Raw genomic sequence first — 230,686 nt, 5'->3', positions numbered from 1 at the left:
GACAAGAGGCTAAATTATCGAGTTGGCTATTGGCGATAAACTCTTGTTTAGCACCCCATAAACTACCTTTTTGGGTGTCGTAGACATGTAAATCCCAAGTTAATATAGCATCTGGCTTTATGTTTAACGCATTAGCTAATGCTTGACTGAGTTGGCTATGCGCTTCTGCACTATCACTTGCAAAGCCAAAAATTAAAGGTAAGCCAGTTTGCTTATTTAACAATAAGCCTTTTTCATTTACCTCTCGGTTCATGTGTATCGCTAAATTGGGCAAGCGTACGACTGATTGATTGAGGCGCACGGTATGCACTTCTAACACCTCGCCATTACGCACAATCACACGTCCTGCAATACTTAAATCTCTATCAGTAAAGCTTGCTAGAATTGGGCCGCCATAGACTTCAACGCCGAGTTGAGCGATCCCTTCAGTGCTGTAAGCGGCTTTGGGTTTTAAGCGTAGACCTGGCGAGTCGGTGTGAGCGCCCACTATCTTGAATCCAGCTTCTGTAATGGGTTTTTGTCCTAATATAAAAGCAATAATCGAAGCGCCATCACGCACGACATAGTACTTACCACGCTTGCCAAAGTCCCAGTGTTGGTCTTCTAGTAAAGGCCTAAAACCATTTTTTCTGAGCGTGGCTGCAATCGTTGAAACGGCATGCCATGGGCTTGGACTTGCATCAATAAAGTCAAGTAAATCTTGTGCATGCTTGGTTGCCTCATTTGATACGCTCATGGATTATGCCCACTCTTTAGCAATTAAGAAATCAGTATATAACTTTGCCTCGGCGCTGCCCATTTCTGGTTTCCAATCGTAGCGCCATTTCACGATAGGCGGCATCGAGAGTAAGATAGATTCCGTACGGCCATTGGATTGCAAGCCAAAAATAGTACCGCGGTCAAGAATGAGATTAAATTCTACATAGCGGCCGCGACGATAAGCTTGGAAGTCACGTTCGCGTTCTCCATATACCATGTCTTTGCGACGTTGCACAATCGGTAAATAGGCTTGGGTAAATGCATCGCCAACCGCACGTAACATGGCAAAGCTTTTGTCAAAACCTAAATGATTGAAGTCATCAAAGAAAATGCCGCCGATACCACGCGGTTCTTTGCGATGTTTGAGATAAAAGTACGCATCACATTCTTTTTTGAGTGTTGGATAAAGGGTCTCGCCAAATGGAGCTAACGCTTCTTTGTTGACGCGGTGAAAATGCACACAGTCTTCTTCATTGCCATAATAGGGCGTTAGATCCATACCGCCACCAAACCACCAAATATCCTCTTGGTGTGCATGCTGTGCTTTTGCCATAAAGAATCTGACATTCATGTGAACAGTGGGTACGTATGGGTTGCGCGGGTGGAACACCAATGAAACGCCAACTGCTTCCCAAGGCCGACCTGCTGCTTCAGGATGTGCAACACTGGCAGCTGGCGGTAATTTATTGCCCAATACATGCGAAAACCCAATGCCAGCCCGTTCAAATACATTGCCTTCTTCCAACATGCAGGAATTGCCACCACCACCTTCTGGTCGCTGCCAGCCATCATGCAAAAAAGTTTTACCATCGACGAGTTCCACCGATTCAATAATCCGTGCTTGCAACCCTTGCAGATAGTCTAAAACCGCTTGTGTATTAACATTGCTCATATAGTGAGATTATCCTTTTAGTGCGCGATAACCAATATCTGCTCGGTACTGTGCGCCGTCAAAATGAATATCCTCGATAATCTGATATGCTTTTTTTTGTGCAAACTTAACGGTTTCGCCAAGTGCGGTTACACAGAGCACACGGCCACCACTCGTGACAACTTTACCGCCGTTCAGTGTTGTGCCTGCATGAAAAACATAAGCATCATCTACGTTTTTTGGAAGACCGATAATTTCGTCACCCAATCTTGGTTTGGCCGGATAATTTGCGCTGGCCATGACCACACCTAAGCCAAAACGCCTATCCCATACTGTTTCAGCTTGGTCTAGTGTGCCATTGACCCCGTGTTGCAGCAAGCTTAGTAAATCGGATTTTAAACGCATCAAAATGGGTTGGGTTTCGGGATCGCCCATGCGGCAGTTAAACTCTAACGTTTTAATCTGACCATTGGGACTAATCATTAAGCCTGCATATAAAAAACCAGTATAAGGGATGCCATCTTTCGCCATACCCTCAACCGTTGGTTTAATCACCTCGCGCATAGCGCGGGCATGAATTTCTGGCGTAACAACAGGTGCTGGGGAATAGGCCCCCATGCCACCAGTATTAGGTCCTTGGTCTGCATTCAATAAACGTTTATGATCTTGACTGGTAGCGAGTGCCAAAATATTTTTACCATCGACCATCACCATAAAACTGGCTTCTTCACCCGTTAAAAACTCTTCAATAACGACACGTGCACCAGCATCGCCAAAGGTATTGTCGCCTAACATCATGTCAACGGCTGCATGCGCTTCGTCTAATGTCATCGCAACCACAACGCCTTTTCCAGCGGCTAAACCGTCTGCTTTCACCACAATTGGGGCGCCTTGTTGCTCAATATATGCGTGCGCCGCTTTGATGTCAGAAAACGTTTCATAGGTGGCAGTCGGGATACTGTGACGTACCATAAAAGCTTTAGAAAAATCTTTTGATGATTCTAATTGTGCCGCTGCTTGCGTTGGGCCAAAAATCTTAAGCCCTTTAGCTCTAAAAGCATCGACCACACCTTGGCTAAGCGGGGCTTCTGGACCGACCACAGTAAGGGCAATTTTTTCATTCTGCGCAAACTGCACCAAATCATCAACCTTGGTCATTGGCACATTGACCATATCTGGATTGGTTGCTGTTCCTGCATTGCCTGGTGCAACATAAGTAAGGCTAACTGCCTTATTTTGTGAAATTTTCCATGCTAAAGCATGCTCACGACCGCCGCCACCAATCACTAATACTTTCATTATTATTCCTTATGTAAAGCCACTTAATCAATGACGGAAGTGGCGAATACCAGTCAGCACCATGGCTAATCCACGCTCATCGGCTGCAGCAATCACCTCGTCATCCCGCATGCTACCACCTGGCTGAATGACACAGCTCGCACCAGCATCTGCTAATACATCGACACCGTCACGGAAGGGGAAGAACGCATCGGATGCAACTACTGACCCTTGTAAACTAAGCCCGGCGTGTTCGGCTTTAATTGCCGCAATTTTGGTACTATCAACACGGCTCATTTGACCTGCACCCACACCAAGTGTCATGCCATCACCGCAGAAAACAATGGCATTTGATTTAACATATTGCGCCACATTCCAAGCAAATAATAAGTCTTGCATTTGCGCTGGTGAGGGTTGTTTTTTTGTCACAATCGTTAAATCAGTCATTTGAATTTGATGAATATCAGCTGTTTGTACCAGCAGGCCGGAGCCAACACGTTTTGTATCATGCGAGTTACGACCTTGTTCCCAAGGCGTATTACCCCCAGTTGGCAAGGCAATTTTTAACACGCGCACATTTTTTTTGGTACTGAAAATAGCCAGAGCCTCAGCGCTATATGCTGGTGCAATTAAGACTTCTAAAAACTGTTGCGCAATCACTTCGGCAGCCGCTTTGTCAACAGGCATATTGAAAGCGATAATGCCACCAAAAGCAGAAGTTGGGTCTGTTTTAAATGCTTTGGTATAAGCTTCCAATGCAGTTGCCCCCAGTGCGACACCACATGGATTGGCATGTTTAACAATGACACAAGCATTGCTATTAAATGCTTTGACTGTTTCCCAAGCGGCATCCGCATCAGCAATATTGTTATAACTCAGTTCTTTACCTTGAAGTTGTTCCGCGGTAACAAGAGAGCCCGGTGCTGGATGTTGATCTTGATAAAAAGCAGCAGTTTGATGTGGATTTTCACCATAACGTAAATCTTGCACTTTGGTAAAACGACTATTTATTTGCGCAGGATACGGATTACGTGAACCATCTTCATTGAAGCTGGAAAGATAATCACTGATCGCACCATCATAATTACTCACGCGATTAAAAGCAGCAACTGACAGTGCAAAAGTGGTTTTTTCTGAAAGCTGGCCATGATGACTAATTAGCTCGTCAATCACTGCGCTATATTGGCTGGCATCGGTTAATACCGCTACATCTTTCCAGTTTTTCGCAGCTGAGCGCAACATGGCTGGGCCGCCGATATCGATATTTTCAATCGCATCTTCTAGTTTGCAATCTGACTTGGCAACGGTTGCTTCAAACGGGTATAGATTAACGACCAGCATATCAATATTAGGAATATCTGATTCCTGCATTGTGTTTACATGTTCGGGCAAATCACGACGACCCAACAAGCCGCCGTGCACTTTAGGATGCAGCGTTTTTACGCGGCCGTCTAACATTTCAGGAAAGCCTGTGTAGTCACTCACTTCGATAACGGGAATATTATTTTCACGAAACAGTTTAGCGGTGCCGCCAGTTGAGAGAATTTCGATATCTAATTTGTGCAGGTGTTGCGCTAATTCAACAATGCCTGATTTGTCTGAAACGCTAATGAGAGCTCGTTTAATAATTGCCATGATTTTAATTTAAATAGTGTTGATTTGAGTAATTTGAACAGATTGTAAACAAGTATTCTGTTTTATTGGTGGCCATCACCAGCTATACCTAAGATAAATAAAGCTTAGCTTAAGTTATATAATGCCATTTTTTTACGTAAAGTATTGCGATTGATGCCCAGCATTTCTGCTGCCTTACTTTGGTTGCCACCCACTTTATTTAGAATATATTCCAGCATCGGCTGCTCAACACAACCAAGCACCATGTCATAAATTGCATGCGGTGGCTGTCCATCCAAATGTACAAAATAGTCATCTAATGACGCTAAAATTGCCTGGCTTAGTCTGCAGTCTTTACTCATTATGCAGCCACTGCCTCAGGTGATTGACTACTATCAAACGCTTCTTCATAAACCAAGCGTTCATTTTTTGTTTTCAGCTCTGTAAAAAAGTCACTAATCGATTGGATTTGTAAATCGGTTGTCTCTAACGTATTCATATGATGGCGAAACGCCGCTGAGCCTGATAAACCTTTTGTATACCAAGAAATGTGCTTGCGTGCAATGCGCATGCCAGTTAATTCACCATAAAAGGCATATAAATCATGCAGATGCTCTAGCATAACAGTATGAATTTCATCTACTGTTGGTGGCAACAAGTGTGTGCCAGTGAGTAAATAATGTTCAATTTCACGAAATATCCATGGTCTGCCTTGTGCTGCTCGACCAATCATCACCGCATCTGCGCCAGTATAATCCAATACATATTTGGCTTTTTCTGGCGTTGTAATATCGCCATTGGCAATCAGTGGGATATGAATCGCTTGTTTGACTGCAGCAATCGTATCGTACTCAGCATCGCCTTTATACAAACAGGCACGAGTTCGACCATGCATGGCTAATGCTTGAATGCCAATATCTTCGGCCATTTTTGCAATTTGGATAGCATTACGATTGTCTTTGTCCCAGCCTGTCCTAATTTTAAGCGTAACCGGGACATTGACCGCATTCACAACCGCTTTTAGAATTTGTGCAACAAGTGGCTCATCTTTCAACAATGCTGAACCTGCCATCACGTTACATATTTTTTTAGCTGGACACCCCATATTGATATCAATAATTTGCGCGCCATTATCTACATTGTGCTTAGCCGCTTCCGCCATCATGGCTGGATCTGCCCCTGCGATTTGGACAGAAATAGGGTCAACTTCACCTTCATGATTTGCGCGTCTAAGGGTTTTTTCACTGCCATAAAGCAATGAGTTAGAGGTTACCATTTCAGATACCGCTAAACCGGCGCCCATCTTTTTGCACAACTGGCGGAAAGGCCTATCAGTGACGCCAGCCATTGGCGCGACAATTAAGTTGTTTTTTAGAATATGGTGACCAATTTGCATAAGACTTTATCTGTAATAAAACCTTTATTTAATAAAGGTTGCTTATTTTATACGCAATTTGATTGATAGGGAACCAAAATAGTCATCATCGTTGGCGAAATTCTCCAATTTCGCTTGTGATTGCTTGTGATTAACTTTTGATTAAAAGACGAGTCAATACCGGATTGCAGAATATTACTGTTTACGTAGGTTAATATGCGTGCTGATGAGTGTTGCTGCTTGGTTCCTAAATCTTGTGCCATGTGTGTCTTTTACCCACATATGTAATAGCCCTGAGAAAAATAAATGGGTATCCATTGCCAATTGATTGGCGCTATGCAGATCGCTGATTAATCCTTGATGCTGTGCATTTAAATAGGCTTGCTCTAGCTTGACGATAATATGTGAACAGTTATTGAGTATTTGTTGCAATACATCTTCAAAATCATCAACATACTCACATTTTGACATCATGATTTCATAAGTTTCGCGCGTTGCTTGGTGCTCATTGAGCTTTTGTATTGTGTTTTGCAGAAAGCTTTCAATCGCACTTAAGGGATCGGTAGAAGAAGAGGTGGGATCTTCGGTAGTCAATAGCGTATCGTCTAGACTATCAATGAGTGGTAATAGCACTTGATCACGCATAGCATGAAATAACTCAGTTTTATTTTTGAAGTGCCAATACACTGCGCCGCGTGTGACACCAGCACGTGTGGCAATTTGCTCTAAACTGGTTTTGCTGACACCTTTACTTAAAAAAACCTCGCGTGCAGCATCAATAATTTGCTGACGGGTAATATTTGCATCTTCTTTTGTTTTGCGTGCCATATTGTTTAATGAATCTTTTGTTAAACCTATTTACATACATTCATGTTTGTATATAATATACATTCATTCTTGTATGTAATCAAGAATTATACTTCAAAAGCATAGCAATAGGGATCTCCTCATGGTGAATATGAATAATCAATATCTGAACATAATGTTCACAATACTATTGAGCTTGTTAGTAATGGCTTGCGAAAAAGAAGGGGCTAATGGGAGTGCTGGAATGCCGCCTATGCCAGTGAGTGTGTTAAAGGTGCAGCCGACAACCGTGCCGATTAGTACGGAAGCAGTTGCGCAGACAGAAGGCGCAAAACAAGTTGAAATTAGACCGCGCGTTGGCGGCATATTGTTGAAAAAGCTGTTTGAAGAAGGTGTTGAAATAAAGGCCGGGCAAGCCATGTTTCAAATTGACCCAGTTCCATTTCAATTGGCAGTATCTCAAGCAAAAGCACAACAGGCCAATAAAAAAGCACGCTTAACTCAAACGCAGCGAGAAGCAGCGCGTTTGAAGTCTTTATTGTCAACCAAATCAATTAGTCAGCGTGAATATGACAACGCCGTTTCTGATGTGGCTATGGCGCATGCAAGTTTACAAGAATCTAATGCTGTTTTACATGAGGCGGAATTAAACTTATCTTATGCCAAAGTCATTGCACCAGTCAGTGGTATTGCTGGTCGATTCTTGTTTTCAGAAGGGGCTTTAGTCAATGCAAACACCAGCTTATTGACGACAATCGTGCAAACTTCACCAATATGGGTGCGTTTTAGTTTATCTGATTTCGAACTAAAACAACTCGGTGGGATATTAACGAGTGATACGATCAAAAATATTAATGTGATTTTGCCCGATGGTTCTGTATATACTGAGTCGGGTACACTCAATTTTTCGGCCAGCAATATCGATCCAGCATTGGGTACGCAGCAATTACGGGCTGAGTTTAAAAACGCCGATAAAAAGCTCATTCCTGGTCAATTTGTGAGAGTAAAAATCACAACCGGTGAAAAAGAAGGGGTGTTTTTAATCCCGCAAACAGCGGTGATGACTGGAGAGCAAGGTAAATTTGTATTTGTTGCTGCGAAAGACAAAGATGGCAAAGTAAAGGCAACTATCACGCCTATCGAAGTGGGCAGTTGGCAAGGACAAGACTGGGTTGTATTGGGTGGTTTGAAAGTGGGTGATCAGGTCATCATTGATCATTTAATTAAATTGAGACCTGGGGCCCCAGTGATGCCTACAATACAACAAGATAACACTGTCATAGACAGCCAATCTGATTCAAGCAACGTCAGTTAGAGATAGGTAAATAGACGATGACCAAGTTTTTTATCACTAGGCCAATATTTGCCTCAGTCCTGTCGATTATTATTGTGCTGTCCGGTTTGGCGGCGGCCTTTCAGTTACCAATAGCGCAGTACCCAGAAATTGCACCGCCAACAGTGCAAATTACGGCAAGCTATCCAGGGGCTAGCGCAGATACACTTTCTAAAACGGTGGCTGCGCCGATAGAAGAGCAGTTGAGTGGCATTGATGATCTGTTGTACTTTAATTCTAGCGCAGATTCCAGTGGTACTTTAGTGATTACAGCGACATTTGATATCGGTACTGATATTGATCAAGCCACTTTTAATGTCAGTAATCGTGTGAATATTGCCACACCACGTTTACCTGACGAAGTCAGACGAAATGGCTTAATCGTTCAGAAAAAATCAAATGATATTTTGATGGCGGCTATGTTGACATCAACCAACGAAAAGCATGACAGGCTGTATCTGAGCAATTATGGCACCTTGAATGTGTTGGATGAGTTAAAACGTATTAAGGGTGTGGGCACGGCAAATATTGTGGGCGGTCAAGATTACGCAATGCGCATCTGGTTAAGACCAGACCGCATGGCACAATTAGGGGTGAGTACCAGCGATATTGCGGCGGCCATTGGTTCACAAAATAATCAATATGCTGCTGGTAAAATTGGGCAAGATCCTGCCCCCAAAACACAGCAGTTGATTTATACCGTCACGGCAAAGGGTCGTTTAGTTGACCCAGCAGAATTTGGCAATATTATTATTCGTGCAGATGGGCCAAATGGCATTTTGTATCTGAAAGATGTGGCGCGAATTGAGCTGGGTGCGCAGACTTATAACGCTTCTTCTGCGCTAAATGGTCAAACTGGGGTTGCTATTCTTGTTTTCTTACAAAGTGGTGCTAATGCACTGGATACCGCAAAAGCCATCAAAGAAAAATTAAATGAGTTGCAAGAAAATTTCCCAGAAGGCATGACATATGCTATCCCCTACGACACCAGTGATTTTGTGAGCTCAACTATCGACGAGGTCATGCATACTTTTGGTGAAGCCCTGGTATTGGTTGTGTTGGTGGTATTTCTCTTCTTGCAGAGTTGGCGGGCAACGCTTATACCTATTATTGCAGTGCCGATTTCCTTAATTGGTACTTTTGCTGGTCTTTATCTATTTGGTTTTTCTATCAATTTATTAACATTGTTTGCCATGATTTTAGCCATTGGTATTGTGGTAGATGATGCGATTGTGGTGCTTGAGAATACGGAAAGACTGATGCGAGAGGAAGGTTTAGACCCTTTACCTGCCGCTATTAAGTCAATCGGACAAGTTTCTGCAGCGGTGATTGCGATTGTGCTGGTGCTGTGTGCGGTGTTTGTGCCAGTTGCATTTCAAGGCGGCATAGCCGGGCAGCTATATCGTCAATTTGCGATAACGGTGGCTATTGCGGTGGTTATTTCAGGGGTGGTTGCATTAACATTGACCCCAGCACTTTGTGCCTTGATTTTAAAAAAATCACATGATCAAGAAAATGCTTTTTTTAGAAAGTTTAATAGTGGATTTAACCGATTAACGCGCTTTTATACTGACATTGTTGCAATCACCTTGCGCCATAAAATCATCGGCGCAATTGCCTTTGGCGGCTTTATTTTAGCTATGGTCGTGTTATTCCGCATTGTGCCAGGTAGTTTAGTACCACCAGAAGATCAAGGTTATATTATTACCGTAGTTGTGATGCCTGATAATGCAACATTAAGTAGGACAACCAAAACAACAGAAGATATTCGTGCAATCGTCGCACAAGATACAGCGGTCGCTTCTGAGTTTGCCATTAACGGATTTGAACTATTTACAGGTGCCAATAAAACCAATGCTGCCACGATGTTTGTGCGAATGAAAGATTGGGATGAGCGTGCTGCAAGTGCAGATGATATGGTGGCAAAAGTAACAGGAATTGGCATGCAGCAACCAGACGGTATGGGCTTTGCGGTCAATCCGCCAGCCATTCGGGGCTTAGGTTCGGCAGGCGGCTTTGAGGTCTATGTGCAAAGTCAACGAGACTCCGATCCTATTAAATTGGCACAGGTGATGAATAATTTTATCGAAGCAATGCGTGAAGAGCCTTCACTCACTGGCTTGAACAGTTTTTTTCGGCCTACCGTTCCGCAACTAAAAATTGAGGTAGATGAAGCAAAAGCAATCTCTCTCAATGTCAATATTGCCGACATTTACACCACATTACAAAGTACGATGGGTCAATTCTATGTGAATGATTTCAATAAAAATGGGCGTACATATCGTGTGCAATTACAAGCAGAACCTGAATTTAGGATGCAACCAGAAGACTTAGGTAAGGTGTATATTAGAAGCCAGCCAACGGCAGATAGCCCAACGGGCAATATGATTCCGCTATCTGCGTTGAGTATAGTAAAAAACGTGGTTGGAGCGGAGCAATTGGAGCGCTATAACGGCTTGTTATCAGCCAAAGTATTTGGTAGTGGTGCGCCAGGTGTCAGCTCAGGAGATTCGATTAAGGCTGTTGAGCGTATTGCAAAAGAGAGTTTACCCGACGGTTATAAAATTGCTTGGACAGGACAAGCTTATCAAGAAAAACGCACAGGCAATGCAGCAATGCTTGCTTTTGGCTTTGCTATTGTGATGGTGTTTTTAATCTTGGCAGCACAGTTTGAAACATGGGCGCTGCCGCTTGCTGTGATTATGGCTGTTCCTTTTGCTTTAACTGGCGCACTCTTGGCCGTGTTATTTAGGGGGATGCCTAATGATATTTACTTTCAAATTGGCATGATTACCCTCATTGGGTTGGCTGCAAAAAATGCTATTTTAATTGTTGAGTTTGCCAGCCAGAAAATGGAGGAGGGTATGCCATTAGGTCAGGCGGCCTTAGAAGCGGCTAGACTCAGATTTAGGCCGATTGTGATGACCTCTATGGCATTTGTATTGGGCATTGTGCCTTTGGTCATTGCCACGGGCGCTGGCGCAGCAGCTCGACAATCAATGGGAACGGGTGTGTTTGGCGGTATGATTCTTGCAACCTTTATTGCTACTATTTTTATCCCATTGTTCTTCACCTGGCTCACGAATACGAAACACATTCGTCATCATGGCCATATTGAAACGGAAGAAAAGAGCACATGATGAAACGATATTTGAATATGTTGATGGTAGTCGCTTTGTTAACTGGTTTATCTGGATGTGCATTGTTAGGTATCGATGATGAGCGACCACATTTGTTTGCTTTGCCAGATAGTTACGGTGATGCGCAAACGGCGTTGCCAAGCGATCTGGCAAAGTTAGATGCAATCCCCAGTGCGTGGTGGATTTTGTATCAAGATCCACAACTCAATGCGCTGGTTGAAAAAGCCATTCAAAACAACAGTAATATTCAAGCTGCGGTTGCACGTATTGAAGAGGCGGATGCCCAAATGCGTGAAGCTGGTGCTGCTTTATTACCAACGGTTGATTTAGGCGCTGATGGTGTGCGTAATCGTGTAACGGAGACAGGTTTTTTTCCGCCATTTGGACCGAACCCGCGCGAAAACTATAATTTATCGTTTAGAGCATCATTTGAGTTAGATTTTTGGGGTAAATTTAAACGCACAAAAGAAGCAGCACGAGCCAATTTTTTATCGACTCAATATGCAAAAGAGATGATAAAACTGTCTACCGAAAGTTTAGTGGTTAATAGTTATTTAAATCTGCGTAGTTTAGACTCGCAACTCACCAATGTCAGAGAAAATCTCAGCATCAGTGAAGAAAGCTTGGCGTTGGCTAAACGCAGACAAGAGGGCGGCATTGTTTCGATATTGGATGTGCAGCAAGCTTCCTTAGTGCGTGATGATTTATTGTTACAAGAGCAAGAGACGATACGTCTTAGAAAATTGACCGAACATGTGTTGAATATATTGACATTAGAAGAAGTCAATCTCGATGAAGCCAGCTTAGCCAGTTTGCCAATGCCGCCAATACCGCCGGTTGGTGTGCCCTCATCCTTGTTAGAAAATCGGCCTGATGTCAGACAGGCTGAGCAAGAGATGATTGCGGCCAATGCAAGAATGGGTGCAGCAAAAGCGGCTTTATATCCTAGTATTTCATTGACGAGTAGTTTTGGTGGTGAAAGCTTTGCCCTAGGCGATATTTTGAAGTCCGCATCACGCATTTGGTCTTATGGACTCGGCTTGAATTTACCCATTTTTAACGGCGGTATACTATCCTCACGTGTTGACCAAGCGAGCGCAAGACAAAAGCAAGCTTTGCAGGCCTACATAAGTGCCGTGTCAACTGCCTTTAAAGAAGTGAATGATGCTTTAGTTAATTTAAGACAATATCATACGATTGAGAACATTGCCGATTCTAAAAAAGAGACTACACAAGCCATGTTAGCGGTTGCAAGAAACCGCTATCAAGCAGGTTACTCGAGCTATTTAGATGTATTGGAAGCGCAGCGCAGTCATATTGAAGCCGCACAAAGCTTTGTACAGAGTCGACAAAATACACTCAATGCAACAGTTGATGTATTCAAAGCCTTGGGTGGTGGTTGGCAAGGTAGTATCACGCAAGATGCTAGCAGTGACAATGTGGTAACCAACCAAGTAGCAAAATAACGGCTATTTAATCATTTACCCATAAATCGGTTTATGATGAGCATCATGCAAAAAACATCGACTACCACAATTGCTTTTGCTAGCTTTATTGGTACAGCCATTGAGTTTTATGATTTCTATATTTATGCAATGGCTGCTGCTTTGGTTATTGGCCAAGTATTTTTTCCGACAAGTGATCCTGCGGTACAAACCTTAAATGCATTTCTCACATTTGGCATAGCTTTTATTGCGCGGCCATTTGGCGCCATTCTGTTTGGCCATTTTGGCGATAAAGTTGGGCGCAAAGTAACCCTCGCTGCTTCGCTATTAGTGATGGGTGTTTCAACGTTGCTGATTGGCCTATTACCAGGCTATGCGATGATCGGTATTTGGGCGCCGGTGTTGTTATGTTTGTTGCGAATAGGCCAAGGTATTGGTTTGGGGGGTGAGTGGGGCGGTGCAGCCTTGTTGGCAACTGAACATGCACCAGAAGGCAAACGTGGCTGGTTTGGTATGTTTCCGCAATTAGGTCCTTCAGTTGGTTTTTTATTGGCAACCTTAACCTTTTTGGGTCTTTCCTTTTTTTTGACCGATGCAGAATTTAAGGCATGGGGCTGGCGTTTACCTTTTATTGCCAGCGCATTGCTGGTTGTTGTTGGTTTATATGTTCGATTCAAATTGGCAGAAACGCCTATTTTTGCACAAGCATTAGCTCAGCAAGCCACACATCGCATGCCACTTAAACCCTTATTAAAAAACCACCTTAAGCCAATACTATTAGGTGCGTTTGCCATGGTGGTGTGTTATCACTTATTTTATACCGCTACCGTATTTTGTTTGAGTTATGGCACGCAGGAGCTTGGTATAACAAGACCAGACTTTTTAATCATGTTGTGTGTCGCCGTATTATTCATGACCTTAGCGACGCCTATTTCGGCACGCTTATCAGATCAGTTTGGTCGTCGCCCTGTCTTGATGGTCAGTAGTGCGCTTGCGCTGTTTGCTGGGTTTGCGATGAACCCGTTGATGGGCGGTTCGGTGATTACCATAACGCTTTTTTTATCGCTCGCCTTGTTTTTAATGGGCGCAACGTTTGCCCCAATGGGGGCATTTTTGCCCGAGCAATTTCCTGTTGCCGTTCGCTATAGTGGCGCTGGTTTAGCTTATCAATTAGGTGGTATTTTTGGCGCCTCGTTTGCGCCAACTATTTCACAATGGTTGGTGATGCAAGGTGGCATCGCTTGGGTTGGATTTTATACGTCAGCCATGGCGGGCATTAGCCTGATTGCCGTGTTTTTCATGCGTGAAACTGCATATTCATAAAGGTTTAGTCAGAATTTCTAACTGGCTTAGCCAAACCATGGCATGTTCTTTCGGGTTTTTTAAATGGTCTTCACCACACATTTCTATGCTCGCTTGTAAGCCAGCGCAAAAAGCAGGACGCTCAGGCTTACCAAAAATCAGACATCGATTCTGCGCATCGAGTTGTATGCAACGCACCCCCGCAGGCTTGCCGTTCGGCATGCCAGGAATGGGACTATTGATACTGGGCGCAATACAGCAAGCGCCGCAATTTGGCCTACAATGCATAAAATTTTATGTTGCTCACTAATGGCTGAGGCAATATTATATCTTGGCGCATGACGATGATAAAACAATTGGTAAGCGTGTTGATTGTTGTGATTGAAAGCGCCACATAATTCAGTTAACTAAATATCAAGCCATGGATAACCCAAAGCCGTTATACCTGCTTTTAAGTCTATTATCGCTTGGTTGACTAAAACAGTTTCACCTTTTATGCCCAGTTCGGTTGTTCTGCGTTGACCGCTTTTGGGTAAGCTAAATAGCTTCAATTGAGGGTATTTGGCAAGCATGGCATTCATAAAATCAATTAAATCACTCTCGCCAACCTCTGTCACCAAAATAGAGGCTTCAATATAATCTCGTTTGTGAAACAAGTGTTGATAGTATTTGTCTAGCACCCATTCCACCATTGGATGACCCATTTCAGGAAAGCCAGGTACAAAGTAATGCTCGTTAATACTAAAACCAGCCACTCGGTTCACTGGGTTGGGGATTAAATCTGCACCTTTTGGAAAGTCTGCCATCAATACCCGCTTCGGATAAGCGCTTTCGCCATATTGCGCTTCAATATTCGCAACTGCATCTTGATGTCGCTCAATCGGAACGCCAGCCGCCTTTGCTGCACATTGTCTGGTGTAATCATCTGGCGTAGCACCAATGCCACCAAAGCTAAACGCAATATCACCGCGTGCCATGCTGGCTTCTAATAAGAGGGTAATTTGATCTGGAACATCGCCTAAAAAATGTGCCCAGCTGAGTTGCAAACCACGCGCAGTGAGTAATTCAATCATCTTGCTCAAATGAGCATCTTTGCGTTTGCCAGAGAGTATTTCATCGCCAATAATATAAAGACCGATATTTTGCATAAAACATGCTTAACAATTAAAACGCTGATATTACGTTGTATCTCCTTTTCCGTCAGCATCTAATTTGGCCAAACGTTCGCTAAAAGCATCAACAAACAAGGGCGCCAAACTCTTAATTGTAAGCGCATGCGACAATGCATTGGCATCGCCTTCGTTGAGCTTATAAAGACCCAACGCTGCTCGAATGCTGATACTATCTGCCTCACGCGCTAATAAAGTAATCTCATCACCCGCGCCCACTTCGCCTTCTTCAATCACCTTGTGATAAAAACCGCTGTAACCACTCCATAAAAAGTCTTTGATAATGGCGGTATTATTCAGCTTATTGGCTAATTTAAAGCAAGGAATACGGGGCATGGTGGCTTGAATCACCGCGCCGCCCACTTTAAACATATCACCCACATAAACATCAGTTTCTAATAAACCAGAAACAGTAAAATTTTCACCAAAAGTGCCATAAGGTAATGCATCCTTAGCTAAGCATTGTTGCCAATGCGCATAATGCTCAACAGGGTAACTATAAACCGCTTGAAACTCACCGCCATGCACAGTTAAATCTGCTTGACCATCGCCAACAAGGTTAATTTTATTTAACCAAATACGCTTAGTTTGCGGCAGTTTATTGATCCCTGTTAAGACCGTATCGCCATTGATTTCAATGGGTTCTGGTTGAGAAATATTGACTGAAATTAGCTTCATTACTTTACTCGATGATGACCAGAATCAATCGTGACGGATAAAAAACAATACCGCAATGCGTAATATTGCGTAAGCGCAAATTTAATTGCTGAACTAATGATTCAACTAATTGCTCAATAACACACACAGTTGTATGATTTAAATCATAAATAAGATTCATCCATTTGATGATGTATCACACAAACAGAAAGCTAGCTATTTATGTTGTTCGTTATATCACCTGCAAAAAATTTAGATTTTGAAACGCCGCCCGTTACCAATAAGGCGAGTCAGCCTCGCTATTTGGCGCAATCAACCAAACTTATCACGCAATTAAAAACATTATCAGTGCAAGAAGTCGCGTCGCTCATGAGCCTCAGCGACAAACTGGCTGGCCTTAATCTCAGCCGCTATCAATCATGGCAAACACCATTTAATGCAGATAACGCCAAGCAAGCTGTATTAGCTTTTAATGGCGATGTCTATACAGGGCTAGATGCCACCACGTTAGATGAAGCTGGTTTAGCGTTTGCGCAAGAACATCTGCGCATTTTGTCAGGCCTATATGGCGTATTAAGACCATTGGATTATATGCAACCGTATCGCTTAGAAATGGGCACCAAATTAGCCAATCAAGCAGGTAACGATTTATATGATTTTTGGGGTGATGAACTCACCAACGCATTAATCGCAGAACCAGCATTTGCCGATAAAGTGTTGATTAATCTAGCCTCTAATGAATATTTTAAAGCCATCAAAACCAAACAACTCAACGCGAGAATCATTACCCCAATCTTCAAAGATGCTAAAAACGACCAATATAAAATCATCAGCTTCTATGCCAAAAAAGCACGCGGTTTAATGAGCCGCTATATTATTGATCACAAAATTACCGAGCCTGAAGCGATTAAAGGGTTTGATCGGGAAGGGTATTATTTTAGTGCGGAGCAGTCAAAAGGGGATGATTGGGTGTTTTTGCGAGAATCTTTGTAAGCTTAGGCTAATTTTCTACCAAGTCGCTTTTCGCGCGACGGCGACCCTATTTCTTTTGCTTGTCCAAAAGAAATAGGGGAAAGAAAAAGACACCCCGTCGCCTCGACCGCAAGGGTCGTCCCCAACCTCGCTAGGCGCTAAAGCGCCAAGTCGGTTGAGACGCCCTTCGGTTTCCCTGCGCTACTCAGCAAGCAAGGCGTCTGCGGAACTCGCTACGCTCAAACAGTCCTCGACGAAACCTCCTTGCTTACTTCCGTTGCTCGGCGTGGCTAAAGGGGGCGGAAACTTCGTGAGGTTTCACTATTGCATCACTGAACAAACATCAAACACAGTCATTCCCGCGAAGGCGGGAATCCATGTTGTGCTTTTTAAATTCAAAATGGATTCCCATTTACATGGGAATGACGACTTTCTACGTTGGTTTTGACTTACATCCCTTTTATCAAGCTGAGTAGCGCAGACAAAATAAGACGAAGGCGAGGACTGTTTGAGCTCCGCGACAGACTACGTTTTGTGTAGTCTGTTAGGGCGAGTTCCGCAGCCGCTTATTTTGTTGAGCAACGCAAGGGAGGCGTAGCCCTTGATAGCAGGGTGTGTATTTCTTTGGTTACTTTCTTTGGCACAAGCAAAAGAAAGTGAGTCGCCTAGAGGCGAAACAGAATGTAACTTAATTGAGATGCATACGGCGCAATGCGCTATCGCTTATTGTCGCCCTACTTATTACGCGCTACGCTTGCTACGATTGTTAACGTTCGAGATAAGGGGCGCCGTTAGGCGTCCCGCTTGATGGATGGGTTAGCGTGATGCTTTTGGTTGTGACAACCATTGTCTAAACCCAACAATACTAAGAACTATGCCGATTACTAAGGATAAAGCGCCCATAATAAACCATAGTTTTTTCATAAACTCATAGTGCTTGGTTAATTCAAAATGTTTTTTGTATTGAATTAACGCGTCATTCATTTCTTTTTCTAATTGTCTAGCTTCTGGCTCCCGCTTAAAAAAATCCTGTGCTGCCTTCCTAAGTTGCTCTACTGACACATTAGGTTTCTTTAAGCCATTTGAATCAAAGGTACGGCTCATTATGGCTTTTTCTTCTTTCACCTTCTGCGCAAAGCGTAGTTGAGCAAACTTTGTTTCATCCGTTTTTTCTAATGCATTAATTCGTGCCAGCTCCGACTCGTTATACTTTTCTATTGGATAAGTAACACCAATAAGTATCAATGCAACTCCTGCAATTGCAATAAATTTATGAAGTCGGTCAGTCGGAGGAGTTATCATGGCGCTAACGTAAAGTAGTCATCTTAAATGACGCAAAACTTTGCGTCATTGATGCTTGTTTGATGGTGTTAATTTTCATTATTTTTATTTATTTGAGTTAGTTAATCTTTTTTAGTCCATCCTGAAAAATAGACCAAATATGTTAAATGTAGGCTTGCTTATTCGATGAATTATTTTATACCTAATGCGCTCTTGTGTTGAGAGATTTTAATGCGCCCCTTCCCAATTCCCACTAACTCCAACCTCCGCCAACAACGGCACATCCAACTTAGCGACATTCTGCATCAACTCAGGAAGCTTTTGCTTCACCAATTCCAACTCATTATCAGGCACTTCCAATACCAATTCATCATGTACCTGCATAATCAATTTTGATTGTAAGCGCTCACTAACAAGCCAATTTTGCACAGCAATCATAGCGAGTTTAATCAAATCTGCGGCGGTGCCTTGCATCGGCGCATTAATCGCAGCACGTTCTGCGCCTGCGCGACGGTTACCGTTTGGACTGTTGATTTCTGGTACCCATAATCGTCGGCCAAAGTAGGTTTCTACATAGCCTTTTTGTTTAGCCAGTTCGCGCGTGTCATCCATATATTGGCGCACGCCTGGGTAGCGGGCAAAGTAGCGTTCAATATAGTTTTGGGCGGCGCTGCGTTCGATGTTGAGGTTTTGGGCTAAGCCGAAGGCGCTCATGCCATAAATCAAACCGAAGTTAATGACTTTGGCAAAACGGCGTTGCTCACTATCGACATGGTCTTTTTCTATGCCAAACACTTCGGCGGCGGTGGCGCGGTGGATGTCTTCATTATTGGCAAAGGCTTTGAGCATGCCTTCATCTTTAGATAAATGCGCCATGATGCGTAGCTCAATTTGTGAGTAATCGGCAGAGACAATCTGTGAGCCTGCTGGTGCAATAAACGCTTCACGAATGCGCCGACCTTCGGCTGTTCGGACGGGAATATTTTGCAAGTTAGGGTCGGAGCTGGCGAGTCGGCCGGTAATTGCCACAGCTTGGTTGTAACTGGTGTGCACACGACCGGTATGCGGGTTAATCATTTTTGGCAGTTTGTCGGTATAGGTTGATTTCAGTTTAGCTAGCCCACGATACTCTAATAACACTTTTGGTAATGGATAATCTAAAGCCAACTCTTGTAGCACATCTTCATCCGTACTTGGTGCGCCACTGGGGGTTTTTTTAAGCGGTTTAATGCCTAATTTATCAAACAAAATTTCTTGTAATTGTTTGGGTGAGCCTAAGTTAAATTGTTGCCCAGCCAGTTCATAAGCCTTGTTTTCTAGCTCAACTAAACGCAGGCCAAGCTCATGGCTTTGCTTATTCAGCATGTTGGCATCAATCAACACACCATTTCTCTCAATGGTGTATAAAATCTCCATGGAGGGCATTTCGATATTGCTATAAATAAAGTTGAGTTTGTCATCTTGGGCAATATGCGGCATTAACGTTTGGTGAATTTGCAAGGTGATATCCGCATCTTCTGCCGCATATTCGCTTGCCGTTTCAACCGTCACTTCATTAAACTTCACTTGCTTTGCGCCTTTGCCAGCCACATCTTCAAAGTGAATGGTTGTTAAGCCAAGATGGCGCATGGCAAGGTCATCCATATTGTGGGTGCGATGACTTTCTAATACATACGATTGCAACAAGGTATCGTGAGCGATGCCGTTTAAAACAATGTCATGGTTTGCCAGAATATGTTTGTCATATTTTAAATTTTGCCCTACTTTTTTAATGGCAGGGTTTTCTAGAATCGGTTTTACTTTGGACAATGTTTCTTTAAACGGTAGTTGTGAAGGCGCGTCGAAGTAATCATGCGTCAATGGTAAATATGCGGCTTTGCCGGCCTCTACACTAAACGACATGCCGACAATTTGCGCTTGCATCGGCTGTAAACTCGTGGTTTCGGTATCAAAGCAAATCAGCTCGGCTTTGCTTATTTTGTCTAGCCAAAGATCTAAATCAGCAGTAGTGAGGATGGTAGTATATTCGCGCGCTGTATTAACAGATGCGGCAAATAAATCGGTTGTGATTTGTTTGGCTTCATAAGTCGCTTGTGATACAGGCGCTTGGCTAATGCCTGTTGGCACAATGCCATTTTCATCCATTTTTTCTAAATCGCGTTTCCAGCTTCGCAATTCAAAACGATCAAATAAGGTGATTAGTTTGGCTTTGTTTAATGCGCGCGGTGCAAGGTCGGTTAAATTCTCTTGCATACCGATATCACAACGGATGGTAATTAGTGCTTTAGCGGTTGGCAACCACGTTAAAGCTGCACGTAAATGCTCACCCACTTTGCCAGTGATATTGTCTGCATTTTTAATAATGCCATCTAAAGAGCCATATTCTTGTAGCCATTTAACGGCTGTTTTAGGGCCGACTTTTTCTACGCCTGGCACGTTATCCACTTTATCGCCAATCAAGGTTAAATAATCAATGATTAAGCTGGGTGGAATGCCAAATTTCTTTTCTACGCCAGCAATATCTAACACATCATCGGTTCTTCTAAATGCATCGCGCATGGTATTGACCACGGTAATGTGATCATTCACCAATTGTGCAATATCTTTATCCCCCGTTGAAATAATGGTTCTGATGCCTTCGCTTTCGGCTTGTTTAGCCAGCGCGCCTATCACATCATCTGCCTCCACGCCTTCTATCATAATCAGCGGCCAACCAAGCGCAACAATCGCTTCGTGCAATGGTTCTATTTGTGGACATAAATCATCGGGCATCGGCGCTCGATTGGCTTTATATTCAGGATAAATATCGTCACGGAAGGTTTTGCCTTTGGCATCAAATACACAAGCACAATAATCGGCTGGATAATCTTTATGCAAACGGCGCAACATATTCAATACACCATGAATAGCGCCAGTGGGTTCGTTAGCCGCATTACGCAAGTCTGGCATCGCATGAAAGGCGCGATATAAATAAGACGAGCCATCAACAAGTAATAAGGTTTTCATATCAAAATCTCTGGTTTTCCGATTTGTTTTATGTGGTATTTTCCCATATGTCACCCTGCTTTATGTAATATCATTGCTACATTAACCAAACAGGGCGAATAAAAAAGGAAATAAAATGGCAACGAATAAGTTACCACAAATGACAACACCAGAGCTATTGCATGGCGATGCTGAGGGTAATGAATCTTGGCATGCATTTGAAATTGTGTCTGAATATGTAAGAGCAACTGAAACATTAAAAAGAGTGATGCCCGCTGTTTCAATTTTTGGTAGTGCGCGAATAAAATCTGACCATCCATATTACAAGCTGACTGAAAGAGTGGCTCGTTTGTTATCAGATTCAGGTTTTACCGTTATCTCTGGCGGCGGGCCTGGGATTATGGAAGCTGCTAATAAAGGAGCATTTGCTGGTGTCGGACCCAGTGTAGGTTTAAATATCGAATTGCCATTTGAGCAATCGGGTAATGGTTATCAAGATATTGGCATTACTTTTAAAACGTTTTTTATGCGTAAGGTCATGTTTGTTAAATATGCATCGGCTTATGTGGTCATGCCAGGTGGATTTGGTACCTTGGATGAGTTGATGGAGGCCTTGACGCTGGTGCAAACAGGCAAATCGCATAAAATTCCCATTATTTTGGTTTGCTCAGCTTTTTGGGCAGGATTATTAGATTGGTTAAAAAATACCTTGATTGCTGAAGGGATGGCATCCCCAAACGACATGGATTTGATTCAAGTGATTGATGAACCCGAAGCAGTTGTTGCGGCTATATTTAAATATTACGAATCCAGAGGATTTCAATTAACCGCAGAAGACAAGAAAAATCAGCTTAATTTGTAATGAATTAACGAATCTAATCGTGCTTTTTGTTAGAATGAAAGCATAATGTAAATTGTGAATAGGTGGTTTGAGATGCATAAAAAATTATTGTTAAGCTTGTTAGGAACCGCATTACTTTGCTTGATGCCTCAACTGCTTTTTGCCGCAACGCCAGCTGACGCAGAAATGTTAGAGCAAGTCGAACCACCGCCTAAGGTAAAAGAGGGCGAGCCTTTAGAAGATGCGCCAGAAGTCACTATCCGTAAAGAGGGTGGAAAAACGATTCAAGAGTATCGTATTCATGGCGAGCTCTATATGATGAAAGTGACCCCCGCTCACGGCGTTCCCTATTATCTGTATAAAGAAGATCAGCAAAGTGATTGGGTCAATGTTGGGCCTAACCCGCCTTTGGCTGTGCCTAAATGGACGCTTTTTAGATTCTAATTTTAATCAATATGGGCTGGTTTCGTCACTGGGCCTTTTTAACCATTAAGTAAGCTTTATGTCAGTTTTTACCACCTTAACACTTGAAGAAGTGCAAGCGTATTTGCAGAATTTTTCTATAGGGGAGATTACTGCACTCAAAGGTATCGCAGCAGGTATTACCAATACCAATTATTTTGTAATCACCGAAACATCGCGTTATGTGTTAACGATATTTGAAGCAAGCAGCATGCGTGATCTACCTTATTTTGTTGCACTCATGACGCATTTGGCAGCACATGATATTCCTTGCCCTGCGCCAATCGCTGATAACAATGGGGTTGCATTACATTTGATTAAAGACAAGCCAGCGCTGTTGGTGAGCTGTCTGAAGGGCAGTGATGTCGATAGCCCAGATGAGCTTCAGTGCGCACAAGTTGGCCGAGTATTGGCAAAAATGCATGTGGCAGGAGCAACATTCCAACAAATATCGCACAATCAAAGAGATGCCGTTTGGCGTGCAAACACCGCGCAAAAAGTCATGAGTCAATTATCAGCGGACGATCAGTCCTTGCTAAAGCAAGCCCTTGTTTTTCAAGAAAACTTGGATCTGACGAGTTTACCAAAAGGCGTCATCCATGGCGATTTGTTCCGTGATAATGTGTTGTTTGACGGGGCGGCATTGGGTGGGTTTATTGATTTTTATTATGCCTGTCATGATGTGCTGGCTTATGATGTGGCGATTGCAGTCAATGATTGGTGTTTAACTGATACGGGTGAATTTGATGAGCCACGTTTGAATGCTTTTATGCAGGCTTATACAGAAGTGCGACCTTTTAATGAGCTTGAACAGCAAGCTTGGCAAGGATTGTTATGTATCGCGGCAGTACGGTTTTGGTTATCTAGATTGCATGATTTATACTTTCCTGCAGAAGGAGAGTTGACCCATGCAAAAGACCCAAATTACTTTAAGAACATTTTGTTAAAACGAGCAACGCCAAGTGCGTTATAGGTTGAACTAAACATGGCAATATTAGCATCACGAACTAAAACAGGTATTAGCTGGATGACTGAGAGTATTGCACTTTTCAAACTAGCGCCGAGACAGTGGCTACTATTGGCACTTGCTTACCTTGGTATTTTTATATTGATTCCTTCTTTTCCTGGTGTACAGCTATTCGCATTTGTCACGATTTTGATTTGGCCTATTTTTATCGCCATTGCCATCCGTATGTATCGCAATGCAGAGTATCAAAAGCAAGAGCATTTTTCACTGATGATGCAATTAATTCAGCCGAAAATAAGAAGATTATTGGCATTAGGTTTGGTGAATCTTGGCTATTTTATGGTGGTGAGTATGCTATTAAATACAGACATGCAAACACTCATAGCAGTCATGAATAACCAACAGCAAATGAGCGAACAGGAAATGGTGTTGGCCATGCAAAAGATGACGCCTATTTTTGTGAAACTTATTTTGCTTTTTATTCCATTGATGATGGCAACTTGGTTTGCGCCCATGCTAATTGCGTTCAATCATTACAGTGTAATCAAGTCATTAAAGTCGAGTATCGCAGGATCGTTGCAATACCTAGTGGCACTGATAGCTGGGTGGCTATTATTGACAGCTGGCATCATGTTATTCATGCTAGCGGCAAGTATATTATCTGGTTTATTTGCGTTTATTCATCTTGCTTTTGCACAATCGTTAATGACTGTTTTAATATTTGGGGTGACATTGGTAAGCATTGCCCTAACGTTGGCTTTTCAATATGTGAGCTACCGCGATATTTTTCGTGCCGCACCTATTGCTTAAGCCTCAAGGCTTTAAAACTATGCTTAAGGCGGGTGTTTAGTTAGGCCACACTTAAATGGCAGTCAATTTGGCAAATTCTAGAGCAAGCCATTTTAGGCCGTGATGGCTAAAATTCACTTGCACCCGCATATCATTGGCAGCACCTTCATAACTCACCACTACGCCATTACCAAATTTAGCATGTGCAACGCTTTGTCCAACTTTCCAGGGCATGGCATTCTTTTGTTCTTGGCTTTTATGTCCTGTCATCACATGCGGCATTTCTTGATAGTTGTAGTTGGATAATGTAGCCGCTGGCTTGCTATTGAGTCGCTTAATCAGCTCTTCTGGAATTTCATCTAAAAATCGAGAAGCAATGCCATAACGTACTTTACCGTGCAACATGCGGCTTTGCGCATAACTCAAATATAAACGTTGTCTTGCACGCGTAACGGCCACATACATTAATCGACGCTCTTCTTCCAAGCCGTTGTGTTCATACAGGCTTTGTTCATGCGGACACAGACCTTCTTCTAAACCGCTAATAAATACCGTTCTAAACTCTAAGCCTTTAGCTGCGTGTACCGTCATTAATTGAAGCGCATCATGGCCAACTTCTGCTTGATGTTCGCCCGCTTCTAAGCTGGCGTGACTTAAAAATTGTGTTAACAAATCTTGTTCAGTTTCACCATCGACATTGTTGTGGTTACCAAAATCTTGGTTGGTAAAAGCAACGGCTGCTGTGACAAGTTCTTCCAAGTTAGCAATGCGGTCTTCACTATCTTTGGTATTTTCGTAATGTGCTTTTAAGCCAGACATGGTCGTGACTAATTCTGCTACTTCTGCCAAGGTAACGCCATAAGCTTGATCAGTCATTACACGAATTAAATGGACAAAATCAGCAATTTTCCCAGTCGCTTGGCAAGCCGCGGCCCATAAGCTACAGTCTTGTTGACGCGCGATTTCTTGTAACTGCTCTAGACTACGCGTACCAATACCGCGGGCAGGAAAATTAATCACGCGCAACAGCGCCGTATCGTCATTAGCATTGGCCATTAGCCGCATATAAGCCAATGCATGTTTAATTTCAGCACGCTCAAAAAAGCGCAAACCGCCATACACACGATAAGGCAAATTGGCTGAAAATAATGCATGCTCCAAAATACGTGATTGTGCATTGCTACGATACAGCAATGCCATTGCGCTTAAGTTAATACCTTCTGCATGTAGCATTTTTATTTCATCGACAATAAATGCTGCTTCGTCAGTATCGTTGTAAGCTTCGTAAATGCGCACTGGCTCGCCTTTGCCGGCAGATGTCCATAAGTTTTTACCTAGGCGATTTTTATTATGCGAAATAATCGCATTCGCCGCGTCTAAAATATTGCTATGTGAACGGTAGTTTTCTTCTAATTTAACAATATTTTTGACATTAAAATCTTTTTCAAAATCTTGCATATTGCCAACACGCGCACCACGAAAACCATAGATAGATTGATCATCATCGCCAACAGCAAACAGGCAGTTTTCTTTACCGGCCAACAACTTCAACCATAAATATTGCAAGCGGTTAGTGTCTTGAAACTCATCAACCAAAATATATTTAAAACGATTTTGGTAATGGTTACGGATATGCGCGTCACGTTCTAATAATTCATAACAACGTAATAATAGCTCTGAAAAATCAGCGACACCTTCACGGTTACATTGCTTATCATACTCAGCATAAATCTCTCTTAAACGTTGTGAGTGCGCATCATAAGCATCGACTTTATCAGCACGCAAACCTTCCTCTTTGCATGAGTTGATATAGCCTTGCACTTGCTTGGGCACAAACTTTTCATCATCCACATTCATCAGCTTAAGCAGCCGTTTGATGCTGGATAATTGATCCGCTGTATCTAAAATTTGGAAGGTGCTTGGTAAGCCTGCTTCACGATGATGGGCGCGTAATAAACGATTACACAAACCATGAAATGTGCCGACCCACATGCCTCGTGTATTAATTGGCATCATTGTGGTTAAGCGCGTCAGCATTTCTTTAGCGGCTTTATTGGTAAACGTGACCGCCATTAATCCCATGGGTGAAATTTGGCCAGTTTGAATCAGCCATGCAATACGCGTCGTGAGCACACGTGTTTTACCACTACCCGCGCCAGCTAAAATTAAAGACGATTGGTGCGGTAATGTTACAGCCTCGAGCTGTTTATTGTTTAACCCAGACAGTAGGGGGTCGCTAGCTATATTCGGAATATCCATGGCGTTATTATAGCGCCTGAACTGAGTTAATGCTGTAGTGTTTAGCTTAGTGTTTACCACAGTGGAGGCAGCCTTTAGGGTGCTTGTATGTGAGGGGTTATCTATCGTGGTAATTGTATTGGGTGTGGGTAATGCATCAACCGTTTAATCTGCATATACACGATCGTATTTGACAAGCCGCACACATTCGCTGGTGATAAATCAAACTTAATCAATCGTTGTGTACGTTGGGATTTACAATTGGTTACAAAAAATTGCGCACATGGGATGAACTTCATTAATGATGCTTAGTCCTATTTTGCATGGTAATAAAATGTTTGTGTTTTGTTACCGTTCCGCTTTTTTCCTCCCTGAGCGGAAGCCTTCCAAAAAAGGCACTTAACCCCAGCCGGCCCCTTGGTTGGGGTTTTTTTTGTCTATCATTTGATTAAATAAAGTGCATTGTCACAGAAGCCAACACCGTCCCAATAACGACTAGTAATGGAGATAATCGCCATTTGGCTAGCAAGAAAAGAGCAATGCCACTAATGATGAAATCGATAGTTGAGACAATGCTGGAAATGGCAATTGGATGAATCAATGCTGCCGCTAAAATACCGACAACGACAGCGTTAATGCCACTAATTGCCTTGGTGGCTAAAGGATTGGCTGATACTGATTGCCATAGCGGTAATGCAGCGCTAATCAATAGAAGGCCTGGCAAAAACATACACAGCAAAGCAAGTAATGCACTGCCAAAATTGATACTGTGACTGTCTGGGATAATGGCACCTAAGTAGGCTGAAAAAGCAAACATGGGGCCTGGAATGGCCTGTGATGCACCGTATCCAGCCAGAAAGTGCGCATTGCTAATCCAGCCTGTATCGACAACAGCCTGTTCTAATAACGGCAATACAACATGTCCACCACCAAAGACAAGAGCGCCAGCTTGATAAAAGGCTTGACCAACCGCAATGAATCCTGGTTCGTGATTGGGTATCAATGAAGCGAGCAACAGCACAATAAATAGACTGAATAACAGCCATGCAAAACGTTTGTTGATATTGAGTAACGGCATGGCATTGCTTGAGGGTGTTGGACGGCATAGCAACAGGCCAATCACAGCACCAATGATAATCACAAGCATGTGTGCCCAAGCAACTTGTATGATCAGTAGCGCAATAGCCGCTACTAATGCAATGATACGACGGGTGTGATCGGGGCACAGTTTTTTCGCCATTGCCCATACGGCATCTGCAACCACAACAACAGCGACTAATTTTAAGCTGTGAATTAAGGCCACGCCAAGTGCGTTAGACAGCAGCGGCAACAGTGAAGCAAAGCCAACAAGCAACAAAGCAGACGGTAAAGTAAAGGCAATAAAAGCAGCCAATGCCCCTGGCCATCCTGCACGAATAAAGCCAAGTGCAAATCCTAATTGACTGCTAGCAGGACCCGGCAAAAACTGACAAATTGCCAGTAACTGACTGAATTGATGCTCATTGGTCCATTGTTGTTTTTCAATCAGCTCTTTGCGGAAATAAGCGATATGTGCAATAGGTCCACCAAATGCGGTGAGCCCAAGTTTTAAAAAAGTAATCAATACATTAGCAAGGCGGGATTTATGCATTATTTGATGGCGGTAACGACAATCAATCACAGTCGCTGCAATATGGTTAGTGGATCTGCTTCATGCATTCAGTGTTTACGATCTAGCCTATTACTGTCTGGATAGTGTCCACAAATCTTCCCCAGCATAAACACCATTACTGTAATAAGATCTTGAAACAATCAGTGCGTGATTCTGCAAGATTACGTGATAAATCGTTTCGGTCATGCGGCTAAACCTTGTTGCACGCGCGATTGTTTGCGTCGAGTTTAAAGTGTTATTTTTTGTCTTAGGGTCTGGTTGCGGAGTTGGCTGGTTGATTCTTCTGTATTTTTCTGAAAACGTTAGGTGATTATCGTCAACAAATGCAAGGTCGAATACAGGGCTGTTACCCAGTAATAAAAGTGACTCCGATTTTCTGACACGCGCTTTAATCAATTGTTTGTTCGCTTGCATCGATAAGCCTATCTGGTTGTTGATATGCACATTGGCATCCAATGTTGCATCGTGAACGATCCTTTGCGGCGCTCTATCTGGGCCTCTACATTCTATTGCGCTCGCATGACCTCTCCATTTGCCGACCAACTTGCTAAAGAAAGCGTTGATTCTGTTTTTTTCGGGGTCAGACAATACGCTGGTGTTTTCTAAATCATAATAGGCATTACCTAATGTCGCTAGGCTGGGTGAAGTTTGGTAACACACTTCACTATTGGCATAAGCAAGATTACTGATGAATGATAGCAGTGCAATCATCATGATTCGTTGACAATACATGCGGCGTTCCTTCGCTGATTGATAAAATACAGATTGATAATACAGTATCTATTGTGTGCATTATATGCCATCACGGCATTCTTACTATAGTTGCCAATCGATTGGCGCTTGCCCATGTTGTTGCAAGTATTGGTTGATTTGCGAAAATTGGTGATTACCAAAAAAACCACGATGGGCTGATAAAGGTGAGGGATGAACAGACTGCAATACCAAATGCCTAGTACTATCAATCGCCTTGCCTTTTTTCTGCGCATAACTTCCCCATAGCACAAAGACAAGATTATTGCGTTGCGTGTTTAATGCTGCAATTGCCGCATCGGTAAATGTTTCCCAGCCACGATGTTGATGCGAGCCTGCAATAGACTGTTCCACAGTTAATGTTGCATTTAATAATAAAACGCCTTGTGCAGCCCACGGCGATAAATCACCTTTACCACTCATGCCAATACCAAGATCGGCCGTTATTTCTTTAAAAATATTCATCAAAGACGGCGGTGGTTTTATGCCATCAGGTACAGAAAAACTCAAGCCATGTGCTTGTGGCCTGCCATTATCTTGTCCATGATATGGGTCTTGTCCAATAATCACCACGCGTACCGATTCAAACGGTGTGTGATTAAACGCGTTAAAAATCAATTCACTAGGCGGGTAAATGATTTTACCAGCTGCTTTTTCTTGCTTTAAAAAAGCACCTAAGTTTTGCATATAGGTTTGATTAAACGCTTGCCCAATAACTGCTTGCCATGAGGGGTGAAGTTGACCTAGCTTTTCAGTTGGCATGGCAGTATTGTCTCAGTTGAAAAGTGAGCATTATGTTCGTTGAAGCACAAAAGCGTCAATAAGCAAGTGTGTTGCTAGCCATGTGTGCTAGATAGGTGAATCGTCTGGTTGATGCAGAAATTCTGCCACTGTTTCGATAAATGCCTGTGGTTGTTCAGCATGTACCCAATGCCCGGTTGGCAAACTAACAAATTGTGATTGTGTAAAATGGATTTTAATCTGCTCAACATCTTTATCTTGCACATAATCACTACGTTCACCTCGGATAAATAGACTTGGTTTGTCAAACGGTATTGGTAGATTTAGTGCTTGGCGAATTGCAGGATAGTTGGCTTTTAACGCCGATAAATGAATCCGCCATGCCAAATTGCCATTGTGATTGATAAGATTCATTAATAAAAATTGGCGCACTCTTGGATTGTCAATGGTGCTGCTGAGTGCTTGATCAACATCGCGGCGATGGCGCATCACTGAGAGATCAACTGCCATCATGGCATCAATGAGATAGGTTTGCACATCGGCATAGCTGCGTATGGCCATATCAACAATAACCAGTTGATCAACGCGCTTAGGATATTGCGCAGCAAACTGCATCGCTACTTTTCCGCCCATTGAATGGCCTAGTAACAGGGTAGCATCTAAATTGAGTGCATCACATAGTTCAAGCAGATCCTCTGCCATAAGCGTATAGTCTTGTCTGTCATGGTGGGGCGATCTACCATGATTGCGCAAATCTACGCTAATCACTTGGTAGTATGTTGAAAAATGTTTAGCAACAACACCCCAATTGTCGGCAGAACCAAATAAGCCGTGTAGTAAAATAAGTGGCTGGCCTTGACCAACGCTTTGATAGTGTAATTGCATGTGCAGTATTTTAGTCCTTTCACCGTAATTTGTATGCGCTATGTGAAGATGAGACTGCACTTTATTAAACCCATCAGGTCATACAAAGCTAACTGTAGAAAACGCACGCCATGACAAAAAACAACACACCAATCAACAAACAAATACCATCATCAAAACGCATCGTCTCCTTAAAAGACTTATGGCCATTTTTAAAACCATATCGCTTACAAATGGCAATTGCCTTTGTATTATTAAGTCTGGCTTCAGTGGCTTTATTGCTAGTACCATTGGCCTTTCGTGATTTGATTGATGTCGGTTTTGGCAGCAGTCAAGGCACAACACCAACAGTGAATATTGATACCAAGTTTGGCATACTATTTGGGTTGGCCGCTTTTTGGGCGCTGATGGTGGCTTCACGCTACTACATGGTTTCATGGATAGGAGAGCGTGTAACAGTCGATTTGCGTAGTGCAGTATATGCCAGTGTGCTGAAGCAATCACCACAGTTTTTTGAAACCTTACAAACAGGCGAAGTGCTTTCTCGACTAACGGGAGATACCACGCTGATTCAAACAGTGGTCGGTAGCTCTGCATCCATGGGTTTGCGTAGCCTATTTCAATTTGCTGGTGGTATGGTTATGCTGGCAGTGACCAGTTTTTACTTATTTTCAATTAATATTGGTTTGATGGTTTGCCTGATATTCCCCATCGTATTAATCGGTCGTTCAGTCAAAAAACTATCACGCGAATCGCAAGACCGCATTGCCGATAGCTCCGCCATGGCAGGTGAAATTTTAAATGCCATGCCAACCGTACAATCGTATACCCAAGAGAAACGTGAAACGCATCGTTTTGCCAACAGCGCGCAGCTAAGCTTTATCACTGCCATTAGGCGTGTCAAAGTACGGGCATTATTAACCGCTGTGATTATTACCGCCGTGATGGGCACTATTATTTTTGTGTTATGGCTGGGTGCGCGACAAGTCAGTCAAGGGGTTATGACTGGGGGTGAGTTAGCTTCGTTTGTTTTATATGCCGCCATGGTTGCAGGTAGCGTGAGCACAATCGCGCAAGTATGGGGCGATATTATGCGTGCTGCTGGCGCTACAGAACGATTGCTCGAGTTACTGCATACAGAAACAGTGATTATCGAGACGGATAAGCCATTGGCATTGGCCAGTGAAACGGAAGCCAATATCCAGTTTAATAATGTGCAATTTCACTATCCATCAAGGCCATTAACACCAGCATTAAACAACGTGAATTTGGCCATTAAAGCAGGCGAAACCGTGGCTTTTGTTGGACCATCCGGCGCAGGTAAAACCACCCTGTTTCAATTATTGTTACGCTTCTATGATGCGCAAACTGGCATTATCACCATTAATGATCAAAACATTAATCATATTCGTCTGCATGATTTGCGCCGTCTCATTGCCATCGTGCCGCAAGACCCGATTATTTTTTCTGCCAATGTTCTAGAAAATATTCGCTACGGCAAGCCAGAGGCAAGTGATGAAGCTGTTATTGCCGCTGCTCATGCCGCGCAAGTGGCGCAATTTGTGCCGCAATTGCCAGATGGCTATCACACATTTTTAGGTGAGCGCGGCACGCGTTTATCCGGTGGGCAAAGACAACGCATTGCTATTGCACGCGCCATGTTAAAAGACGCCCCTATTTTACTATTAGATGAGGCGACTAGCGCACTAGATGCAGAATCTGAAACGCTGGTGCAAGCAGGACTCAATGCAGCCATGCTTGGCAGAACAACCTTGATTATTGCCCATCGATTAGCCACTGTACAAAAAGCCGATAAAATTGTTGTGATGGAAAATGGACAGATTGTCGAGATAGGTGATGCCGCTAAATTACGTAAAAAAGGGGGTTTATATGCAAGGCTTGCAGCATTGCAATTTGCTGGCGACTTACCAATCGCCCCTTAAAGTGAGCATACTAGTGATTAGTTGGGCTTAATTAACAGATATCAAGTCAATAAAGTCTAATTCACCAGCCTTCATATCTGGCACCATTAAATAGCGTTCGTCTTTGGTTAAGGCAATATCAGCGGCGGCTTGGTATTGTGGGCCTATGGTCGTTACCTCACCAGTGATGCTGATAGCAAATACTTTCCCATTTTTCCAATCACTCACATACATGGTACCGCTGGAGTGATGCACAAGACCATCACCACCACCAAAGCCTGCTTCAATATCAGTAAGTTCGGCAGTTTCGGTATTTAAGGTATATAAAACACCAGAAGTAAAATCGACAAATAGTAAAAACTTGCCCGTATTATCAGCCAGTAATCCGTTCGGTGCGATAACCAATGGATTGTCTGCGCCATCCACCAACACAGCTACTTCACCGTTAGCATTAACTTTATAAATCGCACCACCTTTGCCTGTGCCCATAATATCGCCACTATCCGACACATATAAATTGCCTTGTGGGTCGGCTTCTAGGTCATTCAAAAATTGAGGCACTTTTGGGAAAGCGCTTGCCGGCACGAAGATTTCTTTTTTTGTTGCATCGGCTAAATGGATTTTTAAAATTTGGGTTTTATCTGCAACATACAGTGAATCGCCAATGATGACTAAGCCTTTGGGATCATCTAAACCATCTGCAAATACCCTTAATTGGCCATTTTCTATCACGCTAATCTGACCATCACCATCTTGTCCAAATACATTAATTTCAGACACATAAATCTTACCATCATTAGCCTGTACAACCGATTCGGGCGACTTTAAGCCTGTCACTTTTGTGAATACAACTGCAACTGGTGGGTCAGGCTCTTGTTTTTGGCAGGCAATTAGGCTTGCACAAACAAGAGCAGTTAAAAATATCGTTTTTAATGAGTAGGTAATTGATTGGTTACACAACATCGTATCCTCAATGGATTAGTAATAATGGTTATTCACATTTGACACACCCAATAGGGCATGATTATTGCAATAAATCACAAACAAGTGTGCGCTACACTGGCTGTTTTTGTCAATGATCGTTTTGCATAAAGACATGGAGTTTCGCTCAAAGCCACTGTATGATTTTAATTAAACCACCAGTTTAAGACAGGAATGATATGAAAAAAAGACATCTGACTGCACTAGGATTATTGTTAATCACCACCAATATGATTGCACTTGCTGCAGAAGCAAATGGTGATCTGATGCAAGCAGACACCAATCATGACGGAAAAGTCAGCTTCGAAGAATTTAAAGCCGCACACGAAGCTGCCATGCTAGAACGCTTTAAAAGTAAAGACGTAAATAAAGACGGTTTTATTGATTTAGAAGAAAAAGTAGTAGCGCAAGCAAAACAAAAAGTTGAAGAGCAAGCAAAAGAAGAAGCTGAAGCAAAAACTTCAAGAGAAAAATACGAGCAAGAAAGAGAAACGCGCAAAAAACATTTTTTTAAATATAAATAGTACTTAATGGCTTTTAACCACACTGCGTAATAAATGCATGCGTTATGCCAACTGAAATTAAAAAAGGCAACCCAATGGTTGCCTTTTGTTTTGCTTGCTTACTCGGAGATTTTTTTTAAGTTAGTTAAACCAGATTCCAAAATACTCTCTACAGTAGCTTTCGCTGCCGCATCATCTTGACCTTCAGCACCAGGATTGGCTGGGTCTTTGCGTTTAAACATGGTGCGCCATGTCACCACAGTTTTATCACCAGCGGCCTCCACTTTGATCGTTGCACCAAACTCACGTAAAGGCAACACACTCTCAGTGATTTCAAATTTCATTATCCTACTTTCGGCATCGAAAGAAGTCAGTGTTTCATGCACATTTCCACCGTCTTGCAACGTGAGTACGCGCTTTGCCCCCACTTCATCCGCTTTGCCCTCAGTAAGCTCAGTTTTAGCAATCCCTGGTAACCAGCTCGCATCACCAAAATTACCTACTGTTGCCCACACTTTATCTGCGGGTGCGTTAATTTCAATGCTCTGTTTAACGCGAATTGTTTCATCAATCGCCGCATTTGCCACTAAAGAAAAACCTAATCCTGCTGCTAATAAAGCAGCTAACCACTTATTCATAATCACCTTTCTATGTAATCCGTTCAAACGCCCAAAATAGGCCTGCCTACTATACTGCACAACACCCATTGTGGCTAGCACACGGCAACATTTGATACGGCTTTATTGGCTTTGAAGAGAATTAAGTTAAGCAACAGAATAAAAAATAAAAGAAAAATAGGTGGTCGGATAGACCATTTTGGAGGGCATCAATCAGCAAAGCGTATTGCGTCGTATGGGATTTTTTGTGAGTTGGTTAAAAGCCCATACGGCGGGTTGCAATCCGCCCTACGCTGGCTGATATGTATAAACTTCTTAACACCATAGATTCGTTTTTAGGTTAATTTAAAATCTAATTTCTGCAGTCTTTGAATAAGTATCGTCAATAAAAATTGGTAGATAAAACAAAACCCGCCTAAGCGGGTTTTGTTTTAATACTAGGTCAGCATAGTTTTTAGCAAGTATAAGAGGCTAGTGCAATGCGCATTTTCGTAGACAATACATTGAGTATGACAAGAAAATGCAACGCCGCAATCGCTGCTTATACGAAGCTAAAAATTACATCATGCCACCCATACCGCCCATTCCGCCCATACCACCCATATCAGGCATTGCTGGTGCGTCTGCTTTTGGTGCTTCTGCAATCATGCAGTCTGTTGTTAGCATTAAGCCAGCAATAGAAGCTGCGTTTTGTAGTGCTGAGCGTGTTACTTTTGTTGGGTCTAAGATACCCATTTCTAGCATGTCGCCGTATGTTTCGTTTGCCGCGTTGTAGCCGTAGTTGCCTTTGCCGCCTGCTACGTTGCTAACTACTACTGAAGGCTCAGCGCCTGCGTTTGCAACGATTTGGCGTAGAGGCTCTTCAACCGCGCGTAGAACAATTTTAATACCAGCTTCTTGCTCTAGGTTATCGCCTTTTACTTTAGCGATTGCGTCACGTGCGCGAATCAATGCAACGCCACCACCAGCAACAATACCTTCTTCTACTGCTGCGCGTGTTGCGTGTAAGGCATCTTCTACACGGGCTTTTTTCTCTTTCATTTCTACTTCTGTTGCCGCACCCACTTTAATCACTGCAACACCGCCTGCTAATTTAGCCACGCGCTCTTGTAGTTTTTCGCGATCGTAATCGCTGCTTGATGCTTCAACTTCTGCTTTGATTTGTGTAATACGTGATTTGATATTGGCTTCTTGGCCAGCGCCGTCAATGATGATGGTGTTTTCTTTACCAATTTCAATGCGTTTCGCTGAACCTAAGTTTTCTAATTTAACATCTTCTAGTTTGAGGCCAACTTCTTCTGCAATCACAGTGCCGCCAGTAAGCACAGCAATATCTTCTAACATGGCTTTACGACGATCGCCAAAGCCAGGTGCTTTAACAGCTACTGTTTTCAAGATGCCGCGAATGTTGTTGACCACCAATGTCGCTAGTGCTTCACCGTCAATATCTTCAGCGACAATTAAAAGTGGACGGCCTTCTTTAGCCACTTGCTCTAGTGTTGGTAATAAATCACGGATGTTTGAGATTTTTTTGTCGTGTAATAACACGTATGGATTTTCTAGTAATGCGATTTGACGCTCTTGATTGTTGATGAAGTAGGGTGATAAGTAACCACGGTCAAACTGCATACCTTCAACCACGTCTAATTCATTGCTTAAACCAGAACCATCTTCAACCGTAATGACACCTTCTTTACCGACTTTTTCCATTGCATCAGCAATGATTTGACCAACTGATTCATCTGAGTTGGCTGAGATAGAACCAACTTGTGCGATTTCTTTGCTGGTTGTACATGGTTTTGATTGTTTTTTTAGCTCTTCAATTGCCGCTTCAACTGCTTTATCGATGCCGCGTTTTAAGTCCATTGGGTTCATGCCCGCTGCAACAGATTTCATGCCTTCACGGATAATTGCTTGTGCTAACACGGTTGCTGTTGTTGTACCGTCACCTGCGATGTCATTGGTTTTAGAAGCAACTTCTTTCACCATTTGTGCGCCCATGTTTTCAAATTTGTCTTGTAGTTCGATTTCTTTTGCTACAGAAACACCATCTTTAGTGATGGTTGGCGCGCCAAATGAGCGCTCTAGCACTACGTTACGGCCTTTAGGGCCTAGAGTAACACGCACTGCGTTTGCTAATACGTTGACACCAGTTACCATTTTTTGACGAACGTCATCGCCGAATCTTACGTCTTTTGCTGCCATTTAAAATTCTCCTAAATGCATTAATTATTCAATTTATTCGATTAATCATCTGTCGAAATTATTCGACTTATTAATCTCGTCGAAATTATTCGACTTAATATCCCGTCGAAATTATTCGACGATAGCCATGATGTCTGACTCAGTCATCACTAATAGTTCTTCGCCGTCTACTTTTACTGTTTGACCTGCGTATTTGCCGAATAATACTTTGTCGCCAACTTTAACGTCTAAGGCAATCACTTTGCCATTGTCGTCTTTTTTGCCGTTACCAATTGCAACAACAGTACCTTGGTCTGGTTTTTCAGTTGCTGAGTCTGGAATAACAATACCTGATGCGGTTGTGCGCTCTTCTTCAGAACGTTTAATTACAACGCGATCATGCAATGGACGAATTTTCATTAGATTTCTCCTTGGGTTATGCTTAAACTGTTAAATATAAATTAAAAATTGCAATGCGAGAGAGTTTAGCACTCTCACTGCTAGATTGCTAATTTGGGGCGATTGTTGTGATTTCAAGAGGCGATATTAAAAAAATTTGTTAAGGAGTATGAAGCGTTGGTAGAAGATGATGCATCAGTAGAAAAAGTGCAAGAACTTGGTATTCAGCAATTGAATTTCAGCTACGATAAAAGGCAAGATCGTTTATTGTTTCGTGTTGGCCTGACTGACGAAACAGAAATTGCGTTGTGGTTTACTTATCGGTTTTCAAGAAAGTTATGGGCTGCTTTAAATCAAGAGGCGCATTTGCCAGAACCTAAGTCTTTTGCCAATGCAGGGGTGACGCATGCTATTTCGCAATTTAAGCAAGAGCTTGAGGCGACAGAGGCATTGAAGAAAATGGATTTTGCAACCGAATATACGCCGCGTGAAGTATCACGTACTGCAGGTAATTTGTTGGCGGTGAGCTTTACTTTATCGGATGATGCCAAGCAATTAGAAGTGACTTGTTTAGAAGATATCGCGGTTAATTTTAATTTAACACCAGAGTTGATATTGGCTATTTGTAGCATGTTGCAAATGGCTGCCAAAGAAGCGGCTTGGCAAATCACCAGTGCAGTCCCTGCAATGATCATTGATGAGGCATCAATGTCTAAGGTGCTGCATTAAGAGTCAGTTGATATGAAAAACGTTAATCATGAGAAGGTCTTGAATTGATAGAAACAACCACATTAGGAAATACCGATATTGCCGTCTCAAAAGTGTGTTTAGGCACCATGACATTTGGCGATCAAAATACACAAACGGATGCCAATGCACAGCTTGATTATGCGTTGGCACAAGGCATTAATTTTATCGATACGGCAGAGATGTACCCCGTGCCGCCTAAAGCCGAAACGTTTACTCGCACGGAAACCATGATTGGTCATTGGTTAAAAAATCAAGCACGAGACAAGATTGTGTTGGGCAGTAAAGTGTCAGGGCGTAATCGTAATTTATCTTGGATACGCAATGGCGATGATGCATTAACACCAACCAATATTCGATCTGCGATTGAAGGATCGCTAAAGCGATTACAGACTGATTATCTCGATTTATACCAAATTCATTGGCCTGAGCGTAATGTGCCATTATTTGGACAATATCAGTTTGATCCCGCACTTGAGTTTGATGAAACGGGCGCAGAAAAAGCGTGGGTGAGTATTCAGACCCAATTAGAAACCTTGGCTGACATGGTCAAACAGGGCAAAGTGCGAGCGATTGGCGTTTCTAATGAAACACCTTATGGCGTAATGGAATTTTGCCGTATTGCTGATGTCTATCATTTGCCGCGGATTGCGACCATTCAAAATGGCTACAACTTGATAAACCGCGGTATGGAGTTTGGATTAACTGAGATTTTATATCGCGAGAATATTAGTCTGCTAGCCTATTCGCCATTGGCATTTGGTCATTTGAGTGCAAAATATATCGACAATCCGCAAGCAAAAGGACGTGTGACGCAATTTCGTGGTTATGCACAGCGCTATACTAAGCCGAGTGTGGCGCCTGCAGTCAGTGCTTATGCCCAGTTAGCACGTGCGAATGGATTAACGCCAACACAAATGGCGCTCAGCTTTGTGTATCATCGTTGGTTTGTGAGTAGTACCATTATTGGTGCCACCAATATGACACAACTCAAAGACAATATAGCGGCTTATCAAACCGTGCTGAGTGATGATTTGTTGCATGCGATTGAGCAAATTCATTTAAGCATGATGAATCCTGCACCTTAGTTAATGGCGGGATGTGCCTCTTGATGGATATCTATCTACAGCTTCTTTTAACGCAACTATTTTAGAAAAACACCCACAATTTCACTCATGACCAATCAAGATTTACTCAATAGAAGCCTACAGTCAGTTTGGCATCCATGCACGCAAATGAAGCAGCATGAACAATTGCCGTTAATTCCGATTAGCAGTGGCGAGGGCATGTGGTTGATCGACGTGGAAGGCAAGCGCTACTTGGATGCGGTGAGCTCGTGGTGGGTGAATTTGTTTGGGCATAACAATCCTCGTATTAAAGAAGCGATTAAACAACAGCTCGATGCTTTAGAGCATGTGATGTTGGCAGGGTTTACCCACGAACCCGTGGTAGCTTTGTCAGAAAAGTTATCGCATTTAACTGGTTTGGGTCATGCTTTTTATGCGAGTGATGGCGCAAGTGCAACTGAAATTGCCTTGAAAATGAGCTTTCATTATTGGCGCAATCATGGCAAGGCAAGTAAAAATAAATTTATTAGTTTGCAAAATAGTTATCACGGCGAAACATTGGGTGCACTTGGTGTGACTGATGTGGCTATTTTTAAAGATACCTATGCACCTTTGTTGATGCAGTCGGCCCAGATGCCTAGCCCAGATGCTCGATTAGCGGAAGCTGGCGAAAGTGCCGAGGCATTTGCCTTGCGTTGCGCGCAGGCTTTAGAAACCTATGTCGCGCAACATCATGCTGAGTTGGCTGCTTTTATTATTGAACCGCTGATACAGTGTGCGGCAGGAATGGGTATGTATGATGCGATTTATATCAAACGTGCGCGTGAGATTTGTGATCAATATCATGTGCATTTAATTGCGGATGAAATTGCAGTCGGTTTTGGACGAACAGGCACCATGTTTGCCTGTGAACAAGCGCAAATTACACCCGATTTTATTTGTTTGTCAAAAGGCATTACTGGAGGCTATTTGCCTTTATCGGCGGTGCTAACAACAGATGAAGTATATGCCGCGTTTTATGATGACAGTGCTATCAAAGGTTTTTTGCACAGCCATAGTTATACGGGTAATCCGTTGGCTTGTCGTGCGGCATTGGCAACATTGGCAATCTTTGAAACGGATGATGTGATTCGGGTTAATCAGCAAAAATCAGCGATATTAAACCAGAAAATGCAAGCACTTACTCACCTTCCTATTAAGCATTTGCGCAATAAAGGTATGATATGGGCATTTGATGTCGATACCAAGCATACGGCGTTTGCAACAGCTTGCTATCAACAAGCATTGCAACACGGCCTATTACTAAGACCTATTGGTAAGACCGTTTACTTGATGCCGCCTTATATCATTAACGAAGCTGAGATGGATATGATGGTGCAAGCGACACTGACTTGTCTGGCGCAAGGCTTGTATTAAAGATGATGAATAGACTCGTCATTTTTTTTAGTTTGATGCTGGGGGCAAACATGGTCTTTGCTGGCTTGCCAGTAGAGATTGGTAATGCACTAAAAAAAGCCGGCATACCTGAATCGGGGACTGCTATTTTTGTGCAAGCCATTGATGATGATAAGCCAATAATTAGTCTCAATGGTGATCAGCCAATGCATCCAGCCTCGGTGATGAAGTTGGTCACAACTTACGCTGCGCTAGAAATACTAAAACCATCATTTCATTGGAAAACAGAAGTGTATCGAGATGCCGTTATCGACCATGGTGTTTTACATGGCAATCTGATTATTAAGGGCTATGGCGATCCAAGTTTTAAAGAGGATGACTTTAGGCAGTTATTGTTGCGTTTGCGTCAGCAAGGCCTTGCAACAATTGAAGGCGATTTGGTAATTGATAAAAGTTATTTCGCCAATAGTATTGCCAATCATAAAGTGTTTGATAATGAAATATGGCGCGCTTATAACGCTTTGCCAAGTGCATTTTTAGTCAATGGACGGCATACGAGTTTCAAATTGATGGCGCATAAGGATGCCGTTAATATTGCGCAAGAGGTGCCATTGCCCGAAGTAGAGATTGTCAATAACATGAAATTAATAAAAGGCGGTTGTGGGAGTTGGCGTGATCGCTTGCGCTACGATGTAGATGCAAGTAAAACAAAAGCAATAGTGACATTTACCGGCCGATTTTCTGCTGAATGTGGCGAAAAATATTTGGAGTTGAGTGTATTTGATGATGAACAGTACGCTTTTTTTATGTTTCGTAAGCTATGGCGTGAACTGGGTGGAACGTTTAATGGCAATGTGAGAAGTCAAAATGAAATGCCATTGCAAGTAATTAAATTAGCCGAGCAAGCTTCTCAGCCCTTAGCAAATGTGGTGCGAGACATTAATAAATGGAGCAATAATGTGATGGCTAAGCAGCTATTGCTAACAATAGGCGCAGAACAGCAAGGACAGCCTGCAAGTGAAGTAAGTGGCATGTTGGCGGTTAAATCTTGGCTGATGGATAAAGGGAGAAATGTCGATAAGCTAGTGATAGAAAACGGTTCTGGATTGTCTCGTGTTGAGCGTGTTGCCGTCAACAACTTAGGCCAGATGTTGATTGATGCTTATCAAGGGCCCACTATGCCAGAACTGCTGTCATCCTTACCTATTCTTTCATTGGATGGTACATTAATCAATCGATTAAAAGGCACGCAAGTCAGTGCTAGAGCGCATATGAAAACAGGCTCTATCAATGGTGTTAGTGCTATTGCGGGCTATGTATTAGATGCAAAAAACCGGCGCAATGTAGTGGTGATGATTGTGAACGACATCAAAGCATCTTCTAGTAAAAATGCGCAAGATGCATTGATTAAATGGGTATATGAACGCCCTTGATTGCATGGTTCTTTAGAACTTAAATGATTATGCAGTATCATATTGACTTCTTTTAAATGATCGTTGAGTGACCATGATGAACCAATTAAAACCAATTATTTTAGCCGCATGCTTGTTATCATTATTAAATGCGTGCCAGGCAGAGTCTAACCATCTTACAAATGACAATAAGGAAACAACAGGCATGACACAAACAATAACTGAACTAATGAAAAATGATACCGTTGTTGGTGATGGACGTGAAGCGGAGCCAGGCTTTATGGTATCTGTCCATTATACAGGCTGGCTATATGACGAAAACGCACCAGACAAGAAAGGTGAAAAATTTGATAGTTCAGTGGATAGAGGTCAACCATTTGAGTTTGCTTTAGGAGCTGGACAGGTCATTCAGGGTTGGGATCAAGGCTTTGCGGGGATGAAAATTGGCGGTAAACGTACATTAATTATTCCATCTGAAATGGGCTATGGTGCACGCGGCGCTGGCGGTGTGATACCGCCAAATGCAACTTTAGTATTTGATGTTGAACTACTGGATGTGAAGTAAATGCAGGTCCGCATTAAATGGATTGAGGATGTCGCCTTTATTGGTGAATCTGAAACTGGGCATGCTGTTGTGATGGATGGCGCACCTGAAAATGGTGGCCGTAACATCGGCATGCGCCCAATGGAGATGTTATTAATTGGTATGGGTGGATGTACCTCATTTGATGTTGTGACCATCCTTAAAAAGTCTCGTCAAGCGGTGACAGATTGCGTGGCAGAAATTACTGCAGAGCGCGCTGCTGATGTCCCCAAAGTATTTACCAAGATTCATGTCCATTTTGTGGTGACTGGGCGTGATTTAAACGATAAACAAGTTCAGCGTGCAGTGTCTTTATCAGCAGAGAAATATTGCTCTGCATCTATTATGCTGAGCAAAAGTGTAGTCATTACGCATGATTATGAAATTAAAGCAGTGGAGGTTATTCAAGCATGATTCAGCCTGATGGCATGATTGGGATTCGGCATATTGCACTGTTTGTGAAGGAATTGGAAACTGCAATTGATTTTTATACCCGCATCATGGGAATGCAGATTGAATGGCAGCCAGACGCTGATAATGTATATTTAACCAATCAAGGTGATGTATTTGCGCTGCATCGCGTAGATTACACGCCTGATGCAAGGCAGCGACTCGATCACATTGGGTTTGTACTGGATCGACCAGAAGCCGTAGATGACTGGTACGATTATTTTGTTAAGGAAGGTGTACGAATAACAGAGAAGCCTAAAACCCACCGGGATGGTTCACGTGGGTTCTATTGCTTGGATGCGGTCGGTCATTTGCTCGAGCTTATTTATCATCCGCCTATTGCGCGACTATCAGCATAAGCTACGCATAGACTAGCAGACTAGCAGACTAGCTATCTTGGGCATAAATAATCTTTACTGTTAATGGATCTTGGTCTTCGATAACATTAAATAATCGATCAATATTAGGATGTTTGCCAGGATTGTCTTCCGCATCTGCCGTATGCTCTGCGTATAACGACAAGCCTTCTACTGCTGCATCAATATTAATGCTTCCAAACGTTTTGTATAAGTGATTAAACACTTTTACTGAGCCAGCACTACCTGGTCTATTGTGAATAACGCCTGCCGATTCACCATCCTCATAATACAGTTCAATGCGAAGCACATCGTCCGCATCGTCTAAATCCAGTAATACATCTTTAAACTTATCCATTTCAACCCTTTAAACGTAATACGCAGTTGTTGTCATTACTTTTGATGAAGTTCTCATGACTTTTTTGATAGAAGCGGGAAGTTCAGCTGCGCCTAAATTAACCGCTTCTTGTGCGTGAGATATTTCATCAATATGCATTTGCTCAATTATTGCCCTTGTTTTTTTATCGTGATTAGGTAATTGTGCTAAGTGGCTAGCTAGGTGAGCACTCACTTGTTGCTCGGTTTCTGCTAAAAAGCCTAAATTCCATTTATCACCAATTGCGCCAGCTATAGCGCCTATTGTAAAACTGCCCATGTACCATAGTGGGTTGAGAAAGCTTTTTCTGCCTCCCAACGCATTTATTCGAGATTCACACCATGCAAGATGGTCTGTTTCCTCTTTGGCAGCATGTTCTAGCGCTGCTACTACTTCTGGATTGCGTGAGGTCAATGCTTGGCCACTATACAAAGCTTGTGCACAGACTTCACCAACATGATTGACGCGCATTAAGCCAATCACTTTTCGTTTTTCATTCGACGTTATTTCATCATCTTCAATTGCGGCGTCTGGGTGTGCGCGCGTTGCTTTTGCTTCTGCAAAAACAGTACGTAATGCCGTATCAAATGTCTTAATAAATCTATCCATCAACATGGAGCCAGTTTAATTTAAATTGTTATTAAAGCAACTAATTTTATGTGTTTTTTTGTAACAAAAAACCCTGTAGCAGCTATCACTACAGGGTTTGCTTTAAATACGTGATTAGGTTACTTTTTATCTGTTTTTTTATTGTCAGTTTGTTTGGTATTTACTGCATTCTCTGCTGATTTTTCTTTCTCTTTTGGTATAGATTCAACAGGCAGTCCTTTTAATACATTCATCGCTTGTACAAATTGAAAGTCATCTTTAGTCGCTGGTTCAATAGGACCTTTTGGCTCTGCAAATTTCTCTTCCTTGGCTTTTATCATTGCCTCTTCTTTTTGTTTGCTTACCTCGTCAGTCGGTTTAACGTTACCTCCATCTTGTAAACTATCTTTAGGATTGGATAAATGGCCCGTTAAGTCTGCTTCATGTACTTTTAATGAATCGTCGGAACCATCACCAACTTGAATATCGGGCTCAATACCTTTTGCTTGGATAGAGCGTCCATTTGGTGTGAAATAACGTGCAGTTGTGAGCTTAATTGCACTGCCATTATTCATTGGTAAAATGGTTTGTACAGAGCCCTTACCAAAACTGGTGACACCTAAAATGGTTGCACGTTTATGGTCTTGCAGTGCGCCAGCAACGATTTCAGATGCTGATGCAGAGCCTGCATTTAACAAAACAACAATTGGCGTTGTTTTATAATCTTCAGGCACTGTTTTAAGATAATCTGATTTGCCACGGCGTGCATAATCTCTCGGATTGGCTGTTAAATTCATTTTTGAATCTTCTATTCTGCCTTCCGTATATACAACTAATTTGTCTTTTGGCAAGAATGCTGCTGATACTCCTACGGCAGCATCTAATAGACCACCAGGATTATTGCGCAAATCTAATACCAAACCCTTGAGTGGCTTCTTGTTTTCTTTTTGCAATGATATCAATGCCTTAGCTAAATCTTCACCTGTGTGCTCTTGGAATTGTGTAATGCGAACATAACCATAATCCTGTTCTAAATATTTATTTTTGACGCTTTGCGATTTGATGGTGTCTCGTGTAATCGTGAATGTCAGTGGTTTATCGACATTTTTACGCAAAATGGTTAAGTTGATTTTTGTGCCTGGTGCACCACGCATAATTTTAACGGCATCGTTTAATGTCATGCCTCTTACTTGCTTGTCGTCTAGCTTCATCACCAAATCGCCAGCTTGTAAACCAACTTTGTAAGCTGGACTGTCTTCAATAGGCGTTACAACTTTAACCAGGCCATCTTCCATACTCACTTCAATACCCAAGCCGCCAAACTCACCTTGCGTACCTGCTTGTAAATCTTTATAGGCGTCTTTATCCATATAGGCTGAATGTGGATCTAAACCTTGTAGCATGCCAGATAGCGCTTCATCAATCAGCTTTTTATCTTCAACAGATTCTACATAGTCAGTTTTAACCTTGCCAAAAACTTCAGCAAAAATACGTAAATCATCGATGGGTAGATCGGTTCCGCCAACTTTTTCAGCTAGCGCGCTTAAGTTGAGACTAATCAGTAAACCAATTAAGATACCTGATAGGATTAGGCCAAATTTTTTAAATATTGCGTGCATGTATTGCCTTTGTTATTAAGATGAAATTTATAATGATCAGTGTATAAGAATACTGAATAATATAATAGTTTCATTTTCCCGTTAATTTAAATACATTATATCGCTTGATTGCAAAAAACGGTTAACAGGAGAATGTAGTGAATCATAGATATTATGTTGAGATTGAATACTGTACCCAATGTCGATGGTTATTAAGAGCCGCTTGGATAGCGCAGGAACTGTTGACAACGTTTGAAGCGGATTTGCAAGCGGTTGCTTTGGTACCTGGCACCGGCGGTAATTTTATCGTGAGGTTGAATGCGATGGTGTTGTTTGATAGAAAAGTGGCTGGACGCTTTCCTGAGTCAAAAGAGCTGAAGCAACTGATACGAGATAATGTTGATCCAGAACGTGACTTAGGCCACAGTGATAAACGATCTGATTCATAATGGATATCTTTACTTTGCTGCAATTGCGTCTATGCGTTTAGCGCCATTAAAGTGCTGTTGCCAATAACCTGATGCCATATTTTCAATAGTGACTGTTTTACCTGCACGTGGTGCGTGAATAAAATCACCATCACCGATGTAAATCCCAACATGGGAATAGGCGCTGCTTCTTGTATTGAAAAAAACCAAATCACCCGGTTGTAATTCATTTGGCGCTACCGACTGACCAACTCTGCTCAAGCCGCCTGTCGTGCGCGGTAATTCGACATTTGCTGCTTGATTGAACACGTAGTTTACAAATCCGCTGCAGTCAAATCCTGTCTCAGGTGAGTTGCCGCCGAGTTTATATCGGCTACCTTCTAGGCTCATTGCCTGTATGAGTACATTTTGCGATAGGGTTTGCGTGGCGCCAATTGAGTTGTCATCATCAAAAAAAGTGAGCGTAACGCCTTCTATGTTTTTTGTACTGAAATTAGCGAAGACGAGGTTTGGTGGCGCCAAACTTACAGTCAAAAAAATATAAAAAATAAAGCGTTTCATCGTATTCACTTAAAGCTTGTGCCTTTTTTGTTAGCACAGTAATGATACCTTAATTTAACCAAAATCCAGTAGCCGTCGCACCTTATTTAAGACATCCAGCCATCAAGAGATTAATTTGATTCAATTTGTTGCATTGCGTGCATCAAAGTCGATTCATGGGATAATTGACGATATGTCTGAGCAAGCCAACCACAATACAGTATTGAGCCATATTTTTGCTACGCAAGGGCCGTTGGCTAAGGCAATTAACGGATATTCTGAGCGCGCTGAGCAGTTAACAATGGCAGAAGCGATTGCCGATGCCATCGCACAAAACAAACAGCTGGTCGCCGAAGCGGGAACTGGTACTGGCAAAACGTTTGCTTATTTGGTGCCTGCCTTACTTTCTGGCGGTAAAGTAATTATTTCCACCGGTACTAAAACCTTGCAAGATCAATTGTTTAATCGAGATTTACCCAATGTGCGCGATGCACTCAAAGTGCCAGTCACAGTCAGCATGCTAAAAGGGCGGGCTAATTATGTGTGTCATTATCATTTGGAGCGCGCAGAGCAAGATGGACGATTTGCTTCGCGAGAAGATGCTAAATATATACACTTGATTAAAAGCTTTGCTGAACATAGTAAAACGGGCGATAAAAGCGAATTGGTTGCAGTGCCAGAAAACGCAACAGTTTGGTCTAATGTCACCTCTACCCGTGAGAATTGCCTAGGTCAAGAATGCGGTTTTTACAAAGATTGTTTTGTCATGGAAGCGCGTAAAAAGGCATTGGCTGCTGATGTGGTGGTGGTCAATCACCATTTATTTTTTGCTGATGTGATGTTGCGCGATGAAGGGGTAGCTGAATTGTTGCCTAGCGCCAATACTGTCATATTTGATGAGGCACATCAATTGCCAGAAGTTGCAGGTTTGTTTTTTGGCGAAGATGTATCAACTAATCAGTTATTAGAATTATGTCGCGACAGCACTTCAGCGTACCTTACTTTAGCAAAAGATTGTATTGCTTTGAGTGAAGCTGTGCCGCCACTCGAAAAAGCGGTCAAAGATTTTAGGTTAATCTTTGCTTATGAAGGCGCGCGCATGCCTGTCCAAAAAGCGTTAGCGTTGAAAGGATTCGAAGATGCTTACAATCAGATGCAAACACAATTGGTTTCGTTAACAAAGGTGTTAGAGAGTCAAGCGGCACGTGACCCAATGCTCGAAAAATGTTGGCAACGTGGCGAAGCGTTATTCATACAATTGAAACGTTGGCACACAGCAGAAAATAGCAATTTAGTGCGTTGGGTGGAAGTATTTACCCAATCAGTGCAATTGCATGCCACACCCCTCAGTATCGCTGATGGCTTTGGTAAACAACTCAATGCCGAGCCACGTACCTGGATTTTTACCTCTGCCACTTTGGCAGTAAAAAGTGATTTTAGTCACTATCAAGCGCAAATGGGGTTATTGCAGGCAGAAACTTTATACTTGCAAAGTCCATTCGATTACGCGCAACAGGCGTTGCTCTATGCGCCTGCCAATATGCCCGACCCGAATAGCCCAAATTATATAACGGCGGTTGCGGAGGCGGCATTGCCTGTGATACAAGCCAGCCAGGGCCGTGCATTTATGCTATGTACATCGTTACGTGCCATGCGAGAAATCTATGCATTACTAAAAGAATCGTTTGCTAACAACGGGATGGAATATCCTTTGTTATTGCAGGGCGACAGCACGCGCACAGAATTATTGGATCGATTCCGTGCGCATGGCAATGCCGTGCTTGTCGGCTCGCAAAGTTTTTGGGAGGGTGTGGATGTGCGTGGTGAAGCCTTAAGTGTGGTTATTATCGACAAACTACCATTTGCCCCGCCGGATGACCCAGTCTTATCCGCGCGCATAGATAAGCTAAATACAGAAGGCAAAAATGCTTTTATGGAATACCAATTGCCCTACTCTGTCATCACATTAAAACAAGGCGCAGGCCGCTTAATCCGAGATGAAACCGATAGAGGCGTATTAATGATTTGCGATCCGCGACTCATTACTAAATCATATGGCAAACGGATTTGGCAAAGTTTGCCGCCTTTTAAAAGAACAAAAGTATTGGCAGAAGTGGAAGCATTTTTTAATGAGGCGCAGCGTTAGCGATGTTGCAAATTGGTGAAGCAGACTATGTTTTAACTGCCGTACGTGCGCAAGGTGCTGGTGGACAGAATGTCAATAAAGTGTCGAGTGCGATTCATTTGCGGTTTGATATTGTTGCTTCCAGTTTAAGCGATACCTTAAAAGCAAGGCTATTGAGTAGCAAAGATAAGCGTATTACGTCTGCAGGTGTGCTCATCATTAAAGCACAACAATTTCGCACGCAAGAGGCGAATAAAAAAGAAGCGATTAAGCGCTTACATGCGATTGTGAATGCGGCCAATCATGTGCATCCAACCCGATATTTGACCCGGCCAACTAATGGTTCTCAGAAGCGTCGATTAGAAAGTAAAACGCAGCGTGGGCGTGTGAAAGCATTGCGAGGACGTATTGCTGATGAGTGAAGTGATTATTTAGAGCGGATATGCCGTTTTAATGTCAAAATAATACCTATGAAATTATTGGCTTTTGATGCCTCGACTGCATTGTTGTCGATTGCTTTACAAATAGATGAACAGCTTGAAACAGTTGATATTCAAGCAGGGCAAGCTGCTTCTCAATTGATTTTGCCGCAGATTCAATTGCTATTGGATAAAGCAAAGTTAAATTTAAGCGATTTAGATGGCATTGCTTTTGGTGCAGGCCCCGGCTCGTTTACTGGTGTGCGCATTGCGTGTGGAGTGGCGCAGGGCTTGGCTTTTGGCGCCAATCTGCCTGTCGTTGGTGTGAATGTTTTAATGGCATTGGCCGAAGCCAGCGGTGCTGAACGCGTAATTGCGGCATCGGATGCGCGGATGGCAGAGGTGTATCATGCCGTCTATATACGTGAAGATGGCGAGTGGTGTGAAGTGCAGGCGGCTGGTGTTTATAAACCACAACAAGTGCCTGCAGTTGAAGGTGGTGATTGGGTTGGCGTGGGCACTGCTTGGAAAGTATATGGCGAAAGTTTGCGAGAGCAATATCAACAACAGCTGGTAAACACCTTGCCCGAAATGACACCAAAAGCAGAGGCGATTTTGCGCTTGGCTTTGCCAATATTTGCACGTGGTGAGGCGGTTTGCGCCAGCGAAGCGAAACCGATTTACATCCGTAACCGGGTTGCATTAACATCAAAAGAGCGTGAGCAAGGTTTGCGATTATGAGTGCTGTATTAAAACCAAACTATGCATTTAGGTTGATGCAAGAGGTTGATTTAGATGCCGTGATGCATATTGAGCCAACAATTTATTCTCATCCATGGACGCGCGGCAACTTTAATGATTCGCTGAAATCGCGTCATGACGCTTGGGTGTTGACGCAACAGGACGAAGTCGTTGGCTATGCATTGATGATGATTGTGTTAGATGAAGCGCATTTACTCAATATTAGTGTCGCTAAACCGCATCAACAGCAAGGTTTAGGTCGCATGCTGTTAACACATATGATAGACCGTGCGCGAGCGCTTGATACATTGAACATGTTTTTAGAAGTAAGAGCGAGCAATATTGCCGCGATTACTTTGTACGAAGACGTTGGCTTTGTTGAAATGAGTATACGCCGTGGCTATTATCCTGCCAAAAAAGGGCGAGAAGATGCCGTTTTAATGGGATTGGTATTATGATGAACCGTGAAGATATCTTACGTGAATTGGAATTATTGCCAGTGTGGCAATTGCGTAATCCGCCTGTCACAGATAAAAAAACAGAGATTTTGCCCTCAGCGCCATTGATTGAGCAGGCGCGTCAAGACCATCAAGCTGAACCGCATGTATCGCGAGGTTTGACATGTAGGCTCATTGTAAGTGAAGATGGTCAATGGTTGTTTGCACTAAAACAGCAGCATCAAGACGAAGCAGAAACGCTACTCCAAAATATGTTAAAAGCAATTGCGGTGAAAATTGGGCACGATATCAATGCAGCGCAACTAACAGCAATGGCAGATTTTAAGCCGAAGGTGATGGTAGTGATGGGGGAATTGGTGGCGCAACAGCTATTAGCGCTTGACTTACCATTGGTGAAATTACGTGGCGCAGTGCATAGGTTAAACGAAATGCCAGTGATTGTGACTTATGCGCCAGATGACTTGTTGCAACATGTCAAGGACAAAGCAAATGCTTGGGAAGACTTGTGTTTAGCAAGATTGACCCTGGCTCACTTGTAATACTTCCAACAAGCACAATATAGATGTATGCAATGCGTTCATTTGTTTAACCATCCCTTATTTTGAAGGAAAACCATGAAAAACCTATTTCAGAAATGTGTGGTAGTGATGGCTTTGTTGACACTATCGGGTTGTGGCTATAATCAGTTTCAAGCCTTAGATGAAGAAGCGAAAGCCAGTTGGGCTGAGGTGCTGAATCAGTACCAGCGCCGCGCTGATTTAGTACCTAATTTGGTGAGTACGGTTAAAGGTTATGCGGCCCATGAGAAAGAAGTATTGACCGATGTGACCAATGCACGTGCGAGTGTTGGCAGTATCCAAATGACGCCAGCGTTGCTCAATGACCCGGCCGCGATGGCTAAGTTTCAAGCAGCGCAAGGGCAAATGACCAGTGCGCTATCACGTCTTATGTTGGTTGCTGAGAATTATCCTAATTTGAAAGCGGATCAAGGGTTTAGAGACTTGCAAGCGCAATTGGAAGGTACTGAAAATCGGGTAACCGTTGCGCGTAATCGCTTCATTCAGACTATTAAAAACTATAACGTAGTGGTGCGAAGCTTTCCAACCAATTTAACTGCAATGATGATGGGCTATGAAACAAAGCCATCATTTACGGTTGAAAATGAAGCAACCATTTCAGCGCCACCTAAAGTTGAGTTTTAATCGTTAAGCATAGGCAAATACCGTTGTCTTTTAAAGCAGGTTTATCAACCTTATTAGCGGCTTTCCTGTTTGCGTCGCAATTGACGCTAGCAGCGTTAGTAGATGTGCCCGTATTTTCTGGGCATGTAGTAGATTTGACCAAAACATTATCCGCTTCTCAACAATCTGAACTTGCGGAAAAGTTAAGCAATTACCAAGAAACGAAAGGCAGCCAAATAGCCGTATTATTGGTGCCAACTACACAGCCAGAAGCCATTGAACAATATGCCATTCGCGTGGTGGATGCATGGAAGGTTGGCCGTAAAATGATTGACGATGGCATATTGGTTTTGATTGCAAAAGATGATCGCAATATGCGGATTGAAGTGGGTTATGGCTTAGAAGGTGCGGTGACGGATTTATACGCCAAGCGCATTGTTAGTGAAATAATGACACCTTATTTTAAGCAAGGTGACTTTGCTGGCGGCATTGATGCGGCAACCAATCAATTAATCGGTTTGATTGATGGTGAACCACTGCCTGCACCAACAAAGCAACATGGTAATACTGACCAATTAGAGGGCATGATGCCGCTGTTGTTATTTGGAGGACTCATTTCAGGCATGATGTTGCGTGCTGTATTTGGGACATTTTTTGGTAGTGCATTAAATGGCGGCTTAGTAGGCGCTATTGTTTTCTTTGTTGGTCTATCAATCGTAGGTGCTGGCGTGCTAGGTGTCATTGCTTTTTTCTTTACCATCATGATGGGCAATCGCGGTGTTAATGGTTATGGTGGCTACCCAATGGGTGGTGGTTTTGGCGGTGGATTAGGCGGTGGGCTAGGCGGTGGTTTTGGCGGCGGCATGGGTGGCGGTTTTGGTGGCGGTGGCGCTTCGGGGAGTTGGTAATGTTTACACATACAATGCGATTTTTTAGACATTTATTCAGCAACCCTTGGCAGGTAAAAAGGCATTTTTCTGCGCAAGCTTTGCAACATATAGAAGCGGCAATTACCGCTAGCGAGTCCAAGCACACAGGTGAAATTCGCTTTGTGGTGGAGGCGGGTTTGCATCCTTATGAAATATTATCCAAAAAGACGCCCAGAAATCGGGCTATTGAATTATTTTCGCTGCTCAATATATGGGATACCGAACAGAATAATGGGGTTTTGATTTATTTGTTGCTGGCTGACCGCGATGTTGAAATAGTCGCAGACCGGGGCATTGATCGGCATATTGGCTATGATCAATGGGAGATGAGTTGTCATGAAATGGAAGTGATGTTTCGGCGAGGCGAATTTGAGCAGGGCGTGATGCAGGGCTTACAGTTAGTAAGTAAGGCGCTAGAACAACACTTTGGCATAGACAGTATCAAAAATAATCGTAAAAAAGCCATACAGCGTAAAACAAATGAGTTACCAGATAAGCCACTTATTTTATAGTGCTGCTAGCATATGCTCAGTTTTAACGGGTTAAATAGCAGACTAAGCGTAAGCTATTAGCTGACTTAAACGATGTTTCGCGCTAAAATCCACCACTTTCAACCATAGGCAAGATGATGCGTAGCTCTCAATTTTTTATCTCGACTCAAAAAGAAGCCCCAGCCGATGCGGAGCTAATCAGCCATCAGTTGATGGTGCGTGCAGGCTTAATCAAAAGACTGGGCAGTGGCTTATATAGTTGGATGCCATTAGGCTTGCGCGTCCTGCGCAAAGTCGAAGCGATTGTGCGTGATGAAATGAATAAGGCCGGCGCATTGGAATTGCTAATGCCAGCGGTGCAACCCAGAGAGTTATGGGAAGAAACAGGACGTTGGTCGGTATTTGGCCCGCAGATGTTAAAGATACAAGATCGACATGAGCGCGAGTTTTGTTTTGGCCCAACCCACGAAGAAGTGATTACCGATATTGCACGAAAAGAAATCAATAGTTACAAACAGTTACCGCTCAATTTTTATCAAATTCAAACTAAATTCCGTGATGAAATTCGCCCACGTTTTGGTGTGATGCGCGCACGTGAGTTTTTGATGAAAGATGCTTATTCTTTTCATGCCAGCCAAGAATCCTTAGTGCATACCTACAATCAAATGCATCAAGCCTATAGCAATATTTTTACCCGCTTGGGCTTAAAGTTTCGTGCGGTAAAAGCAGATTCTGGTGCCATTGGTGGCGATGGCTCACAAGAGTTTCATGTATTAGCGGATAGTGGCGAAGATGGATTAGCGTATTGTGAACACTCCGATTATGCGGCTAATGTGGAATTGGCGGAAGCCATTGCAATTGGTGAACGTGCTACACCAACTGAACCCATGCAAACAGTTGACACGCCTAAACAAACCGCTTGTGAAGAAGTAGCCAAACTGTTGGAGATTGGCGTAGAACGCACAGTAAAAGCCATTGCGTTAATGGCAGATAAACAATTCTATTTGGTATTGTTACGCGGCGATCATCATTTAAACGAAGTGAAATTAACCAAAATTGCCGGTTTAAACGATTTTAGATTTGCAACGGAAGAAGAGATTCGTATGCATCTGAACTGTCCGCCAGGCTTTATCGGACCAGTAGGCGTGGCGGAAAATGTGAAATTGATTGCTGATAAAACAGTGGCAATCATGAGTGATTTTGTCTGTGGTGCGAATAAGCCTAAGATGCATTTAACAGGCGTTAATTTTGGACGTGATTTGCCCGAACCAATGATTGTTGCTGATGTGCGTAATGTAGTTGAAGGAGATGCCAGCCCGGATGGTAAAGGTAAACTTTCACTTTGCCGCGGGATTGAGGTCGGACATATTTTTCAGCTAGGGGCTAAGTATTCACAAGCAATGAATGCAACGTATCTCGATGAGGAGGGTAAAAGCCAAGTGATGCAAATGGGTTGCTATGGCATTGGTGTGTCACGTATTGTTGGTGCGGCCATTGAGCAGGGTAATGATGATAAAGGCATTATATTTCCACTGAGTATGGCACCATTTGCTGTGGTTATTTGCCCGATTGGCTTGCATAAAAGTGACGCAGTAAAAGAAGCTTCCAACCAGCTTTATCAGGATTTATTACAAGCAGGTATTGATGTATTGTTGGATGACCGTGCCGAGCGTCCAGGTGTAATGTTTGCAGAGAGTGATTTGATGGGTATTCCGCATCGCATTGTGGTGGGTGAGCGTGGCTTGGCTGACGGGCAGGTTGAATATAAGGCGCGTCAACAGTCTGAGGCTGAAAATCTTAGTTTAGCTGAGATTAAGCAGCATATATTGATGCAATTAAATGGATAACAATCTGACCATTTTTTGGTGCGTATGATTAAACAATTGTTGTTAATAGGCCTGTTGTTTTGGGCAATGCAGCTTGAAGCGGGCGAGCAAAAAGAAGAAGCGCTTTCCAACAGTGTTAAGGCGGTGATGCAAAAGTCGGTGACTGATGTGGCTGCACCTAGATTGATGTTTGCAGACCCGGTGGAAGGACAAGCTTGGCTGACAGAAATGTCACAACGCTTACAAAAAAAGCTGCCCGATAAGGCTTACAGAGAAGATTTCTTAATCTCAGTGCATTACGAGGCAACAAGGGCGGGCTTAGATCCGCAGTTGGTTTTGGCGTTAATACAAGTAGAAAGCGCCTTTAAAAAATATGCAGTTTCAAGTGCAGGCGCCCGCGGTTATATGCAAGTCATGCCGTTTTGGGTTCAATCAATAGGCAGTTCTGACCATAATTTATTTAATTTGCGACTTAATTTACGGTATGGATGCACCATTTTAAGGCATTATTTGGATATCGAACGAGGGAATTTGTTTCGTGCGCTAGGCCGATATAATGGTAGTTTAGGACGTGAAAAATATCCCAATTTAGTGATTGATAAACAACGTAAGTACTGGGATTATAAAGGTAATTTGGATAAATCGAGTTAAGATAAAAATAGTTATTTTGCCAATAAAATCGCTGTAATATTATTTAACATCAACAAAAAAGTTGCATATCGCACCAAAATAGGCATACCATGCACTGTCAATTGGATTTGTAATGGTGCATTTTCTAAGACATCAGATACCAATTGGTAGCAGTTCTCGTCATATTATTTTTTTATTAAGAAGTAATTTTTTCAGGGAGAGTTGAGTATGTCGAAGTTAACAGCATTAGCAGTAAGTATCGCAGTTCTTGGTGGTGTATGGGCTTATATTGCTTTGGGACCCTTCGGTATGGGTGACGGAGATGCCGAATTACTTGTTTGGGTTGGTTTTATCGCTTGGGCATGTTATTTCCATACAGGTGCAGACAACGCGGCATTACAAAAGACAATCGCAGGCATGATTTATGGTGCAGTCATCGCAGGGGTCGCCTTATTTTTGGTCGGTATGAATCCATTAGGCTTGCCCGGTGCAGTTGGACCTGCCATTTATGTTGCTGCAACAGTCTTTTTATTAGTCATTGTCGCAGGTAACACTTTGCTGTCTGTTGTGCCTGCAAATGTATACGGCTATGCGGCTACTGCAGGCTATGCCTTACAAACAGCCGGCGCAGGAAGTGTAACAAGCCCAGATCTGACAAACCCAGTACTGCTTGTCGCCTTGTCAGTTGTTGTGGGTGCATTATTTGCTATGGCTTCGGGAAAATTAGCAGGTAAATTAGCTAAATAATGTTGCCTTAACTAAAAACCGCGCTATAGCGCGGTTTTTTAATAGATGCCACAGACTTATTGAATGACTTGGTAACCATGATAAGTACCAAACTCACCTTCTTTTTCGTTGTATAAAAAGAACATGTCATTTGCATAACCAAGACCATTGTAATAACTTTTTGCACGTAGGCTAATGGTGTCAGGTAATGTGCTTTTCGCAACAAACTTTCCAGATAAATCAAATATTAAGATGGCTTTATGGTCCAAATCTAATAAGGCAAGCTCTTCACCTTTTGCGCCAGTGTAAGCAATAAAGCTGTCACTAATATCGTCAAATTTTGCACCAGCCGTTGTGATATCTAATGTAATTTCACCCAATGGTTCACTCTCTTTGATGCTGACAATACGCACTTTATTACTGCGACTCTGTTTCGCAAAATAGCGATCATGTTCAGCGTCATAAGATGGCATGGTGAAGGAATCACCAAACGCTTTATGAAATTGTATGATTTCCTTAGAGGAGTCTTTTATTTTGCCAGTCTCTGATATATCCAGCGCGTACATACCAGTATTTGGGGCAAAACCAAACGCACTTGAAATATTGTAAGTAATGGTTTCAATATTAGCAGTATTCGCATTGTAATAAATAGAGCGATTATCGTAGCCGGGGCTTGCAGAGTTGACATACTTTCCTTCAGCGTCAAAGGCATGTACTTGCGATTTGGATATCGGCGCCTCCCACTCGCTACCCATGGGTGCCAACCCACCATCTGCCACATAATAATGCATCAAGGCAGGCTGGTAGGCGACAGTCATTGGGCGTGTTGTGGGGGCTTTTGCCATCGGTATTTTGAGTAATAACTTAGCCTCAGGTAATACAGCAGCCTGCAAAGAGCAGACAAAAAACAAGCTGATTAACAAGGTGCCTATTTTTAATTTACGTTGGTGTTGGTTCAATTTAATCATCTCCAATTGTTTTGCTACTATTCATACTGACTCACCGTCATCTTAAGATTTCTTTTCTAATAACATTGCATCGCCATAACTAAAGAAACGATATTCTTTTTCAACTGCATGCGCATAGGCTTTTTTGATTGGTTCAAAACCAGCAAAAGCAGACACCAACATCAGCAAAGTACTTTTAGGCAAATGAAAGTTTGTTAGCAAGCGATCAACGACTTTAAACTCAAAGCCAGGCGTAATGAAAATATTGGTTTCTTGACTACCAGCATTTAATTGCCCAGCATGCGCCGCACTTTCTAATGCTCTTAACACCGTAGTCCCAACAGCAGTCACTTTTTTACCAGACATTCTCGCTTGTTCGATACCCTGCACAGTCGTCTCTGGAATGTGATAGACCTCGCTATGCATTTTATGTTCAGCAATGTTATCAACATTGACTGGTTTAAAAGTACCCGCGCCGACGTGAAGCGTAATGTAAGCAATATTGACTCCACTGTTTTGCAGCTGGTTAATCATCTCGTCATCAAAGTGCAAACCAGCGGTGGGTGCAGCAACCGCGCCTGCATGCTTCGCATAAACGGTTTGGTAACGGGTTTCATCTGTGCTAGTGGCCTCATGCGTAATATAAGGCGGTAAAGGCAAACTGCCAAATGTTTCTAATAAATCTAAAACAGGTGTTTGGGACAGAAATTTTAGATGGAATAAATCATCATCACGCCCCAGCACCTCAACCTCAATTGCATTAGCTAATATTAGTTTGGCGCCAGCTTTTGGGCTGCGCGAAGCACGAATTAAAGCGTATGCGTGATGATCATCTAAAATGCGTTCGACCAGTAACTCGACATTACCACCTGTCACTTTTTGTCCAAATAATCGCGCCTTCATGACACGGGTGTCGTTAAAAATTAACAGATCACCTTTGGATAAGTAATGGGGTAAATCTAAAAAAACACTGTCAATTAGTTTGTCAGAATCGCTATTTAAGTAAAGCAAACGACTAGCACTACGCTGTGCCGGCGGATGCTGCGCGATTAAGTGTTTGGGTAATTTAAAGTTAAAATCTTCAGTTTTCATAAATATGATTTAATTGTGAATATTTGATTTCGTAATTGATAAGAGCTTGTTATAATTGCGCCGTCACGATTATACAGCAATGTATAATACGAATAAGCCGGGATGGCGGAATTGGTAGACGCACGGGACTCAAAATCCCGCGCTGGTAACAGCGTGAGAGTTCGATTCTCTCTCCCGGCACCAAGTAAAACAAGCACTTAACGAAAAGTTAGTGCTTTTTTTATGTCTGCGCACTTTACTCAACACTTTTTTATTCACCGTAAATAATTGGCCCCTTAGTAATAAAAGCGCATGATTTTAGTGGGCGTAGGTTTTAGGCTAGAAAACTCTTTTAAACGACTTTTATTATTTTCCTTTTGTTCAAAAATTTTAGTGTTGGCTGGCTATAGCTTGCGAAGCTAATCTTTGATCTTGGGGATATGGTTGGTAAACAGGAGTTTGTTACTGAGTTAACTAAAGTTTTCGCAATATTTAAGAAATTTGCCCAGATTACTAACCACGATCTTTTTGTTGATTATTTGATTCTAATTTTTCAATTAATTTGTTCAGCTCATCAGCACTAAGTTCTTCAGGTTTTATCGATCTCGAATGCATATGTAAATTACTGCCGCAATGTTTACACTTGATTGCATCTTCGTTTATCAATTCAGCACAATAGGGGCATTTCTTAGTATTTTCTGGTGATGTGGAGTTGATGAAACTAAAAATTGCCAACGAAATACCTATGAAAATTGATAATCCAGAAATGATTAAAAAATTCTGTTGTCTTTGCATCAAACCGATATTGTGAACTCTTGTATCAGCGTTCACGCTAACTGAAGTATCCATAAATAAAGTCGCCACAAGTGCTATCACGCCAATCAATAAAATGATTAGCCCAGCAGTCATTAGCGTTTCTAAATCTTTTTTTGACATATCTCTTCGATTCTTAGCACATGATCAGATTTTACTTATAACCAGTTTTCTAATTCTACGCTTATTCTAGGCATATTATTTAAATTAAAGCGTCCAGTAAAGCGACGGATTAGCTTTGGTTGTGAAAGTCGTTTAAAACGACTTTTGCTGTTGAATCTTGAATATATAAGCAACTCAATTCTTAATTATGTGATAACGGAAATTGGTCATTTTGGGGTCACGTTTGGTCATTATGCTGAAAGATTTTGCAGCCGTTGGTTGTAAGTTTTCACCTGATACTACAAAGGTATAATCTGTATCAAGAATTGTTCCATTTTTATCTAGATATTCGACTCCAACCTTAATGAAGCTCAAGGCTTCTGTACCATTATTGCGAACTTTGCCCTTCCGTTTAGAACCGCGTCTTAAGGCCGCGGGCATTTCACTGGTGTGGCGCGTTCAACATATACCCACTCTCGATTGGCTTGATTCACAAAGTGCATTGCACATTTTACGCATACTTCAAGAGGCTATTGCTAATGTAATTAAACATACCAATTCCTCTGAAGTTTGTATTTCCACTAGCGTTAAAGGTGGTTGTGTCCATATTACGGTTGCCGATAATGGGCAAGGTTTTGATGTGCAAAAAGTCTTAAGCGGTAAAGGAAAAGGGTTGTCTGGACAAATCAATCGTGCTGCAGCAATTCGGGGAAACATTAAGTGGGACTCTGATCAGTTTGGAACACGTGTGAGGCTAATACTGCCGTTATAAACAACTATATTTTTGAACGGATGAAATAAAAGTTTATGGCTGCGCTCAGTAAAGACTTTTGACGTTATTTATGATTATTGTATGCCGCTTTTATACTATTTTCGCTAGCATAAATTCAACATTTCCATGTTAACCAGATGGCTGGCGAACTATCCCGATATTCGTAAAATAATGTAACTATATTGTTACATTTTTCTTGATTAGCACAAGCGCGTGTGCTAAATTAAGCGAAATTTTGAATTTGGCACAATGCGTGTAATCAGTACTTGATTTAAATCAAAATATTGAAAGTAAAAAATAAAATAGGTCACATTATTTGTGATGGCAAGTTAGTTGTTAGCAGGGTATGTGGTAAAAGGCATTGTTTATTTTTACCTTTATTATTAAGTCGTTCACATTTTTTTTGAGGTGGATTCAGTTATGAACAAGAGAACAATTCTCTCTTTATTGGCTACATTTTTATCATTGTTTGCTGTCAATTCCAATGCTGCATATGGATTAAATTTAAAAACACCAGCAACTGAGATAGCGGGTCAGATATATGATCTACATATGCTTATTTTGTGGGTTTGTGTTGCCATATTTGTTGTAGTTTTTAGTTTGATGTTTTACTCGATCGTTAAGCATCGTAAATCAGTTGGTCACAAAGCAGCACAGTTCCATGAAAATCATTGGCTTGAAGTGATTTGGACTATTATTCCAGTCATTATTTTGGTTTGTATGGCATATCCTGCAACTAAAACAATTCTTGCAATGAAAGATACCAGTGCTGAAGACATGAGTATTAAAGTAACAGGCTCACAGTGGAAATGGGCTTATGACTATTTAGACCAAGATCTTAAATTTATTAGCACCTTATCTACACCAGAAGATCAGATTCACAACAAAGCTGAAAAAGGCGAAAACTACTTATTGGAAGTTGATAATCCAATGGTTGTTCCAGTGGGTAAAAAAGTTAAATTACTCATTACATCACAAGATGTGAATCATGCGTGGTGGATTCCAGAGTTTGGTGTTAAGCAAGATGCTATTCCAGGTTTTGTAAAAGAAGTTTGGATTCGTGTTGAACAACCTGGGGTATATCGTGGTCAATGTGCTGAGCTTTGCGGTAAAGCGCATGGTTATATGCCAATTGTAGTAGAGGCGAAACCAGAAGCTGAGTACCTAACTTGGGTTGCCTCGCAACAAGAGGCTGCTGCATCAGCAAATGCCGGCGCCGACAAAGAGTGGGCTATGGATGATTTGGTTGCTGCAGGTAAAGCAGTTTATGATAGAAACTGTTCTGTTTGTCATGGTGCTACTGGTGCCGGTATTCCGCCAGCATTTCCAGCAATGACAGGTAGTGCTATTGCAACAGGGCCATTGGAAGGCCATTTGGATATTATTTTGAATGGTAAGAACATCATGCCAGCTTGGAAAGATGTACTGAATGATGTTGATATTGCTGCAGTGATTGCTTATGAGCGTAATGCTTTGGGTAATAGTACGGGTGATTTTATTCAGCCATCAGCAGTTAAAGCAGCACGGTAATATAGACTAGGTATCATTTTAATTTTTTAGAAATAACAGAATTAAGCTTTAGTTTTTAGGAGAAACTGATGAGTACAACTACTGCAACACATCACGATGATCACGCTCATCCAACTGGCATAATGCGCTGGGTTGCATCAACGAATCACAAGGACATTGGAACGCTATATCTTTGGTTTAGCTTCTTTATGTTCTTGTTTGCAGGGGCATTGGCATTGGGTATTCGTGCTGAACTATTTCAGCCGGGATTGCAATTTTTAGAGCCAGAAAACTTTAATAGGCTGACAACATTGCACGGACTGATTATGATTTTTGGTGCGATTATGCCTGCATTTGTTGGCTTTGCTAACTGGATGATTCCATTGATGATTGGTACATCTGACTTGGCGTTTCCAAGATTAAATAATATGAGTTTTTGGTTGATGATACCAGCCGCCATTCTGCTTGTTGGCTCTATCTTTGTGCCTGGTGGTGCGATGGCGGGTGGTTGGACAATGTATCCACCTTTGTCTGTGCAAAATCCTTCTATGGGTGTTGATATGTCAATATTGGCATTGCACATTCTTGGTGTTTCATCCATTGTTGGTTCTATTAACATTATTACTACCATCTTAAACATGCGCGCGCCTGGCATGACATTGATGAAAATGCCATTGTTTGTATGGACATGGTTAATTACTGCTTTCTTATTGATTGCTTCAATGCCAGTTCTAGCAGGTGCGTTGACTATGTTATTAACTGATCGTCACTTTGGCACCTCTTTCTTTGATGCTGCAGGTGGTGGTGATCCAGTATTGTTCCAACATGTATTCTGGTTCTTCGGGCACCCAGAAGTGTATATTATGATTTTGCCGGCTTTTGGTTTAATTTCAACGATTATTCCTACGTTTGCACGTAAGCCACTATTTGGTTATGCCTCAATGGTGTATGCAACAGCAGCTATTGCTTTGCTTTCTTTTGTGGTATGGGCGCACCATATGTTTACCACTGGTATGCCAGTAGCAGGTCAGTTATTCTTTATGTATAGCACCATGTTGATTTCAATTCCAACTGGCGTAAAAGTGTTTAACTGGGTTGCAACAATGTGGAGAGGGTCAATGACTTTTGAAACACCAATGTTGTTTTCAATTGCGGTTGTATTCTTATTCACACTGGGTGGTTTTAGTGGATTAGTTTGTTCAATTTTACCTGTTGATATTCAAGTCCAAGATACTTACTACGTTGTTGCGCATTTCCATTATGTCTTATTTTCTGGTGCTGCTATGTCGATCATGGGCGCTGTTTATTATTGGTTGCCAAAATGGACAGGTTATATGTATGACGAAACACTAGGTAAATGGCACTTTTGGTTAACAACTATTGCTTTTAATATCACATTCTTCCCTATGCATTTTACAGGTTTAGCTGGTATGCCACGTCGTATTCCTGACTATGCCTTACAGTTTGCTGAATTTAATATGATTTCATCGATTGGTGCATTTGCATTAGGTATTAGCCAGCTACTGTTCTTGTATGTTGTGATTAAATGTATTAAAGGCGGGCAAAAAGCCAGTGCTAGCCCATGGGAAAGTGCTGAAGGCCTTGAGTGGACAGTGCCATCACCAGCGCCGTTCCATACGTTTGAAATACCTCCTACAGTAAAATAATTGCGCTGTTTGAGATCATTAGAGATAGAGATAGGGAGATAAAATGAGTCAGAATACTAATAATTATTACCTGCCAGCACCTTCGCTCTGGCCGTTAATTGCTTCAATTGCATTATTCTTAATGGCAGGTGGGTTTGCGATGCAAATGAATAATGTCGCAACGGGTGACTATGTGTTGATTGCAGGTGTTTTGGTGTTTGTATACTTGCTGTACGGCTGGTTTAGAGATGTCATTAAAGAAAGTGTTTCTGGCTTTTATAATAATCAAGTTGACATCTCTTTCCGCTGGAGCATGGGTTGGTTCATTTTCTCAGAAGTCATGTTTTTTGCTGGTTTCTTTGGAGCGTTGTTCTACATTCGTACATTTGCACTAGAGTGGATAAGCGATTCCACCTTAGTTTGGCCAGATTTTGTAGCAACATGGCCAACCTCTGGTCCAGCGGCAACCCAAGCGCTTGAGGCAATGGGTCCATGGGGATTGCCAGCCATTAATACCTTAATCTTGCTTGTGTCAGGCGCTACATTGACTTACGCACATTGGGGTTTAATGAAAGACAATCGTAAACAAGTGACGATTGGTTTGATTCTGACTATTGCATTGGGCTCAATTTTCTTATATTTGCAAGCACATGAGTATGCAGAAGCTGCTTTTACAATGGACTCTGGTATCTACGGATCAACATTTTATCTGTTCACCGGCTTCCATGGTTTACATGTGGCAATGGGTACAATTATGCTGGCAGTGATTCTTTTTAGAATATTGAAGGGCCATTTCAGCTCACACAATCATTTTGGTTTCGAAGCCGTTGCTTGGTATTGGCATTTCGTTGATGTGGTTTGGTTGTTTTTGTTTGTATTTGTGTACTGGCTATAATTTAAATTTACATACACAAATAACGCCACTTGGTGCTGTCGCCAGTGGCGTTATTTTTTACATAAAGATGTGATGAGAACTATCGTAATCATTGTTATGTCTATATTACTTTGAAATGAAATACTGATAAATGTTGGGTAGAAAAATGGTTGATGAGAAAAAACGCGCGCGGGTTAGTAAAATCATTGGTTTGGTAATTGGGCTGATTGCACTTGCCATGTTTGCACTCTCTTTTTACATGGGCGCAGGAATGCAATAAGTGTGATGATAAAAGAAAACACAAAAACGAGTAATAAGCACCTTGCAGTTAGATTAATAATGATTGTTGTCGCAGGACTGGCTTTTGGTTTTGCCATTGCCCCCCTGTACGATGTGGTATGTAAAGCCATTGGACTTAACGGCCGTGCAGATACTACAGCCACTGATAATGATGATGCGATGGCAATTGATGAGTCGCGTAATGTTACTGTTATCTTTACGGGCACCACGATGCCTGGATTAGATTGGCATTTTGCAGCAAATGAATCCACCATGACGGTGCACCCTGGAGAAATTAGATTGACCTCTTATCAAGCCATCAATAATGGCTCACAGGCAGTTGTTGGTAGTGCTGTGCCCAGTGTTTCTCCCGAAGTGGCTGCTCTATATTTTAAAAAGATTGAATGCTTTTGTTTTAATAAACAAACATTACAGCCTGGAGAAGCTAAAGATATGCCCATCCGCTTTTTTGTGAGTCCAGATTTACCTAAAGATATTAAAACAGTGACTTTGTCTTATGCCTTTTATCAGTCAAATGACGAATTGAATTAGGGTTTACTGAGGCCGTTACAATGAAATTGACATTATTTTTATGCTCTAACGATAACGCCTGTGTACAGGCCGAGTATGAGAAGTGAGAATAAAAAGATTGATAATGCTACGCGCCAAGTAAGTGACTTAATCATCTTAGTATCGTGTTTTTCCCCTTTCATCATGTAAAAAAGCGCATTAAACAAACTATAGCCAATCAATAACAGCATACTAATGACAATGATTTTAAATAACATGATTACTCTCCAAATGTTTCATAAGATTATGCTGCCTATGGGGTCTGTTTGCAATCGTTCTATTAAAGCGTATATAAGTTTACACTGATGAATAACTATTACTTTAAGCCTAAGTTGTTGATGACTTTAGCGACGATAGTTGTAATGGCTTTGTGTGTGCGTTTGGGCTTTTGGCAATATAACAAGGCACAAGATACGATTAAAGCGCAGCAGAAAATTGACGATGGAAAGGCAACAATGCCAGTCGAACTTCCATCTGTGATTGATGATAAGGACGTATGGCGATACAAACGAGTGCGTTTTAAAGGTACATACATGCCTGAGTATCAAATTATTCTAGATAATCGTGTTCATCAGAATAAAGCCGGCTATCAAGTGATTACCCCAGTCAAGCTAGATGACCAAGAACGCTATGTTTTAGTCAATAGAGGCTGGCTTGCTGGCAATCCCAATAGATCCTTGCCGCAGATAGCAACGCCTGACGATGAGCAAGTGTTTATAGGTGACTTGTTTTTTCCATTGGCAAAAGTATTTACACTTGAGTCTACAGAACAAAAAGAAGGTGAATGGCAATCGCTGTGGCAACATATTGATATGCAAAGGTATCAAACTTTGGTTCCTTTTAATGTTTATCCTTATATTGTTCGATTGGCGCCAGGCGATGCTGCTGGGGGATTTGTAAGGGATTGGCCTGTGCCTAAAAGTCGGATTACTGTGCATTTAGGCTATGCCTATCAATGGTTTGGATTTGCACTAACTTTTTTTGTTATCTATATCGTATTAAATATTAAACGCGTTAAAAAGGAAGTCGAAAACAATGAGTGAAATCAATAATCTTTCATCTGTAAAAAAACAAGGGAGAGGTAAAAAAACACTGCTGATGTTAGCCGCAATTTTTTTACTACCTTTTAGCATTGCGGCCGTATTGCATTTGCTAGATATTCGTCCTGGCGGTAAAAGCTTTGGTCATTTAATCACACCGCCGGTGAGCCTAACGATTCCTGTGTTAGACAGCGTGCTACAAGATAGACGATTTTCATCCAATGATTGGTCCAAAATATGGAATATAGTGATGATTGATGAATATAGTTGCGCTGAATCATGCAGAAACAATATCGATAAAATAGATCGCGTATATCGAACATTGCCCAAAGAGGCTGACCGTATTCAGCGAATATTATTATTAACCGGCACTATTGATTTAGCCGGCGTAAAAGAGTTGCAAGATCAATTTCCTCAGCTGGTTATACTTAGTGCGAGTAATGAGCAACAGTTTATTAATGACTTTAAAGATGCAGCGCCAATTGGCAGTGTTTATTTGGTTGATCCTCTCAATAATTTGATGATGGACTATTCAGAAGACCTACAACCAAAAGCGCTTCGTAGTGATTTGGTTCGATTGTTAAAAAATTCATGGAGTGGATAACGTGTTTAAAAAGCTAGCTTATATTGCAACTGTTTTAACATTATGTGTTGTTGTTTTGGGGGCGTATGTGCGTCTTTCCGATGCGGGATTGGGTTGCCCAGATTGGCCGGGGTGTTATGGTACTTTAACGGTACCACAGAGTAGTGAGGCGCTTGCGTACGCACATGCTACCTATCCTGAATCGCCAGTTGAAAATGATAAAGCTTGGAAAGAAATGATACACCGCTACTTGGCCGGTATCTTGGGATTGTTTGTCATTGCAGTCTTTATACAAGCGTGGCGCGAGAAAGCACAAATTCGTGTTTCACCATGGTTGCCAACTGCGCTTGTGGTAATTGTGGGCTTTCAAGCAATGTTGGGCATGTGGACAGTGACTATGTTATTAAAACCAGCAATTGTCACCATGCATTTGATGGGTGGAATGTCGACACTGGCTATTTTGACTTGGATTACACATAGACATTGGGGCGTATCTTCTGCTGGCTTTTTAACCAATGCGCGTACAAGATTTTTTACGCGTTTTGCTGTTATTATTTTATTCATGCAAATATTTCTGGGTGGCTGGACAAGTACCAACTATGCAGCATTGGCATGTACAGATTTTCCTACCTGTCATGGTCTTTGGGTGCCAGAGATGGATTTTAAGAACGCATTCCATTGGTTTAGAGAGCTAGGCGAAAATGTTGATGGCAACCCATTAAACTTATCCGCTTATGTTGCTATTCAATGGATTCACCGTATTGGTGCACTGATTACCTTTTTGTATTTAGGTACACTCGGTTTAGTATTAATGCGCCAACATCAACTGAGCCGATTGACAAAAGTGATGCTGGTTTTATTGATTACCCAAATAGTGCTTGGCATTGCTAATTTAGTTCTACATTTACCCATTGTTTTGGCTGTGGCGCACAATATGGTAGCAGCATTGCTACTGATTACACTGATTGTGTTAAACTCCAAAATGACTGAGTTACGTCATTAATGATTAATAAAAAATTAGATAAATGTAAGGTTATTGAATGAGTGCAACAACAGGGATAAACCAGTTCGGGGCAAAAGCTGAATTAAGTAGTTTTTTTGCGTTGTGTAAACCGCGTGTAAGCGCTTTGATTGTATTCACCGCAATCATTGGTATGTTCTTGGCCACGCCAGATATGGTGCCATTAAGTATTTTAATCCCTGCAACGATAGGTATTGCAATGGCATCAGGGGCGGCGGCAGCTTTTAATCATCTGGTTGAGCAAAAAATCGATGCAAAAATGGCGCGTACCAGAGGCCGTCCATTGCCGACTGGTCAAATCAATTCCAAGCAAACCTTCATATTTGCAACAGTAGTTGCATTAATAGGCTTGAGTATCTTATATGTTTTTGTGAATGCATTAACAATGTGGCTGACTTTTGCTACCTTTGTTGGTTACGCTGTGATTTACACCATTTTTCTGAAGCCTGCAACGCCACTCAATATTGTCATTGGCGGGTTGTCTGGGGCTATGCCGCCTGCTTTAGGATGGGCTGCCGTAACGGGCGTTGTCTCAGCAGAAGCTTGGATATTAGTGTTAATTATTTTTGCTTGGACGCCGCCGCACTTTTGGGCATTAGCGCTTTATCGACGTGATGAATACGCAAAGTCTGGATTACCAATGTTGCCAGTGACACATGGAGAAATGTTTACTAGGCTACACATTTTGTTATATACCATCATATTAGTTGCTGTGACCTTAATCCCATTTGCAATGCGGATGAGTGGTATGATTTATTTGGTTTCAACGATATTACTTAACGGCATATTTGTTTACTATGCTGTCAGTCTTTACAGAGAGTACTCTGATGCGCTATCTAAAACGACATTTAAGTATTCGATTTTATATTTGATGTTGATATTTTTAGCCTTGGTTGTCGATCATTATTTTCTTATTTTAATTTAAGAAGATTGATGGCTTGGCTAATCCAATTCAAGAAAAAGTAGCAATCCACATTGCTTTGTACTGACGTTCATTACTGAGTTTCAAATAGCAACAAACTGGCTGTGCCATTAAGCTGCATCTTGTAAACTTCATTTTGATGGATGGGCTAACGTCAATCATTAATAAGTTTGAACCATTAATTTGGCTGTTAACTGATGCTGACGCACTCAGTTACATCAATGCTAAAGCAACAGTTGGCGTTTGTGGTTGCCACATTGTCACACTATCGTATGGGATGATATCCTCAATCATTAATTTTCAACAGATTAGCTAGTATCATATTGAAAACGCGCGCGAGGAATTAAATATGGCTGAAATCAATTATAAACACTTACGTTACTTTTGGATGGTAGGCAAAACGGGCAGTATTAAAAAGGCCAGTGAGCAATTATTTGTGACGCCACAAACGATTAGCGGGCAACTTGCCGAGCTAGAAGCGAGTCTTGGAGTTGTGCTTTTTCGTAAAGTTGGCCGCGGACTCGAGCTAAGTGATATGGGGCGAAAAGTATTTCACTATGCCGATGAAATTTTCTCTCTTGGTAGCGACCTTTTATCGCTAACGCAAAATAAGAGTCTTGTAAAAAAACAGCCATTTAATATAGGCATTGCAGATAACGTTGGTAAAGCGATTGCTTATCGTGTCATAGAGCCTATTTTGCTGACATTAGAAACCAGTTTACGCCTACAGTGTAAACAAGCAAAGTTAACGCAGTTATTGTCTGAGTTATCTATTCATCGATTGGATTTGGTTATTGCAGATCGACCCATGCCATTGAATATTAATGTGCGTGCGTACAATCATTTTCTTGGACAAAGCAAATTGGCGGTATTTGGTGCAGCTAGCTTAATAGAAGCGTATGGCGGTAGAGTGTTTCCTGCGCTATTAAGCAATGCAAACTTTCTGATGCCTAGTGACGAGTTTTCAATCAAAAAGAAATTACTACAATGGTTTGAGGCTAATAAAATTTTCCCAAATATAGTGGGCGAGTTCGATGATAGTGTTTTGATGAAATTATTTGGACAACGTCAACATGGTTTCTTTGTCGCACCGCACGCCATGGCAAGCTTTATTTGTGGTCAATATGATGTTGAACTTGTTGGCGTGATTGATACAATATTTGAACAGCTGTATGCAATTACCACAGAGCGACGTCTCACACATCCTGCGATTCTTTCGGTCATCAAATCAACAACTGACATTTATTCAAATAAGATTTAACAAAAATACATAAGGGATTATCCATCCGCTTCAGTAACAAGCAATTCATAAAATTCAAATAAGATTCCACGCAATAATAATTAGTTTATTTCGATGTGTATCGATATTATTTTCTGTTTTTATTGAAAGATGATTAGCGTTAACATGCATAAATAGTTGATTACTTAGTGATTTTATTAAGTAAACACTATCTTTATGGTCGCATGTTACGGGACGCTAGTGGATCTAAAATAGCTGCAACACTACTTTAGACTCAATTCCCTAAGGCAAACACGAGCTAACGTGATGTGTGACCACCCTTAGAAAAAAGCAAATTCTTGCTCGGTTATTTAAATAATCTGTTCATTAAAAAATGCATTGAAAACCAATCATGTGTTTAATTCTATGCATGATTTGATTGTGATATGTTCGCTGGTCTGTAAAGCAGTGGTGTTCAGAATCTAACGCTCAGATTAAGCGTTATTTGTCGGTTGTTATTGCTTGCCCTTTGCGCCAATTTTTTGCAATTTCTTTTGCTTTAATAATGTCCGATTGAGAGAGTTGTGAGGCAACGCCATCACGAAGTTGATGTGCATTATTTTGTCCATGTTCGCCAGCCAAATCGAACCAAATATACGCAATGATTAAGTTTTTTTCTCCAAGCACGCCTTGGTGATGCCAGCGAGCAAGTGTAGTCATGGCTTGACCATGGCCTGCAACAGCTGCCATATTTAACCATTTAAGTGCTTTTGTAAGATCTTTACTTGTTCCTGAGCCATTGGCATACATTAAAGCGACAATATATTGAGAAGCAACAAATCCTTGCACTGCTGCTTTGTGAAACCACTCAAATGCTTTTGCCTCGTTATGAAAGTTGCCATTTTCATTTGCGTACAGCATGCCAAGTGTATGTTGCGAGTTTGCCAAACCTTGGTTGGCGGCTTTATGAAACCACGCAAACGCTTTTGTTTCATCTTTAACAATGCCATGGCCGTTTGCATACATCAAGCCAAGGGCGTGTTGAGAAAGAGAGAAGCCTTGACTGGCGGCTTTATAAAACCATTCAAACGCTTTTGTTTCATCTTTTGCCATGCCGTCACCATTTGCATACATCAAACCAAGATTGTGTTGAGAGGTTGCTAGCCCTTGATGAGCTGCTTTATTGAGCCATTCAAATGCTTTAGCTAGGTCCTTAGTAACGCCTTGTCCACTAAGGTACATCAAGCCAAGATCGTGTTGCCAAGTGGCTAATTCATGTTTTTCTTGCGTTTGTTGCGCTGCCTTGTCATCGGTTGAATGCTGATGAATGATTTCTTGCTTTTCCTGATGCGCAGTGTCGCTACTCGTTAGCGCTAGTGCTGGTGTTGACCAAGCGGCTACCACCGATGCACAACAAAGAATAGACGCGCTTAATCTTAATGAAATCTGCTTCATTGTGAGATTGTCCGCTGATTGCGTGTTAGGCAAGCGTCAATATTGGTATACATGTATGTTGACTAGAATGATAGCCAAGACAAAGGCTAGCTATTTTCAATTACCAATCAGTTATTGCTGTTATCAGAGACTGATGTAATTGAAAATAGAAAAGATAAATATCCTGCCTTTGTCTAGCAGTATTCGGATTAGAAGCTTTTTGTTAGGTTGAATTGCATACGATTCGTACCAAAACCTGGAATATCAAAACCATCTTTTACATCACCTGTTGTCCAATGATAAACACCAGAGATTTCAAAATCTTTTGGTAATGGGTGTGATAAACCTAGCTCATAGTGCGCCCAGCCGCTTTTATCAACACCAAACAAACCTAAGAAATCACGACTTCTGTTTCTGGTGTAACCGACTTTAGCGTGCAATGATACATCATTGATAATTTTATTATCATAGGCAAGGAAGCCATATAATGCAGTGCCAGTTTCAGCAAAGAAATCATCAGAATATGATAAACCAGCACTAATGCCTTTATACATCAAAGTACCGTAAAAATCATTAAAGTCAAACTGGCTATTGCCACCTGGATAAAAAGTACGCAAATAACCAATGTCGTACGCCAAATCATCAGTAATGTTACTGGTATAACCAACTAAGAAATTACCTTCCAAGTTTGGGCTATTACCTCTTGTTTGCAAACGTGTATTACTTGCCCATAATGTTGCATAAAAGCCAGTTTTATGTTCTAGCGAGAACTGACCTTGAACAGCAGCACTATTCGCGGATAGAGAAAGACCTCTATACATAAAATTATTAGTACCGGTTAAGTAACCAGTAACATCAAAATCTGATGGCGCTTCTTCTGCTACTGCGGCTGTAGTACCTAGCATTAAAGCCGTTAATAAAACTAACTTACCTTTATTCATTTGAGACTCCTAAAAAATTTAGTAGACTCAATTCCCCTAGCCAACAATAAGCACATTTCATGCCAGCTAGGAATAACACCCTTTTTTCTAGCCGTTTTTAAAAAAACATATTTATTGAAGCGCTCAGCTAGATAGCGTTTAATTGATCATGTTGCTGGTGGAATTTTTATTGCGATAGAAACTATAAGGTTGAGTAGCATCTGCGATATTTAAATGTAATAAAATCAGTTGGTTATAGTTTCATCAGAAAGGCTAACTTGTTTATATGCGCTTAAGAAACTGCCGAGTATTTCTGTTTGATATAAGAGGTGGTAGATTGGCAGTCATCAAGTTTTGGTGAGCGCTGATGATGCAAAAGAAGCTTGTTTTACTAATAAATAGCAGAGTCATGATCGGTAGCGATTGCATGTGTTTACTAGCAAGCGATTGAACAGCAATAACACTAACGAGTTGTCACCAAGTGGCTTATTGATTTTGATTATGCACAAAGATAAAGCGTTTGCACTAATATTGGGCGCTTGCCTTCATGACTTGGCTGTTTCATCTAGTTGCTTATTCAGTTGACTGTTAATGGATAAGCTTTTGGTGAAAAGATAATGATTAATCAGTTATAAAAATGAATTATTTAAGACCGTGCCGTTCTTATTATGCAATTAGATTGACATCAGTTAACAGAGCGCTGATAACAAGGTAAAGAAAGAAGTAAACATGATTAACCCTAAAAAACTACTCAATAGTAAATGGACAGCTGTTTTGCCTGTTAATAAAGAAAAACATTTTTTAGTCAGTAAAGTCATGCTTTCTGAATGCAATGATTCGTTAATTGAGTTTGTTGAGATTGAAGCAATACATTCTCAGAGGAAACAAGTGATCGCGTGGCGTTCATTGTTAGAAAATACTGTTTGGCTTCAAGGTTGGAAATAAGGTATGCAACAGCCTGTCAATGTCGCAATTATTGGTGCTGGAATAGCCGGATTGAGCTGCGCAAAAGCGCTATCTGATAATGGTTTTGAAGTCACGTTATTTGAAAAAAGCCGTGGTGTTTCTGGACGATTTAGCACACGCGTCAGAGATGCTTGGCAGTGTGATCATGGTGCACAATATTTTACTGCTAGTACCCCGCAGTTTAAGAATGAACTTGAACAATGGCTGAAGGCAGATGTTGCACAATTATGGCAGCCACATTTGGCCGTATTGGATGGACATGACTTTTCATCCAAAGCAACCGAGTCAGCTTCATCAATATCGCGGTATGTTGGTTATCCATGCAATAGTTCTCCATCCAAGTGGCTTGCGCAGTCGCTTAATGTGGTAACGCAATCCACGGTTTGCGCGATACATAATAATGGGAGTCAATGGCAAATCACTACTAAAGAGCTGGGATTGAATCCGATGCGCTTCGATTGCTTGGTATTGGCGATGCCAGCACCACAGGCGGCTATACTTTTACAAGACGTCAATCAAGCATTAGTGGCTCACTGTAACAGTGTTACTATGCGACCATGTTATGCATTAATGTTGCGATTAACGAGCGGATTAAAAAGAACATTCCAGGGTTTGTTTGTCAATGCTGGCCCACTCAGCTGGATGGCGCTCGATAGTGCGAAACCAGGACGCTTAAACGATGGATATGATGAAGTATGGGTGTTGCACGCCGCGAGTGATTGGAGCCAGCTGCATGTGGATGATGATCAACATACCGTTGCTCAGTTAATGCTTAACGAATTTATGCGTGTCATGCAATTAAACGGCGCTGACACAGCCGAGATAAGCAGTACGATTGCACAGCTGGCGACTGCGTCAAATTACGACTTACACCGTTGGCTTTATGCTGATTGTGACCATTATCTTGCTGTGAGTCATCAATTTGATCATCAGCAAAAAATAGGCCTATGCGGTGATTGGTTAAATGGCGGGAAAATTGAAGGTGCTTGGCTCAGTGGCTTTAATTTAGCGCATGCAATAATGCAACAATCTGTTATTTGAATCGATTAACAAGTATTTGAGAAACATGACAACTGAACTGACGATTTATTATGATGGCGAATGTCCTTTATGCTTGGCAGAGATTCATTTGCTTAAGCAACATAATGATAGCAATTTATTGGCATTTATTGATTTGCAATCATTGGATGCCTCAACAGCAACAATTGATTGTACTTTGGCACTTGAAGTGATTCATGCAACACTGGGTGATGAGACAGTCATTGTTGGGCCAGAAGTCTTTTTTGAGGCTTATAAGAGAACCAATCTGACATTGATGAAATATTTGTTTTCTTTTAGGTTTGTAAGATATTGTTATGCAACATGTTATGTTTTTTTTGCAAAATATCGACACCAAATTTCGAGGGCAATTGGACCAACATTACTTAAAGTAGTACAAAAAATATATGCAAAAAAATAATAGGTCAGCTTGTTACAAACTATACACCTTGGCGTTATGCTTATTGTGCACGCCACTCGCATACGCGGATGAATCCCTTATCAAGCTGCAAGAAGGCATGCCCTATGGTGAGGTTAAAAAAATATTGATAGCGCAAGGATGGCAGGGCATTAACAATCAACAGATTGAGAACAGCAGCCTTTATGCGGCCGAGATTTATAATCAAGGGATGACCGAAGTTGTCGATTGCATCTCAATGGCGCTGGATGGTTGTCAATTTCACTTTCAGAAGGATGGTCAAATGTTAGAAATTAAAACGATTACCCGCCAATTAATAGTGGATTCGTTTAGTATCATGAAGCATTAGCGGTCAATTTATTTGGCTTATGTCAGTCTTGGCTGATTCAGTTAATATAGCAACTTAACGCATGTTTAACTGCGTTTTAAAATGTATCAAATCGATCAGATAGGTAAAGTATGATAAAAAATTCGAGCAGCAATTCTGAAGTCACTTCTTTAGAGTCGATGGTAAATAACACATGTTTTTGTAAATTGCGAGAGCAATGCAAAGATAAAAATAGCCCAGAATGTATGCGCCATCGCAACCTTGTTGCTGAATTTATGGCAGATAAACATCACAAAGCTACTAATAAGGAATCCTGATATGCAAAATGAAGACGCGCTTATCAAGCAACTTAAGGAAAATAATAATAAGTTAACCGAGATTAATACCAATATGCTAAAAGTTTTTTGGATTGTTGCGGTATTCGCAATACTCTATTTTGGTCTCATGTTGTACTTGCTGTTTTTTAAATAGATTTGAACTAGTACTTAATGTTGACTACCTATGTCGAGATTTTTATAGTCACAAATTGCTCAGGTGGTGAAGTTGCCGGTGTTCATTAAGTGGTCTAAAGGGTAGTAGAGTAAAAAAGAAGCATATCGTGGTTGAGGGATGGAAGGCATACAATCGCCATTCCGGCCAATCTATATTACATCTGACATAGATTATTACATCTGACATAGATTTTTTATTCTATTGACTGGCGCGCCCGGCGGGAGTCGAACCCACGACCTTTGGCTTCGGAAACCAACACTCTATCCAACTGAGCTACGGGCGCTTGTGGCGGATTATAGCAAAGCGTCTGTCGCTTGTCTCAATCGCGTTGGCATGATGGGATAGATCGTCAAGCTAAACGTCTATGAAAATAGGTTTGTTATACAGATGCATAATTTAACGCAGCCTTGCTCGTTGCATGCTGATACACTTCAGTTGCTGGTATAATTTAGCTAATTTAATTCAACATAGGTTATCAATCATGAGTAATGAAACACACGCAGCATCAAATGTTACTTTGATGCAAAAAATTGTTATTGTATTAGGTGGTATTCTTGCGCCTATCTTTGTTATTTACATGGTGACTAAGTCGCCAGAGGCGCCTAAAAGTGTTACACAAAAACCAGCCGAAGCTGATAGGACTGAAGTCTTAAATAATATTAAGCCATTGGCTGTTGTAGAGGTCGCTGCCGCTGCTAGCGCCAAAGTGCAAAAGAGTGCCGAAGATATTGTCAATCAGGCCTGTGCAGCATGTCATGCTTCAGGCATGATGGAATCACCTAAATTGGGTGATAACAATGCTTGGTCGGCACGTATCGCGCAAGGTTATGAAACCTTAACAAAACACGCTATCGAGGGTATTCGTATGATGCCAGCACGTGGCGGCAATCCAGATCTAACTGATAATGAAATTGCTAGGGCAGTTGCCTATATGGCTAATGGTGCAGGCGCGAACTTTACAGCGCCAGAACCTGAATCTGACGAAGCGGAAACGTCAGAGGGATCAGTCTCAGAGTAAGCGATAACTTCACTGTTTGCATTGTTAAGTTTGCGCTGATGGCGATATACGCAATAGGCGATATCCAAGGATGTTACTATGCTTTTCAAGCGTTGCTGGCGCGTATTGAGTTTGATCTGAAAGCTGATCAGTTATGGTTAGTAGGTGATTTAATCAATCGTGGTAGTGGGTCGTTGGAGGTGTTGCGCTGGTGTTATCAGCACCGAGATTGTGTGAAAACGGTATTGGGTAACCACGACTTACATGCCATTGCTGTGGCACATGGCATCCGTAAGGCGCATAAAAGTGATACCTTGCAACCAATCCTAGATGCGGCAGATGCTGACGAATTGTTAACTTGGTTGCGTCATCAGCCGTTGATGATTTCAAACGGTGATTATGTGATGGTACATGCAGGATTGTTGCCGCAATGGGAAGTTAATCAAGCCCTAGCTTATGCAAAAGAAGTGGAAGAGGCATTGCAGAGTGAGTCCTATGTAGAATTTTTACTGCATATGTATGGGAATACGCCAAATGTTTGGCATGATCATTTAGTAGGTTATGATCGTTTACGTATCATCACTAATGTAATGACGCGTATGCGGGTTTGTAAACTTGATGGTGCGTTGGATTTTAGCTTTAAAGGTACGTTAGATGATATCCCAGAAGGGCTGAAGCCCTGGTTTGATTTGCCAAATCGAGCATCGAAAAATCAAGCGATCATCGTTGGACATTGGTCTGCTTTAGGGTTGTATCAATCTCAAAATGTGCATGCCCTAGACAGCGGCTGTTTATGGGGAGGCCAGTTGACGGCCATGTGTCTTGAAACTAAACAGCTAGTTCAAGTTGCCTCTCAAAAAAAAGATAAACCGCAAACAGTTGCTTGCTAAAGGCTCAGTTGATTAGCAATGCTGGTAAATACTAAATCTGATAGTACTTGTCTATTGGCAGATTGCGGGTCAATTGGGGGTAGAAAGTAGAGTTCTACTACAGGTTCTTTTTGCTTTAATATGCGCATCATTGATTGGCCTAGTGTCGTTTCTCCAGCATAAGCCATTTCTGTGTTGATGCCGCCAATACTAAGTGGGTAGCGAATGGCAACAGGCCGTAACATCGCATTTGCATTAATGGCAGCTTGGATAAGGCTGCTTTTGAAGTGAGCAAGTGAAGTGCCATCTGTAGTCGTGCCTTCAGGAAAAAATCCAACATTAGCGCCTGCCAGGAGCCGATCAGTCGTCATTTTTACAATGCGACTAGTGTCTTTTCGACTATTTCTATTGATAAAAATAGTGCCAGACTTTCTAACAAGATAGCCAAGAATTGGCCACTGGTTAATATCAGATTTGGCAATAAATTGTAGTGGTAAAACGCTATTAAGCGCATAGATATCTGCCCAAGAAACATGATTAGCAAGAAACATATTATTGGTCGTGTTATCTTGTGGTATTTCGCCAAACAAAAAAACTTGAATATTGAAACAGTCCAGTAACTGACGACACCACCATTTAGTTAGCTTTGTTCTGGTTTTTTCTTGAGCGAGGGGCCAGCTAACAGCAACAATCAGTATACCGAACAATATATGCATCAGTATGCGTAAAAGCCGGAAGCTAATGATCAAAGAATTGGTTTTTGGCAAATGCTATCTTAAAAAATGTGCTGCATATTTTTGGTTAATCTCAGATATTGATAACATTACCAGTATATCGGCTGTATTGAAATAGCTATCCCATGCCGGTTCCCCGCAAATTTTTGCACCTAGTCTTAGATAGCCCTTGATTAATGGTGGGCAATCTACTTGCATCGTATTATTGAGTGATTCGATTGGTAGATGTACGTGTGGAAATACGCGGTATTCCGGGGGGCATAAGTGTTTATCTTTGAGATGATGGTAAATAGAAGCTGCTGCATGTCCGCCATCATTCATGGGAATACTTGCGCAACCTATCATGTGCTGATAGCCATGTGAACGCATATATTTGGCTAAACCAGCCCATAGCAATGTAATTGTGCCGCCGCTTCTATAATCGCGATGCACGCAGGCGCGACCAACTTCTACTGTATTGCCTAGTAAATGATTGATACGACTTAAATCAAATTCACCTGAAGAGTAATAACTTCCAGCTTCGTTCGCTTGTGTAGGACTTAATATACGATAAGTGCCAATAACTTGTTGCGTGTTCGTATCACGGACAAGTAGATGGTCACAAAAAGCATCAAATCCATCAATATCCAGACCATTGTTTCCAGCAATTTTTGCCCCCATTTCTTCTGCGAACACTTTATAGCGCAAGCGCTGTGCCTCTTGAACTTCGCTGGGATGGATGGCGAGTGATACTTTTAGGTTGGGTTTTGAGGGTGATCGATTTTGTTGAACTGCTGGTTGTATTAGCATCATATTATCTCTCCTTTAACAAAAAGAGATAATATGAGAGTCAAATGACGATTAGATTAAAACAAGATGACGATTTTGTGACGCTAGTGGCTTACCCGAGAAGTGCCGCCACTCTCAATAATACGAACACGTTCACCAGGATTAAACTGCTCATCAGCTTCTTGCACAATAGCAATAAGGCCACCCCCATCTAGTTTGATGGTGATTTCCAATGCATCTTTACGGGTGATTCCTTCTTCTATTGCAGAGCCTGCAAGACCACCTGCAACTGCACCAATTACCGCTGCGATGCTGCCGGTTCGGCCACTGCCGACAGAACTGCCGGCAATTCCGCCAACTGCGCCGCCTGCAATTGATCCGATAGGCGATTTTGTCCCCTCTAATTGAACCGTACGTACACTCTCTACAATGCCAGTTTTAACCGTTTGTACTTTACGCGCATCATCACGTTTATAGACGCTACCTGAATTTGAACTGGCGCAAGCGATGACAAAGAGGGATAAAGTGGTAATGAATAAGACTCTCGATAGATACATAATTTTCCCCATCAATATTAAAAATTGCTTATTAAACTTGTGATGCCACTTCTTTGATTAATGCTTGACTATAAATATTCTCTATTTCTTCGCGAGTCGGTTTGTGATTTTGACCACCCCGACTGGCAATCTTTATGGCGCCCATTGTGGCGGCCAATCTGCCACAAGCCAACCAATCCCACTTTCTTGCAATACCATATAACAAGCCTGCACGATAAGCATCACCACAACCTGTTGGATCAACCACTGCTTTTGCTTTAACGCTTGGTATCTCATAACGTTGACCATCAGCATAAATGTGAGAGCCTTGCGCACCAAGTGTAACAATCAGCGCTTCAACTTTTTCTGCAATTTCATTTAACGAAAGTCCAGTTTTCTCTTGCAGCACCTGTGCCTCATAGTCGTTCACCGCAAGATAAGTAGCCATATTGATAAAATGCATCAGCTCTTCGCCATTAAACATCGGTAGGCCTTGACCAGGGTCAAACATAAAAGGAATGTGAGCATCAAAACACTCTTGTGCATGTTGAAACATGCCATCTCGTCCATCGGGAGCGATAATCGCTAGTGTTACGTCTTTAGCGTCTTTAACACTGTTTTGATGAGACGCTACCATTGCGCCGGGATGAAATGCAGTAATTTGATTGTCATCTAAATCGGTCGTGATAAAAGCTTGCGCAGTAAAACTATTTGGCATGATTTTAATGTGTTGGTTAGACAGTTGATTCTCATCCATCCACTGTTGATAATTAGCAAAGTCTTCACCAACAGTTGCCATTATTAATGGCTCACCTTCAAGCAATTGTAAGTTGTAAGCAATATTACCAGCCGTACCACCAAACTCTTTGCGCATTTCTGGCACAAAAAAAGCAACACTTAATTTATGTATTTGGTCAGGTAGGATATGGTTTTTAAATTGATCTTGGAACACCATAATGGTGTCAAAAGCGAGAGAGCCGCAGATGAGTGTATGCATGAGACGTAATTTTCTAATGAAATCAAAGCAACATTATCTTGTAGCTAGGACATGCAATGCAAGTTAAAACTGAATATTAACGGTTTAATGTGATTCATTAATCGCGCCGTCAATCAACAATTTAGCTGCTTTTTTGGCATATTTGATAGCGCCTGATCCACGTTTCATCTGCTCAGCTTGCACCGCACCTTCAAACAAGAGCGACAGCTGTAACGCCAAGCCATTTGCGTCTTTAATCTGCGCTTCGCTAGCGAGCTTGCTGATATATTGCCTAAACTCACGTGACTGTTTGGATGAAAGTTGATGAATTGGATTCTCTTCATTTGGGAACTCGGCAGATGCTTTAATAAAACCCATGCCTAGAAAACTCGGCGAAGTAATCCACTCTTCAATGAAATCAAATAATTGTTTTATTTTATCGGCAGGTGCTTTGCTACTGCTGTTCAGCTTGTTATCAAGCCAGCTTTGGAAATCCTGTTGACTTTTATTAAGCACCTCTAAAATAAGACCTTCTTTCGTATGAAAATACTTATAAAGTGTCATTTTTGTAGTGCCAGCAACCGCAACAATTGTATCGACGCCAGTCGAGTTAATACCTCGCGTCTGAAATAAATCAGTCGCAGTATTCAGTATTTTATCTCTTAGGCTGCACATGTGGCGAGTATAACATGTGATTATTCTTTATTAAAATTTGTATACAGACTTGTAATGTTAATGGCAAATTCAAGTGGCTAAATAGCCTGAAGAAAGTGAGTTTAACCCCTTAGTATTCTGCCAATTAATATACTATTCTGTATAGTTTTATTTTTGTAAATGGCGCTTATTTATGTTGAAAAAACGGCTGAATGAAATTAGGGTTAGGTTGATTTTTTCATCAGCATGGGGGAGTAATTGCAATGTATTTTATCCAATAATTCACGGACTACTTTTTGTTCGTCTACATCCGTACTAATTTGACCCAGTACAATATTCTTAAAGTAAACCGATTTATAGTGGTCTGGCAATAGGATAGCCTCTAATAGGCGGCAATTACCACTGCGCATTTGTTCAATTTGCGCAACAAGCGCAGCTGTGCTTTGTGGAGTTGCGATGGAGGCGTTAATTGTAGGCTCAACTATTGCGTCTGGTGTAGAACTCAGCTGTATTGCCTCTGCATTGTTTGGATGATTAACAAACAGTAGGCCACCCACAAGCACCATGGTACCCAGAAAGCTGACCGCTATCGCGTAGGCTGAAGTGCGTGAGATATGAAACTCTTTTTTTGTTTGTGCCGTAATTAAAGCCGCCGCCGCACTTTTTGCATGCACTAATCCTGCTGGATTGTGTCCCAACAGTTTTTCATGGATAGCTGATAGCGCCATTACATACAGTTGCGTAGCAAGCATTTCTGGCAAAGCTGCGCGTGCTTTGGCTGCTTCTAGGCTTAAATATGTTTTAAGTAATGCAGCATCATTGGGATCGATATCCTGATCTAAACTGACATTAAAGCCAGGTGCTTCTGACCAGTCATTTAAAATATCAAACAAGCACAGCAAACGTTTCTGTGGTGTATTGCCTGCTTTTTGCAGCATTTGAATAAGCCAATGAGAATGTAGGATATGCATCATACGTATTCAATTTAGAATGGTTTGACTACTACCAATATCACTATCAGTGTTAATGCCAATACGGGTAATTCATTGAACCAACGAAACCAAAGGTGGCTACGTTTGTTTAACCCAGCTTTAAAATCACGTATGATTTTTCCGCAATAAGCATGGTAGGCAATTAAGCCGACGACCAGTGTCAGTTTAGGGTGCATCCATTTGCCACCAATGCCATAGCCTACCCATAACCAGAAACCAAATCCCAAAGCCAACAACGCTAAAGGTAACATGAAGCGATATAATTTGTGCTCCATCATTGCCAGTCGTTCAATGGCTGCTGGATTGGTTTCCATTGCATGGTTGACAAAGATGCGTGGTAGGTAAAATAAACCAGCAAACCAGCTGGTGACAAAAATAATATGAAAAGCTTTAACCCATAACATTTAGTTGAGTTCCTTATCTAATAGAGCGTGTAGTTTGTTAAAATTAAAAGCGCCAACCGCATGTTGAATACGCTTCCCCTCTTTATTGTAAATATAAGCCGTTGGTGTAAGTTTGACGCCGCCAAATGTTCGCGTTATTTCAGCATAACTATCATGGATCACAGGAAAAGGAAGTGCTTTTTGTGAAGCAAAGTTAACCACTTGCGCGGGTGGATCATATGGCATAGCAACTGCAATGATCTCTAGTCCTTTAGGTTGGTATTGATGATAAGTTTGAATTAAGTCTGGCATTTCAGTTACACAGCTTTTGCAGTCGGTTGCCCAAAAGTTAACTAATACTACTTTACCTCGCAGTGAAGCCATGCTGATTGCTTCACCTTTAATTGATACAAACACAATATCATCTATTTCGGATTTCTGTAATAGGGTGTAGCCGGACCATGCAATTAATATTAATAGCGTTAAAGCAGCTGTTATTTTTCTCTTGTAAGACATCATTTGATTGTAACGTTTTTTAGTTGCATTGTGCGAATAACCACAACTAGCTCGCAGTTTTTGTGAGCAATGTCGCGTGCTATAATCGCGTTTTGTTTATGATGATTATTTAATGAACGCACCTATATCTCCTAAATTACTTAAGGCGACTTCTGATTCTCCAGCGCGCCTGCGCGAAATTCCTTATAACTACACCTCTTTTTCCGACCGTGAAATTGTTATTCGGTTCTTGGGTGAAGAAATGTGGGAAACCTTACAGATGCTTCGTGCTGAACGCAAGACAGGCAGAAGCGCCCGTATGCTGTTTGAAGTTCTTGGTGATTTGTGGGTGGTTAGTCGCAATCCTTATCTGCAGGATGATTTGTTAGATAATCCTAAGCGGCGTGCGGCATTAATTGAGGCGCTTAATCATCGCGTTGCTGAGATTGATGCTCGACGAAGTGGAAATCCACAAGTAGAGAAACTCGTGGTTGCTGCCAAGACGGCGATTAATAAATTTGCCGATGATTTTCGTCAAACGCACGATTTACGCAAAAAAGCGCTTAGTAAATACAGTAAATATACCCGTAAAGATAACGTTCAATTTGACGGATTGGCGCGCGTTTCACATGTGACGGATGCAACAGACTGGCGTGTTGAGTATCCCTTTGTTGTGCTAAATCCTGATACAGAAGCTGAAATTGCCCATCTCATTAGAATTAGTATTGAGCTTGGTTTGACAGTGATTCCACGCGGAGGTGGAACGGGCTATACGGGTGGCGCTATACCATTAACGCCGCTTTCAGCCGTCATCAATACCGAAAAATTAGATCAACATACGGGCGTGCAAATGCGCACGTTGCCAGGTGTTTCTCAACAAGTGCCAACAATTGAATGTGGTGCAGGCGTGGTAACGCGCCGTGCGATGGAAGCTGCGTCAGAGGCCGGTTTAGAGTTTGCTTGCGATCCTACATCTGCAGATGCCTGCTGTATTGGCGGTAACGTGGCAGTGAATGCGGGTGGTAAAAAAGCAGTGCTTTGGGGAACGGCGCTTGATAATTTGGCCTCATGGAGAATGGTAACGCCAGATGCAACATGGATGGAGGTTGAGCGTTTAGACCATAATCTAGGCAAAATTCATGATATTGCGATGGCGCGCTTTAAAATTAGCCGTTACGACATTGATAGAAAACACCTGATTGCCGAGCCTGAAATTATTGAAATTCCAGGTCCCAGTTTCCGTAAAGTGAGTTTGGGCAAAGATGTTACTGATAAATTTTTATCGGGCTTGCCTGGCGTACAAAAAGAAGGCTGCGATGGCTTAATTACATCGGCAACTTTTATTTTGCATCGCATGCCTAAGTATGTGCGAACGATTGCGCTCGAATTCTTTGGCCAAGTATCAAAAGCAGTGCCAGCGATTGTAGAGATTAAAGATTTTTTAGATGCAACGGCAAAACAAAATCCTGCTGTTTTATTGGCTGGGCTTGAGCATTTAGATGAGCGCTATATAAAAGCAGTTGGTTACGCCACGAAAGCTGCACGTCAGCAACGACCTAAAATGGTGTTGCTTGCCGATATTGCTTCTGATAATGAAAATGCGGTTGGTGAAGTTGCTTCTGCCGTTGTGCGCATTTGTAATGCGCGTGATGGTGAAGGCTTTATTGCAGTTTCAGCTGAGGCGCGTAAAAAGTTTTGGTTAGACCGTTCTCGCACCGCAGCAATTGCCAAGCATACCAATGCCTTTAAAATTAATGAGGATGTGGTGATTCCACTGCCGCAATTAGGCGAGTACTCAGATGGTATTGAACGTATTAATATTGAGCTTTCTATTAAAAATAAACTTAAGTTAATTGATGCGTTAGAACAGTTTCTTGAAAGCGATTTACCACTGCAGGCCGATGAAGATGGTAATACTGATCCAGAGGGTGTGAAATCTAAGCAAGTATTAGCCCTGCAGTTAGTGCGCGATATGCGCATGCAATGGCGCCTAATTCTCAATGCATTGGATGAGCCTTTAACTGTTTTAGGTAGGATAGGCGAACAATTTGGCCACTATGAAACCGTGTTTGAAGCGGTGCAATCCTATGATTTACGGGTTTCTTGGAAACGTGAGTTAAAACAGCCTTTGGGTGATATTTTTGCTGGCCGTGAATATCAGAAAATCATTGATGGCTTAGATGCTATCCATAAAAAAATATTAAAAAGCCGTGTATTTATCGCCTTACACATGCACGCGGGCGATGGTAATGTGCATACCAATATTCCAGTGAATTCTGATGATTACGACATGATGCAAGAAGTGCATGGCGCAGTTGTGCGCGTCATGGCATTGGCGCGAAAACTCAATGGTGTTATTTCAGGTGAGCACGGTATTGGTATCACTAAAATGGAATTTTTAGATCAAGCAACCATTGATACTTTTACGCAATATAAGAATAAGGTAGACCCTAATGGGCACTTTAATAAAGGCAAGTTGCTGCATGGTTCAGGCTTAGAAAACGCCTACACACCTAGCTTTGGTTTGTTAGAGCAAGAGTCGATTATTATGGAGCAATCTGCCATGGGCGAGATTGCCGATGATATTTCTGATTGCTTACGCTGTGGAAAATGTAAGCCAGTTTGCTCAACGCATGTGCCACGTGCTAATTTACTTTATTCACCAAGGAACAAGATTTTATGCACATCGTTACTCATCGAGGCGTTCTTGTACGAAGAGCAAACACGGCGAGGCATTTCACTCAGACATTTTGATGAGTTTAATGATGTGGCCGATCACTGTACGGTTTGTCATCGCTGCGAGAAGCCGTGCCCTGTCAACATTGATTTTGGTGATGTTTCAATCAAAATGCGTAATTTGTTACGTGAGCAAGGCAAAAAGAAATTTAATCCTGGTACTGCTGCTGGGATGTTGTTCTTGAACGCAAAAGATCCAGCAACGATTAAATTCATTCGTGCAACGATGATTGGCATGGGCTACAAGGCGATTAATTTTGCTAATCGTTTAGCGAAACGCTTTGGCTTATTAAAATATAAAAAAGCACCGCCTTCTACTGTAGGTAAAGCAGATATTAAAGCGCAAGTGATTCACTTTATTAATCGGCCTATGCCAAAAAAAATGCAGTCAAAAACATCACGTGCGATGCTTGGCGTTGAAGATGATACGATGATTCCAGTGATTCGTGATCCAGCGAAAGTGACAGAGGAATCTGATGCGGTATTTTACTTCCCAGGTTGCGGCTCTGAGCGTTTGTTCTCTAATGTAGGGCTGGCTACGCAGGCGATGTTATACGAGGTTGGGGCGATTACGGTATTACCACCAGGATACTTATGTTGTGGTTACCCGCAAACGGCAAGCGGTAATCATGATAAAGGGCAAGAAATAACAGCAGAAAACCGAGTCTTATTCCATCGTGTTGCTAACACATTGAATTATTTGGATATTAAAACGGTGATTGTGTCTTGTGGTACTTGTATGGATCAATTGCAAAAGTATGAATTTGAGAAAATCTTCCCGGGTTGTCGCCTGTTGGATATTCACGAATATTTGATGGAAAAGGATCAAAAGCTATCTAATATTACGGGTACACGTTACATGTATCACGATCCATGTCATAGCCCAATGAAAACGTATAAGCCACTTGAAGTGACGAATCAATTAATGGGGCAAGAGGTAGAGCTTAATGACCGTTGTTGCGGTGAGAGCGGTACTTTTGCAGCAGCGCGACCAGATATCGCGACACAAGTGAAATTTCGTAAGCAAGAAGAGTTAGAAAAAGGGATGCAAAAGATGGGCTTAACAGTTGGTAAGCCTGAACAAGCGGTGAAAATATTGACCAGTTGTCCAAGTTGCTTGCAGGGATTGTCTCGTTATGGCGATGATACGGGAATCGAAGCGGATTATATTGTGGTTGAAATGGCTAAGCATATACTGGGTGAAGATTGGATGCAAAATTACATAGAGAAAGCCAATAACGGCGGTATCGAAAAAGTCCTCCTCTAACGCGAAGCATAATAAAAAATCCAACGATTAGTTGGATTTTTTATTAGATGATGCTACCGAGATGATGCTGTACGTATTCTAACGGCTTGCGTTTAAAGCCGCTTTTTACAAACTGATGCCAGCGACCAATCACAAAACACATCACTAAATTGGCTTGACTTTCCGGCAGTATCTTTTTGCCAGACGTTGCGACTGCTATCTTTAAACACTGTTTAAGAGAGACTTCAATACGGTCGTGCAGTTGGTTAATGCGATCTTGTAAACGTTCGTTTTCATTGACGAGAGCATCGCCGATGAGCACTCGGGTCATGCCTGGATTCTTTTCAGCAAAACGAAGTAACATACTCACAATCAATAAAATTTGTTTACTGCCTTCTTGTTCTTCTGTTGTGATTTTATTAATCACACCAAAAATACTGGTTTCAATAAATTCAATTAAGCTTTCAAACATTTGTGCTTTCGTCGCAAAATGACGATAAAGTGCGGCCTCAGATACGCCTAATTTTGCAGCCAGTGCAGCCGTTGTTATTTTTTCGCGTTTAGGGTTTTCTAGCATTTTTGCTAGCGTTTCTAAGATTTGTTGTTTACGTTCACCTGCCATACGATTCCCTGAAATAATCTTAATATGTGTTGTTCGATTATAGCGTAAGGTGAGCCAGAGCTGACACCTTACTTAATCGAAAATCCACAAAGTTTGGTTTATGCAATCGCTGATTAATCCAGATTGTTTTCATGCCTAAGCGTTTGGCGGTCATTAACGCAGCCAGATTATCTTCTACCATAATGCAATTGCTTGATTTTGCATTGATGGTTTTTAATAACGTTTTAAATCCGCGTATTGACGGTTTTGCGTGGAATCTTGTGGACTCTACACTAAAGACTAATTCAAAAATATCGTCAATTTTAAGCAGTGCGAGTACACGCATCGCGTAGTTGCGCGGTGCGTTGGTAAAGATCACTTTACGACCTTTTAAGTTGAGCAGCAGGTGACGTAAACGCTTTGTTTGAATGACGCGCTCAGCTAAATCGGGAAACAGATGCGTTTCATTTAAAAAATGATGCGGGTTGGTGCTGTGATGTCGCATTAATCCTTTGAGCGTTGCGCCATATGCTTTCCAGTAATGATGACGCAATTGATCCGCAGTTACTTCATCCATCTCTAGTGCATGCTGAATGTACTGCGTCATGGCGCCATTCATAACTGGAAAAATATGGGCTGAAGCATCATGCAACGTATCATCTAAATCAAACACCCAAACGGTTGACATTGGTGATAGACGTTCTGATTAATTGGCTTTAATCAATGTACCAACACCCTCATCAGTTAAGACTTCGAGTAATAAAGCATGCTCTACACGGCCATCGATAATATGTACTGCCTTGACGCCACTTCTGGCCGCATCTAAAGCGGAACCTATTTTGGGGAGCATGCCACCGGATAAGGTGCCATCTGCAACCATTGCATCAATCTGCTTTGGTGTTAAGCCGGTCAATAAAGTGCCATCTTTATCTAATACGCCGGGCGTATTGGTTAATAGCACGAGTTTTTCTGCTTTTAAAATTTCAGCTAATTTACCTGCTACCACATCGGCATTGATATTAAAGGTATTACCGTCTTCGCCAACGCCAATTGGCGCAACCACAGGGATAAAGTCACCACTGTCTAAGAAGGTGATGATGCTAGGGTCGATGGCGCTGATTTTACCCACCTGACCAACGTCAATCATTTTTAACTTGTCGTTAATATCTTCCATCATGAGTTTGTCTGCACGGATAAAGTTGCCATCTTGTCCTGTTAAGCCAACCGCTTTTCCGCCATGCCGATTAATTAAATGCACAATCTCTTTATTAACATGACCAAGCACCATTTCAACAATATCCATGGTTTCTTCGTCGGTCACCCGCATGCCTTGGATAAACTCACCTTTTTTACCAACTCTGTCGAGCATTTGATTAATTTGCGGGCCGCCGCCATGCACAATCACTGGGTTCATACCAACTAATTTAAGCAACACCACATCGCTGGCAAACGATGCTTTTAGCTTTTCATCTGTCATCGCGTTACCACCATATTTAATGACGATGGTTCTGTCAAAAAAGCGTTTAATATAAGGCAGCGCTTCGGAAAGTGTTTTGGCTTTTTTGGCGGCGGCAGATTCGCTAATCATGTGTTAATGTCCGAATGAATGAATAAAATAGATTGTAACTAAAAACCGCTACTTGATGAAAGCAAAGTCCTTATAAAGCAGGATAAAACTACAACCGTTTAACCTACAACTGTTTAATATAGACCTTTGATTTTCTTTGTAGGTTATATAGCTGTTGTTTAGATGGTGGCAATTGCGCAATGGATGATAAATCAAAGCCGCGCTCAACAAACCAATGCTCTGTCCGTGTTGTTAGGCAGAATAGGGTATTAAAACCAAGTGCTTTGGCTTGTTGCTGACAATAATGAAATAGCTTATCACCACGCCCACCACCTCTATATTGTGGATCAATTGCCAAGCAAGCAAATTCTGCCATTTTATCCTCAATGTAAGGATGCAACGCAGCGCAGCCAATGGTTCTATTGTCATGCTCCATCACATAAAAGTGCTGAATATCCATTTCGATTTGTTCGCGGCCACGTCGTACTAATATCCCTTCATTTTCTAATGGCTCAATCAGTTTAAGAATGCCGCCAACATCATCGATCGTTGCTTGTCGCATTGTTTCCAGTGGCAGTTCTGTCACCATGGTACCAATTCCACTGAGTGTGAATAGCTCTTGAATAATCGCGCCATCAATGTGACGGGAAATCAAATGGGTGCGTGCAACGCCATGCTCGCTGGCTTTAACAGCAGCGTTTAAATAATATTCAATATCCTCAGTAAAATGTACTGGCGCATCATTTTCATAGGCGTTGTTGAGCAAGTTTTTGGCTTTATCTACGGTCATTTCACGCAGCAATTCCCCGCGTAAGTTTTTAACGCCTTGGGTATCCATTAGAAAAATTAATTTTTCTGCATCAAGTGCTATTGCTGTACTGACGGCAACATCCTCTAAAGACAAATTGAACGTTTCACCTGTTGGCGAGTAGCCCATTGGTGATAGCAACACCATCTCACCATCATCCAACCGCTTTTGAATACCGATCGCATCAATTTTGCGCACTTCACCAGTGTGTTGCAAATCAACGCCATCAATGACACCAATTGGTTTTGCGGTTACAAAATTGCCGCTCGCCACACGTATATCTGCCCCAGCCATTGGAGAATTAGCAATACCCATGGAGAGTAATGCTTCAATTTCTACCCGTACCGCACCATTAGCTTCTTTAACCGCTTCCATTGCGGCATCGTCAGTAATACGTAACCCTTCGTGATAAGCGGGCGTTAAATGCTCTCGTATTAAACGTTGCTCAATTTGCGGGCGAGCGCCATGTACTAAGACTAATCTCACTTCTAAACTAGCAAGCAAGTTTAAATCATGTGAGAGCGCAATAAATTGCTGTTCACTCACTACCTCGCCACCAAAAGCAATCACAAACGTTCGTCCACCAAAGGCATGAATATAAGGCGCAGCAGAACGGAACCAATGCACAAAATCCATCGGATTTTCTAACGGAGATTCGATGGCAGTACTAACGGTAGGTGCAATTTGATCGGCGTCACTTTCAGAAAATAAGCTGGCAGGCGTGGTATTTAATGCATGCGCAATTTTGCGAATCTGTGCTTCAGAAATGCCCAATTCGCCGCGTTCAATACGTGATAAATTTCCTGCATCAGCATCAATTGCCTTCGCAAGCGCTTCTAATGTCATTTTTGCGGCTTGGCGCCGATTTCGGATGATGATGCCTAAATTCATGATTTAATTTATGTAAATAATACAAAATATTAAATTAAATTTGTATTTAATGCAAATAATATTGTTGCTAAAACCAGTCTGTCTCGATAAAAACGGTTGAACTACATTGGTAAGATGTTTGATTAATGCTTTACATGATGAGTGCTCGATCATTGGTTTCAGCAAATGAAGTTGAATCATTGCGTTGCTCAGCGGGTTTGTTTGCTTAGAAATCGCCCCAAACACTATGCATACTCGCCATTGCTGCCAATGCTGCGGTTTCAGTTCTTAAAATTCTCGGCCCTAACATAATGGATTGAAAGCCGTTTTTATTCGCTATTGCTATTTCATTTGGACTTAAGCCGCCTTCTGCGCCGATGAGTAATTGAATTTCATGGTTTGTTTTAAGGCTTGGTTTTTCTATTTCTGCAAGGCGTTTTGCGCCAATTGGATTGAGCAGAATGCGACATTGATTTTGATGTAGGTTTTCGGCTAGCCAAAGACTCAGTGACTTTGGTTCTGCTACTTGCGGAATCACTGCACGACCAGATTGTTCACAAGCAGAATGCACCACATTTTGCCAGTGCGCTAAGCGTTTGGCGGCGCGTTCTTGATTTAGCTTGACTACGCTGCGTTCGGTAGCAATCGGCTGGATATGATTGACGCCAAGTTCTACTGCTTTTTGGATGGTGTAATCCATGCGGTCGCCGCTAGATATGCCTTGTAATAAAGTGATATTGAGTGGTGACTCGTTATTAATTGGTTTACTGGCATTTACTTTAGCTAACACTTCATTTTTTTTTACCAACATTAGTTCGCAAGTGTAGTCATGACCATCGCCGTTGAATAAAATCGCTTGGTCACCCACAGTCATGCGTAATACGCGGGCAGCGTGAATTGCCGCGGATTCTGGCAGGCTAACAATAGCGCCTAAGGCTAGTTTTTCTGGGCAATAAAAGCGATTTTGTGGCATGCGGCTGGCTGTTAAAAAATGGTAATATTGAGATTATAAATTGTTTTAGGAGTTAATGATGGCAAGCATTCATCCGCCTGTATGTGACTTTGGTTGGCAAGCCCCAGATTTTAGTTTGAAAAATGTTGATAGCACGACCTTGTCGCGCGACATGGTCATGGGTAAAAATGGCTTGCTAGTGATGTTTATTTGCAACCATTGCCCTTATGTTAAAGCGATTCTGCCGCGCCTGATTGCCGATGTGCGCGAATTAAAAATGTTGGGTGTGAATACAGTGGCGATTATGTCCAACGACCCTACCGACTACCCTGAAGATAGCTTTAATCATATGCAACAAATTGCACTTGAAATGGACTTTCCGTTTCCTTATCTGTTAGATGAAACGCAAGCCGTGGCTAAAGCTTACGGTGCAGTTTGCACGCCAGATTTTTTTGGCTTTAATAATCAGGGTGAATTGCAATATCGCGGACGCTTTGATGAAAGCCGTAAAGAAACCGCGCCAGAAAGTACGCGCGATTTATTTTATGCAATGAAACAAGTGGCAGAAACTGGGCAAGGTCCAAAACAACAAATACAAAGTATTGGTTGTAGTATTAAGTGGGTTGTTGAGTAAGAGTTTAAGCGAGTAAATGAAACCAAATCGTCAATGAGCCGATGCTCAAAAAGGTTGTTAAAAAGATAGCGGCAGCATAAAGGTTGCTATCCAGCTGATAGCGCTCACAAATCACAATCCCAAAAATCATGGTTGGCATGGCGGCAAGGATCACACTGGTGATTAAGATGTCGTTTGGCAAATGTAATGCGGTTGCAATGGTGTAAGCGACAATTGGTGCAATGATTAATGCGATGATGCTGACAGGTAATAAAGTAGGTAAGTGTTTTAATGTGAGCGTATCCCAACGGATGCTCATGCCTAATGCGATGAGCATTAATGGCACAACGCCACCTGCCAAAATGGCTAGTCCGTTATGTACTTCTTCAGGTTGTGTAATATTGGCTAGATTCAACAATAGCGCAACCGATAATGCCCATAATGGTGGGACTTTAGCTAACTCTCGCATAGGGTGAACTTCGGAATTTGATTCGCCAAAGTGATTTGCGATTAATATACCGAGTGTTAGCACCATTGGCGTGCAAGCGAATAAATCATATTTCAATACGATGACTTGCGACCAATCCCCAAGCGCTTGCGCTGTCACTGGTAAGCCCATATAAGTAGCATTGGGAAAAGTGGCGGCGATTAATAATGCGCCTTTCTGTGGTCGATTGACGTTAAGAAATTGTAGCACTATCCACATGATCGCAAGCGAAGCTAGCAAGCTAGATAATGCGGTAGCAGATATTTTAATAGAATCGATATTGAGTGGCGCTTGCCACATGACATTTAATACCAGTGCTGGTAACAAAATATAAAACACTAAATCGGTCAACGCGCGGCGATGTGATAGGACAGATATGTGTTTAGGTGCAATACGTTGCCAGATGATGCCAATGGCAATTAGCGTTGCCATTTGTAACATGACAGTGAACAAAATGAAGCCTTCAGTAAAACAAGTTGAGGTTAAATGGTAGCACGATGTTAGACATAGATGCCGTGTAGCATTTCACGTTTTTTGCCAAAGCCAGCCGTTTTTCTTACTTTGAAACCAGCGCTTTGTAATTGACGTCTTACGTCGCCTGCACTGGTGAATGTAGCAAATGTAGTGTTGGTTTGTGATAAGCGAGCAATGTCATTAAATAATCGTTCAGACCACATATCACCATTTTTTGCAGGCGCAAACCCATCTAAAAACCATGCATCGGCTATTGTATTTATTTGCGGTAGGAGCTGATTCACATCCCCTATCCATAAATCAAGTTGTATACGGTTATCACAACAACTTAGTTTGTTTAATCCATCGTATAATTGAGAGTAAGTGTTTGCTAACTGTTGCACCATTTGCTCAAAGACAAACCAATAGCGGTTTGCTTTAATGAAGTCGTTGATTGTTAATGGATAACGTTCAATCGAAATATAGTGCAGGGTAGTATTTTTCGGCGCATGCGCTAAAAAATGTTGTGCCGCGCAAAAAAAGTTAAGCCCTGTACCAAAGCCAGTTTCAATAATCGTAAAGCGATTTTTATCTAATTGAGTAAAACGTTGATTGAGCTGATTGTGTTGAATAAATACATAATCAGTTTCAGCTAAGCCATCATCGGACGAATAATAAACATCGTTAAAGTCGAGTGAGTAAGGCTGTTGATTTTTCCATTGTATGTTAGCAAATTGCATATGCAGGTTTTATATCGATGGAGTTAAATGAGGACATGATTTCGGGTTCTAAACCAGCCGGTTAAGCTGAGGCGCTCACGTTCTGCTGGTAAGACTTCATGCCAAAATTTAGCAGATAAAAAAAGTACAATACGGCCTGCATGAGGCAGAATATCCAACGCATTTTCTGCATCTAAATACAATTTTAATGCACCACCGTGATGTGCTTGCCAGTTTTGATTGAGATATAAAACCGCGCTTAATTGACGATGCTGAATATTCCCTGATCCATGACTAAGTGACGAACCATGACTAAATTGATCGAGATGCTTTTGGTATCGACTGCCGATAGGGTAAAGCGCTACATGCGTTTCAAGCTCTTGTACGTTCATAAACAATTGTGTGTTTAATAATAATCTAAGCATTTCCATTTTTCTAAAATAGGCTTGAACAGTAGGATTCGTGTCTTCTGCCTCTAACCAAGCAATATAATCACTACGGATATCTTGATTTTTTAGCCCACTTTTGCCCGTTTTGGCGCTTATCATTTGGCCGTTTAGCCATTTATTTTTTATGATGTCTGCCAGCAGGGCAATATCCTCAGGCGATAAAAAATTGTCGATAACGGCATAGCCTTGATTAGCAATCGCATCGATTGCCTGCGCTAGTGGATCTACTTCTGAGGTGAGCATAATGCGCTTTTTGTCGTTAAATGATTGAAGAGATAGAGAGATTGTTATGTAGGCAGGCCATGCGCTTTTCGCGCTTTAAAGCAGCCGTCGCTACCCATTTCAAACGCTCTGCAAGTGCTAGAGCGTTTTTCATAAATTGTACAAGCAACCGACTGGCCAATGTCTCCAGCTAAGGCAACGCATCTTGGCGGTTTGGTGGTTGAACCTTGCATGGCAACATAATGTGGACTAATGGCCTTTGTCATGCCTTGGGGTACTTGACCTAAAGGATGTGCATCAGTCTCAGCCCAATAAAATGAAATGCGAAAATAAGCGCAACATGCGCCGCAAGTTTGGCAATCAAAGGATATTGCATCTGTTGTCATTTAAAAATACTCAAAAGAGGTTGTCATGTCATCATGACATTTGTTGCATTGTATAATGTTTTTTGACATTCAATTGAGGAAAATAATGATGGCAGAACGTAAATTAAAGTGGGGCATATTAGGTGCGGCACGCGTCAATCAGCGTTTATTACCAGCAATTATGGAAGCGCCCAATGCACAATTAGTGGCAATTGCTAGTCGTCGTGCTGGTGCAGCAAAAGCAGTTTATGAGCAATATGCTACTGTACCTCATTACGCTGATGTAACGTATTACGACGATTTAGAAAGCCTAATTGCAGATGATAATGTTGAAGCGATTTATTGTCCAATGGCTAATGAAGAGCATGCCGAATGGGCGATGAAGGCAATTAAGGCTGGCAAGCATATCTTGATAGAAAAGCCAATGGCAACCAATCTGGTGGATGTGATTAAAATGGAATCTGCCGCTAAAGAGTATGGGGTGAAAGTGATGGAAGGATTTATGTATCGCTTTCATCCGCAACATACTAAATTACATGACATGATTAATGCGGGCCTCATTGGCGATGTGTTGTCAGCAAGAGCCAGCTTTTCATTTTTAATGCAGCCTTCTCGCATGTATCGCGTTAATCGCAGCATGGCTGACGGCGGCGGCGCCTTGTGGGACATTGGGCCTTATGCGATTCATGTGTTGCGCTGGTGTTTTCAACATGAAAGTCAGCCGGCGAATCCACAATCGGTCATTGCGCATGCTAAGTTGAATACACATGGTGCAGATATGGTCGCTAGCGGCGTATTGGATTTTGGTAAAGATGCAAAAGGGCGTGCGCGTTTCGGTCATTTTGACATTAGTTTTGAACGTAGTCGAAAAGCAGAATATGAAATTATTGGCGATAAAGGTTGGATTAAATGCCATAACGCCTGGACTTATGGCACAGATGTGCCCGTTATTAGTTGGGAAACCGAAAACGGCAAAAGTGGCGAGGAGAAGTTGCCGATGAGTAATCATTTCAATTTAGAAATTGAGCACTTTAGTGATTGTGTGCTACATGACTTGGTGCCTTTATTATCGTTTGATGACGCTAAAGGTAATTGTATGGCGATACAGGCAGTCATTACGTCGATTGGTGTTAAGCCATGATTGATGATTGTATGCGGTGAATTGCCGAAATAAAAGCAAATGGACAGTGCGGTGACGCTAACGAGCATTATTTCTATGTTTTTACACTTTTCCCAGTGGTAAACCTTGCTCAAAAAGGCTATATAAGCAATAATTTACCCCTTTGCGGAAAAGTGGTTATACGACCGCTTTTTTAAGAATTCAAATGCGGTTTATATCTTTAAATATAAAACGACTCAATAACTATCGATAGGGAGATAACAATGGCAACTCGTACCGACTTATGTAATGCTATTCGTGCGCTGAGTATGGATGCAGTGCAAAAAGCAAGCTCAGGTCACCCAGGCGCGCCTATGGGCATGGCTGAAATTGCAGAGGTTGTGTGGAATCACAACATGAATCACAACCCAAACAATGCTAATTGGGCAGATCGTGATCGTTTCGTATTATCAAATGGTCATGGCTCTATGCTCATTTATTCATTATTGCATTTAACAGGCTATGATTTGCCGATGGAGCAATTGGCTTCTTTCCGTCAATTACATTCACAATGTGCTGGTCATCCAGAGTATGGTTATGCGCCAGGTATTGAGACAACAACAGGTCCATTAGGCCAAGGCATTTCAAACGGCGTTGGTTTTGCAATGGCTGAGAAATTGTTAGCTAACCAATTCAATAAGCCAGGTCATGACATTGTAGATCACTATACTTATGTGTTCTTAGGTGATGGTTGTATGATGGAAGGGGTATCGCATGAAGCTTGTGCTTTGGCTGGTACGTGGGGTCTTGGTAAACTAATGGCTTTCTGGGATGACAACGGTATTTCTATCGATGGTCATATTGAAGGTTGGTATACAGATGATACAGTAGGTCGTTTTAAATCATACGGCTGGCATGTTGTTTCTGTTGATGGACATGATGCTGATGCTATCCAAAAAGCCATTGATGAAGCAAAAAAAGTCACTGATAAACCATCATTGATTTGCTGTAAAACCATCATTGGTAAGGGTTCGCCAAACAAATCAGGATCACACGATTGTCACGGTGCAGCTTTAGGTGAAGACGAAGTGGCTTTAGTACGTAAAGAAATCAATTGGCCACACGATCCCTTTGTAATTCCACAAGATGTATACGATGGTTGGAATCAAAAAGATAAAGGCGCTGCAAAAGAAGCGGCTTGGAACGAGAAATTTGTGGCTTACGAAAAAGCATTCCCAGCAGAAGCGGCCGAATTCAAACGCCGTATGGCAGGCGAATTACCAGCTGACTGGAAAGCATTAACCAATGCAATCATTGCAGAAACAAACGAAAAAGCTGAGAAATTGGCAACTCGTCAAGCTTCACAAAAAGCAATTACTGCACTTGCGCCAATCTTGCCAGAGTTCTTAGGTGGTTCTGCTGACTTAACAGGTTCAAACCTAACAGCGGCTAAAGAATTCAAACATGTAAGCGGTAAAGAACCAGGTAACTATATCTCATACGGTGTGCGTGAGTTTGGTATGGCAGCGATTATGAACGGTATGGCATTGCATGGTGGCTTCTTGCCATACGGTGGTACATTCCATATGTTCTCTGACTACATGAAGAGCGGTATGCGTATGTCTGCATTAATGCATCAACGTGTGGTTTATGTGTTAACCCATGACTCTATTGGTCAAGGTGAAGACGGTCCTACCCATCAACCAGTAGAAAACACCGCTGGTTTGCGTTATATCCCTAATATGGATGTATGGCGTCCAGCTGATTCAACAGAAACAACGATCTCATGGGTGGTTGCTGCTGAGCGTAAAGATGGTCCGACTAGCTTGGTATTAAGCCGTCAAGGCGTGCCAGGTATCAAGCATGATGCTAAAGACTTTGACCTAATCCGTAAGGGTGGTTATGTATTCTCTGATGTTGCTGGTGCTGAAGTTATCATCATTGCTAACGGTTCAGAATTAACATTAGCAATTGATGCTGCGGCTGAATTAAATGCAGCAGGTACAAAGGTGCGTGTGGTTTCAATGCCTTCAACCAATGTGTTTGATCGTCAAGACCAAGCTTATAAAGACAGCGTATTAACACCAGGTGTGAAACGTGTTGCTGTTGAGGCTGCTCACCCAGATTTCTGGCGTAAGTATGTTGGTTTAGACGGTGCAGTTGTTGGTATCGATACATTCGGTGAGTCAGCACCAGGTGGCGTTGTGATGAAACATTTCGGCTTCACAGTTGAAAATGTAGTTGCAACGGTTAAATCTGTACTTTAATAGTTAATTAAGTTCGAATCATTAACTCAGTTTGATTTAACGCAAGTAAAGTAAAAGGGCCCCGTTTAGGGGCCTTTTTTTTGGTAAACTTGCGAGATGTTGAAAACTGTATAAGTTAGGGGAGATAGATGGCGATTCGTGTAGGGATTAATGGATTTGGTCGAATTGGTCGTATGGTGTTGCGTGCGGCTATGCAAGAGGCGGAATTTAGCGACATTGAAGTGGTTGCTATTAACTGCTCATATGACACTGCCTATATGGGTTATATGTTGAAATACGATTCGGTACATGGCCGCTTTAATGCAGAGATTAATACCGATAATAACCAATTTGTTGTGAATGGTAATAACATTCAAATTACCGCGGAACGTGATCCGTCAAATATCAATTGGGCAGCGGCAGGTGTTGATGTTGTTGTTGAGTCAACTGGGGTATTTTTAACACAAGAAACTTGTCAGCCACACATTGATAGTGGTGCTAAAAAAGTGGTGCAATCGGCACCAGGAAAAGATGATACGCCGATGTATGTGTATGGTGTTAATCATCAAGAATATAGTGGTCAAACTATCGTTTCAGCTGCATCATGCACAACCAATGCCTTAGCGCCGTTAGCCAAAGTATTACAAGATAACTTTGGTATTAAACGTGGCTTAATGACGACTGTACATGCGGCGACTGCTTCGCAAAAAACAGTGGATGGGACGAGTAAAAAAGATTGGCGTGGTGGGCGTGGTGTTTTTGAAAATATTATTCCATCTAGCACTGGCGCGGCTAAGGCCGTTGGCAAGGTGATTCCAGCACTGAATAAAAAATTAACTGGTATGGCGATGCGCGTGCCGTCAGCTGATGTTTCAGTTGTGGATTTAACTGTCGAACTAGAAAAAGAAACCAGTTATGCCGAAATTTGTGCGGCAATGAAACTGGCTTCACAAGGTGAATTAAAAGGTGCTTTAGGCTATACCGATGACAAGGTTGTTTCAACTGATTTTCGCGGTCAACCAGAAGCAGGTATTTTTGATGCGGACGCAGGCATTATGTTGGATAGCACTTTTGTTAAGGTGGTAGGTTGGTATGATAATGAATATGGCTACACCTGTAACTTGCTTCGTCTGGTGCAACATATTGCTCAATCATAACCGTATCAGCGTGGTAATACTCAGAGGGGAAATAAAATGAAGTTTATTAAAATGACCGACTTAGATTTGCGTGGCAAGCGTGTGTTTATTCGTGCAGATTTAAATGTGCCTGTGTCTGATGGAAAAGTAACTTCTGATGCGCGTATTACTGCCTCTATGCCAACAATTGAATTTGCGCTTAAGGCTGGCGCGAAAGTCATGGTTACTTCGCATTTAGGCCGTCCTGAAGAGGGTATTTACTCAGCAGAAAACTCATTGCAACCTGTTGCAGATGTGATGTCAGAAAAGCTTGGTCAGCCAGTGCGCCTAGTCAAAAATTGGTTAAGTGATGAAGCGCCAGCAGGCAGCATGACGACTGAGAATGGGCAACTTATCCTGCTGGAGAATTGTCGTTTCAATGTTGGTGAAAATAAAAATGATGATGCTTTGGCGAAAAAATATGCAGCCTTATGCGATGTATTTGTGATGGATGCTTTTGGCACCGCGCACCGCGCACAAGCGAGCACCCACGGTATAGCTAAATATGCGCCAATTGCTTGTGCTGGCATTTTATTGGCAGAAGAGTTAGAAGCCTTGACTAAAGCACTGCTCAGTCCGGCACGCCCAATGGTGGCGATTGTCGGCGGCAGTAAAGTCTCTACTAAACTCACTGTATTAGAAAGCTTATCTGAAAAAGTGGATCAGCTGGTCGTTGGAGGGGGTATCGCGAATACATTCTTAGAAGCGGCTGGTCATGAGATAGGGCAGTCATTAAGCGAGCATGATTTAGTGCCCACTGCTAAAGCATTAATCAAGAAAATGACCGATCGTGGTGCAACAATTCCGATTGCGGCGGATGTTGTGTGTGGCAAAAAATTTGATGTCAATGAAAAAGCGGTACTTAAAAATGCGGATGAAGTACTTGCAGATGACATGATTTTTGACATTGGGCCTAAGTCTGCTGCACAGCTGGCTGAGATTATTATGAACGCTGGAACCGTGGTTTGGAATGGCCCCGTTGGGGTGTTTGAATTTGACCAGTTTGGTGAGGGCACAAAAACGATTGCGAACGCAATTGCGAACACCAAAGCCTTTACCTTAGCGGGCGGTGGCGACACGATAGCTGCGATTCAGAAATACAATATTTACAACAAAGTCAGTTATATTTCTACCGCAGGCGGCGCTTTCTTGGAGTTTTTAGAGGGTAAAAAATTACCAGCCGTTGAAATATTAGAGTCACGTAGCTAATCTAAAATAGCCATTACTTAGGTATAAGTAATGGCGCAACCCATACATAGTTCAAGCTCTTTTTAGGGCTGTGCTCATATCTAGCACTAAAATTGCTTACTTATAGCTAATTGCTAATGTTCAGGAGAATGAAATGGCTATACGGGTAGGTATCAATGGTTTTGGTCGAATTGGGCGTATGTTCTTACGTGCAACACTGAATGAGCCACTATTTGCCGATGTGCAGGTGGTTGCGATCAATGGATTAGAAGAGCCGGACTATATGTTATACATGCTGAAATATGACTCCGTTCATGGGCGGCTTCGCTTTGATGCAAAAATAGAGGGCAATTATTTAGTGGTTGATGGAAGAAGAATATTGATTTCATCAGAAAAAGATCCAATGAATATTGATTGGGCCGCATCAAAAGTTGATGTGGTAGCAGAATGTACTGGGGTCTTTTTAACGCAAGAAAGTTGCCAAGCGCATATTGATAGCGGTGCTAAAAAGGTGGTGCAGTCTGCACCAGGCAAAGATGATACGCCCATGTTTGTTTTTGGCGTGAATCATCTAGATTATCAAGGCGAAACAATTGTTTCAGCAGCATCTTGCACAACCAATGCATTAGCACCAATCGCAAAAGTGCTCAACGATGCATTTGGTATTAAACGCGGCTTAATGACCACCATTCATGCGGCGACTGCTTCGCAACAAACTGTCGATGGCGTGTCAAAAAAAGATTGGCGTGGTGGGCGAAGCGTATTCGATAATATTATTCCATCTAGCACTGGCGCTGCAAAAGCAGTAGGTAAAGTAATACCAGTCTTGAATAAAAAGCTAACAGGCATGGCGATGCGTGTACCTAGCGCCGACGTATCGGTCGTTGATCTTACCGTCGAGTTGAATCAAGAAACAAGCTATGAAGCAATTTGCGCAGCAATGCGTGCCGCTGCTCTTGGACGATTAAAAAATGTATTGGCCTATACCGAAGACAGTGTAGTCTCCACTGATTTTCGAGGTGATCCAGCCGCTAGTATATTTGATGCAGGCGCTGGCATTATGTTGGATCGGACTTTTGTTAAAGTAGTGGCTTGGTATGATAATGAATATGGCTATACGTGTAATTTAATTCGACTAATGCAGCATATGTTTAAATATAAGTCAGTCATGGAATATATGCGTCTTGAAGAGCTGGTTTTAGCTGAGACGTTATAATTAATCTACATTCATTTCAATGAGAGTTACTTTTGACGATACGCAGAACCAAAATAGTGGCAACATTAGGACCCTCTTCCACCAGTGAGGAGATGCTGGCGCGTCTGATTACTGCCGGCGTCAATGTTGTACGATTAAATTTCTCTCATGGTACAGCTGAGGAGCATATCGCTAGAGCAAATATAGTCCGCAGTATCGCGCTTAAGTTGAATCGACCGATTGGCGTGTTGTGTGATTTGCAAGGGCCAAAAATTCGAATCGGTCAGTTTTTAGCGGGCCATATTACCTTAAAATCTGGTGATATTTTTATATTAGATGCTAATTGTGTCATGGGCGATCAAGACCATGTTGGATTGGATTATAAAGCACTGCCAAAAGAGGTTGATGAAGGCACAATATTGCTGCTGGATGACGGTCGTATCACCATGCAAGTTGATCGGGTTCAGGGCAGTAAAATTTATTGTGTAGTCCTAGCGGGCGGTATTTTATCCAATAATAAAGGCATCAATAAACAAGGTGGTGGTTTAAGTGCTGAAGCATTAACTGAAAAAGATAAAGCAGATATTAAAACGGCAGTAGCGTTAGAAGCAGATTATGTGGCAATTTCATTTCCACGTGCTGCTGCAGATATTCATTTGGCTCGCCGTCTGGTGACGGAGGCCGGGGGTACTGCAGGTATCGTTGCTAAAATTGAGCGGGCAGAAGCCATCGATGCCGCAGAAGAAATTATCCTCGCATCGGACGCCATTATGGTGGCCCGTGGTGATTTGGGTGTCGAGGTTGGTGATGCTGCCGTACCTGGTTTACAAAAACGCTTAATCACGATGGCGCGTATTCACCACAAACCAGTTATTACAGCCACGCAAATGATGGAATCGATGATTTACAATCCAATTCCAACGCGCGCCGAAGTATCAGATGTTGCCAATGCTATTTTGGATGGCACAGACGCTGTCATGCTTTCTGCGGAAACTGCGACCGGACAGTATCCTTTAGAAACGATACACGCGGTGCATCGTGTTGCTGTGGCTGCAGAGAAAGAGTATTTTACGCGATTTGACTCACGCGTGAGCCGTAATGAATTTAGTCAGTCAGATGAATCCATTGCCATGGCAACGATTTATATTGCACAGCGACTAAAAATTAAAGCAATCGCAACCTTAACCCAATCTGGTAATACTGCGCATTGGCTAGCACAAAAAGATAATATGGCACTTATTTATGCCTTATCTCCTGATCGCGTAGCCAGACGTAAACTGACGCTTTACCGTAGTGTATATCCTTTCCCGATTGATCAAGAAGGTAAAAATCGGGATGAAATTTTGCATGAAATGGAAGAGGTGCTACTAAAAGAAAAGGTGGTTGAGCATGGCGATACTGTCATTTTTACATTCGGCGAACCTATTGGTCACCCAGGTGGGACTAATACCATGAAGATTTTACAAATAGGTCAAAACAAGCTGATTTAGTTGTGTGTTTCCCGTATTTATTATCCTAGTGAATAAGACAATGCAAGCGCATCAGATTATAATAAGATGATTATTTTATTGTATATTCACTATGGTCAAGTCTGCATTACTCAAAACCAATATTTCTAGTTTACAACTATTGCATCAAGGCAAAGTGCGCGATATTTATGATATTGATGCCAATCACTTGTTGATGGTTAGCTCAGATCGATTATCTGCTTTTGATGTAATATTGCCGACGGGTATTGTGAATAAAGGAGCCATGTTGACGCAGATGGCTAATTTTTGGTTTGATAAATTAGGACATATTGTGCCTAATCATTTAACTGGGATTTCCCTAAGCTCAGTCGTCAGTGATCCAGCTGAATTGGCGCAATTGGATGGTCGTGCTGTTGTAGTGAAAAAATTAAAACCATTACCGATTGAGGCGATTGTGCGAGGTTATCTCGTGGGCAGTGGCTGGAAAGAATATCAAGCCAAAGGCACGGTGTGCGACATTGCGTTGCCAGCGGGTTTGCAGTTGGCGCAAAAACTGCCACAACCTTTATTTACCCCATCGAGCAAAGCGGCGGTAGGCGAGCATGATGAGAACATTAGTATCGCGCAAGTGGAAGCGCTCATCGGCAAAGACATGACCACCCAGGTAGAAAAAGCGGCGATTGCGCTTTACACCAAAGCGGCTGAATACGCGTTGACTAAAGGTATTATTATTGCCGACACTAAATTTGAGTTTGGCTTGGATGAACACGGTGTGTTGCATGTGATGGACGAGGTATTGACGCCTGATTCATCGCGTTTTTGGCCTGCAGAAAGTTATGCGGTGGGCAGTAACCCACCGAGTTATGACAAGCAATTTGTGCGCGATTGGTTGGAGCAATGCGGTTGGAACAAAACCCCACCATCACCTGCCTTGCCTGCGGACATTGCCCAGAAAACTGCCGCCAAATATATGGAAGCGTTTGAAAAGTTGACTGGCAAACCATTAGTGGACAGCTAATTCAATTTGCCTATTTCGTTTATACAAAGCTGATGTCTTTTAAACAAACGTTGGGCGATATTGCCGCCAAACTCAAACAAGAGTTGGCGTTTTACCAGTGCTTGTACGCCCACCCTGAAACGCCGCGCATAGCCAAAGTGTTTTTTTGGTTGGCGATAGGGTATTTGCTATTACCCTTTGATTTAATTCCAGATTTTATTCCTATATTAGGCCAGCTTGATGATGTGATTATTATTCCGCTGCTTCTTTACATCGCTTTGAAAATCACACCACTTTCAGTGATAGAAAACTGCCGTCAACAAATAAATAATGCAGTTTGAAACACTTTTTTTACATGCACTTGTTATAATGCGCACCTCAAAAATATTGGAAATTACGTAATGTCATTGAATTTAGTACCCTCAGGTAAAGATTTGCCAAACGATTTTAATGTAATTATTGAAATCCCTGCCAATGGTGACCCAGTTAAATATGAAGTCGATAAAGATAGCGGATCGCTTTTTGTTGACCGATTTATGGGTACGTCGATGCAATATCCATGTAACTATGGCTATATTCCGCACACTTTAGGTGGTGATGGCGATCCAGTTGATATTTTAGTCATTACGCCCGTGCCATTGTTGCCGGGGGTTGTTGTGCGTTGTCGTGCCCTTGGTATGTTAAATATGCAAGATGAAGCTGGTGATGATGCTAAAGTGCTAGCGGTCCCCATTCAAAAGGTATGTCCTTTATATGCCTTCCAACAATCATACAAAGACGTTTCACCTTGGCGTTTGGAAATGATTGCTCACTTCTTTGAGCATTATAAAGATTTAGATAAGGGTAAATGGGTGAAAATTTTAGGCTGGGAAGATATTGATGCTGCTCATAAAGAAATTATGGATGGCGTTGATCGTTATAATTCAGCTAAAGTGAAGCCGGCATTCTAGCAGTTGTCGTATATCCCCATATACAAAAAGCGCAGTTTACTGCGCTTTTTTAATACACTTTATTTGGAAGCTGTTAACGTGTTTTAGGCCGTCATTACGCCAAATAAACGACCTATCATTGCGGTAGCAAACATTGCCAATGCGCCCCAAAACGTTACTCTACTAACGCCAATAAGCACGTTGGCCCCGCCCACTTTTGCAGCAAGTGCACCAAGAAGCGCTAGCGATAATAAAGAGCCAATGCTGACGATGGGCATGATTTTGTTATAAGCAGCAAAAAAAGTGACTAGTAGCGGCAATGAAGCGCCTATAGTAAAAGCAGTGCCAGATGTGAGTGCTGCTTGTAATGGTCTGGCACGTGAGGTTTCAGTAAAGCCTAGCTCATCACGAGCATGTGCCCCAAGTGCGTCATGTTCCATTAATTGTTTTGCCACTTGTTGTGCAAGGGTCGTTGATAATCCTCGGCTTATATAGATATGCGTGAGTTCTGCTAACTCACTATCATGATGCGTTGCTAAGGCATGACTTTCAATGACTAAATCAGCCGCTTCTATATCAGCTTGTGAGCTGACAGAAACATACTCTCCAGCCGCCATCGACATTGCGCCGGCGATCAATCCCGCAATGCCTGTTAATAGTATTGTGTCATGGCTTGCATTGGCTGCCGCAACCCCAATTAAAAGACTGGCTGTCGAAATAATGCCATCATTGGCTCCCAGCACAGCCGCGCGAAGCCAATTGGCGTGCTGAGAGCGATGGTAGTGTTCAGTGGAATGTTGCAATTGGCACCCAATTTTTATTGTATATTGACATCATAATGCCACCGATAATCAAAAAACAAGTTACAAATGTAGGTTGATTAAAAACTAAGTTTGCATATGTTCAAGCTATCTTTAGCGTGTGTTTGGATTGGATCGACTATTTAAAATAGTTGGCATTCTTTCTAAGAGCGGATTGCCATTAAAGAATTATCTGGATAGAGAATAAAAAAACCAGTGGCTAGCACTGGTTTTTTTAACAACGGCCGATTAACTCAGCCTAACAAAGGGGTACCCAATAATGGCACAATCAATAAGGCCACAATATTAATAATTTTAATCAGTGGATTAATGGCAGGGCCAGCCGTATCTTTATATGGATCGCCTACAGTATCGCCAGTCACCGCGGCTTTGTGTGCTTCAGAGCCCTTGCCTCCGTGATTGCCATCTTCGATATATTTTTTGGCATTATCCCAGGCGCCGCCACCTGTACACATGGAAATAGCAACAAATAGTCCCGTAATAATTGTCCCCATGAGTAAACCACCCAGTGCAACAGGGCCAAGTAATAAGCCAACTATAATTGGTGCAGCAACAGGCAGTAGTGATGGCAACATCATTTCTTTAATTGCCGCTGTAGTTAACAGATCAACAGCTTTACCGTACTCAGGTTTGCCAGTGCCTTCCATAATGCCTTTAATGTCGCGGAATTGACGGCGTACTTCTTCAACCACAGCACCAGCAGCACGACCGACAGCCTCCATTGCCATCGCAGCAAATAAGAAGGGAATTAAACCGCCAATAAATAAACCGATGATGACCATTGGATCACTCAACTCAAAGTTCGCCACAATGCCAGCGGACTCTAGCTTATGAGTATAATCTGCGAATAATACAAGCGCAGCTAAGCCAGCTGAACCAATCGCATAACCTTTGGTAACGGCTTTGGTCGTATTGCCAACTGCATCTAATGGATCTGTTACATCACGAACGCTACTCGGTAGTTCTGCCATTTCGGCAATACCCCCTGCGTTATCTGTAATTGGCCCATAAGCGTCTAATGCAACCACAATGCCTGCCATACTTAACATTGATGTCGCTGCAACTGCAACACCATATAAGCCGCCTAAGTGAAATGATGTCCAAATTGCCAAACAAACAGACAGCACAGGCCAAGCAGTTGATTTCATTGAAACACCAATGCCAGCAATAATATTAGTGGCATGACCAGTTGTAGATGCTTGTGCTACATGTCTGACTGGCGCATATTCAGTCCCAGTGTAATATTCTGTAATCCAAACTAATAAACCTGTTAACACTAATCCAACCGCACATGCACCAAACAAAGCATTTGCGCTAACGGTTTGTGTGTCAATCATGATGCCGTCAGGGAACATTTGCATAGTGACAAAATAAAATGCGATCAGTGATAACACGCCCGCAACGGCCAGACCTTTATAGAGCGCGGGCATCACATTTTTCATGGTTGGCTTTGCCTTTACAAAAAAGCAACCAATAATAGATGCAATGATGGAAACAGCACCTAGCATGAGTGGAAATAGTATCCCATTCGAACCGCTATTGTGAACAATCAAACCACCTAGCACCATGGTTGCAATTAGGGTCACTGCATATGTTTCAAACAAGTCAGCTGCCATCCCTGCGCAGTCGCCAACATTGTCACCCACATTATCTGCAATTACAGCAGGATTGCGAGGATCGTCTTCCGGAATACCAGCTTCTACTTTGCCAACCAAGTCAGCACCAACATCTGCGCCTTTGGTGAAAATGCCACCCCCTAAGCGGGCAAAAATTGAAATAAGAGAAGAGCCAAAAGCTAAGCCAATCAATGGATTTAGGTTTTCGGCATTTTCTGCACCTAAGTACCAATAGAAGCCAGCAACACCTAACAAGCCCAAACCCACTACTAGCATACCGGTAATGGCGCCGCCCTTGAATGCAACATCCATGGCGGGCACTATGCCATTCGTTGCGGCTTGCGCTGTGCGCACATTGGCTTTAACCGAAACATTCATCCCAATAAAGCCGCACGCCCCAGACAATACGGCACCTATCACAAAACCAACTGCTGTTGTCACATCTAATAAAAATGCGATGGCGACGGTTAATACGATGCCGACAATCGCGATGGTCTTATACTGTCGCGCCAAATAAGCGGCCGCACCTTGCTGAATGGCACCTGCAATTTCTTGCATTCGTGCATTGCCTGCGGGAAGCCCCGAGATCCACTTACTCATTACTAAACCATATAGCACTGCTAAAACTGCGGCAGCTATGGCGATTATGATTGCAATTGACATAACTTCTCCTAATTTTCTAATGCATCTTAACTATAATTATTGGTAATTTGATCATGTAAACGCGATTACAAAAATGTAAGTGATTTGTAACAGCTGAGGCATTATGGCATTAATAAGACGTTGGAACAATAGTTATAAATACAAGTGAAAAATGTTAAAAAATATTAATAAAATTAATAGCTTAGGATAGTTTTCAGCCTACTAATTGATTTAGCTGAGGTAGTTATCGCTTGGCGTTGTCTGCTAAGTGGTTCAATTGATCGGCAAGGGGAGAGTCGCCGAGCGTAAGTGCGAGTTTTCTAAGTGTGATGGCAGCACTGTTGGATATCTTGCGCTGACTTGGTTTTACCTGCTTTTGTTCAGATTTAACTTGCACTTTTACCCTAATTCCAGTAACTTTGTCATGCATATAAAGTGATTTTTCTTGTTGAAAATTTTGCAATTGAGTCAACAAGCTAGTGCTAGTTAATTTGATTTTTGTTGCTGTGCCGCTATTGTAGGCATAAACAGTCAGTAGGCCATCTTTAATGTTGCTGGCAAAGCTGGATTGACTAATTGCAATTGGCGTAATTGCCTGCCAGAGTTGTTGAAGGTTAAGGTGTGCATCTGTTTGAGCAACTAATCGATTAAGCTGGCTGTTAGATTCGCTTCTATTTTTATTAAGTACGGCATTAATTTTTTGCATGCGTTTATTTTAAAGAGTATCGAATGAATATACGATGAATATTATCTTAGTTTCTAATCATATGGCAAAGCCTAGAATATTCTCAGGTATTCACATACTCATGGTGCTGTTGGGCTTTTTTATTGTTTTTTGCTTAATTGCTGCAGGATTCATTTATGAAAAAAACAATATCAGGCATCAGGTTGTTAAAGTGATGACGCCGGCACAGTTAGAACAGTCTATTATCTCTTCACAAATGCATTTAGATGCTTATGCCAAGCAAATAGGCGAATTACAAGCGCGTATTATGCGTTTAGATGCGCAAAATAAACGATTAGTGAAGTTGGCAGGAATAGGTAAAGACAAGAAAGGTAGCGACAAGGTAAAAGATATTAATCTTAAACCAATAGATGCGTTGACTTCCTCAGGTATGGGCGGCCCTTTGATTAATGCGACGCCGATGACAGAGCGTGATTTGCAAGCAGCAATTGCTGATTTAACAGCTGCTGTTGGCAACAGAGATGAGTATATGAATGATGTTGAAGCGGATGTATTGCAAAACAGCGTGCTTAAAGACATGTTGCCAAATTCTAAGCCAGTGCTTGCCGCTTACCGATCTTCGAGCTATGGTTGGCGTATTGACCCTTTTACAGGCTATAAAGCATTTCACGAAGGTTTGGATTTTCCAGCGATGACGGGTGATAAAATTCGAGCGGCGGCAGATGGCATTGTGACCGCAGCAGTGCATACTCCTGCTTATGGTAATTTAATTAAATTGAGTCATGGGGCAGGATTGGAAACACGCTATGCCCATGCCTCAAAGCTGCTAGTTGAAGCGGGTGATCGTGTTATTAAAGGTCAGGTCATTGGGTTGGTAGGTAGCACAGGACGCTCTACTGGCCCGCACTTGCATTATGAAATTCGTTTAAATGGGAACCCATTGGATCCAAGAAAATATCTCAGTAGACGTTAAATTAGTCTTGATTTCGCTTGAATAAAAAAATAATATCCCCAACTTAACTAAATCCTAATCTAACTTTTGAGGTTTCCGCACAGGCGGAAAATCGGTGTCAATTCATGTTATCTAAGATGTTCAAAAAAATAGTCGGTAGTCGCAACGATAGACTGGTCAAAAACTATACGCAAATTGCTAAAAAAATTGGCGAATTAGAGCCCAGTTTACAACTGTTGTCAGACGAAGCCTTGCGAGCAAAAACTGCAGAGTTTAAACAGCGTTATACAGATGGTGAATCATTAGATAAGCTATTGCCTGAGGCCTTTGCTGTTGTGCGTGAAGGTAGTGTACGTGTTTTAGGAATGCGTCATTTTGATGTGCAGTTAATTGGTGGCATGGTATTAAACGCAGGTAAGATTGCAGAAATGCGGACGGGTGAGGGTAAAACTTTAGTGGCTACGCTACCTGTTTACTTAAATGCATTAACTGGTAACGGTGTGCATGTGGTAACAGTTAATGATTATCTGGCTAAACGCGATGCTGAGTGGATGGGTAAGCTGTATAACTTCTTGGGATTGACTGTTGGCATCAACTTGTCTCAAATGAAATCAGAAGCTAAGCAAGCGGCTTATGCGGCTGATATTACTTATGGTACAAATAACGAATTTGGATTTGATTATTTACGTGACAACATGGTGTTTAGCGCAGAACAACGTGCGCAACGGGCATTAAGTTATGCTTTGGTTGATGAGGTTGATTCTATTTTAATTGACGAAGCGCGCACACCATTAATTATTTCAGGTCAAGCGGAAAGCGATGTTGATTCGTATATTCATATTAACGCTGTAGCTAGGAAATTAGTTAAACAAGAAACAGAAGATGGGCCTGGTGATTTCTGGGTTGATGAGAAAGGTCAGTCAGTGAACTTTTCTGAGGTGGGCCATGAGCACGCTGAGAAGTATTTAGAGGAGGCTGGCTTATTGCCAGTAGGTTCAAGTTTATATGAAGCCGCAAATATTGGCTTAGTGCACCATCTAAACGCAGCATTACGAGCATTGAATTTATTTCATCGCGATCAACATTATGTTGTGCGCGATAACGAGATTGTCATTGTGGATGAGTTTTCTGGTCGCATGATGCCAGGTCGCCGTTGGTCAGATGGTTTACATCAGGCTGTTGAAGCAAAAGAAGGTGTTGAGATTCAAAAAGAGAATCAGACTTTAGCGTCTATCACCTTCCAAAATTATTTCCGTATGTACGAAAAGCTCAGTGGTATGACGGGTACTGCAGACACAGAAGCCTATGAGTTTAATCAAATTTATGGCTTAGAAACTGTCGTCATTCCAACGCATCGACCTATGCAACGTAAAGATGCAATGGATAAAGTCTATCGCACAGCAGCAGAAAAATATAATGCGGTGATCGACGATATTAAAGAGTGCCAAAAACGTGGACAGCCCGTATTAGTCGGTACAACTTCTATTGAAAATTCAGAAATTATTTCTAAAGCATTGACCAAAGCGAAATTAGATCACCAAGTGCTCAATGCAAAACAGCATGAACGTGAAGCGCAGATTATCGCGCAAGCAGGTCAGCCAGGCATGATTACGATTGCAACTAATATGGCTGGTCGTGGCACGGATATTGTATTAGGCGGAAATCCTGAACCAGAAATATTAATGGTTGAAGCAGATGAAAAATTAACAGATGCGCAAAAGGCAACTAAGATTGCTGAAATAAAAGCGCATTCAGAAAAATTGCATGAACAAGTGCTGGCGGCGGGGGGCTTGCATATTATTGGAACAGAGCGTCATGAGTCTCGTCGCGTTGATAATCAATTACGTGGTCGTTCAGGTCGCCAAGGTGATCCGGGTTCTAGTCGTTTTTACTTGTGTTTAGAAGATCAGTTACTCCGTATTTTTTCTGGTGATCGTGTAGCGGCTATTATGGAACGCCTAAAAATGCCAGAGGGAGAGGCGATTGAACATGCAATGGTTACTCGGGCGATTGAAAATGCCCAGCGTAAAGTTGAGGGACGTAACTTCGATATTCGTAAGCAGTTATTAGAATTCGATGATGTTTCTAATGACCAGCGTAAAGTGATTTATGAGCAACGTAACGAATTATTAGAGGCGACTGATATTGGCGAAACGATTAAAGCGATGCGTTATGATGTGCTCACCGATTTAATCTCGACTTATATTCCGCCAGGCAGTGTTGAGGAGTTATGGCAAATTCCTGCGCTTGAAAAAGCAATTCAAGCCGAAACGGGTTTAGATTTGCCCATTGCATCATGGTTGGAAGAGAACCCAGATCTGCATGAGGAGACTTTACGCGAGCGCGTGCTAGCAGCAGCAGATAGCGCCTATGCAGAAAAAGAGGTGCTTGCGAGTATTGAGAATATGCGTCAATTCGAGCGCTCAGTCATGTTGCAAAGTTTAGATAACCACTGGCGTGAGCATTTGTCGGCTTTGGATCATTTGCGTCAAGGTATTCATTTGCGTTCTTATGCGCAAAAAAACCCTAAACAAGAGTATAAACGCGAGGCGTTTGAGTTGTTTTCAGGTTTATTGAATACAATTAAATCTGAAGTAACCAAAGTGACGATGCTGGTTCAAATTAAAACACGAGAGGATGTAGATGCGGTAGAACCTCCTGAGCCAGTAGAAAATGTGCAATATCAGCATGCTGATTATAATGAACCTTCAGCAGATGCTGATAGCGACGAAGCGAATCAGCCCGTAGTGCGTGAAGGTGTTAAAATTGGACGTAATGACCCTTGCCCATGTGGTTCTGGCAAAAAATACAAACAATGCCATGGTGCGTTAAGTTAATTAGGAAATAACATGGCTGATTTATCTAACGAAGTGGCATCCCCTTGTATCAGTGTTTGCGTGATTGATGAGGTTACCCAAATATGCCAAGGTTGCTTTCGTACTTTACATGAGATTGAAGATTGGTGGGGCTTAGATAACGCACAAAAACAAAAAGTGATTGACGATGCAAATCAACGTGCGAGTTCTATGTTTGATTAATTGAGCGGTAACAGTTGAAATAAAATAAAAACCGGCTTAGGCTGGTTTTTTATTGGCTATCGTTTCTATATTGCTTGGATTAAACAGGTCAGATTGATTCTGAAGAATGTATCCAGGCATGATTATTTTTGTATGATAGTTTTACCAATAGGGAAGATGGCTAATTCGGCCAATTTTAAATGCTGAATGCCAAATGGAATACCAATAATTGTAATAAAGCATGCTAATGCCGAGAGTAAGTGACCAATCACTAACCACCAGCCAGCAACAATAAACCAAATGACATTTCCTAGCGTGCCAAGCGGACCTGTACCAATATCTTCTATTTTTGAATGTGCATTACGCACAATTGCTTGTTTGCCAAATGGGAAGAATGAAAACTGACCAATGACAAAACAAGCCTTAGCCCATGGAATGCCAATGATTGTAATGAGGGCAATCATACCAATTAGCCACCATGCTAGCCCCATTAATGCCCCGCCGAAAATAAACCATATAATATTGCCAAGTGTGCGCATTAAACATCCATTTTATGATTAAGACTAAAGTGTAAAGTAAGATTCAAAAAATCTTAACACGTACCATTATAGAGAGCATTCCTCAATTGTTGAACCGGACAGCAGTTGGCGCTTATGTCAGCCTTACAAAATGCTGCTAGATAGCTACCATATCAATCATCTCTCAGATTTAAATAGCGCTTCCAATGATGGCTTGTTGCATCATTAAATCGTCCAATATCGCCGCACCAAATTGAATGATTACCTGAGGTTGTGGGTGTTGTATCTGGTTGGCTATGGCGTTAAGTGCTTGTTTTCCTGTTAGGCCTTGCTTAATCATTTCTAACATCTGAAAAACCATGGGATTTAATTCAATAAACTGAACTTCATAAGCATGATTTCTGAATACAAATAAATGGGTAGTTTCGGTTTGTTTAGGTTTAAATTGTGCTGATATTTTTTGCACAGGGTAATCATATTGCAACAGCATATGTGCAGGCGCTAACACAGGCGTGTTGTCCAATAAATTGGGTTCATCACTTAATTGCGGTATGTCTATTGTCATGTTGGCAACAGCCAGTTCTACCCATTCATAATGTGCCAGCTGTTTAATATAATCAGGCGTATCTGTATCATTCAATAAAAACTGGACTAATTCGTAAGGAATTTCTCTGAAGAGTGGTGATCTGGCATGATGCGTTGCTATAAATCTTCTTATCGTTGCATTCCAGTTTTGTGCACCAATCGTTTTCTGGCTTACGGGAAAACAAACAGAAGCAGATGCAAAGATATTGTTATAGACCCCTTCGCGATACACTTTCATGCGCTCTTCATCGACATTGTTCGGTTTTGGATTGTTTATCGGATCGCGAATATGTGCGGTGAAAGCGTGTTGATATTGCTGAAAATCTAACATCAGTTTATGCGACGGACTTGGTTCGTCGTTTTATATCAGCGGCTACACTTTGTAAAGCTGCTATTTGATCGACTTCTTTTATCAAGATTTCGATTGGTGGAATGTTGCTATCACGCTCTAATAATGTAGGAAAATTACCAAATAAAGCATAAGCCTGCGCTAATAATGACCAAACAGGGTCAATTACGTCTGCGCCATGCGTGTCGATGAGTAAGTCCGGTTTTTGTTGATAATGTCCAGCTACATGGCTATAAACGATGCGTTCTGCTGGAATGCTGCTTAAAAAATCACTGGCATCAAAACCAAAATTAACGCTATTGACGTAAATATTATTAATATCTAAGTGCAGCCAGCAGTCGGCTTCAACGAGTACTGCGTTTAAGAAAGTCAATTCGTCCATTGTGGCAATTGGCGCTTTTAAATAAAACGATGCATTTTCTACTGCGATACGTTGACCTAAAATATCCTGTGTTTGTTTGATGCGATTAGCTACGTAGTGCACAGCTTCATCTGTAAAAGGAATTGGTAATAAATCGTATAAATAGCCAGGTGCTCCTTGATAGAAGTCACTGCAATAGCTTAAGTGCTCGGTATACAGCGGTATCTTATGATCAGATAAAAATTGTTTTACTTGTTTTAAAAATTCTGTATTAAGCGGGTCAGGACCACCCAACGATAGACAGAGTCCGTGACATACAATAGGGTAGCGCTCTACAAACCATGCGAGCTGTTCTGCATACTTGCCACCTGCGCCTATCCAATTTTCTGGCGCAATCTCGATAAAATTGATATTGCTGATAAGACTTTCAGAAGTGGATTGATTTGAATCCTGCTGCTGAAAATGGCGTTGTATTTGAGGAATCAGCTCACGCTTTAACCCCAACCCAACGCCATTAATATCGCTCAAGCTAGACATGAATGCGTATTAAACGACTCTATCCTAGTGGCCACATTTTCCTTCGCCACATTTGCCTTCAGCCCCTTTTTTATCAGCACCACATTTGCCATCATGCGCTTTTTTATCAGCGCCGCATTTACCGTCATGCGCTTTTTTCTCAGCACCACATTTGCCTTCGCCACATTTGCCATCTTTTGTTTTGTCGGCATGGTTGTCTGCTACTTGATAACCGCTAGAAAGCGTTTTAATTGCAAAAGGGTTTTCTGCTGCTGAAACAGCGGTTGCGCTAAGAGACAATGCAAATGCGCCACCAACTGCTAATGCGATTGATTTTTTAGTAACCTTCATGATGATTTCCTTTTATAAAATGTAAATAATAAAGTTTGTTACAGTAAAACTATTTATTGCTGTTCAGATTCAAGTGATTGGGCAATTTTATTTTTTGTTTCAATTGGCAATTGAATGGTGGTATCCGTTTCAATTGCCTCCCCAATCTTCTTCATAGCAACGTTCAAGGAGTTGAGTTGTTGACTGAAACGTAAACAATACTTGCATATCAATAGATGAAGCCGAAGTGAAAAACGTTCACGCATAGACAGCCTTTCATTTAAAGCGCGTGATACTAGCTGACTCACTTGTTTGCATTTCATCATTTATCTAATGACCTATCCAATTGATTTCTAAACATTTCCTGATGCCCATGCGAGCCCGATATAACATGACCCAAGCATTGGTCGAGGTAATATTCAGTTCCTTACAAATTTCTTCATTATCCGTTTCATGTACATCGCGTAGCATAAATAAAGTCGCAAGTTTATTGGGTATTTTATCTAAGCAAGATTGTAAAACTTTGAAAAACTGTTGCTGCTCTAACGCGCTTTCTGGCATGTGCCAGCTTTGTGGCTTATCTACCCAATGCCCTGCCTTATCGAAAAAATCGTCCATATTAGCATCCTCTTCAGACATCATGTCGGATGCAACTACTTCGCGACTGCTTTTACGTATCAGATCAATTATTTTGTGTTTGAGTATGCCTGTTAGCCAGGTACGCACTGAGGATTGTTCGTTAAAATTATCTGCTTTAAGCGCTGCCATCAATGTTTCTTGTACCACATCCTCTGCTTGATGCGGATCGCGTAATCGCGCTAGGGCAAAGCGGTAGAGATAGTCTCCGTGTTCGTTAAGCCAATCATGTGCTTGGGCATGCTTATTTTGCTTGAGATGACTTGTCATTGAGTAGTTTGGCCAATTTTATTGTGTAATAACTCTAGATAATGGACCGCATCTAGTCCCGTTTTGTTCTGTTGCGCCAGCCAAATAGTTTCGCCTAAGCAATCTAAGATATCATGTTGCGCAGAATGCTCTTCTTGGTATTTGTTTTTTAAGCTTGTATAAATACTCGCAATGCCTGTGGGTTGGTTAATACTAATCTGCTCTAAAACCGATAAATGCAAGCTCATATGCAAAAATGGATTGGTTTCACCTTGTTCCGGAAAATAAGCTTGTTGTTTATATTGCTCTGGTTTATCTAAAATAGGATGGTATTCAGGATGCATCTGGATGATGCTGATGGTTAATTTTTCTAGGTCGGTTAGCGCTTGCTGACCTTTAAACTTAGCCCAGCTATTAAAAAATAAGTCGCGCACTTCATCGCGTGATGGATTAAATAAACTCATGTGTCATTATCTTTAATGTTAGGTTTTTCCTGAAAACAACGCTAGCACAATAGTATGTTGTAATATTTCAATCTTTTGTGCAATAGGCCTAAACTAGAGCGCTCAATCTTTAGCGACTTTTTTGTCGCTAGATTCACTATTTCATCTACTAGAATGGGTGTCTCAACTTGGCGCATTGTTCATTTCAATTAGCCAGCTCACCAGACATTAAATGCGGTTTGGGGATGACTTTGTGCTTATATTCGCATAGATCAACAATACAACATTCACCACATTTAGGATTGCGTGCAGTGCAAGTATAGCGACCATGTAAAATCAATAAATGGTGTGCATCATGTAAAAATTGCTTAGGAATTGTTTTTAAATATTTTTTTTCAACCGCCAACACATTCTTGCCAGTGGCTAATCGCGTGCGATTGCCAAGCCTAAATAAATGCGTATCAACTGCAATCGTAGGCTGACCAAACGCAGTGTTTAATATCACATTTGCCGTCTTACGCCCAACACCAGGCAATGCTTCTAACGCTTCGCGCGTATTTGGGACTTCACTATGATGTTGCGTAATGAGCTGATGACAGCAAGCAATGACATTTTTAGCTTTGGCATGATATAAGCCGATGGTGTTGATATAGCCTTCTAAACCCTCAACACCTAAATGGTAGATTGCTTGTGGCGTATTGGCGATGGCATATAGTTTTCGTGTGGCAATGTTGACGCCTTTGTCAGTGGCTTGTGCTGACAAAATAACGGCAATCAGTAGTTCGAAAATTGAATTATATTCAAGCTCAGTGGTTGGTGTCGGAATGGCATGACTGAGACGTTGAAAAATCTGAAACCGTTTATCAGCATTCATTGCTATTGATTGTTTATTAAATGCTGATTAATGAGCTGGTTTTAGGGAGGTGCTTGCTGTTGTTGTTGGTTTTTTAGCTGCTTTGCGTTGCTCCATCCAGTTGTGTGCAGCAATTAAAAACGCCAATCCAAGGAAGGCGCCAGGTGGTAAAGCGGCCAGTAAAAATCCTTGGTAATCAGGAATAATGGTGAAGACAACATGTTTAAAGTTTTCGCCCAAGGCTAAGTCTAGTCCTGAAAATAAAGTGCCTTTGCCCAGTACTTCACGCATACCGCCGAGTGTGGCAAGTACTAACGTTAAGCCTATCCCCATAATAAAGCCATCCCAAATAGCGGGTAATGGCGGATTTTTTGCCGCAAAAGCATCGACACGACCCAATACGATGCAGTTAACCACAATCAATGGAATAAATATTCCAAGTACTTTATGTAACGGCTCTGCAAACGCATGAATGAGCAAATCAATCACCGTAACCAAAGCAGCAATCACGAGGATAAATACGGGTAAGCGAATCTCATTCGGCACAAATTTTCTTACTGGGGAAACTGCTCCACTGGCAGCAGCCATAACTAATGCAGTTGCTAAACCCAAACTGACGCCGTTGACTACCGTCGTTGTTACTGCCAGCGTCGGGCATAAGCCAAGTAACTGGACCACGCCAGGATTTTGTTTCCATATGCCATTTTCGGTAATGTTCTTAAATTGATTCATCATACTTAACCTCTATAAGACGCGATCGTTCATGTTGTGGGAGGCAATAAAGTCGCTTTGTTTTCTTCAAAATACTGTAATGCTTTATGGACTGCTTTAACCACTGCACGTGGTGTGATTGTTGCGCCTGCCATGTAATCAAATGTGCCACCATCTTTGGTTACCGCCCAATTGTTGTCACTTGTCTTTAAGAGTGACTCTCCATCAAATAGTTTAATCCATGTTGATTTTGCAATATCAATATAATCACCCAGTCCTGGCGTTTCTGAATGTTTAATGACGCGCACCCCAGAAAGAGAGCCATCATGATTGATGGCAACTAATAATTTAATATCACCACTATAACCATCATGAGCAACGGCTTCTAAAATGACGGCAACTGGCACATCATGCATCCGTGCAATATGAGCCATACTCGCTTTTTTATTGCCTAGTAACTCGCTTGGGTTAATACTAATTGTATCCTCTAAAACCGCATTATCGTAGCGATTAAGTGGAATAACCTGTTGGAACAGCGCAATTCTTGCTGCCGCTTCACTTTTTTCAATTGGTGCTTTTGTGACTTGATAAACGACAGTCATTAATAAAGTAAACGTAAATGCAAACGCCACTAAAGTGAGTGCAGTTTTCGTCGCGTGCTTAAGTGGCGTTTCTGCCATTTTATTCCCTGTGTCCAAATACACGTGGCTGTGTATACATATCAATCAGCGGTACGCAAATATTCATAAAAATAACAGCAAAAGCAACACCGTCAGGGTAGCCGCCATAAACGCGCACTAAGTAAGTGATGATGCCGGCACCAGCAGCAAAGTAGAGTTTGCCTTTTTGTGTCGTTGGCCCACTGATGGGATCGGTTAAAATGAAAAAGGCACCCAACATGCTAGCGCCGCTAAATAAATGAAACATTGGGCTGGCAAACTGAGTGGAATCAATAATCCAAAAAAGACCAGCAATGGCGGCAATAGCGCCTAAGAATGCAATGGGTAAGTGCCAAGTGATAATACGTTGCTGCAATAAAAACAGACCCCCCGCAAGGTAAGCCAGCACAATCATTTCAACCCCTTTGCTACCCACTATACCAAAAATAGGGGCTGATTGAATGACTGTCATACTTTGATTGAGTTTTAGTTGCGTTTTTAGGTAATCTAAAGGGGTGGCAGATGTAACCGCATCTATATTGACATTGGATGGCAGTGTGGCGCTAAATATATAATGAAATTGATCCATAAAACTCAGCTTTGTCTGCGCTAGACTCAATGCAGCAGGCCACTTAGTCATAATGACTGGAAATGAAATCAATAGAACAGCATAGCCAACCATAGCTGGATTGAATGGGTTGTAGCCAAGGCCGCCGTAAAGCTGTTTGGCAACAATAATGGCGAAGGCGGTGCCAACGACAATCAACCACCAAGGTGCCAGTGGTGGAATCGCTAATGCTAAGAGCCATGCCGTGATAATGGCGCTGTAATCTGATAAAAAAGGTTGTATTGACCGCTTGCGTAGTTTAAGCATCAGCGCCTCTGTGACCAATGCGGTTGCGGTGGCAAGCGTTAGCGTAATGATAATGCCGCCACCAAATAGCCATGCATAAACAATAATGCCGGGCAGTAATCCTATTAGCACTTTGGACATGATGCTGCTAACTGTAGGCGCATTAGTAATGTGGGGTGAGCGGTTCAAACTATTCCTTTGGTTGATTTTCTTTAGCTTTCAATGCGGCAGCCTTTTGTGCTTTGGCGCGCGCAATTGCGGCATCAATTTTAGCTTGCTTGTCTAAATCGATGACTGGCTGTGTATTGACATCATTGACCGTTTCCTTTGCAGCCGCTGCTTTTAATGTTTTTGCCCGCTCGATTGCGGCATTAATTTTGGCTTGTTTTTCGATATCAGCGACAGGTTGTTTTGTTTGATTGTCTGCATTTTGTCTCAAAGTATCAACTTCGGCTTTTTGTGATTTAGCACGCGCAACAGCAGCGGCTATTTTTGCTTGTTTATCAGCATTAACTTCAATAGGCGATTGTTTAGTTAAACCTGCAGCAACTCGACGTGCGTTAATTTCATCAATCTCAGCTTGGGTTGATGCACTAAGATTTGTTGTGTTTTGGGGTTGTATATTGTCCGCATTTTTTTGTGCTTTTGCGCGCGCAATGGCCGCCGCAATGGCTGCTTGTTTATCGTTTGCTGTTGGTGCATCATGGCTAGTTTCGGCTGCTTTGGCCCCTTGTGCACGAGCGGCATGTTTGCCAGCACGCTCTTGTTTTTCTCTTTCAATACGTGCAAGCCTAAATTCGTTGCGCTCACGGGCAATATTAGCGGCTTCTTTTGCTTTATCTAATGCAATAATTTCACTCTTAGCATAACGATAATATTGTACTAGCGGAATATTGCTTGGACACACATAAGAACATGCGCCACATTCAATGCAATCAAATAAGTTGTAATCATGTGCTTTTTCAAAATTATCTGATTTAGCAAACCAATATAGTTCTTGTGGTTGTAAATTGACAGGGCAAGCATCGGCACAACGCGAACAGCGGATGCATGGCATGGCTGGAGGAGTTGGTTCAAATAATGTTGGAGATGCCGCAATAATGCAGTTGGCTGCTTTAGTGATGGGTACATTTTCGCTTGGAAGATTAAAACCCATCATCGGACCGCCCATGATGTAATGACTGGTATCTGCTTTAGAACCGCCAGCCGCCTTGACCAAATCGAGCAATGGTGTGCCAAATAAGACCTCAAAATTTTGTGGCTGTTCTACATTGCCAGTCATCGACACAACCCTGCTTAAAGCGGGTTCGCCAAATTCAAAATAGCGATACAGTGCCAATACTGTCGCAACATTGAATACTTGAATGCCTACTTCAGTTGAGCGCTTATTGTGAGGCACTTCTTGACCGAGTAACAAATAGACCAAACGTCGCGCATCACCACTCGGGTAAATTGTCGGGACTATTTTGAGTTGAATGTCCGTATTGGCGATGGCTGCGCGCATCGCTTTAATGGCCTCTGTTTTATTATCCTCAATGCCGATAACCACATTGGTTGCGCCAAGTAAACGTTTGGCAACCGCTATGCCATTAACGATTTGTTCATGATACTCACGCATTAGCATATCATCACAGGTAATATAAGGTTCACACTCTGCGGCATTAATAACCAGTGTATGAATCGTTGTTTTGCCGCTACGCAATTTGATTTGAGTTGGAAACGTTGCGCCGCCTAAGCCAACAATACCTGAAAGGTGCAAGCTATTAATTAAAGTATCGACATCTGTAGTACGCCAATCTTGTGGATGGCGTTCTATCCAGCTATCTTCACCATCTGGTGTAATGGTGATGCAATGATCAGGTAGGCCAGATGGGTGTGGTATAACCGCTTCACCAATCGCACTCACTATTCCTGATGTTGGCGCATGAATTGCCGCAGATACAGCACCTTCTGCCTCTGCAATTAGTTGGCCCTTAAGCACTTTATCGCCAATGGCTACTTTAGTTTTTGGGATGTTGCCAACATGCTGACGAAGCGGCAAAACCAATTGTTTAGGCATAGGTAGTCTGCCAATGGGTAATTGGGTTGATTGCGTTTTATTTTCAGGCGGATGAACGCCGCCATGAAAACGAAAAACGTCTTTTGTTTTTTTCAACAGGCTTGCAATGTTAATTGGTGCATTCATTTAGTGTTTTATCATGTGGTGTTTTACACAGGTTTAATCGGTATAGTCGGGTGTTTCCATTTCCAGTTATCAGGTGTTTCTCCAATCGGCTCCATCGTAATGCAGTCTACGGGGCAAGGTGCTACACAAAGTTCGCAACCAGTACATTCACTAGCGACAATGGTATGCATATGTTTCGCTGCGCCCAAAATAGCATCTACAGGACAAGCTTGAATACATAAAGTGCAGCCAATACATAAATCTTCTTCAATAAAAGCAACTGCCTTTGGTTTAGTTTGACCATGCTCTTCATTTAATGGTTTATATTCCACTCCCATTAAATCAGCTAAAGCACGCACGCCTTCGTCACCACCTGGTGGACATTGATTAATATCTGCTTCGCCATTCGCGATTGCGGTTGCATAGGGCTTACATCCTGGATATCCGCATTGTCCGCATTGTGTCTGTGGCAATATGGCATCAATTCGCGCAATGAGCGGATCACCTTCAACTTTAAACTTGAGTGCGGCATAACCCAATACGCCCCCCAGCAGCAGTGCCAGTCCTAACATGATATATAAAGCGATTAACATGGTTGATTCAATACTCTTTTTTTGCAACTTAACATTAGGCAGTCAAATATTTATTTCAGTTAATAATTATCTAGACCAGCGAAACCCATAAAGGCTAGGCTCATTAATGCAGCGGTAATCATCGCGATAGCAGAACCTTTAAATGGCATCGGTACATCGGCAGCTTCTAGCCTTTCACGCAATGATGCGAATAGAATAAGCACCATTGAAAAGCCAGCCGCTCCACCTAAGCCAAATAATGCAGAATGAATAAAACCGTTGTCAGTTTGAGCATTCAGCAAAGGTATGCCTAGGACAGCGCAATTGCTAGTAATGAGTGGTAAGAATATGCCTAGCATTTGATACAAAATAGGAAAGCTTTTTTCCATAACCATTTGTGTAAACTGCACAACACTTGCAATGACTACAATAAATGATAAGGTGCGTAGATATTCCAACTGATATTGTTGCAACAAATAGTGGTCAATAACCCAACTAGTCATTGAACCAACCGTTAATACAAAAGCAGTGGCAGCGGCCATTCCAATTGACGCTTCTAATTTTTTAGAAACGCCCATGAATGGGCACAGCCCTAGAATTTTAACCAAGACGATGTTATTAACTAGCACCGTACCTACTAAAATAATGAAATAGCTTTTAATATCCATAATGTCGTTAATTAATCAATTGTATAATTATAACGTGTTTCAAGTTGATGTAGCTGTTCAATCTGGTTGCTCACGTTGCAGATAAGACGCAGAAACATTAGCCCCTAAGTGATACCAATTGTTAAAACAAAAATTAATATAAACAGTTTTTTATATATAAACAAAGAATATATAATTATATTTTAATAACTTTTTTATATAAAAAGATCAGATCAGTTGTTGACGGTTTGGCAATTGTGCGGCTTTTCACAAATTTAGTCTGAGTTCAGTTAAAATATGTGCTGTTTAAAATAGGTAGATTCTTATATGTTGCAAGGCAGTATGGTGGCAATTGTCACTCCCATGTTTGAAGATGGAAAGCTTGATCTAGACGCATTACGTAGGTTAATTGACTTTCACGTAAACGCAGGAACTGATGGTATTGTAATTGTTGGTACTTCTGGTGAAGCGCCGACAGTTGATTTTGAAGAGCACCACCTCCTTATTAAAACGGCTGTAGAGCATATTAATGGTCGGGTGAAGGTGATAGCGGGTACAGGTGCAAATTCGACAAAAGAAGCCATCGAGTTAACTGCCAAAGCAAAAGAGATAGGCGTAGATGCCTGCTTGCTGGTTGCGCCATATTACAATAAACCGACTCAAGAAGGACTTTATCAACATTTTGCTGCCGTTGCTGCTGCAGTCGATATTCCGCAAATTTTATATAATGTGCCAGGTCGCACAGGTTGCGATATTGCCAATGAGACTGCGCTTAGGTTGGCACATATTCCAAATATTGTCGGTATTAAAGATGCAACAGGTAGCATAGAGCGCGGTACAGACTTGATACTGCGATCACCGAAAGATTTTGCTATTTACAGCGGCGATGATGCAACTGGGCTTGCATTAATGCTACTTGGCGGTCATGGTGTTATTTCGGTGACAGCCAATATAGCGCCCAAGTTAATGTCTGACATGTGTGCTGCAGCAAGAGCTGGAAGACTTGCAGAAGCTTGCGCAATTAATGCAAAATTATTTGGTTTGCATCAGCAGTTGTTTGTAGAGGCTAATCCAATTCCAGTGAAATGGGTGCTGCACCAAATGGGGATGATTCAATCAGGTATCCGCTTACCAATGGTAAGCTGCTCTTCGCAATATCACGATAGATTACGTGCAGCAATGAAAGCAGCGGGAGTTAATTAAAAAATGATGAGATTAATGAAATTAAATACGTTAAGTAGGTTGGCAGGTGTCAGTTTAGTTGCTTTATTGTTGGCAGCATGTGGATTTAAAATTCCTTTCATTGACACGAGTTCAGATTATAAAAAAGGCAATATCAACAGTCGTCCTTTAGAAGTGCCGCCTGATTTGACATCAGTGAACTCAAGTGATGCCTATAACATCAGAGGTACAACTAGTTATTCTGAATATACTGGCGCTCAAGAGGCTGAAGAGCCTGGTGTTGAACAAGTCTTACGTAATCCAGAGGGCGTGCGTATGGAGCGAGCAGGTGGGCAACGTTGGCTTGTCGTCAATGCACCAGCTGAAAAAGTTTGGCCAGCAGTGCGCGAGTTTTGGTTAGAACAAGGGTTTGCAGTGCGTGTGGAAAATGCGCAAACTGGTGTCATGGAAACAGAATGGGTGCGCTCGGACAATATTAAAGTAGAGAGTGATACAAGGAGTTATGGTGAGCGCTTTGATAAATGGTTAGATAGTCTTTCTGGCCTTGCTGATAGACGTAAATTTCGAACCCGTTTAGAGCGTGGCGAGCAAGAAGGAACAACAGAAATCTTTATGACGCATCGGACGGTGGCTGGCACGCCTGATGATGGTAAGCAAAGAATTCAAACCCAGCTAGGGGAAATTGAAATTGGTTACCGAGCGGATAAAACTGACAAGACTGTTAAACTCGACCAGTTTGAACAAGATTTAGACGTAGAGTTGTTGCGCCGTTTAATGGTTAAGCTGGGTTTAGCTGATGAACAGGCCAGACAGATTGCAAATAATCCCGTGAAAGAAAAACATGCCGAGGTTGTGAAAGAAGAAAACCAAAGCGTTACGCTCAAGCTAAAAGATGACTATGACCGTGGCTGGCGTCGCGTTGGTTTAGCATTAGATAGAGTGGGGTTTGTGGTAGAAGATAAAGATCGATCTGTAGGTATCTTTTATGTGCGCTATGCAGATATTGATATCGAAGGAGTAGAAAAAAAGAAAAAAGGCCTATTTGAAACCTTAGCATTCTGGAAAGATGATGAGGATAAGTCGGCAAAGAAATCAAAATCTCAAGAAGATAATACTATAGTGGACAAGTTAAAATTTTGGAAAGGTAAGGATGAAAAAACTGACCCATCTAAAAAATACATGATCAAGGTTTCCGAAGTTGATACAGGCACTAAAGTTAACATCGTTGATAAAGAGGGCGATTCAGATGCGAGTACAACTGCCAATCGCATTATCTCTTTATTATATGAACAGCTAAAATAGTAAGCTTCAATGCGTTTTGCTTCACTCGGTAGTGGTAGTGCTGGCAACTGTATGGTGATAGAGCAAGCATCTACTTGCTTGCTTCTAGATTGTGGGTTTAGTGTTAAAGAGACGATTAATCGTCTAAATGGTTTGATGGTGTCGCCTGAGGATATTACAGGTATTTTGGTGACACATGAACACGATGATCATGCAAAAGGCGCTTTTAAATTAGCAGAGAAGTATAATATTCCAGTCTGGCTATCTCATGGTACACATGTAATGTGTACTCGCTATATGCCTAAGATGCCAATTCAACTGAACATTATGGACAGCCACGTTCCATTTGTGATTGGAGATATAGAAATTCATCCCTTTCCAGTCCCGCACGATGCACGTGAGCCAACCCAGTTTGTTTTGAGTGATGGGCGCCATAAGCTCGGCGTTTTAACCGATAGTGGCAATACTACCCCTCACATTCATCAAATGCTGAGTGGTTGTGATGCTTTGGTTTTAGAGTGTAATCATGATTTGACTATGTTGGAAACTGGACCTTATAGCTATTCTTTAAAGAAAAGAGTGGGTGGGTATTTGGGGCATTTAGATAATCAGAGTGCTGCTGATTTGTTGGCAGCATTAGACAATACTAAACTGAAACATATTATTGCTGCCCATCTCAGTGTAAAAAATAATACCGAAGCACTTGCCAAAAGTGCACTCAGTCAAGTACTGAATTGTGATGTAGATTGGATTGGTGTTGCGACGCAAAATACGGGTTTTGATTGGCGATCGTTATAGCAAGAGGTTAGCAATAACAGGCGAGAAGGCAATTGGCCTCAGGCTATTAATAACGAGGTCAATAAAAAAAGCCAACTTTTCAGTTGGCTTTTTTGAGATGAAGTTTTAATAGCTTGCGCTATGAGTGACTGGCTTATTCAGCAGGCGCTTCTTCAGCAACCGCTTCTTCTTCAGCAACAGCCTCTTCAGCAACAGCCTCTTCAACAACCGCTTCTTCAGCAGGCGCTTCTTCAACAACAGCTTCTTCAGTCATTTCTTCAACAGCAACTGGCATTTCTTCAGCAGTTTTTTCGCCGCAAGCTGTTAAAGTCATTGCAATTAAAGCCGCTAGCAGAGCAGAACGTATCATTTGTATTATCCTTAAGTATAAAAACACATCAATTTGATTAAACCTCGGCAAATAAAAAATTTACTTGACGATTGGTATCATTTTAACAGCAATTACTATAAAAAATGTTGACTAGCTGGGATATATTTTGTAACAATTTATTACAAAATAAACGGTGCTAATCTACCTTAATGACAAGGCTAGACTGTCGCGATGATCTGCTATTTTGTAGGCCTAAAATTTTCTGACTAATGTCGTCGCGATTTTGCATGATGCCTCCAATATCGACCCATTCATTTAATGAAACGCGCAGTGTCGTTGATAGTGTTTCAAAGTCAATATTACCTTGATTATTGAGGCTGGCTATACGTGGTGTAATCTCTAACTCTACTTGATTGCCGATGGTGCGCGGGCGCACAGCAAAGCCTACTGCAATGTCGCGCCATTCGGTCGTGCGAGTGAGCTGAACGTAACGGCTGGTAATCGCAACCCACTCTTGCGTAAAAGGGACAATTTTTCCCACACGGATAAATGCGCGTTCACCATCCAATACATTTAAAAATTGACTACTATTTTTTTGCGTGTTGATACGATTGCGCTCAACAATCATATTGCCGCTATTAGCACCTGCATTAGTCTCATTGCCAATTGTCATATTGTCTATCTTTATTCTGCCTCTAACATCAGTGCGGTTTAGCTGAGATTGACTATTATTGGTGTTGTTGATAGTAATTCGACGATTGACTCTTGCCACATCTAATTGCCGTACAACAGCTTCGATTTCTCGCATACGGTCTGGTGATGCACGTAAAACAAGTTGATTATGCATGCCTGTCGCTGTGCCATCACTGCCAGTCATTGGTGAAATGATGGGTAGTAGATCTGCCGCAAACCGGTGCTGTAGCGTAATGATTGTAAACTCCATTGCTGCATAAACGATTGAGCTGAGTGGCATGAGGCCAAGGAGCAAAATTAATATTTTTATATTATTCATTATGATAGCCCCAGTTGTGTTGCTGAGAGTGCGCGTGATGTTTCTTGCAATAAAGCCTCGAATCGATCGACCAAGCTTGCGGTTGTCTCTGCATCATTTAAGGCGTATTTGAAGCGGGCTTGATCAATATGAAAGCGTCTTATATAGGCCTGATTGTCTGCAATAATAAAACAATCTTTTTCAGCTTTGGCGCTGTTATTTGTTTCGTAGATCTTTATTTTGTGGCTATATGTTGCTAATAATGCATATAGTCGCGGACAATGTAAGGTGAAAAAATTGACATTTTGCAAAATAATAGTTAATTGAGTGGTGGCATTTTTGATTAAAAACGCATGAATCAAATCATAGCGCTTAACGCTAGTAAAGTGACCAATTGAACAATCTTGATCAAAAATAAGTAGTCGTTGTTGTGCAACTGCAATGACAGTATCCAAGGCCATAGCATATTCCTGCTCACCAAACAAAATAGAGTCTTGTCGCAAATCAAGCTGATCCATTTGTTTTCCTAGTCAATGTGTAGATAGCCAGCCATTAATGCGGCATGTAATGTATTTGCCAATGCTAATCGCTGTTCATAGGCTAGAGACGTGGTTTGTAAAAAGCGCTGATCTGCCAATGTGCACATGAGCGCTAATATGTCCGCTGAAATATCGAGTCGTTCGCCATTTATATAAAATTGATGACGTTGGTCAAAGAGTAATTGCGACTTTAAATCGAGCCATATTGATTGTTCAGCAAGTAATTGAGCAAACGCCTCAATTGTAATTTTTTTTACTGAGGCCGCAAATAATACGTCAGGTTTTGGTTCGGTGAGATAGCATCCAAGAAAATCACTGACAGTGGCTTTGTCCCATGTGATTGACTGTAAGATAGTGCTTACTTTTTCTATCATTGCATCACTAATGGCTGCAGGATGCTGCTGTAAGCTTAAATCTGCATCTTCATAAAGTCCTTCAATTTGAATAGTATCTTGCAAATGCGCCAGAAAGCCTTCAATTAACTCTTGCGATTTGGGTACTCGAAAGCCAATAGAGTAGGTCATACAATTATCGTCTTCTGAAATGCCATAGTGTGCAATATTGGGGGGCAAATACAGCATATCGCCAGGTTCTAGTACCCATTCTTGTTCAGTGTCGAAGTGTTTTAGTATACGTAGTGGCACACCATCAACTAATGTTAAATCGGGTTTCGCATTAATTTTCCAACGTCTTTTGCCGCTGCCTTGCAGTAAAAATACATCATAAGAATCCATATGTGGGCCAACAGAGCCGCCCGTTGGCGCATAGCTAATCATCAAATCATCAAGACGTGCATGTGGAATAAAATTAAATTGGCTTAATAATGCTGCTGCTTCAGTTAAATGATGATTAACGCTTTGAACCAATAACGTCCAATTTTTTTCAGGTAGTGCGGTCAGTGTTTCTTCATCAAATGGGCCGTGGCTTAATAGCCAAGTATCATCTTTATTTTGCACAATTCTGGATTGCGCATCTTCCTCACAGGCAAGACCAGCTAATTCATTTGGTGTTAAAAGACCTTGAAAATTGGGTATGGCTTGACGAATGACTAACGGTTTCTTTTGCCAATATTCAGCTAAAAACTCAGCTGGTGTTAGTTGATTTAATAGCGCTAATGGATGATTCATATCCGCATTTTAATCTTGTTTCGATTGCAATGAAATAATTGCATGTCTATACAGGCGGGTATATAGTACTTGTTACAAAATAATAACAATTTAATTTGAATATTGATTGGGAGATGCGGCAAATGAATAAACTTGTTGATGCTGAAGTAAAAACCTTTCATGGCGGATGCCCTCACGACTGTCCAGATACTTGCAGTATGGAATATCATGTGCAGGATGGGAAATTATTAAAAGTTACAGGTAACAAAGCGCACCCCATGACGCGTGGCGGCTTGTGTGTCAAGCTGAAAGATTACGAAAAACGCCACTATCATCCCGATCGCCTGCTTTATCCAATGAAGCGCGTTGGCGCAAAAGGTAGTAAACAATTTGAACGCATTAGCTGGGATGAAGCACTTGAGACTATCACAACTAAATGGAAGAAAATCATTGCTGAAGATGGGCCGCAAGCCATTATGCCTAATAGCTATTTGGGCAACCAAGGCTTGGTACATGGTTTAAATGGCGGCGATGCATTTTTTAATCGTATGGGCGCAACTGTTACTGAACGGACATTTTGTGGAGAAGGTTCTTGCACAGCTTGGTTGCTTACGGTTGGTCCAACTGCTGGTGTCGATCCTGAAAGTTTTGCGCATTCCAATTATATTGTGATTTGGGCGTGTAACTCGGTGAGTACCAATTTGCACCATTGGCATATTATTCACGAGGCGCAGAAAAAAGGCGTTAAAGTGGTGGTGGTTGACTCTTATGCTTCTAAAACTGCTAAAGAGGCTGATTGGCATATCGCTCCCAAACCAGGTACAGATGGCGCTTTGGCCATGGCAATGATGCATGTGATTATTGCAGAAGGCTTGCAAGATCAAGATTATATTGATCAATATACCCATGGTTATACCGAACTGGCAGCACGCGCTAAAACGCGAACGCCAGAATGGGCAGAAGCAATCACAGGCGTTCCAGCCGATGATATCCGCAAATTTGCCCGTGAATATGCGACAACAGCGCCAGCCGCTATTCGTTTAGGCGTTGCATTAGAACGCAATTACGGCGGCAGTCAAGCGATTCGTGCCGTGGCTTGTTTGCCTGCATTGATTGGCGCATGGCGTCATGTTGGTGGCGGCGCTTTGCAATTTCCTGTTTGGGAACATCCCTATAAATTTGATGTGATTTGTCGTCCAGATTTAATTCCAGAAGGCACACAAGTCGTCAATAACTTGCAGTTTGGCCGTGCTTTATTAGGTGAATTGAATTTAAAAACGCCCATTAAATCCGTCATGGTATGGAACACCAATCCGCTCACGCAAGCACCAGAAACGGACAAAATTGCAAAAGGATTAGAGCGAGAAGATTTGTTTACCATCGTTGCCGATCATTTTATTTCTGATACCGCCGCTTATGCAGATATTGTTTTGCCAGCCGCGATGGGTGCCGAGATGGAAGATATGGTGCTGTCATGGGGGCATTTATACCTCACCTACAACGAAAAATGTATTGAGCCACCAGGTGAAGCGCTACCTAATCAAGAAATATTTAGGCGCCTAGCCAAATTGATGGGTTATGAAGAAGATAATTTTAAGTGGAGTGATGCTGAATGCCTTGAGCATTATGTTGACTGGGATGCGCCTACTTGCGAAGGTATTGGCCTAGATTATTTGCGTAAGCATGGTTTTGCCCGCCTAAAAGACTTTGGCGATAAAGACGTACGTGCGCGTCATGCGGAAGGTCATTTTCCTACGCCAACCGGTAAATGTCACTTTTTGGTAGAAGGTGCTAAAAACTTTGTGGCAGGCCCATTCCGCCAAATGTATGAAGGCTTTCAGCCGGGTGAAGATTTAGACCCGCTACCTGATTATTTAGCCTCTCGCGAATCACCTGCGACGAATCCTGAACTGGCTGCAAAATATCCGCTCAGCATTATTTCACCAAAGAGTCATGCATTCTTAAATTCTTGCTACGCGAATATGGATGGTCAGCAAAAAGCACAAGGTGAGCAGTTTGTAATGATTAACGCACTAGATGCCAATGCGCGTAACGTAAAAGAGGGTGATACGGTAAAAGTATTTAATGACCGCGGCGCATTTGAAGGCAAAGCGATTATTACTGATGATGTGAATGCAGGTATCGTCGTTGCTTCACTTGGCTATTGGAGGCAGTTGAATAAAGGGACTGTTAATTCGATTAGTCTGGCCGAGTTTGGCGATATGGGACATTCGGCTAGCTTTTCGGATAATTTGGTTGAGGTTGGGTTGGCGTAGACGGTTTGTGATAATAAAAAGCCGCGAAAGCGGCTTTTTATTACGAGAAAGTTTAAAACTTACTTAGATTTAGCCATTGATTTTTTAACGAATCCTACAATTGCCATCAACACAATACCGCCAATACCGCTGCCTGCTAGTGTGGTAGCCATGCCGCCAGTAGCTGCGCCACCTTATACTGCTGATAGAATTTGACCGCCTAAGCCGCCACCTACGATGTCTGCAATACTATTGCCTAATGTACCTATACTTAAGTTTTTGAATAAAGCGCCACCGATGTTGCCACCTACTGCGCCCAATAACAATTGAATAATCAGATCCATATTGCTCCCCCTTTAAAAACTTTGAAATGGGTGCTTTTGTGACGCTCCCCTTAAAGTTAAATCTTACTTGGCTAAATAAAGTGATGAGTGGATTTTATACTCGGCTGGTTTTGTTGGTTACTATTGAGTCATTGAGATAATATAAATTCTCATTTTTTTGAGAGATTGATCACAGTCGTTTAATTAGAATGGCAAAAAGACGGCTGAAGCTAGACTTTGCGCAATACGCGAGATGAGTCGTTGCGATTTTTCTGCTAAGGCAATTGCATAAAAGTCGGTTCTTCCGATCATTTTGCCAAATTCTCTTTCAAAACTTAAATTACGGTCTTTTTCATTTATTTCATTGGTGAGTAGATATAAATTGCCATTAGCATCGCGACTATTGGATAGTTTCCATGCGGCGATTTCAATATTGCGTGCTGCATTATAAATATGTTGAGGATCAAGTGTGTCTGTGAGATAAAAGCTTGTTTTGTTGTTGTGGGCTTTGGCTAGCATCGTTTGTAAGCCTACTATAAATGCTAGCACACGGTCGTGTTGATAATGCGGATCAAAAGCTAAAAATATAGCTTCAACATCTTGTTTGTTTTGTAATTGTGAAAAGCGCCATTGGTGTTTTGCTGCTTCATCAAATACAGACGCTGTCATTTTTTCTGCAGAATCAACATTGCTTTTGGCAAGCTCAAGCGGATTACGCTTGTAGAGTTTCATCATCAATGTCCGTAAACTTTGTGTATTACTTTCCAGTTCCATATCTGCCATCCGATCGAAATCTGCTTTAGCCAGTTGGTTAATGCTAGTTTTATCGGGGCGGTCTGGAATAGGATATTTGCTGACAGGGCTGTTTGCACATGCGTTCAATAATAAGATACACAAAATAGCAATCAATTTCATGCGGCTTCTTTGGCTGTCTCACTTAAGGTACGTGATTGCGGAAAGATGATACTAAAGGTACTACCTTTGCCAGGCACACTTTTTATATCTAGTTTTGCTTTATGCCGGCTAAGGATGTGTTTGACAATCGCAAGTCCCAAACCGGTACCTCCTGTATCACGGCTGCGACTATGATCGACGCGATAAAAACGTTCAGTTAGTCTGGCAATATGCTGCTCTTCAATACCAATGCCTGAATCGGTGACACTGAATATCGCCTGTTTGTTTTTGAGCCCCCAATAAATGGTGATGTGGCCATCTTCTGGTGTATATCTTACGGCATTACTCACCAAATTGGTGAATGCACTTAATAACTCCTCCCTACTACCTTTAATATTAAGAGACGACTCTATATTAAGGAGAATGTGATGCTTACCATTACTCAGTGCGTTTGCATCATTGTGAATCATATGCATTAGGCTCGACATATTGATGACTGAGGCTGTTGGCACTTCATTGTTGCTTTCAATACGCGAAAGTGTTAACAAGTCTTCGATAATCAGACGCATACGACTTGTTTGCTTAATCATTAAGTCAAAATAGCTTTTTGTGCCCTCTGTTACCGCACCTTCTGTCTCGATTAAGGTTTCTAAAAATCCACCAACGACGGTTAAAGGTGTGCGTAGCTCATGCGATACATTGGCAATAAAATCTCGGCGCATGGTGTCTATTTTCTCTTGTACTGAAATATTGCGGCATATGAGTAATTTTTGCGCAGTGCCAAAATTAATGAGTTGAATTTGTAAGGTTGTTTCAGTATTGCGGACAGATTTTACGATGATCGGGTCAGTATAATTTTTGCTTTGTAAGTAGCTAATAAATTCTGCATAACGTACCAAATTTTGCACCGGCTGATAAGTGTCTTTGCTTGAATCTAAACCTAGTAACAGTTCTGCGGGTGGATTACACCATTCGATTTCATCACGGTGATTTAACACAACAATGCCATCTGGCAAGGCGCTGGTTGCGCGTTGAAATCCTTCGAGCGCAGCAACAAGCTCTGCTTCAGCGATAACATTTTTACGTTGATGCTGAAATAAGGCCGAAAAAATAATCGCCCAAACACCGCTACCCTCCGGCACGTCATTAAAGTGCGGTTTTTTAAGCCAAATTTGTAATTGATACAGCCAATAGAGATGTTTGATGATGTATGCAGTGAGTGCTATACACAAGAAGATAAGCGCGGCAACCAAGCTCATTGCAGCCCAAATAATAGCGGCGACCCCGATTAGCGTGCAGCCTAGCCAAAATGTTTTCCACCGAATATCTGACACGTTTACCTATTCTTACACTGTGGGCACATTATAGTAGCATTTGCTACTAGTAGTAAATTTGGATTTAATTTTTTAATGCGGAGAGTCGGTATCCTGCACCACGTACAGTTTGAATTAAATCTTCATGACCTGAGATTGAAAGTGCATTGCGTAGACGTCTAATATGAACATCTACTGTGCGGTCTTCAACAAATACACGATCACCCCATACTTTGTCGAGCAATTGACCGCGAGAATGCACGCGTTCAGGGTTGCTCATAAAGAAATGTAAGAGTCTAAATTCTGTTGGGCCTAGCTCTATTATTGTTTCATTTCCTTTTACCCGATGGGTAATCGGATCGAGATATAGACCTTGAATTTCAATAGGGTCGTCTGTCATTTGTGGTGCTCTGCGCCGCAATACTGCTTTAATTCTGGCATTGAGTTCTTTAGGGCTAAATGGTTTGGTAACGTAATCGTCGGCACCTACTTCTAAGCCCCGTACTTTGTCAAATTCATCGCTACGTGCTGTTAGCATAATGATGGGAATTTGTTTAGTGGCACTATCTGCTTTGAGTTTGCGCGCAAATTCAATACCACTCATGCCAGGCAGCATCCAATCAAGCAAAATTAAATCAGGAATTGCATTTCGTAATAGTTCTTGTGCATGTTCGGCGCTAATGGCGCGCATGGGTGTGTGACCTGCCTGAGTAATATTGAGTGCTAATAACTCTTGAATCGCAGGCTCGTCTTCTACAACTAATATGTTTGCAGGCATTTTGTTACCACACTTTAAAAATAAGATGATCTCATTATGTGACCATAATATTTCAATTTTATGACATACGCTAAAAGATTAGTGAGGAAATGCAATATCCTAATTGCCATTTTGACTATTTTGTAACAATATGTAACTTGAGATTAAATCAAAATAAGCTAAAACGCTAAGAATGGGGGAGTTGGATGGCAGGATTTTTAGAAAAAGAAAATACTATTGCGGAACCGGGCTTTAACCGATGGCTGGTGCCGCCAGCGGCATTAGCAGTTCATTTGTCTATAGGGATGGCTTATGGCTTTAGTGTTTTTTGGAAGCCGCTCGGTAATGCACTAAAAGATGCGGATGGCAAGCCTGTTGAGACTTGTGCAGCAGGTGCAGCAACCTTTGTTGAAAAAATGGCGGGTACAGGAAAAGCACTATTTGCAACTGAATGTAATTGGACCCAATTTGATTTGGGCTGGATGTTTACATTGTTTTTTGTCTTGCTTGGTTGTTCTGCTGCTCTTTTTGGCGGTTGGTTAGAGCGAGAAGGTCCACGAAAAACAGGGTTTGTTTCAGCTATTCTATGGTCTGGAGGGCTATTTATTTCAGCCTATGGTATTTACATACACCAATTATGGTTATTGTGGGTGGGTAGCGGTATTATTGGCGGGATTGGTCTAGGTTTAGGTTATATTTCTCCTGTTTCTACACTGATTAAATGGTTTCCAGATCGCAGGGGAATGGCAACCGGCATGGCGATTATGGGCTTTGGAGGCGGTGCCATGATAGGGTCGCCGATTGCAACCAAACTGATGGCATACTTTTCTGAGGCTGGAACGACAGGCGTTTGGCAAACTTTCGTAGTGTTGGGAATAATATATTTTATCTTTATGATGAGTGGTTCGTTTGGCTATCGTATTCCTGCGGAAGGTTGGAAGCCTACAAACTGGAATCCGCCTGCAACCAAAACGAATGCGATGATTGCTTCTAAACATGTGCATTTAAATAAAGCACACAAAACACCACAGTTTTGGCTGCTTTGGTTAGTGCTTTGTATGAATGTTTCGGCATGTATTGGTATCTTAGGAGCGGCTTCTCCCATGCTTCAAGAAACATTCGGCGGCGCATTGATTGGGCAGCCAGAACTTGATTTTGCTGAGGTTAAAACCAATACTGCATTGACAACCGCGACAGCTTTAGTTGGTGCAGGCTTTGTGGGTTTGATTTCTCTTTTCAATATTCTTGGCCGTATCGGTTGGGCATCTTCTTCAGACAAATTAGGACGCAAGCGTACTTACTATATTTTCTTTATATTAGGAGCGGTTTTATATTGCGCTGCTGCCTATGTTGCAGGCTTTAAGTCGCTATCATTATTTGTGGCTTGTTTTTGCATTATTTCATCTATGTATGGAGGTGGCTTTGCCACTATACCTGCTTATTTGGCTGATATATTTGGTACGCAATTTGTGGGTGCAATTCATGGTCGACTGCTAACAGCATGGTCAACGGCAGGCATTGTTGGCCCAGTAGTTGTTAACTATATGCACGACACACGCCTAGAGGCGGGCGTTCCTTACGATCAAATCTATGCGCCTATTATGTTGGTATTAGCGGGCATGATGGTAATTGGATTTGTGGCGAATATGTTAATTAAGCCACTGGCAGATAAAGATTTTATGACTGATGCAGAGCTAGAAGCTGTGCGCAAGGCTGGGCATGAAAAAGCCACCGCAAAAGCCGTTGTCGTTAATACATCAGAAACGCACAGTTTGGTCATTATATTGGCATGGGCTGCAGTATTAATGCCAATCGCTTATGGTATATGGAGTACGGCGCAAAAAGCCTGGTCATTATTTAGTTAGGATTTGTAATCGCTTGCTATCGAGAAAGCTTAAATAGCGTAAAATATTGTTTTAATGATATTGAGAGAATATTTTGGAAAAAGTAGCAATAAATTTAGATGGCACCGGCAAAAAAGTGGGCATCGTCATGTCGCGCTTTAATAGTGAAATTGGTGAAGGTCTATTGCGCTCCTGCTATGCAGAATTATTAAAACTTGGCGTTGTAGCCGAAGATATCTGTATTGCAACTGTGGCTGGTGCGCTTGAAACACCACTCATCTTGCAACACATGGCTTTGAGTGAGCAGTATGATGCATTAATCGCACTTGGCGCAGTTGTGCGTGGAGAAACTTATCATTTTGAAGTAGTTGCGAATGAGTCTGCGCGTGGTGTTTGTGATGTACAGCTTAGTACGGGTATCCCTGTGGCAAATGCTATTTTAACAACAGAAAATGATGAGCAAGCGATGGATCGAGTTGAAGTTAAAGGCACAGAAGCTGCACAAGTGGCAATTGAGATGGCAAATTTGGTGCATGCATTATGACTGAGAACAAGATTGAACTAGGCGAGAAAAAAAAGCGCAAGCCTATTCAAAGTCGTCGTAAATCTCGGGAGTTGGTTTTAAAGGCCGTTTATCGATGCATGATGAATGAAAGTGATATCAAACAAGTCTTTTTAGACATGAAAGATGATCCTGATTACAACAAAGCAGATGAGGGTTATTTTAAAGTTTTATTGCAAGGAGTCTTTGATCGCCAAGCGGATTTAGATGCAACAATCACAACATTTATTGATCGTAATTTGATAGAGTTAAGTCCTGTTGAGCATGCGATTTTGCGGGTTTCATCATATGAGTTAATTTTCGATATCACGATTCCCTACCGCGTTGCCATTAACGAAGGGGTTGAGTTGGCAAAGACATTTGGTGGCACTGAAGGGCATAAATATATTAATGGTGTTCTCGATAAAGTTGCGGCTTCAGCCAGACCAGCAGAGTTTAGAAAGTAATCTTTTTTTGAATAGGATGGTTCGGTTATGGATGTATCAGATGCAATCCATGTCGCTATTGCATCTGATAGAGGGCTGATTAGGACATTAAATCAAGATGCTGCGCTTAGCGACTTATCCACTGGACTGGTGATGGTAGCTGATGGCATGGGTGGGCATAACAGTGGCGAGATTGCTAGTCAAATGGCAACGCAGCTTATCCAAGATGAGATGTCTAGTTTGATTGCTCAGCAAAAAAATCAGCCAAGTCAAGTTCTATCAATTGCTGCAATTTTGCAAAAAGCAGTCAAGCAAACGAATGACATCATCTTAGAGACTGCGCTAACACGCGCTGTTTGTGAAGGGATGGGGACTACGTTAGTCAGTGGTGTTTTTGCTGATAATAAAATAGTGATTGGACATATTGGCGATTCTAGAATGTATCGCTTACGAAACGATGATTTTGTGCAGTTAACAGAAGATCATTCACTGGTGCAAGCGCAAATAAACGCAGGGTTAATGACTAAGGATGAGGCGCGATATGCCAATAATAAACATTTGGTTACTCGCGCCTTAGGAACAACGTCAGAAGTAGCGCTTGAGTTAAATGAGTATGAGGTGCTGGTTGGTGATATTTATTTATTGTGCTCCGATGGATTGACCGATTTAGTAGACGATCATGACATAAAAAAGACAATCATTAATGCAAACCGTGATATCGGTTTGGCCGTTAATGCGCTGATTGGTATTGCAAATGCGCGTGGTGGTAAAGACAATATTTCCACCTTGATTGCATTGGTAGATAAGCCATTTCCTCTAGCATGAATAGATGTGCCATTAATATAATAATCAATAAGGAAGGTCATCATGGCAAAAATAATTTTTTTATTAGATGGGAAAGTCATTCAAGAATATATGCTAGATAAAGAGCGCTTTACTATTGGACGCCGTGTATCTAATGATTTGCATATTGATAACTTGGGGATTAGTGGCAAACATGCCGTGATTGTTACAAAAGATGATGGTGCTTATATTGAGGATTTAAACAGCACCAATGGAACTGTGGTTAATAGTCAAAAAATTAAAAAGCATTTATTGGTCGATGGTGATTTGATAAAGCTTGGTAAGTACAAATTAAGATATTTACAGAATGCATTGATCAATAAGCCACGAGATGATGGTTTTGAAGAGACTGTTTTAGTGTCCAATATTGATGAAGTGAATATTGAGCAACGATCAGATGAAGATAAGCCAACTATTGACCAGGATAAAGAATTGGTGACAGAAAGTGCGGGGTCAACCTTACCTTTAAAGAAACAGGCTATACAATTGCCGCGATTGCAAATATTGAATGGTAAAGACGCCGGATTTATACTGCCACTTGATAAGGCGATTGTGAAGATTGGTCGTCCAAATGAACAATTGGCGTTAGTGACAAAACGACCACAAGGTTATTTTTTATCCCATGTTTTGGGTACTGATTACCCATTAATCAATGGCAAGCCTCTCGATACGCATGCTAAAGCGTTAAGTAATCACGACGAAATTCAGATGCTCGGCGTGAAAATGGAATTTTGTATTGATTAGGATCTAACTGGCAGCATTATCTTTTAAATTAAACATATCAAAGCTGATATGAGTGAAATCCCTCTTGGTCTACCCTTAAATAGCTGCCTTGCTCATACCAGTCACCTAATACCCAGCGGTTGCAAACCTGTCCGTTTATTTGGTGTTGATGCTGCATTGGGCGATGGGTATGCCCGTGAATAAGAGTCGGGTAGTCGTAGCGAGCTAGTAATTGCGATACTGCAATTGGATTAACATCCATTATAGCCATCGATTTAATAGATTTTTCTTGGTCGCTTTTTTGACGAACTGATTCAATATAGGTAATACGATCTGATAAAGGTTGATTTAGAAATTTTGATTGCCATACATCACTCCGCACCTCAGCTCTGAAGCGCTGGTAATCGGTATCATCAGTGCACAAACTATCTCCATGACTGAGTAGTATCGATTGACCATAAATTGAAACCATCGTAGGATCGGCCAATATAGTTGCATTGGTTGCGTTCGCAAAAGCATCACCAAGTAAAAAATCTCTATTGCCATGCATGATGTATAGGCAGACGCCTTGCGAGCTAAGCTGTTGAAGCGCTTGAATAATCGGACTATGTACACCAGTGCTGATGACATCATCGCCTGCCCAATACTCAAATAAGTCGCCTAAAATATAAAGCGCATCTGCATTGACAGCAGTATGCGCTAAAAAACTGATAAAGCTATCAATAATGGCTGGGCGAGATTCACATAAATGACAATCAGAAATGAAGATGCTATGAGGCATACCTGTATAGCTGATTAGCAAATAGTCGCTTTTTCAATAATAACTGGATCAACTGGAACATCTTGATGACCCCCTTTAGAGCCAGTTTTAACAGATTTAATTTTGTCTACAACATCCATGCCTTCAATGACTTTACCAAATACACAGTAACCCCAGCCGCTAGGCGTTTGAGATGTGTGATTTAAGAAATCATTATTATTCACATTAATAAAAAACTGACTACTTGCAGAGTGCGGTGCAGAGGTGCGTGCCATTGCAATGGTGTATGTATTGTTAGTTAAGCCATTATCTGCTTCGTTTTGTATTTCGGCTTCTGTGCTTTTTTGCTTCATCTGGGCATCCATGCCGCCGCCCTGAATCATGAAATCATTAATCACGCGATGAAAAATTAAACCATCGTAAAAACCACTTTCTACGTATTGTATAAAGTTAGCTACTGTAATTGGTGCTTTTTCGGCATCAAGATCTAGCGTTATATCGCCAAAATTTGTTGAGAGTTTTACCACGACAATCCTTAAAGTTTAATGGATGAAAAATTATTGGGCGTTAACTTTTTCAAGTAATTTAACGCTATTGATTTTGATAGGCTTAGTTGGGACATCACTAAAACGAGAAACTTGGCCAGTTGGAATAATGCCTATTTTTTTAACCACCTCCATGCCGCTGATGACTTGACCAAACACACAGTACCCAATCTGGTCTGGTTGAGGGCCTTTGTGGTCTAAAAAAGCATTATCACTCAGATTGATAAAGAATTGTGCGGTAGCTGAATCTGGATCGCTGGTACGCGCCATAGCAATTGTACCAACTTTGTTTTTTAGACCGTTATTGGCTTCGTTTTTGATTGGATTACGTGTTGGCTTCTCATATAAATCGCGCTCAAAACCACCACCTTGAATCATAAAGTCATTAATAACGCGATGGAAAATAGTTTTTGTATAAAAACCATCCTTCACATATTGTAAAAAGTTCGCAACAGTGATGGGTGCTTTGCTAGGGTATAGCTCAACAATAAAATCACCTTCGCTTGTTTTGAACTCTACTTGGGTAGCAGCATGTGAATGGATGGTGGCAATGCTGAATGTTAATGCAATAAGCCATCGCTTTATTTGTTTAGTTATCATCATATTCATCCAGCGCCTTCGTACATGATTTTCCATTGATTATTTTCATGCTTCCAATATTGACGTTTACGCATTTTATTTTTCAAAGAAGGACTTTCATAATATTGTTCAAAATTAACCACTATAATCTCATCATTACCCATCATTTTTTTAGCGTGATGGCTGTGTAAAGGATAGCTAAACATACTTACATTGTTAATGTTAATTGTAACTTTTGGTTTGCTTGCTTGCACGCGACGCTTATGTTCAGACCACTCTGAAAGTTTTCCATCGCTGTAAAAAAAATCTTTTGAATAGTTGCTTAAATAGTGATTGGTATTTTGAGACACCCAATCGGCACGCCATTTCTCTATTGCTTTATTGAGCGACTCAATTGTAGCTGTTTTCCTAGTAGCGCTGTGATTGTCAACCCATTGAATATTATCTGAAATAATAACGGGTACGTTGCCTTTCATTAATACAGGTTCTAATTTTTTTATATCAGGGTTGCTGAGCACAACACAGCCATCACTTGCACGCGGCGGGCGACTGTAGGTATCTTTTGGCGTACCATGTAGCCAAATACCGGAACCCGTCTTTTTATTGTGGATATCTAGTTCGTTTGGATAGTTTAGTGGGTAGGCACCTTCTCCATAGAAATCGGACAAAGGTGTCGTCAATTTTTTGCTGGAAAAGTAAAGTCCAACTGGGGTGCGCTTGTCGCCCTCTAGCGTCTTATCCGCACCATTTTTTCCGATAGTAATATAGTGGTCAGACACATATGCTAGACCGTTAGCCGATTTTTTATATAAAAATAACCTGGACTTGACGGTATCAACTAAAATCAAATGTTGTTGATCTGCATTCATTTTAATCGATAAATCAGGCACTAATCGGTCATTATCTGCGGAGAAGTAGTGATTAATACGCGTGAGCGCTTCTTCACGTAGCCCTTTTACTTCATCTGCGCTTGATGAAATGAGTGCGGCATTATGGTTGCCAAATTGACGTGCTTGAGCGGCTAATAAGTCGCCGCGAATTAAATGAGCAAGTTTAAAGTTTGGCGTTGTTTGAATCAACTCATTAACGGTATCCATTGCTTGCTTGGTATTGCCTTCTGCAATTTGCATGAGACTTTTCACCAATAGGCTTTCAACAACATCTCGATTCGCTACATTAGTAAAGATATCTGATGGTAGTTTGTTTTGATTAATTGCTGTAGCAGACCAAGGCAATAAGGTGCAACATACCACTACTAGAAGTTGTGCAAGTCTCGTTGGGTGAGCGCTAAACTGATTGATGAAGTTCATTTGCATACGCTTACTCAATTAGATGCAATCTCCTCAATGATTAGCCAATTGCCATTGGTTTTTTTGAAAACGAGTGTTTTAAAAGTACGAATCGGACCGCCATTTGCCTTGTAATACTGGTTAAAGCTCGCTTTTACATTATTTTCATCAATAATAGTGACTTTACGATTGCTTAACTCCAATTTAATACTAGATGGCTTGGTAACACGTGAGCGACGCTGTGCTTTCCACGCGCTTAGGCTTAGCCCTTTTGAAGGTGTAAAGTTATCTGCATAACTAGCTAGGTAATTCTCAATATTTTGGCTAGACCAGGCTGCAGCCCAAGCATCAACCGCGGCATTAATGCTGGTTTCTACGTCAGATGAATGATCGACAACGCTTTCAACTGGTTTTTTAAGTGGGGGAATGGCTTTTGCAGCCGTTGGTTCTGCTTTGCGAATTGGACGCGTAGAAGTTGCATTATTGGATGCAACAACTGGATTGCCATCATTGCTAAATAGGTCTTTAATCAGTGATAACTTACTTTGAGCACGCGCATTTTTATTGTCTAACTTTAGTGCTTTGTCATAAGCTTCCGACGCCATGCGAGCATAGATGTCGCCCAGATTTTCATGCGCAGTTGCGTAGCTTGGATGCGTTTTGATAGCAGTCTCAAGTGACTTCTTTGCCAAATCGTATTTGCCTGCATCCGCATATAAAACTGCTAAATTATTATAGGGTTCTGGTAGGTTAGGATATGTTTTAGTGAGTTCGTTGAAGGCTGTGATTGCTTCGTCGCGTTTACCACTTTCTGCTAAGATAATGCCTTTAGTAAACATACCTTGAGCGTCTTTTGGGTTGGCATTTAAGTAAGCATCGATGCGCTTTAAAGCTTCTTCTTGTTGCCCCTTATCAGCCATTGCTGAAATGTCTTTTAACTCATCAGCGATGACTAACGTGACTGGGGATAGAAACGCTAACAATAATGTAGCTACAAATTTTTTTCTTAGAATATTATGAATTGTCATTATGATATACTGAAAGTTGGTGATAACACTATTCTACCAATAGCATAGCTAACATCCAATAGTCTGATAGATAATTCCTTGTAAATAATGGAAAATAACTTGTTACTTTGTGTATTTAGGTTGTTTTATTAATCGATATTCCCGCCCGAAATTTGAATGTATGTTAAAAATTTATAATTCGCTGACCCGCCAAAAAGAAATGTTTTTGCCCATCAACCCCAATCAGCTTAGGATGTACGTCTGTGGCATGACCGTTTATGACTATTGTCATTTAGGACATGCGCGGGTCATGGTGGTGTTTGATATGGTGTCAAGATGGTTTCGTGCTTCTCATTATCAGGTCACTTATGTTCGTAATATTACCGATGTTGACGACAAAATTATTCAACGAGCGAATGACAATAAAGAAAGTATCACGGTTCTGACGCAGCGATTTATTGATGCGATGAATGAAGATGCTAATAAACTTGGCGTCATTCAGCCTGATATTGAGCCGCGCGCGACTGCGCATATTGATGCCATGATCGACATGATAAGCAAACTGGTTGATAAGGGGCATGCCTATTTGGCCGAGAATGGTGATGTGTTTTATTCAGTTCGGAGTTTCAATGGTTATGGCAAATTATCAGGCAAAAGCTTAGATGATTTACGTGCTGGCGAGCGCGTGCAAGTGGATACGTTCAAAAAAGACCCAATGGATTTTGTTTTGTGGAAATCTGTCAAGCCAAATGAGCCTCATTGGGATTCGCCTTGGGGTTATGGACGACCTGGTTGGCATATTGAGTGTTCTGCGATGAGTAGCCAACATTTAGGTGCGCATTTTGATATTCATGGAGGTGGGCAAGATTTGCAGTTCCCGCATCATGAAAATGAGATTGCACAAAGTGAGGCGACGCATAACTGCCAAATGGCCAATTATTGGATGCACAATGGATTTGTTCGTGTTGATGATGAAAAGATGTCTAAATCGTTGGGTAATTTCTTCACTATTAGATCTGTCTTGGCGCAATATGATGCAGAAGTTGTCCGTTTCTTTATTTTAAGAGTGCATTATCGCAGTCCGCTTAACTACAGCGATAAGCATTTGGATGATGCTAAAGTAGCCTTGACGAGGCTTTATACTGCATTGCGTGGTGTCGAAATAACCGACTACCCAGTTGATTGGTCGCATCCTTACGCGGTACGCTTTAAAGAAGCAATGGATGATGATTTTAATACCGCAGAGGCAATCGCTGTTTTATTTGATTTAGCTAACGATGTAAATAAAGAAAAATCAATGAAAACAGCTGGTTTGTTGAGAGGCTTGGGTGCGGTGGTTGGCCTTTTGCAACAAGATGCTAATACTTTTTTACAAGGTGAAGTTGTTGCAGATGGTCTGGATATTGAGGCGCTTATCAGCGAGCGTATTGCTGCCAAGAAAGCTAAAAACTTTGCAGAAGCAGATCGCATTCGTGCGACATTGACAAATGCTGGTATTGTTTTAGAAGACACGCCACTAGGCACAACTTGGCGCAAAGCTTAATTTCATTTGGCGCTCATTTGTATTAAAACAGAACGATAGAGCTAACTTCTTAATACGCTAAAATACCAATATTCTTTTTAATAGAAAGTATCTGTATGCCAGTTAATCTGCCGCCATTATCTGCCTCTTCATTATTGCCTATTAACGGGGTTGTTTTGGGTTTTGCTGAAGCGCATATTCGCAAGCCTAACCGTAAAGACTTATTAGTAATTCAATTGGTTGAAGGTACCCATGTTGCTGGTGTGTTTACCCAAAATCGGTTTTGTGCGGCACCAGTTATTGTATGTAAAGAACATTTAGCTGTTAATAGCGACATTCGCGCCTTGCTCATTAATACTGGTAACGCAAACGCGGGCACTGGTGAATCTGGCTTACAACACGCAAGGCAAAGTTGCGAAGCACTTGCGCGTCTTTTAAATCTCAACAGCGAACAAATTCTACCATTCTCTACAGGTGTTATTTTAGAGCCGTTACCAATCGATAAAATAATCGCTCAGTTACCAGTAGCCTTACAAAATACAAAAGCGGATCATTGGTTAGATGCGGCGCAAACAATCACGACAACCGATATTGTACCCAAAGCGACCTCTCGCCAATTAACGATAGATAACAAGACTGTCACCATTACTGGCATGAGCAAAGGTTCTGGCATGATTCATCCCAATATGGCAACGATGTTAGGCTATCTGGCTACTGATGCCGTTGTGAGTAAAGGTGCGCTAGAGGCGATTATTCATTATGCCGTTAATAAATCATTTAATTGCATCACGGTTGATGGTGACACCAGTACTAATGATAGCTTTATTATGATGGCGACTAACTTGGCTGGAAACGCACAAGTCACTGAAACAACCCCTGATTTTATTGCTTTACGTGATGCAATGACCGATGTTGCAATTGAACTGGCACAAGCTATTGTTAGGGATGGTGAAGGAGCTACTAAGTTTATGACGATACAAGTTGAGGCGGGTAAAGATGAGGCTGAGTGTCGAAAAGTTGCCTACGCTATTGCACATTCGCCGTTGATTAAAACAGCTTTCTTTGCATCCGATCCTAATCTGGGCCGCATTTTGGCAGCAATCGGTTATGCAGGAATCGATGATTTGGATGTTAGTCAATTATCATTATATTTAGGTGATGTTTTAGTGTCGGAAAATGGTGGAATTGCCACAAGTTATCGAGAAGAGCAGGGTGCTGCTATTATGAAAGAAGCAGAGATTCTAGTGCGCGTAGTGCTGAATCGTGGACAGCAAGCAGCCACAGTTTGGACTTGCGATTTTAGCTATGATTACGTCAAAATTAATGCCGATTATCGCAGTTAATTAAGGCGAGTGCATGACACGAAAATTAGAAGATCTGATTGCGCGTGCTGAAGATTTGCTGGTCAAATTAGACGCTTTTCTACAGCCAAAACCGCAAGCGACAGATTGGGGCGCAACAGCTTGGCGTTGGATGACAATAAATGGTCTAGGTCAATTACAAACGATTGGACACCCCCATGAAGTTCACCTAAATAATATTCAATTTGTCGATAGACAAAAAGCCGAAATCGTTAGAAACACACGTCAGTTTTTGCAAGGTGTCACGGCTAACAATGTGTTGTTAACAGGTGCGCGTGGTACAGGAAAATCAACTTTAATTAAGGCGCTTTTAACAGAGTTTTCTAGCCAAGGGCTACGTTTAATTGAGATTGAAAAGCATGAGTTGATACACTTGCCTGATATTATTAATCTCATTAGAAATCGGCCTGAGAAATTTATTATTTTTTGCGATGATTTAACTTTTGAGCAAAATGATAGTGCTTATAAAGCTTTGAAAGTAGTCTTGGATGGTTCATTAGCTAATATGACCAACAATGTGCTGGTGTATGCCACTTCAAATCGTAAAAATTTAATGCCAGAATTGATGGCGGATAACGTAGCAACAATAGATGCGCGCGATGAAATACGTCCTAATGACACGATAGAAGAAAAAGCAGCTTTGGCTGAACGGTTTGGTTTGTGGCTTTCTTTTTATGCGTTTGACCAAAACGAATATCTAGCGATTGCGGCACATTGGTTAAGTATTTTTGGGATTGATTTTGATGATAAAGCTAAAAAAGAGGCATTGCAGTTTACCTACACACGTGGTGCAAGAAGTGGCCGTGTTGCCTATCAGTTCGCACGAGATTATGCCGGAAAATTAAAATTGCATGATTGATCATTCATATGAATAAAGTAACCCATGTTGCGGTGGCTATCCTAAAAAATAAAAATGGCCAATTTTTATTGGCAAGTCGACCTGAAGATAAACCATGGGCTGGATGGTGGGAATTTCCTGGTGGAAAAATAGAGGCAGACGAAACGCCAAAAGAGGCGCTTGTACGCGAGTTACACGAAGAAATCGGGATTGTTCCGACACAGATTGAGCAGTGGTTGCAAAAAAGATTTGACTATCCTGCGACGCATGATGCATTAGCAAAAACAGTGCATTTACATTTCTTTTTTGTAACGAAATGGCAAGGTGATTTAATTGCCAAAGAAGGCCAAACATTGAGTTGGGAGCGGGCAAGTAATGTGACCGTGGCGCCTGTTTTGCCAGCGAATGTGTCTATTATTAAAGCATTAGCACTACCATCTATTTATGCGATTAGTCATTTATCGGAAATGGGTGAGCTCGCTTTTTTTAATGCTTTAAAGCAACAGCTAGAGGCTGGACTGCAATTAATCCAAGTGCGAGAAAAACAGCTTAATCATAGCAACTTATGTCAGTTTGCAACCCAAGTAAAAGCAATGGCACATGCCTTTGGTGCAAAAGTATTACTTAATCAAGATATTGAGTTAGCGATTGCGCTTGGTTTAGATGGTGTGCATTTGCCAAGTAGAGCCTTGATGCAACTAGAACGCAAACCCGAACAGTTGCTGGTTGCCGCATCTTGCCACAATAAGGCAGAGTTAACACAGGCCATGCGGTTGGATGTAGACTTTGTTACCTTGTCGCCTGTGGCTCATACCGCGAGCCACCCTAGTGTTAATTCATTGGGGTGGGATGCATTCAGTGCGTTATCGCATCATGTTACTTTGCCTATTTTTGCTTTAGGCGGCATGTGTAAAGACGACTTGCCAAATGCTTTGGCTAGCGGCGCTCAAGGCATTGCAATGCAACGTTCTATTTGGTAAAGCGCGATTGTTTCATAACCAAATTTTTTATATATCTTTCACAGGAGCTGAGACCATTTGTTCTGTAATGTTGCCATTGGCATCTTTAAAACAAAGTCTGAAAGTAATATTGTTACCAATCTCCAAAGGTGCTTTTAAATCGAATAGCATCAAATGAAAGTCTCCAGGTTTTAGCGAAACCGATTGATTGGGTTCCAGCATCAATTCCTCTAGCATACGCATTTTCATTACACCATTTTGCATTGTCATACTGTGAATTTCGACAGACCCTGCTGCATCAATAGCTTCAGCATAAACCAGCGTGTTTTTTATTGGGCTGTTAAGTGTCATGTATGCTGCGCCGATTGTTTGGCCTGGCGCATTGTTGCGCACCCAAGCATCAGTAATAGTCACTTCAGTATTGGTTTTAGAACCACAAGCGCTCATCCATAATATAACAAGACAAATGAATAGAAATGGGATGCGTTGCAGTTTGTGTATCATAATCGTGTTTGCCTGGTTATATAGATTTGTTTAATTTAGATTATCTGAATCAATAGGTTTGCTATTTTCTGGAATGCGATAAGTTTCATTAGCCCAATCACCTAAATCCACCATTTTGCAGCGTTCTGAGCAAAATGGGCGATATGGATTTTCAGGACTAAAGTCTGATAGTGTTTTGCAGCTAGGGCAAGAAACTTGTTTGATCTTTTTTGTAGTGTGTTGATGTTGCATGGTTTTTAAGAGCGTTTTTGTAAAATAAAAAAGTTACATGAGGTTGCAAAGCGTCATTTTAAAATCAATATCGTGATTGCAGCGTTTTGACTTATCATTAAAGTCAATTGTTAAGAAGTGTATATTAATTGCATATTTATTGGCACTTATTTCAGGAAAACAATGACCATTACCAAGCACCTCAATTTGCAACAGCTGCATCGGTTTAGTGCCACTTAATATCTTTTCATAAATGCCATTAATCGCTAAATAATGATTTTCCATACCACTGGAGCGCAGAATTTTTAGAATAATCTTAATGCTTTCATGCATTGGCATTAGCTGATATAGCCAAAGATTAAAGTCTCGCCTTCTTATTTCTGGCGCTTGACTCAACCAATAATGGTATGAAGGCAGATCAAACTGGCATACCCCGCCAGGAATTGAGGTACGTTTCTTAATGCCCATCAGCCATTCATTGTCTCGTAAGGATTGGCCGATTTTGCTGTTTTCAGCACGTAGTTTTGCCACGCTTATTTTTGTTTCGTCTAATGTTTTGATGAGGACTTCCGTAGCAATATTGGGATTATCAAGCAAGCTTTGCATGGCGCTTATTTGTCTATCTAACTCATGCATGATATCTAGTTTAATGTCAGTACGCTCGATTAAGTCCAGCATTTGTAACAGCAGGATGAGGGCGCAATGATGGTTGTGCTGATCGTCAGCTTCAACGTGAAAAAGCACTTTCTTGAAAAGGTCTTCAAGCCTTAAAAGTGCACGGATACGTTCGTTAAATGGAAATTCGTAGCTAACCATTTTATCTAGGCTTGCGCAACCAAAGTGATCAATTGTGCTAGATTATGGTATTGTTTTGCTATGGATGCAAGTTTTAATGTATTTTTGATGTAGTTCATTCACTTTTTGACGCAACACCTTGATATCCTCATCATTTTTAATGATATCGTCTGCCATCGCTAGTCGTTCTTGGCGTGGCATTTGGGCGTGAATTATTTTTTTAATTTGCTTTTCATCCAAGTTTCCACGTTGCTTAACGCGCTTTACTTGAATTGCTTCTTCGCAATCAACCACTAATACAGTGTCAACAATAGGATTGTATATACTGTTTTTATCTAGTAAAGGAATGGCTAAAATAACGTAAGGCACGTCTGTATAAGATTGATGTTGTTTAATCGCCTCTTTATAAATGGCGGGATGTAAAATAGCATTAAGTTGAGCGCGTGCATCTGCATGATCAAATACCAATTGACGCATTTTGGTGCGGTCTAATTCACCACCTTTAGTGACATAATCCTTGCCAAAGCAAGTGGCAATCTCGTTAACAAGCGGCTTATTGGGCCCGGTGAGTTGGTGTGAAATAGCGTCTAAATCAATAATAGGAATGCCAAGATCGGCAAACATGTTCGCTGTTTCCGATTTTCCGCAGCCAATCCCACCTGTTAATGCAACAGTAAACATCGTTAAATTGGTTTGATTTCGTCTAATGGGGTCATACCAATCATCTTAAATTAAATAAAAATTCGCAAGTTGTTGACCAAAAAACAAAGCTGCAATACCGCCAAGTGCCAAAAATGGACCAAAAGGAATGGCAGTTTGCGTGGTTTTTCCTTTATAGGTAATCAGTATCACGCCAATTGTTGCACCTAATACTGAGCTAAGCAGAACGACAGCGGGAATCAGCTGCCAGCCAAACCAAGCGCCGATCGCGGCCAGTAATTTAAAGTCGCCATAACCCATTCCTTCTTTTTTTGTCACTAGCTTAAATAGCCAATAAATTGACCATAAAATTAAATAGCCTATTACAGCGCCGATGACTGCTGATTTTAAATCGGTAAATCCACCATTTAAATTAAATAACAGACCTAACCATAACAAAGGTAAAGTAATGTCATCTGGTAACAGTTGGGTATCAAAGTCAATAAAAGTTAATGTAATCAATGCAAGCGTCAACAACCACGCAAAAAGTGTCGTGCTGGTATAGCCAAACTGATAAGCAATCAGGCCCAGTAAAACACCAGTTAAAAACTCTACCAAAGGATAACGTATGCTAATCTTAGTGTGGCAGGCCTTACATTTCCCACCTAATGCTAAATAACTAAGAATCGGTATATTTTCCAGTGCGCTGATTGGATGATTACATTGAGGGCAGCTCGAGCGTGGCGATGATAGTGTGTAGGTTTTTTGTGCTGGTATGTCTTTGCCTTGCAAGGCTAAACAATTGTTATGCCATTCTTGCTCCATCATTTTAGGCAGTCTATAAATCACGACATTTAAAAAGCTACCAAGTAGCAAACCAAGCAAGACGGAAAAGCTAATGAATGTAACGGGATTATTGATAAAGATAGTGGAAAAAGCGTCTATAAAATCGAACATGGTCTTCTCAGATTGATGTAAACTTTCTGTATCATCTCACCGTTAATTAAACAATGCAATCTAGTCAAATATGGCATATAAAATGCTTGAAAAAACAATAATAGACCTCATTTAATAATTGTTGCTCATTAATTAGTAAAGGAATCAAAAATGAACGATCAACATGATTTGCAAGCTGAATTAGCCAGTTTGATGGTGGCAGACGATGCACTGCCATCGGTATGGAATGAGCCTATCGTATGTCGCGTTGAGGTTGACTTACCAGGCTGGCTGACGCAACTAGCCGGGGGTAAAGAATGGGAAGTATATAGCGAAGATGAGGATGAGACCTGTATCAGCTTTGCAATGCGAGAAAAAGTCGCAACTAAAGCACCAAAAACTGCGGAAGTGACTTTGTATCACAACGGCTATGCTATTGTAGATGTCGATGGCAAGGCGCTCTTTGATGGCACATTAACGTCAGGTACTAGTGACTGTGCGCATCTTACTTATTACCATGCTAGCAGCGGAGAGCCAGTTACTTTGAACTAACACGGTTTGAATTGATGTGATTCAATTCAATCGTGTTAGGTTTTTTATACATATTTTTTGTTCAGTATGATTGATTAATATTGTCTTGAAACTGCAAATTCAGCGAGTTGAATCATTGCTATTTTATATTTGGAATCAGCAAAATGCGCGATAGCTGCGCAAGCTAAATCAGCTTCTTTTTTTGCGACACCAAGCACATAATCTGCTGCATTTGTTGCAGCTACGGCAGCCAGTACAGCAGAAACATCAGCCGTGCCACCTTGTTCAATTGCTTTGCGAATCACGCCCGCCTGCTCTGCATCACTTTGGTGCATAGCATATAAAAGAGGTAATGTAGGCTTACCTTCTGCTAAATCATCACCAAGATTTTTACCAATTTTTTCAGCATCTCCATTGATGTCTAATATATCGTCAACCAGTTGAAAAGCAGTCCCTAAATGCATACCGTAAAGAGCAAGTGCATCTTCGTCGGTTGTATTATGATGCTCGCTCATTACGGCACCTAATCTTGCTGCGGCTTCAAATAATTTTGCTGTTTTATAGTGAATAACACGCAAATAAGCTTCTTCAGTGACATTTGCATTGTGTAGATTGAGCAGTTGTAATACTTCACCTTCTGCGATGGTGTTGGTTGCATCAGATAAAATCTCCATAACGCGCATGTTGTTGAGTGAAACCATCATTTGAAAGGCACGTGAATATAAAAAGTCACCAACTAAAACACTCGCCGCATTGCCGAATACATGATTGGCAGTACTTTTACCACGGCGCATCTGTGACTCATCCACTACATCATCATGTAGTAAAGTTGCTGTATGAATAAATTCAATTACTGCAGCAAGCTCGCGTTGTTGTTGGCTAATCTGTCCAAACAGGCCGCTGGCTAGCAATACAAGTGCAGGTCTTAACCGCTTGCCTGCATTGCTGATAATGTGCTCGCCAATCGTATTAATGAGTGTTACTTCAGAGTGTAATGACTGACGAATAACCGCATCAACGGCTTGCATATCGTCTGATATTGGAGATTGAATTTTGTTTAAAGTCACAGAGAAAATGATAATAGTAAAATTATTGTGGAGTACATCAATTAGTTGAAGGCATTTTAACATACCGGATGAGATAATTTGCGCATTAGAATTTATCGGGCAAACAAGTATTTATCATTTGCTTTATCTTGTTAATTTAGTATAATGCGCGATTCAATTTGAACGTGTGAATCAAGGCAAACGACATGTACGCAGTTATTAAAACAGGTGGCAAACAATATAAAGTGGCTGCTGGAGACTACTTAAAAGTAGAAAAATTAGATGGTGATGTAGGTAGCAAAGTAGTGATTGATAAAATCTTGATGGTTGCTGATGGTGATAATGTAACTATTGGCTCGCCATTAGTTGCTGGTGCTAAAGTGAATGCAACTGTGCTTTCGCATGGCAAAGGCGACAAAGTGATGATTTTTAAATTCCATCGCCGTAAGCATTATCGTAAAACACAAGGTCATCGTCAAAGTTATACAGAAATTCAAATTGACGATATCAATGGCAAAGGCACTGTTAAAGCAGCAGCTAAACCAGCAGCAGCTAAAGCAACGGTAGCAGAAAAACCAGTTGCAGCTAAGAAACCAGCAGCTAAAAAAGCAGCTGCTACTAAAGCAAAATCAGCAGAATAAGGAATAAAACATGGCACACAAAAAAGCAGGCGGTAGTTCACGAAATGGCCGCGACTCCCACTCCAAACGACTTGGTGTTAAAGCGTTTGGTGAACAAATAGTTTCAGCTGGCAGCATTATCGTTCGCCAGCGTGGCACAAAAATGCACGCAGGCGATAATGTTGGTATGGGTAAAGACCACACATTATTTGCAAAAATTGATGGCAAAGTGACCTTTTGCACTAAAGGTTTATTAAAGCGTCAAATGGTGAATGTAGTCGCAGTTTAAAAACTGTGCTTAAATGTAAAGCCCTGCCTTAGGTAGGGCTTTTTTGTTTTAAATATAATCTTTAAAGCAGAATGCTAGCAGATTAATCTGTTAAAAGAATCATAGGATAAAATGAAATTCATAGATGAAGCGACAATCAAGGTTTATGCAGGCGATGGCGGTAACGGCATCGCGACGTTTCGTCGAGAAAAATACGAGCCTATGGGCGGTCCAAGTGGTGGTGATGGCGGCAAAGGTGGTTCTGTTTATGCGATTGCGGATCGCAATATCAACACATTAGTCGACTATCGATATACGCGTACCTTTAAAGCGCAGCGTGGTGAAAATGGACGTAAAGCCGAGCAATATGGCGCTGGTGGAGAAGATTTAGTGTTGCGTATGCCTGTCGGTACAGTTATTTCAGATAAAGCCACCGGGCAAGTAATCGTTGATTTGGCCGATGATGGTAAGAAAGTGCTGATTGCTAAAGGCGGCGCCAATGGTCTTGGAAATGTACATTTTAAATCGAGTGTCAATCGAGCACCCCGTCAATGTACGATGGGTCAAGAGGGTGAATCATTTGAGCTGTTTTTAGAGCTAAAAGTGTTAGCTGATGTGGGCTTGCTTGGCATGCCTAATGCAGGTAAATCTACCTTTATTCGTTCCGTTTCTGCCGCTAGACCAAAAGTGGCTGATTATCCATTTACCACATTGCAGCCTAATTTAGGGGTTGTTCGAGTTGATACCAACCGCAGCTTTGTGATTGCAGATGTGCCAGGCTTAATTGCAGGTGCCGCCGATGGCGCAGGGCTTGGCGTACGCTTTCTGAAGCACTTGACTCGCACTTCTTTGCTCCTACATTTGGTTGATTTGGCACCATTAGATGGCATCACAGATCCTGTTGCGGAAGCAAAAGCGATTGTGAACGAGTTAAAAAAACACGATGAAGAGCTGTATAACAAGCCAAGATGGCTGGTGCTCAATAAAATTGATATGGTACAAGATGCAGAACAAGTTGCCGCTGATTTTGTGAAAAATTTTGGTTGGGATGGCCCTGTATTTGCGATTTCTGCTATTAATGGTAACGGATGTAAGCCATTGACTTACGCTATTATGGAGCATATGGAAGCCATGCAGTTGGAACAAGAGGAAGTAAAAAACACAAATGAACCAGTCCCTCCTACATAATAGTAAGACATTTGTCGTTAAAGTGGGGTCCAGTCTTGTTACTAAAGATGGTCAGGGACTTGATCGCGTTGCGATTAAGGCTTGGGCTTCACAAATTAGTGAGTTGGTTAAACGTGGACAGCAGGTGATCTTAGTGTCTAGTGGCGCGGTGGCAGAAGGAATGCAGCGTTTGGGGTGGAAAAAAAGACCTATAGAATTGCATGAGCTTCAAGCAGCGGCCGCAGTTGGTCAAATGGGGCTAATACAGACTTATGAAAGTTGTTTTACAGAACATGGTTTGCACACAGCACAGGTGTTGTTAACGCACGAAGACTTGGTCAATCGTAAGCGTTATTTGAATGCACGTAGTACATTAAAAACATTGCTCAGTTTACATGTGATTCCAATTATCAATGAGAATGATACGGTAGTGACGGACGAAATTAGATTTGGCGATAACGATACGCTCGCAGCGTTAGTTGCTAATCTAATGGATGTTGAAGCATTGGTTTTGTTAACCGATCAGCAAGGTTTGTTTTCAGAAGATCCGCGTAAAAATAAAGATGCAAGATTTATTAATGCTGAAATAGCTGGCAATGTTGAGTTGGAAAAAATGGCGGCTGGTGCTGGCTCTCATGTTGGCACAGGTGGTATGTTAACCAAAATATTAGCGGCTAAACGCGCTGCTAATGCAGGCGTTCACACTATTATTGCTTCAGGTAGAGAAAAAGATGTGTTACTGCGTTTGCACAGTGGTGAGGCGATTGGTACGCATCTTAAATCAACAAAAATTAAAACGGTTGCCAAGAAGCAATGGTTATCTGATCATTTACGTACCGGTGGCAAGTTGGTATTGGATGATGGTGCGATTAATGCCCTGAAAACAGAAGGTAAGAGCTTACTCTCTATTGGTGTGCTTGATGTAATTGGCAGTTTTGAACGTGGCGATGTTGTGGCTTGTGTTGATGCTGCTGGTAATGAGGTTTCTCGCGGTATTGTGAATTATAATTCGCAAGAAGTGATGCGTATTAAAGGGCAGACGAGTCAAGAAATTGAGCAAATATTAGGTTATATAGATGAGTCTGAATTGATTCATCGAGATAATTTAGTTGTGCTTTAAATTGAGATGCTCAATCATGATGACTGCATGTTGATGCATTAAAGAATTTGATTAGGAAAGAATATGGATAAAAAGCAACCACTAGTCGCCATCATCATGGGTTCAAACAGTGATTGGCCAACGATGAGACATGCGGCACAAATGCTAGCGGATTTTGGTGTTCCTTATGAAGCTGAAGTTATCTCAGCACACCGCACCCCAGATAAGATGATGATATTTGCAGAAAATGCGGCAAACGTAGGGTATAAGGTAATTATTGCTGGTGCTGGAGGTGCTGCCCATTTGCCAGGCATGGTGGCGGCAAAAACAATTCTGCCTGTGCTCGGTGTGCCAGTAACAAGTAAGCATTTGCAAGGACAAGATTCGTTGCTCTCTATTGTGCAAATGCCTAAAGGTATTCCAGTTGCTACTTTTGCGATTGGTGAAGCGGGCGCAGCGAACGCAGGCTTGTTTGCGATTGCATTGCTGGCAAACGAAGATGCTAGTTTGGCCGATAAATTACATCATTTCCGCCAACAACAAATTGAAAAAGTAACAGCAATGGAGTTAAACGAAAAACCATGAGTTCGAAGATAATTGCTGCTCCAGCGATGTTGGGCATGTTAGGCGGTGGTCAGTTAGGTCGTTTTTTTGTCATAGCAGCGCATGAAATGGGCTATCAGGTGACAGTATTAGATCCCAGTAAAAACAGCCCTGCTGGAACTATTGCCGATGTACATTTGTGCGCAGAGTACGACGATGCACAAGCACTTGCACACATGGCGAAAACTTGCGTGGCAGTGACAACAGAATTTGAGAACGTGCCAGCAAATACCTTGGCTCAATTAGCAGAGTCGATTATCGTCAGACCTTCTGCTGACAGTGTCTCTGTTGCACAGCATCGTGTATTAGAAAAAAACTTTATTAAGCAAGCCGGGTTGCCCATAGCGCCGTTTGCCGTCGTGAACAGTGCAGAAGACTTGCCTGATGACGATAGTGATTTATATCCAGCCATTTTAAAAGTAGCACGCTTTGGGTATGACGGAAAAGGTCAAGCGCGGGTAAAAAATAAAACAGAAGCACTAGCTGCGTTTGTAGACTTTAAGCAAGAAGTTTGTGTACTAGAAAAAATGTTGCCGCTAGATATAGAGGTTTCTGTCGTTTTAGCGCGAGATGCGCAAGGCAATATCATGAGCTTTCCTACCGTTGAGAATCAGCATCTCAATGGTATTTTGGATATCAGTATTGCGCCAGCAAGGTGTTCAGCTGTTATTAAAGCGCGGGCGCAAGCGTTAGCTAAAAAATTAGCCACTGCTTTAGATTATGTTGGTGTGCTTGGGGTTGAGTTTTTTGTAGTGGGCAAAGAGATATTAGTGAATGAAATTGCACCAAGACCACACAACTCAGGGCATTACACCATTGATGCGAGTGTAACGAATCAGTTTGAGCAACAAGTGCGCGCCTTAGTTGGTTTGCCGCTCGGTAGTGCAGTATTGCACAGTAAGGCTGTAATGGTGAATATTCTTGGCGATAGTTGGGTTAATCATCAAGAACCTGCCTGGCACCGTGCTTTTGCCCATGGTAATTTGAAGTTACATTTGTATGGTAAGCCAGAAGCACGAAAAGGGCGTAAGATGGGCCATTTTACGGTGATTGATACCAATCAAAAAGCGGCATTAAACACGGCATTGATTGCGCGTGGAGAGCTTAATATTGGACAGTAATTAACCAGCCAATAACAAAAAAGCCTCGCAATGCGAGGCTTTTTTATTCAGTAAAATTACTCAGCTTCTTTTTTGGCTTTTGCTGCTGGTTTTTTTGCAGCGGCTGCTTTTGGCTTCGCCTCTGCTGCTTTTGCTGTAGTTTTCGCTTTTGGAGCTGGCGCATCACCGCTCATTGCCTTAATCGCAGCGCTCAAGCGGCTTTTATGACGAGCAGCTTTGTTTTTATGAATAATTTTTTTATCAGCAATACGATCAATCACGCTTACATTATCTGTGTAGACAGCTGCTGCGGCTGCTTTATCGCCTGACTCAATCGCTTTGATGATTTTTTTAATCGCAGTACGCATCGTTGAGCGCAAAGCTGAATTGTGTAAGTTAACCTTAACTGATTGGCGCGCGCGTTTGCGAGCTTGTGCTGTATTTGCCATGAGTACTTTGTCCTAATGCTTGTCTATGTGTGTATGTAATATACGAAACCGTGCATATTAGTGTTTTTCGGTCAATTTTGCAAGGAATAAAGTGAATTTATATCTAACTCAATATTCAGCCACAAGCATGCTAGAATCTTAGCAGCTAAATAAATGGCAGAAATTGCCTATCAATCTGCTATTAAATTACCGAATGAAATGACCGATGAATTTGCTTAGAACGCTGTTTACTGTTGGCAGTATGACGTTTGCTTCCCGCTTGCTTGGTTTCGTGCGCGACACCCTGATTGCTCGTGTGTTTGGAGCAGGCATGTTTACCGATGCATTTATTGTTGCCTTTAGAATTCCCAATTTCTTACGTCGTATTTCTGCAGAAGGCGCATTTAGCCAAGCCTTTATTCCTATTTTGGCTGAGTATAAACAGCAACGCTCACAAAGTGAAACCAAGGCGCTGATTAATCATGTGGCAACATTAATGGGATTGTTTTTAGTGGTGCTGACCATAATTGGCATGCTGGCTGCACCGTGGGTTGTTCAAATAACGGCGCCAGGCTTTGCCGCCAATGCAACTAAATTTGAGTTAACTGTAGATTTATTGCGGGTCACGTTTCCTTATATTCTTTTTATCTCTCTAGTTTCATTAGCTGGTGGTGTATTAAATACCTACGGTAATTTTTCTACACCAGCATTTACCCCTGTTTGGCTCAACGTATCTTTTATTGTCGCAATGTTATTTGTAGCTCCTTATTTTGATCATTCAATTCGCGTGTTGGCATGGGCTGTTTTTGTCGGCGGAATTTTACAATTCATTTATCAACTCCCTTATTTAAGTAAATTAGGCTTAATGCCACGCATTGATTTAAATCTGCACGATGAGGGGGTTTGGCGCATTTTGAAGTTAATGGGTCCCGCAATATTTGGTGTATCGGTGGCACAAATTTCCATTCTAATCAACACGGTTATTGCTTCTTATCTTGTGAGTGGGAGTGTCTCTTGGCTTTATTTTGCCGATCGTTTAATGGAGTTTCCGACTGGATTATTAGGGGTTGCTTTAGGAACAATATTATTGCCTAGTCTTTCTAAAAGCGTTGCGGATAAAGATGATAGTGAATATTCGCAATTACTAGATTGGGGTTTGCGGTTAACCCTGATGTTGGCATTTCCAGCAGCAGTTGCATTAGCCGTGCTCGCCGTGCCTTTGGTCACTAGCTTATTTATGTATGGTGCGTTTACAGCACGAGATGTGGTAATGACAAAAGTGGCATTGGTAGCCTATAGCGTTGGTTTGCTTGGCTTGATTTTAGTCAAAGTTTTAGCGCCTGCTTTTTACTCTCGTCAAAATATTAAAACGCCAGTGAAGATAGCGCTATTTACGCTAGTGATTACACAGTTAATGAACGTATTGTTTGTATTTATATTAGATTTTAAAGAGTTTAAACATGCGGGCTTGGCTTTAGCAATAGGGCTAGGCGCATGTGTGAATGCCAGTTTATTGTTTTATCACTTACGCAAACGGATGCTCTATCAACCGCAAGCAGGATGGGCAACATTTATGCTGAAGTTACTTCTTGCGGTTGTTGTCATGGCGGCAGCATTACACTTTACCGCAGGAGATGACATGCGATGGCTTGGCTATGGCTTGTTTGAAAAAATGTTGCGATTACTCAGTTTGCTCTTGATTGGCGTGACGGTTTATTTTGCTATGCTTTGGTTGATGGGTATTCGGGTACAAGACTTTATACGTCGCACGGTTGTTTAATGGCTTAGTTTCGTTGAATTATGCATATATATCGACATCTTCCTCAAGGTAAACAGTTACCACGTGCACTGGCAATTGGCAATTTTGATGGCTTACATTTGGGACATCAAGCATTGTTGGCAAAAACGGTAGCAACAGCAAAAGCTGCATGTTTGCAGCCAGCCGTCATGACATTTGAGCCGCATCCGCGTGAATATTTTATGCCGCATAATGCGCCAGCACGTCTTTCCTCAATACGCGAAAAACTTGAATATTTTGAAGAGGCGGGTATTCAAGATATATTTGTATTACGGTTCAATCAGGCTTTTTCAGCCATTACCGCGCAAGATTTTATGCACAATATACTAATAGAGTCGTTACATGCGAATACTATTTTAGTTGGTGGGGATTTTTGTTTTGGGGCCAAACGAAAAGGAACAGTGAATGATTTGCTGCAAACTGGCTTTCACTTGATTGATTTTCCGGAGGTAAAAGTAGGGCAAGAGCGCGTCTCTAGCTCGTTGGTGCGTGATGCGCTTGCAGCCGCTAATTTTACCCAAGCGGCGCGTTTACTTGGTCGCCCTTATAGCATCAGCGGCAAAGTGGTGCACGGTGCAAAGCGCGGCAGACAATTGGGTTATCCAACTGCCAATGTGCATATGCGACATGAGCGACCTGCCTTTACTGGTGTTTATGCGGTAAAATTAGATGGACGTCAAGGTGTGGCTAATTTAGGTGTGCGTCCAACCATTTCGGGCATCCCAAAATTAATGCTAGAAGTTTATCTGTTTGATTTTGATGGTGATTTATATGATAAACACGTGCATGTGCAGTTCTTTCATAAAATACGTGAAGAAATGAAGTTTGATGGATTGGATGCACTCAAAGCCCAAATAGCCCAAGATGTTGTGATAGCAAAAGCCTATTTCAGCGTTTAAATTAGATTAAAAGTTAAATTAGATTAATTCATGAGCGAACAAGATAAAGATTCAAAATATCCATTAAATCTGCCAGAAACCAGCTTTCCGATGCGTGGTAATTTAGCGCAACGCGAACCTGCTTGGTTAACAGATTGGCAAGATAAAAAACTCTATCAAAAAATAAGAGCTGCGCGTAAAGGAGCAAAGAAATTTATTCTGCATGATGGCCCGCCCTATGCAAATGGCGATATTCATATTGGCCACGCCGTTAATAAAATTCTAAAAGATATTATTATCAAATCCAAAACCATGAGTGGTTTTGATGCGCCTTATGTGCCGGGTTGGGATTGCCATGGCTTGCCAATTGAGTTGGTTGTAGAAAAAAATCACGGCAAAAATATTGATCCAGCTCAATTCCGCGAGCTTTGCCGCCAATACGCGGCCGAGCAAGTAGAAAAACAAAAGAAAGATTTTGTGCGCTTGGGTGTGTTGGGTGATTGGGATAATCCTTATCTAACCATGGATTTTAAAACTGAAGCCGACATCATGCGCGCGCTCGGTGATATCAATAAAAATGGCTATCTCTACCAGGGCTCTAAACCTGTGCATTGGTGTACCGATTGTGGTTCGGCTTTGGCTGAGGCTGAGGTGGAGTATGAAGATGTGAACTCGCCTGCAATTGATGTGGGGTTCGAGGTAGTAAATAGAAGCGAATTTTGGGATAGAGTTACAGGCTCATATTCCAGAGGTGATGAATCCAAGCCTGTATTCTGTGTGATTTGGACAACAACACCTTGGACACTGCCAGCAAACCAGGCTGTATCAGTTAACGCAGATTTGCGTTACTACGTAGTTGAAACAGACAGTGAATATTTAGTTTTGGCCGCTGACCTTTGGGAGAGTGCTTTCTCAAGATATGGAAAGATTGCGATTGGCTCAGGTCTCAATCAATGTAGCGGTGAATTATTAAAAGGTTTAGAACTAAAACACCCGTTCGACAACCGTCAGGTGCCTATCATCTGCGGTGATCACGTCACCACCGATGCTGGTACAGGCTTAGTGCATACTGCTGCAGCGCATGGTAATGATGACTGGTTGGTGATGCGTGCTAACTTTCCTCATGAAAAACCGCGGGTATTAATGGGTGGTGATGGACATTTCTTTGAAAGCGATCTGGTTGAGTTTGCGCCAATTCGTGGGTTAAATCGTAAAGATGCCAATAAAATTATTTTGGCGCATATGCAAGAAAGTGGCGCTTTAATTGCAAGCGCACGTTTAAACCACAGTTTTCCACATTGCTGGCGCCATAAAACGCCATTGATGCAGCTGGCGACGCATCAATGGTTTGTTGGCATGAACGCAACGGACTCAGCGGGTGTTAGTTTGCGTGAGCATGCAAATAAAGCAGTTGAAGCAACGCAGTTTTTCCCAGATTGGGGACGTGCGCGCCTTGAAGGCATGATTAAAACGCGTCCGGATTGGTGTGTTTCACGCCAGCGTAATTGGGGCGTACCCATGCCGCTATTTGTGCATAAAGAAACAGGTGTTTTACATCCTAATACTGCCGAACTTTTAGAGGAAGCTTGCTTATTAGTTGAACAAACGGGCGTTGAAGCTTGGTTTAGTTTAGATGTCGATGCGTTTTTAGCAAAACATGCACCAGAAAATGCGGAACAATATAAAAAAGTAACCGATACATTAGATGTTTGGTTTGATTCAGGCACCACGCATGCGTCGGTTTTAACGCGTCGCGCCGATTTGGCTTTCCCTGCTGATTTATATTTAGAAGGTTCAGACCAACATCGTGGCTGGTTTCAAAGCTCATTGCTCACGGGTTGCGCGATTGATGGACGCGCACCCTATAACGCCTTGTTAACCCATGGTTTTGTGGTGGATGGTAAGGGCTACAAAATGAGTAAGTCGAAGGGTAATGTGGTTGCGCCACAAAAGGTGATGGATACCTATGGTGCGGATATTTTGCGCTTATGGGTGGCGAGTACTGATTACTCAGGTGAGCTGACCATTTCTGATGAAATTCTAAAGCGAGTTTCAGATAGCTATCGCAAAATTCGTAATACTTTGCGATTTTTATTGGCAAACGTTGAAGATTTTGATGTGAATACGCAGTCAGTGCCATATGAAAACTTGCTCGAAATTGACCGTTATGCATTAGGTATGCTGAGCGATTTATCGCAAACCTGCAAGGCGGCTTATGATAGTTATGAACTGCATCGCGTTGGTCAGGCACTGCAACATTTCTGTGCAGAAGATTTGGGCGCATTTTATCTGGATATTCTCAAAGACAGGCTTTATACCAATGCAGAAAGTTCGCATGATCGTCGTGCAGCGCAAACGGTGTTGTTGAAAATTACGCAAGTATTAGCTGGCTTAATGGCGCCGGTGCTGAGCTATACCGCAGAAGAAATTTGGCAAACGCTTTATCCTGAAACAGCAGATTTTGTGATATTGCATGATTGGTCGAATGTTGATGATGTGATTAGCCCAATAGAATATGCCGACTATGCACAAACATTAAAGGCAAAATGGGAAACAATTCGTGCCATTAGAGCAGACGTGGCAAAAGAAATTGAACTGGTGCGCGCTACAGGTCAAGTTGGGTCGTCATTGCAATCAGAATTAGCTTTGTATGTATCTGGTGATGCTTTTGATGCGTTAAATAGTTTAGGCGATGATTTGCGTTTTGTGATGATTACCTCGGGTGCTAAAGTCTATAAAGCGGTAAGTGAAGCTGAAGAAAAAATAAGTGTATTGCCAAGTCGGCATGCGAAATGTGCACGTTGCTGGCATTATCGTGCAGATGTGGGCACCTCTGTCGAGCATCCAACCATTTGTGAACGCTGTGCCACAAACTTGTTTGGTCAGCCTGCATCTAGACAATATGCGTAAACACCCCTTAACGAAATGGCTCAGCATGAGTGCAGTTATTCTGGCGCTCGATTTGTACACGAAACATCTTGTGCAACAAGCGTTTGCCTATGGTGATAAATTGACCATCACCAGCTATTTTGATTTAGTGCGGTATCACAATGAAGGCGCTGCTTTTAGCTTTTTAGCTGATGCGGGTGGTTGGCAAAAATGGTTTTTTACGGCAATAGCGGCAATAGCCAGTGTCTTTATTTTATATTTACTTAGAAAGCATCATACGGAAAAATTATTTAGCCTCGGGCTGGCATTAGTGTTAGCTGGCGCTTTAGGCAATTTGTATGATCGTGTCACGCTTGGTTATGTCGTCGATTTTCTTTCTTTTCATCTTAATGACCTTTATTGGCCTGCCTTTAACATCGCCGATAGCGCCATTAGTATTGGTGTTGTTGTGCTGTTATTGGATAGCTTTACAGCTAAAAAAAGGAATTAACTGCTAATGCCAGACTGGAAAAAGTTAATAGCGGGAAAAATTGCCATCGCTAAAAAAGGCAATGTAAAAAGCAAAACTCCGACAAACGAGCGTATTCCCGCAGGTCAAACGCAAGTGACCAATTTTCCTATATTAGACTTGGGAATTAAGCCTGAAATTTCCGTCGATGAATGGCAGCTTCGTGTGTTTGGTTTGGTAGAAAAAGAGTTGACGTTAGATTGGGCAGCATTTCAAGCGCTCAAGCATATAACAGATATCTCTGACTTTCATTGCGTCACTCGCTGGAGTCAGTTAGACATGGATTGGCAAGGCGTACGTGTGCGCGATGTATTGGAGCTGGCAATGCCATTAGACACAGCCAAGTTTGTGACCATGCATGGTTATGATGGCTACACCACTAACTTGCCCTTAACGGCTTTATTAGATGATGACGTATTAATTGCTCACAGTGTATTGGGCAAACCGCTAACGAAAGAACATGGCGGTCCAGTAAGAATGGTGGTGCCTAAACGGTATGCATGGAAAGGCACTAAATGGCTAAAAGCAATTGAAATACATGAACATGATAGGCGTGGTTTTTGGGAAGTACGTGGCTACCATAATGATGCCTTTCCATTTGAAGAACAACGCTTTTCAGAAGACGATGATATTTAATTGCGGAAACATTATTAGTGCTTTTTTCCTTTAACGTTGGTGATTAAGGTATAAAGCCCAACAGCAATAGCGCCAATCAAAAAGCCGATAATGGCGTCAAATAGAACAGGCGACATGAATGTTAAAAAACCGCTTAACGCCTTGGCCGACTGTGAAATCTCAGTAAGATGATCACCGAAGTGATGTAAAACAGGAATGCCATGTTTGATAATGCTACCGCCAACAAGAAACATAGCCGCCGTGCCAACAATCGTGAGCGCTCGCATTAAATAAGGGGCAAAGTTGAGCAAAAGTCGGCCTAATCTGCGCTGAAGTTGCAGCAAGATACCCTGTCCTTTTTTGCGTATTAAATGCAGTCCAGCATCATCGAGTTTTACGATGCCTGCCACTAAACCATACACAATAACAGTGACTCCCAGTGCGATGGCCGAGACAACGACAACCTGCATCAGAAAGCTCGATGTGGTGACAGTCCCTAAGGCAATCACAATGATTTCTGCCGACAAGATGAAATCAGTGCGAATAGCGCCTTTAATTTTATCTTTCTCTAATTTCATCAAGTCGATGTTTTTATCTTGACGAGCTTGCTTAAGGCTTGCTTTTTGTATTTCATTGTCTTGATTGGTGTGTAAAAGCTTGTGTGCAACTTTTTCAAAGCCTTCAACACATAAAAAGACACCGCCAATCATCAGTAATGGTGTGATTAACCAAGGAATGAAATAACTAATAGCCAATGCTGCAGGCACTAAAATGAGTTTATTGATGAATGCGCCTTTTGCAACAGCCCACACAACAGGCAACTCACGTTTTGCTTCGATGCCAGAAACTTGCTCAGCATTCAGCGCTAAGTCGTCGCCTAACACCCCTGCGGTTTTTTTGGCGGCAACTTTTGTCAATAAAGAAACATCATCCAAAAGCGTGGTAATGTCGTCCAGCAATGCCAATAAACTGCCAGCAGCCATAAAAATCCTATTATTAATAGATTGAATTATTTTAGCTAAAAATGATAATATGCGGGCATGTTGTCGCAAAAACTATTTCGTTGCATGAATAAAATCGCCTTGTTTGCAATTATATTTGCATCGCTGGCACCAAGCATTTCTCATGCGCTAGCTACAAACCAAGGCATTAATAGTTTTGCACAAGCAATATGTTCAGCTGATGGTCAAAAATTAACGATTCAAGTAGTGACAACAAAAGGTCAGCAACTGCAAACAGCTTTAAAAACACAGCCTGATAAAAGTCCGCTAACCATTGCATTACACTTTAATCACTGTCCATTTTGTCATGTAGGCATAGCGGATATTGTGATACCAAGTCGTAATCCAGCTTTTGCATTGTACTTGGCGCAACAAGCTGAACAACAATGTATTGCATATCAACCCATCGTCTTTCCGACAGTTACCCAATCTGCCCATCTTTCCCGCGCACCACCTTTCAACTCACTTTAAATTCTATTCATCCATTTACAAGCATTTGATGTTTGTTGTTTGATGCATGGTGATTGCATTTATTCGATGCTTTTTTAGGCAATCTCCATATTGAAACAACAACCCGTGGTTACGCATGCTTGCAAATGAAACGAAATCATTTTTAGGTAGGAGTACATGGTGAGATTTAAAAAGAAACAAACCCAGTTGTGGGTTGAAGCATTAATATTGTGTAATCTATTGGTGTCTGGGCATGTTAATGCAGATCACCTTGAGTTAGATGCAGTCGAAGTGGTTTCGGATGCCGCACCACAAATCGAAAAAAATAAAGCCAGTGTTGGCGGTGATACGGCTAGACTTTTTGAAGACGAAGCGGGTATGAGCTTTTATCGAGCTGGCGGCGTATCTAGTTTGCCAGTGATGCGTGGATTGGCCGACGATAGAATCCGCATCAAAGTTGATGGTATGGATTTAATGTCCAGTTGTGCTAACCATATGAACCCGCCACTTTCTTATTTATCGCCTGAAACAGTGGGCTCAGTTGAAGTATTTAAAGGTATCTCACCTGTGAGCTTAGGAGGTGACAGTATTGCAGGCACAATTCTGATTAACGCTGCCACACCAGAGTTTGCAAAAGCAGGTGAAGATTTACTCACCCATGCTTCCATCAATACTTTTTATAAAAGTAATAATAATGCGCGTGGTGTTAATGCCTCAGCCAGTGTGGCGAATGAGTCGGTTTACATGCGTTATACAGGTTCAAATGTTGAAGCAAATAATTATCATGCAGGTGGAAATTTTAAAGACAGGCTTCCAGCAGCGCAAAGGAGCTTTCTGGAAAGAGGCGATGAGGTTGGATCGACTTATTACCATGCAATCAATCATGCTTTAGCTTTGGGTGTGCACCAAGATAATCATTTATTTGAGTTTAAGTTAGGTTTGCAAGACATTCCTGAGCAAGGCTTTGTCAATCAGCGCATGGATATGACGGGCAATCGTGCAGAGCAATATAATGTTAAATACGAAGGTGATTATGACTGGGGTAAGTTAGCAGCGCAGGTCTATCACGAACGAGTAAGGCACAGTATGCAGTTTGGAGATGATAAACAGTTCTTTTACGGGAATGCGCCAGGCATGCCGATGGATACATTAGGCCGCACAACTGGGCTTAAATTAGGCGGCAGTATGCATGTTTCTGAAAGAGATTTACTCAAAGTGGGTGCAGAGTATCAGCGCTATCGATTGGATGATTATTGGCGAGCATCGGGTACTGGTATGATGATGTCACCCAATACGTTTTTAAATATTAATAATGGTCAACGAGATCGTTACGATGTGTTTGCAGAAGTAGAATCACAGTGGAGCAAAGAGTGGTTTACTCAAGTTGGTTTGCGCAGTAGCACCGTTAAAATGGATGCAGATAATGTGCAAGGCTATAACAATGGTTTAGTTGGTATGGCAGGCTATGGTGCCGCTGCGAATATATTTAATGCGGCCGACAGAAGTAAGACTGATCACAATATTGATATGACTGTATTGACGCAGTTTACGCCGAGCAGTAGCCAAAGTTATGAAGCTGGCTATGCCATCAAAACACGTTCACCAAATGTGTATGAGCGGTTTGCGTGGTCTAACACCAATACCATGGTGATGAATATGAATAACTGGGTTGGTGATGGCAATGGTTATGTTGGGAATCTAGACTTGAAGCCAGAAACAGCACATACAGTGAGTATGACAGCCAAATGGAATGATGCCGTGAATCAAGATTGGCAAGTGAAAGCCTCGCCATATTTTACTTATGTAGATGATTATATTGATGCGGTTGCCTGTGCATCAGTCGGTAAAACCTGTATGGCGAGAACAGATGGGTTCGCCAATTTAAGCCTTGATAATCAGTCTGCGCGCATCGTTGGACTAGATATCAATGCTAAAAAATTATTGGTTGAAAAGGCTAGTTTTGGACGGTTTACCGCAGTAGGATTGCTTAGTTATATTAGAGGTAAAAACACAAAAACAAATGATGATTTATACAACATCATGCCACTTAACGCTAAGCTTGGCTTAGCACATCAATTAGGGGCTTGGAAAAATAATTTAGAAGTCAAAGTTGTAGCTTCAAAAAATCATGTGCAAGACATTCGTAGAGAAGTTGAAACGGGTGGGTTCAGCTTGTTTAACTTTTATACGAGCTATGATTGGAAGAACGCTCGTTTAGATTTGGCAATCGAAAACATCTTTGACAAGCTTTATGCGGACCCACTGGGTGGCGCTTATTTGGGACAAGGCGCCACAATGGGTATAGGCGTATTGCAAGGTGTGCAAGTGCCAGGTGTGGGTCGCTCTGTGAATGTTGGGCTGACCTTGTTTTATTAGTATTGTTTTTGCCTTTTGGATGGTATGCCGAGTCTTTGCTTTACCATGAGCAAGACTCGGTGTACTATCCAAAAACTTGATAAACCGAGTTAAATACGTGTGTGAATATCAGCGATGATTTTTTCAAAAAAACAATTTAGATGGATACATAAAATCGCCTTGTTTGCGATGGTGTTTGCATCACTGGCACCCAGCATTTCGCATGCGCTTGCTGCAAAGCAAGGTATCAATAGTTTTGTGCAAGCCGTGTGCGCCAGTAATGGTGAAAAAATCACGATTCAAGTCATCACAACAAAAGGTCAACAATTATCGACTAATTTAGGTGCTGAGGCAGCTAGTCAGTCACCAGCCAATATTGTGCTGCACTTAAATCACTGTCCGTTTTGTGCAAACCCCAATACCAGTATTGCCATTGAACCACCAGTGTTGCCAATCATTACATTGTTGGCAATGCAAGCACAGTATCTAGCCATAGCTGCACAACCTCTTTTACCACGTTTTTCTGTACTTCTCCCGCCTGCACAGGCACCACCAAGCCTTTAAAAACTAAATATGTTGTGAGTTAGTTGCTATTACGCACACTAACAATTTTTTGTATGTGCAATTGCACCTACACAATCGTTTTTAAAGGTGAATTAACATGATTTATATCCAAATTAAAGAAGTGATTCAAGCAAAAAGTATTGCTTGGGGTCGTCGAATTACATTGAACGAGCTAGCTAATGCCACTGGTATTAGCCGAATGACGTTATCACGTATGGTCAACAATCAAGGCTACAGCACAGTGACTGATCAGCTTGATAAGTTATGCACATTTTTTGAGTGCGAAATTCAAGAGTTGGTGAAATTTGTGCCCAATAATCAGACAATCGCAATGGCTTTTTAGTAGTTTGGATTACGCAATGAAAAACAAAAAAATACTCACTGTAATAGTAGCAATATTTCCGTTGCTGGCACATGCAGAGCATGATCTAGAGATGCAATTGGAGGAGATTGGTGTAACCAGTGTTCGCACAACGGATAGTCGCATTAAAAAGCACCCCGCTACAGTTGAGACCTACGATAAAAAACAAATTGAAGACAGTGTCAATGCCGCTACAACTGCACAAACATTAAAGTATTTACCAAGTATTCAAGTGCGAGAGCGTTATATTGGTGATCGTAATGGCATTATTGCTACTCGCACGATAGGTACACTTGCAAGCGCACAAAGTATGTTGTATGCAGATGGGATATTGCTTTCAAATTTATTAGGCAACTCTTTTGCTTTTCCACCGCGTTGGGGGATGGTTTCACCGGAGGAAATCGAAAGCATCAGTATGATGTATGGACCTTTTTCATCTATTTATGCAGGTAACTCATTCGGTGGTGTGATGAGTATCAAAACACATATGCCGAGCAAATTTGAAGCACATACCAACTTGCAAGCGTTTAGACAAGGTTTTAAGCTGTATGGCACAGATCAACACTATGATGGCCATCATTTATCAGCTTCAATAGGAGATAAAGTTGGTGATTTTTCATTTTGGTTAGGGGCTGATCATTTAGAGAACCAAGGCCAGCCGATGAACTTTTCTACCAGAGGATTATCAGCGACAGACCCAGGCACTAGCCCAATAGTCAGAGGCGCATTTCAAGACAAAGATGTGACCAATAATGATCGTGTTATTTTTGGGGCGACAGGTATTGATAAAACACGACAAGACCAATTTAAATTGAAAGTAGCCTATGACATTACACCTGATATCAACATTGGCTATACCCTAGGGGTTTGGGATTTGAGCGGAAAGACAGATGTGCAATCGTATTTGAAAGATACGGCGGGTAACTCAGTGTACAACGGTCGCGTTAATTATAACGGTAATCGTTATGACGTATCTGGTATGACACCAGGTGAAACTGAAAGCTTACATATTATGCAAGCAGTCGATCTGAAATCAAATACTGGGGGCTTCTACGATTGGCAACTGACCTTGTCAGATTATGATTATCATAAAGATTTGATTCGAACATCTAATGCCCCCAGTAACGGAACAGTGGTTGCTGGCAATCCTTATCTTAATCGTATTGGACGCGTTGATGATTTATCAGGAACTGGCTGGACCGTATTTGATGCTCGCGCAACCTTAAGACCTAAAGGGCATGAGTTGGATGTTGGATATCATATTGATTATTATAAACTTAGGAGTAGCCGCAACAATACAACTAATTGGTCGGTTGGAGACAAAGGGGCATTAACGAATCTATCGCGAGGTGAAACACAAACCCAAGCATTGTTTGTGCAAGATAAATGGCAGATTAATCCTGAGTGGGCATTAACCACAGGGTTGCGCGCTGAGTATTGGGAAGCCAAAAATGGGCGTAATCAAACTAGCAATGCGATAGTTGACTATCAGCAAAGATCAGATACAAAGTTTTCACCAAAATTATCAATTAGTTATGAACCACAGCCCGCTTGGGGCTTTCGCGCTTCTGTAGGACAAGCGTATCGTTTTCCTACCGTTAGTGAACTTTTTCAGCCATTGCAAAATGGAGATGGTGGGGCAGCCCGTCTGGTTGAGAGTAATCCTAACTTGAGACCAGAGGAGGTAATTGCTGCTGAATTAACGGCTGAACGCCGTTTTGACAATGGGTTGGTACGTATCAGTTTGTTTAATGAGGAGAAGTATGACGCGCTTATTTCTCAAACGTTAACGAGTGGTAGTGCTATACCATTTGACACAGGTGTTTGCGATCGAAATGCAGGGTGTAGTTTTATACAAAATATCGATCATGTTAGAACAACCGGTATTGAGCTAGCGGCTGATTGGCAAGATGTTCTTTTGCACGGTTTAGATTTCATGGGTAGCCTAACACTGTCTGATTCGGAAATTATTAAAAATAAAGCGGCCCCTGATACAGAAGGTAATCAGTCGTTACGCATTCCCCGCAGTATGATTAAGATGATTGCAACATACCATCAGGGTAATAATCTTACTTATAGTTTGGCGGCACGTTACAGTGGCAGACAATTTGGTAATTTAAATAATACCGACAAAAACGGTGATACCTTTGGTGGTGTAAGTCAATTTTTTATAGTGGATGTGAAGGCTAATTACAAATTTTCTCAACGCTGGACCGCTTCTGTTGGTATCGATAATTTAAATAATGATGAAGCCTATGTGTTTCATCCATATCCACAAAGAACAGGATATCTGCAGTTAAAACTTGACTATTAAATTGTATCTAGATTATCCGTCTCTGTTCAAATTGCTGACAAGTCGGTTGTGTAAAGGAGCTTTTATGCGGTTTGTGTATTTTCTATTAGGATTTATTTTTATTGGTAGTGTGTCGGCTCACGAGGCACATACAGAAATAAGTGCCAGTGAAATGGCGGTGGGTTTGGCGGTTGATCGACATGGGTCATTGTGGCGTGCAAGCGTGCTAGATGGGTTTATTTTCGTAGATATGAGTGCTGATAATGGCAAGACCTTTTCAAAAAAAGTAAAAGTCAATAAACGGGCACAAAAAATAGCAGCAAAAGGTGAGGCACGTCCCAAAATTGAACTTGGACCACAAGGTAATGTTTATCTGACATGGACAGAAGGACTGTCAAAACCATTTGCTGGTTATGTTTGGTTTGCCCGATCAGTAGATGGCGGCCAGCATTTCGAACAGCCAAAGGTAGTACATCAAGATAGAGCAGAGATTACCCATCGATTTGATGCATTGCACATTTCACCAGATGGCACAATAACCATCATTTGGGTTGATAAGCGTGACTTGGAAGCTGCCAAAAAAGGGGGTAAAGAATACACTGGCGCAGCAATTTATTATGCTATCTCTAAGGACGATGGTGCAACATTTCAAGCAGAAAAGAAATTAGCAGACAATAGCTGTGAATGCTGTCGAATCGCAACCGCAACCAAACCAGATGGTACCGTCGTTGCAATGTGGCGTCACGTGTTCGATGGTGGCGAACGTGATCATATGATGGCAGAAATACCTAAAAGAGACGAACTAGCGAATTTGCATCGTGCAACATTTGGACGTTGGAAAATTGATGGCTGTCCACATCACGGCGGTGCTTTGGCGAGCGGTGGCGAAGGTGCTGACTGGTGGGGTTATCACATCGCCTATTTTGATGGCAAAGATAAAAATCCTGGCCTTTACTATAGTCGGATGGATGGCGTGGCATGGGTTGCTTCTCCAGCGAAACAGTTTGGCGATAATAACAAGCAGGCGGGTCATCCCGCTGTATTGTCAGTAGGTGAAAAAGTGTGGTTGATTTGGCTTGAAACGCATGAGAATAAGATGAAAAAAGTCATGATGATGGCATCAATTGATGGCGGTAAAACATGGTCAGATGCACAGCCTTTGCTTATTACCAGTATTAATATGGATTATCCGCATCTGCTGAAGCTTAAAGATGCTCCTTATTTGGCCGTTAATACATCAGAAGGTTTGAAGTTGAAAAGAATGCCATAGCGCATTGTATGGTGTTGTAATGTCAAACATGCAACCAATCAAGGATGTAGAGTGAAAAAATGATGATGCCACCCATTATTATTGATATAGAGGCTTCAGGTTTTGGCGCTGGTAGTTATCCGATTGAGATCGGCTATGTCGATCGGTTTGGTCAACCTTGGTGTTCATTAATTGCGCCACGTGATGATTGGTTACATTGGAATAAAACAGCAGAAATGCTGCATCAGATATCGCGTGAAATGTTAGTTGCACATGGCAAAAGTGCTGAAGTAGTTGCCAACCATTTAAATGATACTTTTCTCAATCAAACGATCTATTCTGATGGCTGGCTACATGACTTTACTTGGTTGAATTGTTTATTTCATGCAGCAGGGGTTTCTCCCCATTTTAAATGTCAAGATTTACGGGTTGTATTGACACCATTTCAGCAGTCTGTTTGGCATCACACCAAGCAACGTATTTTAAATGAAGCGCAAATCAGTCGTCATCGCGCCAGCTCCGATGCGCAACTATTGCAAATGACTTGGCTTAAAACCGCAAAAATGGAAGCTTACATTTGTGCGTAAAGCCACAGTAATAACCATATTCCAAGCATCCCTATTGAAAATTGTCAAATCACCCTCATTATATCGATAACGAGATGACATGAATAAAGGAGATTTGACATGCGGTTTGATAAACTTACCACCAAATTTCAACAAGCAATAGCGGATGCGCAAAGCATTGCACTGGGTGCAGATAATCCTACAATAGAACCACAGCATGTGTTGTTGGCTTTGTTGAATCAAGAGGAGAGTAGCGCTACAGCTTTACTTGCACGTGCAGGCGTGCAGGTGAATGCATTAAAAACAGGCCTGACTAATGCTGTCGACCAGTTACCAAAAGCGACAGACAATAACGGTGAAATAGCCATTTCTCGTGATTTAAACAACTTGCTTAATGTGACCGACAAATTTGCCCAGCAACGTAATGACGCTTATATCGCGAGCGAAATGTTTTTACTGGCATTGGCCGAAGATAAGGGCGAAACAGGCAAACTACTTAAAAAACATGGATTAACAAAGAGTGCACTAGAGGCGGCTGTGATGGCTGTTCGGGGCAGTGATGGTGTTGATAGCCAGGAAGCTGAAGGACAGCGTGAAGCACTCAAAAAATATACGTTAGATTTAACCGAGCGCGCGCGTGCTGGCAAATTAGATCCAGTCATTGGCCGCGATGACGAAATTCGCCGCGCCATTCAAGTATTGCAGCGACGTACAAAAAACAATCCAGTACTCATTGGCGAGCCAGGCGTAGGCAAAACCGCCATTGTAGAAGGTTTGGCCCAGCGCATTGTGAATGGTGAAGTGCCTGACTCACTGAAGAATAAAAAGGTATTGTCATTGGATATGGCATCCCTATTAGCTGGGGCAAAATATCGCGGTGAGTTTGAAGAGCGTCTTAAATCTGTGCTTAAAGAGCTTGCGCAAGATGAAGGACAAACAATCGTGTTTATTGATGAAATTCATACGATGGTGGGTGCTGGTAAAGCTGAGGGTGCAATGGATGCCGGTAATATGCTTAAACCAGCTTTAGCACGAGGCGAATTACACTGCGTTGGCGCGACAACTTTAGACGAGTATCGAAAATATATTGAAAAAGATGCTGCACTTGAACGCCGCTTTCAAAAAGTATTGGTTGATGAGCCAACAGTAGAAGCAACGATTGCAATATTACGCGGATTGCAAGAAAAGTATGAATTACATCATGGGGTTGAGATTACCGACCCAGCCATTGTCGCTGCAGCTGAGTTATCACATCGTTATATTACCGATCGTTTTTTACCGGATAAAGCCATTGATTTGATTGATGAGGCCGCCAGCCGTATCAAAATGGAAATTGACTCTAAACCAGAGGTAATGGATAAATTAGAACGTCGATTAATTCAATTGAAAATTGAGCGCGAAGCTGTGCGTCGTGAAAAAGATGAAGGTAGCAAAAAGCGTTTTGAACTGATTGAAGAAGAAATTGCGAAATTAGAAAAAGAATATGCTGATTTAGAGGAAATTTGGAAAGCTGAGAAGGCGCAAGTGCAAGGCTCAGCACATATTAAAGAGGCGATTGAAAAAGTAAAATATGAGATGGAAGAGGCGACTCGTAGAGGCGATTGGCAGCAAGTGTCAGAGTTGCAATATGGGCAATTGCCACAACTAGAAACACAGCTAAAACAGGCAACGAGCTCAGAAACAGAACAAGTTAACGCTAAACCTAGAATGCTGCGCACAGAGGTGGGTGCCGATGAAATTGCTGAAGTTGTGAGTCGTGCAACGGGTATTCCTGTCAGTAAGATGATGACCGGTGAGCGTGATAAGCTGCTCACCATGGAGGCAAAGTTGCATGAACGTGTCGTTGGTCAAGACGAGGCTGTGCGCTTGGTTTCTGATGCTATTCGTCGCTCACGCTCTGGTTTAGGTGACCCCAGCAGACCATACGGTAGCTTTTTGTTTTTAGGGCCAACAGGCGTCGGTAAAACAGAGTTGTGTAAATCGCTAGCTAACTTTCTGTTTGATTCTGAGGATCATCTTATTCGTATCGATATGAGTGAATTTATGGAAAAACACTCAGTTGCTCGCATGATAGGCGCGCCCCCAGGTTATGTTGGTTACGAAGAAGGCGGCACCTTAACAGAAGCGGTACGACGTAAACCATATTCCGTTATCTTGCTAGACGAGGTAGAAAAAGCGCATCCAGATGTGTTTAACGTTTTATTACAGGTCTTAGATGATGGCCGCTTAACAGATGGTCAAGGGCGTACGGTCGATTTCAAAAACACAGTGATTATTATGACCAGTAATTTGGGTAGCCAAATGATACAAAGCATGGCAGATCAAGATTATCAAGTGGTGAAGCTGGCCGTGATGGTCGAAGTGAAAACGCACTTTAGACCTGAGTTTGTTAACCGTATTGATGAAGTGGTTGTATTCCATGCGTTAGGTGAGGACAATGTACGCGAAATTGCGAATATTCAGTTGCAGTATTTGGCAAAACGATTACATGCAATGGATATGCAATTAAATATGACGGATGCGGCAATAGCAGAAATTGCCAATGCAGGTTTTGACCCTATTTATGGGGCAAGGCCTTTAAAACGTGCGATACAAAGTGAAATTGAAAATCCATTGGCGCGTGAAATTTTGGCGGGTAATTTTGTCGCAAAAGATACGATTACCGTTGATAGTAAAGCAGGAAAAATGGTGTTTAACAAAACGTGATTAATTAGATAGTAAAATGATGGCAACGTGGCCGCTACCAATAATTTGTACATGTTTAATGATATGGGTCTGCCCTTCGGCGATAACGGCATCCGAGAAATCGACCGCTATGTGAGTGTTTTGGCTATACATAAGTGCTGGCTAAACATTAGTATTGGTAAATGCGGTTCATCGATGCTGTTGCTGATGGGCATCATATAGACCAACAATTGATGTGAACGATTATTGCGCCATTGTCAAACTTTTGCCTTGCGACGCTGTCAAACAAAAACTGAATGCGCTGAATGTCGTGAAGGCAATGTACAGCAGAGCCATTGAATGTTAAACATGCTGATAACGCGAGGCAAAAGATTAACAACGGGATATCTTTTTTGCGTTGGTTCATGTTCTATTGTAGAGGAGAGGTCATGCTGATTGTTGCTACTGATGTAGTAACAAAAGGGGTTCATAAACATCATGACATTGCTTTATATGAACAAACTTAACCTTATTTAAAAAGGTATGAAGTGTATATCAGCGAAAACGGCATGGTTATAACAACAGTCTTACCAAGCAGCCCATGTAATTGAAAAGTCGAGGTGGCAATGAAAGTTTATCTATTATGCATACTCTGCGCGATGTTATTACTAACTGGTTGTGCAACAACCAGTAGCTTAGAACAATCTCAAATCAAACGAATTACCCCTGAAGAGTTACAAAAGTTGATTCCTGAGCCAGTTGCTTCATACACATTAGAGCAGCTTGTTGCGGATGCTAAGCAAGCAAAGACGCCAGTTGAAATTATTGACAAGATTAAAGCAAGTGATTCACGCTATGATTTAAGCGCTGGTAAAATTCTAGAACTGCATCAAGAAGGCGTAGATAAAGAGGTGCTTAACTATATGCAACAGAGCAACGAATTAGCAAAGCAGAATTATATTGCGGATGAAATTAACAAGGCAGAAAAAGAAAAAACTGAAGCGATAATCATGTTAAATGCAGAGCGACGGATGCAGATGCGACAATTTTACAGTCCATTTTGGCATCCATATTTTGGACCATATGGATATTCTTTTAGACACTGGCCAGGCTCACGATTTGGCTGGGGCATGGGCTATGGTTGGTAATTACACGAATATAAAGAAGCATTATTAAGTATGCGGCAATGCACAGAAATAATAGAAGTGAGAGCCCAAGGCCGTAAGCTATATGACATCACGCCGCAAGTGATCAACTGGGTGAATCAGCAGCAGTTTGTCACCGGGTTATTAACGCTCTATATACAGCATACTTCTGCCAGTTTATTGATTAATGAAAATTATGATCATGATGTATTGGTTGATATGGAGGCTTTTTTTAATCGTCTTGTACCTGACGGTGATACATTGTTTGTGCATACAGTTGAGGGGCCTGATGATATGCCAGCCCATGTGCGAACAGCACTCACCCAAACAAGCCTTTCAATCCCGCTTGTTGATCATCAGTTAGCACTGGGACAATGGCAAGGCTTATTTTTATTTGAGCATAGACATATGCCAGCAACGCGTCGGATTATGATGCATTTAATCGGCGAATAAGCAAGAAGCGCAGCTAAGAGCGGCGACTAATTAAGCGAACAAAAGCAGATTTTTTAGTCTTATTTGGCAGAAAATACAATAGATGGTGCAATCATTGTGGTAGATATTTGCCATTTTGGATGCCTTAAAAAATGTTGTCGTGTTATTGGGGCATGCGCTGATGCAGTTATCTTGGTTTTTGCATGGTATAAACTGCCTTAGTGATTGGTGGTCACCTCGATTCGGTTGCCGTAAAAGTCGAGATGAAAACAAGCTGATATGAAGGATGTATGCATTGCTGCAAATTTCCAACAAATAACACAGCCTATTGTACGGAATTTGTACAATTGTTTTATATGACATTGTCAATTGACTTTAGTTTTGGTATTGTCATGTTGGAAGTCTGCAGTTTTTTTTAAAAAATTGATTGGGAGAACACGAATGAAAGTAACATATAAATTATTAGTTCCTGCTTTATTGGCAGGTTTCTTATTGGCAGCCTGTGCAGAAAAAGAAGCGGAAGCGCCTGTAGACGAAATGGCAACTGAAGAAATGGCAACTGAATCGGCTGCAACTGAAGAATCAGCTGAAGCGCCTGCTTCTAACGAGCCAGGTGGTTATGTGCCAACAGATGATGAGCGTATTCCTGGTGAAACTAGAGAATAAAAAGCAAGAATAATTGTTACTAAAAACGCACCTTCTGGTGCGTTTTTTTCTGCCATAAGTATAGTCTATGCTAGCGCAAAGAGCTCCAAACCAACGGGTCAAAAGGCACACTTTTTTTACGTAACTCGTAATATAAACCATAACTTTTATTGCCGCCGGTATTACCAACCGCAGCTATGGTGTCGCCACCTTCTATATCCTCTCCTACCGCTTTTAATATGGTTTGATTATTGCCATATAAGCTCATATAGCCACTGCCATGGTCAACAATAATTAAGTTGCCAAAGCCGCGCATCCATTCAGCAAATACTACCCGGCCGCTTGCAACAGATTTGACTGGCGCACCTTCCTCAGCACGAATAAATAAGCCCTTCCATGATAGTCCGCCGTCTTGCCTTTCTCGACCAAAGCGGTTGGTTACTTCACCTTTTACCGGCAGTTTTAGCTTTCCTTTTAGTAGGGAGAAGCTTTTGCCAGCATATCGATTGTCAGGGACTGCCTGATTGGTTGCTACAACATTGGTTTTTTCTTCTTGCTTTGGACGCGCTACTTTTGGACGTGCTGTCAATTTGGCAACAAGTTGAGTGAGCCGCTTTTCATCACGTTTTAGCTTGCTCATTTCTCCTTGTTGCGCACTAATCTCTTTTGACAGTTTTTTTAATACCAATGCTTTTTCAGTTTTCTGATTTTCTAGAGTCTCTCGCGTCTTCTCCTGCTGCGCTTTTAGCTGAGCTATTTCTTGCAAGGCATCTGTGGCTTCTTTATCCAGTTGCTTAACCTTATCCAAGCTGCTTTGCATATCATGAATCAGCTTGGTATGCGCTTTAGTAATATATGATTGATATTTGAGATTGCGCGAGATTGTACTTGGATTTTTACTCTGTAAAATCAACTGAGAGTAACTTTGATTGCCAATAGTATAGCGTTGGTAAAGTAATTTGCTTAATTGCTTTTGTTGTTGTGCCAGTTTTTCACTGATGCTAAGCGATTGCTTTTTGAGTTCGTTCAGCTTATTTTCATTCAGATGTTGTTGTTTTCTGATGTTATATAAGGATTTGTTGGCAAGGCTTATCGCAGTTTCGGATTTTTTTAATGCATCCCTAACGTCATATTGTTCTTTTTTTGTTTTGTTGAGTTTTTGTTTAATTGAATTAATTTTTTCTTGAATGCCGCTAATATCTTTTTTTGCAGCATCTACGTTGTCGGCTGCAAAGCCAGAGTTAGCATGAGCCACAAAGATAAGTATGCCGAGCCAGGCTATTCTGGAGCCAAAAAGTCGTTGGTGTAGTAGACAAGCCTGAGCCATTAAGTAAGAGCGGTAAAGGAAATTAAATTTTTGCCTGTCATTTCTACTGGTTGTGTAACGCCCATGATAGTAAGTAGTGTGGGTGCTAGATCAGACAAAGCACCATCTTGCGACAATCTAGCCGATCGGCCTACATAAATCATCGGTACTAAGTTAGTAGTATGTTGCGTATGTGGCTGATTATTTTGATAGTCACGCATCAGCTCTGCATTGCCGTGATCCGCCGTAATAACGACTTCTCCACCAATGGCTTGCATCGCTTCAACCACGCGACCGATGCAGCTATCCAGGGCCTCAACGGCTTTAATAGCAGCCTCCAAACTACCTGTATGGCCAACCATATCGCAATTGGCATAATTACAAACAATGGCATCATATTTTCGCGCTTGAATTGCTGCTATCAGCTTGTCCGTCATTTCATAAGCGCTCATCTCTGGTTGCAAGTCATAGGTAGCTACTTTGGGAGAAGGGACTAAGATTCTATCTTCACCATTAAATATCGCTTCTTCACCACCATTAAAAAAGAAAGTGACATGTGGGTATTTTTCCGTTTCAGCAATGCGCAGTTGGGTTAATCCCAAGTTTTGCAAGTGTTCGCCAAATGTGTTTTTAACGGTGAAGGGTGCAAAAATTGGCGTTGCTTTTTTCTGATTTTGATCGTGCTGGGTCAATGTAAAGAAATGCGATAGCTGAGGTACGCGTTTGCGCGTAAAGCCATCAAATCGTGTGTTAAGGATTGCATCTGTTATTTCTCTGGCACGGTCGCCACGGAAATTCATAAAAATGACACTGTCGCCATCTGCTAACTTAATTGGCTTTTCTCCGAGTTGCTGGATAACAGTACATTGGACAAACTCATCCGTTTCTTTTCGGGCATAGGCATTTTCTAATGCTTGCGTTGCACTGGTTGCAGACAATGACGCTTCTCCTTCCACTATCATATTAAAAGCGGGTTCAATACGTTCCCAGCGTTTATCTCTATCCATTGCATAAAACCGACCGCAAACACTCGCAATTTGGCCAACACCCAGTGAAGTTATTCTTGCTTCCAGTGCTTCAATATAGGCTTTTGCGCTCACAGGAGGGGTGTCGCGACCATCTAAGAATAAGTGAACATAAACCTGCTTGAGCCCTTGTTTGGCCGCCATTTCTAATATGGCATAAATATGTTCTTGATGACTATGCACGCCGCCATCAGAAAGTAAGCCAAAGATATGAAGCGCTTTGTTTTTTTCTTTTAATGATGACATTGCTTCAATTAAAGCAGGTATTGCAAAAAAATCACCCGTTTTAATACTATTATTAATCCTTTCAAAGTCTTGAAAAACAACCCGCCCTGCACCAATATTTAAATGCCCCACTTCAGAATTGCCCATTTGCCCATCTGGTAGGCCAACATAATGTTCAGAAGCATTAATCAAGGTATTGGGATAATCGCGCTTAAGCCTATCTAAATTGGGCGTGTTAGCGAGTGATATGGCATTATCTTGGCTTTCTTCTCGATAACCAAAGCCATCCAAAATAAGTAAAATTACGGGTGTGGTAGACATATTTAATATTTCACATGAAGCATAGAAGTTGTTACATTATAATCATTGCTTATGTAAAAAAAAGACAATCGTCAAGAAACTTCTTTGTAAGGCTTTTAATATCCTTTGCATTATGAAGGCTTAGGGCGCAGATAACAGTTTAACTTTAAACAGAAAGTGTAAAGAAATACAGTGGAATTTATTATTGATAATGCAATTTATGTTGTTCTTGCATGCGCGTCTGGGTTAGCGCTTATATGGCCTTTACTGGCTGGATCAAATGCTGGTGTGTCTGCTATTTCACCATCGGAAGCTGTACTCCTGATGAATCGAGCAAGACTTTTTATTTTAGATGTGAGGGATGAAACTGAGTTTGCGGAAGGTCACATTCAAGGCGCAAAGCACATGCCTCTGGCAAAATTAGAGGAGCGTATTCAGGAGCTTGCCAAACAAAAGACTAAGGCTGTGCTAGTCGTCTGTCAGCGCGGTGTGCGTTCGAATGCTGCGTGCAAAATATTGACAGCTAATCAATTTACACAAGTCTATAGTTTGCAAGGTGGCTTAGATAAATGGATAGAGGCAAAAATGCCTTTGGTAAAGGATGAATAATGGCAAATATAGTGATGTATACAACTGCCTATTGCCCTTATTGCGTTAATGCGGAGCGGTTGTTGGCAAGTAAAGGCGTGACAGAAATTAATAAGATACGCATTGATGAGGACCCAGATTTACGCATGCAAATGATGGAAAAAACGGGTCGTCGCACAGTGCCGCAAATTTATATTAATGCACAGCATGTCGGTGGATTTGATGATTTGCGTGCCCTAGATTTAGCCGGTGAACTAGAGCCTTTATTGGCTAAAGAAGCTGAGTAAAATAATGCAGCGCAAATTAAGCAATATTGCGCTTGCGCAATATTTAGGTGATTAAAGCGCTATAAAAAGTTAAAATAATGTGTTAGCAACGCAACAAGCTTTAATCAATGAACAAACAATAGGAAATTTAAATGGCAAAAGATAACCAAGCAACAGAAAATAAGACTGAGCAAGAAACCGCAGAAGCTGGTCAAAATACACAACCAGGCTTTGCAATTGAAAAGTTATATGTAAAAGACGCTTCCATTGAAGTGCCTAACGCACCGCAAATTTTCACTAATAGAACAGCGCCGCAAGTGAATGTTGAACTTGGTAATAGCGCCACCCGATTAGAGGATGGTATTTTTGAAGTAGCAATTAAAGTAACAGTAACAGCCAAAGTAGAAGAGACGACAGCCTTTTTGGTCGAGGCGACACAAGCAGGTGTTTTTGCAATTCGTGGCATACCTGATGAGAATTTAGAGGTGGTATTGGCTATTACTTGTCCAAATATCTTGTTCCCTTATGCAAGAGAAGCAGTGTCTGATATGGTAACCAGAGCAGGCTTTATGCCAGTGCTATTAAACCCAATCAATTTCGAAGCATTATATGCGCAACAAAAAATGGAACAAAACGCATCTCAAACACCAAGTTAACAGATAGAAGGCTGAATTCATGAAATCATTATTTTCTAAATTCAACATGCTTTCATTAAAGATAAACCCAAGCCTATTGTTGCTGAGCTTGGGTTTTTCTTTTTGTTTGTCTGTACCCGTGCAAGCGGCAGATTTTAGGTCAATTTCTCCCGTAAAAGCAATTGGTTATGATGCGCCCTCGGTGGAAGCGAGTAAAATTTATATTATGGGGCAAGGTTATCCAGTAGAAGTGATTGTTAATCTTGGCGCATGGGTCAAAGTGCGCGATCAACGTGGTGGATTGACCTGGGTAGAGGCAAAAGATTTGGATGTGAAGCGCACCGTACTGGTGGTAAGTGATGCTGAAATTAAAGAAACAGAAAGCCCTGATGCTAAACTGCTTGCAATGGTAGAAAAACAAGTGATACTTGAATTGGCGTCCCCAGAAGTGAGCAAGAGTTGGGTTAAAGTAAAGCATCGCGATGGTATCGTTGGGTATATCCAACGCAGTGCTATTTGGGGGTTTTAGTGAAAAAAATAGCCGTTTTAGGCGCAGGTGCATGGGGTACAGCGCTAGCCATTCACATTAGTCATCAGCACAAAGTCAGTTTATGGGGTCGCAATGCCGGACATGTATCTGGCATGCGTAAGGCACGTGCAAATCCACTATATCTAGGCGATTTTGCCTTCAATGAGCATTTGGATGTTGAAGATAATCTAGCGCAAGCGATTCAATACGCGGATTTGATTGTATCGGTGGTGCCAACGGCAGGTTTCCGTGCTTTGTTAAAAGATCTCAAAGCGTTGGGATCTCAACAACCTTTGATATGGGCGCATAAGGGCTTAGAGCCTGTTTCTGCATTATTGCCACACGAAGTGGCCCTCGATGAGCTTGGTATGCGTCAACATTGGGGCGTGTTGTCTGGCCCTAGTTTTGCAGCAGAATTGGTGCGAGGGTTGCCAACAGCAGTGACATTGGCAGCTAATGATTCTGTTTTTGCATTAGAAGCTTCTAAATTATTGCACGGTGGCAGTTTGCGCGTTTATAACAGTGCCGATGTCATTGGTGTTTCAGTGGGTGGGGCGGTTAAAAATGTGATGGCGATTGCAGCTGGTATTTCTGATGGTATGGGGTTTGGAAATAACGCCCGTGCTGCAATGATAACAAGGGGTTTGGCAGAAATTACCCGTTTTGGAGTTGCCTTAGGCGCAAAATCTGAAACTTTTATGGGATTAGCTGGCGTTGGTGATCTGATATTAACTTGTACTGGACAATACTCCCGTAATAGAGAAGTTGGTTTACAGTTAGCTTCAGGTAAATCCTTAGAAGAGGTGTTGAGTGGGTTGGGGCATGTTGCTGAAGGCGTAAGTACTGCTCGTGAAGTGATGCGACGTGCTGAGAAAATTGGTGTTGATATGCCAATTACTGATGAAGTAAATCAAGCCTTATCGGCAGGCAAGTCTGCAAAAGCAGCGGTGATGGATTTATTGGGTCGTGAACAAAAATCTGAGGCTATCTAAGGCGTTATAAGCCGCCTTCAAAACCAATTTGGCGCCATGCTTCGTATAGTAATATGGCTACAGAGTTTGATAAATTTAAACTTCTGCTTTCTGCTAGCATTGGCAATCTGACTCGACGCTCTGGCGGGAATGTATTGCGAATTTCATCGGGCAAGCCTCGCGTTTCTGGGCCAAATACAAAAACATCGTCCGCTTCAAATGCAATGTCACTATGTCGCGTGCTGCCTTTGGTTGTGATAGCAAATAACCTTTTTCCGGCTAATGCTGCTTTGCAGGCAATCCAGTTTTCATGCACTTTCAGTGTAGAAAACTCATGATAATCAAGTCCGGCACGCTTTAATTGTTTGTCTTCTAAGGTAAATCCTAACGGTTTAACCAGATGCAAGTGCGCACCAGTATTGGCACATAAACGAATAATATTACCCGTATTAGGAGGAATTTCTGGCTCAAATAAGACGATGTGAAACATAGACCATTATTTTACCGTATGAATGCTTGGTATGGTATGTATTAAGTGGCTCTAGCCAATACATAACAGCTCACTTTGCGAGCACCTGCTTTTTTCAATATTTTGGCAAGCTCATTAAGGCTACTTCCAGTAGTCATCACGTCATCAATGATGGCAACATGTTGGCCAGCAAACGATTGGCTACATGTAAAAGCATCTTTCATATTATTTAAACGGTGCTTAAATGGCAGGCTTGCTTGTGGCGGTATGTTTTTAATTCTTTTGCAACTAACGCTATCTAATGCAATATGGTGTTGTCTGGCGATTATTTTGGCCAATTCTAAAGATTGATTGAAGCCACGTGCTTTCATTCTATTGGGATGTAAAGGCATGGCAATCATGACATCTATCTCGCGCATCTCTACTTTTTTTGCGAATAACGAAGCCAATGTTTGGCAAAGATATAAAGCATTGTTGTATTTGTAGTGTTGCAACAATGCGTCAACAGGATAACTATAGTGCAGGAAGGCATTAGTGACATCAAAGTGCGGCGGCTGTTTAAGGCATTTGCCGCAAATGTCACCTTGTGTGCTTAGGCCACATTGCGGGCAGCTAGGATTTGGCGCAAGCGGTAAATCTTGGATGCAGGCTTCACACAAGCTTAATTCGCTATTGGTTGATGTGTTACACAAGGTGCATTTTTGCTTGAATACATAGGAGATTATGCGAGCAAAATTTGACAGTTGATTATATTTTAACCAGTTGTTCATATTGTTTTTATTATTGCTTTACAGTTATTAATTTATTGATTAGTATGACAAAAATTTATTTAAAAGGCGTTCCTTATGCTTAAAGAAACAGCAATTCAAACTGCAGAAACCATTATAAACATGGATGCATTAAATTCGAATAAATCATCAATCGAAAAAGCAGATGCAAAGAAGAAAGTGCAGAGAAATACAATACAGCGCTGGGCTGTTGACGATATTGTCGCTTTGTATGAGATGCCATTTAATGACTTAATGTTTAGGGCGCAAAGTGTTCATCGCGAACATCATGATGCCAATGGCGTGCAAGTGAGTACATTGCTATCCATTAAAACGGGGGGATGTAGTGAAGATTGTGGCTATTGTCCTCAAGCAGCGCGCTATCACACAGAGGTGCAGAATGAGCCAATGTTGCCAATTGAAGAAGTATTAAAAGCCGCACAAGCGGCAAAAGATAGTGGTGCAAGTCGTTTCTGTATGGGGGCGGCATGGCGTAGTCCTAAGCAAAAAGATTTAGAACCCGTGTTAAAAATGATTGCTGAAGTAAAAGCCATGGGTTTAGAAACTTGTGCAACATTGGGAATGTTAAAAGAGGGTATGGCAACCCAGCTGAAAGAGGCTGGCTTAGATTACTACAATCATAACCTTGATACTGCACCAGAGTATTATGGTGACGTGATTAGCACGCGCACTTATGAAGACCGTTTAGACACTTTGGATAGTGTGCGCGAAGCGGATATTAATGTGTGTAGCGGCGGTATTATTGGCATGGGCGAAACACGTCAACAGCGTGCAGGTTTATTGGCACAATTTGCCAATATGGAACGCCCGCCAGAAAGTGTACCCATTAATTTGCTAACACAAGTTGAAGGTACGCCTTTGCATGGTACAGAAGCATTAGATCCATTTGAATTTGTGCGCACCATTGCCGCTGCGCGTATTGTAATGCCTAAGAGCTTTGTCCGTTTATCGGCAGGCCGTCAAAGCATGCACGAAGGTATACAAGCACTATGTTTCATGGCAGGCGCTAATAGTATTTTTTATGGTGACAAGCTGCTCACAACAGGTAATCCAGAAGCAGAAACGGATCAGAAGTTATTCCAAAAGTTGGGCATACACCCTATCTAAGATGCTAGCCGATTTACAAAAAGCGTTGGATCAGCGCGCAACCGATGGATTGTTGCGTCAGCGTCGCTTATTAGATTCGCCACAAGCGGAATATATCGCGACTAACAATCAACGGTATTTATCATTTTGTAGCAACGATTATCTCGGATTGGCTAATCACCCGCTATTGATTAAAACCATGCAAGAAGCGACTGGACATGCGGGTGTTGGCAGTGGTGCATCGAATCTCATTACTGGACATCATCGCTATCATGATGATCTGGAAAAGCAATTAGCGCAATTTGTTAATATGCCAGCCGCGTTGGTTTTTTCGACTGGATATATGGCCAATATCGGCGTGCTGGGCGCACTTGCTGGTCGTGAAGATGCGATTTTTGCAGATAAGTTAAACCATGCATGTTTAAACGATGGCAGTTATTATTCTTTAGCAGAGTTTCATCGGTTTGCACACAATGATGTCGTTGCCTTGGAAAAATTGCTAAAAGCCAGTCAAGCTAAACGGAAGATAATTGCAGTAGATGCTGTATTTAGTATGGACGGCGATCTTGCACCACTAACGCAGTATTTGGCGCTATGCGAACAATATGACGCCTATTTATATGTTGATGATGCTCACGGTTTTGGTGTGCTAGGCGAACACGGTCAAGGTTCACTTAATCATCTACAACTCAAATCACCACGTATCATCATGATGGCAACATTGGGTAAGGCTGCTGGGGTGGCGGGTGCTTTTGTGGCAGGCGAACAAGTGGTGATTGACTATTTAATTCAAACGGCAAAAAGTTATGTATATAGCACGCCAGCACCACCAGCATTATCGGCAACCTTATCAGCATCTGTTAGATTAATTGAGCAGGGCGATGATTTAAGATCACAATTGCGCCGTTTAATCACAACGTTAAAAACACATCTAGCATTGAATAAATGGCAATTAATGCCATCAGAAACAGCTGTTCAACCATTATTAGTTGGCAGTAACCATGATGCGCTTGCGCTAAGTGAATACTTGCAAACAAAAGGCATTCTGGTGCCAGCCATCCGACCCCCAACGGTGCCAAAAAACACAGCGAGATTACGTATTTCGTTGTCTGCAGGCCACAGTGAAGCAAATATTATACAATTAGCACAAGCGATTAATGAAGCAGAGAGAGAATTGGCATGACATGTCATGTTGAAGTGATAGGGAAAGGCCATCCACTGGTATTAATTCATGGCTGGGGCATGCACGGCGGGATATGGCAATCATTAGTCAAGCGCTTGTCAAAAAACTATATGCTCTATATTGTCGATCTGCCAGGTATGGGAGAAAGTCCGTCTGTTGAGCCCTATCATTTATATCGTTTAGCCGAAGAAATTGCGGAGGTTATTCCTGGTGTTTCTGATATTTTGGGTTGGTCGCTTGGTGGTTTAGTTGCGCAAAACATTGCAACCACACAGCCAGACCGCGTAAAAAGATTAGTATTAGTTGGCTCGACACCCTGTTTTATAGAAAAAAACGATTGGCAAGCAGCTATTCGTCGTGATTACTTTATGACGTTTTCGCAGAACTTAGAATCCGACTATCAACGCACCATGATTAAATTTTTGACCTTGCAATGCATGCGCGCAAAAGATGCCAGAGACACAATTAAACAGCTCAGATTAAGCTTTGAATCAAAGCCTTCTCCATCACAAAAAATATTAAGAGAAGGGTTACATATTTTGCTAGAAAGTGACTTGCGTGAAGAAAGCATCAAAATCCGCAAACCCACATTATTTATTCATGGCGATCGTGATACCTTAGTGCCAGTGCAAGCGGCGCATTGGATGATGCAACATTTGCCCAAAGGTGCATTACGCGTTATTTCGGGTGCAGCACATGCGCCATTTTTATCTCACAGCGAACAGTTTATCCAAGCACTAGACCAATTTTTAACCCCACACGGTAACGCTTAATGGATCAGTATTTTATTGATAAAAAACGCGTTCGTGCGTCCTTCGACCGCGCTGCTAATACCTATGATGCCGCCGCTGTATTGCAAAAACTGGTGCGCGAAGAAATGTTCAGTCGTTTAGATTTAATTAAAGTAAAACCCAGCAATATTCTAGATGCAGGTTGTGGCACGGGATATGGCAGTTTTACTTTACAAAAACGCTTTAAAACTGCGCAGGTATTTTCTTTGGATTTGGCTTTTGCTATGTTGCAAAAAACCCACGCACAACAATCCTTCATTAATAAACTGTTACGCCCTAAACGTCTAATCTGTGCAGATATTGAAAACTTACCAATTACAGATAACAGTATGGACATGGTCTGGTCAAACTTAGCATTGCAGTGGTGTAACGATTTAGACAAAAGCTTCATTGAAATAAGTCGTTTATTAAAGCCAGATAGTCTGTTTATATTTAGCACCTTTGGCCCCGATACACTCAAAGAACTTCGTGCCGCAACCAGTAACGGCGAAACCCATGTCAGCCGTTTTATTGATATGCACGACATTGGCGACGCCTTAACGCGCAATGGCTTTAATGCGCCAGTATTGGACGTAGAGCGCTATACGCTTACTTATGATGATGTGCGTAGCGTGATGGTCGATTTGAAATCTATCGGCGCAAATAATGCAACACAGGGCAGAGGCCGTGGTTTGGCAGGTAAAGGCTTTCTAAAAACGCTAGCAGCGCAATACGAACAATTTCGTATAGACGGCAAATTACCTGCGACGTTTGAAGTGATTTATGGCCATGCTTGGACGCCAAAAACACCACAATATTCTAGTCAAGATTTAGGTGATGGCGTTTCACCGATTAGCTTTAGACCAAGAAAGTAATGCTATGAGCAAAGCATTTTTCATCACAGGCACCGATACCGAAGTAGGCAAAACCCATGTTACTTGTTTGTTATTAAAACAATGCGCTGCAAAAGGCTTAAAAGTCATTGGCATGAAACCGATTGCGGCAGGTTGTGAGCTGGTGGATGGTGAATGGGTGAATGAAGATGTACAAAAACTCATCGCTAGTAGCAATGTAAAAGCGCCTTTAAATTTAATTAACCCTTACTGCTTTAAAGAACCCATCGCACCGCACTTAGCCGCAGAAAAAGCAGGCGTGACGATAGCAATTGATACCATCGTCAACGCATTTAAACAATTGCAAACCATGGCAGATGTGGTAATTGTTGAAGGCGCAGGTGGCTTTTTAGTGCCGCTCAATGCCAATGACGATATGGCAGATTTAGCAATCGCTTTAGGCATTCCAACCATATTGGTTGTCGGCATGCGATTAGGTTGTATTAATCATAGTTTGTTAACGGTAGAAGCGATTAAAGCACGTGGGTTAGCCTTGCATGGTTGGGTGGCGAATCATATTGATCCTGAGATGGAAGTGCAGCAAGAGAATATTTTAACGATTACGCAACAGCTTGGGTTAGAGCCGATATTGGTTTCGGAGTGGGTTGGATAGTATTTAGTCTATAGTTAACATTCTTTTTCGCCTTTAGGCGAGTTACTTTCTTTTAACTGCCTGAAAAGAAAGTAACCCAAGAAAACGGCACCCCACACCAAGGCCTTCGGCTCCCTTGCGCTACTCAGCAAACAAGGCGTCTGTACCCGTAAAGGGCATCACCAACTTCGCTAGCTGCTAAAGCAGCAAGTCAGTTGAGACGGAACTCGCCATATATAAAACAATATGGCTCAAACAGTCCTCGACGAAATCTCCTTGCTTGCTTCCGTTGCTCAGCTTGGCGTCAAGGGGGGAACCATCGAAACTTGTACGATTGTAGTACTGAACAAATATTAATCCTCGTCTTTCCCGCGAAGGTGGGAATCCAATTATGTTTTAAATTCAAAATGGATTCCCATTTGCATGGGAATGACAGCACTCTACGTTGGGTTGCTTTACCTTCCCCTTGATCAAGCTGAGTAGCGCAGACAAAATAAGATGAAGGCGAGGACCTGTTTGAGCACCGCGACAGACTACGTTTTGTGTAGTCTGTTAGGGCGAGTTCCGCAGCCGCTTATTTTGTTGAGCAACGCAAGGAACCCGTCTCAACCGACTTAATGCTTTAGCATTTAGCGAGGTTGGGGACACCCCTTGCGGGTGAAGGGCTTGATAGCAGGGTGTGTGTTTCTTTGGTTACTTTCTTTAGCACAAGCAAAAGAAAGTGAGTCGCCTAAAGGCGAAAAGGAGTGTTGATTAGATAAGTGATTAGGAGTATTGCGCAATGTTAGTACACTCTATGTGCTGAATCCAAATTCATTATTGCTTAGAACTAATTCAATTGGCATATGGTCACTAGCTTCTATCCAGTTGTGAAATACTCCAATTTTTAGAGCACTCAGTTTAAGTAAGTCTACTGAAACAAAAGCGTAGTCAATGTGATATGGCTTGGCTAAATTTCTTTGTAAATAAAATGATGGCTGGCTTTCGCTACCATGGCGTTCATTATTCTGCACATGGTAAACACTTTTGAAGTTGAGTAGCTATAGCTCTTGCACTACTCCGGAGTGACTCCACCACCTATCTGGCTTATCCCAGATAGCATTGCTATTAAAATCGCCGATAATCAGTGTATTTTTGTTGCTTAGTTCTTTCTGATGTAATTGAATATACTTCCAAAGTTGCCCTATGTATCCAAATGCTTCTGTATCGCTTCCTTTTGTCCAAACACCAAGCAAGGTATATTGATTGTTGAGTATAAATGGAAGAAATAACTTTAAGTCAGAAGACGACCACTTAGACGCGCTATGTATTGTATTTATACCATTAAGGCTAAACGAACCATGCCAGTTTAATTTGTTTACAATATTTCCTTTTTTAGGAAATACTCCAATACCTTTGTTCTTATTGGTACCTAACCAAAGATAATCCCCAGCCTACGAGCGATAACTTAATGTTGAACTTACTGGGTCCTCACATTCTTGAATGATGTATACATCGGCATCTAATAAGTCTAATTTATTAAGCTTTTTTCGTAATGCTCCATTGCAGTTCCATGTCACTATTTTCATAATCGGATTAGAAGACGTTTACCTTATGAATGCTGAGTAGTACTTATTTTTGATAAAGATGCTGTTGTTGAATATATTCAATTGCTTGCTTAGGCACCAAATACCTCACCGATTGTCCAAGTTTCAACAATTCCCTAATCTGCGTCGCACTAATCTCCTGCGCTGAAATCGCTTGCATATTAATCAACCCAGAATTTTCCTCATGCAAAGCACTAACATCTTCAGCATAATGGTCGCGTAATAGTGTTTGCAACTCGTCAGGTAGCGGTTCTTGCGGTTTGCCTTGGTTCGAAAGAGGGTTTGGTCTTTGTACCAGAATAATGTGCGCGTAGTCGAGTAGTGCTTGCCAGCGGTGCCAGGTATTGAGTTTGATAAAGGCATCGCTGCCCATCATTAAACAAAGCGCGGTATTGTTGCCTAATTCTTCGCGTAAGCTGATTAACGTATCAATGGTGTAGGAAGTGCCTTGGCGTTCTAGTTCACGTTTGTCTAAGGTAAATAATGGATTGTCTGCAATCGCGAGTTTGACCATGGTGGCGCGGTGTTCGGCTGACACGGTGACGCTGTCTTTATGTGGCGGATTAGCAGAGGGGATAAACTTTACTTCATCCATGCCTAAGCCATTGGCTAACTCTTGTGCCATGCGTAAATGGCCATAATGAATGGGGTTAAACGTACCGCCAAGAAGGCCGACTAGACGCATACAGTTTTGCGCCTAGTTGCGAATGTGACCATCACCTAATACAACATATTTAAGTGAAGTAAGACCTTCTAAACCGACAGGACCACGCGCATGCAGTTTGTCAGTTGAGATGCCAATTTCAGCACCTAAACCATATTCAAACCCATCGGCAAAGCGGGTAGAGGCATTCACCATCACACTACTTGAATCAACTTCGCGCAAAAATCGTCTTGCTTTGGTATAGTTTTCCGTTACGATGCTTTCGGTATGTTGTGATGAATGTTGATTAATATGGCTAATCGCTTCGTCTACATCATCCACTACTTTGCATGAAATAATCGCATCTAGATACTCGGTATAATGGTCTTCAACTGTTGCTGGTTTGGCTTCTTTTACCCATGCACAAGTTTCTGCACAGCCACGAATCTCAATGCCTTTGCTGATCAACATAGCGGCAATTGTTGGCAACATGCTTTGTGCAACGCTACGCGCAATCAATAACGATTCTGCTGTATTGCAAGTGCCTAGGCGTTGCGTTTTACTGTTTTCTACAATACGTAATGCTTTATCCATATCTGCCTCGCTATCCACATACACGTGGCAGTTACCGTCTAAATGTTTAATCACAGGAATGCGTGCATCATTGGCAATACGTTCAATGAGCCCTTTGCCGCCACGAGGCACAATCACATCAATATAATCTTTCATGGTAATCAGTTCACCTACCGCGGCGCGGTCAGTGGTTTCAACCACTTGCACCACTTCTTTTGGCAAGCCTGCTTTTTCTAAGCCTTCATGCACCAGTTTTGCGAGTGCTTGATTACAATGAATGGCTTCTGAACCACCACGCAAAATCGCTGCATTACCAGATTTAATACATAAGCCTGCTGCATCCGCTGTTACGTTTGGCCTTGCTTCATAGATAATGCCAATGACACCCAAAGGCACGCGCATTTGACCCACTTGAATGCCGCTGGGCATATATTTAAAGTTGTTCATTTGGCCAATTGGATCGGCAAGGCTGGCGATTTGTAGTAAACCTTCTGCCATGCTATCAACGGTTTTTGCCGTTAGGGTTAAACGATCAACTAATGCGCTTTCTAAACCATTCTTTTTAGCCGCTGCCAAGTCCTCGGCGTTCGCGGCTAACAAGCTTTCTTTTTCGCGCAAAATGGCATGCGCAATATTGGTAAGCGCTGCATTTTTGACGTTGGTGTCTGCATTGGCAATTGCGCGTGAAGCCGTTCTAGCATTGTTGCCGAGCGTATCCATATAGTCTTTGATGTTTGACATATTCATGTTGTATTTTCTTTATCTATTGAGCGTTTGCTACCTACTTTTGCTAGACCAAAACACAGCCTAGAGAGTTCTAACCATGCATCCCCTATCATGATGCCTTTAGCGATTCTATCAATATCGCACAATTTTTGTAAGGCGGCTTCTAATTGACGCAACGTTAAGCGCGATAATGCGCGTTGCGTGAGTTGTTGACGATCGCCATAAATACGCGCATTGGTCATGGCTTGATTGATATTTTCACCATTGGCTTGCGCGCGTTTAATCCGAACTAATGGGCGCAAGACCCAAATGAGTGGATTCATCACGGCGATTGCTTGCTCACCTTCATCTTGCAAGCCTTGCAAAATACGTGAAGTGCGTGCCGTATCCCCTACTAAAACGGCTTCACCTAATTTAAAGGCATCGTAGCGTGACACATTCAACACCGCTGTTTGAATATCTTCAAAACTAATTGCGCCTTCAGGATAAAGCAAACTCAGCTTTTGGATTTCTTGATGCGCCGCTAGCAAATTCCCTTCTACTTGGTGTGCCATCAATTCAAGTGAGGCGGTATCTGCTGTTTGATGTTGCAATGCAAGTCGCTTAGCAATCCATTGTGGCAATTGTGCAGGCGCCACATCATTCAGCTCAATCACGGTTGCAGCACTTTGTAATGTGTTAAACCAAACACTTTTTTTAGTTTCTCGCGCAAGGGCGGGTAAGATAATAATAGTAGTGGTATCTGGAATTGGATTTTCTGCTAAATCGGTTAATGCTTTACTGCCTTCAACGCCAGGTTTGCCGTTTGGAATGGCGATTTCAAGGATACGTTGTGATGCAAACAGCGATAATGCTTGGCCAAATTGTTGCACAGATTGCCAATTAAAACTGCGATCAACAATAAAGCTCATCCGCTCTTCAGCACCATTATTTCTGGCGGCTAATCGAATAGCATCTAAACACTCACTGTGGCCCAAAGGCTCATCACCTGCTAAAACGTAAATAGATGATAAGGTTTTATTTAAGTGTTGCTGTAGCTGATTGGGCGCCAACTGCATATTATTGTTGTGATTGTTTTTTTAGTGCAGAGAGTCTACGAATTAATCTGTTCACTACCTCTTGTTGCATATTCTCGTTCAACTTTCTCTCTTCAGTTTGTTTTGATAAGAGTGTGGCATCGCTATAGGTTAAATCACGTCTGGATTCAATTGTAATCGCTTGCGACCACAGCGGTTGATTAGACACTTTGGTTCGATAGCTGATACGGTAATACAATTCATACTCGTTTACTGTACCCGTGCCAGCCAAAGACAAAATACGCTTTTCATTTTCCTCGCCAAGTAAATCAATTAATAATTCTGCATTCTCGGCAGAGGGTAGTATCTTAATTTCATTCGTATTTAAATACTTTTTAAGGTCTTTTGAGATGGTTAAGGTGTTCCCTTGAATATAAACAGACTTAAAAGGAATATCACTGGGGCCGCGCAAATGAAAACCACAAGCACTTAAACTAGCAACAATTAGTGATATTAAATAAAAATAAGTTATTGATTTCAATGCTTATCCAATCACAACATTAATCAGTTTATTGGGGACAACAATAATTTTACGCACAGTGTTATTATCTACCAAGAATTTCGTTACACAATCTTGAACAACAACTAATTGTTCAATTTCAGCTATGCTGATAGTGCGAGCCACTTGCAAATTGCCGCGTAATTTTCCATTGACCTGAATCATCATCTCAACTTCATCTTGAACCATTGCCGCCTCTAAAGGTTGGGGCCAGCTAGCGTGTAAAATATCATCACCGTAGCCCAGCTCTTTCCATAAAGCTTGGCTTATATGCGGTGCAAGCGGCGACAGTATGCGTAATAGGATGGAGAAGCCTTCATGCGCTACACTTTGCCAATCTTGTTCGCCATCTTTTAGCACTTTTTCCAGTGTATTTAATATTTTCATGCTAGTAGAAGCAACAGTATTCAATTGTTGGCGATCTAAATCATAAGTGGCTTGTTTTAAGCCTAAATGAATCTCGCGCCTTGCTGCCGCTAAGTTGCTAGTCAATTTTGCGGGTAATTCAACTGTTGCTTCAGTTGATAAAGCATAGCCAAAATGCCAAACTCTTTTCATAAAGCGGTGCGATCCTTCTACTCCAGAATCTGACCATTCTAATGTTTGTTCTGGCGGTGCGGCAAACATCATAAAAAATCGCGCGGTATCTGCGCCATATTGATCAATGAGCGATTGTGGATCGACGCCGTTTCGTTTCGATTTTGACATGGTGCCCATGCCTTGAAAGTCCACAGGCTTTCCATCGGATAGTAAAGTCGCACCAATTGTTTTGCCCTGTTCGTCATGCATCAACTTAACTTCTTCTGGCGCGAAGTATTCAATGCCGCCTTTGTTGGTGCGACGAGAGAAAATATGATTAAGCACCATGCCTTGCGTTAATAAATTAGCGAAAGGTTCGTCATAATTGACCAAGCCTAAGTCACGCATGACTTTGCTCCAAAAGCGCGAGTAAAGCAGATGCAGAATGGCATGCTCAATGCCGCCAATATATTGGTCAACTGGCATCCAATAATTGGTCTGTTCATCGACCATTGATCCACTACTTTGGCCGCTAGCATAACGTGCGTAATACCAACTAGAATCAACAAACGTATCCATGGTATCCGTTTCACGTTTGGCTGGTTTGCCACAACTTGGACAAGTGCAATTGACAAAACTATCTAATTTATTTAATGGGTTGCCAGAGCCATCGGGTACGCAATCCTCAGGCAGTTTTACGGGTAATTGATCGTCTGGCACTGGCACGTCGCCGCAAGTATCGCAGTGAATAATCGGAATTGGACAACCCCAATAGCGTTGACGCGAAACACCCCAATCGCGCAAGCGCCAGTTGATTTGTTTGTCGCCTAAGCCCTTGGCATGTAAATCGTTAGCAATAGCATCAACCGCTGCTGCATAAGCTAAACCATCATATTGTGCGGAATGCATGCACACGCCTTTGGTTTTGTCGCCATACCATTCTTGCCAAGCATCTTCAGAAAATGTGTCGTCAGTTGCAATCACTTGTTTAATCGCTAAATGGTATTTTTTCGCAAACCAGAAATCGCGCTCATCGTGTGCAGGAACAGCCATGACTGCGCCTTCGCCATAAGACATTAATACATAATTACCAATCCAAACAGGCACTTCTTCATGGGTGAGCGGATGGGTAACGGTTAAGCCCGTATCCATACCTTCTTTTTCCATCGTTGCCATATCAGCTTCTGTGACTGAGCCCAGTTTGCATTGGTCTATAAAGGCTTGTAGCGCAGGATTATTTTTTGCGGCAAATGTTGCCAGCGGATGTTCAGCGGCAACTGCACAGAAAGTCACGCCCATAATGGTGTCGGCGCGGGTAGTAAATACCCATAATTTTCCCTCATCAATTAACGAGCCATCTGCATCTTTAATGTTGTGCGTAAAGGCAAAGCGCACACCAACACTTTTACCAATCCAATTGGCTTGCATGGTTTTTACGCGTTCTGGCCAGCCCGTTAGTTTGTCTAAATCATCCAATAATTGCTGTGCATAGCCAGTAATATTGAAATAGTAGCCTGGAATTTCACGTTTTTCGACTAGTGCGCCTGTGCGCCAACCACGGCCATCAATCACCTGTTCATTGGCTAATACCGTTTGATCAACGGGATCCCAGTTAACAGTTTGGGTTTTTTTGTAAGCAATGCCTTTTTCAAGCATGCGTAAAAATAACCATTGATTCCATTGGTAATATTCAGGCTGGCAAGTGGCTAATTCACGTGACCAATCAATGGCAAAACCAAGTGATTTAAGCTGTTTGCGCATATAAGCAATATTGTCAAACGTCCATTTGGCTGGCGGCACATTATTTTGAATGGCTGCATTTTCTGCAGGTAAACCAAACGCATCCCAACCCATCGGCTGTAATACGTTAAACCCCTTCATATGATGATAGCGGCTTAATACATCGCCTATTGTATAATTGCGTACATGACCCATGTGCAGTTTGCCACTTGGGTAAGGGAACATAGATAAGCAATAATACTTGGGTTTATTGCTATTATCGCTGGCTGCAAAAGCCTGATTTTCGTGCCAATATGTTTGTGCGTCTTGTTCGATTTGTTTGAAAGGGTATTGCTGTTGCATGGCGTGTGAAGGTGCTAAATAAAAGCAACATTATACTGCATGGCAAGTGCTTTGGTATGTTAAAGCCAAAGGCAGCTGTTGGGAAATCAGTTAAACTGGTTCAACTAAATCACGGTAGGCATGCCAACTTGCATGTCCGATAATCGGCATAGTAATGATTAAGCCGATAAAGTGGGTGGCAAACCCAATGGCAACTAATAAGACGATAGTGATTGCCCATAACACCATTGGAACGACGTTGCGGGTAACTGCTAGTAGGCTAGCGATAGCTGCCGTAACAGCATCGGTTTTTTGATCGGCCATGAGTGGGATAGCAACAACGCTGACCGCATACACAAAAGCAGCAAAAAAACCGCCAACCGCAAAATACACCAAGGCAAATGTGGGTTGTTCAAAAGTAATGACAGTTTGAACAATCTCCAAAAATGTAGGAAGCCCACCTTGAAAAAATAAAGCAAAAATGACTAATGATGCGCGCGCCCAAATTAACAGAATAACAACCAACACACCAGCAAAGATGCCAACGTTCATCAAGTTTGCGCGCCAAGCGCTTAAGCTAGGGATTAGCACTGGTTTTTCACCAAGTTCTATACGTCGACTTAAATCATAAAGTCCCATCGCAAGAAAAGGGCCTATCAGCAAAAAGCCAGTGGTTAGTGCAGATAGTAACCAGCTAGCATCAAATAACACGGTATGCATGAGAATGCCAGCGCATGCAAAAATAATCCCATAAAACAAGCTAGCAAATTGCGCTTGTCGCACATCATCTAAACCACGCCTGAGCCAGTCAATAATGTTACTTGATTGTATTTTGCGAACAACTGGAAAGCGTTGCGACGCACTATCGACCTCTGCGATTTTATTTTTGCTCATCAGCTTGCCCCTATGTCAATCATGGCCTGAGTTATTAAGTGCTAATTTGCCAATTTATACACAGGATTCCTTTGTAAAGCAAATGCAGCAGTTAAACAAGTGCGGCAGTTAAACAAGTGCAGCAAAAATACTGTCGCGTATGCTATTCATTTCACCCAAGCCATTGACCTTGATATGTTTTGGCGCTCCTGTAACGCCACTATTCGCCCAGTTAGCATAATAATCAACCAGCGGTTTTGTTTGGTCGTGATACACCTCAAGGCGTTTTTTGACCGTTTCTTCTTTATCATCATCACGTTGGACTAAGTTTTCACCCGTTACATCATCTTTACCTTGGACTTTTGGCGGGTTGAATTTGACGTGGTAGGTGCGACCACTTTCTGGGTGACTGCGACGACCACTCATACGCTCAACAATCGCGCTATCAGGCACATCAATTTCGACCACGTAATCGATCATTACGCCTGCTGCTTTCATTGCGTCCGCTTGTGGGAGCGTGCGTGGAAAGCCATCAAATAGAAAGCCATTTTTGCAATCAGCTTCTTTGATGCGTTCCGATACTAAGCCAATAATAACGGCATCAGGAACCAAACCGCCACTATCCATATAGCTTTTGGCTTCCAAGCCTAATGGCGTTCCTGCTTTTACGGCGGCGCGAAGCATGTCACCTGTAGAAATTTGTGGAATGTTAAAGTGCTCTTTAATGAACGTGGCTTGTGTGCCCTTGCCAGCACCCGGTGCACCCAATAAAATGATTCTCATACAATTCTCGCTTACGTGTGGTTACAAAATAAAAAAATGAAACGAAATAAAAAATTCACACAGCACTATACAGATAATTGGTGATGACAACAAATTCGGCGACGCTAAGCGTTTCAGCTCTACGCTGTGCATCAATATCTAATTTCATAAAATCATCATCGTTTAAAAAAGGTTTTAACGTATTTCGGATGGTTTTACGACGCTGTGAAAATGCAGCAAGCACCACTGTGGCAAACAGCACGGTGTCTTTTGCGACGAATGGCAATATAGTATGTGGCACGCAGCGAACAAAAGCCGACTCTACTTTGGGGGCGGGGTTAAATGCCTCAGGCGGTACGGTAATAAGATATTCCATTTGCAAGTAATATTGCAACATCACACTGAGCCTGCCATAGGCTGGTGTTGCTGGGGCTGCAACCATGCGTTCAACCACTTCTTTTTGCAGCATAAAATGCATGTCGACAATGCTGGATAAATGATCTAACAAGTGAAATAAAATCGGCGTTGAGATATTGTATGGCAAGTTCCCAGTAACCCGTAAATCATTGCCCAGTGATGAAAAATCAAATTTAAGTGCATCCACATTATGCACAGTCAACTTGTTTTTTTCATACGCGGGCATATTGTATTCAGTCGACATCCAACTGACAATGTCACGGTCAATCTCCACCACATGCAATGCGGTCACTTTATTGAGAAGGGGTTTGGTTAATGCACCTAGACCAGGACCAATTTCGATGAGCCGTTCACCTTCTTGCGGATTAATGGCATTAATTAAGCTGTTAATAATGGTTTGGTCAGTTAAAAAATTCTGTCCAAATCTTTTTTTGGCTTGATGCTTCATGATGGATAATCCGACTTCAATCGATTGTTTGCCAGTTGAATAGCAAGCGCAAGCGCCGCTTGCATGCTGCCGATATGAATATTGCCAGTACCAGCTAAATCAAGTGCTGTACCATGATCAACAGATGTACGGATAATGGGCAACCCTAATGTAATATTAACGCCATTACCAAAACTGGCATACTTTAAGACAGACAGGCCTTGATCGTGATACATCGCCAGCACGGCGTCTGCTTGGGTTAAATGTTGATTGGTAAATAATGTGTCGGCAGGTAAAGCGCCAATAAGCTGCATGCCTTCGTTACGTAAGCGCTCCAGCACAGGGTTAATGATAGTCATCTCTTCATCTCCCAAGTAACCATTTTCGCCCGCATGTGGATTTAATCCTGCCACCAATACCCGAGGATTGCTGATGTTAAATTGACTCATTAAGTCGGCATGCAGAATGCGTATCGTGGTTTCCAATGATGTTTGATTAATCGCCGCTGGCACTTTTGATAGCGGTAAATGGGTTGTTGCCAGTGCCACACGCAAGCCACCCCCAACTAACATCATCACGACTTGTGGTGTGTGTGTTTGCTCTGCTAAAAACTCCGTGTGACCGGTAAAAGCAATACCGGCTTCATTGATAATGCCTTTGTGAACTGGGGCTGTGACAATCGCATCGAATTGATGATGTTGACAACCTTGTATTGCCGCATTAAGTGTGTTCAGCACATATTGACTGTTGTTGGCATCTAGTTTGCCAGCAACAACTGTTGTTTGTGTTGGAAGATGCATGACCGATAGATTTGTCGGCTTGCTAGTTACTTTAGATGGTTGGTCTAATGGAAGTTCTGGCGACAGCTTCGATAATACAATATCAAGCTTAAGCTGCTTTGCTCTGGCCGCAAGCATATCAATATCGCCAATAATGGTGATGTTAGCATCAACAGATTGGTGCGCCAGCATTAAGCACAAGTCGGGGCCAATGCCTGCAGGCTCGCCAGAAGTGATAGCAATACGTGGATTGACTTTTTTCAATGTTGGTTTAGATGTGACTAAAAGTTGTCCTCAAGTCTTAACTCGACAAAAGCGCGATCGCGCAGCTCATTTACCCAATCTTGGTAGGCTTCTTCTACTTTGCGCGCAAAAATTTCTTTACGCGCTTGAATCCGCGCTGCCTGATCGGTCATATCTTGTTTGCGACGCTCTAGGACTTGAATAATGTGCCACCCGAATGGCGAGCGAATGGGTTCGCTTATTGCTTGCGGTTCAAGCGCATCCATTGCTTTTTCAAATTCAGGAACGGTATCACCTGGGCTAACCCAGCCCAAATCACCGCCACTACTGGCAGAGCCATCTTCCGAATATTGTTGTGCCAGCTCGCCAAAGTCTGCGCCATTATCTAAGCGTTCTTTAAGACCATCCATTTTTAATTTGGCTTCTTGCTCTGACACCACCTCATTCAACTTGATTAAGATATGGCGTGTACGCGTTTGCTCTACAATTAAAGTAGAATCAGCACTCCGTTTATTATTCACCTTAACAATATGAAAGCCAGTAGGACTACGGATGGGTTTTGATATACCGCCTACTGCCAAATCTGACAATAGTGCCAAAAATGCTGGCGGAATTTGACTGCTGCTGCGCCAGCCCATATTGCCACCTTCAAGCGCATTAGGCGCATCTGAAAAATGAGCAGACACCTGCTCAAAACTATCACCGTTGCGAAGCGCTGTTAAGGCTTCTTCTACTTTGAGTTGTGCCATTTCTAAATCTTTTGGTGAGCTATCTTCAGGGGTTCGAATAAGAATATGAGAAAGATCAAACTCTTCTTGTTTACCATCTGTGCTGTTTTCTTGGGTAGTCAGGTAATTATCAACTTCGCCTTCACTAATGTTGATTCGATTATTGATTTCAGCTTCTTTTAACCTGGCGATTGTTATTTCATTACGCATATCTTCACGAAAGACAGGGTATGAAACACCGTCGTTTGATAGGGCAGCTTTAAAGGCTTCAACAGTCATTTGATTTTGTTCTGCAATGCGGTCGATTGTTTTTTCAAGTTGCACTTCGTTAACCTTAATGCCCCTTTCTTCAGCTAACTGCAATTGAATACTGTCCACAATAAGACGCTCTAAAATCTGTTTTCTCAGAACGCGCGGTTCTGGTAGTTGCTTACCTTGTTTTTCTAGCTGATCTGAAACCGTCTGTACTTTGGTTTCTAACTCCTGCTCTGTAATAGCCTGTTTGTCGACGATAGCAACAATACGATCTAACTTGATAATGTCATCAGCAAGCGCGCTCAGTGAAAATAAACTTAAGCTCAGCGGAATACTGATCAATAAAAAAAGCATTAATGGGGATTTTGCATTCAATAATTTCATTGGTTGTAATTTTGCTGTCTATAAAAATATGGAATTTCACTGGAGCTTACATATCCAGGAATGTCACGTCTTAGTAAATTTAATGGGTTGGAGCCTATAGAGCTTATCCCGCCTAATTCAAGTTGGAAAAAGAAACCATAGTTGGCATCCGCCGTTGCTGTTTCTACGCGCTGCACAACCACTCTTCCTTGCCAACAGCCTGCATCATATTCTAGTCCTGCTAAGCTTTCAATCAGTGATTTGTCTCGTATTGAATAGTTGACTCGGCCAACTCCGTACCAACCACGGCTCAGCGGCCACTGACCTGCTACGTTAATTTGCTCTAAAAACTGTTGCGTGTAACGATAGCCAGCATTAATCAGCTTGCCTGGCTCGGGGTTGTAACGCGCCAAAATATTGGCTCTGACCGTGTTTGCGTCATCAGTGTTATATTGCCAAAAGCTATCCAAGTTCCATTGATTTGATAAACGTGCGGTGATGCCTGCGATAATATCAGTATTGTTACTTTGTGTTGCAGTGCCGCCAGGTAAAGTGACTTCTTGGTCGGCAAAGTAATAACGCTGGCCAATAGTGGCCGCCCAACGTTCTATGCCGGTGTCACTATCAATAACTCTTGTTGTTAATGCCAAGCTTATTTGGTTGGCGTTATTGATTCTATCTTCACCTGCGAATTGATTTTCAGTAAACAAAGTAGTCATGTTTAAATCAGCTAAACCTGTATCAAATATCGGTAGCAAGTCTTGTTTTTTATTTGGGATATACACATAAAATAAACGCGGTTCTATGGTTTGGGTATAGTTATTATCGGCAACGCCAATATCACGTTCAAAATATAGGCCACTATCTAAACTAAAAATAGGGAGCGTACGTGATGCTGAATTGTTACTAATGTTCTGCCCATTGATAACAAAGTTATTATCATTCAGATTGTAATGACTTGCATGTAAGCCAAGTTTAGGGGTAATAAAGCCATACGGTTTCATGAGTGGCATGCTGATGCTTGGGTAAACCGTGAGCCGATTACCTGTTGGTGCAATAGGGGCATTACTGTTGAGGTTAAAATAGGTCCACTGGCTGCTCAAGTTTGTTTGTATGCCACCAAACTCTTTATCTGCAAAAAGCGATATTTGCGGCAATCGTTCATATGGAAAACTCAGTTGATCTAAGGTTTGATATTTTTGTACTAGACCATTGAATCGCCATACATCACCAACATAGTCTACACGACCAGCTTGTGATAAATTGACCTGGCTGGTGCTGATAATGCGAGTAGACATATCAGAAAAGTATTCATCATCAGATACTTTTTCAATGTTGTATCCCGCTGACCAGCCATCACCTAATAAATGGGTGTGATTAACATTGATAAAGTAACGCTGATCACCAGTAAGACTATCTTGGTTTAAATATTCAATACTATCTGCACCAGAGTAGTTTTCGCCCATATAACGAAAGGTGCCTTGCAACTGCGCGCCACGTCGACTGAGAAAACGTACGCCCACCGTCGCATCTTTATCGGGTGCAATATTAAAATAATAAGGAACCAATGTCTCAAAACCACTTCGACTAGTTGAGCCAACAGTTGGCGCCAAAAAGCCAGACTTACGTTCATTATTAAATGAAAAGCTCATATAAGGTGAATATAGCAATGGTAAGCCTTTAAATTCGACATAAGCATGCTTGGCAGATCCTGACTCAGTAAATTGATCTAACTCAATTTCATCTGCTTTGATATACCAGTCATCCACGCCCACCTCACAAGTTGTATAGCGTGCCGACTTTAAACGTTTCTTCGACTTCCCTTCAAACAGAACGACTTTGGCATCTGCCCGTGACGCTTTTATTGGTGTATCAGTTGACTGCTTGTCCTGTGCAGAAGCATCAAAATAATTGCCCTGATATAACTTAGGACTATCGGTTAATCGAGTATGCCTGTTGACTAATTTAGATTGCGCATACACATTGGGATCATTATAAGTCTTGATGTTGGCATCATTAACAGACAGTGGTTTTTTTAAGCTAATACTGGCGTTTTTCATTTCACCTATCGTATCTGTTAAACGCATTTTTAGGGCCGGGCCAGTAATGACGCCATCACCTAGTTCGATACGTACATTGCCTTTTGCTCTAAGCTCATCATTGAGCATATTGTATTCAATGACATCGCCGTATATTTTCTGATCATCACGCGAGATCACGGCATTACCGACAGCATGCATTTTTCTATCTAAATAGAGATCAAGCGTATCACCTGCTATTTCAATAGCACCCGGTAGTGCCACGGGTTGAACTGTTTCTGGTATTTTAAACAATACACGCGTGAGTGTTTCTGCAGCAGGAGAGCTGCTATAGCTAAGCAAATAAATCACAACTGCGTTGGCAATAAATTGCTTATAGCGTTTGAAGTGTGTACGGTAGATAGTCAATGAAGTTTAAATAATCATTTTTTTAATGAAAAATTGTTCAATACAGTATTATCTCCGCGCATGATAAAATCTCATAAAGCAAAATTGTCATAGAACAAAAGTGTAATCAATAAAAAATGTAGCTTTTTAACAATACGTTAGCTACATTATAAAAAGTAATTTTACCTTAAAGAAGATTGTCATGGATAGAAAAAAAGAACTAGAACATTGGTTAATACGTGTGCTCCCTAAAAGGCCTTTTACCTTAAGCACAGCATCTGCTGATGCAAGCTTTAGGCGTTATTTTCGTGTGCACTTGGAAAATGAAACATTAATCGCCATGGATGCACCGCCTCAGCTAGAGAACTGCCAATTGTTCGTTGATGTTGATCGATTATTTTTAGCATGTGGATTGCATGTACCTGAAATCGTTGCACAAGATCTTGAGCAGGGCTTTTTGCTATTAAGTGATTTGGGCAGCAAAACGTATTTGTCTGAATTAACTAAAGACAATGCACAATCGATGTACGGCGATGCCACAAATGCATTAATCAAGTTACAGCTAGCGAGCAAGCCTGGAATATTGCCTAATTATGACGCTGCTATGTTGATGCGTGAAATGCAGTTATTTATAGATTGGTATATTGCTAAACACTTAAATATACAATTGAGTGATGCACAGCAGGCGGTATTGCAGAAAACATTTGCTGTGCTGACTGACAATATTGTGCATCAATCACAGGTCTATGTGCACCGGGATTACCACGCTCGAAATTTAATGGTCTGCGATAATAATCCTGGTATTTTGGATTTCCAAGATGCAGTCTATGGGGCAATTACTTATGATTTGGTTTCCTTATTAAAAGATGCTTATATTGGTTGGGAGGAGGCAGAGATGATGGATTGGGTTGTGCGTTATTGGGATGCTGCCAGAAAAGTGCAATTACCTGTTCCGCGCGATTTCAGCGAGTTTTATCGTGACTTTGAATGGATGGGCGCGCAGCGACACATTAAAGTACTTGGTATCTTTGCAAGATTGTCACACCGAGATGGCAAAGATGGTTATCTAAAAGATATGCCGTTGGTCATGGACTATTTGCGTCGTGTTTGTGGCCGCTATTTGGAGTTGCGACCAATGTTAAAATTGCTCAACACATTACAAGGATATGAAGAGAAAGCGGGATATACATTTTAATGAAAGCCATGATTTTAGCCGCTGGTCGTGGAGAGCGTATGCGTCCTTTGACAGACAGTCTACCAAAGCCGCTATTGAAGGTTGGTGGTAAGTCATTGATTGTTTGGCACATTGAGCGTCTGGTTGCTGCAGGTTTTAAAGAGTTGGTAATTAATCATGCATATTTAGGGCAAACAATTGAACAAGCCCTTGGTGATGGAAATCAGTGGGATTGTCACATTGAGTATAGCGCAGAGGCTAGTGCGTTAGAGACCGCAGGGGGTATAGCTAATGCCTTGCCATTGTTGGGCGATGCGCCATTTTTAGTTGTTAATGCTGATGTTTTTTGCGAGATTGATTTTTTACACCTAACGCATGCCTTAAATAAGCCGAACTTAGCCCATCTGGTGATGGTCAATAATCCACCACAACATACAGAAGGCGATTTTGCATTGCAAGCGCATCAGCTTAATAGCGATGGTGAAGAGAAGCTTACTTTTTCAGGCATCGGCGTTTATTCACCAATACTATTTCAACAAATAAAAAAAGGGGATACGGCAAAGCTGGCTCCTTTACTAAAACAAGCCATGACCAATGGCTTAGTTACTGGCGAGCACTTCCAAGGTGTTTGGCATGATATTGGTACGCCACAGCGCTTGCATGAAATCGATGTACGTTTGCGTACAGCTAACCATCTTCATGATCATGGCAAAAATGTACATTGATGTTTTTAATGGCGATGCAGATGGTATCTTTTCGCTGATTCAGCTGCGTAAAGTAAACCCTGTTGCAGTAGAACAGCAGCGCTTAGTAACGGGCGTTAAACGTGATATAAAGTTGATGCGTAACATTAGTAATGCCGACGCGAATCAAGCTCACATGACGGTGTTAGACGTATCGTTTGATAAAAATGAGCATGAGGTAGCCAGGCTGCTTGCACAGGCCAATTCAGTGTTTTATTGCGATCACCACCAAGCAAACAAGTTATTTGCGCATGAATGTTTAACAACAGTCATTGATACCAACCCTGCGGTTTGCACAGCTTTATTGATAAATGATTATTTGCAAAATGCACAGCCGTTATGGGCAGTTACGGCTGCTTATGGTGATGGATTAGATGCTTCAGCAAATCAGTTGGCGGATCAATTGGAGTTGACTGACCAACAAAAGGCAGCATTAAAAGAGCTTGGCGTGCTGATTAATTACAATGCCTATGGCCATACAGTTGAAGATTTGTATTTCGCACCAGATGATTTGTATACCCGCTTAATGGCCTACGATAGTCCATTTGCGGTTATTGCAGATGCTGCATCACCATATGCCCGCTTAAAAAGCGGATATGAGGCAGACTTAACCCAGGCGCAAGAAACCCCTATCCAATCTGATATTGCGTGTTTGCTGCTAGTTGAGTTGCCCAATGCAGCTTGGTCAAATCGTATTAGTGGTACTTATGGCAATATATTGGCAGCAGAAAATCGTGATAAAGCGATAGTCATTGTCAGCAATAATCATGACCAAAGCTTTACCATTAGCCTGCGCGCACCCAAGAATAACCCTTATGGCGCAGCTGATATTTGCAATCAATTTGCAACAGGCGGTGGGCGTGAAGGTGCAGCAGGCATTAATGCGTTACCTGCGACTGAATTGAATCGATTGGTTACGTTGGTCAGCCACACTTACGCGAATGAAAGATACCACGGTAAAACATAATGGATACGTTTAGTCACGCACTTTGGGGTTATGGGTTATTTGGATATAAGCGCTATGCATTATTGGCGATATTATTTGGTGCTTTCCCAGACTTAATCTCATTTGGTGCATTAATGGCAATGCGCATCATTGAGGGCACAATGCAATTTGGTAAACCCTCTCTAGAGAGCCTGCCGTCATGGTTGTATCTTCATTACGCCATTGGGCACAGTTTTTTAATTAGCTTGCCGATGATAGGTTTAGTTGCATTGTGGCGCAGAGGCATCGCTTTCGCTATGTTGGCTTGGCCTTTTCATATTGTACTGGATTTTCCTTTTCATACCAAAGCCTACTTTGCCACGCCAATTTTTTGGCCACTCTCAGATTTTACTGTGGATGGAATAGCATGGTCGCATTGGTATATTTGGTGGCCTAATGTTGCCGGGATTGTGATTTTGTTTTGGTATCGTCGCCAACAAAAGAAAAAGGCAATTTTAAGATAGTGATCATTGTTGATGGGTGATGCGGTTGGGCAATGAAGCAGATGGAACCGAATGCCCAATTAGCGACCAAATAAGCTAAAATGCATAGAGACGTAAGCGCCAAAAATAAGGACATTATTTGACTTTTCCAATACAAGAGTTTAAAGCTAGAAGAGATAAGCTGTTAGCCAACATGCGCGAGGGCATTGCAATCGTGCCGACTGCAGTTGAAGCAATTCGCAATCGCGATAGTCATTATCCCTATCGCTTTGATAGCTATTTTTATTACTTAACTGGCTTCAAAGAGCCAGAGTCCATATTAGTATTAATCGCTGGCAATCAGCCTAAAACTATTTTGTTTTGTCGTGATAAGGATATGGAGCGAGAGATTTGGGATGGCTTTCGTTATGGCCCCAAAGCTGCGCAAGATGTATTTGGTTTTGATGAGGCTTATTCGATCAGTCAGTTGAATGCAATGATGCCAAAGTTGTTATCGAATCAAAGCAAGCTATTTTATAGCTTGGGGGCAGATGTGGCGTGGGATACAAAAGTGACGCAGTGGATAAATCAAGTCAAAGACTTAGCGCGCACAGGTGCTTTTGCGCCAGAAGTTATATTGGACGTGCGTCAGCTGATTGATCGTCAGCGCTTGCTAAAAACACCATTTGAAATTGATATAATGAGACGTTCTGCCAATATTGCCGCCATGGCGCATAACCGCGCTATGCAAAAAACCAAAATAGGCAAAATGGAATATGAAATTGAAGCAGAATATTTACATGAATTTTATCGAAAAGGCGCACAAGCGCCTGCCTATAATAGCATTGTTGCGGGTGGCGCTAATGCCTGTACCTTGCATTACAATGCGAATAATTGCCTATTAAATCAAGGTGATTTATTGTTGATTGATGCTGGCTGTGAGTTAGATGGCTACGCTAGCGATATTACCCGTACCTTTCCAGTCAATGGCAAATTTAGCTCCCCACAAAAAGACTTATACCAATTGGTGCTGACTGCACAGTTGGCTGCAATTGATGCGGCAAAACCCGGCAACAATTGGAATATGCCGCATGAGGCTGCGCTAGATGTATTGGTGCAAGGGTTTATCGATATTGGTTTGTGTCAAGGTACAAAAGACGAAGTGCTGGAAAATGGTAGCTACCGGCAATTTTATATGCACCGCACAGGGCATTGGCTCGGTTTAGATGTGCATGATGTTGGCGATTATAAAGACAGAGAAGGTGATTGGACGGCGCTAACAGCAGGGCATGTGTTGACGGTAGAGCCTGGTTGCTATGTGCGCCCCGCGCCAGATGTCCCCGAACATTTTTGGCATACGGGTATTCGAATAGAAGATGATGTGCTGATTACTGCGCAAGGGAATGAGGTGCTCAGTAAAGAAGCAATTAAATCCGTGGTTGATATTGAAGCGCAAATGGGTGCAAGCTGAGAGAAATGCAGACGATACTCAACCCTGATAATCAATCCATTGTAATCGTTGGAGGCGGGCCTGTTGGTCTGGTATTGGCAATTGCCATGCAACAACATGGTTTGCCGGTTAAGGTATTAGAAGCGCGGCAGCAAGGCGCAGCCTATCATGACAAGCGTGCATTAGCGCTCTCTTACGGTTCAAAAATGATTTTAGAACAGCTGGGTGTTTGGACGGCAGTCCTGCCCCATGTTACCCCAATTGATTGTATTCACGTTTCACAAAAAGGCAGTTTAGGCCGTGCTAAATTGCTAGCGAGTGAGCATCAACTGCCAGCACTTGGTTATGTTGTTGCTTATGGTGCATTGATGCAAGCGCTCGATGGTGTGCTTAACTCAGCACATGTATTGTATGAAGCAGTCGCGACTGCGATTACACAAAATAACGAGTTTGCAGATGTTGATTTTACCTTAGCAGGTGACTCACATAGGCTTGCCACTGATTTGTTGGTGATTGCAGAGGGTGGGCGCAGTTTAGAGAATATCGCTAGCTTAAAACGCGACACCAAAGCCTATGGCCACGATGCCTTAGTCAGCAAAGTGAGTTGCGAATTGCCTCACAATCATATTGCTTACGAACGATTTACCACAACCGGACCCATGGCCTTGCTCCCTAATGGAGATCATGATTTCTCATTGGTTTGGACTGGTGAACAATCAAGTATTGATCGCTTGCTTGCTTTAGATGATGCAACTTTTTTAGCAGAGTTACATGCTACTTTTGGTGATAGAGTGGGACGTTTTTTAAGCGTAGAAAAACGCATGAGTTTCCCCTTAATGAAGTCGCAGTTAGAAAACAAACAAACACCGCACATGGCGGTAATTGGTAACTCAGCCCAAACAATGCATCCAGTCGCCGGGCAGGGGTTTAATGTAGGCATGCGCGATGCAACAGTGTTAATGCAACAGTTGTTAGCAACACCTCAGTCGGATTGGGGCAGCATAAACATGCTAGCAACATATGCTAAAGCCAGAGTGCGTGATACCAAAGGTGGTTTACTGTTTACCGATTTCTTGGTCACTGTGTTTAGCAATGATGTCATTGGCTTGTCTGGGATGCGTAGCCTTGGGTTGGGGTTGTTAGATAGTTGCAGCCCAGTTAAAAACATACTAGTAAACAAAATGAGTTATGGTAAGTAGCAAACAAGCAAAAGCAGTCAATTGTGATGTACTGGTGGTTGGTGCAGGTTTAGTTGGCTTAGCTGCAGTCATTGCTCTGGCAGAACAAGGTAAGCGAGTTGTGCTGATTGATACGCAGAACAGTGAAGTAGTGCAAAAAATGGCATTCCCACAGCAAGATTGGGATGCACGCATTTATGCATTGACACCGGCAACTGAGGCTTTTTTGATTAGGCTAGGCGTATGGTCTTTTGTTGATTTGCTGCGCGTTAATGCTGTTGAGGCAATGGCGCTATGGCATAGTGAATCAGACAGACCGCTCAATTTATTTGCTGAAGATGCGCGATTATCTAAATTAGCCAGCATTGCAGAGAGTCGTCATCTCATGCAGGCTTTATGGAAAAAACTGCAAGCGCTTGAAGTGACTGTGATGAGCGGCATTGCCTGCAGATCGCTAGATTATGATCAAAATAGTGTCATCATTAATTTAGATAACGATATTCAAGTGCGTGCAAGTTTATTAGTTGCAGCCGATGGTGCACAGTCTTTTATAAGGCAAACATTAGCCATTGCGACTAAAACGAAAGCATTTAATCAAACCGCATTGGTGGCTAATTACCAAGTAGAAAAAAAGCATGATAATGTGGCAAGGCAATGGTTTGCATCGCACGAAACGTTAGCTTTGTTGCCCTTGCCTCAACAACATGTGTCAATGGTATGGGCATTGCAAACCCCATTGGCACAGACGTTATTGGCGATGGATGATGCCTGTTTGGCTGAGCATGTGCAAACAAGAGCCAGTGGTCTATTGGGTGAGCTGAAACCGATTGGTCAAACTTTTTCTTATGAATTGAAGCAAGTGACCGCAGAACGATTAATTGCACAGCGTGTAGTATTGATTGGTGATGCTGCCCATCAAGTACATCCCATGGCTGGGCAAGGTGCTAATTTAGGCTTTCGCGATGTGATGTGTTTAGAAAACTTAATCGCGACTAGTCATGCTATGCAAGATATTGGCGATCTGACTTTTCTAAGGCAGTATGAACGTACGAGGAAGGCAGACATTTTAAATATGAATATACTGACAAGCGGGCTCGATACTTTGTTTTCTATTGAGTCTTCCGTCGTTAAAAAAATAACCAGTTTCGGTATGCGGCAATTAGATCAACACCGCAGTATGAAAAACATTTTAATTCAACAAGCAATTGCTTAAAGCAAGGGACAAGAGAGACAACATATGAAACTGAAACAGATAGTATTGGCTTCACTAATCGGTATTAGCCAGATAGCGTATGCGGATGAAGCCAGTCTTAAGAAAAAAATTGAGGCTGCTTATCCCAAATTTGATGTTGAAAGCGTGGTAAAAACACCTTATGCAGGCTTATATGAGGTGTTTATGGGCGGACAAATCGTCTATACCGATGAACATCTCACCTTTCTGATTGCAGAGGGTCATTTGGTTGACCCCAAAACCAAGAAAGATATTACAGGAGAGCGCTTGGAAGAGTTGACAAGAATCGACTTCAATAGCTTACCTTTAAATAAAGCCATTAAGGTGGTTAAAGGCAATGGTAGTCGAAAAATTGCCGTCTTCTCGGATGTGGATTGCCCCTTTTGCAAAAAGCTAGAGCAAGATGAATTAAGTCAGATTAATAATGTAACGATTTATACTTTTTTATATCCTTTAGAGCAACTACATCCCAATGCGGCCGCCAAATCAACATTAATTTGGTGTGCTGAGGATCGTGTGAAAGCATGGAACAATTGGATCTTTAACAATCAATTGCCGAAATCAGCTGGCAATTGTAAAGTTCCTTTAGCAGAAATTGGTGAGTTGGCCGGAAAAATTGGGGTGGCAAGCACGCCAACATTGATTTTTGCAGATGGTAAACGCATGATGGGAGCGCAGCCACATAAAGTAATCGAGGCTGCTATGAAGGCCGCTGCCAAGTAGTGAGCGACAGCAACATTAACAATAAAATAGGCCAGTCAAGACTGGCCTATTTTATTGTTTGCCGGAATGTTAGCCGCTAACCACCTGACCTAGCTTGAAGATTGGTAGGTATAGGGCAACGACTAAACTACCTATCAAGACGCCTAATACAACCATAATAATCGGCTCCATTAGACTGGATAAGCCTGCAACAGCATCATCTACTTCACCTTCATAAAAATCAGCGACTTTGCTTAACATGCTATCTAAAGCCCCAGATTCTTCACCAATAGCAGTCATTTGCAACATCATATTTGGAAAAACATCTGCATTTTGAATGGCGACCGTTAAACTGGTGCCTGTGCTAATTTCACTCTGTATTTTTTTAGTAGCGTCGTAATAAACACGATTACCAGACGCGCCTGCAACAGAATCCAGCGCTTCTACTAATGGCACGCCTGCAGTAAACATCGTTGCTAGCGTTCTGGCAAATCTAGCAAGTGTTGCCTTGCGTATGACTTCACCAAAAATAGGTAGCTTCAAAAGGAGTCTATCCATGGTTGCTTGCATTTTTTCTGAGCGCTTCCAAGTATAGAAAAAGAACCATAAACTAGAACCAATAGTGCCAAAAATTGCCCACCAGTAACTGACAAAAAAATCAGAGATTGCCATGACAAGTAGTGTTGGGCCAGGTAAATCTGCACCAAAGCCAGAAAAGAGTTCTTTAAATGCGGGGACCACAAAAATCATAATGACGGTCGTAATCACAAAAGCAACGATAATGATAGAAATAGGGTACATCAGTGCTGATTTGATTTTGCGTTTAATAGCAAGAATTTTTTCTTTATAGCTTGCTAAACGATCCAGTAACGTATCAAGAATACCCGCTTTTTCACCTGCACCGACTAAATTACAGAATAGATGATCAAAATGTAATGGATACTTACGGAATGCAGCGCTCAAGCTACTGCCTGTTTCTACATCGGCTTTGATACTTGCTAATAATTTTGAAACGGCTGGATTGCTATGCCCTCTACCAACAATATCAAAAGCTTGCAATAGTGGAACGCCAGATTTCATCATGGTCGCTAATTGACGAGTAAACAAAGTGACATCCTTTTCGGAGACTTTACCGTCCTGAGATAGGCCACTTTTCTTTTTAACTTTCGTCGCGCTAATACCTTGTCTTCTCAGTGTGGCTTTAACAAAAGAATCACCGTTAGAGCGCATTTCTCCCTTGATGACTTTGCCCTTTTTGTCTTTACCTTCCCAGAGGTAGACGGCTTGTTTGCTGGTGCTTGCGGCCATGTTGTATCCTTAATTAATCCTTATTCGTTGGTACAAGCTTCTACTTCACTGATAGAAGTAAGACCTTGGATGACTTTTAAAATGCCTGACCTTCTTAAGTCATGAATCCCTTCTTTTGCAGCTTGATGCGCAATATCAATCGCATTGCCGTTATCCATAATAATGCGTGCAATCGCCTCAGTGACTGGCATGACTTGATAGATGCCTACACGGCCTTTATAACCACCGTTACAAAGTTCACATCCACCTTCTTTTGGGCCATATAGTTGAAATGGCGTATCAAAATCTGACTCAATAAAGCCCACTTTTAATAGTGCTTCCTTAGGGACATTGATTGGCACTTTACAACTTTTACATAAACGTCTAGCTAAGCGTTGTGCCGTAATCAGGGACACTGCAGACGCAATGTTAAATGGCGCTACTCCCATATTCATTAAACGTGTGAGCGTTGACGGTGCATCGTTCGTGTGCAGTGTGGAGAGTACCATATGGCCAGTTGAAGCTGCTTTAATGGCCATATCTGCTGTTTCTAGATCACGAATCTCACCAATCATAATAATGTCTGGGGCTTGTCTTAAAAATGCTTTTAGTGCGGCGGCAAAGGTTAGGCCTTGCTTTTCGTTAACGTTAACCTGGTTAATCCCAGCTAATGGAATTTCTGCTGGATCTTCTGCTGTAGAAATATTAACCCCAGGATTGTTTAGAATATTAAGGCAGGTATAAAGTGAAACAGTTTTGCCTGATCCAGTAGGGCCCGTCACAAGCACCAAGCCATAAGGACGACTGATGGCATCCATTAATACTTTTTGTTGTTCAGGCTCATAGCCTAGCGCTTCAATGCCTAATGTTGCGCTAGTGGGGTCTAATATCCGCATGACAATTTTTTCACCGTGAATCAGGGGTATCGTGCTTACCCGAAAATCAATAGTGCGCGACTTTGATAAAATTAACTTCATGCGGCCATCTTGGGGAATTCTTTTCTCAGAAATGTCTAAGTTTGAGATTACTTTAATGCGTGAGGCTAATTAATCTTTAATGGCTAAAGGTGGTTGGGCAATATCCCGTAATTCACCATCGACACGGAAACGAATACGATAAAACTTTTCGTAAGGCTCGAAGTGTAAATCAGATGCACCAATTTTAATGGCATCTAAAAGCATTTTTTGGATAAATTTAACTATAGGTGCATCATCTACTTCTTGCGTATTCTCTTTTTCATTCGCTTCATCAACAGCAGCGCCCATTTCGAACTCAAAATCACCCTCTATTTCTAATGCACTTAAGGTGTTGTCTTTGGTTTCGGCAATGCGCTCTATCCATCTGCCTAATTTGTCATCTTCAACAATAACAGGCGATAACTTCATCCCCATTTGGAAACGCACACTATCTAAAGCATGAAGCATGGTAGGATCTGATACACCAACAAATAGAATATTGTTTCGGGCTTGCAGACCGATAACACGATTACTTTGCATCAGCTTGATATCGATGGCTTTAGATGGTAAGTAATCAGGGTCAAGGGCATCTAAATTAAAATAGGGGAAGCCGAACGCTTGAGAGGAGATTGATGCAATTTTTTCTGCTGACAGTTTTTTGCTTGAGACTATTTGTGTAATGAATGGAATCTTCGCAGCATCTGCTTGCGATTGCAGTCGGGTGGCATCCTCTTCTGATAGCTGATTTTCTTTAATCAACATGCGTGCCAAGCTACTCAATTTTGTCGTCTCTATTACTGTCGCCATATTATGCGCTTCTTTTTATCCAATTGATCATATATTGTATCTAAATTATTGAAGTGAAACTATATTTTCATAATACTGATCATGCATGTTACACCTTTATTTGTAAAGCGAAAACAGAGCGCTAAAGGTGGTTGAATTCAACTTTTGATGATTGATGCATATACTATCACCCTATTCAATCTAAGCCCGAGCAAATGATATTACGCTTGGCGAAAAAAAGCCCAATATAATCAAGGTCTTTTAGTAATATTGAGCATATTTTTTACATCTGATTGATAATCTCATCGCCAAACTCAGCAGTAGTCACTTTTGTAGCGCCATCCATTTGTGATGCGAAATCAGCGGTTACACGTTTAGACTGAATTGCTTTAGCAACACCCGACATAATTAAGTCCGCTGCTTCTATCCAGCCCATGTGACGCAACATCATTTCTGCCGATAGAATCAATGAACTCGGGTTGGCAATGTTTTTGCCAGCAATATTCGGCGCTGTACCATGTGTCGCTTCAAACATTGCCGTGCTATCACTCAAATTTGCACCTGGCGCAATGCCAATACCACCAACTTGTGCGGCAAGCGCGTCACTCATATAATCGCCGTTTAGGTTTAAAGCAGCAACCACATCATAATCGCTTGGATGTAATAAAATTTCTTGCAAAAAGGCGTCTGCAATACAGTCTTTAATCACAATCCCATTAGGCAGTTTGCACCATGGTCCATTGCCAATTTCAACCGCACCAAACTCTTCTTTTGCTAAGGCGTAACCCCAGTCTCTAAAGCCACCTTCAGTGAATTTCATAATATTACCTTTGTGGGTAATGGTGACTGATTTTCGGTTATTATCGATAGCATACTGAATTGCTTTTCGAATCAAACGCTTACTGCCATCTAATGACACTGGTTTGATGCCAATTGCTGATGATTCAGGGAAGCGAATTTTTTTACGCATACCCATGTCGCTTAAGAATTGAATGACTTTTTTCACTTCGTCCGTGCCTGCAGCCCATTCAATACCTGCATAAATATCTTCAGTATTTTCACGGAAAATCACCATATCTGTTTTTTCTGGATGCTTAAGGGGGCTAGGTACGCCAGTGAAATATTGGATAGGACGCAGGCAAACAAATAAATCTAACTCTTGACGTAGCGCAACATTGAGTGACCGTATACCGCCGCCAATTGGTGTTGTTAATGGCCCTTTAATTGAGATGACATAGTCTTTTAGTGCGGCCATTGTTTCAGCAGAAAGCCAGGTATCTTCATCATAGATTTGGGTGGATTTTTCGCCGGCATACACTTCCATCCAAGCAATTTTTCTTTTCTTGCCATACGCTTTTTTAACCGCTTCATCAACCACTTTAATCATCGGTGGCGTAATATCAACGCCAATGCCATCACCTTCAATAAATGCGATAATGGGGGTGTCAGGTACAATAAGTTGATGATGCTCATCAACGGTAATTTTTTCGCCAGTACTTGGAATTTTAATTTTTGATGCCATTGCGCTTTCCTAATAATGATAATTTTGTTTAATAAGCCTTTTAATGTTGTTTGCCAATTTAGCCCGCACGATAAACATTTAACATTAAAACACTTTATTACTATTCCGAATGTATATGCGGCTGGCCGACTAGATACAGATTCGGAAGGTTTACTTATTTTAACCGATGATGGTGAATTACAACATCGTTTAAGCCATCCAAAATACAAACAAACAAAAATCTATTGGGCACAAGTTGAAGGAAGCCCAACAATGATGGATTTGCAATCACTGCTAATCGGGGTTGATTTGGGCGATTTTGTTACACAGCCTGCGCAAATTCGTATCATGGATGCCGCCCCCAATATATGGGAAAGAGTCCCGCCAATACGAGAAAGAAAAGCAATCCCAACCACTTGGCTGGAAATTAAAATTGCAGAAGGCAAAAATAGACAAGTACGAAGAATGACAGCTAAAGTCGGGTTCCCGACGTTGCGACTTATTCGATATGCAATTGGCGATTATACGGTCGATAATATTGCCCTAGGCGCATATCAGATTATTGATAGATGAAGAGCGAGAAGAGAAGAGATGACGGCAGCATGAATGCAGCAATCAAGAACCCTATTCAGCGCAATGTGGTGTCCCATTTGGACAGTAATTTATACGCTTAACTATGCTAAAATCCACATGGTTAAGATTAGCTCAATTTTTTAAAGTGTAGATGATATGTCTGGTAATACAATAGGTACTTTATTCACACTCACGTCATTTGGTGAGTCTCATGGCCCAGCGATTGGAGGCGTCATTGATGGCTGCCCGCCAGGGCTACCAATCTGTGCTGAAGATCTGCAGCTTGATTTGGACCGTCGCAAACCAGGCACTTCAAGACATGTTACCCAGCGTAAAGAGGATGATTTGGTTGAAATTTTATCTGGCGTGTTTGAAGGAAAAACGACTGGCGCACCCATTGGTTTGTTAATTCGCAATACCGATCAACGCAGTCAAGATTATAGCAAAATCAAAGATACGTTTCGTCCAGGACATGCCGATTATACCTATACGCAAAAATATGGGGTGCGTGACTACCGTGGTGGCGGACGATCCAGTGCGCGTGAAACGGCAGTGCGTGTAGCGGCAGGGGCTGTTGCAAAAAAATGGCTTAACACACAATTTGGTATTCACATTCGTGGTTATATGCGTCAGCTTGGTGAAATTGAAATTCCATTTCAATCTTGGGACTACGTGAATGAAAATCCATTTTTTTCGCCGAATATTGATGTGTTACCACAGCTAGAAAGCTATTTAGATACCATCAGAGCTGAGCGTGATTCTGTTGGTGCGCGTATTAGTATCGTTGCGGAGGGTGTGCCTGTTGGTTGGGGTGAGCCCGTTTTTGATCGGTTAGATGCTGATATTGCGCATGCAATGATGAGTATTAATGCGGTTAAAGGTGTGGAAATAGGCGCAGGTTTTGCCAGTGTTGCTCAGCGTGGTAGCGTGCACTCAGATGAAATGACCGCAGGTGGATTCTTAAGCAATCATGCCGGCGGTATTTTAGGTGGCATTGCTACGGGGCAAGCGATTGAAGTGAATATTGCACTGAAACCCACTTCTAGTATTCCACAAGCCCGTCGCTCTATTGATGTTGATGGCAATGATATCACCATGCAAACCACAGGGCGGCATGACCCTTGCGTGGGCGTGCGTGCAACGCCAATTGCAGAAGCGATGTTGGCTATGGTGTTGATGGATCACGCCCTGCGTCATCGCGCACAGAATGCGAATGTGGCTTGCACAACGCCTACAATCTAATGTCTCAATTTAATCATCATCGTATTTAACGCTTGAGTCATACCTTACATAAAAACCTTTCCCATTTTTATTTTGTTTACTACTTCTTTGTTGGCGTATTTGTCCCTTACTGGGCCTTATATTTACAGTCTGAGCGGTTTTCCCCAGTAGAAATTGGCGTTTTAATGTCTATATTTCAAATTACGCGCATCTTTGCACCCAACTTTTGGGGTTGGCTTGCCGATCACACTGCAAAGCGCGCGATTTGGATTCGGCTCAATGCAGTGTTAGGAGTGATCGGGTTCCTTGCCGTATTTTGGACAGAAGGATTTTGGTCTATGCTATTTGTGATGGGTGCGTTAAGCTTGTTTACTAGTTCAATCATGCCGCTTTCTGAGTCACTAACACTTGCGCATTTGGCTAATACAAAAGGACATTACAGTCGCATACGCATGTGGGGGTCAGTTGGCTTTATTGCGGCCTCTATTGTTTTGGGATATTTAATTGATTGGGCGGGTATTTCAAATTTGTTATGGGCAATAGTCGTTGTGCAAATTACCTTGTTTCTACTGACATTCAGTTTAACAGAGGTGAATATCGCACCACACCATACCGACCATTTTTCAGTCTGGAAGATTTTACGAAAACCCGCAGTCATCGCTTTACTGTTTGGTTGCGCATTAATGGTGACCGCGCATGGTGTTCTTTATAATTTTTATTCTATTTATTTAGCCGATCACGGATACAGCAAAGGCATGATAGGTTGGTTATGGGCGGTAGGCGTTATCTGTGAGATTATGGTGTTTATGTATATGCCAGTCATCATGCGCCACTTTAGTCTCAAAGCAATCATGTTAGTCAGCTTGGGCTTGGCTGTCATTCGCTTTGTCATGATAGGCGTTGCGGTCGATCATCTGATTTTGTTGTTGATTGCACAAAGTTTACATGCAGCAACTTTTGGGAGTTTTCATGCGGCAACCATTGAAGTCGTTGCGAAATTTTTTAATGGCAGACACCAAGCAAAAGGACAGGCTATTTACAATAGTGTGACTTATGGCCTTGGCGGCGCTATTGGTGGCATCGCCGGTGGTTATGCCTTGCAAGGATTAGGCGGTGAACTGACTTTCTTGTTAGCTGCGGCATTCCCACTCATTGGTTTTGTTGTGATAGCATTTGGCCTGAAGCTAGTAACAACACATGGCGATACGGGCATGTTTAGTTCGCGCACATAAAACAGGAGGCTGTATGCAAAAGATAAGACTAGCATTATTGCTCATTAGTTTATGTGTCACTACCCAAGCGTTGTCAGCGGTGCAAGTTAATGTGGTTGGCTTATTTACCAATAAGGTCATTGTGATGATTAACGGTAATGGCCCGTATAGTCTAGCAGCAGGCCAAACAAAGAATGGGGTTACATTAGTATCTGCAGATAGTAATACAGCGCACTTTCTTGTTGAAGGAAAGCGTCAAGTATTAGGCATGGGTCAAGCCGTCTCGGTTGGTACTAGCGCTGCAACAGCAGATGGCACAGTCAATACGCCAGTTAATCTATATGCCGATAGCGAAGGGCATTTTTTTGGTCAATTGGTCATTAATGGCGTCACACTTAAGTATCTTGTCGACACCGGTGCAACCAGTGTGGCAATGAATAGTGGGGATGCGAAATATGCCAAGATTGATTATCAACAAGGAAAAAAAATACAAGTATCAACCCCTAATGGCATCACTTCAGCACATTTGCTGAAATTAAATACCATAAAGATAGGGACGATTGTCTTACACAATATCGACGTGACTGTGCTAGATGGCGGTTCGCCGCCATTTGTGTTATTGGGTATGTCGGCACAAAATAGATTGGATATGAAGCGTCAGGGTGCCGTCTTGACCATGACAAAAAAATATTAAGATTGCACTTGATTAAGCCAATAAAAACGGGCAACTGCCCGTTTTTTATTATTGCCATTTATTAATAATATAACAATCAAGCTACACTTTAATGCTTTTTGCTGAAACGCTTAACTTAAATAGCTAATGGCTAAGTTGACAAAAGTGAGCACTGTTACAATAAAAAGAATGGCACCAATAACCCCTGCAATAATGATTTGTCTCGGTTTTATTTTGGCAATGTCATTCTCATAGCCTTTTTGACCTCTTACACCAATCATGCTCCACATGACGGCCTTAATTACTTGAAAAGTAGACGCTGTTTGTTGCTCATTCATTTCATTTTGCATGCGGCGATTCCTATTAGATATCAATGATGATTATTGAGCGCGTTTATCATGCTCAATAAGCGCATAAGCAGAATGATTGTGAATGGATTCAAAGTTTTCACTTTCAACAATATAGGCATCAATACGTTTTTCTTTGTTGAGCGCAGAAGCAACATCACGCACCATATCTTCCACAAACTTAGGATTATCGTATGCTTTTTCAGTGACATATTTTTCATCTGGACGTTTTAATAAGCCATACAGTTCACATGATGCTTGCTTTTCAACCAACGCAATAATATCTTCTATCCAGATAAAGTCATTAATTTTGGCCGTAACAGTAACGTGTGAACGTTGATTGTGTGCGCCGTAGTCAGATATTTTTTTACTGCAAGGACATAAACTGGTAACAGGCACCAATACTTTCACTGTGATACTAAACTGCTCATCTTTAATTTCACCAATAAAAGTCACATCGTAATCTAGCAAGCTATTAACGCCTGAAATAGGCGCCGCTTTATTAACGAAATAAGGGAAACGCATTTCAACATACCCAGAGTTTGCCTCAAGACGATGTACCATTTCTCTTAAAATTGTTTCAAATGATTCAATGGATATCGCGCGCTCGTTGGTATTCAGAATCTCAACAAAGCGCGACATGTGAGTGCCTTTGAAGTTATGCGGCAAATGGACATACATATCAAACACTGCAACAGTATTTTGTTCGCCGCCGTGTTTGTCTTTAACAACAACAGGGTGACGAATCGATTTGATACCAACTTTATTAATGTCTAAATGGCGGACATCAGGCGTATTTTGAACATCTTCTATGCCTTCTAACGTATTATTCGGTAAATTAGGTTGATTCATAACAGAGACTATTCTCCAAAGTTAAGCATTGATTAATGCAATAATTAAAAATTTTACGCGTTTAGGCTTAAGTGTAAATGATTATTCTGCTTACTCAAACCACATTATGAGGATGGTTAAATGCGCGATAGTTTGTTTTTGATGGCGTTGCAAATACCTGTACTATCTAGACCGCATTGTGCCAACATAGTTTCATGTACACCATGCTCGATAAACGTGTCTGGCAGACCCAGACTAAGGGTCGCAGTGGTTAAGTTAAGTGATTGCATTGCTTCCATAACAGCCGAACCTGCACCACCCATTAAGCTGTTTTCTTCTACAGTCACAACAAGGTCATGCGTTGTTGCCATTGCTTCAATTATTGTAAGGTCCAGCGGTTTAATAAAACGCATATTGACAACACTCGCATTGATTGCTTGTGCCGCTTCTACACTGGGCGCAACCATACTACCAAATGCCAATATTGCCACTTTTTTACCGTCGGTAATCGTTGTTTTTTGGATGACCTCAGCTTTACCGATGGTTAACGGCACTAGCGAATGAATAATCGTGGCTCCGCTGCCAGAACCACGTGGATAACGAACTGCTGCAGGACCGATATGATGATAACCAGTTGACAGCATTTGTCGGCATTCATTTTCATCACTAGCCGCCATAATCACCATGTTGGGAATGCAGCGCAAATAGGTTAAATCAAAGCTACCCGCATGGGTTGGGCCATCAGCACCAACCAAGCCTGCTCTATCAATGGCGAGTAAAATATCTAAATCTTGCAAGGCGATATCATGAATGAGCTGATCATAGGCTCTTTGTAAAAAAGTACTATAAATAGCAATGACGGGTTTTAAGCCGTCGCAAGCCATGCCAGCTGCAAAAGTGAGTGCGTGCTGTTCTGCAATACCAACATCAAAATAACGCTCAGGATATTTATCGGCAAACGCGTTTAAACCACTGCCATCACACATGGCAGGCGTAATGGCGACAAGCTTATTATCACTATCAGCCATATCAACCAACCAATCAGAAAACACCTGTGTATAGGTTTTTTGATGACTTTTTGCATGTGCAAAGCCGTTGCTACGGTCAAATTTATTGACGCCATGATATTTGTTTGGATCGTCCTCCGCAGGCTCAAATCCTTTGCCTTTTTGCGTCACAATATGCAAAAACTGCATGCCTTCTAGTGCGCGAATATTACTCAACGTGTCCACTAATGTATCCATATCATGCCCGTCAATCGGACCGATATAATTAAAGCCCAGTTCTTCAAAGAGGGTTCCACCGGGCGACACCATGCCTTTGGCGTGTTCCTCTGCGCGACGGGCAAACTCTTTTACTGGCGGCACAATATCCAACACTTTTTTACCTTGTTTGCGCACGCTGTCATAAAAGCGTCCCGATAGTAATTTAGCTAAGTAGTTATTAAGCGCCCCCACATTTTTAGAGATGCTCATATCATTATCATTCAAGATAACCAGTAAATTGGCTTGTGTCTCGCCGGCATTATTCAATGCTTCAAAGGCCATCCCAGCTGTCATGGCGCCATCGCCAATAATCGCGACACTATGCCGATCTAATCCGGTTTGTTTTGCCGCAACCGCCATACCCAACGCAGCAGAAATAGAGGTGCTTGAGTGACCAGTGCCAAAAGTATCATATTCACTTTCAGACTTTCTCGGAAAGCCAGCAATGCCATTTGGTTGGCGTAAAGAAGCCATCTCTTCACGGCGGCCAGTTAAAATTTTATGCGGATAGGTTTGATGGCCTACATCCCATACTAATCGATCTTCTGGTGTATTAAATACATAATGTAGCGCTATGGTCAGTTCGACTACACCTAAATTAGAGGCTAAATGCCCCCCAGTTTTTGACACGCTATCAATCAAAAATAGACGTAACTCTTCTGCCAAGCTTTTTAGTTGGTTACGGTCTAGGTGACGTAAGTCAGTGGGGGAATCAATGGAAGAAAGTAGTGGCGTTGTCATATGATGGCATCTGCATTAGAAGCTGCGTTGTTTAATAAACTGAGCTAAATGTCGTAATAAATCGGCTTCTTGGCCATAACTGGATAATGCATTTATCGCATGATGATGCAGCTCTGCGGCTAATTGTTTTGCTTTACTCAATCCTAATAAAGTGACATAAGTTGATTTATTAGCTTGGGCATCTTTACCTGCCGTTTTACCCAATGTTTGTGTATCTGCTTCCGCATCTAAAATATCATCTACAACTTGAAACGCTAAACCAATTGATTTGGAAAAGTGATCAACCGCATGCAGTTTATCGGCATTTTCTTCTGCACTGCAATAAGCGCCCATCAAGGTTGCCGCATGAATTAAGGCGCCTGTTTTATGTAAATGCATGACTTCTAATTCGGCTTGTGAGACTAATAAACCAGTGTTTTCTAAATCAATTGCTTGCCCACCAGCCATGCCTCTAGAACCCGTTGCAATAGCCAAAGTCTGCACCATTTTGATTTTATACCCATCTTCAATATGGTTACATTGTGCAATTAATTGAAATGCTAAACTTTGCAGCGCATCACCAACCAATAATGCCGTGGCATCATCATATTGTTTATGTGTAGATGGTTTACCACGACGCAAATCATCATCATCCATACAGGGCATGTCATCGTGCACGAGAGAGAAGGCGTGGATCAGCTCAACAGCACCCGCTGCCACATCGGCTTTTGTAATATCAGCATTACAAAATTCAGCAGCGGCATAAGCAAGCAATGCGCGCACACGCTTGCCACCACCCAAGGTGGCATATCGCATGGCTTCGTGTAAACGTTGCGGAATAATGGTGGCGGCAGGTAAGTGTTGCGCCAAGACGGCTTCGGTTCGCAACTGCATATCAGCCAACCATTGCGTAAATGCTTGGTTTTCCATTGGAGCGATGATTGGACTTGTCATGCGTTTGATTTATTCTTTTTCTGGATTAAACGACACAAGTTGGTTGTCTTCAGAAACTAGCCGTATTTGCTGCTCTGCATCAGCCAACGATTGTTGGCAAATTTTTACTAATGCTGCACCGCGTTTATAGGCATCTAGCGCTTGCGCTAGCGGTAAATTATCCGACTCCATTTGACGGACGATATTTTCCAGCGCTGCAATGGCCTCTTCAAAGTTTGGCGTTGTATCAGAATTCTTTTTTGACATGTCAGCGTGTTTGTTTTGTGTCGTTATTTGAGGCCATTATTTGGCGCTATTAACAGAGCCGTTATTTTAACAAAAATTCACTATCACTTGCGGCTTTTCACACATCTCTATGCATCACCCTTAGTAAAAAGGCACGAATATCGTTAATCTCCTCTATTGAGAGACTATGCGCCATATCATATTCATGCCACTCCACTGGATAATGTTCCGCTTCCAATAGCGATAATGAAACGCGACTAGTCTCAATACGAATCACATCATCGGCGGTGCCATGTGCCATCAAGATGGGCGTTTGTTGGTTTTGTGGTGATTTTTGTGCAGGGAAATGTGATTGCAACGGCAAATAAGTAGATAGTGCAATCACCCCCGCAAGGGGCTGCTGATAACGTAAAGCGGTATGTAACGCGATTGCACCGCCTTGCGAAAACCCTGCAATCACCATCTGATGGCTAGGCATCCCTTTATCCAATTCAGCTTGAATCAGTTGCTCAATATTGCGCTGCGTTTCAGCAATACCGGCTACATCTTCAGGACTGCCCAATGTTAAGCCAAATAAATCATACCAAGCGCGCATTTCATAGTCACCATTAATGGTCACTTTTCGGAAGGGTGCATGCGGTAAAATAAATCTTAACTCAGGTAAATTGAGCATCTCAACTACCGGCGCAAAATCATTGCCATCTGCACCTAAACCATGTAACCAAATCACGCTGCCAATAGGGTTGGAGGTGCCGCATATTTCAATTGCTTGTTCGTTCATACGCTCGCTTTCATGATGGTGTATGTTTTAATCGGTATACGCTAGTGCTAGAAGTGCTATCTATGTCCGTCACTGCGATTCATCATCGCCTTTAATAGTGATCAATCCAAATCCCTATCCCAACGCATGAAATGATTCAAATCCAATGAAGGGTGTTAAAATAATGAGCACTTTTACCTTAAACACTGTGTAGTGAATATTAATAATTATTAAAGATGATAACCCTATGGTGCAAGCAGGCGCAAACAATCATTTAGGACTAAGCAAAGAACGGCTACAGCACTTAGTGCCATTATCAACGTTGTCGCCAGCTGGTCTAGCAACCTTAGCCAGTGTGCTAGAAATAGAACAAATCAATAGAGGTGTCGATCCGACACGGCAGGGCCGGAGTATGCAAGTGTTTTATTTGCTTGCAGGCGATTTAGGTGTGCGTTATCACAATGGTAAAAAAGTCATCGTGCGTGCAGGAAGTGCGGCGGCCAGACACCCCATCAATACCGATCGTCTTGGTATCAAAGACACCATCGCCCTCACTGCAATTGAAATTGTGCGCATTGATTTAGATGTGTTAACTGTCAGTCAAACATGGGATCAAATGGTCAAACTCACCAATCGGATGCATGGCCAATTAAAAGAAGTATTACAGCGTGTTGTCTTCGAGCAGCGTCAATGGTAGTTATTATAATCTGCAACTTATTGTAGATTGGCACAGTTTGTCTGTCGGCATGACTAGTGGTGATGATAATAGGCAATATTTTGATGCATCTAGCTGTTGCACATGGCGTGATGCAGCGGCTACCCCAATCGATTCACAATCACATCCATGATCATCATTGCGATAACAAAATCTTTTTTAAAAACAAATATTTTTACCGTCCTATTTGTATTGGCATCATGATGCTCATCCTGCGAGAAATAAAAAAGCCCTTGAAAAAATCAAGGGCTTTTATTTAATATCGCATACCTAACATAGGTTAATCGATAGCAAAAAAGTTGTTATTGTAGTAGTAATCTACAGGTGCCACTACCGCCTTGACATATTATATTTCTCCTTAGAGCAGTATTGCCGCGAGCTACAGGAATAAATGTTATCGGAGCATCACCGGTATATTGAGCAATTGTTAGGGTTGGAGCGGTTGCACATGAATTGGCTGTGTTTGCAGGTGGTGCAATTGGAGCACGGTTATCAGCTGCGTCGGCTACTGCAGTATTCATGTAAGCTTTAGCTACTGATAAACAAGCACCGTTTGCAGCACGCTGGGTATAGTCACGATAAGCAGGTAGCGCAACAGCCGCCAAAATACCAATAATAGCAACGACAATCATTAATTCGATTAAGGTAAAGCCTTTTTGTGTTTGATGCATTTTTTTTCCTTTTAGTAAACATGGTTAATCAATGTTGGTTATTAAATCTGCTATTCACAATCAAAATCTATACAGTGAATAACAGTAATTCCAAACTATAATCAGCAAGGCCTATGCCAAGTAATACATTTTATTGTTAAGTGCTTGATAATAAACAATATTAAATATTTTTGGATAAAAATGGAGGCTGTAGGTTATGCTTCAAAGCAATAAAAAAGCGGGGAAAACCCCCCGCTTTTTGGCACACAGAGTGACAATTTTTGTCACTCTGTGAATTGTAATTGATGGGTGGTTACCAAAATTGCCACCAAGGCTTCTGTTTAGCTGCTGGTGCGGTTTTGGTTGTTGCGCCTTTAGTTGGCACGCTAGGGTAAGTAGCGTTGGAAGTTGCGCGAGCTTCTGTGCCTGTTACTTTGAGTTTTCAATCACCTTTTTCAAGTGTTGATTACCTGGTACATAGGTTTCATTAATAAATTGAATGGCAGCCGCCTCGTCTTGTCCATCAGGAATAGGTGGGTTATTTGGATAGAAACGATAAAAGCGATGGAAAAAACGCACTTCACTTTCACCCGCATTGGGGCCTTTGCTAACAGAAATATAAGGATTGTAATTGCTGGCTGGAACACCTTCAATCACTTCAAATTTAATTTTCATCCCTGCATCGTCAACATCGCTGATTTTTTCTTTTATTTTGCCGCCGTTTTTAAGGTTTAAGGTTCGAATAATCTCTGAGCCTTTTTTTTCTACAGTGATGTTTTTAACCGTTGGAAGCCATTTTTGCGCATTTTCATAATCTTTAACCATTTCCCATACTTTTGCAGGCTCTGCTTTAATGATAACTTTTTCGTCTATTTTTTGTGGTGTTGGGCCGTGGGCGGCCGCGGTTATTGAAAATACAGACAATGCGATTAATGCTAAAAACTTCTTCATGTATGGTCTCCCAAAGTTAGTGTAAATTTATCTAAAAATAGATCGTCATTTATTATAAATGACTTCGATGTTTAAGCCTACGTTAACAACAACGTATTGCGAATGCACTGGTTGACTTATTATTTGATGGCCACATGCCAAAGCGTTGTTCACATAGCCACTTAGTCTGTACGAGGGCTACAGCGACCAAGCAATCTAGGTGCATTATAAAAGTAAAAATACCATGGACTGCCACGGCCTAACGGCCTCGCAGTGACGTATTAGCATCACCTTTCCTAGAAGAACGACTCTGTTGGTATTCATTTGGTATAGATTTGATTATTGCTATTGTGTTGTAGTATTTTGCAGAACAAATTGTCCAAATGCGCGTGGTTGCTCGCCAACAGAGATATGATTGATGACTTTATTGGTTGTGGCATCAATCACGGCGATGTTATTTTCGCCCCAGTTTGCAACGAAGATGAGGTGGTTAGTCGCATCATAGCTAATGCCTTCCGGCGTTTCTCCAACTTTAATAGTCGATATCATTTGGTTGCTGTTAAGGTCAATGATCGAAACACTTTCGTCTCGTGTGTTAGTCACATACAGCGTTTGATTGTCGGGGCTGGTAACAGCGCAATAGGGATGATCGCCTACAGCGATGACCTTTTGCGTCCAAGTGTGCGTATTGATAATAGAAACGCTATTGTCATAGACATTCACGCTATAGAGCGTGTTGCCATCGGTGCTAAGATTAATGCCAAACGGATGCTCACCTACAGTAAAACGATGATGAACGCTTAAATTGTTGGTGTTGAGCACGACAATTTCATTCGAATCGCGTGCGGCGACATAAAGACGCTGGTTATCTGGGCTGACGATAATACCAGCTGGGGCTTGTTCGACGGTTGCTTGATTGGTAATGGCATAGGTTGTTGGATCAATCGCTAGCACGCGGTTGCTATACCAATCTGCGACATAGAGTGTTTTGTGATTAGGTGCCATGGCAATACCAACAGGAGATCCGTTAACGGGAATGCTATGAATAACAGTGTTGGTATTGGTATCAATCACGGCTATGTTTTGACTGTCTACGTTAGTGACAAAAATACGTTGTAATGTTGCTGATCCAGCGATGCCAACAGGCGCTTTATCAACGGTAATGGTGTGAATCACTTGTTGTTGCTTGTTATCAATGACAGAGATTGTGTTGTCACCTTGGTTGCTAATATAAGCAAGTACAGCAGGTGATTGCACACAAGCATTGAGTGAAAGCGTCAATATTAATAAAATAATTGCTAATATAAATGACGATAAGTGATGGGTGAAATGCATGCGTACTCCTTAATATTCTTAATATTATAGGTTAAATAGAAAGCGCTACTTTCATTCATGCCTAAAGTGTGAAAAAATCATGGTAAATATTATAGGCAGTAGATTATGTTAGACCGTGACGGTTTTCGTCCGAATGTGGGTATTATTTTGTGTAATGCGCAAAATAAGGTGTTTTGGGGTAAGCGAATTAAAGAGCATGCTTGGCAGTTCCCGCAGGGTGGCATTGATTATGGAGAGAGTCCTGAAGCGGCGATGTATCGCGAGCTGATGGAGGAGGTGGGGTTGCGTCCTGAGCATGTGCAAATATTAGGACGTACGCGTGATTGGTTGCGCTATGAAGTGCCTAGCCATTGGGTGAAGCGTGAGTTTAGAAGTAACTATCGCGGACAAAAGCAAATTTGGTTTTTGTTGCGCTTGATTGGTCGAGATAGCGATGTATCACTGCGGGCGACTGCACATCCAGAGTTTGATGCTTGGCGTTGGAGCGATTATTGGGTATCACTCGAGGACGTTGTTGAGTTTAAACGTGAAGTTTATAAATTGGCCTTAAACGAATTGGCGTCTTATTTGCATTATAAGCCAAAAGCCATACGACCAAAAAAAGCAAAAAGACCTGCATTAGAAAAGCCGGAGCAACTGGCAAAAAAATAGTGGAGACTTTAATTTGGTGACTGATTAGCCATCAACTCGCCAAGTTTAATTGTTTGTGCTGGTTGCCAATTGGTATTAAAAGCTAACGTTTTTTGCTGAAACAGCATAACCACAGTCGATCCAAGTAAGAAGCGACCCATTTCTTCACCTTGTTTTAATTGAATTGTTTGATCCTGATATAGCCATTGTTGCACAGTTTTTTTGCGTGGTGGGTTAATCACGCCATGCCAAACGGTCGCCATGCTGCCCACAATTGTTGCACCAACTAATACCATCACAAAAGTGCCGTTTGATGGCGATGTAAACTCGCAAACTACACGTTCATTGCGTGCAAATAAGTTGGGTACATTTGCTGCTGTTGTCGGAT

At 41.9% G+C, this 230,686-nt stretch carries 234 protein-coding genes, 2 tRNA genes and 2 pseudogenes (2 of these 238 only partly in view); 122 read left to right on the top strand and 116 right to left on the bottom strand.

Going from position 1 to position 230,686, the window contains the following annotated elements; genetic code table 11:
* The 7 genes from KFB94_03510 to KFB94_03480 all read right to left on the bottom strand — a co-directional run.
* On the bottom strand, positions 1-736 hold the 5' portion of the coding sequence (locus KFB94_03510; protein QVL46182.1) for a M18 family aminopeptidase. It extends 569 nt beyond the left edge of the window; only the first 736 of its 1,305 coding nucleotides appear in the window; the start codon lies at positions 734-736; the stop codon falls past the left edge of the window.
* Between the two features lie 3 nt (positions 737-739).
* Positions 740-1,651: an oxygen-dependent coproporphyrinogen oxidase gene (gene hemF / locus KFB94_03505; protein ID QVL46181.1), complete on the bottom strand. Its 912-nt coding sequence runs from the start codon at positions 1,649-1,651 to the stop codon at positions 740-742.
* Positions 1,652-1,660: 9 nt separating this feature from the next.
* The gene (purD, locus tag KFB94_03500) at positions 1,661-2,929 is read right to left on the bottom strand and encodes a phosphoribosylamine--glycine ligase (GenBank protein QVL46180.1); all 1,269 of its coding nucleotides are present in this window, start codon (positions 2,927-2,929) and stop codon (positions 1,661-1,663) included.
* A 27-nt stretch (positions 2,930-2,956) separates the two neighbouring features.
* Entirely contained in the window at positions 2,957-4,543 is a 1,587-nt protein-coding gene (gene purH, locus KFB94_03495) for a bifunctional phosphoribosylaminoimidazolecarboxamide formyltransferase/IMP cyclohydrolase (protein ID QVL46179.1), read from the bottom strand.
* 104 nt (positions 4,544-4,647) lie between these two features.
* Complete coding sequence (locus KFB94_03490; GenBank protein ID QVL46178.1) at positions 4,648-4,884, bottom strand: Fis family transcriptional regulator; 237 nt, start codon at positions 4,882-4,884, stop codon at positions 4,648-4,650.
* On the bottom strand, positions 4,884-5,918 hold the full coding sequence (gene dusB, locus KFB94_03485; GenBank protein QVL46177.1) for a tRNA dihydrouridine synthase DusB: 1,035 nt from the start codon (positions 5,916-5,918) through the stop codon (positions 4,884-4,886). The genes KFB94_03490 and dusB overlap by 1 nt, the downstream gene beginning before the upstream one ends.
* Positions 5,919-6,092: 174 nt before the next feature.
* Positions 6,093-6,725 (bottom strand): TetR family transcriptional regulator, encoded by a 633-nt coding sequence (locus KFB94_03480; protein QVL46176.1) that lies wholly within the window; start codon positions 6,723-6,725, stop codon positions 6,093-6,095.
* Positions 6,726-6,846: 121 nt separating this feature from the next.
* On the opposite strand from KFB94_03480, the gene KFB94_03475 reads away from it, so the two are divergent.
* Genes KFB94_03475 through KFB94_03460 form a run of 4 tightly spaced genes read left to right on the top strand, consistent with a single transcriptional unit; the run spans position 6,847 to position 13,945 of the window.
* Positions 6,847-8,019: an efflux RND transporter periplasmic adaptor subunit gene (locus KFB94_03475; GenBank protein ID QVL46175.1), complete on the top strand. Its 1,173-nt coding sequence runs from the start codon at positions 6,847-6,849 to the stop codon at positions 8,017-8,019.
* A 17-nt stretch (positions 8,020-8,036) separates the two neighbouring features.
* Positions 8,037-11,177 carry a multidrug efflux RND transporter permease subunit gene (locus KFB94_03470; GenBank protein ID QVL46174.1) on the top strand — a complete coding sequence of 1,047 codons (3,141 nt, stop codon included), beginning with the start codon at positions 8,037-8,039 and terminating at the stop codon, positions 11,175-11,177.
* Complete coding sequence (locus KFB94_03465; GenBank protein QVL46173.1) at positions 11,174-12,643, top strand: efflux transporter outer membrane subunit; 1,470 nt, start codon at positions 11,174-11,176, stop codon at positions 12,641-12,643. The genes KFB94_03470 and KFB94_03465 overlap by 4 nt, the downstream gene beginning before the upstream one ends.
* Positions 12,644-12,688: 45 nt before the next feature.
* Positions 12,689-13,945, top strand: coding sequence for an MHS family MFS transporter (locus KFB94_03460; protein QVL46172.1), 1,257 nt, complete (start codon positions 12,689-12,691; stop codon positions 13,943-13,945).
* Here the strand turns inward: KFB94_03460 and KFB94_03455 are convergent.
* The 3 genes from KFB94_03455 to KFB94_03445 form a co-directional block, all read right to left on the bottom strand.
* A complete protein-coding gene (locus tag KFB94_03455; GenBank protein QVL46171.1) occupies positions 13,940-14,212 on the bottom strand; it encodes a YkgJ family cysteine cluster protein in 273 nt (90 codons plus the stop codon). The genes KFB94_03460 and KFB94_03455 overlap by 6 nt on opposite strands.
* Positions 14,213-14,331: 119 nt before the next feature.
* Complete coding sequence (locus tag KFB94_03450) at positions 14,332-15,072, bottom strand: competence/damage-inducible protein A (GenBank protein QVL46170.1); 741 nt, start codon at positions 15,070-15,072, stop codon at positions 14,332-14,334.
* A gap of 30 nt (positions 15,073-15,102) precedes the next feature.
* A complete protein-coding gene (locus KFB94_03445) occupies positions 15,103-15,771 on the bottom strand; it encodes an MOSC domain-containing protein (protein QVL46169.1) in 669 nt (222 codons plus the stop codon).
* A gap of 201 nt (positions 15,772-15,972) precedes the next feature.
* Here KFB94_03445 and yaaA point away from each other — a divergent pair, with 201 nt between their 5' ends.
* Entirely contained in the window at positions 15,973-16,743 is a 771-nt protein-coding gene (gene yaaA, locus KFB94_03440) for a peroxide stress protein YaaA (protein ID QVL46168.1), read from the top strand.
* A gap of 795 nt (positions 16,744-17,538) precedes the next feature.
* Here the strand turns inward: yaaA and KFB94_03435 are convergent.
* Positions 17,539-18,024, bottom strand: coding sequence for a hypothetical protein (locus tag KFB94_03435; GenBank protein QVL46167.1), 486 nt, complete (start codon positions 18,022-18,024; stop codon positions 17,539-17,541).
* 207 nt (positions 18,025-18,231) lie between these two features.
* Positions 18,232-21,009, bottom strand: coding sequence for a DNA polymerase I (gene polA / locus KFB94_03430; GenBank protein QVL46166.1), 2,778 nt, complete (start codon positions 21,007-21,009; stop codon positions 18,232-18,234).
* A gap of 115 nt (positions 21,010-21,124) precedes the next feature.
* Between polA and KFB94_03425 the strand changes: the two genes are divergently transcribed.
* The 4 genes from KFB94_03425 to KFB94_03410 all read left to right on the top strand — a co-directional run bounded on the left by KFB94_03425 (position 21,125) and on the right by KFB94_03410 (position 24,068).
* Entirely contained in the window at positions 21,125-21,850 is a 726-nt protein-coding gene (locus KFB94_03425; protein QVL46165.1) for a TIGR00730 family Rossman fold protein, read from the top strand.
* Between the two features lie 72 nt (positions 21,851-21,922).
* Entirely contained in the window at positions 21,923-22,273 is a 351-nt protein-coding gene (locus KFB94_03420) for a DUF2782 domain-containing protein (protein QVL46164.1), read from the top strand.
* 58 nt (positions 22,274-22,331) lie between these two features.
* Positions 22,332-23,264 carry a homoserine kinase gene (locus KFB94_03415; GenBank protein QVL46163.1) on the top strand — a complete coding sequence of 311 codons (933 nt, stop codon included), beginning with the start codon at positions 22,332-22,334 and terminating at the stop codon, positions 23,262-23,264.
* A 12-nt stretch (positions 23,265-23,276) separates the two neighbouring features.
* On the top strand, positions 23,277-24,068 hold the full coding sequence (locus KFB94_03410) for a hypothetical protein (GenBank protein ID QVL46162.1): 792 nt from the start codon (positions 23,277-23,279) through the stop codon (positions 24,066-24,068).
* 51 nt (positions 24,069-24,119) lie between these two features.
* Here the strand turns inward: KFB94_03410 and KFB94_03405 are convergent, their stop codons facing one another.
* The 5 genes from KFB94_03405 to KFB94_03385 all read right to left on the bottom strand — a co-directional run bounded on the left by KFB94_03405 (position 24,120) and on the right by KFB94_03385 (position 30,312).
* Positions 24,120-26,306 (bottom strand): UvrD-helicase domain-containing protein, encoded by a 2,187-nt coding sequence (locus tag KFB94_03405; protein ID QVL46161.1) that lies wholly within the window; start codon positions 26,304-26,306, stop codon positions 24,120-24,122.
* Positions 26,307-26,733: 427 nt separating this feature from the next.
* Positions 26,734-27,915, bottom strand: a complete 1,182-nt coding sequence (gene chrA / locus KFB94_03400; GenBank protein ID QVL46160.1) for a chromate efflux transporter — start codon at positions 27,913-27,915, stop codon at positions 26,734-26,736.
* Positions 27,916-28,005: 90 nt separating this feature from the next.
* A complete protein-coding gene (locus tag KFB94_03395) occupies positions 28,006-28,668 on the bottom strand; it encodes a hypothetical protein (GenBank protein ID QVL46159.1) in 663 nt (220 codons plus the stop codon).
* 84 nt (positions 28,669-28,752) lie between these two features.
* Entirely contained in the window at positions 28,753-29,448 is a 696-nt protein-coding gene (gene ung / locus KFB94_03390) for a uracil-DNA glycosylase (GenBank protein QVL46158.1), read from the bottom strand.
* A gap of 87 nt (positions 29,449-29,535) precedes the next feature.
* Positions 29,536-30,312, bottom strand: coding sequence for an alpha/beta fold hydrolase (locus tag KFB94_03385; protein QVL46157.1), 777 nt, complete (start codon positions 30,310-30,312; stop codon positions 29,536-29,538).
* Between the two features lie 110 nt (positions 30,313-30,422).
* Here KFB94_03385 and KFB94_03380 point away from each other — a divergent pair, with 110 nt between their 5' ends.
* Entirely contained in the window at positions 30,423-32,234 is a 1,812-nt protein-coding gene (locus KFB94_03380; protein ID QVL46156.1) for an ATP-binding cassette domain-containing protein, read from the top strand.
* 27 nt (positions 32,235-32,261) lie between these two features.
* Here KFB94_03380 and KFB94_03375 read toward each other — a convergent pair whose 3' ends face one another.
* Positions 32,262-33,176, bottom strand: a complete 915-nt coding sequence (locus tag KFB94_03375; GenBank protein QVL46155.1) for an SMP-30/gluconolactonase/LRE family protein — start codon at positions 33,174-33,176, stop codon at positions 32,262-32,264.
* A gap of 197 nt (positions 33,177-33,373) precedes the next feature.
* Between KFB94_03375 and KFB94_03370 the strand changes: the two genes are divergently transcribed.
* The gene (locus tag KFB94_03370; protein QVL46154.1) at positions 33,374-33,718 is read left to right on the top strand and encodes a hypothetical protein; all 345 of its coding nucleotides are present in this window, start codon (positions 33,374-33,376) and stop codon (positions 33,716-33,718) included.
* Positions 33,719-33,816: 98 nt separating this feature from the next.
* Here KFB94_03370 and KFB94_03365 read toward each other — a convergent pair whose 3' ends face one another.
* The 3 genes from KFB94_03365 to groES form a co-directional block, all read right to left on the bottom strand.
* Positions 33,817-34,335, bottom strand: coding sequence for an SRPBCC family protein (locus KFB94_03365; protein QVL46153.1), 519 nt, complete (start codon positions 34,333-34,335; stop codon positions 33,817-33,819).
* A gap of 537 nt (positions 34,336-34,872) precedes the next feature.
* The gene (gene groL, locus KFB94_03360) at positions 34,873-36,519 is read right to left on the bottom strand and encodes a chaperonin GroEL (protein ID QVL46152.1); all 1,647 of its coding nucleotides are present in this window, start codon (positions 36,517-36,519) and stop codon (positions 34,873-34,875) included.
* Positions 36,520-36,630: 111 nt separating this feature from the next.
* Positions 36,631-36,918 carry a co-chaperone GroES gene (gene groES, locus KFB94_03355; protein ID QVL46151.1) on the bottom strand — a complete coding sequence of 96 codons (288 nt, stop codon included), beginning with the start codon at positions 36,916-36,918 and terminating at the stop codon, positions 36,631-36,633.
* Between the two features lie 156 nt (positions 36,919-37,074).
* Between groES and KFB94_03350 the strand changes: the two genes are divergently transcribed.
* From KFB94_03350 to KFB94_03320, 7 genes are all read left to right on the top strand, one after another.
* Positions 37,075-37,626, top strand: coding sequence for a hypothetical protein (locus tag KFB94_03350; GenBank protein ID QVL46150.1), 552 nt, complete (start codon positions 37,075-37,077; stop codon positions 37,624-37,626).
* A 47-nt stretch (positions 37,627-37,673) separates the two neighbouring features.
* Positions 37,674-38,732 (top strand): aldo/keto reductase, encoded by a 1,059-nt coding sequence (locus KFB94_03345; GenBank protein ID QVL46556.1) that lies wholly within the window; start codon positions 37,674-37,676, stop codon positions 38,730-38,732.
* A gap of 87 nt (positions 38,733-38,819) precedes the next feature.
* Positions 38,820-40,127 carry an adenosylmethionine--8-amino-7-oxononanoate transaminase gene (locus KFB94_03340; protein QVL46149.1) on the top strand — a complete coding sequence of 436 codons (1,308 nt, stop codon included), beginning with the start codon at positions 38,820-38,822 and terminating at the stop codon, positions 40,125-40,127.
* A 5-nt stretch (positions 40,128-40,132) separates the two neighbouring features.
* Positions 40,133-41,539, top strand: a complete 1,407-nt coding sequence (gene dacB / locus KFB94_03335) for a D-alanyl-D-alanine carboxypeptidase/D-alanyl-D-alanine-endopeptidase (GenBank protein ID QVL46555.1) — start codon at positions 40,133-40,135, stop codon at positions 41,537-41,539.
* Positions 41,540-41,723: 184 nt separating this feature from the next.
* Positions 41,724-42,083: an FKBP-type peptidyl-prolyl cis-trans isomerase gene (locus KFB94_03330; GenBank protein ID QVL46148.1), complete on the top strand. Its 360-nt coding sequence runs from the start codon at positions 41,724-41,726 to the stop codon at positions 42,081-42,083.
* Positions 42,084-42,515, top strand: coding sequence for an OsmC family protein (locus tag KFB94_03325; protein ID QVL46147.1), 432 nt, complete (start codon positions 42,084-42,086; stop codon positions 42,513-42,515).
* Positions 42,512-42,910, top strand: a complete 399-nt coding sequence (locus KFB94_03320; GenBank protein ID QVL46146.1) for a VOC family protein — start codon at positions 42,512-42,514, stop codon at positions 42,908-42,910. The genes KFB94_03325 and KFB94_03320 overlap by 4 nt, the downstream gene beginning before the upstream one ends.
* A gap of 28 nt (positions 42,911-42,938) precedes the next feature.
* On the opposite strand, the gene KFB94_03315 is transcribed toward KFB94_03320, so the two are convergent.
* The 3 genes from KFB94_03315 to KFB94_03305 form a co-directional block, all read right to left on the bottom strand.
* Positions 42,939-43,265, bottom strand: coding sequence for a DUF2322 family protein (locus KFB94_03315; protein ID QVL46145.1), 327 nt, complete (start codon positions 43,263-43,265; stop codon positions 42,939-42,941).
* 9 nt (positions 43,266-43,274) lie between these two features.
* Positions 43,275-43,898, bottom strand: a complete 624-nt coding sequence (gene coq7 / locus KFB94_03310; GenBank protein QVL46144.1) for a 2-polyprenyl-3-methyl-6-methoxy-1,4-benzoquinone monooxygenase — start codon at positions 43,896-43,898, stop codon at positions 43,275-43,277.
* Positions 43,899-44,011: 113 nt separating this feature from the next.
* Positions 44,012-45,490, bottom strand: coding sequence for a S41 family peptidase (locus tag KFB94_03305; GenBank protein ID QVL46143.1), 1,479 nt, complete (start codon positions 45,488-45,490; stop codon positions 44,012-44,014).
* A 137-nt stretch (positions 45,491-45,627) separates the two neighbouring features.
* Here KFB94_03305 and KFB94_03300 point away from each other — a divergent pair, with 137 nt between their 5' ends.
* On the top strand, positions 45,628-45,918 hold the full coding sequence (locus KFB94_03300) for a SelT/SelW/SelH family protein (GenBank protein ID QVL46142.1): 291 nt from the start codon (positions 45,628-45,630) through the stop codon (positions 45,916-45,918).
* A gap of 9 nt (positions 45,919-45,927) precedes the next feature.
* Here the strand turns inward: KFB94_03300 and KFB94_03295 are convergent, their stop codons facing one another.
* A complete protein-coding gene (locus KFB94_03295) occupies positions 45,928-46,458 on the bottom strand; it encodes a C40 family peptidase (protein ID QVL46141.1) in 531 nt (176 codons plus the stop codon).
* 172 nt (positions 46,459-46,630) lie between these two features.
* Here KFB94_03295 and KFB94_03290 point away from each other — a divergent pair, with 172 nt between their 5' ends.
* The 11 genes from KFB94_03290 to KFB94_03240 all read left to right on the top strand — a co-directional run bounded on the left by KFB94_03290 (position 46,631) and on the right by KFB94_03240 (position 55,984).
* The gene (locus KFB94_03290; protein QVL46554.1) at positions 46,631-48,583 is read left to right on the top strand and encodes an ATP-dependent DNA helicase; all 1,953 of its coding nucleotides are present in this window, start codon (positions 46,631-46,633) and stop codon (positions 48,581-48,583) included.
* Between the two features lie 2 nt (positions 48,584-48,585).
* The gene (gene arfB / locus KFB94_03285) at positions 48,586-48,984 is read left to right on the top strand and encodes an aminoacyl-tRNA hydrolase (protein ID QVL46140.1); all 399 of its coding nucleotides are present in this window, start codon (positions 48,586-48,588) and stop codon (positions 48,982-48,984) included.
* Positions 48,985-49,032: 48 nt separating this feature from the next.
* The gene (tsaB, locus tag KFB94_03280) at positions 49,033-49,722 is read left to right on the top strand and encodes a tRNA (adenosine(37)-N6)-threonylcarbamoyltransferase complex dimerization subunit type 1 TsaB (protein QVL46139.1); all 690 of its coding nucleotides are present in this window, start codon (positions 49,033-49,035) and stop codon (positions 49,720-49,722) included.
* Positions 49,719-50,180: a ribosomal protein S18-alanine N-acetyltransferase gene (gene rimI, locus KFB94_03275; GenBank protein QVL46138.1), complete on the top strand. Its 462-nt coding sequence runs from the start codon at positions 49,719-49,721 to the stop codon at positions 50,178-50,180. The genes tsaB and rimI overlap by 4 nt, the downstream gene beginning before the upstream one ends.
* The gene (locus tag KFB94_03270; protein ID QVL46137.1) at positions 50,177-50,719 is read left to right on the top strand and encodes a hypothetical protein; all 543 of its coding nucleotides are present in this window, start codon (positions 50,177-50,179) and stop codon (positions 50,717-50,719) included. The genes rimI and KFB94_03270 overlap by 4 nt, the downstream gene beginning before the upstream one ends.
* 75 nt (positions 50,720-50,794) lie before the next feature.
* A complete protein-coding gene (locus KFB94_03265; protein QVL46136.1) occupies positions 50,795-51,382 on the top strand; it encodes a LemA family protein in 588 nt (195 codons plus the stop codon).
* A 17-nt stretch (positions 51,383-51,399) separates the two neighbouring features.
* Positions 51,400-52,269, top strand: coding sequence for a TPM domain-containing protein (locus tag KFB94_03260; GenBank protein ID QVL46553.1), 870 nt, complete (start codon positions 51,400-51,402; stop codon positions 52,267-52,269).
* Positions 52,269-52,802: a TPM domain-containing protein gene (locus KFB94_03255; protein QVL46135.1), complete on the top strand. Its 534-nt coding sequence runs from the start codon at positions 52,269-52,271 to the stop codon at positions 52,800-52,802. Before KFB94_03260 ends, KFB94_03255 begins: the two co-directional genes overlap by 1 nt.
* A gap of 116 nt (positions 52,803-52,918) precedes the next feature.
* On the top strand, positions 52,919-54,628 hold the full coding sequence (locus KFB94_03250; GenBank protein QVL46134.1) for a proline--tRNA ligase: 1,710 nt from the start codon (positions 52,919-52,921) through the stop codon (positions 54,626-54,628).
* 24 nt (positions 54,629-54,652) lie between these two features.
* Positions 54,653-55,258: a lytic transglycosylase domain-containing protein gene (locus tag KFB94_03245; protein ID QVL46133.1), complete on the top strand. Its 606-nt coding sequence runs from the start codon at positions 54,653-54,655 to the stop codon at positions 55,256-55,258.
* Positions 55,259-55,465: 207 nt separating this feature from the next.
* On the top strand, positions 55,466-55,984 hold the full coding sequence (locus tag KFB94_03240) for a DUF1097 domain-containing protein (protein QVL46132.1): 519 nt from the start codon (positions 55,466-55,468) through the stop codon (positions 55,982-55,984).
* A 56-nt stretch (positions 55,985-56,040) separates the two neighbouring features.
* Here KFB94_03240 and KFB94_03235 read toward each other — a convergent pair whose 3' ends face one another.
* Together KFB94_03235 and queA are read right to left on the bottom strand one after the other, a co-directional pair.
* Positions 56,041-56,931, bottom strand: a complete 891-nt coding sequence (locus KFB94_03235) for a hypothetical protein (protein ID QVL46131.1) — start codon at positions 56,929-56,931, stop codon at positions 56,041-56,043.
* A gap of 42 nt (positions 56,932-56,973) precedes the next feature.
* The gene (queA, locus tag KFB94_03230) at positions 56,974-58,002 is read right to left on the bottom strand and encodes a tRNA preQ1(34) S-adenosylmethionine ribosyltransferase-isomerase QueA (protein QVL46130.1); all 1,029 of its coding nucleotides are present in this window, start codon (positions 58,000-58,002) and stop codon (positions 56,974-56,976) included.
* A 96-nt stretch (positions 58,003-58,098) separates the two neighbouring features.
* Here queA and KFB94_03225 point away from each other — a divergent pair.
* Positions 58,099-58,185, top strand: a tRNA-Leu gene (locus KFB94_03225).
* A gap of 309 nt (positions 58,186-58,494) precedes the next feature.
* Here the strand turns inward: KFB94_03225 and KFB94_03220 are convergent.
* Positions 58,495-58,917 carry a zinc ribbon domain-containing protein gene (locus KFB94_03220; GenBank protein ID QVL46129.1) on the bottom strand — a complete coding sequence of 141 codons (423 nt, stop codon included), beginning with the start codon at positions 58,915-58,917 and terminating at the stop codon, positions 58,495-58,497.
* A 174-nt stretch (positions 58,918-59,091) separates the two neighbouring features.
* Positions 59,092-59,271 carry a hypothetical protein gene (locus KFB94_03215; protein ID QVL46128.1) on the bottom strand — a complete coding sequence of 60 codons (180 nt, stop codon included), beginning with the start codon at positions 59,269-59,271 and terminating at the stop codon, positions 59,092-59,094.
* On the opposite strand from KFB94_03215, the gene KFB94_03210 reads away from it, so the two are divergent.
* From KFB94_03210 to KFB94_03190, 5 genes are all read left to right on the top strand, one after another.
* On the top strand, positions 59,261-59,668 hold the full coding sequence (locus KFB94_03210; GenBank protein ID QVL46127.1) for a hypothetical protein: 408 nt from the start codon (positions 59,261-59,263) through the stop codon (positions 59,666-59,668). The genes KFB94_03215 and KFB94_03210 overlap by 11 nt on opposite strands.
* A 420-nt stretch (positions 59,669-60,088) precedes the next feature.
* A complete protein-coding gene (gene coxB / locus KFB94_03205) occupies positions 60,089-61,198 on the top strand; it encodes a cytochrome c oxidase subunit II (protein QVL46126.1) in 1,110 nt (369 codons plus the stop codon).
* Between the two features lie 68 nt (positions 61,199-61,266).
* On the top strand, positions 61,267-62,844 hold the full coding sequence (gene ctaD, locus KFB94_03200; protein ID QVL46125.1) for a cytochrome c oxidase subunit I: 1,578 nt from the start codon (positions 61,267-61,269) through the stop codon (positions 62,842-62,844).
* A 43-nt stretch (positions 62,845-62,887) separates the two neighbouring features.
* Positions 62,888-63,718, top strand: a complete 831-nt coding sequence (locus tag KFB94_03195; GenBank protein QVL46124.1) for a cytochrome c oxidase subunit 3 — start codon at positions 62,888-62,890, stop codon at positions 63,716-63,718.
* 264 nt (positions 63,719-63,982) lie between these two features.
* A complete protein-coding gene (locus tag KFB94_03190; GenBank protein ID QVL46123.1) occupies positions 63,983-64,528 on the top strand; it encodes a cytochrome c oxidase assembly protein in 546 nt (181 codons plus the stop codon).
* 38 nt (positions 64,529-64,566) lie between these two features.
* On the opposite strand, the gene KFB94_03185 is transcribed toward KFB94_03190, so the two are convergent.
* On the bottom strand, positions 64,567-64,764 hold the full coding sequence (locus KFB94_03185) for a twin transmembrane helix small protein (protein ID QVL46122.1): 198 nt from the start codon (positions 64,762-64,764) through the stop codon (positions 64,567-64,569).
* An 87-nt stretch (positions 64,765-64,851) separates the two neighbouring features.
* On the opposite strand from KFB94_03185, the gene KFB94_03180 reads away from it, so the two are divergent.
* The 5 genes from KFB94_03180 to nhaR all read left to right on the top strand — a co-directional run bounded on the left by KFB94_03180 (position 64,852) and on the right by nhaR (position 69,373).
* Positions 64,852-65,589, top strand: coding sequence for an SURF1 family protein (locus KFB94_03180; protein QVL46121.1), 738 nt, complete (start codon positions 64,852-64,854; stop codon positions 65,587-65,589).
* Positions 65,582-66,190, top strand: coding sequence for a hypothetical protein (locus KFB94_03175; protein QVL46120.1), 609 nt, complete (start codon positions 65,582-65,584; stop codon positions 66,188-66,190). Before KFB94_03180 ends, KFB94_03175 begins: the two co-directional genes overlap by 8 nt.
* 1 nt (position 66,191) lies before the next feature.
* Positions 66,192-67,172, top strand: a complete 981-nt coding sequence (locus KFB94_03170) for a COX15/CtaA family protein (GenBank protein ID QVL46119.1) — start codon at positions 66,192-66,194, stop codon at positions 67,170-67,172.
* Between the two features lie 37 nt (positions 67,173-67,209).
* Complete coding sequence (locus tag KFB94_03165; protein ID QVL46118.1) at positions 67,210-68,115, top strand: heme o synthase; 906 nt, start codon at positions 67,210-67,212, stop codon at positions 68,113-68,115.
* Positions 68,116-68,461: 346 nt separating this feature from the next.
* Entirely contained in the window at positions 68,462-69,373 is a 912-nt protein-coding gene (gene nhaR, locus KFB94_03160; protein ID QVL46117.1) for a transcriptional activator NhaR, read from the top strand.
* 459 nt (positions 69,374-69,832) lie between these two features.
* Here nhaR and KFB94_03155 read toward each other — a convergent pair whose 3' ends face one another.
* On the bottom strand, positions 69,833-70,786 hold the full coding sequence (locus KFB94_03155) for a sel1 repeat family protein (GenBank protein QVL46116.1): 954 nt from the start codon (positions 70,784-70,786) through the stop codon (positions 69,833-69,835).
* Positions 70,787-70,974: 188 nt separating this feature from the next.
* Positions 70,975-71,706: a TorF family putative porin gene (locus KFB94_03150; GenBank protein QVL46115.1), complete on the bottom strand. Its 732-nt coding sequence runs from the start codon at positions 71,704-71,706 to the stop codon at positions 70,975-70,977.
* A 708-nt stretch (positions 71,707-72,414) separates the two neighbouring features.
* Between KFB94_03150 and KFB94_03145 the strand changes: the two genes are divergently transcribed.
* From KFB94_03145 to KFB94_03125, 5 genes are all read left to right on the top strand, one after another.
* Positions 72,415-72,630 carry a TIGR02450 family Trp-rich protein gene (locus KFB94_03145; GenBank protein QVL46114.1) on the top strand — a complete coding sequence of 72 codons (216 nt, stop codon included), beginning with the start codon at positions 72,415-72,417 and terminating at the stop codon, positions 72,628-72,630.
* A gap of 3 nt (positions 72,631-72,633) precedes the next feature.
* On the top strand, positions 72,634-73,692 hold the full coding sequence (locus KFB94_03140) for an FAD-dependent oxidoreductase (GenBank protein ID QVL46113.1): 1,059 nt from the start codon (positions 72,634-72,636) through the stop codon (positions 73,690-73,692).
* A 25-nt stretch (positions 73,693-73,717) separates the two neighbouring features.
* Entirely contained in the window at positions 73,718-74,110 is a 393-nt protein-coding gene (locus tag KFB94_03135; GenBank protein ID QVL46112.1) for a DUF393 domain-containing protein, read from the top strand.
* Positions 74,097-74,456: a hypothetical protein gene (locus KFB94_03130; GenBank protein ID QVL46111.1), complete on the top strand. Its 360-nt coding sequence runs from the start codon at positions 74,097-74,099 to the stop codon at positions 74,454-74,456. Before KFB94_03135 ends, KFB94_03130 begins: the two co-directional genes overlap by 14 nt.
* A gap of 297 nt (positions 74,457-74,753) precedes the next feature.
* Positions 74,754-74,906 carry a hypothetical protein gene (locus tag KFB94_03125; GenBank protein ID QVL46110.1) on the top strand — a complete coding sequence of 51 codons (153 nt, stop codon included), beginning with the start codon at positions 74,754-74,756 and terminating at the stop codon, positions 74,904-74,906.
* A gap of 227 nt (positions 74,907-75,133) precedes the next feature.
* On the opposite strand, the gene KFB94_03120 is transcribed toward KFB94_03125, so the two are convergent.
* A tRNA-Arg gene (locus KFB94_03120) sits at positions 75,134-75,210 on the bottom strand.
* Between the two features lie 198 nt (positions 75,211-75,408).
* On the opposite strand from KFB94_03120, the gene KFB94_03115 reads away from it, so the two are divergent.
* Both KFB94_03115 and KFB94_03110 read left to right on the top strand, forming a co-directional pair.
* Positions 75,409-75,945 carry a cytochrome c5 family protein gene (locus KFB94_03115; GenBank protein QVL46109.1) on the top strand — a complete coding sequence of 179 codons (537 nt, stop codon included), beginning with the start codon at positions 75,409-75,411 and terminating at the stop codon, positions 75,943-75,945.
* Positions 75,946-75,983: 38 nt separating this feature from the next.
* A complete protein-coding gene (locus KFB94_03110) occupies positions 75,984-76,814 on the top strand; it encodes a symmetrical bis(5'-nucleosyl)-tetraphosphatase (GenBank protein QVL46108.1) in 831 nt (276 codons plus the stop codon).
* Here KFB94_03110 and KFB94_03105 read toward each other — a convergent pair.
* The 8 genes from KFB94_03105 to KFB94_03070 form a co-directional block, all read right to left on the bottom strand.
* Positions 76,811-77,509 (bottom strand): 1-acyl-sn-glycerol-3-phosphate acyltransferase, encoded by a 699-nt coding sequence (locus tag KFB94_03105; protein ID QVL46107.1) that lies wholly within the window; start codon positions 77,507-77,509, stop codon positions 76,811-76,813. The two genes, KFB94_03110 and KFB94_03105, sit on opposite strands and share 4 nt — an antisense overlap.
* 54 nt (positions 77,510-77,563) lie before the next feature.
* The gene (locus tag KFB94_03100) at positions 77,564-78,319 is read right to left on the bottom strand and encodes a GNAT family N-acetyltransferase (GenBank protein ID QVL46106.1); all 756 of its coding nucleotides are present in this window, start codon (positions 78,317-78,319) and stop codon (positions 77,564-77,566) included.
* Between the two features lie 80 nt (positions 78,320-78,399).
* On the bottom strand, positions 78,400-78,852 hold the full coding sequence (locus tag KFB94_03095; GenBank protein QVL46105.1) for a glycine zipper 2TM domain-containing protein: 453 nt from the start codon (positions 78,850-78,852) through the stop codon (positions 78,400-78,402).
* A 31-nt stretch (positions 78,853-78,883) separates the two neighbouring features.
* Positions 78,884-79,828, bottom strand: coding sequence for a carbohydrate kinase family protein (locus KFB94_03090; GenBank protein ID QVL46104.1), 945 nt, complete (start codon positions 79,826-79,828; stop codon positions 78,884-78,886).
* Between the two features lie 84 nt (positions 79,829-79,912).
* Positions 79,913-80,482 (bottom strand): TetR/AcrR family transcriptional regulator, encoded by a 570-nt coding sequence (locus KFB94_03085; protein ID QVL46103.1) that lies wholly within the window; start codon positions 80,480-80,482, stop codon positions 79,913-79,915.
* Positions 80,483-80,685: 203 nt separating this feature from the next.
* On the bottom strand, positions 80,686-81,441 hold the full coding sequence (locus tag KFB94_03080) for a hypothetical protein (protein ID QVL46552.1): 756 nt from the start codon (positions 81,439-81,441) through the stop codon (positions 80,686-80,688).
* A 5-nt stretch (positions 81,442-81,446) separates the two neighbouring features.
* Positions 81,447-81,857, bottom strand: a complete 411-nt coding sequence (locus KFB94_03075) for a CopD family protein (GenBank protein QVL46102.1) — start codon at positions 81,855-81,857, stop codon at positions 81,447-81,449.
* Positions 81,858-82,355 carry a TlpA family protein disulfide reductase gene (locus tag KFB94_03070; GenBank protein ID QVL46101.1) on the bottom strand — a complete coding sequence of 166 codons (498 nt, stop codon included), beginning with the start codon at positions 82,353-82,355 and terminating at the stop codon, positions 81,858-81,860.
* A gap of 109 nt (positions 82,356-82,464) precedes the next feature.
* Here KFB94_03070 and KFB94_03065 point away from each other — a divergent pair, with 109 nt between their 5' ends.
* A complete protein-coding gene (locus tag KFB94_03065) occupies positions 82,465-86,334 on the top strand; it encodes a DUF3683 domain-containing protein (GenBank protein ID QVL46100.1) in 3,870 nt (1,289 codons plus the stop codon).
* Positions 86,335-86,377: 43 nt separating this feature from the next.
* On the opposite strand, the gene slmA is transcribed toward KFB94_03065, so the two are convergent.
* From slmA to KFB94_03040, 5 genes are all read right to left on the bottom strand, one after another.
* Positions 86,378-86,935 carry a nucleoid occlusion factor SlmA gene (slmA, locus tag KFB94_03060; protein QVL46099.1) on the bottom strand — a complete coding sequence of 186 codons (558 nt, stop codon included), beginning with the start codon at positions 86,933-86,935 and terminating at the stop codon, positions 86,378-86,380.
* A 37-nt stretch (positions 86,936-86,972) separates the two neighbouring features.
* Entirely contained in the window at positions 86,973-87,602 is a 630-nt protein-coding gene (locus tag KFB94_03055) for a pyrimidine 5'-nucleotidase (protein QVL46098.1), read from the bottom strand.
* An 18-nt stretch (positions 87,603-87,620) separates the two neighbouring features.
* Positions 87,621-88,502: an acetylglutamate kinase gene (gene argB, locus KFB94_03050; GenBank protein QVL46097.1), complete on the bottom strand. Its 882-nt coding sequence runs from the start codon at positions 88,500-88,502 to the stop codon at positions 87,621-87,623.
* Positions 88,503-88,605: 103 nt separating this feature from the next.
* Positions 88,606-90,180, bottom strand: a complete 1,575-nt coding sequence (gene argA, locus KFB94_03045; protein QVL46096.1) for an amino-acid N-acetyltransferase — start codon at positions 90,178-90,180, stop codon at positions 88,606-88,608.
* A gap of 205 nt (positions 90,181-90,385) precedes the next feature.
* The gene (locus KFB94_03040; protein ID QVL46095.1) at positions 90,386-91,132 is read right to left on the bottom strand and encodes a 16S rRNA (uracil(1498)-N(3))-methyltransferase; all 747 of its coding nucleotides are present in this window, start codon (positions 91,130-91,132) and stop codon (positions 90,386-90,388) included.
* 58 nt (positions 91,133-91,190) lie between these two features.
* On the opposite strand from KFB94_03040, the gene KFB94_03035 reads away from it, so the two are divergent.
* Entirely contained in the window at positions 91,191-91,745 is a 555-nt protein-coding gene (locus KFB94_03035; protein QVL46094.1) for a thioredoxin family protein, read from the top strand.
* 4 nt (positions 91,746-91,749) lie between these two features.
* Here KFB94_03035 and KFB94_03030 read toward each other — a convergent pair whose 3' ends face one another.
* The 4 genes from KFB94_03030 to KFB94_03015 are packed head-to-tail and all read right to left on the bottom strand — an operon-like array spanning position 91,750 to position 94,425.
* Entirely contained in the window at positions 91,750-92,664 is a 915-nt protein-coding gene (locus KFB94_03030) for an AEC family transporter (protein ID QVL46093.1), read from the bottom strand.
* A gap of 47 nt (positions 92,665-92,711) precedes the next feature.
* The gene (gene mnmD, locus KFB94_03025; protein QVL46092.1) at positions 92,712-93,404 is read right to left on the bottom strand and encodes a tRNA (5-methylaminomethyl-2-thiouridine)(34)-methyltransferase MnmD; all 693 of its coding nucleotides are present in this window, start codon (positions 93,402-93,404) and stop codon (positions 92,712-92,714) included.
* Positions 93,405-93,427: 23 nt separating this feature from the next.
* Positions 93,428-94,075, bottom strand: coding sequence for a 2OG-Fe(II) oxygenase (locus KFB94_03020; GenBank protein ID QVL46091.1), 648 nt, complete (start codon positions 94,073-94,075; stop codon positions 93,428-93,430).
* A gap of 44 nt (positions 94,076-94,119) precedes the next feature.
* Positions 94,120-94,425: a YkgJ family cysteine cluster protein gene (locus KFB94_03015; GenBank protein ID QVL46551.1), complete on the bottom strand. Its 306-nt coding sequence runs from the start codon at positions 94,423-94,425 to the stop codon at positions 94,120-94,122.
* 100 nt (positions 94,426-94,525) lie between these two features.
* Between KFB94_03015 and KFB94_03010 the strand changes: the two genes are divergently transcribed.
* The 9 genes from KFB94_03010 to ppa all read left to right on the top strand — a co-directional run bounded on the left by KFB94_03010 (position 94,526) and on the right by ppa (position 104,738).
* On the top strand, positions 94,526-95,560 hold the full coding sequence (locus KFB94_03010; protein QVL46090.1) for a Gfo/Idh/MocA family oxidoreductase: 1,035 nt from the start codon (positions 94,526-94,528) through the stop codon (positions 95,558-95,560).
* A 242-nt stretch (positions 95,561-95,802) separates the two neighbouring features.
* The gene (gene tkt, locus KFB94_03005; GenBank protein ID QVL46089.1) at positions 95,803-97,785 is read left to right on the top strand and encodes a transketolase; all 1,983 of its coding nucleotides are present in this window, start codon (positions 95,803-95,805) and stop codon (positions 97,783-97,785) included.
* 128 nt (positions 97,786-97,913) lie between these two features.
* Positions 97,914-98,921 carry a type I glyceraldehyde-3-phosphate dehydrogenase gene (gene gap / locus KFB94_03000; GenBank protein QVL46088.1) on the top strand — a complete coding sequence of 336 codons (1,008 nt, stop codon included), beginning with the start codon at positions 97,914-97,916 and terminating at the stop codon, positions 98,919-98,921.
* A gap of 36 nt (positions 98,922-98,957) precedes the next feature.
* A complete protein-coding gene (locus KFB94_02995) occupies positions 98,958-100,148 on the top strand; it encodes a phosphoglycerate kinase (GenBank protein QVL46087.1) in 1,191 nt (396 codons plus the stop codon).
* A 133-nt stretch (positions 100,149-100,281) separates the two neighbouring features.
* Positions 100,282-101,343, top strand: a complete 1,062-nt coding sequence (gap, locus tag KFB94_02990) for a type I glyceraldehyde-3-phosphate dehydrogenase (GenBank protein QVL46086.1) — start codon at positions 100,282-100,284, stop codon at positions 101,341-101,343.
* Positions 101,344-101,375: 32 nt separating this feature from the next.
* On the top strand, positions 101,376-102,812 hold the full coding sequence (gene pyk, locus KFB94_02985; GenBank protein QVL46085.1) for a pyruvate kinase: 1,437 nt from the start codon (positions 101,376-101,378) through the stop codon (positions 102,810-102,812).
* A gap of 91 nt (positions 102,813-102,903) precedes the next feature.
* Entirely contained in the window at positions 102,904-103,809 is a 906-nt protein-coding gene (locus KFB94_02980) for a phosphoribosylaminoimidazolesuccinocarboxamide synthase (GenBank protein QVL46084.1), read from the top strand.
* Between the two features lie 32 nt (positions 103,810-103,841).
* Entirely contained in the window at positions 103,842-104,129 is a 288-nt protein-coding gene (locus tag KFB94_02975) for a DUF1232 domain-containing protein (protein ID QVL46083.1), read from the top strand.
* A 60-nt stretch (positions 104,130-104,189) separates the two neighbouring features.
* Complete coding sequence (gene ppa, locus KFB94_02970) at positions 104,190-104,738, top strand: inorganic diphosphatase (GenBank protein QVL46082.1); 549 nt, start codon at positions 104,190-104,192, stop codon at positions 104,736-104,738.
* Positions 104,739-104,821: 83 nt separating this feature from the next.
* Here the strand turns inward: ppa and KFB94_02965 are convergent, their stop codons facing one another.
* The 3 genes from KFB94_02965 to KFB94_02955 form a co-directional block, all read right to left on the bottom strand.
* Positions 104,822-105,520 carry a VIT family protein gene (locus tag KFB94_02965; protein ID QVL46081.1) on the bottom strand — a complete coding sequence of 233 codons (699 nt, stop codon included), beginning with the start codon at positions 105,518-105,520 and terminating at the stop codon, positions 104,822-104,824.
* Between the two features lie 251 nt (positions 105,521-105,771).
* Entirely contained in the window at positions 105,772-107,817 is a 2,046-nt protein-coding gene (locus tag KFB94_02960) for a sodium-translocating pyrophosphatase (GenBank protein ID QVL46080.1), read from the bottom strand.
* A 223-nt stretch (positions 107,818-108,040) separates the two neighbouring features.
* Complete coding sequence (locus KFB94_02955; GenBank protein ID QVL46079.1) at positions 108,041-108,502, bottom strand: DUF721 domain-containing protein; 462 nt, start codon at positions 108,500-108,502, stop codon at positions 108,041-108,043.
* Positions 108,503-108,536: 34 nt separating this feature from the next.
* On the opposite strand from KFB94_02955, the gene KFB94_02950 reads away from it, so the two are divergent.
* From KFB94_02950 to KFB94_02940, 3 genes are all read left to right on the top strand, one after another.
* Positions 108,537-109,454 (top strand): M23 family metallopeptidase, encoded by a 918-nt coding sequence (locus KFB94_02950; protein ID QVL46078.1) that lies wholly within the window; start codon positions 108,537-108,539, stop codon positions 109,452-109,454.
* A gap of 104 nt (positions 109,455-109,558) precedes the next feature.
* A complete protein-coding gene (gene secA / locus KFB94_02945; GenBank protein ID QVL46077.1) occupies positions 109,559-112,270 on the top strand; it encodes a preprotein translocase subunit SecA in 2,712 nt (903 codons plus the stop codon).
* A 12-nt stretch (positions 112,271-112,282) separates the two neighbouring features.
* Positions 112,283-112,471: a DUF1289 domain-containing protein gene (locus KFB94_02940; protein ID QVL46076.1), complete on the top strand. Its 189-nt coding sequence runs from the start codon at positions 112,283-112,285 to the stop codon at positions 112,469-112,471.
* A 122-nt stretch (positions 112,472-112,593) separates the two neighbouring features.
* Here KFB94_02940 and KFB94_02935 read toward each other — a convergent pair whose 3' ends face one another.
* From KFB94_02935 to rsxA, 14 genes are all read right to left on the bottom strand, one after another.
* Entirely contained in the window at positions 112,594-112,989 is a 396-nt protein-coding gene (locus KFB94_02935) for a YccF domain-containing protein (protein ID QVL46075.1), read from the bottom strand.
* Between the two features lie 169 nt (positions 112,990-113,158).
* Positions 113,159-113,884: a putative DNA-binding domain-containing protein gene (locus KFB94_02930; GenBank protein ID QVL46074.1), complete on the bottom strand. Its 726-nt coding sequence runs from the start codon at positions 113,882-113,884 to the stop codon at positions 113,159-113,161.
* Positions 113,885-113,888: 4 nt separating this feature from the next.
* Positions 113,889-114,800, bottom strand: coding sequence for a DUF692 domain-containing protein (locus KFB94_02925; protein ID QVL46073.1), 912 nt, complete (start codon positions 114,798-114,800; stop codon positions 113,889-113,891).
* A 24-nt stretch (positions 114,801-114,824) separates the two neighbouring features.
* A complete protein-coding gene (locus KFB94_02920) occupies positions 114,825-115,130 on the bottom strand; it encodes a hypothetical protein (GenBank protein ID QVL46072.1) in 306 nt (101 codons plus the stop codon).
* A 53-nt stretch (positions 115,131-115,183) separates the two neighbouring features.
* A complete protein-coding gene (locus KFB94_02915; protein QVL46071.1) occupies positions 115,184-115,435 on the bottom strand; it encodes a zf-HC2 domain-containing protein in 252 nt (83 codons plus the stop codon).
* A gap of 4 nt (positions 115,436-115,439) precedes the next feature.
* Positions 115,440-116,015 carry a sigma-70 family RNA polymerase sigma factor gene (locus KFB94_02910; GenBank protein ID QVL46070.1) on the bottom strand — a complete coding sequence of 192 codons (576 nt, stop codon included), beginning with the start codon at positions 116,013-116,015 and terminating at the stop codon, positions 115,440-115,442.
* Entirely contained in the window at positions 116,012-116,458 is a 447-nt protein-coding gene (locus KFB94_02905; protein QVL46069.1) for a DUF1841 family protein, read from the bottom strand. Before KFB94_02905 ends, KFB94_02910 begins: the two co-directional genes overlap by 4 nt.
* 184 nt (positions 116,459-116,642) lie before the next feature.
* Positions 116,643-117,311: an endonuclease III gene (gene nth / locus KFB94_02900; GenBank protein QVL46068.1), complete on the bottom strand. Its 669-nt coding sequence runs from the start codon at positions 117,309-117,311 to the stop codon at positions 116,643-116,645.
* A gap of 27 nt (positions 117,312-117,338) precedes the next feature.
* Positions 117,339-118,022: an electron transport complex subunit E gene (locus KFB94_02895; protein QVL46550.1), complete on the bottom strand. Its 684-nt coding sequence runs from the start codon at positions 118,020-118,022 to the stop codon at positions 117,339-117,341.
* A 29-nt stretch (positions 118,023-118,051) separates the two neighbouring features.
* Entirely contained in the window at positions 118,052-118,681 is a 630-nt protein-coding gene (gene rsxG / locus KFB94_02890; protein ID QVL46067.1) for an electron transport complex subunit RsxG, read from the bottom strand.
* Position 118,682: 1 nt separating this feature from the next.
* On the bottom strand, positions 118,683-119,702 hold the full coding sequence (rsxD, locus tag KFB94_02885; GenBank protein QVL46066.1) for an electron transport complex subunit RsxD: 1,020 nt from the start codon (positions 119,700-119,702) through the stop codon (positions 118,683-118,685).
* A 1-nt stretch (position 119,703) separates the two neighbouring features.
* Positions 119,704-121,698: an electron transport complex subunit RsxC gene (gene rsxC, locus KFB94_02880; protein QVL46065.1), complete on the bottom strand. Its 1,995-nt coding sequence runs from the start codon at positions 121,696-121,698 to the stop codon at positions 119,704-119,706.
* Between the two features lie 23 nt (positions 121,699-121,721).
* Positions 121,722-122,270 carry an electron transport complex subunit RsxB gene (gene rsxB, locus KFB94_02875; GenBank protein ID QVL46064.1) on the bottom strand — a complete coding sequence of 183 codons (549 nt, stop codon included), beginning with the start codon at positions 122,268-122,270 and terminating at the stop codon, positions 121,722-121,724.
* Positions 122,271-122,329: 59 nt separating this feature from the next.
* Positions 122,330-122,911, bottom strand: a complete 582-nt coding sequence (rsxA, locus tag KFB94_02870) for an electron transport complex subunit RsxA (protein QVL46549.1) — start codon at positions 122,909-122,911, stop codon at positions 122,330-122,332.
* 312 nt (positions 122,912-123,223) lie between these two features.
* Here rsxA and KFB94_02865 point away from each other — a divergent pair, with 312 nt between their 5' ends.
* The 3 genes from KFB94_02865 to KFB94_02855 are packed head-to-tail and all read left to right on the top strand — an operon-like array spanning position 123,224 to position 126,157.
* On the top strand, positions 123,224-124,099 hold the full coding sequence (locus tag KFB94_02865; GenBank protein QVL46063.1) for a 4-hydroxy-tetrahydrodipicolinate synthase: 876 nt from the start codon (positions 123,224-123,226) through the stop codon (positions 124,097-124,099).
* Positions 124,100-124,114: 15 nt separating this feature from the next.
* Entirely contained in the window at positions 124,115-125,380 is a 1,266-nt protein-coding gene (bamC, locus tag KFB94_02860) for an outer membrane protein assembly factor BamC (GenBank protein QVL46548.1), read from the top strand.
* A gap of 9 nt (positions 125,381-125,389) precedes the next feature.
* Positions 125,390-126,157, top strand: coding sequence for an MBL fold metallo-hydrolase (locus tag KFB94_02855; GenBank protein ID QVL46062.1), 768 nt, complete (start codon positions 125,390-125,392; stop codon positions 126,155-126,157).
* Between the two features lie 133 nt (positions 126,158-126,290).
* Here KFB94_02855 and KFB94_02850 read toward each other — a convergent pair whose 3' ends face one another.
* The 4 genes from KFB94_02850 to KFB94_02835 form a co-directional block, all read right to left on the bottom strand.
* Positions 126,291-126,506, bottom strand: a complete 216-nt coding sequence (locus KFB94_02850) for a hypothetical protein (GenBank protein ID QVL46061.1) — start codon at positions 126,504-126,506, stop codon at positions 126,291-126,293.
* Positions 126,507-126,663: 157 nt separating this feature from the next.
* A complete protein-coding gene (locus KFB94_02845; protein ID QVL46060.1) occupies positions 126,664-127,479 on the bottom strand; it encodes a nodulation protein NolW in 816 nt (271 codons plus the stop codon).
* Positions 127,479-127,976: a hypothetical protein gene (locus KFB94_02840; GenBank protein ID QVL46059.1), complete on the bottom strand. Its 498-nt coding sequence runs from the start codon at positions 127,974-127,976 to the stop codon at positions 127,479-127,481. The genes KFB94_02845 and KFB94_02840 overlap by 1 nt, the downstream gene beginning before the upstream one ends.
* An 8-nt stretch (positions 127,977-127,984) precedes the next feature.
* Entirely contained in the window at positions 127,985-129,124 is a 1,140-nt protein-coding gene (locus KFB94_02835) for a cupin domain-containing protein (GenBank protein QVL46058.1), read from the bottom strand.
* A 122-nt stretch (positions 129,125-129,246) separates the two neighbouring features.
* Here KFB94_02835 and KFB94_02830 point away from each other — a divergent pair, with 122 nt between their 5' ends.
* A complete protein-coding gene (locus KFB94_02830) occupies positions 129,247-131,379 on the top strand; it encodes a molybdopterin oxidoreductase family protein (protein QVL46057.1) in 2,133 nt (710 codons plus the stop codon).
* Positions 131,380-131,438: 59 nt separating this feature from the next.
* Here KFB94_02830 and KFB94_02825 read toward each other — a convergent pair.
* The 4 genes and pseudogenes from KFB94_02825 to phoB all read right to left on the bottom strand — a co-directional run bounded on the left by KFB94_02825 (position 131,439) and on the right by phoB (position 134,666).
* Positions 131,439-131,702, bottom strand: a pseudogene (locus KFB94_02825) (hypothetical protein).
* Positions 131,703-131,885: 183 nt separating this feature from the next.
* Entirely contained in the window at positions 131,886-132,596 is a 711-nt protein-coding gene (locus tag KFB94_02820) for a hypothetical protein (protein QVL46056.1), read from the bottom strand.
* Positions 132,593-133,909 carry a phosphate regulon sensor histidine kinase PhoR gene (gene phoR / locus KFB94_02815; GenBank protein QVL46055.1) on the bottom strand — a complete coding sequence of 439 codons (1,317 nt, stop codon included), beginning with the start codon at positions 133,907-133,909 and terminating at the stop codon, positions 132,593-132,595. Before phoR ends, KFB94_02820 begins: the two co-directional genes overlap by 4 nt.
* A 64-nt stretch (positions 133,910-133,973) precedes the next feature.
* Entirely contained in the window at positions 133,974-134,666 is a 693-nt protein-coding gene (gene phoB, locus KFB94_02810; protein ID QVL46054.1) for a phosphate regulon transcriptional regulator PhoB, read from the bottom strand.
* A 185-nt stretch (positions 134,667-134,851) separates the two neighbouring features.
* On the opposite strand from phoB, the gene KFB94_02805 reads away from it, so the two are divergent.
* From KFB94_02805 to KFB94_02785, 5 genes are all read left to right on the top strand, one after another.
* The gene (locus KFB94_02805) at positions 134,852-136,510 is read left to right on the top strand and encodes an OFA family MFS transporter (GenBank protein ID QVL46053.1); all 1,659 of its coding nucleotides are present in this window, start codon (positions 134,852-134,854) and stop codon (positions 136,508-136,510) included.
* A gap of 73 nt (positions 136,511-136,583) precedes the next feature.
* The gene (locus KFB94_02800) at positions 136,584-137,033 is read left to right on the top strand and encodes a 6,7-dimethyl-8-ribityllumazine synthase (GenBank protein ID QVL46052.1); all 450 of its coding nucleotides are present in this window, start codon (positions 136,584-136,586) and stop codon (positions 137,031-137,033) included.
* On the top strand, positions 137,030-137,497 hold the full coding sequence (gene nusB / locus KFB94_02795; protein QVL46051.1) for a transcription antitermination factor NusB: 468 nt from the start codon (positions 137,030-137,032) through the stop codon (positions 137,495-137,497). Before KFB94_02800 ends, nusB begins: the two co-directional genes overlap by 4 nt.
* Before the next feature lie 27 nt (positions 137,498-137,524).
* Positions 137,525-138,301: a Stp1/IreP family PP2C-type Ser/Thr phosphatase gene (locus KFB94_02790; protein QVL46050.1), complete on the top strand. Its 777-nt coding sequence runs from the start codon at positions 137,525-137,527 to the stop codon at positions 138,299-138,301.
* Between the two features lie 42 nt (positions 138,302-138,343).
* Positions 138,344-139,063: an FHA domain-containing protein gene (locus KFB94_02785; protein ID QVL46049.1), complete on the top strand. Its 720-nt coding sequence runs from the start codon at positions 138,344-138,346 to the stop codon at positions 139,061-139,063.
* Positions 139,064-139,100: 37 nt separating this feature from the next.
* Here the strand turns inward: KFB94_02785 and KFB94_02780 are convergent, their stop codons facing one another.
* The 5 genes from KFB94_02780 to KFB94_02760 are packed head-to-tail and all read right to left on the bottom strand — an operon-like array spanning position 139,101 to position 143,243.
* Complete coding sequence (locus KFB94_02780) at positions 139,101-139,823, bottom strand: UDP-2,3-diacylglucosamine diphosphatase (GenBank protein ID QVL46048.1); 723 nt, start codon at positions 139,821-139,823, stop codon at positions 139,101-139,103.
* 14 nt (positions 139,824-139,837) lie between these two features.
* On the bottom strand, positions 139,838-140,329 hold the full coding sequence (locus KFB94_02775) for a peptidyl-prolyl cis-trans isomerase (protein ID QVL46047.1): 492 nt from the start codon (positions 140,327-140,329) through the stop codon (positions 139,838-139,840).
* A gap of 30 nt (positions 140,330-140,359) precedes the next feature.
* On the bottom strand, positions 140,360-140,947 hold the full coding sequence (locus tag KFB94_02770; GenBank protein ID QVL46547.1) for a peptidyl-prolyl cis-trans isomerase: 588 nt from the start codon (positions 140,945-140,947) through the stop codon (positions 140,360-140,362).
* Between the two features lie 5 nt (positions 140,948-140,952).
* Entirely contained in the window at positions 140,953-142,236 is a 1,284-nt protein-coding gene (locus KFB94_02765; GenBank protein ID QVL46546.1) for a L,D-transpeptidase family protein, read from the bottom strand.
* A gap of 14 nt (positions 142,237-142,250) precedes the next feature.
* On the bottom strand, positions 142,251-143,243 hold the full coding sequence (locus KFB94_02760) for a tetratricopeptide repeat protein (GenBank protein QVL46046.1): 993 nt from the start codon (positions 143,241-143,243) through the stop codon (positions 142,251-142,253).
* Between the two features lie 160 nt (positions 143,244-143,403).
* Between KFB94_02760 and cysS the strand changes: the two genes are divergently transcribed.
* From cysS to KFB94_02740, 4 genes are all read left to right on the top strand, one after another.
* Positions 143,404-144,765: a cysteine--tRNA ligase gene (gene cysS, locus KFB94_02755; GenBank protein QVL46045.1), complete on the top strand. Its 1,362-nt coding sequence runs from the start codon at positions 143,404-143,406 to the stop codon at positions 144,763-144,765.
* A 95-nt stretch (positions 144,766-144,860) separates the two neighbouring features.
* The gene (argJ, locus tag KFB94_02750) at positions 144,861-146,087 is read left to right on the top strand and encodes a bifunctional glutamate N-acetyltransferase/amino-acid acetyltransferase ArgJ (protein ID QVL46044.1); all 1,227 of its coding nucleotides are present in this window, start codon (positions 144,861-144,863) and stop codon (positions 146,085-146,087) included.
* A 13-nt stretch (positions 146,088-146,100) separates the two neighbouring features.
* Positions 146,101-146,964, top strand: a complete 864-nt coding sequence (locus KFB94_02745) for an ATP-binding protein (GenBank protein QVL46043.1) — start codon at positions 146,101-146,103, stop codon at positions 146,962-146,964.
* Positions 146,965-146,972: 8 nt separating this feature from the next.
* On the top strand, positions 146,973-147,923 hold the full coding sequence (locus KFB94_02740; protein QVL46042.1) for a Nudix family hydrolase: 951 nt from the start codon (positions 146,973-146,975) through the stop codon (positions 147,921-147,923).
* Positions 147,924-147,950: 27 nt separating this feature from the next.
* Here KFB94_02740 and KFB94_02735 read toward each other — a convergent pair whose 3' ends face one another.
* From KFB94_02735 to KFB94_02715, 5 genes are all read right to left on the bottom strand, one after another.
* Positions 147,951-148,349, bottom strand: coding sequence for a copper chaperone PCu(A)C (locus KFB94_02735; protein QVL46545.1), 399 nt, complete (start codon positions 148,347-148,349; stop codon positions 147,951-147,953).
* Between the two features lie 87 nt (positions 148,350-148,436).
* On the bottom strand, positions 148,437-148,637 hold the full coding sequence (locus KFB94_02730; protein QVL46041.1) for a DNA gyrase inhibitor YacG: 201 nt from the start codon (positions 148,635-148,637) through the stop codon (positions 148,437-148,439).
* Between the two features lie 33 nt (positions 148,638-148,670).
* Positions 148,671-149,432 (bottom strand): cell division protein ZapD, encoded by a 762-nt coding sequence (gene zapD / locus KFB94_02725; GenBank protein QVL46040.1) that lies wholly within the window; start codon positions 149,430-149,432, stop codon positions 148,671-148,673.
* A 42-nt stretch (positions 149,433-149,474) separates the two neighbouring features.
* Positions 149,475-150,092, bottom strand: a complete 618-nt coding sequence (coaE, locus tag KFB94_02720) for a dephospho-CoA kinase (GenBank protein QVL46039.1) — start codon at positions 150,090-150,092, stop codon at positions 149,475-149,477.
* Positions 150,093-150,137: 45 nt separating this feature from the next.
* Positions 150,138-151,007 carry a prepilin peptidase gene (locus KFB94_02715; GenBank protein QVL46038.1) on the bottom strand — a complete coding sequence of 290 codons (870 nt, stop codon included), beginning with the start codon at positions 151,005-151,007 and terminating at the stop codon, positions 150,138-150,140.
* 195 nt (positions 151,008-151,202) lie between these two features.
* Here KFB94_02715 and KFB94_02710 point away from each other — a divergent pair, with 195 nt between their 5' ends.
* On the top strand, positions 151,203-151,538 hold the full coding sequence (locus KFB94_02710) for a hypothetical protein (GenBank protein ID QVL46544.1): 336 nt from the start codon (positions 151,203-151,205) through the stop codon (positions 151,536-151,538).
* 74 nt (positions 151,539-151,612) lie between these two features.
* Here the strand turns inward: KFB94_02710 and KFB94_02705 are convergent, their stop codons facing one another.
* Positions 151,613-152,545, bottom strand: a complete 933-nt coding sequence (locus KFB94_02705; protein QVL46543.1) for a polyprenyl synthetase family protein — start codon at positions 152,543-152,545, stop codon at positions 151,613-151,615.
* Between the two features lie 224 nt (positions 152,546-152,769).
* Between KFB94_02705 and rplU the strand changes: the two genes are divergently transcribed.
* The 6 genes from rplU to KFB94_02675 all read left to right on the top strand — a co-directional run bounded on the left by rplU (position 152,770) and on the right by KFB94_02675 (position 157,441).
* Positions 152,770-153,204, top strand: coding sequence for a 50S ribosomal protein L21 (rplU, locus tag KFB94_02700; protein ID QVL46037.1), 435 nt, complete (start codon positions 152,770-152,772; stop codon positions 153,202-153,204).
* A gap of 10 nt (positions 153,205-153,214) precedes the next feature.
* Positions 153,215-153,472, top strand: coding sequence for a 50S ribosomal protein L27 (gene rpmA, locus KFB94_02695; GenBank protein ID QVL46036.1), 258 nt, complete (start codon positions 153,215-153,217; stop codon positions 153,470-153,472).
* A 111-nt stretch (positions 153,473-153,583) separates the two neighbouring features.
* Positions 153,584-154,639: a GTPase ObgE gene (gene obgE, locus KFB94_02690; protein QVL46035.1), complete on the top strand. Its 1,056-nt coding sequence runs from the start codon at positions 153,584-153,586 to the stop codon at positions 154,637-154,639.
* Complete coding sequence (locus KFB94_02685; protein ID QVL46034.1) at positions 154,617-155,738, top strand: glutamate 5-kinase; 1,122 nt, start codon at positions 154,617-154,619, stop codon at positions 155,736-155,738. Before obgE ends, KFB94_02685 begins: the two co-directional genes overlap by 23 nt.
* 63 nt (positions 155,739-155,801) lie before the next feature.
* Positions 155,802-156,302: a 5-(carboxyamino)imidazole ribonucleotide mutase gene (gene purE / locus KFB94_02680; GenBank protein QVL46033.1), complete on the top strand. Its 501-nt coding sequence runs from the start codon at positions 155,802-155,804 to the stop codon at positions 156,300-156,302.
* On the top strand, positions 156,299-157,441 hold the full coding sequence (locus KFB94_02675; GenBank protein ID QVL46032.1) for a 5-(carboxyamino)imidazole ribonucleotide synthase: 1,143 nt from the start codon (positions 156,299-156,301) through the stop codon (positions 157,439-157,441). Before purE ends, KFB94_02675 begins: the two co-directional genes overlap by 4 nt.
* Positions 157,442-157,497: 56 nt before the next feature.
* On the opposite strand, the gene rpsT is transcribed toward KFB94_02675, so the two are convergent.
* Positions 157,498-157,869, bottom strand: a complete 372-nt coding sequence (rpsT, locus tag KFB94_02670; GenBank protein ID QVL46031.1) for a 30S ribosomal protein S20 — start codon at positions 157,867-157,869, stop codon at positions 157,498-157,500.
* 205 nt (positions 157,870-158,074) lie between these two features.
* Here rpsT and murJ point away from each other — a divergent pair, with 205 nt between their 5' ends.
* From murJ to KFB94_02645, 5 genes are read left to right on the top strand one after another with little or no spacing between them, the layout of a single operon-like run.
* Positions 158,075-159,628, top strand: a complete 1,554-nt coding sequence (murJ, locus tag KFB94_02665) for a murein biosynthesis integral membrane protein MurJ (protein QVL46030.1) — start codon at positions 158,075-158,077, stop codon at positions 159,626-159,628.
* 20 nt (positions 159,629-159,648) lie between these two features.
* Positions 159,649-160,545: a bifunctional riboflavin kinase/FAD synthetase gene (locus KFB94_02660; GenBank protein QVL46029.1), complete on the top strand. Its 897-nt coding sequence runs from the start codon at positions 159,649-159,651 to the stop codon at positions 160,543-160,545.
* Between the two features lie 30 nt (positions 160,546-160,575).
* A complete protein-coding gene (gene ileS / locus KFB94_02655; protein ID QVL46028.1) occupies positions 160,576-163,434 on the top strand; it encodes an isoleucine--tRNA ligase in 2,859 nt (952 codons plus the stop codon).
* A complete protein-coding gene (locus KFB94_02650) occupies positions 163,427-163,903 on the top strand; it encodes a lipoprotein signal peptidase (protein QVL46027.1) in 477 nt (158 codons plus the stop codon). Before ileS ends, KFB94_02650 begins: the two co-directional genes overlap by 8 nt.
* 6 nt (positions 163,904-163,909) lie before the next feature.
* Entirely contained in the window at positions 163,910-164,557 is a 648-nt protein-coding gene (locus KFB94_02645) for a sulfite oxidase-like oxidoreductase (protein ID QVL46026.1), read from the top strand.
* 14 nt (positions 164,558-164,571) lie between these two features.
* Here KFB94_02645 and KFB94_02640 read toward each other — a convergent pair whose 3' ends face one another.
* Positions 164,572-165,519: a DUF808 domain-containing protein gene (locus KFB94_02640; GenBank protein ID QVL46025.1), complete on the bottom strand. Its 948-nt coding sequence runs from the start codon at positions 165,517-165,519 to the stop codon at positions 164,572-164,574.
* Between the two features lie 84 nt (positions 165,520-165,603).
* Between KFB94_02640 and KFB94_02635 the strand changes: the two genes are divergently transcribed.
* The 11 genes from KFB94_02635 (at position 165,604) to KFB94_02585 (ending at position 178,282) form a co-directional block, all read left to right on the top strand.
* Entirely contained in the window at positions 165,604-166,008 is a 405-nt protein-coding gene (locus KFB94_02635) for a DUF2946 domain-containing protein (GenBank protein ID QVL46024.1), read from the top strand.
* Positions 166,009-166,164: 156 nt separating this feature from the next.
* Entirely contained in the window at positions 166,165-168,363 is a 2,199-nt protein-coding gene (locus KFB94_02630; GenBank protein ID QVL46023.1) for a TonB-dependent receptor, read from the top strand.
* Positions 168,364-168,477: 114 nt separating this feature from the next.
* Positions 168,478-168,906, top strand: coding sequence for a DUF2946 domain-containing protein (locus tag KFB94_02625; protein QVL46022.1), 429 nt, complete (start codon positions 168,478-168,480; stop codon positions 168,904-168,906).
* A gap of 97 nt (positions 168,907-169,003) precedes the next feature.
* Positions 169,004-169,249 (top strand): helix-turn-helix transcriptional regulator, encoded by a 246-nt coding sequence (locus tag KFB94_02620; GenBank protein QVL46021.1) that lies wholly within the window; start codon positions 169,004-169,006, stop codon positions 169,247-169,249.
* Positions 169,250-169,265: 16 nt separating this feature from the next.
* Positions 169,266-171,581, top strand: a complete 2,316-nt coding sequence (locus KFB94_02615) for a TonB-dependent receptor (protein ID QVL46020.1) — start codon at positions 169,266-169,268, stop codon at positions 171,579-171,581.
* A 64-nt stretch (positions 171,582-171,645) separates the two neighbouring features.
* The gene (locus KFB94_02610; protein QVL46019.1) at positions 171,646-172,830 is read left to right on the top strand and encodes an exo-alpha-sialidase; all 1,185 of its coding nucleotides are present in this window, start codon (positions 171,646-171,648) and stop codon (positions 172,828-172,830) included.
* Between the two features lie 62 nt (positions 172,831-172,892).
* Positions 172,893-173,396, top strand: coding sequence for a hypothetical protein (locus KFB94_02605; protein ID QVL46542.1), 504 nt, complete (start codon positions 172,893-172,895; stop codon positions 173,394-173,396).
* 99 nt (positions 173,397-173,495) lie between these two features.
* A complete protein-coding gene (gene clpB / locus KFB94_02600; protein ID QVL46018.1) occupies positions 173,496-176,081 on the top strand; it encodes an ATP-dependent chaperone ClpB in 2,586 nt (861 codons plus the stop codon).
* A 584-nt stretch (positions 176,082-176,665) separates the two neighbouring features.
* Positions 176,666-177,187: a hypothetical protein gene (locus KFB94_02595; GenBank protein QVL46017.1), complete on the top strand. Its 522-nt coding sequence runs from the start codon at positions 176,666-176,668 to the stop codon at positions 177,185-177,187.
* Between the two features lie 30 nt (positions 177,188-177,217).
* Complete coding sequence (locus KFB94_02590; GenBank protein QVL46016.1) at positions 177,218-177,637, top strand: secondary thiamine-phosphate synthase enzyme YjbQ; 420 nt, start codon at positions 177,218-177,220, stop codon at positions 177,635-177,637.
* A 420-nt stretch (positions 177,638-178,057) separates the two neighbouring features.
* The gene (locus KFB94_02585; protein QVL46015.1) at positions 178,058-178,282 is read left to right on the top strand and encodes a hypothetical protein; all 225 of its coding nucleotides are present in this window, start codon (positions 178,058-178,060) and stop codon (positions 178,280-178,282) included.
* Positions 178,283-178,352: 70 nt separating this feature from the next.
* Here KFB94_02585 and KFB94_02580 read toward each other — a convergent pair whose 3' ends face one another.
* Together KFB94_02580 and gpmI are read right to left on the bottom strand one after the other, a co-directional pair.
* The gene (locus KFB94_02580; protein ID QVL46014.1) at positions 178,353-179,588 is read right to left on the bottom strand and encodes a peptidoglycan DD-metalloendopeptidase family protein; all 1,236 of its coding nucleotides are present in this window, start codon (positions 179,586-179,588) and stop codon (positions 178,353-178,355) included.
* Positions 179,588-181,138: a 2,3-bisphosphoglycerate-independent phosphoglycerate mutase gene (gene gpmI / locus KFB94_02575; GenBank protein ID QVL46013.1), complete on the bottom strand. Its 1,551-nt coding sequence runs from the start codon at positions 181,136-181,138 to the stop codon at positions 179,588-179,590. Before gpmI ends, KFB94_02580 begins: the two co-directional genes overlap by 1 nt.
* A 171-nt stretch (positions 181,139-181,309) precedes the next feature.
* Between gpmI and KFB94_02570 the strand changes: the two genes are divergently transcribed.
* The 5 genes from KFB94_02570 to KFB94_02550 all read left to right on the top strand — a co-directional run bounded on the left by KFB94_02570 (position 181,310) and on the right by KFB94_02550 (position 184,127).
* Positions 181,310-181,726: a rhodanese-like domain-containing protein gene (locus KFB94_02570; GenBank protein QVL46012.1), complete on the top strand. Its 417-nt coding sequence runs from the start codon at positions 181,310-181,312 to the stop codon at positions 181,724-181,726.
* Complete coding sequence (gene grxC / locus KFB94_02565; GenBank protein QVL46011.1) at positions 181,726-181,992, top strand: glutaredoxin 3; 267 nt, start codon at positions 181,726-181,728, stop codon at positions 181,990-181,992. The genes KFB94_02570 and grxC overlap by 1 nt, the downstream gene beginning before the upstream one ends.
* A gap of 131 nt (positions 181,993-182,123) precedes the next feature.
* Positions 182,124-182,627, top strand: a complete 504-nt coding sequence (gene secB / locus KFB94_02560; protein ID QVL46010.1) for a protein-export chaperone SecB — start codon at positions 182,124-182,126, stop codon at positions 182,625-182,627.
* 19 nt (positions 182,628-182,646) lie between these two features.
* Entirely contained in the window at positions 182,647-183,135 is a 489-nt protein-coding gene (locus KFB94_02555; GenBank protein ID QVL46009.1) for a hypothetical protein, read from the top strand.
* Positions 183,135-184,127 carry an NAD(P)-dependent glycerol-3-phosphate dehydrogenase gene (locus KFB94_02550; GenBank protein QVL46008.1) on the top strand — a complete coding sequence of 331 codons (993 nt, stop codon included), beginning with the start codon at positions 183,135-183,137 and terminating at the stop codon, positions 184,125-184,127. The genes KFB94_02555 and KFB94_02550 overlap by 1 nt, the downstream gene beginning before the upstream one ends.
* A gap of 4 nt (positions 184,128-184,131) precedes the next feature.
* On the opposite strand, the gene trmL is transcribed toward KFB94_02550, so the two are convergent.
* Positions 184,132-184,596 (bottom strand): tRNA (uridine(34)/cytosine(34)/5-carboxymethylaminomethyluridine(34)-2'-O)-methyltransferase TrmL, encoded by a 465-nt coding sequence (gene trmL / locus KFB94_02545; protein QVL46007.1) that lies wholly within the window; start codon positions 184,594-184,596, stop codon positions 184,132-184,134.
* Between the two features lie 41 nt (positions 184,597-184,637).
* Positions 184,638-185,345: a ComF family protein gene (locus KFB94_02540; GenBank protein ID QVL46006.1), complete on the bottom strand. Its 708-nt coding sequence runs from the start codon at positions 185,343-185,345 to the stop codon at positions 184,638-184,640.
* 75 nt (positions 185,346-185,420) lie between these two features.
* Here KFB94_02540 and bioB point away from each other — a divergent pair, with 75 nt between their 5' ends.
* The 5 genes from bioB to bioD are packed head-to-tail and all read left to right on the top strand — an operon-like array spanning position 185,421 to position 189,908.
* The gene (bioB, locus tag KFB94_02535; GenBank protein ID QVL46005.1) at positions 185,421-186,470 is read left to right on the top strand and encodes a biotin synthase BioB; all 1,050 of its coding nucleotides are present in this window, start codon (positions 185,421-185,423) and stop codon (positions 186,468-186,470) included.
* Between the two features lies 1 nt (position 186,471).
* A complete protein-coding gene (gene bioF / locus KFB94_02530; protein ID QVL46004.1) occupies positions 186,472-187,632 on the top strand; it encodes an 8-amino-7-oxononanoate synthase in 1,161 nt (386 codons plus the stop codon).
* Entirely contained in the window at positions 187,629-188,405 is a 777-nt protein-coding gene (gene bioH, locus KFB94_02525) for a pimeloyl-ACP methyl ester esterase BioH (protein ID QVL46003.1), read from the top strand. Before bioF ends, bioH begins: the two co-directional genes overlap by 4 nt.
* A complete protein-coding gene (bioC, locus tag KFB94_02520; protein ID QVL46002.1) occupies positions 188,405-189,277 on the top strand; it encodes a malonyl-ACP O-methyltransferase BioC in 873 nt (290 codons plus the stop codon). The genes bioH and bioC overlap by 1 nt, the downstream gene beginning before the upstream one ends.
* Before the next feature lie 4 nt (positions 189,278-189,281).
* The gene (gene bioD / locus KFB94_02515) at positions 189,282-189,908 is read left to right on the top strand and encodes a dethiobiotin synthase (GenBank protein QVL46001.1); all 627 of its coding nucleotides are present in this window, start codon (positions 189,282-189,284) and stop codon (positions 189,906-189,908) included.
* A 1,590-nt stretch (positions 189,909-191,498) separates the two neighbouring features.
* On the opposite strand, the gene nadD is transcribed toward bioD, so the two are convergent.
* The 11 genes from nadD to KFB94_02460 all read right to left on the bottom strand — a co-directional run bounded on the left by nadD (position 191,499) and on the right by KFB94_02460 (position 204,864).
* The gene (gene nadD / locus KFB94_02510; GenBank protein ID QVL46000.1) at positions 191,499-192,158 is read right to left on the bottom strand and encodes a nicotinate-nucleotide adenylyltransferase; all 660 of its coding nucleotides are present in this window, start codon (positions 192,156-192,158) and stop codon (positions 191,499-191,501) included.
* A 12-nt stretch (positions 192,159-192,170) separates the two neighbouring features.
* Entirely contained in the window at positions 192,171-193,430 is a 1,260-nt protein-coding gene (locus KFB94_02505; GenBank protein ID QVL45999.1) for a glutamate-5-semialdehyde dehydrogenase, read from the bottom strand.
* A gap of 2 nt (positions 193,431-193,432) precedes the next feature.
* Positions 193,433-194,473, bottom strand: coding sequence for a DNA polymerase III subunit delta (locus KFB94_02500; GenBank protein ID QVL45998.1), 1,041 nt, complete (start codon positions 194,471-194,473; stop codon positions 193,433-193,435).
* A 1-nt stretch (position 194,474) separates the two neighbouring features.
* On the bottom strand, positions 194,475-194,885 hold the full coding sequence (locus KFB94_02495) for a hypothetical protein (protein QVL46541.1): 411 nt from the start codon (positions 194,883-194,885) through the stop codon (positions 194,475-194,477).
* A 90-nt stretch (positions 194,886-194,975) separates the two neighbouring features.
* Positions 194,976-197,591: a leucine--tRNA ligase gene (leuS, locus tag KFB94_02490; GenBank protein QVL45997.1), complete on the bottom strand. Its 2,616-nt coding sequence runs from the start codon at positions 197,589-197,591 to the stop codon at positions 194,976-194,978.
* A 90-nt stretch (positions 197,592-197,681) separates the two neighbouring features.
* A complete protein-coding gene (locus tag KFB94_02485) occupies positions 197,682-198,464 on the bottom strand; it encodes a DUF2189 domain-containing protein (GenBank protein ID QVL45996.1) in 783 nt (260 codons plus the stop codon).
* A 108-nt stretch (positions 198,465-198,572) separates the two neighbouring features.
* The gene (adk, locus tag KFB94_02480; protein ID QVL45995.1) at positions 198,573-199,226 is read right to left on the bottom strand and encodes an adenylate kinase; all 654 of its coding nucleotides are present in this window, start codon (positions 199,224-199,226) and stop codon (positions 198,573-198,575) included.
* Between the two features lie 55 nt (positions 199,227-199,281).
* Entirely contained in the window at positions 199,282-200,070 is a 789-nt protein-coding gene (rsmA, locus tag KFB94_02475; protein ID QVL45994.1) for a 16S rRNA (adenine(1518)-N(6)/adenine(1519)-N(6))-dimethyltransferase RsmA, read from the bottom strand.
* On the bottom strand, positions 200,067-201,092 hold the full coding sequence (gene pdxA, locus KFB94_02470; protein ID QVL45993.1) for a 4-hydroxythreonine-4-phosphate dehydrogenase PdxA: 1,026 nt from the start codon (positions 201,090-201,092) through the stop codon (positions 200,067-200,069). Before pdxA ends, rsmA begins: the two co-directional genes overlap by 4 nt.
* Positions 201,093-201,109: 17 nt before the next feature.
* On the bottom strand, positions 201,110-202,438 hold the full coding sequence (locus KFB94_02465; protein ID QVL45992.1) for a peptidylprolyl isomerase: 1,329 nt from the start codon (positions 202,436-202,438) through the stop codon (positions 201,110-201,112).
* Positions 202,435-204,864 carry an LPS-assembly protein LptD gene (locus KFB94_02460; protein QVL45991.1) on the bottom strand — a complete coding sequence of 810 codons (2,430 nt, stop codon included), beginning with the start codon at positions 204,862-204,864 and terminating at the stop codon, positions 202,435-202,437. The genes KFB94_02465 and KFB94_02460 overlap by 4 nt, the downstream gene beginning before the upstream one ends.
* A gap of 181 nt (positions 204,865-205,045) precedes the next feature.
* Between KFB94_02460 and KFB94_02455 the strand changes: the two genes are divergently transcribed.
* From KFB94_02455 to KFB94_02420, 8 genes are all read left to right on the top strand, one after another.
* A complete protein-coding gene (locus KFB94_02455; protein QVL45990.1) occupies positions 205,046-206,038 on the top strand; it encodes a phosphotransferase in 993 nt (330 codons plus the stop codon).
* Complete coding sequence (locus KFB94_02450; GenBank protein ID QVL45989.1) at positions 206,038-206,742, top strand: nucleotidyltransferase family protein; 705 nt, start codon at positions 206,038-206,040, stop codon at positions 206,740-206,742. Before KFB94_02455 ends, KFB94_02450 begins: the two co-directional genes overlap by 1 nt.
* Complete coding sequence (locus tag KFB94_02445; GenBank protein QVL45988.1) at positions 206,723-207,727, top strand: acetyltransferase; 1,005 nt, start codon at positions 206,723-206,725, stop codon at positions 207,725-207,727. The genes KFB94_02450 and KFB94_02445 overlap by 20 nt, the downstream gene beginning before the upstream one ends.
* Positions 207,727-208,209 carry a hypothetical protein gene (locus tag KFB94_02440; GenBank protein QVL45987.1) on the top strand — a complete coding sequence of 161 codons (483 nt, stop codon included), beginning with the start codon at positions 207,727-207,729 and terminating at the stop codon, positions 208,207-208,209. Before KFB94_02445 ends, KFB94_02440 begins: the two co-directional genes overlap by 1 nt.
* 130 nt (positions 208,210-208,339) lie before the next feature.
* Entirely contained in the window at positions 208,340-209,638 is a 1,299-nt protein-coding gene (locus KFB94_02435; GenBank protein QVL46540.1) for an aminopeptidase P N-terminal domain-containing protein, read from the top strand.
* 5 nt (positions 209,639-209,643) lie between these two features.
* Positions 209,644-210,816, top strand: coding sequence for an FAD-dependent monooxygenase (locus KFB94_02430; protein QVL45986.1), 1,173 nt, complete (start codon positions 209,644-209,646; stop codon positions 210,814-210,816).
* Entirely contained in the window at positions 210,806-212,008 is a 1,203-nt protein-coding gene (locus tag KFB94_02425; GenBank protein ID QVL45985.1) for an FAD-dependent monooxygenase, read from the top strand. The genes KFB94_02430 and KFB94_02425 overlap by 11 nt, the downstream gene beginning before the upstream one ends.
* Before the next feature lie 24 nt (positions 212,009-212,032).
* Positions 212,033-212,749 (top strand): DsbC family protein, encoded by a 717-nt coding sequence (locus KFB94_02420; protein ID QVL45984.1) that lies wholly within the window; start codon positions 212,033-212,035, stop codon positions 212,747-212,749.
* Between the two features lie 69 nt (positions 212,750-212,818).
* Here the strand turns inward: KFB94_02420 and KFB94_02415 are convergent, their stop codons facing one another.
* The 3 genes and pseudogenes from KFB94_02415 to icd form a co-directional block, all read right to left on the bottom strand.
* On the bottom strand, positions 212,819-214,036 hold the full coding sequence (locus tag KFB94_02415; GenBank protein QVL45983.1) for a type II secretion system F family protein: 1,218 nt from the start codon (positions 214,034-214,036) through the stop codon (positions 212,819-212,821).
* A 20-nt stretch (positions 214,037-214,056) separates the two neighbouring features.
* Positions 214,057-215,778, bottom strand: a pseudogene (gene pilB / locus KFB94_02410) (type IV-A pilus assembly ATPase PilB).
* Between the two features lie 262 nt (positions 215,779-216,040).
* Positions 216,041-217,279 carry an NADP-dependent isocitrate dehydrogenase gene (gene icd / locus KFB94_02405; protein ID QVL45982.1) on the bottom strand — a complete coding sequence of 413 codons (1,239 nt, stop codon included), beginning with the start codon at positions 217,277-217,279 and terminating at the stop codon, positions 216,041-216,043.
* Between the two features lie 15 nt (positions 217,280-217,294).
* Between icd and KFB94_02400 the strand changes: the two genes are divergently transcribed.
* The 4 genes from KFB94_02400 to KFB94_02385 all read left to right on the top strand — a co-directional run bounded on the left by KFB94_02400 (position 217,295) and on the right by KFB94_02385 (position 220,957).
* Complete coding sequence (locus tag KFB94_02400) at positions 217,295-217,831, top strand: pseudouridine synthase (protein QVL45981.1); 537 nt, start codon at positions 217,295-217,297, stop codon at positions 217,829-217,831.
* A gap of 156 nt (positions 217,832-217,987) precedes the next feature.
* Positions 217,988-219,073: a chorismate synthase gene (gene aroC, locus KFB94_02395; protein ID QVL45980.1), complete on the top strand. Its 1,086-nt coding sequence runs from the start codon at positions 217,988-217,990 to the stop codon at positions 219,071-219,073.
* Between the two features lie 32 nt (positions 219,074-219,105).
* Complete coding sequence (locus KFB94_02390) at positions 219,106-220,284, top strand: MFS transporter (GenBank protein ID QVL45979.1); 1,179 nt, start codon at positions 219,106-219,108, stop codon at positions 220,282-220,284.
* A gap of 13 nt (positions 220,285-220,297) precedes the next feature.
* Positions 220,298-220,957, top strand: coding sequence for a TIGR02281 family clan AA aspartic protease (locus KFB94_02385; GenBank protein ID QVL45978.1), 660 nt, complete (start codon positions 220,298-220,300; stop codon positions 220,955-220,957).
* 110 nt (positions 220,958-221,067) lie between these two features.
* On the opposite strand, the gene KFB94_02380 is transcribed toward KFB94_02385, so the two are convergent.
* The 6 genes from KFB94_02380 to KFB94_02355 form a co-directional block, all read right to left on the bottom strand.
* Complete coding sequence (locus KFB94_02380; protein QVL45977.1) at positions 221,068-221,286, bottom strand: DUF2970 domain-containing protein; 219 nt, start codon at positions 221,284-221,286, stop codon at positions 221,068-221,070.
* Between the two features lie 30 nt (positions 221,287-221,316).
* Entirely contained in the window at positions 221,317-222,135 is an 819-nt protein-coding gene (locus KFB94_02375) for a GTP cyclohydrolase I FolE2 (GenBank protein QVL45976.1), read from the bottom strand.
* A 116-nt stretch (positions 222,136-222,251) separates the two neighbouring features.
* A complete protein-coding gene (gene dxs / locus KFB94_02370) occupies positions 222,252-224,120 on the bottom strand; it encodes a 1-deoxy-D-xylulose-5-phosphate synthase (GenBank protein QVL45975.1) in 1,869 nt (622 codons plus the stop codon).
* A 15-nt stretch (positions 224,121-224,135) separates the two neighbouring features.
* Complete coding sequence (locus KFB94_02365) at positions 224,136-225,029, bottom strand: polyprenyl synthetase family protein (GenBank protein QVL46539.1); 894 nt, start codon at positions 225,027-225,029, stop codon at positions 224,136-224,138.
* A 33-nt stretch (positions 225,030-225,062) separates the two neighbouring features.
* Positions 225,063-225,299 carry an exodeoxyribonuclease VII small subunit gene (xseB, locus tag KFB94_02360; GenBank protein ID QVL45974.1) on the bottom strand — a complete coding sequence of 79 codons (237 nt, stop codon included), beginning with the start codon at positions 225,297-225,299 and terminating at the stop codon, positions 225,063-225,065.
* 97 nt (positions 225,300-225,396) lie between these two features.
* Complete coding sequence (locus KFB94_02355) at positions 225,397-226,059, bottom strand: dienelactone hydrolase family protein (protein ID QVL45973.1); 663 nt, start codon at positions 226,057-226,059, stop codon at positions 225,397-225,399.
* A gap of 226 nt (positions 226,060-226,285) precedes the next feature.
* On the opposite strand from KFB94_02355, the gene KFB94_02350 reads away from it, so the two are divergent.
* Positions 226,286-226,735, top strand: coding sequence for a hypothetical protein (locus KFB94_02350; GenBank protein QVL45972.1), 450 nt, complete (start codon positions 226,286-226,288; stop codon positions 226,733-226,735).
* A gap of 320 nt (positions 226,736-227,055) precedes the next feature.
* Here KFB94_02350 and KFB94_02345 read toward each other — a convergent pair whose 3' ends face one another.
* The 3 genes from KFB94_02345 to KFB94_02335 form a co-directional block, all read right to left on the bottom strand.
* Positions 227,056-227,424 (bottom strand): prepilin-type N-terminal cleavage/methylation domain-containing protein, encoded by a 369-nt coding sequence (locus tag KFB94_02345; protein ID QVL45971.1) that lies wholly within the window; start codon positions 227,422-227,424, stop codon positions 227,056-227,058.
* Positions 227,425-227,832: 408 nt separating this feature from the next.
* A complete protein-coding gene (locus KFB94_02340) occupies positions 227,833-228,354 on the bottom strand; it encodes an SRPBCC family protein (protein ID QVL45970.1) in 522 nt (173 codons plus the stop codon).
* Between the two features lie 324 nt (positions 228,355-228,678).
* The gene (locus tag KFB94_02335) at positions 228,679-229,668 is read right to left on the bottom strand and encodes a beta-propeller fold lactonase family protein (GenBank protein ID QVL45969.1); all 990 of its coding nucleotides are present in this window, start codon (positions 229,666-229,668) and stop codon (positions 228,679-228,681) included.
* 105 nt (positions 229,669-229,773) lie between these two features.
* On the opposite strand from KFB94_02335, the gene KFB94_02330 reads away from it, so the two are divergent.
* Positions 229,774-230,319, top strand: a complete 546-nt coding sequence (locus KFB94_02330; GenBank protein QVL45968.1) for an RNA pyrophosphohydrolase — start codon at positions 229,774-229,776, stop codon at positions 230,317-230,319.
* Positions 230,320-230,327: 8 nt separating this feature from the next.
* Here KFB94_02330 and psd read toward each other — a convergent pair whose 3' ends face one another.
* Positions 230,328-230,686: the 3' end of a phosphatidylserine decarboxylase gene (psd, locus tag KFB94_02325; protein ID QVL45967.1), read on the bottom strand. Its footprint extends 490 nt past the window's final position; only the last 359 of its 849 coding nucleotides appear in the window; the start codon falls outside the window, past its right edge; its stop codon occupies positions 230,328-230,330.

It is taken from the genome of Methylophilaceae bacterium, from assembly GCA_018398995.1.
Classification (GTDB): domain Bacteria; phylum Pseudomonadota; class Gammaproteobacteria; order Burkholderiales; family Methylophilaceae.
This window is presented reverse-complemented; position numbering and strand designations above follow the sequence as displayed.

Bases quoted from the DNA above. Each gene is read 5' to 3' on its own strand.
- hemF (QVL46181.1), bottom strand. From the start codon at position 1,651: ATGAGCAATGTTAATACACAAGCGGTTTTAGACTATCTGCAAGGGTTG.
- purD (QVL46180.1), bottom strand. From the start codon at position 2,929: ATGAAAGTATTAGTGATTGGTGGCGGCGGTCGTGAGCATGCTTTAGCA.
- purH (QVL46179.1), bottom strand. From the start codon at position 4,543: ATGGCAATTATTAAACGAGCTCTCATTAGCGTTTCAGACAAATCAGGC.
- KFB94_03490 (QVL46178.1), bottom strand. From the start codon at position 4,884: ATGAGTAAAGACTGCAGACTAAGCCAGGCAATTTTAGCGTCATTAGAT.
- dusB (QVL46177.1), bottom strand. From the start codon at position 5,918: ATGCAAATTGGTCACCATATTCTAAAAAACAACTTAATTGTCGCGCCA.
- KFB94_03480 (QVL46176.1), bottom strand. From the start codon at position 6,725: ATGGCACGCAAAACAAAAGAAGATGCAAATATTACCCGTCAGCAAATT.
- KFB94_03475 (QVL46175.1), top strand. From the start codon at position 6,847: ATGGTGAATATGAATAATCAATATCTGAACATAATGTTCACAATACTA.
- KFB94_03470 (QVL46174.1), top strand. From the start codon at position 8,037: ATGACCAAGTTTTTTATCACTAGGCCAATATTTGCCTCAGTCCTGTCG.
- KFB94_03465 (QVL46173.1), top strand. From the start codon at position 11,174: ATGATGAAACGATATTTGAATATGTTGATGGTAGTCGCTTTGTTAACT.
- KFB94_03460 (QVL46172.1), top strand. From the start codon at position 12,689: ATGCAAAAAACATCGACTACCACAATTGCTTTTGCTAGCTTTATTGGT.
- KFB94_03455 (QVL46171.1), bottom strand. From the start codon at position 14,212: ATGCATTGTAGGCCAAATTGCGGCGCTTGCTGTATTGCGCCCAGTATC.
- KFB94_03450 (QVL46170.1), bottom strand. From the start codon at position 15,072: ATGCAAAATATCGGTCTTTATATTATTGGCGATGAAATACTCTCTGGC.
- KFB94_03445 (QVL46169.1), bottom strand. From the start codon at position 15,771: ATGAAGCTAATTTCAGTCAATATTTCTCAACCAGAACCCATTGAAATC.
- yaaA (QVL46168.1), top strand. From the start codon at position 15,973: ATGTTGTTCGTTATATCACCTGCAAAAAATTTAGATTTTGAAACGCCG.
- KFB94_03435 (QVL46167.1), bottom strand. From the start codon at position 18,024: ATGATAACTCCTCCGACTGACCGACTTCATAAATTTATTGCAATTGCA.
- polA (QVL46166.1), bottom strand. From the start codon at position 21,009: ATGAAAACCTTATTACTTGTTGATGGCTCGTCTTATTTATATCGCGCC.
- KFB94_03425 (QVL46165.1), top strand. From the start codon at position 21,125: ATGGCAACGAATAAGTTACCACAAATGACAACACCAGAGCTATTGCAT.
- KFB94_03420 (QVL46164.1), top strand. From the start codon at position 21,923: ATGCATAAAAAATTATTGTTAAGCTTGTTAGGAACCGCATTACTTTGC.
- KFB94_03415 (QVL46163.1), top strand. From the start codon at position 22,332: ATGTCAGTTTTTACCACCTTAACACTTGAAGAAGTGCAAGCGTATTTG.
- KFB94_03410 (QVL46162.1), top strand. From the start codon at position 23,277: ATGGCAATATTAGCATCACGAACTAAAACAGGTATTAGCTGGATGACT.
- KFB94_03405 (QVL46161.1), bottom strand. From the start codon at position 26,306: ATGGATATTCCGAATATAGCTAGCGACCCCCTACTGTCTGGGTTAAAC.
- chrA (QVL46160.1), bottom strand. From the start codon at position 27,915: ATGCATAAATCCCGCCTTGCTAATGTATTGATTACTTTTTTAAAACTT.
- KFB94_03395 (QVL46159.1), bottom strand. From the start codon at position 28,668: ATGTATTGTCAACGAATCATGATGATTGCACTGCTATCATTCATCAGT.
- ung (QVL46158.1), bottom strand. From the start codon at position 29,448: ATGCCAACTGAAAAGCTAGGTCAACTTCACCCCTCATGGCAAGCAGTT.
- KFB94_03385 (QVL46157.1), bottom strand. From the start codon at position 30,312: ATGCAATTACACTATCAAAGCGTTGGTCAAGGCCAGCCACTTATTTTA.
- KFB94_03380 (QVL46156.1), top strand. From the start codon at position 30,423: ATGACAAAAAACAACACACCAATCAACAAACAAATACCATCATCAAAA.
- KFB94_03375 (QVL46155.1), bottom strand. From the start codon at position 33,176: ATGTTGTGTAACCAATCAATTACCTACTCATTAAAAACGATATTTTTA.
- KFB94_03370 (QVL46154.1), top strand. From the start codon at position 33,374: ATGAAAAAAAGACATCTGACTGCACTAGGATTATTGTTAATCACCACC.
- KFB94_03365 (QVL46153.1), bottom strand. From the start codon at position 34,335: ATGAATAAGTGGTTAGCTGCTTTATTAGCAGCAGGATTAGGTTTTTCT.
- groL (QVL46152.1), bottom strand. From the start codon at position 36,519: ATGGCAGCAAAAGACGTAAGATTCGGCGATGACGTTCGTCAAAAAATG.
- groES (QVL46151.1), bottom strand. From the start codon at position 36,918: ATGAAAATTCGTCCATTGCATGATCGCGTTGTAATTAAACGTTCTGAA.
- KFB94_03340 (QVL46149.1), top strand. From the start codon at position 38,820: ATGACCAATCAAGATTTACTCAATAGAAGCCTACAGTCAGTTTGGCAT.
- dacB (QVL46555.1), top strand. From the start codon at position 40,133: ATGAATAGACTCGTCATTTTTTTTAGTTTGATGCTGGGGGCAAACATG.
- KFB94_03330 (QVL46148.1), top strand. From the start codon at position 41,724: ATGACACAAACAATAACTGAACTAATGAAAAATGATACCGTTGTTGGT.
- KFB94_03325 (QVL46147.1), top strand. From the start codon at position 42,084: ATGCAGGTCCGCATTAAATGGATTGAGGATGTCGCCTTTATTGGTGAA.
- KFB94_03320 (QVL46146.1), top strand. From the start codon at position 42,512: ATGATTCAGCCTGATGGCATGATTGGGATTCGGCATATTGCACTGTTT.
- KFB94_03315 (QVL46145.1), bottom strand. From the start codon at position 43,265: ATGGATAAGTTTAAAGATGTATTACTGGATTTAGACGATGCGGACGAT.
- coq7 (QVL46144.1), bottom strand. From the start codon at position 43,898: ATGTTGATGGATAGATTTATTAAGACATTTGATACGGCATTACGTACT.
- KFB94_03305 (QVL46143.1), bottom strand. From the start codon at position 45,490: ATGCACGCAATATTTAAAAAATTTGGCCTAATCCTATCAGGTATCTTA.
- KFB94_03295 (QVL46141.1), bottom strand. From the start codon at position 46,458: ATGAAACGCTTTATTTTTTATATTTTTTTGACTGTAAGTTTGGCGCCA.
- KFB94_03290 (QVL46554.1), top strand. From the start codon at position 46,631: ATGTCTGAGCAAGCCAACCACAATACAGTATTGAGCCATATTTTTGCT.
- arfB (QVL46140.1), top strand. From the start codon at position 48,586: ATGTTGCAAATTGGTGAAGCAGACTATGTTTTAACTGCCGTACGTGCG.
- tsaB (QVL46139.1), top strand. From the start codon at position 49,033: ATGAAATTATTGGCTTTTGATGCCTCGACTGCATTGTTGTCGATTGCT.
- rimI (QVL46138.1), top strand. From the start codon at position 49,719: ATGAGTGCTGTATTAAAACCAAACTATGCATTTAGGTTGATGCAAGAG.
- KFB94_03270 (QVL46137.1), top strand. From the start codon at position 50,177: ATGATGAACCGTGAAGATATCTTACGTGAATTGGAATTATTGCCAGTG.
- KFB94_03265 (QVL46136.1), top strand. From the start codon at position 50,795: ATGAAAAACCTATTTCAGAAATGTGTGGTAGTGATGGCTTTGTTGACA.
- KFB94_03255 (QVL46135.1), top strand. From the start codon at position 52,269: ATGTTTACACATACAATGCGATTTTTTAGACATTTATTCAGCAACCCT.
- KFB94_03250 (QVL46134.1), top strand. From the start codon at position 52,919: ATGCGTAGCTCTCAATTTTTTATCTCGACTCAAAAAGAAGCCCCAGCC.
- KFB94_03245 (QVL46133.1), top strand. From the start codon at position 54,653: ATGATTAAACAATTGTTGTTAATAGGCCTGTTGTTTTGGGCAATGCAG.
- KFB94_03240 (QVL46132.1), top strand. From the start codon at position 55,466: ATGTCGAAGTTAACAGCATTAGCAGTAAGTATCGCAGTTCTTGGTGGT.
- KFB94_03235 (QVL46131.1), bottom strand. From the start codon at position 56,931: ATGATTAAATTGAACCAACACCAACGTAAATTAAAAATAGGCACCTTG.
- queA (QVL46130.1), bottom strand. From the start codon at position 58,002: ATGAAAACTGAAGATTTTAACTTTAAATTACCCAAACACTTAATCGCG.
- KFB94_03220 (QVL46129.1), bottom strand. From the start codon at position 58,917: ATGTCAAAAAAAGATTTAGAAACGCTAATGACTGCTGGGCTAATCATT.
- KFB94_03210 (QVL46127.1), top strand. From the start codon at position 59,261: ATGAAGCTCAAGGCTTCTGTACCATTATTGCGAACTTTGCCCTTCCGT.
- coxB (QVL46126.1), top strand. From the start codon at position 60,089: ATGAACAAGAGAACAATTCTCTCTTTATTGGCTACATTTTTATCATTG.
- ctaD (QVL46125.1), top strand. From the start codon at position 61,267: ATGAGTACAACTACTGCAACACATCACGATGATCACGCTCATCCAACT.
- KFB94_03195 (QVL46124.1), top strand. From the start codon at position 62,888: ATGAGTCAGAATACTAATAATTATTACCTGCCAGCACCTTCGCTCTGG.
- KFB94_03190 (QVL46123.1), top strand. From the start codon at position 63,983: ATGATAAAAGAAAACACAAAAACGAGTAATAAGCACCTTGCAGTTAGA.
- KFB94_03185 (QVL46122.1), bottom strand. From the start codon at position 64,764: ATGTTATTTAAAATCATTGTCATTAGTATGCTGTTATTGATTGGCTAT.
- KFB94_03180 (QVL46121.1), top strand. From the start codon at position 64,852: ATGAATAACTATTACTTTAAGCCTAAGTTGTTGATGACTTTAGCGACG.
- KFB94_03175 (QVL46120.1), top strand. From the start codon at position 65,582: ATGAGTGAAATCAATAATCTTTCATCTGTAAAAAAACAAGGGAGAGGT.
- KFB94_03165 (QVL46118.1), top strand. From the start codon at position 67,210: ATGAGTGCAACAACAGGGATAAACCAGTTCGGGGCAAAAGCTGAATTA.
- nhaR (QVL46117.1), top strand. From the start codon at position 68,462: ATGGCTGAAATCAATTATAAACACTTACGTTACTTTTGGATGGTAGGC.
- KFB94_03155 (QVL46116.1), bottom strand. From the start codon at position 70,786: ATGAAGCAGATTTCATTAAGATTAAGCGCGTCTATTCTTTGTTGTGCA.
- KFB94_03150 (QVL46115.1), bottom strand. From the start codon at position 71,706: ATGAATAAAGGTAAGTTAGTTTTATTAACGGCTTTAATGCTAGGTACT.
- KFB94_03145 (QVL46114.1), top strand. From the start codon at position 72,415: ATGATTAACCCTAAAAAACTACTCAATAGTAAATGGACAGCTGTTTTG.
- KFB94_03140 (QVL46113.1), top strand. From the start codon at position 72,634: ATGCAACAGCCTGTCAATGTCGCAATTATTGGTGCTGGAATAGCCGGA.
- KFB94_03135 (QVL46112.1), top strand. From the start codon at position 73,718: ATGACAACTGAACTGACGATTTATTATGATGGCGAATGTCCTTTATGC.
- KFB94_03130 (QVL46111.1), top strand. From the start codon at position 74,097: ATGCAAAAAAATAATAGGTCAGCTTGTTACAAACTATACACCTTGGCG.
- KFB94_03125 (QVL46110.1), top strand. From the start codon at position 74,754: ATGCAAAATGAAGACGCGCTTATCAAGCAACTTAAGGAAAATAATAAT.
- KFB94_03115 (QVL46109.1), top strand. From the start codon at position 75,409: ATGAGTAATGAAACACACGCAGCATCAAATGTTACTTTGATGCAAAAA.
- KFB94_03110 (QVL46108.1), top strand. From the start codon at position 75,984: ATGGCGATATACGCAATAGGCGATATCCAAGGATGTTACTATGCTTTT.
- KFB94_03105 (QVL46107.1), bottom strand. From the start codon at position 77,509: ATGCATATATTGTTCGGTATACTGATTGTTGCTGTTAGCTGGCCCCTC.
- KFB94_03100 (QVL46106.1), bottom strand. From the start codon at position 78,319: ATGATGCTAATACAACCAGCAGTTCAACAAAATCGATCACCCTCAAAA.
- KFB94_03095 (QVL46105.1), bottom strand. From the start codon at position 78,852: ATGTATCTATCGAGAGTCTTATTCATTACCACTTTATCCCTCTTTGTC.
- KFB94_03090 (QVL46104.1), bottom strand. From the start codon at position 79,828: ATGCATACACTCATCTGCGGCTCTCTCGCTTTTGACACCATTATGGTG.
- KFB94_03085 (QVL46103.1), bottom strand. From the start codon at position 80,482: ATGTGCAGCCTAAGAGATAAAATACTGAATACTGCGACTGATTTATTT.
- KFB94_03075 (QVL46102.1), bottom strand. From the start codon at position 81,857: ATGTTATGGGTTAAAGCTTTTCATATTATTTTTGTCACCAGCTGGTTT.
- KFB94_03070 (QVL46101.1), bottom strand. From the start codon at position 82,355: ATGATGTCTTACAAGAGAAAAATAACAGCTGCTTTAACGCTATTAATA.
- KFB94_03065 (QVL46100.1), top strand. From the start codon at position 82,465: ATGAACGCACCTATATCTCCTAAATTACTTAAGGCGACTTCTGATTCT.
- slmA (QVL46099.1), bottom strand. From the start codon at position 86,935: ATGGCAGGTGAACGTAAACAACAAATCTTAGAAACGCTAGCAAAAATG.
- KFB94_03055 (QVL46098.1), bottom strand. From the start codon at position 87,602: ATGTCAACCGTTTGGGTGTTTGATTTAGATGATACGTTGCATGATGCT.
- argB (QVL46097.1), bottom strand. From the start codon at position 88,502: ATGATTAGCGAATCTGCCGCCGCCAAAAAAGCCAAAACACTTTCCGAA.
- argA (QVL46096.1), bottom strand. From the start codon at position 90,180: ATGAATTTAGGCATCATCATCCGAAATCGGCGCCAAGCCGCAAAAATG.
- KFB94_03040 (QVL46095.1), bottom strand. From the start codon at position 91,132: ATGCCACAAAATCGCTTTTATTGCCCAGAAAAACTAGCCTTAGGCGCT.
- KFB94_03035 (QVL46094.1), top strand. From the start codon at position 91,191: ATGGCAAGCATTCATCCGCCTGTATGTGACTTTGGTTGGCAAGCCCCA.
- mnmD (QVL46092.1), bottom strand. From the start codon at position 93,404: ATGCAATTTGCTAACATACAATGGAAAAATCAACAGCCTTACTCACTC.
- KFB94_03020 (QVL46091.1), bottom strand. From the start codon at position 94,075: ATGCTCACCTCAGAAGTAGATCCACTAGCGCAGGCAATCGATGCGATT.
- KFB94_03010 (QVL46090.1), top strand. From the start codon at position 94,526: ATGATGGCAGAACGTAAATTAAAGTGGGGCATATTAGGTGCGGCACGC.
- tkt (QVL46089.1), top strand. From the start codon at position 95,803: ATGGCAACTCGTACCGACTTATGTAATGCTATTCGTGCGCTGAGTATG.
- gap (QVL46088.1), top strand. From the start codon at position 97,914: ATGGCGATTCGTGTAGGGATTAATGGATTTGGTCGAATTGGTCGTATG.
- KFB94_02995 (QVL46087.1), top strand. From the start codon at position 98,958: ATGAAGTTTATTAAAATGACCGACTTAGATTTGCGTGGCAAGCGTGTG.
- gap (QVL46086.1), top strand. From the start codon at position 100,282: ATGGCTATACGGGTAGGTATCAATGGTTTTGGTCGAATTGGGCGTATG.
- KFB94_02980 (QVL46084.1), top strand. From the start codon at position 102,904: ATGGTCAAGTCTGCATTACTCAAAACCAATATTTCTAGTTTACAACTA.
- KFB94_02975 (QVL46083.1), top strand. From the start codon at position 103,842: ATGTCTTTTAAACAAACGTTGGGCGATATTGCCGCCAAACTCAAACAA.
- ppa (QVL46082.1), top strand. From the start codon at position 104,190: ATGTCATTGAATTTAGTACCCTCAGGTAAAGATTTGCCAAACGATTTT.
- KFB94_02960 (QVL46080.1), bottom strand. From the start codon at position 107,817: ATGTCAATTGCAATCATAATCGCCATAGCTGCCGCAGTTTTAGCAGTG.
- KFB94_02955 (QVL46079.1), bottom strand. From the start codon at position 108,502: ATGCAAAAAATTAATGCCGTACTTAATAAAAATAGAAGCGAATCTAAC.
- KFB94_02950 (QVL46078.1), top strand. From the start codon at position 108,537: ATGAATATTATCTTAGTTTCTAATCATATGGCAAAGCCTAGAATATTC.
- secA (QVL46077.1), top strand. From the start codon at position 109,559: ATGTTATCTAAGATGTTCAAAAAAATAGTCGGTAGTCGCAACGATAGA.
- KFB94_02940 (QVL46076.1), top strand. From the start codon at position 112,283: ATGGCTGATTTATCTAACGAAGTGGCATCCCCTTGTATCAGTGTTTGC.
- KFB94_02935 (QVL46075.1), bottom strand. From the start codon at position 112,989: ATGCGCACACTTGGCAATATTATATGGTTTATTTTCGGCGGGGCATTA.
- KFB94_02930 (QVL46074.1), bottom strand. From the start codon at position 113,884: ATGTTAGATTTTCAGCAATATCAACACGCTTTCACCGCACATATTCGC.
- KFB94_02925 (QVL46073.1), bottom strand. From the start codon at position 114,800: ATGTCTAGCTTGAGCGATATTAATGGCGTTGGGTTGGGGTTAAAGCGT.
- KFB94_02920 (QVL46072.1), bottom strand. From the start codon at position 115,130: ATGAAGGTTACTAAAAAATCAATCGCATTAGCAGTTGGTGGCGCATTT.
- KFB94_02915 (QVL46071.1), bottom strand. From the start codon at position 115,435: ATGATGAAATGCAAACAAGTGAGTCAGCTAGTATCACGCGCTTTAAAT.
- KFB94_02910 (QVL46070.1), bottom strand. From the start codon at position 116,015: ATGACAAGTCATCTCAAGCAAAATAAGCATGCCCAAGCACATGATTGG.
- KFB94_02905 (QVL46069.1), bottom strand. From the start codon at position 116,458: ATGAGTTTATTTAATCCATCACGCGATGAAGTGCGCGACTTATTTTTT.
- nth (QVL46068.1), bottom strand. From the start codon at position 117,311: ATGAATGCTGATAAACGGTTTCAGATTTTTCAACGTCTCAGTCATGCC.
- KFB94_02895 (QVL46550.1), bottom strand. From the start codon at position 118,022: ATGAATCAATTTAAGAACATTACCGAAAATGGCATATGGAAACAAAAT.
- rsxG (QVL46067.1), bottom strand. From the start codon at position 118,681: ATGGCAGAAACGCCACTTAAGCACGCGACGAAAACTGCACTCACTTTA.
- rsxC (QVL46065.1), bottom strand. From the start codon at position 121,698: ATGAATGCACCAATTAACATTGCAAGCCTGTTGAAAAAAACAAAAGAC.
- rsxB (QVL46064.1), bottom strand. From the start codon at position 122,270: ATGTTAATCGCTTTATATATCATGTTAGGACTGGCACTGCTGCTGGGG.
- KFB94_02865 (QVL46063.1), top strand. From the start codon at position 123,224: ATGTTGCAAGGCAGTATGGTGGCAATTGTCACTCCCATGTTTGAAGAT.
- bamC (QVL46548.1), top strand. From the start codon at position 124,115: ATGAAATTAAATACGTTAAGTAGGTTGGCAGGTGTCAGTTTAGTTGCT.
- KFB94_02855 (QVL46062.1), top strand. From the start codon at position 125,390: ATGCGTTTTGCTTCACTCGGTAGTGGTAGTGCTGGCAACTGTATGGTG.
- KFB94_02850 (QVL46061.1), bottom strand. From the start codon at position 126,506: ATGATACGTTCTGCTCTGCTAGCGGCTTTAATTGCAATGACTTTAACA.
- KFB94_02845 (QVL46060.1), bottom strand. From the start codon at position 127,479: ATGAATAATATAAAAATATTAATTTTGCTCCTTGGCCTCATGCCACTC.
- KFB94_02840 (QVL46059.1), bottom strand. From the start codon at position 127,976: ATGGATCAGCTTGATTTGCGACAAGACTCTATTTTGTTTGGTGAGCAG.
- KFB94_02835 (QVL46058.1), bottom strand. From the start codon at position 129,124: ATGAATCATCCATTAGCGCTATTAAATCAACTAACACCAGCTGAGTTT.
- KFB94_02830 (QVL46057.1), top strand. From the start codon at position 129,247: ATGAATAAACTTGTTGATGCTGAAGTAAAAACCTTTCATGGCGGATGC.
- KFB94_02820 (QVL46056.1), bottom strand. From the start codon at position 132,596: ATGAAATTGATTGCTATTTTGTGTATCTTATTATTGAACGCATGTGCA.
- phoB (QVL46054.1), bottom strand. From the start codon at position 134,666: ATGCCTGCAAACATATTAGTTGTAGAAGACGAGCCTGCGATTCAAGAG.
- KFB94_02805 (QVL46053.1), top strand. From the start codon at position 134,852: ATGGCAGGATTTTTAGAAAAAGAAAATACTATTGCGGAACCGGGCTTT.
- nusB (QVL46051.1), top strand. From the start codon at position 137,030: ATGACTGAGAACAAGATTGAACTAGGCGAGAAAAAAAAGCGCAAGCCT.
- KFB94_02790 (QVL46050.1), top strand. From the start codon at position 137,525: ATGGATGTATCAGATGCAATCCATGTCGCTATTGCATCTGATAGAGGG.
- KFB94_02785 (QVL46049.1), top strand. From the start codon at position 138,344: ATGGCAAAAATAATTTTTTTATTAGATGGGAAAGTCATTCAAGAATAT.
- KFB94_02780 (QVL46048.1), bottom strand. From the start codon at position 139,823: ATGCCTCATAGCATCTTCATTTCTGATTGTCATTTATGTGAATCTCGC.
- KFB94_02770 (QVL46547.1), bottom strand. From the start codon at position 140,947: ATGATAACTAAACAAATAAAGCGATGGCTTATTGCATTAACATTCAGC.
- KFB94_02765 (QVL46546.1), bottom strand. From the start codon at position 142,236: ATGAACTTCATCAATCAGTTTAGCGCTCACCCAACGAGACTTGCACAA.
- KFB94_02760 (QVL46046.1), bottom strand. From the start codon at position 143,243: ATGACAATTCATAATATTCTAAGAAAAAAATTTGTAGCTACATTATTG.
- cysS (QVL46045.1), top strand. From the start codon at position 143,404: ATGTTAAAAATTTATAATTCGCTGACCCGCCAAAAAGAAATGTTTTTG.
- argJ (QVL46044.1), top strand. From the start codon at position 144,861: ATGCCAGTTAATCTGCCGCCATTATCTGCCTCTTCATTATTGCCTATT.
- KFB94_02745 (QVL46043.1), top strand. From the start codon at position 146,101: ATGACACGAAAATTAGAAGATCTGATTGCGCGTGCTGAAGATTTGCTG.
- KFB94_02740 (QVL46042.1), top strand. From the start codon at position 146,973: ATGAATAAAGTAACCCATGTTGCGGTGGCTATCCTAAAAAATAAAAAT.
- KFB94_02735 (QVL46545.1), bottom strand. From the start codon at position 148,349: ATGAGCGCTTGTGGTTCTAAAACCAATACTGAAGTGACTATTACTGAT.
- KFB94_02730 (QVL46041.1), bottom strand. From the start codon at position 148,637: ATGCAACATCAACACACTACAAAAAAGATCAAACAAGTTTCTTGCCCT.
- zapD (QVL46040.1), bottom strand. From the start codon at position 149,432: ATGGTTAGCTACGAATTTCCATTTAACGAACGTATCCGTGCACTTTTA.
- coaE (QVL46039.1), bottom strand. From the start codon at position 150,092: ATGTTTACTGTTGCATTAACAGGTGGGATTGGCTGCGGAAAATCGGAA.
- KFB94_02715 (QVL46038.1), bottom strand. From the start codon at position 151,007: ATGTTCGATTTTATAGACGCTTTTTCCACTATCTTTATCAATAATCCC.
- KFB94_02705 (QVL46543.1), bottom strand. From the start codon at position 152,545: ATGCAAGCCGTTGATGCGGTTATTCGTCAGTCATTACACTCTGAAGTA.
- rplU (QVL46037.1), top strand. From the start codon at position 152,770: ATGTACGCAGTTATTAAAACAGGTGGCAAACAATATAAAGTGGCTGCT.
- rpmA (QVL46036.1), top strand. From the start codon at position 153,215: ATGGCACACAAAAAAGCAGGCGGTAGTTCACGAAATGGCCGCGACTCC.
- obgE (QVL46035.1), top strand. From the start codon at position 153,584: ATGAAATTCATAGATGAAGCGACAATCAAGGTTTATGCAGGCGATGGC.
- KFB94_02685 (QVL46034.1), top strand. From the start codon at position 154,617: ATGAACCAGTCCCTCCTACATAATAGTAAGACATTTGTCGTTAAAGTG.
- purE (QVL46033.1), top strand. From the start codon at position 155,802: ATGGATAAAAAGCAACCACTAGTCGCCATCATCATGGGTTCAAACAGT.
- KFB94_02675 (QVL46032.1), top strand. From the start codon at position 156,299: ATGAGTTCGAAGATAATTGCTGCTCCAGCGATGTTGGGCATGTTAGGC.
- rpsT (QVL46031.1), bottom strand. From the start codon at position 157,869: ATGGCAAATACAGCACAAGCTCGCAAACGCGCGCGCCAATCAGTTAAG.
- murJ (QVL46030.1), top strand. From the start codon at position 158,075: ATGAATTTGCTTAGAACGCTGTTTACTGTTGGCAGTATGACGTTTGCT.
- KFB94_02660 (QVL46029.1), top strand. From the start codon at position 159,649: ATGCATATATATCGACATCTTCCTCAAGGTAAACAGTTACCACGTGCA.
- ileS (QVL46028.1), top strand. From the start codon at position 160,576: ATGAGCGAACAAGATAAAGATTCAAAATATCCATTAAATCTGCCAGAA.
- KFB94_02650 (QVL46027.1), top strand. From the start codon at position 163,427: ATGCGTAAACACCCCTTAACGAAATGGCTCAGCATGAGTGCAGTTATT.
- KFB94_02645 (QVL46026.1), top strand. From the start codon at position 163,910: ATGCCAGACTGGAAAAAGTTAATAGCGGGAAAAATTGCCATCGCTAAA.
- KFB94_02640 (QVL46025.1), bottom strand. From the start codon at position 165,519: ATGGCTGCTGGCAGTTTATTGGCATTGCTGGACGACATTACCACGCTT.
- KFB94_02635 (QVL46024.1), top strand. From the start codon at position 165,604: ATGAATAAAATCGCCTTGTTTGCAATTATATTTGCATCGCTGGCACCA.
- KFB94_02630 (QVL46023.1), top strand. From the start codon at position 166,165: ATGGTGAGATTTAAAAAGAAACAAACCCAGTTGTGGGTTGAAGCATTA.
- KFB94_02625 (QVL46022.1), top strand. From the start codon at position 168,478: ATGATTTTTTCAAAAAAACAATTTAGATGGATACATAAAATCGCCTTG.
- KFB94_02620 (QVL46021.1), top strand. From the start codon at position 169,004: ATGATTTATATCCAAATTAAAGAAGTGATTCAAGCAAAAAGTATTGCT.
- KFB94_02615 (QVL46020.1), top strand. From the start codon at position 169,266: ATGAAAAACAAAAAAATACTCACTGTAATAGTAGCAATATTTCCGTTG.
- KFB94_02610 (QVL46019.1), top strand. From the start codon at position 171,646: ATGCGGTTTGTGTATTTTCTATTAGGATTTATTTTTATTGGTAGTGTG.
- KFB94_02605 (QVL46542.1), top strand. From the start codon at position 172,893: ATGATGCCACCCATTATTATTGATATAGAGGCTTCAGGTTTTGGCGCT.
- clpB (QVL46018.1), top strand. From the start codon at position 173,496: ATGCGGTTTGATAAACTTACCACCAAATTTCAACAAGCAATAGCGGAT.
- KFB94_02595 (QVL46017.1), top strand. From the start codon at position 176,666: ATGAAAGTTTATCTATTATGCATACTCTGCGCGATGTTATTACTAACT.
- KFB94_02590 (QVL46016.1), top strand. From the start codon at position 177,218: ATGCGGCAATGCACAGAAATAATAGAAGTGAGAGCCCAAGGCCGTAAG.
- KFB94_02585 (QVL46015.1), top strand. From the start codon at position 178,058: ATGAAAGTAACATATAAATTATTAGTTCCTGCTTTATTGGCAGGTTTC.
- KFB94_02580 (QVL46014.1), bottom strand. From the start codon at position 179,588: ATGGCTCAGGCTTGTCTACTACACCAACGACTTTTTGGCTCCAGAATA.
- gpmI (QVL46013.1), bottom strand. From the start codon at position 181,138: ATGTCTACCACACCCGTAATTTTACTTATTTTGGATGGCTTTGGTTAT.
- grxC (QVL46011.1), top strand. From the start codon at position 181,726: ATGGCAAATATAGTGATGTATACAACTGCCTATTGCCCTTATTGCGTT.
- secB (QVL46010.1), top strand. From the start codon at position 182,124: ATGGCAAAAGATAACCAAGCAACAGAAAATAAGACTGAGCAAGAAACC.
- KFB94_02555 (QVL46009.1), top strand. From the start codon at position 182,647: ATGAAATCATTATTTTCTAAATTCAACATGCTTTCATTAAAGATAAAC.
- trmL (QVL46007.1), bottom strand. From the start codon at position 184,596: ATGTTTCACATCGTCTTATTTGAGCCAGAAATTCCTCCTAATACGGGT.
- KFB94_02540 (QVL46006.1), bottom strand. From the start codon at position 185,345: ATGAACAACTGGTTAAAATATAATCAACTGTCAAATTTTGCTCGCATA.
- bioB (QVL46005.1), top strand. From the start codon at position 185,421: ATGCTTAAAGAAACAGCAATTCAAACTGCAGAAACCATTATAAACATG.
- bioF (QVL46004.1), top strand. From the start codon at position 186,472: ATGCTAGCCGATTTACAAAAAGCGTTGGATCAGCGCGCAACCGATGGA.
- bioH (QVL46003.1), top strand. From the start codon at position 187,629: ATGACATGTCATGTTGAAGTGATAGGGAAAGGCCATCCACTGGTATTA.
- bioC (QVL46002.1), top strand. From the start codon at position 188,405: ATGGATCAGTATTTTATTGATAAAAAACGCGTTCGTGCGTCCTTCGAC.
- bioD (QVL46001.1), top strand. From the start codon at position 189,282: ATGAGCAAAGCATTTTTCATCACAGGCACCGATACCGAAGTAGGCAAA.
- nadD (QVL46000.1), bottom strand. From the start codon at position 192,158: ATGCGTCTAGTCGGCCTTCTTGGCGGTACGTTTAACCCCATTCATTAT.
- KFB94_02505 (QVL45999.1), bottom strand. From the start codon at position 193,430: ATGTCAAACATCAAAGACTATATGGATACGCTCGGCAACAATGCTAGA.
- KFB94_02500 (QVL45998.1), bottom strand. From the start codon at position 194,473: ATGCAGTTGGCGCCCAATCAGCTACAGCAACACTTAAATAAAACCTTA.
- leuS (QVL45997.1), bottom strand. From the start codon at position 197,591: ATGCAACAGCAATACCCTTTCAAACAAATCGAACAAGACGCACAAACA.
- KFB94_02485 (QVL45996.1), bottom strand. From the start codon at position 198,464: ATGAGCAAAAATAAAATCGCAGAGGTCGATAGTGCGTCGCAACGCTTT.
- adk (QVL45995.1), bottom strand. From the start codon at position 199,226: ATGAGAATCATTTTATTGGGTGCACCGGGTGCTGGCAAGGGCACACAA.
- rsmA (QVL45994.1), bottom strand. From the start codon at position 200,070: ATGAAGCATCAAGCCAAAAAAAGATTTGGACAGAATTTTTTAACTGAC.
- KFB94_02465 (QVL45992.1), bottom strand. From the start codon at position 202,438: ATGAAATTATTGAATGCAAAATCCCCATTAATGCTTTTTTTATTGATC.
- KFB94_02455 (QVL45990.1), top strand. From the start codon at position 205,046: ATGGATAGAAAAAAAGAACTAGAACATTGGTTAATACGTGTGCTCCCT.
- KFB94_02450 (QVL45989.1), top strand. From the start codon at position 206,038: ATGAAAGCCATGATTTTAGCCGCTGGTCGTGGAGAGCGTATGCGTCCT.
- KFB94_02445 (QVL45988.1), top strand. From the start codon at position 206,723: ATGGCAAAAATGTACATTGATGTTTTTAATGGCGATGCAGATGGTATC.
- KFB94_02440 (QVL45987.1), top strand. From the start codon at position 207,727: ATGGATACGTTTAGTCACGCACTTTGGGGTTATGGGTTATTTGGATAT.
- KFB94_02430 (QVL45986.1), top strand. From the start codon at position 209,644: ATGCAGACGATACTCAACCCTGATAATCAATCCATTGTAATCGTTGGA.
- KFB94_02425 (QVL45985.1), top strand. From the start codon at position 210,806: ATGGTAAGTAGCAAACAAGCAAAAGCAGTCAATTGTGATGTACTGGTG.
- KFB94_02420 (QVL45984.1), top strand. From the start codon at position 212,033: ATGAAACTGAAACAGATAGTATTGGCTTCACTAATCGGTATTAGCCAG.
- KFB94_02415 (QVL45983.1), bottom strand. From the start codon at position 214,036: ATGGCCGCAAGCACCAGCAAACAAGCCGTCTACCTCTGGGAAGGTAAA.
- icd (QVL45982.1), bottom strand. From the start codon at position 217,279: ATGGCATCAAAAATTAAAATTCCAAGTACTGGCGAAAAAATTACCGTT.
- KFB94_02400 (QVL45981.1), top strand. From the start codon at position 217,295: ATGATAATTTTGTTTAATAAGCCTTTTAATGTTGTTTGCCAATTTAGC.
- aroC (QVL45980.1), top strand. From the start codon at position 217,988: ATGTCTGGTAATACAATAGGTACTTTATTCACACTCACGTCATTTGGT.
- KFB94_02385 (QVL45978.1), top strand. From the start codon at position 220,298: ATGCAAAAGATAAGACTAGCATTATTGCTCATTAGTTTATGTGTCACT.
- KFB94_02380 (QVL45977.1), bottom strand. From the start codon at position 221,286: ATGCAAAATGAAATGAATGAGCAACAAACAGCGTCTACTTTTCAAGTA.
- KFB94_02375 (QVL45976.1), bottom strand. From the start codon at position 222,135: ATGAATCAACCTAATTTACCGAATAATACGTTAGAAGGCATAGAAGAT.
- dxs (QVL45975.1), bottom strand. From the start codon at position 224,120: ATGACAACGCCACTACTTTCTTCCATTGATTCCCCCACTGACTTACGT.
- KFB94_02365 (QVL46539.1), bottom strand. From the start codon at position 225,029: ATGGAAAACCAAGCATTTACGCAATGGTTGGCTGATATGCAGTTGCGA.
- xseB (QVL45974.1), bottom strand. From the start codon at position 225,299: ATGTCAAAAAAGAATTCTGATACAACGCCAAACTTTGAAGAGGCCATT.
- KFB94_02355 (QVL45973.1), bottom strand. From the start codon at position 226,059: ATGAACGAACAAGCAATTGAAATATGCGGCACCTCCAACCCTATTGGC.
- KFB94_02350 (QVL45972.1), top strand. From the start codon at position 226,286: ATGGTGCAAGCAGGCGCAAACAATCATTTAGGACTAAGCAAAGAACGG.
- KFB94_02345 (QVL45971.1), bottom strand. From the start codon at position 227,424: ATGCATCAAACACAAAAAGGCTTTACCTTAATCGAATTAATGATTGTC.
- KFB94_02340 (QVL45970.1), bottom strand. From the start codon at position 228,354: ATGAAGAAGTTTTTAGCATTAATCGCATTGTCTGTATTTTCAATAACC.
- KFB94_02335 (QVL45969.1), bottom strand. From the start codon at position 229,668: ATGCATTTCACCCATCACTTATCGTCATTTATATTAGCAATTATTTTA.
- KFB94_02330 (QVL45968.1), top strand. From the start codon at position 229,774: ATGTTAGACCGTGACGGTTTTCGTCCGAATGTGGGTATTATTTTGTGT.